General features: G+C 60.0%; 223 protein-coding genes, 3 tRNA genes and 1 pseudogene (2 of these 227 only partly in view). 87 read left to right on the top strand and 140 right to left on the bottom strand.

Translation table 11 applies throughout. The features are described 5' to 3' along the window. Positions 1–561 carry the 3' portion of an acetyl-CoA carboxylase carboxyltransferase subunit beta gene (locus F550_RS0111490; protein ID WP_018148706.1) on the top strand. The gene continues 429 nt to the left of window position 1, outside the view, so 561 of the gene's 990 nt are visible here — the last part of the coding sequence; its start codon lies beyond the left edge, outside the window; the stop codon is at positions 559–561. Further along, complete coding sequence (locus F550_RS0111485; protein WP_018148705.1) at positions 558–1826, top strand: bifunctional folylpolyglutamate synthase/dihydrofolate synthase; 1269 nt, start codon at positions 558–560, stop codon at positions 1824–1826. Before F550_RS0111490 ends, F550_RS0111485 begins: the two co-directional genes overlap by 4 nt. 173 nt (positions 1827–1999) lie before the next feature. Here F550_RS0111485 and F550_RS0111480 read toward each other — a convergent pair whose 3' ends face one another. Next, positions 2000–2587, bottom strand: a complete 588-nt coding sequence (locus tag F550_RS0111480; protein WP_018148704.1) for a hypothetical protein — start codon at positions 2585–2587, stop codon at positions 2000–2002. A 119-nt stretch (positions 2588–2706) separates the two neighbouring features. Between F550_RS0111480 and F550_RS0111475 the strand changes: the two genes are divergently transcribed. Further along, the gene (locus F550_RS0111475) at positions 2707–3471 is read left to right on the top strand and encodes a TIGR02391 family protein (protein WP_026180728.1); all 765 of its coding nucleotides are present in this window, start codon (positions 2707–2709) and stop codon (positions 3469–3471) included. Positions 3472–3654: 183 nt separating this feature from the next. Here F550_RS0111475 and F550_RS0111470 read toward each other — a convergent pair whose 3' ends face one another. The 10 genes from F550_RS0111470 to F550_RS0111425 form a co-directional block, all read right to left on the bottom strand. Then, positions 3655–3945 (bottom strand): GIY-YIG nuclease family protein, encoded by a 291-nt coding sequence (locus F550_RS0111470; protein WP_018148702.1) that lies wholly within the window; start codon positions 3943–3945, stop codon positions 3655–3657. Positions 3946–4110: 165 nt separating this feature from the next. After that, a complete protein-coding gene (locus F550_RS0111465) occupies positions 4111–4377 on the bottom strand; it encodes a hypothetical protein (protein ID WP_018148701.1) in 267 nt (88 codons plus the stop codon). 84 nt (positions 4378–4461) lie between these two features. Beyond that, positions 4462–5253: an SDR family NAD(P)-dependent oxidoreductase gene (locus F550_RS0111460; RefSeq protein WP_018148700.1), complete on the bottom strand. Its 792-nt coding sequence runs from the start codon at positions 5251–5253 to the stop codon at positions 4462–4464. 404 nt (positions 5254–5657) lie between these two features. Next, positions 5658–5975, bottom strand: coding sequence for a thioredoxin (gene trxA / locus F550_RS0111455; protein ID WP_018148699.1), 318 nt, complete (start codon positions 5973–5975; stop codon positions 5658–5660). A 53-nt stretch (positions 5976–6028) separates the two neighbouring features. Further along, entirely contained in the window at positions 6029–9538 is a 3510-nt protein-coding gene (gene addA / locus F550_RS0111450; RefSeq protein ID WP_018148698.1) for a double-strand break repair helicase AddA, read from the bottom strand. Further along, complete coding sequence (gene addB, locus F550_RS0111445; RefSeq protein WP_156807922.1) at positions 9531–12632, bottom strand: double-strand break repair protein AddB; 3102 nt, start codon at positions 12630–12632, stop codon at positions 9531–9533. Before addB ends, addA begins: the two co-directional genes overlap by 8 nt. After that, a complete protein-coding gene (locus F550_RS0111440) occupies positions 12608–13327 on the bottom strand; it encodes a nucleotidyltransferase family protein (protein ID WP_156807921.1) in 720 nt (239 codons plus the stop codon). Before F550_RS0111440 ends, addB begins: the two co-directional genes overlap by 25 nt. A 197-nt stretch (positions 13328–13524) precedes the next feature. Continuing rightward, positions 13525–14649, bottom strand: coding sequence for an aminoglycoside phosphotransferase family protein (locus F550_RS17680; protein ID WP_233349023.1), 1125 nt, complete (start codon positions 14647–14649; stop codon positions 13525–13527). After that, positions 14612–15067: a tRNA (adenosine(37)-N6)-threonylcarbamoyltransferase complex ATPase subunit type 1 TsaE gene (gene tsaE / locus F550_RS0111430; RefSeq protein ID WP_018148694.1), complete on the bottom strand. Its 456-nt coding sequence runs from the start codon at positions 15065–15067 to the stop codon at positions 14612–14614. Before tsaE ends, F550_RS17680 begins: the two co-directional genes overlap by 38 nt. After that, the gene (locus tag F550_RS0111425) at positions 15067–16185 is read right to left on the bottom strand and encodes a cystathionine gamma-lyase (RefSeq protein ID WP_018148693.1); all 1119 of its coding nucleotides are present in this window, start codon (positions 16183–16185) and stop codon (positions 15067–15069) included. Before F550_RS0111425 ends, tsaE begins: the two co-directional genes overlap by 1 nt. A gap of 136 nt (positions 16186–16321) precedes the next feature. On the opposite strand from F550_RS0111425, the gene F550_RS0111420 reads away from it, so the two are divergent. The 6 genes from F550_RS0111420 (at position 16322) to F550_RS0111395 (ending at position 21075) form a co-directional block, all read left to right on the top strand. Continuing rightward, the gene (locus F550_RS0111420) at positions 16322–17584 is read left to right on the top strand and encodes a cytochrome P450 (protein ID WP_018148692.1); all 1263 of its coding nucleotides are present in this window, start codon (positions 16322–16324) and stop codon (positions 17582–17584) included. Then, the gene (locus F550_RS18620; protein ID WP_018148691.1) at positions 17584–18249 is read left to right on the top strand and encodes a TetR/AcrR family transcriptional regulator; all 666 of its coding nucleotides are present in this window, start codon (positions 17584–17586) and stop codon (positions 18247–18249) included. Before F550_RS0111420 ends, F550_RS18620 begins: the two co-directional genes overlap by 1 nt. A gap of 26 nt (positions 18250–18275) precedes the next feature. Beyond that, positions 18276–19517, top strand: coding sequence for an NAD(P)/FAD-dependent oxidoreductase (locus tag F550_RS0111410; protein ID WP_026180726.1), 1242 nt, complete (start codon positions 18276–18278; stop codon positions 19515–19517). Between the two features lie 17 nt (positions 19518–19534). Further along, positions 19535–19855 (top strand): 2Fe-2S iron-sulfur cluster-binding protein, encoded by a 321-nt coding sequence (locus F550_RS0111405; RefSeq protein ID WP_018148689.1) that lies wholly within the window; start codon positions 19535–19537, stop codon positions 19853–19855. Positions 19856–19976: 121 nt separating this feature from the next. Further along, positions 19977–20765 carry a thioesterase family protein gene (locus F550_RS0111400; protein ID WP_018148688.1) on the top strand — a complete coding sequence of 263 codons (789 nt, stop codon included), beginning with the start codon at positions 19977–19979 and terminating at the stop codon, positions 20763–20765. Between the two features lie 49 nt (positions 20766–20814). Beyond that, a complete protein-coding gene (locus F550_RS0111395; protein WP_018148687.1) occupies positions 20815–21075 on the top strand; it encodes a hypothetical protein in 261 nt (86 codons plus the stop codon). A 76-nt stretch (positions 21076–21151) separates the two neighbouring features. Here F550_RS0111395 and F550_RS0111390 read toward each other — a convergent pair whose 3' ends face one another. Together F550_RS0111390 and F550_RS0111385 are read right to left on the bottom strand one after the other, a co-directional pair. After that, on the bottom strand, positions 21152–21721 hold the full coding sequence (locus F550_RS0111390; protein ID WP_018148686.1) for a hypothetical protein: 570 nt from the start codon (positions 21719–21721) through the stop codon (positions 21152–21154). Between the two features lie 103 nt (positions 21722–21824). Then, positions 21825–22232 (bottom strand): F0F1 ATP synthase subunit epsilon, encoded by a 408-nt coding sequence (locus tag F550_RS0111385; protein WP_018148685.1) that lies wholly within the window; start codon positions 22230–22232, stop codon positions 21825–21827. 158 nt (positions 22233–22390) lie between these two features. On the opposite strand from F550_RS0111385, the gene F550_RS0111380 reads away from it, so the two are divergent. Further along, a complete protein-coding gene (locus tag F550_RS0111380; RefSeq protein ID WP_018148684.1) occupies positions 22391–23182 on the top strand; it encodes an enoyl-CoA hydratase/isomerase family protein in 792 nt (263 codons plus the stop codon). Positions 23183–23302: 120 nt separating this feature from the next. Here the strand turns inward: F550_RS0111380 and atpD are convergent, their stop codons facing one another. The 5 genes from atpD to F550_RS0111350 form a co-directional block, all read right to left on the bottom strand. Continuing rightward, on the bottom strand, positions 23303–24730 hold the full coding sequence (atpD, locus tag F550_RS0111370) for a F0F1 ATP synthase subunit beta (RefSeq protein ID WP_026180725.1): 1428 nt from the start codon (positions 24728–24730) through the stop codon (positions 23303–23305). A gap of 377 nt (positions 24731–25107) precedes the next feature. After that, a complete protein-coding gene (locus tag F550_RS0111365) occupies positions 25108–25992 on the bottom strand; it encodes a F0F1 ATP synthase subunit gamma (RefSeq protein ID WP_018148681.1) in 885 nt (294 codons plus the stop codon). Positions 25993–26018: 26 nt separating this feature from the next. Then, positions 26019–27554: a F0F1 ATP synthase subunit alpha gene (gene atpA / locus F550_RS0111360; RefSeq protein WP_018148680.1), complete on the bottom strand. Its 1536-nt coding sequence runs from the start codon at positions 27552–27554 to the stop codon at positions 26019–26021. Positions 27555–27561: 7 nt separating this feature from the next. Next, positions 27562–28122: an ATP synthase F1 subunit delta gene (gene atpH / locus F550_RS0111355; RefSeq protein ID WP_018148679.1), complete on the bottom strand. Its 561-nt coding sequence runs from the start codon at positions 28120–28122 to the stop codon at positions 27562–27564. 167 nt (positions 28123–28289) lie between these two features. Further along, the gene (locus F550_RS0111350) at positions 28290–30458 is read right to left on the bottom strand and encodes a primosomal protein N' (RefSeq protein WP_018148678.1); all 2169 of its coding nucleotides are present in this window, start codon (positions 30456–30458) and stop codon (positions 28290–28292) included. Between the two features lie 228 nt (positions 30459–30686). Between F550_RS0111350 and F550_RS0111345 the strand changes: the two genes are divergently transcribed. Continuing rightward, positions 30687–31583 carry a tyrosine recombinase XerC gene (locus F550_RS0111345; protein WP_018148677.1) on the top strand — a complete coding sequence of 299 codons (897 nt, stop codon included), beginning with the start codon at positions 30687–30689 and terminating at the stop codon, positions 31581–31583. Positions 31584–31614: 31 nt separating this feature from the next. Further along, positions 31615–31977, top strand: a complete 363-nt coding sequence (locus F550_RS0111340) for a YidH family protein (protein WP_018148676.1) — start codon at positions 31615–31617, stop codon at positions 31975–31977. 4 nt (positions 31978–31981) lie between these two features. Here the strand turns inward: F550_RS0111340 and F550_RS0111335 are convergent, their stop codons facing one another. The 4 genes from F550_RS0111335 to F550_RS19340 form a co-directional block, all read right to left on the bottom strand. Next, positions 31982–32719 carry an enoyl-CoA hydratase/isomerase family protein gene (locus F550_RS0111335; RefSeq protein ID WP_018148675.1) on the bottom strand — a complete coding sequence of 246 codons (738 nt, stop codon included), beginning with the start codon at positions 32717–32719 and terminating at the stop codon, positions 31982–31984. 89 nt (positions 32720–32808) lie between these two features. Beyond that, positions 32809–33663 (bottom strand): SDR family oxidoreductase, encoded by an 855-nt coding sequence (locus F550_RS0111330; RefSeq protein ID WP_018148674.1) that lies wholly within the window; start codon positions 33661–33663, stop codon positions 32809–32811. Positions 33664–33697: 34 nt separating this feature from the next. Beyond that, complete coding sequence (locus F550_RS0111325; protein WP_018148673.1) at positions 33698–34162, bottom strand: ASCH domain-containing protein; 465 nt, start codon at positions 34160–34162, stop codon at positions 33698–33700. Next, positions 34152–34724 (bottom strand): hypothetical protein, encoded by a 573-nt coding sequence (locus tag F550_RS19340; RefSeq protein WP_018148672.1) that lies wholly within the window; start codon positions 34722–34724, stop codon positions 34152–34154. The genes F550_RS0111325 and F550_RS19340 overlap by 11 nt, the downstream gene beginning before the upstream one ends. Before the next feature lie 59 nt (positions 34725–34783). Between F550_RS19340 and F550_RS0111315 the strand changes: the two genes are divergently transcribed. Then, the gene (locus tag F550_RS0111315; RefSeq protein WP_018148671.1) at positions 34784–36001 is read left to right on the top strand and encodes an FAD-dependent oxidoreductase; all 1218 of its coding nucleotides are present in this window, start codon (positions 34784–34786) and stop codon (positions 35999–36001) included. Here the strand turns inward: F550_RS0111315 and F550_RS0111310 are convergent. Then, entirely contained in the window at positions 35998–36249 is a 252-nt protein-coding gene (locus tag F550_RS0111310) for a DUF2312 domain-containing protein (protein WP_018148670.1), read from the bottom strand. The two genes, F550_RS0111315 and F550_RS0111310, sit on opposite strands and share 4 nt — an antisense overlap. A 156-nt stretch (positions 36250–36405) precedes the next feature. Here F550_RS0111310 and msrB point away from each other — a divergent pair, with 156 nt between their 5' ends. Further along, complete coding sequence (msrB, locus tag F550_RS0111305; RefSeq protein ID WP_026180723.1) at positions 36406–36930, top strand: peptide-methionine (R)-S-oxide reductase MsrB; 525 nt, start codon at positions 36406–36408, stop codon at positions 36928–36930. A gap of 88 nt (positions 36931–37018) precedes the next feature. On the opposite strand, the gene F550_RS0111300 is transcribed toward msrB, so the two are convergent. From F550_RS0111300 to F550_RS0111290, 3 genes are all read right to left on the bottom strand, one after another. Further along, positions 37019–37567, bottom strand: coding sequence for a hypothetical protein (locus tag F550_RS0111300; protein ID WP_018148668.1), 549 nt, complete (start codon positions 37565–37567; stop codon positions 37019–37021). 161 nt (positions 37568–37728) lie between these two features. Beyond that, positions 37729–38184, bottom strand: coding sequence for an MmcB family DNA repair protein (locus F550_RS0111295; protein WP_018148667.1), 456 nt, complete (start codon positions 38182–38184; stop codon positions 37729–37731). Between the two features lie 124 nt (positions 38185–38308). Then, positions 38309–39091 carry a Bax inhibitor-1/YccA family protein gene (locus tag F550_RS0111290; protein WP_026180722.1) on the bottom strand — a complete coding sequence of 261 codons (783 nt, stop codon included), beginning with the start codon at positions 39089–39091 and terminating at the stop codon, positions 38309–38311. Between the two features lie 243 nt (positions 39092–39334). On the opposite strand from F550_RS0111290, the gene F550_RS0111285 reads away from it, so the two are divergent. Both F550_RS0111285 and thpR read left to right on the top strand, forming a co-directional pair. Beyond that, entirely contained in the window at positions 39335–39667 is a 333-nt protein-coding gene (locus F550_RS0111285; RefSeq protein WP_018148665.1) for a DUF2853 family protein, read from the top strand. 80 nt (positions 39668–39747) lie between these two features. Beyond that, the gene (gene thpR, locus F550_RS0111280) at positions 39748–40284 is read left to right on the top strand and encodes an RNA 2',3'-cyclic phosphodiesterase (RefSeq protein ID WP_018148664.1); all 537 of its coding nucleotides are present in this window, start codon (positions 39748–39750) and stop codon (positions 40282–40284) included. 122 nt (positions 40285–40406) lie between these two features. Here the strand turns inward: thpR and F550_RS0111275 are convergent. The 5 genes from F550_RS0111275 to hemC form a co-directional block, all read right to left on the bottom strand. Continuing rightward, positions 40407–40482, bottom strand: a tRNA-Thr gene (locus F550_RS0111275). Positions 40483–40566: 84 nt separating this feature from the next. Next, positions 40567–42033 (bottom strand): heme biosynthesis protein HemY, encoded by a 1467-nt coding sequence (locus tag F550_RS17665; protein ID WP_018148663.1) that lies wholly within the window; start codon positions 42031–42033, stop codon positions 40567–40569. An 11-nt stretch (positions 42034–42044) separates the two neighbouring features. Continuing rightward, entirely contained in the window at positions 42045–43217 is a 1173-nt protein-coding gene (locus F550_RS0111265) for a COG4223 family protein (RefSeq protein WP_018148662.1), read from the bottom strand. Positions 43218–43279: 62 nt separating this feature from the next. Further along, the gene (locus F550_RS0111260) at positions 43280–43999 is read right to left on the bottom strand and encodes a uroporphyrinogen-III synthase (protein ID WP_018148661.1); all 720 of its coding nucleotides are present in this window, start codon (positions 43997–43999) and stop codon (positions 43280–43282) included. Then, positions 43992–44954 (bottom strand): hydroxymethylbilane synthase, encoded by a 963-nt coding sequence (gene hemC / locus F550_RS0111255; protein ID WP_018148660.1) that lies wholly within the window; start codon positions 44952–44954, stop codon positions 43992–43994. The genes F550_RS0111260 and hemC overlap by 8 nt, the downstream gene beginning before the upstream one ends. Before the next feature lie 134 nt (positions 44955–45088). Here hemC and F550_RS17660 point away from each other — a divergent pair, with 134 nt between their 5' ends. Then, positions 45089–46096 (top strand): glycoside hydrolase family 5 protein, encoded by a 1008-nt coding sequence (locus F550_RS17660; protein ID WP_083910977.1) that lies wholly within the window; start codon positions 45089–45091, stop codon positions 46094–46096. Between the two features lie 36 nt (positions 46097–46132). After that, positions 46133–47227, top strand: coding sequence for a tRNA (adenosine(37)-N6)-threonylcarbamoyltransferase complex transferase subunit TsaD (tsaD, locus tag F550_RS0111245; RefSeq protein ID WP_018148658.1), 1095 nt, complete (start codon positions 46133–46135; stop codon positions 47225–47227). 4 nt (positions 47228–47231) lie between these two features. On the opposite strand, the gene F550_RS0111240 is transcribed toward tsaD, so the two are convergent. Further along, complete coding sequence (locus F550_RS0111240) at positions 47232–47843, bottom strand: TetR/AcrR family transcriptional regulator (protein WP_018148657.1); 612 nt, start codon at positions 47841–47843, stop codon at positions 47232–47234. Positions 47844–47992: 149 nt separating this feature from the next. Here F550_RS0111240 and F550_RS0111235 point away from each other — a divergent pair, with 149 nt between their 5' ends. Next, positions 47993–48616 (top strand): carbonic anhydrase, encoded by a 624-nt coding sequence (locus F550_RS0111235; protein ID WP_018148656.1) that lies wholly within the window; start codon positions 47993–47995, stop codon positions 48614–48616. Here the strand turns inward: F550_RS0111235 and F550_RS0111230 are convergent. From F550_RS0111230 to F550_RS17655, 5 genes are all read right to left on the bottom strand, one after another. Beyond that, complete coding sequence (locus F550_RS0111230) at positions 48613–49236, bottom strand: LysE family translocator (protein WP_018148655.1); 624 nt, start codon at positions 49234–49236, stop codon at positions 48613–48615. The two genes, F550_RS0111235 and F550_RS0111230, sit on opposite strands and share 4 nt — an antisense overlap. Before the next feature lie 14 nt (positions 49237–49250). Continuing rightward, positions 49251–49781: an inorganic diphosphatase gene (ppa, locus tag F550_RS0111225; RefSeq protein ID WP_018148654.1), complete on the bottom strand. Its 531-nt coding sequence runs from the start codon at positions 49779–49781 to the stop codon at positions 49251–49253. An 81-nt stretch (positions 49782–49862) separates the two neighbouring features. Then, entirely contained in the window at positions 49863–50474 is a 612-nt protein-coding gene (locus tag F550_RS0111220; protein WP_018148653.1) for a TIGR02466 family protein, read from the bottom strand. A gap of 15 nt (positions 50475–50489) precedes the next feature. Continuing rightward, positions 50490–51149: a hypothetical protein gene (locus tag F550_RS0111215; protein ID WP_018148652.1), complete on the bottom strand. Its 660-nt coding sequence runs from the start codon at positions 51147–51149 to the stop codon at positions 50490–50492. Positions 51150–51221: 72 nt separating this feature from the next. Next, positions 51222–52205 carry a class I SAM-dependent methyltransferase gene (locus tag F550_RS17655; RefSeq protein WP_018148651.1) on the bottom strand — a complete coding sequence of 328 codons (984 nt, stop codon included), beginning with the start codon at positions 52203–52205 and terminating at the stop codon, positions 51222–51224. 185 nt (positions 52206–52390) lie between these two features. Between F550_RS17655 and F550_RS0111205 the strand changes: the two genes are divergently transcribed. After that, the gene (locus F550_RS0111205; protein WP_026180721.1) at positions 52391–52867 is read left to right on the top strand and encodes an Hsp20 family protein; all 477 of its coding nucleotides are present in this window, start codon (positions 52391–52393) and stop codon (positions 52865–52867) included. A 78-nt stretch (positions 52868–52945) separates the two neighbouring features. Here F550_RS0111205 and F550_RS0111200 read toward each other — a convergent pair whose 3' ends face one another. Continuing rightward, complete coding sequence (locus F550_RS0111200; RefSeq protein WP_018148649.1) at positions 52946–53950, bottom strand: glutathione S-transferase family protein; 1005 nt, start codon at positions 53948–53950, stop codon at positions 52946–52948. Positions 53951–54077: 127 nt separating this feature from the next. Here F550_RS0111200 and F550_RS0111195 point away from each other — a divergent pair, with 127 nt between their 5' ends. Further along, positions 54078–55217 (top strand): glycosyltransferase, encoded by a 1140-nt coding sequence (locus tag F550_RS0111195; protein WP_018148648.1) that lies wholly within the window; start codon positions 54078–54080, stop codon positions 55215–55217. On the opposite strand, the gene rimM is transcribed toward F550_RS0111195, so the two are convergent. The 11 genes from rimM to F550_RS0111135 form a co-directional block, all read right to left on the bottom strand. Continuing rightward, positions 55206–55763: a ribosome maturation factor RimM gene (gene rimM, locus F550_RS0111190; protein WP_018148647.1), complete on the bottom strand. Its 558-nt coding sequence runs from the start codon at positions 55761–55763 to the stop codon at positions 55206–55208. The genes F550_RS0111195 and rimM overlap by 12 nt on opposite strands. A 50-nt stretch (positions 55764–55813) precedes the next feature. Next, positions 55814–56557: a beta/gamma crystallin-related protein gene (locus tag F550_RS18610; protein ID WP_018148646.1), complete on the bottom strand. Its 744-nt coding sequence runs from the start codon at positions 56555–56557 to the stop codon at positions 55814–55816. A 109-nt stretch (positions 56558–56666) separates the two neighbouring features. Further along, positions 56667–56978, bottom strand: a complete 312-nt coding sequence (locus F550_RS0111175; protein ID WP_018148645.1) for a winged helix-turn-helix domain-containing protein — start codon at positions 56976–56978, stop codon at positions 56667–56669. Positions 56979–56990: 12 nt separating this feature from the next. Next, the gene (locus F550_RS0111170) at positions 56991–57611 is read right to left on the bottom strand and encodes a hypothetical protein (RefSeq protein WP_018148644.1); all 621 of its coding nucleotides are present in this window, start codon (positions 57609–57611) and stop codon (positions 56991–56993) included. A gap of 146 nt (positions 57612–57757) precedes the next feature. Continuing rightward, positions 57758–58600, bottom strand: a complete 843-nt coding sequence (locus tag F550_RS0111165; RefSeq protein ID WP_018148643.1) for a CheR family methyltransferase — start codon at positions 58598–58600, stop codon at positions 57758–57760. A 69-nt stretch (positions 58601–58669) separates the two neighbouring features. Next, complete coding sequence (locus F550_RS0111160; RefSeq protein WP_018148642.1) at positions 58670–59035, bottom strand: response regulator; 366 nt, start codon at positions 59033–59035, stop codon at positions 58670–58672. A gap of 65 nt (positions 59036–59100) precedes the next feature. Then, on the bottom strand, positions 59101–59757 hold the full coding sequence (locus tag F550_RS0111155) for a histidine phosphotransferase family protein (RefSeq protein ID WP_018148641.1): 657 nt from the start codon (positions 59755–59757) through the stop codon (positions 59101–59103). A gap of 80 nt (positions 59758–59837) precedes the next feature. Further along, positions 59838–60077, bottom strand: a complete 240-nt coding sequence (locus F550_RS0111150; RefSeq protein ID WP_018148640.1) for a hypothetical protein — start codon at positions 60075–60077, stop codon at positions 59838–59840. Positions 60078–60090: 13 nt separating this feature from the next. Continuing rightward, entirely contained in the window at positions 60091–60444 is a 354-nt protein-coding gene (locus tag F550_RS0111145; protein WP_018148639.1) for a YdbL family protein, read from the bottom strand. Between the two features lie 20 nt (positions 60445–60464). After that, positions 60465–60659, bottom strand: coding sequence for a YnbE family lipoprotein (locus F550_RS0111140; RefSeq protein ID WP_018148638.1), 195 nt, complete (start codon positions 60657–60659; stop codon positions 60465–60467). Between the two features lie 83 nt (positions 60660–60742). Further along, a complete protein-coding gene (locus F550_RS0111135; protein WP_169332266.1) occupies positions 60743–64012 on the bottom strand; it encodes an intermembrane phospholipid transport protein YdbH family protein in 3270 nt (1089 codons plus the stop codon). Between the two features lie 246 nt (positions 64013–64258). Here F550_RS0111135 and F550_RS0111130 point away from each other — a divergent pair, with 246 nt between their 5' ends. Continuing rightward, entirely contained in the window at positions 64259–65608 is a 1350-nt protein-coding gene (locus F550_RS0111130; protein WP_040500525.1) for a M23 family metallopeptidase, read from the top strand. 230 nt (positions 65609–65838) lie between these two features. Here the strand turns inward: F550_RS0111130 and F550_RS0111125 are convergent, their stop codons facing one another. Beyond that, on the bottom strand, positions 65839–66189 hold the full coding sequence (locus F550_RS0111125) for a UrcA family protein (protein ID WP_169332265.1): 351 nt from the start codon (positions 66187–66189) through the stop codon (positions 65839–65841). Between the two features lie 329 nt (positions 66190–66518). Here F550_RS0111125 and F550_RS18605 point away from each other — a divergent pair, with 329 nt between their 5' ends. Further along, positions 66519–68381, top strand: a complete 1863-nt coding sequence (locus tag F550_RS18605) for an alpha/beta hydrolase family protein (protein WP_169332264.1) — start codon at positions 66519–66521, stop codon at positions 68379–68381. A gap of 41 nt (positions 68382–68422) precedes the next feature. On the opposite strand, the gene clpB is transcribed toward F550_RS18605, so the two are convergent. The 8 genes from clpB to F550_RS0111080 all read right to left on the bottom strand — a co-directional run bounded on the left by clpB (position 68423) and on the right by F550_RS0111080 (position 78676). Then, positions 68423–71050: an ATP-dependent chaperone ClpB gene (clpB, locus tag F550_RS0111115; RefSeq protein WP_018148633.1), complete on the bottom strand. Its 2628-nt coding sequence runs from the start codon at positions 71048–71050 to the stop codon at positions 68423–68425. Between the two features lie 184 nt (positions 71051–71234). After that, positions 71235–72119, bottom strand: a complete 885-nt coding sequence (locus F550_RS0111110) for an RNA polymerase factor sigma-32 (RefSeq protein WP_018148632.1) — start codon at positions 72117–72119, stop codon at positions 71235–71237. A 173-nt stretch (positions 72120–72292) separates the two neighbouring features. After that, positions 72293–72820, bottom strand: a complete 528-nt coding sequence (locus F550_RS0111105; protein ID WP_018148631.1) for a CarD family transcriptional regulator — start codon at positions 72818–72820, stop codon at positions 72293–72295. A gap of 155 nt (positions 72821–72975) precedes the next feature. Next, a complete protein-coding gene (gene fdxA, locus F550_RS0111100) occupies positions 72976–73317 on the bottom strand; it encodes a ferredoxin FdxA (RefSeq protein ID WP_018148630.1) in 342 nt (113 codons plus the stop codon). A gap of 66 nt (positions 73318–73383) precedes the next feature. After that, positions 73384–73824, bottom strand: a complete 441-nt coding sequence (locus F550_RS0111095; protein ID WP_018148629.1) for a tellurite resistance TerB family protein — start codon at positions 73822–73824, stop codon at positions 73384–73386. Next, positions 73817–74104: an RNA-binding S4 domain-containing protein gene (locus tag F550_RS18965; RefSeq protein WP_018148628.1), complete on the bottom strand. Its 288-nt coding sequence runs from the start codon at positions 74102–74104 to the stop codon at positions 73817–73819. Before F550_RS18965 ends, F550_RS0111095 begins: the two co-directional genes overlap by 8 nt. An 8-nt stretch (positions 74105–74112) precedes the next feature. Then, positions 74113–76905, bottom strand: coding sequence for a helicase-related protein (locus F550_RS17635; RefSeq protein ID WP_018148627.1), 2793 nt, complete (start codon positions 76903–76905; stop codon positions 74113–74115). Positions 76906–76954: 49 nt separating this feature from the next. Then, a complete protein-coding gene (locus tag F550_RS0111080) occupies positions 76955–78676 on the bottom strand; it encodes a glycosyltransferase family 39 protein (RefSeq protein WP_018148626.1) in 1722 nt (573 codons plus the stop codon). 216 nt (positions 78677–78892) lie between these two features. Here F550_RS0111080 and F550_RS0111075 point away from each other — a divergent pair, with 216 nt between their 5' ends. The 3 genes from F550_RS0111075 to aguB all read left to right on the top strand — a co-directional run bounded on the left by F550_RS0111075 (position 78893) and on the right by aguB (position 83907). Next, the gene (locus F550_RS0111075; protein WP_026180719.1) at positions 78893–81973 is read left to right on the top strand and encodes a TonB-dependent receptor; all 3081 of its coding nucleotides are present in this window, start codon (positions 78893–78895) and stop codon (positions 81971–81973) included. An 87-nt stretch (positions 81974–82060) separates the two neighbouring features. Continuing rightward, positions 82061–83068: an agmatine deiminase family protein gene (locus F550_RS0111070; RefSeq protein ID WP_018148624.1), complete on the top strand. Its 1008-nt coding sequence runs from the start codon at positions 82061–82063 to the stop codon at positions 83066–83068. Next, entirely contained in the window at positions 83065–83907 is an 843-nt protein-coding gene (aguB, locus tag F550_RS0111065; RefSeq protein ID WP_018148623.1) for an N-carbamoylputrescine amidase, read from the top strand. Before F550_RS0111070 ends, aguB begins: the two co-directional genes overlap by 4 nt. A gap of 3 nt (positions 83908–83910) precedes the next feature. Here aguB and F550_RS0111060 read toward each other — a convergent pair whose 3' ends face one another. Further along, positions 83911–84813, bottom strand: coding sequence for a hypothetical protein (locus tag F550_RS0111060; protein WP_018148622.1), 903 nt, complete (start codon positions 84811–84813; stop codon positions 83911–83913). A gap of 83 nt (positions 84814–84896) precedes the next feature. After that, positions 84897–85790 carry a hypothetical protein gene (locus F550_RS0111055; RefSeq protein WP_018148621.1) on the bottom strand — a complete coding sequence of 298 codons (894 nt, stop codon included), beginning with the start codon at positions 85788–85790 and terminating at the stop codon, positions 84897–84899. 98 nt (positions 85791–85888) lie between these two features. Between F550_RS0111055 and F550_RS0111050 the strand changes: the two genes are divergently transcribed. After that, positions 85889–86926: a zinc-binding metallopeptidase family protein gene (locus tag F550_RS0111050; protein WP_018148620.1), complete on the top strand. Its 1038-nt coding sequence runs from the start codon at positions 85889–85891 to the stop codon at positions 86924–86926. 17 nt (positions 86927–86943) lie between these two features. Continuing rightward, positions 86944–88368: a dihydrolipoyl dehydrogenase gene (locus F550_RS17630; protein WP_040500522.1), complete on the top strand. Its 1425-nt coding sequence runs from the start codon at positions 86944–86946 to the stop codon at positions 88366–88368. A gap of 81 nt (positions 88369–88449) precedes the next feature. Here the strand turns inward: F550_RS17630 and F550_RS0111040 are convergent, their stop codons facing one another. Beyond that, the gene (locus F550_RS0111040; RefSeq protein WP_156807919.1) at positions 88450–89094 is read right to left on the bottom strand and encodes a hypothetical protein; all 645 of its coding nucleotides are present in this window, start codon (positions 89092–89094) and stop codon (positions 88450–88452) included. A gap of 149 nt (positions 89095–89243) precedes the next feature. Here F550_RS0111040 and murI point away from each other — a divergent pair, with 149 nt between their 5' ends. Further along, positions 89244–90101: a glutamate racemase gene (murI, locus tag F550_RS0111035; protein WP_018148617.1), complete on the top strand. Its 858-nt coding sequence runs from the start codon at positions 89244–89246 to the stop codon at positions 90099–90101. 89 nt (positions 90102–90190) lie between these two features. After that, complete coding sequence (locus F550_RS0111030; protein ID WP_156807918.1) at positions 90191–91285, top strand: substrate-binding domain-containing protein; 1095 nt, start codon at positions 90191–90193, stop codon at positions 91283–91285. On the opposite strand, the gene F550_RS0111025 is transcribed toward F550_RS0111030, so the two are convergent. Continuing rightward, on the bottom strand, positions 91282–92388 hold the full coding sequence (locus F550_RS0111025) for a glycosyltransferase family 4 protein (RefSeq protein ID WP_018148615.1): 1107 nt from the start codon (positions 92386–92388) through the stop codon (positions 91282–91284). The two genes, F550_RS0111030 and F550_RS0111025, sit on opposite strands and share 4 nt — an antisense overlap. 120 nt (positions 92389–92508) lie before the next feature. Between F550_RS0111025 and putA the strand changes: the two genes are divergently transcribed. Next, a complete protein-coding gene (putA, locus tag F550_RS0111020) occupies positions 92509–95634 on the top strand; it encodes a bifunctional proline dehydrogenase/L-glutamate gamma-semialdehyde dehydrogenase PutA (protein ID WP_026180718.1) in 3126 nt (1041 codons plus the stop codon). 29 nt (positions 95635–95663) lie between these two features. Continuing rightward, positions 95664–96530 carry a DUF3298 and DUF4163 domain-containing protein gene (locus tag F550_RS0111015; RefSeq protein WP_018148613.1) on the top strand — a complete coding sequence of 289 codons (867 nt, stop codon included), beginning with the start codon at positions 95664–95666 and terminating at the stop codon, positions 96528–96530. Positions 96531–96539: 9 nt separating this feature from the next. On the opposite strand, the gene F550_RS0111010 is transcribed toward F550_RS0111015, so the two are convergent. Further along, positions 96540–96860 (bottom strand): hypothetical protein, encoded by a 321-nt coding sequence (locus tag F550_RS0111010; RefSeq protein ID WP_018148612.1) that lies wholly within the window; start codon positions 96858–96860, stop codon positions 96540–96542. A gap of 45 nt (positions 96861–96905) precedes the next feature. Between F550_RS0111010 and F550_RS0111005 the strand changes: the two genes are divergently transcribed. The 3 genes from F550_RS0111005 (at position 96906) to F550_RS17625 (ending at position 100924) form a co-directional block, all read left to right on the top strand. After that, positions 96906–98150, top strand: coding sequence for a serine hydrolase domain-containing protein (locus tag F550_RS0111005; protein WP_018148611.1), 1245 nt, complete (start codon positions 96906–96908; stop codon positions 98148–98150). Between the two features lie 409 nt (positions 98151–98559). After that, positions 98560–100365 (top strand): ribonucleoside-diphosphate reductase subunit alpha, encoded by a 1806-nt coding sequence (locus F550_RS0111000; protein WP_407637659.1) that lies wholly within the window; start codon positions 98560–98562, stop codon positions 100363–100365. Positions 100366–100609: 244 nt separating this feature from the next. Further along, entirely contained in the window at positions 100610–100924 is a 315-nt protein-coding gene (locus tag F550_RS17625; protein WP_018148609.1) for a hypothetical protein, read from the top strand. A gap of 26 nt (positions 100925–100950) precedes the next feature. Here the strand turns inward: F550_RS17625 and F550_RS0110990 are convergent, their stop codons facing one another. Continuing rightward, positions 100951–103146 carry a TonB-dependent receptor gene (locus F550_RS0110990; RefSeq protein ID WP_018148608.1) on the bottom strand — a complete coding sequence of 732 codons (2196 nt, stop codon included), beginning with the start codon at positions 103144–103146 and terminating at the stop codon, positions 100951–100953. Between the two features lie 72 nt (positions 103147–103218). Beyond that, positions 103219–103485 (bottom strand): hypothetical protein, encoded by a 267-nt coding sequence (locus F550_RS19195; protein WP_156807917.1) that lies wholly within the window; start codon positions 103483–103485, stop codon positions 103219–103221. A gap of 279 nt (positions 103486–103764) precedes the next feature. Between F550_RS19195 and F550_RS0110980 the strand changes: the two genes are divergently transcribed. The 4 genes from F550_RS0110980 to F550_RS0110965 all read left to right on the top strand — a co-directional run bounded on the left by F550_RS0110980 (position 103765) and on the right by F550_RS0110965 (position 107308). Further along, positions 103765–103947 carry a hypothetical protein gene (locus tag F550_RS0110980; RefSeq protein WP_018148606.1) on the top strand — a complete coding sequence of 61 codons (183 nt, stop codon included), beginning with the start codon at positions 103765–103767 and terminating at the stop codon, positions 103945–103947. 231 nt (positions 103948–104178) lie between these two features. Continuing rightward, on the top strand, positions 104179–104988 hold the full coding sequence (locus F550_RS0110975) for a DUF2219 family protein (RefSeq protein ID WP_018148605.1): 810 nt from the start codon (positions 104179–104181) through the stop codon (positions 104986–104988). Between the two features lie 131 nt (positions 104989–105119). Further along, entirely contained in the window at positions 105120–106139 is a 1020-nt protein-coding gene (locus F550_RS0110970; protein ID WP_018148604.1) for a lipid A deacylase LpxR family protein, read from the top strand. A gap of 143 nt (positions 106140–106282) precedes the next feature. Continuing rightward, positions 106283–107308 carry a ribonucleotide-diphosphate reductase subunit beta gene (locus tag F550_RS0110965; RefSeq protein WP_018148603.1) on the top strand — a complete coding sequence of 342 codons (1026 nt, stop codon included), beginning with the start codon at positions 106283–106285 and terminating at the stop codon, positions 107306–107308. Between the two features lie 103 nt (positions 107309–107411). Here F550_RS0110965 and F550_RS19415 read toward each other — a convergent pair whose 3' ends face one another. The 6 genes from F550_RS19415 to F550_RS0110935 all read right to left on the bottom strand — a co-directional run bounded on the left by F550_RS19415 (position 107412) and on the right by F550_RS0110935 (position 113092). After that, the gene (locus F550_RS19415; RefSeq protein ID WP_018148602.1) at positions 107412–108194 is read right to left on the bottom strand and encodes a DUF4167 domain-containing protein; all 783 of its coding nucleotides are present in this window, start codon (positions 108192–108194) and stop codon (positions 107412–107414) included. A gap of 180 nt (positions 108195–108374) precedes the next feature. Then, positions 108375–109235, bottom strand: coding sequence for a peptide chain release factor N(5)-glutamine methyltransferase (gene prmC / locus F550_RS0110955; protein WP_018148601.1), 861 nt, complete (start codon positions 109233–109235; stop codon positions 108375–108377). Beyond that, positions 109222–110298, bottom strand: coding sequence for a peptide chain release factor 1 (gene prfA / locus F550_RS0110950; RefSeq protein ID WP_018148600.1), 1077 nt, complete (start codon positions 110296–110298; stop codon positions 109222–109224). Before prfA ends, prmC begins: the two co-directional genes overlap by 14 nt. Positions 110299–110376: 78 nt before the next feature. Further along, complete coding sequence (locus tag F550_RS0110945; protein ID WP_018148599.1) at positions 110377–110808, bottom strand: MAPEG family protein; 432 nt, start codon at positions 110806–110808, stop codon at positions 110377–110379. A 42-nt stretch (positions 110809–110850) separates the two neighbouring features. Continuing rightward, complete coding sequence (locus tag F550_RS0110940; RefSeq protein WP_018148598.1) at positions 110851–112155, bottom strand: alpha/beta hydrolase family protein; 1305 nt, start codon at positions 112153–112155, stop codon at positions 110851–110853. A gap of 58 nt (positions 112156–112213) precedes the next feature. Next, positions 112214–113092, bottom strand: a complete 879-nt coding sequence (locus F550_RS0110935) for a LytR/AlgR family response regulator transcription factor (protein WP_018148597.1) — start codon at positions 113090–113092, stop codon at positions 112214–112216. 184 nt (positions 113093–113276) lie between these two features. Here F550_RS0110935 and F550_RS0110930 point away from each other — a divergent pair, with 184 nt between their 5' ends. Genes F550_RS0110930 through F550_RS0110920 form a run of 3 tightly spaced genes read left to right on the top strand, consistent with a single transcriptional unit; the run spans position 113277 to position 115670 of the window. After that, entirely contained in the window at positions 113277–114476 is a 1200-nt protein-coding gene (locus tag F550_RS0110930) for an acyltransferase family protein (protein ID WP_018148596.1), read from the top strand. Positions 114477–114525: 49 nt separating this feature from the next. After that, complete coding sequence (locus tag F550_RS18595; RefSeq protein ID WP_018148595.1) at positions 114526–115137, top strand: DUF1214 domain-containing protein; 612 nt, start codon at positions 114526–114528, stop codon at positions 115135–115137. Beyond that, positions 115137–115670, top strand: a complete 534-nt coding sequence (locus tag F550_RS0110920) for a DUF1254 domain-containing protein (RefSeq protein ID WP_018148594.1) — start codon at positions 115137–115139, stop codon at positions 115668–115670. The genes F550_RS18595 and F550_RS0110920 overlap by 1 nt, the downstream gene beginning before the upstream one ends. A gap of 9 nt (positions 115671–115679) precedes the next feature. On the opposite strand, the gene ispG is transcribed toward F550_RS0110920, so the two are convergent. Next, positions 115680–116816 carry a flavodoxin-dependent (E)-4-hydroxy-3-methylbut-2-enyl-diphosphate synthase gene (gene ispG / locus F550_RS0110915; protein ID WP_018148593.1) on the bottom strand — a complete coding sequence of 379 codons (1137 nt, stop codon included), beginning with the start codon at positions 116814–116816 and terminating at the stop codon, positions 115680–115682. Between the two features lie 249 nt (positions 116817–117065). Here ispG and F550_RS0110910 point away from each other — a divergent pair, with 249 nt between their 5' ends. Beyond that, on the top strand, positions 117066–117593 hold the full coding sequence (locus tag F550_RS0110910; RefSeq protein WP_018148592.1) for a TadE/TadG family type IV pilus assembly protein: 528 nt from the start codon (positions 117066–117068) through the stop codon (positions 117591–117593). A gap of 2 nt (positions 117594–117595) precedes the next feature. Continuing rightward, on the top strand, positions 117596–118135 hold the full coding sequence (locus F550_RS0110905) for a TadE/TadG family type IV pilus assembly protein (RefSeq protein ID WP_018148591.1): 540 nt from the start codon (positions 117596–117598) through the stop codon (positions 118133–118135). On the opposite strand, the gene F550_RS0110900 is transcribed toward F550_RS0110905, so the two are convergent. Beyond that, positions 118132–119625 (bottom strand): MFS transporter, encoded by a 1494-nt coding sequence (locus F550_RS0110900; RefSeq protein WP_018148590.1) that lies wholly within the window; start codon positions 119623–119625, stop codon positions 118132–118134. The genes F550_RS0110905 and F550_RS0110900 overlap by 4 nt on opposite strands. 209 nt (positions 119626–119834) lie before the next feature. Here F550_RS0110900 and F550_RS17610 point away from each other — a divergent pair, with 209 nt between their 5' ends. After that, complete coding sequence (locus F550_RS17610; protein WP_169332263.1) at positions 119835–122105, top strand: TonB-dependent receptor family protein; 2271 nt, start codon at positions 119835–119837, stop codon at positions 122103–122105. Positions 122106–122112: 7 nt separating this feature from the next. Here the strand turns inward: F550_RS17610 and F550_RS0110890 are convergent, their stop codons facing one another. The 3 genes from F550_RS0110890 to F550_RS0110880 form a co-directional block, all read right to left on the bottom strand. Then, positions 122113–122895 (bottom strand): tyrosine-protein phosphatase, encoded by a 783-nt coding sequence (locus F550_RS0110890; protein ID WP_018148588.1) that lies wholly within the window; start codon positions 122893–122895, stop codon positions 122113–122115. Positions 122896–122967: 72 nt separating this feature from the next. Next, positions 122968–124419, bottom strand: coding sequence for an AMP nucleosidase (locus F550_RS0110885; RefSeq protein ID WP_018148587.1), 1452 nt, complete (start codon positions 124417–124419; stop codon positions 122968–122970). A gap of 30 nt (positions 124420–124449) precedes the next feature. After that, complete coding sequence (locus tag F550_RS0110880) at positions 124450–126237, bottom strand: hypothetical protein (protein WP_018148586.1); 1788 nt, start codon at positions 126235–126237, stop codon at positions 124450–124452. A gap of 88 nt (positions 126238–126325) precedes the next feature. On the opposite strand from F550_RS0110880, the gene F550_RS0110875 reads away from it, so the two are divergent. Further along, positions 126326–127303, top strand: a complete 978-nt coding sequence (locus F550_RS0110875) for a glycosyltransferase (protein ID WP_018148585.1) — start codon at positions 126326–126328, stop codon at positions 127301–127303. Next, positions 127300–128421 carry a GtrA family protein gene (locus tag F550_RS18590; protein WP_018148584.1) on the top strand — a complete coding sequence of 374 codons (1122 nt, stop codon included), beginning with the start codon at positions 127300–127302 and terminating at the stop codon, positions 128419–128421. The genes F550_RS0110875 and F550_RS18590 overlap by 4 nt, the downstream gene beginning before the upstream one ends. A 1-nt stretch (position 128422) precedes the next feature. Here the strand turns inward: F550_RS18590 and F550_RS0110865 are convergent, their stop codons facing one another. The 3 genes from F550_RS0110865 to F550_RS0110855 are packed head-to-tail and all read right to left on the bottom strand — an operon-like array spanning position 128423 to position 130568. Beyond that, complete coding sequence (locus tag F550_RS0110865) at positions 128423–128698, bottom strand: hypothetical protein (RefSeq protein ID WP_018148583.1); 276 nt, start codon at positions 128696–128698, stop codon at positions 128423–128425. A 50-nt stretch (positions 128699–128748) separates the two neighbouring features. Then, a complete protein-coding gene (locus tag F550_RS0110860) occupies positions 128749–129612 on the bottom strand; it encodes a hypothetical protein (protein WP_018148582.1) in 864 nt (287 codons plus the stop codon). A 56-nt stretch (positions 129613–129668) separates the two neighbouring features. Beyond that, positions 129669–130568 (bottom strand): ZIP family metal transporter, encoded by a 900-nt coding sequence (locus F550_RS0110855; protein ID WP_018148581.1) that lies wholly within the window; start codon positions 130566–130568, stop codon positions 129669–129671. A gap of 144 nt (positions 130569–130712) precedes the next feature. On the opposite strand from F550_RS0110855, the gene F550_RS0110850 reads away from it, so the two are divergent. The 4 genes from F550_RS0110850 to F550_RS0110835 all read left to right on the top strand — a co-directional run bounded on the left by F550_RS0110850 (position 130713) and on the right by F550_RS0110835 (position 134114). Continuing rightward, positions 130713–131375, top strand: a complete 663-nt coding sequence (locus F550_RS0110850) for a ZrgA family zinc uptake protein (protein WP_018148580.1) — start codon at positions 130713–130715, stop codon at positions 131373–131375. A 7-nt stretch (positions 131376–131382) separates the two neighbouring features. Then, the gene (locus tag F550_RS0110845) at positions 131383–132090 is read left to right on the top strand and encodes an ABC transporter ATP-binding protein (protein WP_018148579.1); all 708 of its coding nucleotides are present in this window, start codon (positions 131383–131385) and stop codon (positions 132088–132090) included. Further along, on the top strand, positions 132090–133358 hold the full coding sequence (locus F550_RS0110840) for an ABC transporter permease (RefSeq protein WP_026180714.1): 1269 nt from the start codon (positions 132090–132092) through the stop codon (positions 133356–133358). The genes F550_RS0110845 and F550_RS0110840 overlap by 1 nt, the downstream gene beginning before the upstream one ends. Positions 133359–133427: 69 nt before the next feature. Further along, positions 133428–134114, top strand: coding sequence for a DUF3299 domain-containing protein (locus F550_RS0110835; protein WP_018148577.1), 687 nt, complete (start codon positions 133428–133430; stop codon positions 134112–134114). A 220-nt stretch (positions 134115–134334) separates the two neighbouring features. Here the strand turns inward: F550_RS0110835 and mscL are convergent, their stop codons facing one another. From mscL to cmk, 4 genes are all read right to left on the bottom strand, one after another. Further along, positions 134335–134757, bottom strand: coding sequence for a large conductance mechanosensitive channel protein MscL (gene mscL, locus F550_RS0110830; protein WP_018148576.1), 423 nt, complete (start codon positions 134755–134757; stop codon positions 134335–134337). Between the two features lie 109 nt (positions 134758–134866). Further along, entirely contained in the window at positions 134867–135166 is a 300-nt protein-coding gene (locus F550_RS0110825; protein ID WP_018148575.1) for an integration host factor subunit beta, read from the bottom strand. Positions 135167–135271: 105 nt separating this feature from the next. Then, positions 135272–137041, bottom strand: coding sequence for a 30S ribosomal protein S1 (rpsA, locus tag F550_RS17600; RefSeq protein WP_083910971.1), 1770 nt, complete (start codon positions 137039–137041; stop codon positions 135272–135274). Between the two features lie 129 nt (positions 137042–137170). Further along, positions 137171–137803, bottom strand: a complete 633-nt coding sequence (gene cmk, locus F550_RS0110815; protein ID WP_018148573.1) for a (d)CMP kinase — start codon at positions 137801–137803, stop codon at positions 137171–137173. A 108-nt stretch (positions 137804–137911) separates the two neighbouring features. Here cmk and F550_RS0110810 point away from each other — a divergent pair, with 108 nt between their 5' ends. Continuing rightward, complete coding sequence (locus F550_RS0110810; RefSeq protein WP_018148572.1) at positions 137912–138979, top strand: PLP-dependent cysteine synthase family protein; 1068 nt, start codon at positions 137912–137914, stop codon at positions 138977–138979. Here F550_RS0110810 and F550_RS0110805 read toward each other — a convergent pair. The 3 genes from F550_RS0110805 to aroA all read right to left on the bottom strand — a co-directional run bounded on the left by F550_RS0110805 (position 138976) and on the right by aroA (position 142459). Continuing rightward, on the bottom strand, positions 138976–140406 hold the full coding sequence (locus tag F550_RS0110805) for a hypothetical protein (RefSeq protein WP_018148571.1): 1431 nt from the start codon (positions 140404–140406) through the stop codon (positions 138976–138978). The two genes, F550_RS0110810 and F550_RS0110805, sit on opposite strands and share 4 nt — an antisense overlap. A gap of 108 nt (positions 140407–140514) precedes the next feature. Continuing rightward, positions 140515–141021, bottom strand: a complete 507-nt coding sequence (locus F550_RS17595) for a macro domain-containing protein (RefSeq protein WP_018148570.1) — start codon at positions 141019–141021, stop codon at positions 140515–140517. A 115-nt stretch (positions 141022–141136) separates the two neighbouring features. Continuing rightward, positions 141137–142459: a 3-phosphoshikimate 1-carboxyvinyltransferase gene (gene aroA, locus F550_RS0110795; RefSeq protein WP_018148569.1), complete on the bottom strand. Its 1323-nt coding sequence runs from the start codon at positions 142457–142459 to the stop codon at positions 141137–141139. 103 nt (positions 142460–142562) lie between these two features. Between aroA and F550_RS0110790 the strand changes: the two genes are divergently transcribed. The 4 genes from F550_RS0110790 (at position 142563) to F550_RS0110775 (ending at position 144659) form a co-directional block, all read left to right on the top strand. Then, on the top strand, positions 142563–143195 hold the full coding sequence (locus tag F550_RS0110790; protein WP_018148568.1) for a TIGR02300 family protein: 633 nt from the start codon (positions 142563–142565) through the stop codon (positions 143193–143195). Between the two features lie 63 nt (positions 143196–143258). Further along, positions 143259–143334, top strand: a tRNA-Ala gene (locus F550_RS0110785). Positions 143335–143527: 193 nt separating this feature from the next. After that, complete coding sequence (locus tag F550_RS0110780; RefSeq protein WP_018148567.1) at positions 143528–144202, top strand: FAD-binding oxidoreductase; 675 nt, start codon at positions 143528–143530, stop codon at positions 144200–144202. Positions 144203–144413: 211 nt separating this feature from the next. Further along, a complete protein-coding gene (locus F550_RS0110775) occupies positions 144414–144659 on the top strand; it encodes a DUF1150 family protein (RefSeq protein WP_018148566.1) in 246 nt (81 codons plus the stop codon). A gap of 96 nt (positions 144660–144755) precedes the next feature. Here the strand turns inward: F550_RS0110775 and F550_RS18585 are convergent, their stop codons facing one another. Then, positions 144756–146831, bottom strand: a complete 2076-nt coding sequence (locus F550_RS18585) for an alpha/beta hydrolase family protein (RefSeq protein ID WP_156807914.1) — start codon at positions 146829–146831, stop codon at positions 144756–144758. Between the two features lie 64 nt (positions 146832–146895). Then, positions 146896–147882, bottom strand: coding sequence for a 2-hydroxyacid dehydrogenase (locus F550_RS0110765; protein ID WP_018148564.1), 987 nt, complete (start codon positions 147880–147882; stop codon positions 146896–146898). Between the two features lie 173 nt (positions 147883–148055). Here F550_RS0110765 and F550_RS0110760 point away from each other — a divergent pair, with 173 nt between their 5' ends. The 7 genes from F550_RS0110760 to F550_RS0110730 all read left to right on the top strand — a co-directional run bounded on the left by F550_RS0110760 (position 148056) and on the right by F550_RS0110730 (position 153047). After that, entirely contained in the window at positions 148056–148514 is a 459-nt protein-coding gene (locus tag F550_RS0110760; protein WP_018148563.1) for an SH3 domain-containing protein, read from the top strand. A 78-nt stretch (positions 148515–148592) separates the two neighbouring features. Then, entirely contained in the window at positions 148593–149141 is a 549-nt protein-coding gene (gene fabA / locus F550_RS0110755) for a bifunctional 3-hydroxydecanoyl-ACP dehydratase/trans-2-decenoyl-ACP isomerase (protein WP_018148562.1), read from the top strand. A gap of 102 nt (positions 149142–149243) precedes the next feature. Further along, entirely contained in the window at positions 149244–150059 is an 816-nt protein-coding gene (locus F550_RS0110750) for an enoyl-ACP reductase FabI (protein WP_018148561.1), read from the top strand. A 92-nt stretch (positions 150060–150151) separates the two neighbouring features. Next, the gene (locus tag F550_RS0110745) at positions 150152–150607 is read left to right on the top strand and encodes an EF-hand domain-containing protein (RefSeq protein WP_018148560.1); all 456 of its coding nucleotides are present in this window, start codon (positions 150152–150154) and stop codon (positions 150605–150607) included. A 52-nt stretch (positions 150608–150659) separates the two neighbouring features. Then, positions 150660–150962 carry an Lrp/AsnC ligand binding domain-containing protein gene (locus tag F550_RS17585; protein WP_324603048.1) on the top strand — a complete coding sequence of 101 codons (303 nt, stop codon included), beginning with the start codon at positions 150660–150662 and terminating at the stop codon, positions 150960–150962. Between the two features lie 238 nt (positions 150963–151200). Further along, positions 151201–151455 (top strand): YjhX family toxin, encoded by a 255-nt coding sequence (locus tag F550_RS0110735; protein WP_018148558.1) that lies wholly within the window; start codon positions 151201–151203, stop codon positions 151453–151455. 194 nt (positions 151456–151649) lie between these two features. Further along, the gene (locus F550_RS0110730) at positions 151650–153047 is read left to right on the top strand and encodes a hypothetical protein (RefSeq protein WP_018148557.1); all 1398 of its coding nucleotides are present in this window, start codon (positions 151650–151652) and stop codon (positions 153045–153047) included. A 24-nt stretch (positions 153048–153071) separates the two neighbouring features. Here F550_RS0110730 and F550_RS0110725 read toward each other — a convergent pair whose 3' ends face one another. Then, the gene (locus F550_RS0110725; protein ID WP_018148556.1) at positions 153072–153974 is read right to left on the bottom strand and encodes an SDR family NAD(P)-dependent oxidoreductase; all 903 of its coding nucleotides are present in this window, start codon (positions 153972–153974) and stop codon (positions 153072–153074) included. Positions 153975–154107: 133 nt separating this feature from the next. Here F550_RS0110725 and F550_RS0110720 point away from each other — a divergent pair, with 133 nt between their 5' ends. Next, complete coding sequence (locus F550_RS0110720) at positions 154108–154764, top strand: NAD(P)H-binding protein (RefSeq protein WP_026180712.1); 657 nt, start codon at positions 154108–154110, stop codon at positions 154762–154764. A gap of 4 nt (positions 154765–154768) precedes the next feature. Here the strand turns inward: F550_RS0110720 and F550_RS0110715 are convergent, their stop codons facing one another. From F550_RS0110715 to rpsO, 5 genes are all read right to left on the bottom strand, one after another. Further along, entirely contained in the window at positions 154769–155626 is an 858-nt protein-coding gene (locus tag F550_RS0110715; protein WP_018148554.1) for a CAP domain-containing protein, read from the bottom strand. 25 nt (positions 155627–155651) lie between these two features. Beyond that, positions 155652–156335, bottom strand: a complete 684-nt coding sequence (udk, locus tag F550_RS0110710) for a uridine kinase (RefSeq protein ID WP_018148553.1) — start codon at positions 156333–156335, stop codon at positions 155652–155654. A gap of 136 nt (positions 156336–156471) precedes the next feature. Further along, positions 156472–157308: a CAP domain-containing protein gene (locus F550_RS18955; protein WP_083910969.1), complete on the bottom strand. Its 837-nt coding sequence runs from the start codon at positions 157306–157308 to the stop codon at positions 156472–156474. Between the two features lie 213 nt (positions 157309–157521). Further along, a complete protein-coding gene (gene pnp, locus F550_RS0110695) occupies positions 157522–159654 on the bottom strand; it encodes a polyribonucleotide nucleotidyltransferase (protein WP_018148550.1) in 2133 nt (710 codons plus the stop codon). Positions 159655–159726: 72 nt separating this feature from the next. Then, positions 159727–159996 carry a 30S ribosomal protein S15 gene (gene rpsO, locus F550_RS0110690; RefSeq protein ID WP_018148549.1) on the bottom strand — a complete coding sequence of 90 codons (270 nt, stop codon included), beginning with the start codon at positions 159994–159996 and terminating at the stop codon, positions 159727–159729. A 249-nt stretch (positions 159997–160245) separates the two neighbouring features. Between rpsO and F550_RS0110685 the strand changes: the two genes are divergently transcribed. Then, positions 160246–160959: a polyamine aminopropyltransferase gene (locus F550_RS0110685; RefSeq protein WP_018148548.1), complete on the top strand. Its 714-nt coding sequence runs from the start codon at positions 160246–160248 to the stop codon at positions 160957–160959. A gap of 2 nt (positions 160960–160961) precedes the next feature. On the opposite strand, the gene F550_RS0110680 is transcribed toward F550_RS0110685, so the two are convergent. The 5 genes from F550_RS0110680 to F550_RS0110660 all read right to left on the bottom strand — a co-directional run bounded on the left by F550_RS0110680 (position 160962) and on the right by F550_RS0110660 (position 164909). After that, on the bottom strand, positions 160962–161576 hold the full coding sequence (locus F550_RS0110680) for a hypothetical protein (RefSeq protein ID WP_018148547.1): 615 nt from the start codon (positions 161574–161576) through the stop codon (positions 160962–160964). Next, the gene (locus F550_RS0110675) at positions 161573–161887 is read right to left on the bottom strand and encodes an autorepressor SdpR family transcription factor (RefSeq protein WP_018148546.1); all 315 of its coding nucleotides are present in this window, start codon (positions 161885–161887) and stop codon (positions 161573–161575) included. The genes F550_RS0110680 and F550_RS0110675 overlap by 4 nt, the downstream gene beginning before the upstream one ends. Before the next feature lie 120 nt (positions 161888–162007). Continuing rightward, a complete protein-coding gene (locus F550_RS0110670) occupies positions 162008–163105 on the bottom strand; it encodes an alkene reductase (RefSeq protein ID WP_018148545.1) in 1098 nt (365 codons plus the stop codon). A 133-nt stretch (positions 163106–163238) separates the two neighbouring features. Then, a complete protein-coding gene (truB, locus tag F550_RS0110665) occupies positions 163239–164180 on the bottom strand; it encodes a tRNA pseudouridine(55) synthase TruB (RefSeq protein WP_018148544.1) in 942 nt (313 codons plus the stop codon). A gap of 129 nt (positions 164181–164309) precedes the next feature. Then, the gene (locus F550_RS0110660) at positions 164310–164909 is read right to left on the bottom strand and encodes a manganese efflux pump MntP (protein ID WP_018148543.1); all 600 of its coding nucleotides are present in this window, start codon (positions 164907–164909) and stop codon (positions 164310–164312) included. 115 nt (positions 164910–165024) lie between these two features. Between F550_RS0110660 and F550_RS0110655 the strand changes: the two genes are divergently transcribed. Beyond that, positions 165025–166410 carry a mechanosensitive ion channel family protein gene (locus F550_RS0110655; protein ID WP_156807913.1) on the top strand — a complete coding sequence of 462 codons (1386 nt, stop codon included), beginning with the start codon at positions 165025–165027 and terminating at the stop codon, positions 166408–166410. 90 nt (positions 166411–166500) lie between these two features. Here the strand turns inward: F550_RS0110655 and F550_RS0110650 are convergent, their stop codons facing one another. The 12 genes from F550_RS0110650 to trmB all read right to left on the bottom strand — a co-directional run bounded on the left by F550_RS0110650 (position 166501) and on the right by trmB (position 178114). Beyond that, entirely contained in the window at positions 166501–167346 is an 846-nt protein-coding gene (locus F550_RS0110650) for a helix-turn-helix domain-containing protein (RefSeq protein ID WP_018148541.1), read from the bottom strand. 346 nt (positions 167347–167692) lie between these two features. Then, positions 167693–168127, bottom strand: coding sequence for a 30S ribosome-binding factor RbfA (gene rbfA, locus F550_RS0110645; RefSeq protein ID WP_018148540.1), 435 nt, complete (start codon positions 168125–168127; stop codon positions 167693–167695). Continuing rightward, complete coding sequence (locus F550_RS0110640; protein WP_018148539.1) at positions 168087–168686, bottom strand: YcxB family protein; 600 nt, start codon at positions 168684–168686, stop codon at positions 168087–168089. The genes rbfA and F550_RS0110640 overlap by 41 nt, the downstream gene beginning before the upstream one ends. Positions 168687–168784: 98 nt before the next feature. Next, positions 168785–171343 (bottom strand): translation initiation factor IF-2, encoded by a 2559-nt coding sequence (infB, locus tag F550_RS0110635; RefSeq protein ID WP_018148538.1) that lies wholly within the window; start codon positions 171341–171343, stop codon positions 168785–168787. 53 nt (positions 171344–171396) lie between these two features. Then, positions 171397–172074: an RNA-binding protein gene (locus F550_RS0110630; protein WP_018148537.1), complete on the bottom strand. Its 678-nt coding sequence runs from the start codon at positions 172072–172074 to the stop codon at positions 171397–171399. After that, positions 172052–173851 carry a transcription termination factor NusA gene (gene nusA / locus F550_RS0110625; RefSeq protein ID WP_018148536.1) on the bottom strand — a complete coding sequence of 600 codons (1800 nt, stop codon included), beginning with the start codon at positions 173849–173851 and terminating at the stop codon, positions 172052–172054. Before nusA ends, F550_RS0110630 begins: the two co-directional genes overlap by 23 nt. Next, complete coding sequence (rimP, locus tag F550_RS0110620; protein ID WP_018148535.1) at positions 173848–174453, bottom strand: ribosome maturation factor RimP; 606 nt, start codon at positions 174451–174453, stop codon at positions 173848–173850. The genes nusA and rimP overlap by 4 nt, the downstream gene beginning before the upstream one ends. Positions 174454–174570: 117 nt before the next feature. Further along, on the bottom strand, positions 174571–174885 hold the full coding sequence (locus F550_RS19600) for an energy transducer TonB (RefSeq protein WP_407637658.1): 315 nt from the start codon (positions 174883–174885) through the stop codon (positions 174571–174573). A gap of 73 nt (positions 174886–174958) precedes the next feature. Further along, positions 174959–175750: a hypothetical protein gene (locus F550_RS18945; protein ID WP_156807911.1), complete on the bottom strand. Its 792-nt coding sequence runs from the start codon at positions 175748–175750 to the stop codon at positions 174959–174961. Positions 175751–175872: 122 nt separating this feature from the next. Continuing rightward, positions 175873–176082 carry a cold-shock protein gene (locus F550_RS0110605; RefSeq protein WP_018148532.1) on the bottom strand — a complete coding sequence of 70 codons (210 nt, stop codon included), beginning with the start codon at positions 176080–176082 and terminating at the stop codon, positions 175873–175875. A gap of 198 nt (positions 176083–176280) precedes the next feature. After that, a complete protein-coding gene (locus F550_RS0110600; RefSeq protein ID WP_018148531.1) occupies positions 176281–177357 on the bottom strand; it encodes an energy transducer TonB in 1077 nt (358 codons plus the stop codon). 151 nt (positions 177358–177508) lie between these two features. Continuing rightward, positions 177509–178114 carry a tRNA (guanosine(46)-N7)-methyltransferase TrmB gene (trmB, locus tag F550_RS0110595; RefSeq protein WP_018148530.1) on the bottom strand — a complete coding sequence of 202 codons (606 nt, stop codon included), beginning with the start codon at positions 178112–178114 and terminating at the stop codon, positions 177509–177511. Positions 178115–178185: 71 nt separating this feature from the next. Here trmB and F550_RS0110590 point away from each other — a divergent pair, with 71 nt between their 5' ends. Continuing rightward, positions 178186–179850 carry a hypothetical protein gene (locus F550_RS0110590; protein WP_018148529.1) on the top strand — a complete coding sequence of 555 codons (1665 nt, stop codon included), beginning with the start codon at positions 178186–178188 and terminating at the stop codon, positions 179848–179850. Here the strand turns inward: F550_RS0110590 and metK are convergent. From metK to F550_RS0110500, 18 genes are all read right to left on the bottom strand, one after another. Beyond that, positions 179847–181043: a methionine adenosyltransferase gene (gene metK, locus F550_RS0110585; protein WP_018148528.1), complete on the bottom strand. Its 1197-nt coding sequence runs from the start codon at positions 181041–181043 to the stop codon at positions 179847–179849. The two genes, F550_RS0110590 and metK, sit on opposite strands and share 4 nt — an antisense overlap. A gap of 71 nt (positions 181044–181114) precedes the next feature. Beyond that, complete coding sequence (locus F550_RS0110580) at positions 181115–181528, bottom strand: helix-turn-helix domain-containing protein (protein WP_018148527.1); 414 nt, start codon at positions 181526–181528, stop codon at positions 181115–181117. A gap of 47 nt (positions 181529–181575) precedes the next feature. Continuing rightward, positions 181576–183216: an apolipoprotein N-acyltransferase gene (gene lnt / locus F550_RS0110575; protein ID WP_018148526.1), complete on the bottom strand. Its 1641-nt coding sequence runs from the start codon at positions 183214–183216 to the stop codon at positions 181576–181578. Further along, a complete protein-coding gene (locus F550_RS0110570; protein ID WP_018148525.1) occupies positions 183213–184058 on the bottom strand; it encodes a hemolysin family protein in 846 nt (281 codons plus the stop codon). Before F550_RS0110570 ends, lnt begins: the two co-directional genes overlap by 4 nt. Before the next feature lie 11 nt (positions 184059–184069). Continuing rightward, positions 184070–184528 carry an rRNA maturation RNase YbeY gene (gene ybeY / locus F550_RS0110565; protein ID WP_018148524.1) on the bottom strand — a complete coding sequence of 153 codons (459 nt, stop codon included), beginning with the start codon at positions 184526–184528 and terminating at the stop codon, positions 184070–184072. Then, positions 184525–185496 (bottom strand): PhoH family protein, encoded by a 972-nt coding sequence (locus F550_RS0110560; protein ID WP_018148523.1) that lies wholly within the window; start codon positions 185494–185496, stop codon positions 184525–184527. The genes ybeY and F550_RS0110560 overlap by 4 nt, the downstream gene beginning before the upstream one ends. Before the next feature lie 2 nt (positions 185497–185498). Further along, the gene (gene miaB / locus F550_RS0110555) at positions 185499–186872 is read right to left on the bottom strand and encodes a tRNA (N6-isopentenyl adenosine(37)-C2)-methylthiotransferase MiaB (protein WP_018148522.1); all 1374 of its coding nucleotides are present in this window, start codon (positions 186870–186872) and stop codon (positions 185499–185501) included. Positions 186873–186918: 46 nt separating this feature from the next. Next, on the bottom strand, positions 186919–187338 hold the full coding sequence (locus tag F550_RS0110550; protein WP_018148521.1) for a Fur family transcriptional regulator: 420 nt from the start codon (positions 187336–187338) through the stop codon (positions 186919–186921). Positions 187339–187345: 7 nt separating this feature from the next. Beyond that, positions 187346–187828 (bottom strand): GNAT family N-acetyltransferase, encoded by a 483-nt coding sequence (locus F550_RS18580; protein WP_018148520.1) that lies wholly within the window; start codon positions 187826–187828, stop codon positions 187346–187348. After that, positions 187828–188475: a tRNA (adenosine(37)-N6)-threonylcarbamoyltransferase complex dimerization subunit type 1 TsaB gene (gene tsaB, locus F550_RS17575; protein ID WP_018148519.1), complete on the bottom strand. Its 648-nt coding sequence runs from the start codon at positions 188473–188475 to the stop codon at positions 187828–187830. Before tsaB ends, F550_RS18580 begins: the two co-directional genes overlap by 1 nt. A 15-nt stretch (positions 188476–188490) precedes the next feature. Further along, entirely contained in the window at positions 188491–189093 is a 603-nt protein-coding gene (locus F550_RS0110535) for a malonic semialdehyde reductase (protein ID WP_018148518.1), read from the bottom strand. 26 nt (positions 189094–189119) lie between these two features. Further along, positions 189120–189707, bottom strand: coding sequence for a NifU family protein (locus F550_RS19535; protein WP_018148517.1), 588 nt, complete (start codon positions 189705–189707; stop codon positions 189120–189122). Positions 189708–189779: 72 nt separating this feature from the next. Further along, complete coding sequence (locus F550_RS0110525; RefSeq protein WP_018148516.1) at positions 189780–190859, bottom strand: hypothetical protein; 1080 nt, start codon at positions 190857–190859, stop codon at positions 189780–189782. Between the two features lie 156 nt (positions 190860–191015). Further along, entirely contained in the window at positions 191016–191138 is a 123-nt protein-coding gene (locus F550_RS19500) for a hypothetical protein (RefSeq protein WP_018148515.1), read from the bottom strand. Continuing rightward, positions 191125–191328 carry a hypothetical protein gene (locus F550_RS17570; protein WP_018148514.1) on the bottom strand — a complete coding sequence of 68 codons (204 nt, stop codon included), beginning with the start codon at positions 191326–191328 and terminating at the stop codon, positions 191125–191127. Before F550_RS17570 ends, F550_RS19500 begins: the two co-directional genes overlap by 14 nt. Positions 191329–191388: 60 nt before the next feature. Further along, positions 191389–192381 carry an alpha/beta hydrolase gene (locus F550_RS0110510; RefSeq protein WP_233349019.1) on the bottom strand — a complete coding sequence of 331 codons (993 nt, stop codon included), beginning with the start codon at positions 192379–192381 and terminating at the stop codon, positions 191389–191391. A 38-nt stretch (positions 192382–192419) separates the two neighbouring features. Further along, complete coding sequence (locus tag F550_RS0110505) at positions 192420–193334, bottom strand: hypothetical protein (protein WP_018148512.1); 915 nt, start codon at positions 193332–193334, stop codon at positions 192420–192422. Between the two features lie 2 nt (positions 193335–193336). After that, a complete protein-coding gene (locus F550_RS0110500) occupies positions 193337–195193 on the bottom strand; it encodes an AMP-binding protein (protein WP_018148511.1) in 1857 nt (618 codons plus the stop codon). A gap of 83 nt (positions 195194–195276) precedes the next feature. On the opposite strand from F550_RS0110500, the gene F550_RS0110495 reads away from it, so the two are divergent. Continuing rightward, positions 195277–195750 carry an SAM-dependent methyltransferase gene (locus F550_RS0110495; protein ID WP_018148510.1) on the top strand — a complete coding sequence of 158 codons (474 nt, stop codon included), beginning with the start codon at positions 195277–195279 and terminating at the stop codon, positions 195748–195750. On the opposite strand, the gene F550_RS0110490 is transcribed toward F550_RS0110495, so the two are convergent. Continuing rightward, entirely contained in the window at positions 195747–197315 is a 1569-nt protein-coding gene (locus F550_RS0110490; RefSeq protein ID WP_018148509.1) for a long-chain-fatty-acid--CoA ligase, read from the bottom strand. The two genes, F550_RS0110495 and F550_RS0110490, sit on opposite strands and share 4 nt — an antisense overlap. Positions 197316–197434: 119 nt before the next feature. On the opposite strand from F550_RS0110490, the gene F550_RS0110485 reads away from it, so the two are divergent. Beyond that, positions 197435–198382 (top strand): glutathione S-transferase, encoded by a 948-nt coding sequence (locus tag F550_RS0110485; RefSeq protein ID WP_018148508.1) that lies wholly within the window; start codon positions 197435–197437, stop codon positions 198380–198382. A 17-nt stretch (positions 198383–198399) separates the two neighbouring features. Here the strand turns inward: F550_RS0110485 and F550_RS0110480 are convergent, their stop codons facing one another. From F550_RS0110480 to F550_RS0110470, 3 genes are all read right to left on the bottom strand, one after another. Continuing rightward, on the bottom strand, positions 198400–199842 hold the full coding sequence (locus tag F550_RS0110480; protein ID WP_018148507.1) for an MATE family efflux transporter: 1443 nt from the start codon (positions 199840–199842) through the stop codon (positions 198400–198402). A gap of 67 nt (positions 199843–199909) precedes the next feature. Then, positions 199910–200851, bottom strand: a complete 942-nt coding sequence (locus tag F550_RS0110475) for an ABC transporter ATP-binding protein (RefSeq protein ID WP_018148506.1) — start codon at positions 200849–200851, stop codon at positions 199910–199912. Positions 200852–200879: 28 nt separating this feature from the next. Next, positions 200880–201539, bottom strand: coding sequence for a glutathione S-transferase family protein (locus F550_RS0110470; protein WP_018148505.1), 660 nt, complete (start codon positions 201537–201539; stop codon positions 200880–200882). Positions 201540–201657: 118 nt separating this feature from the next. On the opposite strand from F550_RS0110470, the gene F550_RS0110465 reads away from it, so the two are divergent. Further along, the gene (locus tag F550_RS0110465) at positions 201658–201852 is read left to right on the top strand and encodes a zinc-finger domain-containing protein (protein WP_018148504.1); all 195 of its coding nucleotides are present in this window, start codon (positions 201658–201660) and stop codon (positions 201850–201852) included. A gap of 21 nt (positions 201853–201873) precedes the next feature. Here the strand turns inward: F550_RS0110465 and F550_RS0110460 are convergent, their stop codons facing one another. Then, a complete protein-coding gene (locus F550_RS0110460) occupies positions 201874–202677 on the bottom strand; it encodes a WecB/TagA/CpsF family glycosyltransferase (protein WP_018148503.1) in 804 nt (267 codons plus the stop codon). Positions 202678–202732: 55 nt separating this feature from the next. After that, on the bottom strand, positions 202733–203791 hold the full coding sequence (gene pspF / locus F550_RS0110455; RefSeq protein ID WP_018148502.1) for a phage shock protein operon transcriptional activator: 1059 nt from the start codon (positions 203789–203791) through the stop codon (positions 202733–202735). Between the two features lie 202 nt (positions 203792–203993). Between pspF and F550_RS19310 the strand changes: the two genes are divergently transcribed. From F550_RS19310 to F550_RS17565, 5 genes are all read left to right on the top strand, one after another. Next, a complete protein-coding gene (locus tag F550_RS19310; protein ID WP_018148501.1) occupies positions 203994–204134 on the top strand; it encodes a hypothetical protein in 141 nt (46 codons plus the stop codon). Positions 204135–204197: 63 nt separating this feature from the next. After that, entirely contained in the window at positions 204198–204920 is a 723-nt protein-coding gene (pspA, locus tag F550_RS0110445) for a phage shock protein PspA (protein WP_018148500.1), read from the top strand. A 107-nt stretch (positions 204921–205027) separates the two neighbouring features. Then, a complete protein-coding gene (pspB, locus tag F550_RS0110435) occupies positions 205028–205285 on the top strand; it encodes an envelope stress response membrane protein PspB (RefSeq protein ID WP_018148498.1) in 258 nt (85 codons plus the stop codon). A 12-nt stretch (positions 205286–205297) separates the two neighbouring features. After that, positions 205298–205756, top strand: coding sequence for an envelope stress response membrane protein PspC (pspC, locus tag F550_RS0110430; RefSeq protein WP_018148497.1), 459 nt, complete (start codon positions 205298–205300; stop codon positions 205754–205756). A gap of 89 nt (positions 205757–205845) precedes the next feature. Further along, positions 205846–206025, top strand: a complete 180-nt coding sequence (locus F550_RS17565; RefSeq protein WP_018148496.1) for a hypothetical protein — start codon at positions 205846–205848, stop codon at positions 206023–206025. A gap of 9 nt (positions 206026–206034) precedes the next feature. Here the strand turns inward: F550_RS17565 and mnmD are convergent, their stop codons facing one another. Further along, a complete protein-coding gene (gene mnmD, locus F550_RS0110420) occupies positions 206035–207864 on the bottom strand; it encodes a tRNA (5-methylaminomethyl-2-thiouridine)(34)-methyltransferase MnmD (protein ID WP_026180709.1) in 1830 nt (609 codons plus the stop codon). Positions 207865–207968: 104 nt separating this feature from the next. Here mnmD and F550_RS0110415 point away from each other — a divergent pair, with 104 nt between their 5' ends. Genes F550_RS0110415 through F550_RS0110395 form a run of 5 tightly spaced genes read left to right on the top strand, consistent with a single transcriptional unit; the run spans position 207969 to position 210473 of the window. After that, the gene (locus F550_RS0110415; protein WP_018148494.1) at positions 207969–208157 is read left to right on the top strand and encodes a CsbD family protein; all 189 of its coding nucleotides are present in this window, start codon (positions 207969–207971) and stop codon (positions 208155–208157) included. A gap of 51 nt (positions 208158–208208) precedes the next feature. After that, positions 208209–209453, top strand: a complete 1245-nt coding sequence (locus F550_RS17560; protein WP_040500513.1) for an FAD-binding domain-containing protein — start codon at positions 208209–208211, stop codon at positions 209451–209453. Then, positions 209446–209733: a GNAT family N-acetyltransferase gene (locus tag F550_RS0110405; protein WP_018148492.1), complete on the top strand. Its 288-nt coding sequence runs from the start codon at positions 209446–209448 to the stop codon at positions 209731–209733. Before F550_RS17560 ends, F550_RS0110405 begins: the two co-directional genes overlap by 8 nt. Further along, complete coding sequence (locus F550_RS0110400; protein WP_018148491.1) at positions 209730–210005, top strand: GNAT family N-acetyltransferase; 276 nt, start codon at positions 209730–209732, stop codon at positions 210003–210005. Before F550_RS0110405 ends, F550_RS0110400 begins: the two co-directional genes overlap by 4 nt. Before the next feature lie 15 nt (positions 210006–210020). Next, complete coding sequence (locus F550_RS0110395; RefSeq protein WP_018148490.1) at positions 210021–210473, top strand: YcgN family cysteine cluster protein; 453 nt, start codon at positions 210021–210023, stop codon at positions 210471–210473. 30 nt (positions 210474–210503) lie between these two features. On the opposite strand, the gene F550_RS17555 is transcribed toward F550_RS0110395, so the two are convergent. After that, positions 210504–211556 (bottom strand): TraB/GumN family protein, encoded by a 1053-nt coding sequence (locus F550_RS17555; RefSeq protein ID WP_018148489.1) that lies wholly within the window; start codon positions 211554–211556, stop codon positions 210504–210506. Positions 211557–211695: 139 nt separating this feature from the next. Between F550_RS17555 and F550_RS0110385 the strand changes: the two genes are divergently transcribed. Beyond that, positions 211696–211772, top strand: a tRNA-Arg gene (locus tag F550_RS0110385). A 493-nt stretch (positions 211773–212265) separates the two neighbouring features. On the opposite strand, the pseudogene F550_RS19595 reads toward F550_RS0110385, so the two are convergent. The 3 genes and pseudogenes from F550_RS19595 to F550_RS19185 all read right to left on the bottom strand — a co-directional run. Then, positions 212266–213282, bottom strand: a pseudogene (locus F550_RS19595) (recombinase family protein); the annotation flags it as partial. Continuing rightward, on the bottom strand, positions 213275–213541 hold the full coding sequence (locus F550_RS0110370; protein ID WP_018148488.1) for a hypothetical protein: 267 nt from the start codon (positions 213539–213541) through the stop codon (positions 213275–213277). The pseudogene F550_RS19595 and the gene F550_RS0110370, both read right to left, overlap by 8 nt. A 309-nt stretch (positions 213542–213850) precedes the next feature. Next, positions 213851–214021, bottom strand: coding sequence for a hypothetical protein (locus F550_RS19185; protein WP_018148487.1), 171 nt, complete (start codon positions 214019–214021; stop codon positions 213851–213853). Between the two features lie 114 nt (positions 214022–214135). On the opposite strand from F550_RS19185, the gene F550_RS0110355 reads away from it, so the two are divergent. The 6 genes from F550_RS0110355 to F550_RS0110330 form a co-directional block, all read left to right on the top strand. Continuing rightward, positions 214136–214363 carry a hypothetical protein gene (locus F550_RS0110355; RefSeq protein ID WP_018148485.1) on the top strand — a complete coding sequence of 76 codons (228 nt, stop codon included), beginning with the start codon at positions 214136–214138 and terminating at the stop codon, positions 214361–214363. After that, positions 214360–216384: a type I restriction-modification system subunit M gene (locus F550_RS0110350; protein ID WP_018148484.1), complete on the top strand. Its 2025-nt coding sequence runs from the start codon at positions 214360–214362 to the stop codon at positions 216382–216384. Before F550_RS0110355 ends, F550_RS0110350 begins: the two co-directional genes overlap by 4 nt. Continuing rightward, positions 216381–217082: a restriction endonuclease subunit S gene (locus tag F550_RS0110345; RefSeq protein ID WP_018148483.1), complete on the top strand. Its 702-nt coding sequence runs from the start codon at positions 216381–216383 to the stop codon at positions 217080–217082. Before F550_RS0110350 ends, F550_RS0110345 begins: the two co-directional genes overlap by 4 nt. Beyond that, positions 217082–220105 carry a type I restriction endonuclease subunit R gene (locus F550_RS0110340; RefSeq protein ID WP_051076868.1) on the top strand — a complete coding sequence of 1008 codons (3024 nt, stop codon included), beginning with the start codon at positions 217082–217084 and terminating at the stop codon, positions 220103–220105. Before F550_RS0110345 ends, F550_RS0110340 begins: the two co-directional genes overlap by 1 nt. A gap of 208 nt (positions 220106–220313) precedes the next feature. Then, positions 220314–221855 (top strand): hypothetical protein, encoded by a 1542-nt coding sequence (locus F550_RS0110335; protein ID WP_018148481.1) that lies wholly within the window; start codon positions 220314–220316, stop codon positions 221853–221855. A 251-nt stretch (positions 221856–222106) separates the two neighbouring features. Next, on the top strand, positions 222107–222398 hold the 5' portion of the coding sequence (locus tag F550_RS0110330) for an antirestriction protein ArdA (protein ID WP_018148480.1). It continues 236 nt past the right edge of the window; 292 of the gene's 528 nt are visible here — the first part of the coding sequence; its start codon is at positions 222107–222109; its stop codon lies beyond the right edge, outside the window.

Raw genomic sequence — 222398 nt, 5'->3', positions numbered from 1 at the left:
TTTGCCTTCATGGGCGGCTCGCTCGGCATGGCCGCCGGCGAAGCCTTCATCGCCGCAGCCCAGTTGGCCGTGGCTCGCAAGGCCGCGTTCGTCGTCTGCACAGCGTCCGGCGGCGCGCGGATGCAGGAAGGGACACTTTCCCTCATGCAGATGCCGCGCACGACGCTGGCGATCGATGAGGTCCGCGAGGCGGGTCTTCCCTATATCGTCGTCCTGACCGATCCGACATCAGGCGGTGTTTCGGCCTCCTATGCGATGCTTGGCGACGTTCATATCGCAGAACCGGGCGCGATGATTGCCTTCTCAGGCCCACGCGTCATTGAACAGACGATCCGCGAAAAACTTCCCGATGGCTTCCAGCGCTCTGAATTCCTTCGTGAAAAAGGCCAGGTCGATATTGTCAGTGACCGGCGGGAGCTGAAAGCCACGCTCGGCCGCATCCTTTCCCATCTCATGCCGAAGCGCGCGTCCGACGAAACGCCGATCGGGCCGGTGAAGGCGCCGATGGCCGATGTTCCTGCGCCGGAGGCAAAGGACAAATCCAAGGGCAAGAACGCTTGATCGACGCCCAGCTTGGCGTCGAAACGGCGCTTAAACGGTTCGAACGCTACAATCCAAAAGATCGCATTCTTGCGCTCGACCGCCTGCTGATCGTGCTTGAAGAGCTTGGCAATCCACATCTCGATCTTCCGCCGGTTATCCATGTCGCCGGAACGAATGGAAAAGGCTCCACCGTCGCCTTCATCCGCGCCATGGCCGAAGCCGCAGGGCTTTCCGTCCATACCTCGACTTCGCCGCATCTTGTTCGTTTCAATGAGCGCATCCGGCTGGCAGGCAGGCTGATCGAGGATGATTATCTCGTCTCCTGCCTGGAGCGGGTCGAAGCGGCGCTTCTTGGTCACCGCCAGATTACTCATTTCGAGGCCGCGCAGGCCGCCAGTTTTCTCGCCTTCCACGAAACGCCAGCCGATCTCCTCATTCTCGAAGTTGGTCTTGGCGGGCGGTATGATGCCTCCAATGTCATAGAGACTGCGGCCTGCTCGGTGTTTTGCCCGATCGACCTCGATCATCAGGCCTTTCTGGGCAACACGATCTCCAAGATCGCGACCGACAAGGCCGGCATTCTGAAGCCCGGCTGCCCGGCAGTTTCGGCCATTCAGGGCGCTGAGGCCAAAGAGGCGCTAGAGGCCGAAGCCAGGCGGGTCCGCGGGCATATCGAATTTCTTTCGCCAGATGATATCGCCCTGATCGGGTCGCCACTGGGCCTCTGGGGAGAGCACCAGTTTGCCAATGCGGCGCTGGCGGCCAAGGCGTTAAAAACCGCTAATATACAATGCATTACCGACGAAGCGATCACGCAGGGCGCCGCCTCGGCTCGCTGGCCAGCCCGTATGCAGCGGCTGTCTGACGGACCGGTGACAGCGCTTGCGGGCGGTGTTCCGGTCTGGCTCGATGGCGGGCATAATCCCCATGCAGGCCGGGCGCTTTCTGCCGTTCTGGACACGCTCGACAGCGAAGAGTCCGCCAAGCGGACGATGCTGGTTTCCGCCATGCTCGACAATAAGGATGCGCGCGGCTTCTTTGCCTCCCTCATGCGTCCCGGCCTCAAGGTCTTTACCTGCCCGATCGACGGGAATGAGAACAGCTTCACGCCAGACGCGCTGGCCGATGCTGCGCGCGAGGCGGGCGCCAGTGCGGCCCCATATCAGAGCTTCGAGGCGGCGATGGAAGCGGCCCGCGACGCTGGTGCCGAACGTATCCTGATCTGCGGCTCCCTCTATCTGGCGGGCAAGGTGCTGGCGATGAATGACGAGCTGCCGGACTGAGCTTTGCTCAGAACCTCGCCCTTCGACAGGCTCAGGGTGAGGTTCAGTCTAGAGCGCCTTTCCATTCATTTAGCCTCATCCTGAGCTTGTCGAAGGATGAAGGCATCAGATGCTGCACCTGCGGCCACAGACCGGGCGGGCCTGTGGGATATCGTCCTAATTGTCCCGGCTTTTCAGCTCGTATCGAACCATTTTCGCAAGGCTTCATCTGTGTGGACAGGAAGGGCGTGAGCCATGAGCGCAAGTCGCGGCGGCACGCGGGTTAGGCCGCTCTGAGGCGGCACGTGCGGGCGCGGGTCTCCATCGGCGCTCGCGGCCGAGAGCATGTGCGCCATGCGCCGGGCGAGCGGCTCTGGATTGTCGAGGTGGCGCAAGAGGACACCCAGACGGTGTAGCAGCGGTGCACTGGCGGTGTTTGGCCGGGCAGGTTCTGCCGGTATCTCGCGAAGCCGTTCGACCATGCCGTTATCAGGGCCGCGAGACGGGACAAGCTGGAAGGCGCTGGCGTTTGTGTGTCTGGACGTGCCCTTGCTGGCGGAAGGCTCAGCGGGTGCCGCCGGGGCAAGCTCGATCTCTGCCGCGATCAGCACAAGCAGGCGGCGCAGCATTGTCTCGAGCAGCTTGATCTGGCGCCGCGCATACCGCGCGACCGCCTGGGTCACATCTGTCCTGAAGTCGACGTTCACCCGGTCCATCGTCTCCACGACAGCGTCGCGGACCGCGGCGATCCCTTCCTCGATGAAACTGGTGGGTTGTGTCATGTGAGGGAGGATAGGGCGGGGCGGTTTGCGGTCGGAAACTTTCTCCGGTTTTGATTGTCTCATTGCTCCGACCTATTGTGCGTCGACAAGCGAGATGAATGCAGCAAAGGAACACGTCGTTGGACGAGGCGTATCTTCGAGACCAAATCGGAAGTGCAGAGGTATTATTGGGGCTAGCACCAGAAGAACTCGGTGCTCTGATCGCAATTTCAATGCAACGAGGCGGCCGAAGTTTGGCCACTGTAAGTAGCGTGAGGTCCGCGTTCTACAGCGAATTCGGTCAGCCAGATCAAACAGAGTTTCCTTCCCAAGAACGCGCTCGAGTAGAAGAAGCGATATTCGAGGCTTGGAGCTGGCTTGAGGCCCAGGGTCTGATCATTTGGTCCGACATGAGCAATGGCCCGAATGGCTATCGGAAGTTAAGTCGACGGGGAAGAGAGCTATCCATTGAAGAGCTCAGCGATTTCAGATTCGCTAGGCTACTTCCTCGCGAGATTTTACACGAGGCCATCCGCGACAGAGTGTGGGGAGACTTCGTGAGAGGAAACTACGACAGCGCGGTGTTCTTCGCCGCGAGACAAGTTGAAATTCGAACTCGCGATGTTGCAGGATTGGGCGACGAACAAATCGGCGTGCAGCTTATGCGAAGTGCATTCCAATCGCGTACTGGGCCACTCACTGACACGAATGCGTTGTCGTCTGAACAGGAGGCAAGAGCACATCTCTTCGCGGGTTTTATTGGATCATATAAGAACCCGCACTCCCACCGAGATGTTGACGTTACCGACCCTGTGGAGGCTATGGAGATAATTCTCATGGCGAACCATCTCCTTCGCATCGTCGATGCTAGACGCGACGCGACGATCAATTGCAACGATCCATAATGGATACCTGCCTTCGCAGGTTTCTTCGGGGAGTGAAGTGTTTCGCCTAAGTGAGCCGCAGACCACTGTGAAAACAGGGGTCCATGATGGAGCCTCTCGGTTGAGTGCGAGATTCCTGGGAGCGCCTTGGATGCCTGCTTTCGCAGGCATCTGCGGAGAGGGCGCGCGCGAGGGGGCTTAGGGTTAGTGGTTGAGTTTCAGGTAGAGGTCCTGCCAGTCGGGATTGGTCGTTTCTATCAGCTCAATCTTCCAAGAGCGTTTCCATGCCTTGATCTGGTATTCGTGGGCCTTTGCGCTGTCGCGTGAGTCGTAGGGTTCAAGCCAGACGAGGCGGTGGACGGCGTATTTCCGGGTGAACGCGGCGCCGTGACCCTGCTTATGCTCCCAGACGCGTTTCGAGATGTCGTCCGTGCTGCCGGTGTAGAGCGTGCCGTTTTTCTGGCTGGCGAGGATGTAGACGTAGAATGGTTTCATTCTGTCTCATCCTGACGCCGCCGATACCTGCGCAGGCAGGTATCCATGGATAGGACTTCAAAACAAGCGCTTGGATCGAAGGGGGCACCTTGGATGCCTGCCTTTGTAGGCATCTTCGGGGTTGCAGCGTTTGGCGGCCGAGCGTCGATAGACGCCACGGGATCGTTAGCCTTCTTCGACCTTTTCGCCCTCTTTGCGGGCCTTGAAGGCTATAATGGCGAGCGTGATAAGGACAGCCAGCACGGCCCACGCAACGGCTATCGCTATACTTAGCGGCAGTACAGTCGTCAGGAGGGAAGGCCCGGTGCCTGTAAGAAACTCCGAATAGAGCGTGTAGAGGATCAGCGCGAGTTCCAGTGCGCCGACACCCCAGATGAAGACGGGCTGAAATACTTCAGTGAACCGGGCTTCGAAATCTTGCGGGAGTTTCATGTAAACAGCGTTATCCCAACCGCTCCATTCAAGGCAAGCGTGCTGGCAATCTTTCGGCTGGAGGGTCGGGGTAGCGCTTACCCCTCAAGCATTCTTGATCGTAAGCCCGCCATCGACCGGGATGTGGACGCCGTTGAGGAAGCTTGCGGCAGGCAGCACCACCGAAAGCGTCATGTTCGCGACTTCCTCCGGGATGCCGTAACGGCGCAGCGGCACGCGGCGTTTGGCGTAGATGGTCTTGTGTTCTTCGGAGATGCCTGCGGTGATGCCGGTGCGGATGGGGCCGGGGCAGATGCAGTTGACGGTGATGTCCACGTCTTCCTCACGGCCGAGGTCGCAGGCGAGACCGCGGGTCAGGCCGATGACGCCATGCTTGGCGGCGACATAGGGCGAGTTGCCGGGGGTCGCGCCGAGGCCTTCGGTGGAAGCCACGTTCACGATGCGGCCGAACTTTGCCTTGCGCATATAGGGCAAGGCCGCGCGGATGGCGCGCTGGTGGCTGGTCAGCATGACATTGATGCTGGGGCCCCAGCTATCCTCATAGCTTTCTTCAGCGACATTGGCCGGGATGGCGAAACCTGCATTGTTGACGAGAATTTCGAGGCCGCCGAAATGCTCCGCGGCTTCCTTGACGACGCGCTTGATGGCGTCGCCGTCGCCGACATCCATGGCCCAGCCTTTGACGTTGTCGAAGCCGGCAGCCTTGATCTCCTCCACGACCTTGTCGACGGCGTCCTGTTTGAGGTCGGTTACGGCGACATTCGCGCCTTCATGGGCAAAGAGGTGAGCGGTGGCCCGGCCCATGCCGGAAGCGGCGCCTGTGACGAGGGCGGTCTTGCCTTTGATCGAGCGGGAAAGGGGCTGGTACGGCTCCATGGGCGTGTCTCCTCAGGTGTTGTTTTGTTGGGTGAGGGTTAGGTCGCAGGGGGCTGGGCGTCCATGGGTGACGTGTGGGGAAGGTTCTCGGGTGAGGGAGGGAGCAGCCGAGGGGCGCTCGTCCTTCGACTTCGCTCAGGATGAGCGCGAGAGGGTTGAGAGGTGAGTGCGCTCCAAGTGATGTGGGCTGCGAATTCGGTCCGGGTTTTCGCCCCCTTCTCCCGGATGCGGGAGAAGGGCCGGGGATGAGGGCTGCGACGTTTCCGGTGGGCGGGACGTCTGGCGAGCCAGCAGCCCCGGTGCCCTCACCCCTGACCCCTCTCCCGAGGGAGAGGGGAAGATATGAAAAAGCCCGCCGCGGCGGACCGGGCGGGCTTTGTCGTCTGGTTGGTCGGCGCGAGGGGTTACGCGCTTTCCTTGATCCATTCGGCGATGCGTTGTTTGGACATCGCGCCGAGATGGGTGGCGGTGACTTTGCCGTCCTTGAACATCATCAGGGTCGGGAGGCCACGCACACCGAATTTCGAGGCGGCGACAGGGTTCTCGTCGACATTGATCTTGGCGACTTTCACCTTGTCGGCCATTTCTTCTGCGACCGCTTCGAGGTGGGGCGACATCTGCTTGCAGGGTCCGCACCACTCAGCCCAGAAGTCCACGACAACGGGTTTGTCGCCTGCGACGGCGGTTTCGAATGTATCGTCTGTAATCGTTTCGGCGGCCATGACGCCTCCTTTGCTCTTGCTCTGCCTGTATAGATAGGAAGTCTACGGATTCTTCAAAGGCGGCCAGCTAAACGCATCAATGAGTTCTGCAATAGGGTTGGCGGCAGTTCGAACAGTTCGGGGCCGTCTGTATAGAGCAGGGCGGCGCGCACAGAGCGCCCGGGCCAGGTGCCTGAGAGGATGTCGGCATAGGCGGCCATCTGGGCAATATAGGACGCGTCGACGTCCTCCACGCGGGCCGGAGCGGGGCGGTCTGTCTTGTAGTCGATGACCAGGACTTCGGTGTCGGTGACGACGAGCCGGTCGACCCGTCCATTGATGAGGATCGGGCCTATCGCTGTCTGCACCTCACCGACGATGGCGGCTTCAGACCGCCCGCCAGGGGCGAAGACGTGGCCGAAATCGGCCCTGTCGAGCGTGCGAAGGGTGACGTTCAGGATTTCCTCGCGGCCGGCCGTGTCGAGGTCGCCATGGCGCTCCAGCCAGGTGCTGGCGGCGGGGGCACGCGCGTCGGGGCTGAGTTCTGGCAAATATTGCAGCAGCGTGTGGATGAGCTTGCCGCGTTTGAGGGCGGCGGCGCGGGCCGGGCCGAAGGGTTTGGAGACGGGCGCTTCATCGGTGAGGAGGCGGCTCGGCGCACGCATGCGGGTCGTGGCGGCTGAGCCGGCTGCCGGGGTGCGCGACCAGTCCGGCGCAGGGGCGGGCTCTGCCATGCCGATAAGGGCAGGGGCGGCGGTGGGCTGGACCTCGCCATAGGTGAGGATCTCGTCCTCGGCGGCGTCTTCCGTGCCGGTCAGGGACGCCATGCCCTTTCGGCAGAGGGCGTACCATGAGGTGTCTGGATAGCCCGCGCCCGTCTTTGCCCCGTGATGGGCGCCGGCAATGATCAGCCGGTCCTCGGCGCGGGTGAGGGCGACGTAAAGAAGCCGGCGGGATTCGCGAGCCTGCGCAGTCTGGCGGGCAAGGCGGCGGGCGGCGATGGCAGGCGGGTCGTCGGCGGCGCGTTTGGAGTAGACCGGGATGTCGCCGTCCAGCATGAACAGCCCGTTCGTGTCGGCTTTTTCGGCGCCGGTTGTGTCCGGCAGGATGACGATCGGGGCCTGCAGGCCCTTGGCGCCGTGCACGGTCATGACGCGAATTTCGCCATTGGCCTCGGCAAGGTCGCGTTTGAGCTGGCTTGTGTCGCTTTCGATCTCAGCGAGGAACATCTGGAGGCTGGCGGCCTCGCCCATGTCATAGCCGAGGGCGTGGTCGACGAGGGCGCTGACGGGATCGCGGGCGGGCTCTCCGAGACGCTGGATGAGGCGGTCCCAGCCGGAAAGATCACGCTCGCGGCGAAGGGTGAGCGCGCGGGTGAGGAAGTCGAAGGCTGGCAGGTCGCGGTGGGCGAGCAGGTCTTCGCAGAAGGCGCGGGCGGCGGCAAAGGCGGGGTCTGACGCGGACTGAAGCCTCTCCCAGAGGCTTTCGCCCTTTCGGCCATGGGCGAGCGCGAAGAGGTGGTTGTCATCATCCGTGAGGCCGCAGAACGGCCCGCGCAGGATCTCAGCGAGCGTGAGATCATCGCCCGGAAAAAGCGCAAACCGGATGAGGTTGAGGCAGTCCTGCACGCCGATATGGTCGAGCAGCACCAGCCGGTCTGCGCCTGCGACGGGGAGGTGCTGATCCTTGAGGGCGCGGATCAGGGCATTGAAGAGCGTGCCGCGCTTGCGCACCAGGATGAGGAAATCTTCCGGACGCGCGCCTTCCGGGACGCCGCTGCGATAGAGGGGCGCGCCGGTGTCGACCATGTGGCGGATCTCTGCGGCGATGTCGCGGGCGAGTTTGTTGCGCGGGGAGCTGGCGCCGATATGGTCGAGCGGGGCGTCCCAGGGGTCGCCTTCCTCTTCATCGGTGTGCGGGGTCACCGGCCAGAGATCGACGCGGCCTTTCTGGTCGCTGCGCTTGGCGACATGGGCAAGCTCATCGGCCTCGTCCGGGGGCATGTCGGAGAAGGGGTCGCCTGCGAAACTGTCCTGATTGAAGACCGCGTCGACAAAGCTCAGCACTTCGGGCGTCGAGCGGAAAGACATGGTCATGTCGGGCAGGTTGGCCTGTCCGTGGCGGGACTCTTCGGCGGCGATGAAGGCCTGTTTCTCCTGCAGGAAGCGCTCGGGATCGGCGCCCTGGAAGGAGTAGATGGACTGTTTCTTGTCGCCGACGGTGAACTGGGTGCGCGGGTCGACGGCGCGCTCTGCGCCCATGCCGGCGCGAAACTCTGTCACCAGCGCATTGATCAGCACCCACTGGCCGGGGCTGGTGTCCTGGGCCTCATCGAGGAGGATATGGTTCAGGCCGCCATCGAGCTTGTAGAGCACCCATTCGGCGATGCCGGGCGCGGTCAGCAGGCTGCGGGTGCGCTCGATGAGGTCATCGAAATCCAGCGCGGCGCGGGCGCGTTTTCCCTGTGCATAGGCGTTGAGGACCGGCACGCCGATATCGATGAGGGCGGCGGTGCGCTCATAGGCGCGGCGGGCTTTCAGCCTGTCGATGAGGCGGCGGATGCGGGCGGTCTCGCTGCCATCGCCATCCTTGAGCTGATAGAGGGCAGCAGCTTCGCTGCAGAGGTCGCCGATCGCCTTGGTGTAGGGGTTGGATTTGCGCCAGTCGCCAGCCTGCGTGAGGAAGATGCCGCAATAGGTCTCGAACCGGTCTTCGGCTGGGCGATCCGAGAGGCAGTCTACGAGCTTCTCCACGAGGTCGGCGTCGGTTTTCTTGAGGCTGGTCTCGCCGGACAGGAGCGAGACGGCGGCCTGAATGTCGGCGCGCGGCAGGTCGCAGCCCATGGCGTTTTCGACAAGGTCGGCTGCGCTTTCATCCGGGGCGTCGAGGGCGCCCTGAACCTCATCTTTCAGCTCGTCAGTGTCGCGGCCGGTGAGCTCTGTTGCGACACTGCGCAGGGAGGAGAGGACCGAGGCTGCGCCGAGGCCGCCACCTGTTTCGGAGAGGGTTGCGAGGGCGTCTGGTGCGGTCTGCGCCGCGTGCAGGATCTCATCGCGCAGGGCGTCGTTCCAGAGCTGGTCAGCCTCGCGGTCCTCGATTTCGGTAAAGCCGGGGGAGACATGCGCCTCAAGCGGGAAACGGCGGAGGATGCGGGCGCAGAAGGCGTGGATCGTCTCGATGCGAAGACCGCCCGGTGTCTCGAGCGCCTGGGCAAAGAGGGCGCGGGCGGCGTCGAGGTCGCTCGCCTCATAGGCTTCAGGCGCGCGGTGTTCGAGGCGGGCAAGTTCGCCGCGAAGCTGGTCATCATTGGCGACCGACCAGCTGCCGAGGGTGCGGAAAAGCCTTCCCAGCATCTCGTTCGCGGCGGCCTTTGTGTAGGTGACGCAGAGGATCGTATCCGGCGGCGCACCTGGTCTGCCCCCATCACGGCGCAGCAGGAGACGCGCGACACGGTCGATAAGCACCTTGGTCTTGCCGGAGCCTGCATGCGCCTCGACCCAGGCGGACCGGTCTGGCAGGGCAGCGTCGGCCTGGGCTTTCTGGGCGCGGGCATAAGGGGTGGTGAGATCAATGAGATCAGTCATCGCCGCCCTCCGATATCCATTCATCGCGCCGGGCAAGGCGGGCATAGTCAGAGCCGTAGGTCGCCCAGACTGGTCTTGGCATGCTGACATAGGGATGGGTCGGCTCAGCGAAGCGCGCGATGAGCTGGGTCACACCTGCACGGGTTTCCTCGATGATCTCCTCCAGTGGCTTCTCAGGGGCTGAATGGCCGGCACCATCGCCAATATTGCGCGCTGCGAATTTCGATCCGAACTGGACATAGGTCAGCGCTGAGACGCTGTCGCTGCGAAGGCGGGTTGATGCATCGACCTTGAAGCCAGCGCCGAGTGCGATGAGGGCCGAAAGCGGCATTTGCGGATTGAGGCCTGAGCGAACCTGTTTCTCACTCGGCGGCGCGCCCGTCTTGAAATCGAGGATTGCGAGCGATCCATCCTGATGGCGTTCCACCCGGTCAGCATTGGCGGTGACGGTGAAGCGGCCGTCCGGCATGGCGGGGACATCAAGGTCTGTCTCGCCGGAAATTTCGGTATGAACGCGGCCCGCGATGAGGTGGAGACGGCCTGCGCGCCAGCCCAGATATTCTGCGGCGACTTTCTTGCGGACGGACGCGGCGCCGAGGATGATCTCTTCAAGCTCTCCGGCGTCCCGCAGCTCCTGCTCGACCATGGCGACAAGGCTTTCGGCTGTCTTCTCGACGCCCGCTTCTTCGAACTTTTCGAGGGCGGCGTGGATGGCGGTGCCGCGTGGGCGGGCATCGACGGCCATGTTGAGCGGGTCGAGGGGATAGAGACCAAGCACTTGCTGGGCGTAGATCTTGTAGGGGTCGCGGATGAGATCCTCGATCCGGGTGACCGACAGCTTGCTCGGGCGCAACTCCAGCGCAGGTTTTGGGCGGGGTTCTGACGAGTAGCCTTCTGGCAGGGCGGGTGCCTGGCGGAGGGCCTTGAGCCAGATGCGCGGATCATTTTCGGCGGCGGGCTGGAGCGCGGTGCGGGCGTCTTCCTCGCCAAGGGCGCCGCGCGCCAGTGTCGTCAGCCGCCAGATCCAGCGGGAGGCGACGGCGGGGGCGTCGTCGCGGCGTTTGGCGCTGATCAGCGTGACGTTCGGAGCGGCGGCCATCTGCGCAAAATCGTGCGCCGAGAGGCCGATCCGCTCATCGGGGTCGGCAAGGCCAAGCTTCTTGCGGAAGTTGCGCGGCAGGAAGGCATCGGGCGGGGGCTGTTTTGGCCAGACATTTTCATTGAGGCCAGCGAGGATAAGCCGGTCGGCGCTTTGCAGGCGGGCTTCAAGTGGGCCCCAGATGGCGAGGCGCGGATGATCGTCGCCCGCGTCCCTGACGCTGATCATCTGGCAATAAGACCGGAAAAGCTCAGCCCAGATGTCTGGGGTGGCCGGTTCGAGACTGTCGCAGATGTCCGCAAAATCACGCATCGCTGTCGAGAGCGCGGCGCCGTCTTCGCCGGCCCATGGCAGCGGCGCGTCACCGAGATCGGCCATGAGACCGCTGACCGCTTCAAGAAAGGCGCGGCCCTTGATGGCCATGTCGGGCTCGCCCAGCCCGGCCTCTGCAAGGCCAGCATGAAGCTGGTCGACAATGTCCTGCGACGGCGAAGCAAAGCGCGGCGGAGCCCGGCCTCTCATCTCGGCCTGATGGCGGGCTTCCCGGTCGAGCCGGTCGATATGGGCGGCAAGTCCGTCGAAGTCTTCCCAGCGGCGGGGCCCGCGCAGCACATGGCGTTCCAGCGTCTCGAGGTCTGCCGGTGTGTTGACCTGCCGGTGCTTCAGGACCGCCAGCATCAAAGCCGGATGGGTCGGGTCGCCCGCCCAGTCCATGGTGAGCGCGGCAAGGCTGCCTGCGCGCGTCTGCAGGAGCGGCGTGCCGCCTGATGGCGCAAGGTGGACGTCCCACTGTTTCATGAGCGCAGAGACGCGGCGGGCAAGGCCGGCATCGGGCGTGACCAGTGCGGCTGTCTCACCCTCTCTCTCAAGGGCTTCGCGCAGCATGAGCGCGGCGCACCAGGCCTCATCCTGCTCATCGGCGGCTTCCAGAAGTGTCAGACCGGAAAAGCCATCGCGGGCAAAATCGGCGCGCGAGCGGGCCCCGGCAAGCTCATCGAGACGGGTGAGCCAGCCTGCGGTCTCATTTGCGGGGGCGAGCGCTTCGTGGATGAGCGCGCGGCGGGCCCGGGCCTGCGCAGTGTCGGCGAGCCCCGGCCATGGCGCGACTTCATCGGGCTGGTAACCGAGCCGGTCCAGTGTGCGGGTGAGCGCGGCCTGCGGGTGGCTCGGCGTTTTTACGATCTGGTCCATTGAGGCGCGGGTGAGGTCGCGGTCGAGACCCGGCAAGACGATCAGGGCGCGCGGCAGGCCAAGCGCGGCGGTCATCAGGGCGAAGGCGGACGGGTCTGCGCCCGTCGAACCTGCAATGATCACATCGCCGCGCGGGGGCCTGTCTGTCCAGCTGGCGGCGGTCGCTTCGGCGGCGGCAAGGCGGCGGGCATAGGGGTCCATGCGCTGCTGCTCTTCCAGGCTGGCGGGCCATGCGGTGGTGATGATTTCGAGGAATTTGACCGATTGCTGCCAGTGAATGGCGAGCTGGCTTTCTTCCACCAGGGTATGAAGGCGGCCCCAGTCGATGCCGCCCGACAGCGCGGCCTGATCAAGGAGGCGCGCAAGTTCGCCCGCGGCAGCTAGCGCGGAGGCGGGTGGGACGGGCGTGCGCTGCGCGTCGTAATATTCAGAGACCAGCCGGGAGAGTTGGCCAAGCCGGTCTGCCCCGGAAAGGGCCGGGGGCAGGTCTGCGAGCGCGGATTCCACGCCGGGGGGCGGTTCATCGGTCTCCAGGTCACCGAGCGGGCGGATTTCCGGCATCAGCAGCGTCTTGATGCCCGCCGCGCGATAGATGGCGAGCGCGAGCGCGCGGGCCGACCGGCGGTTGGGCACATAGATGAGATCGTCTGCCAGCGCGTCGGGATGGGCGGCGACGTCCTTTTCCGTGACCAGCGCGCGGGCGAGTTCATTCAGGAAATTGGCGCCGGGCGGAATGGTTCGAAGGCGCGGCGCGTCATTGCCAAAAAGCCTCGCGCCGCTCATGCGCCAAAGCACCTCAGCCACATCTCGGCATCCTTGAGGGCTTTTGGATCGCCGACATGGAGCCAGAACCGGTCAAGCGGCAGGCCTTGCATGCGACCCTTCTCAAGCAGGCCCGACCAGACGCGGAAAGCCGAAAAGGGCTCTGCCGGATAGGCGGCATAGAGCGCGGGCTTTGCGATGCGGAGGCCAGCATAGGCCCATGGGGCGGACGGGGCCTCGCCGCGATGGGTGATCGCGTTGTCAGATGACAGGTGGAAGTCGCCCTTGCCATCAAAGCCGAGGCAACGCGCCCGGTCCGCCAGAAGCAGGATTTCGTCGGCGGTGTCCGGATCATACGCGTCAGCCAGCGCCTTGAGCGGCGCGCCATCTGCCGGGGCCCAGAAGGCGTCGGTATTGACCACGAAGACAGGGTCGTCGCCGAGAAGCGGGGCGGCCTTGGCCAGCGCGCCGCCCGTTTCGAGGACTTCTTCGCGTTCATCGGAGAAGACGACTTCGACGCCGCCATAGCCGCGGGCATGGGCCTCGACCTGATCGGCGCACCAGTGCGTGTTGACCACGAGACGCTTCACACCAGCCTCGATCAGCGGTTCGATCTGGCGATCCATGAGCGCTTTGCCAGCGACCTCGATCAGGGGCTTGGCCGTGGTTTCGGTCAACGGACGCATGCGAGTGCCGAGACCGGCTGCGAGGATCATGGCGGTGTGGGGGGTGGTCATGCAGCGTCGCCTTCATTGTGGGGCGTGTCAGTGTTTCGCCCCCTTCTCCCGGCTGCGGGAGAAGGGCCGGGGTTGAGGGCTACGACGTTCGAGAATGCCGCAAGGTCTGGACAGCCACCAGCTTTGGCGCCCTCACCCCTGACCCCTCTCCCGCGATCGGGAGAGGGGAAGGTTGCAAAGCTTCTTTCCTGCATCGCTTAGGCCTCCTCGAAGATGAAAGGCGCCGTGTCGGCAACGAAGGCGGCCATGCCGGCGGCGGCGGGATGCTCAAGGTTACGCGCGAGCAGCTGTTTCTGTCGGGGCAGGAAGAGCTTGTAGCGGGCTTTGCCATCGCGCTCGATCAGGCGGGCGAAAATGCCGACGATGCGGAGCGCATTGAGCGTGCCGATAATGGCGAGGCGTTCGAGGAATTGGCTTTCCGACTTGCCGGTCCTGTCGAGATAGGTGCGGATCGCGGCTGATTGCGCGGCGGGCGAGACCGGGCGGCGGGCGTCCTGGACCAGCATCGCCATGTCCCAGGCGTCCCAGCCGATAACCGCGTCCTGAAAATCCAGAAGCCCGATGCGGGCGCGGCCATCGCGCTCTGGCAGCCAGATAAGGTTTTCGGCGTGATAGTCGCGCAAGGTGAGCTCTCGCGGGAAGGCCTGTGCGCGCTCGATGAGGGAGCTGAGCTCGCGCTCCCATCTGGTATGGGCGGCATCATCGAGGCGCATGCGTGGATCGAATTTCGGGTACCAGTTGGCAAAGAGGCTGGCATTCACATTGAGGGCGAGGGCGTCGAAATCGAGGATCGGCCAGCTTTGGCCCAGCCCGTCCAGCTCGCGTGGGATGTCTAGGGCATGAAGGTCGGCGAGCGCGCTGGCGGCGGCGGTGTAAAGCTCGACCTCGTCTGTGCCTTTCTCGATGAGGCGGGCAAACTCCTTCTGGGTGCCGAAATCCTCAATGACAGCGAGGCCGAGGGCGGCGTCGCCTGCCAGCACCTCAGGCGCGCTGAAGCCGTTCTTTCGCAACCAGTCTGCAAGGGCTGCAAAGGCTTCGACGCGGGAGGCGGCGAGGCGCGACTGCTTGTTCCAGCCACCCGCAAGCCGGTCGGTGTCGCTCATATCGGGCGTACACGGATCATCCTCGACCAGAGGCGCATCCATGAGAAGAGCGCTGGCGCCATCGGCGCGTGTAAGGCGGCCATAACGGCGCGTCGACGCGTCCGCATTCAGCCAGTCGAGGCGTGCCTCGCCCCAGCCGGAGCGGGCGAGAAAGGCCTCGATATCGGCCTGCCGGTCAGCGTCAAATCCCATGGAGCCGAGACTGCCAGTCTTCGCCATGCGGTTCCAGCCTTGCTGTGCGCCCATCGGCGGTTTGCTCAAGGGTGAGGTCGAGCCGCCATGTCGGCAGGTGCGCGCCTGCCTTTAGCGGCCATTCGATGAGGGCGAGACCTGAGGCGGTTTCGTCCCAGCCAAGCTCTCTCACTTCCTCGGGGTCTTCGAGCCGGTAAAGGTCGAAATGGTAGATGGTGAGGGGGCCGGCCTCATAGGTCTGGACCAGCGTGTAGGTCGGGCTTGGCACTTCGGTTGGTGTGCCCATCAGCGTGCTGATGAGGGCGCGGGCAAAGGTGGTCTTGCCTGCGCCAAGGCCGCCATGCAGGGCGATGACATCGCCAGCCGCCAGATGCGGGACGAGGCGCTGGGCAAGGCGCGCTGTGGCGGCTTCGTCTGCGAGGTGGACCTCAACCCTGTCGGCCATCAGAGCGTATCCAGTGTGGTCTGGACAGCGCTGATGAGGGCGGCGGTTGGCTCACAGCCTGCTGAGAGGCGCACATAGCTGGCGGGGACCGCATCGCCCCAGCGGGCGCGGCGCTCACCGCTGGTCTGGATGCCGCCAAAGCTGGTCGCGGCGAAGATGGCCGGGCAATCGGTGATGAAGCGCTCAGCGGCAGTCTCGTCCGCGAGGGTGACGCCGACGACGAAGCCGGGGCGGGTCATCTGTTTTTGGGCGAGGGCGTGGGAGGGGTCGCTGGTCAGACCGGGATAGCGGACGGCGTCTACCGCGCTGTGGCCTTCAAACAGACGGGCGAGGGCGTCTGCATTGGCGCACATACGCTCAAGGCGAAGCTCCAGCGTCATCAGGCCGCGATAGGCAAGATAGGCTTCGGCGGGGCCGGGCGTTGAGCCAGAAAGCTTGCGCCACTGACGCACGCGGTCGATCAGCGCCTCATCCTTTGCGGCGACATGTCCAAAGAGGACATCGGAATGGCCTGCCAGCGCCTTGGTGTCGGAGGCCACCGACATGTCGGCGCCAAGGGCGAGCACATCCTGCAGGAGCGGTGTCGCGGTAGTGTTGTCGACGCAGACTTTTGCGCCGGCGGCGTGGGCGCGCGTGCAGATCGCTTCGATATCGCAGACGTCGAGACCGGGATTGGAAGGCGTTTCCAGCCAGATAATGTCAAAGCCGGAGAGGTCATAGCTGTCCATCTCACGGGTCGGGATCCGGACGGTCTCGATGCCGTGCTGGGCGAGGAAATCGTCGATCAGCACACGGACAGTGTAATAGCCATCGGACGGCAGGAGGAGGCGCGCGCCGGGCTTTGCGAGCGCCATGAGAGCGGCAGTGACGGCGGCCATGCCGGATGGAAAGCTGACCACGGGCGCGCCTTCGAGGGCGCCGATCGCGTCTTCGACCGCCTGCCAGCCCGGATTGTCGAAGCGGCCATAGGGAAAGGGATGGTCCGGCGCGCCGGGCAGCGCGTATTTCGCAGCGTTGACGATGGGCGGGGCGAGGCTTTCGCCTTTGGTGATCTTGCGGGCCCGGCCATGCAGCATGTCGAGGACACGGCTCTGCGGATTGCTGTCCTGATCTGTCATCGCTGAAGCCTCTCATCGTCGCATGGTCCTGATCCGGATATCGCGGCACGCCCGTCATCTCAAAGGAAATAGCGCGGCAGATTGCAGCATTCTCAGTTTTAGGGTATGCACCCTAGAAATTGTGGGAGGACGAAATATGCCCGATACGGCCCAGCTTATTGAAAACGATGTGCTTGCCAGAAATCTTGAGGGCCCGATCGACAAGGTCGACCCCAGCGAAGCGGCGCTGTTCGAACATGATGTGCACCACGAAGTGTTCCGCCGGCTGCGGCGCGAGGACCCGGTACATTACCTGGCCGACAGCCCGTTCGGCCCTTACTGGTCAATTACCCGTTTCAAGGACATCGTGACCGTCGATTCCAACCATAAGGTCTTTTCCTCGGAGCCGAGCATTGTGATCGGCGACCCGACAGACAATTTCCAGCCGCCCATGTTCATCGCCATGGACCAGCCGAAACACGATGTTCAGCGTCGGGCCGCCCAGCCTGCCGTGGCGCCGACGCAGCTGTCAGAGCTTGAGGCGCTGATCCGGGAGCGGGTCGGCACAATTCTCGATAGCCTGCCGGTCGGCGAAGAGTTCAACTGGGTCGACAAGGTTTCTGTTGAGCTGACCACGCAGATGCTGGCGACGCTGTTCGATTTTCCTTTCGAGGACCGCCACAAACTGCCGTTCTGGTCGGATGTGGCCACGACGTCCGATGCGGTTGGTGTGGTTGGCGCCGATATGGAATGGCGCATGAAGCACCTGACCGAGTGTCTGGAATACTTCTCCCGCCTCTGGATGGAACGGGCGAACCAGCCGCAGAAGTTCGATTTTATTTCCCTGCTCGCCCATGGTGAAGACACAAAGCACATGATCGACGAGCCGATGGAGCTGCTCGGCAATCTCATGCTGCTCATCGTTGGTGGGAACGACACGACGCGCAACTCAATCTCTGGCGGGGTTTATTTCCTGAACAGGTTTCCGGACGAATACGAGAAGCTGAAAGCCAATCCGGACCTCATTCCAAACATGGTGTCCGAAATTATCCGCTTTCAGACGCCGCTCGCCCATATGCGCCGCATGGCGGTTGAGGACTTCGAGCTTGGCGGCAAGACGATCCGCAAGGGCGATAAGGTCGTCATGTGGTATGCGTCCGGCAACCGCGACGAGGAGGTCATCGAGGACCCCAATGTGTTCCGCGTCCACCGGGAACGGGCACGCCACCACGTCTCTTTCGGCTTTGGCATTCACCGCTGCATGGGCAACCGGGTGGCTGAAATGCAGCTCAGAATTCTCTGGGAAGAGATCCTTGCGCGCTTTGACCATATCGAACTCGTGGGTGAGCCGACGCGCGTGTGTTCCAATTTCGTAACGGGCTATACGGACCTGCCTGTCAGGCTGCACGCCAAGACCTGATGGCGGCGGGGACGCGAGAGAGGATTGTCGACACCGCCCGCGGTCTGTTCAACAGGCTGCACTATGGCAATGTCACCACGGCGATGCTGGCAGAAGCTGCGGGTATTTCCGAGGGCAATCTCTGGTATCATTTCAAGACTAAGCGCAAACTGCTTGAGGCGATCACGGCCCAGTTTCTCGAGCGCAATGCCGCGCGTATTTCCATGTGGCCGCAAAGCGATGATGTGCTCGGCTCCTATGTCCGCTATCTGGAAGCCCTGGCCGCAGAGCTGCGCGACTTTCGGTTCATGTACCGCGATCAGGCAGATTATGGCGAGCACAGCGATGCGCTGCGCCAGCGTCTGCCCGAGATATATGAAGGGTCCAAGGCGAACTTCCGGGCCTATTTCGAGCTGATGCGGGACAAGGGCCTGTTGCGGATTGCTGATGATGAGATCGAAGATCTTGCCGTGAACGCCATCATTCTCATCCGCTACACACTCGAATACCTCCGCGAGTCCGGGCAGGCGGAAACAGAAGGTTCGGGTGCCGTGGCGAGAGGTATGAGGCAGCATTTGACGCTGTTTTCAGACCGGCTTATTCCATCGGCTCGAGAGACACTGGACGGGCGTATCGCCTCACTTGCGCGTAGTGGCTTGAAAAATCGTGACGCCTGCGTCATGTAACGGCAAAAGTCGGGAGGCAAGCTGGCGTGAATTTGTCGGCATCGCAGAACATCGTGATTATTGGCGGCGGCCAGGCAGGCGCGCAGGCGGTTCAGTCGCTGCGCCAGTTTGGCTATGAGGGCGCCCTGACGCTTGTCGGTGACGAGGCTGCGCTGCCGTATCAGCGGCCCCCGCTGTCCAAGGCCTATATGAAGGGCGAGATGTCCGAGGACCGTCTCTACTTCAAACCCTCCGCCTGGTATGAAGACAACAAGGTCGAGACGCTGCTGTCCCAGCATGTCGAGAAGATTGACCGGGCAAACCGCAAGGTGCTGCTCCAGCATGGCGGCGCGCTCGATTACGACGCGCTGATCATTGCGACGGGCTCACGGCCACGGCCGCTTCCTGTTGAAGGCGCCGACCTGGAAAACGTCTTCGAGCTTCGCGGGCTTGCCGATGTTGAGCATATCCAGCCGAAAATGATACCCGGCCACAGGCTGGTCATTGTCGGCGCGGGTTATATCGGGCTGGAAGCTGCCGCTGTGGCGCGCCAGCTTGGTCTTGAGGTCACGGTTCTGGAAATGGAGCAGCGTGCGCTTGCCCGTGTGACCAGTCCGGTCATAAGCTCATTCTATGAAGCGCTGCACATGGAAAAGGGCGTCGATGTGCGCTGCAATGCGCGCCTCGCCAAGCTGAAGGGCAAGGATGGGAAGCTGACCCTTGCAGTGCTGGCGTCCGGTGAAGAGATCGAAGCCGACATGGTGCTGGCCGGGATCGGCATCGTTCCAAATGTCGAGCTTGCCGTGGATGCGGGCCTGCCGTGCCGCAATGGTATTATCGTGAACGAGGATGCACAGACGAGCGATCCGCGCATTTTCGCTGCGGGCGACTGTACGGTGCGGCCGCTGGCGCACTATGCGCGCACGGGCCGGCTCGAAAGCGTCCACAATGCCATCGAGCAGGGCAAACTTGCCGCCGCTGCCATCATGGACAAGCCGCGTCCGGCGATCGATTGCCCGTGGTTCTGGTCCGATCAGTACGACATCAAGCTGCAGATTGCGGGGCTTTCAGAGGGCCACGACGAGGTTGTCGTGCGCGGGGATATCGACGCGAAGAAATTCGCCGCATTCTACAAGAAGAACGGGCGCCTGATCGCGGTTGATGCGATCAACAGTCCACCAGAATTCATTGCATCGAAACGCCTGATCATGTCTGGTGCATCCGTTGCGTCCGAGACGCTAAAGGATACGTCCATCAGCATGAAGGAAATTGCGGCTTCGGCCGCCTGAGGAGACAGGGAAGACACATGCCGACTATTACCTATATCGACCACGACGGTACCGAACGTCCAATCGAAGCCAAGAATGGCGAGACCGTCATGGAGACGGCGATCAAGAACTCCGTGCCCGGCATCGATGCCGATTGCGGCGGCGCCTGCGCTTGCGCCACCTGCCACGTCTATGTCGACCAGGCCTTCATGGACAAGGTTGGCCAGCCAGAAGAAATGGAGCAGTCGATGCTCGATTTCGCCGAGAACGTGCAGGAAAATTCGCGCCTGTCCTGCCAGATCCAGATCTCCAATGAGTTGGACGGCCTGAAGGTGACGACACCGGAAAGCCAGCACTAAACAGCGCCTATTCTGCGTATGCCAAGCTGCCTGCCATTGCTCGCTGTGATGGTAGACGCGAGGGCATGGTTTTCTGCGCAGCGCCACCGGGCTAGACGGGCCTGATGGTAAGGAAGAGCAGATGACGACCTATTCTGAACTGATTGGCGGGCTTTCGCGCGGCCTTAATGGACGCATCGAAACGGCCATTCCGGACGACTGGATGCAGGGGCGGACCACCTATGGCGGTCTGACGGCTGCGCTTTGCCTGGAATCGGCGCTGGAGCTGGTGCCGGACATGCCGCTTCGCGCCGCGCAAGTGGCGTTCGTTGGGCCTGTAGGCGGTGAGGTAGTTGTGTCGCCGACACTGCTTCGAAAAGGCAAGTCATCAGCCTTCGTGAACGTCGACCTCGTCAATGAGGCTGGTGTCATGGCGCGCTGTATTTTCACATTTGGCGCCAAGCGTCCTTCAAAGATCAGCCAGGTCTCGCGTGAGGCGCCGGATATCAAGGGCCCGGAGGATTATCCATCCTTTTTCGGCTCTGGCCGGCGGCCGACTTTTGCGAACCATTTCAACGTCCGGCTGGCCAAGGGGGGGCCGCCAGTCAGCGGCACCGAAACCGGCGATGTTACGCTGTGGCTGCGGCATAAGGATGAGGCGGCGGCGATGAATGCGACGACGCTGCTTTCCATCGCAGATGCGCCGCCGCCAGCGGCCATGTCGATGATGACAGAGCCGGGGCCGATCAGCTCGATGACCTGGATGGCCGAATTCCTGACCGATGAGATTACGACAAGCGAGGGCTGGTTCCTCGTCCATCACGTGGCGCAAGCCACGCGCGACGGCTATTCCAGCCAGTCCATGCGGATGTGGAATGCCAGTGGCGAGCCGCTGATGATCGGCCGCCAGACAATCGCGGTGTTTGCCTGAAACTGGCTGAACTGCCGGAACCCACTCTTGCCCAGCGCGTCTTCAGCGAATGCCAGACGACGCTTTTACCCTTTATCTGATCTATATCAGAGATCCGCAGACGCCACTTGACCCAGATACGTTCGACGGCATGAGACGTCTGGATGATGCGCTCTTCCTGATCAGAACGACGGCCAGCAGGTCGAGAGTCTATCATTCGGTCAAGTGGGCCTGCCAGCCAGCGGCATTGCTCGTGGCGCCGCTGGGTGACGATCCGAAATTCAAGGGCATGGACGCCGGGGCGCTAAACTGGCTACGGCATCTCGATTAAGCGAGCGGGCCGAAATCGGACAGGCAACAGGCCCCGCCAACCTGCGGAGGGGCCCCGGGACGCCTCTAACGCCCCGTCAGTCGGCGCCCTGGCTTACAGTGGCAACGAGTTTCTCGTAGGTGCGCCCATCTGCCATCTGAGCGGTCTGCGGGCCTTCAACGTGAACCGTGTAGCCGCTGGCGCCCTGTCCCGAGACGAATGTGCGATAGAGGTCCCCTGTCGCCTGCGGGTACCCCGTGTCCGTCTCACGGTAGCCAGCCTGTTTGACCGCGCTTGTAAGGACCTTGTACGACGTGTCCGTTGGCAGGCCGACCGCCGCGACCTCGCAGGACTGGTAGGGGTCTAGCTGAATTTGCACAATACCATCTGCAAGTTGCCAGACAGGAAGCGTGCTGTCGCTAACGACGGAAATTTTGTTATCCGCGAGCGCGCGGATCGCTGTGGCACCTCTCATTTCGAAGTCGGCGAAATCCTGCTCACCTTCGACGGCGGGAATGCAGTGAGCGACCACCGCATCGGCAAGGGCCTTCAGACTTGCGCCTTCGTTGACGAAAGCACCGGGTTGATAGCGTTCCCGATCTTCAGGGGCGATACAGCCCGCAGCGAGAATGGCTGCGCCGAGTATGGCGGTCGAGTAGAGGTTCATGTGCGTCTCCCTGTTTCGCGCTGACTATACCCATAGCAGCCATAACAGGAAAGGCCGCCCTGAAAGGCGGCCTCTTCGATACTCTATTGAATGAGACAGAGCCCTAGTGGGCGACGGCGGCCTTCAGGTCGCTGAGATAGTCGACCTGGGCTTTCAGGACAGCGACATGGGCGCCTTCCTTGCCTTCGGCGGCGAGCTTGTTCTTGGCCTCTTCAAGGTCGGCATTGACGGTCGCCGCATCGACCTTGGACAGATCGACAGCTTCTTCAGCCAGAATGGTCAGGCCTTCAGGCGTCACGTCGGCAAAGCCGCCGCGCACGAAAAGGCGCATCTTGGTCGTGTCGTTCTCAAGCACGCGGACGACGCCGTTCTTGAGCGTCGTCATGAAGGGCGCATGGTTCACCAGAACGCCGAACTCACCTTCGGTGCCGGGTGCGATCACGTGGTCAACCTCACCGGAGAAAAGCTCCTTGGCGGGCGAGACGAGGGAGAAGTGAAGTTTGATGGCCATCGAACGAGATTTCCAAGTTTCTTTGCTGTGGTCTCCAATACTGATTAGGGCGCTAATGTCTACCGGGACCTGCTGTCGCAAGCCCAAACAGGCTGAAATTGCAGCACACTGCGCGGCTGTTTAGACAGTGTGGGAACAGTTTTCCAGGGAGGAAGGGAATGGCTGAGCTGGTGACGGTAAAAATAGAGGGACGCAGCGCGATTGTCAGTTTCGACACAGGCGGCCGCGCCAATGCCCTTTCCCAGCGCCTGATGCGTGAGCTTACAGCCGCAGCGATGCGTTTCCATGATGCGCCGGAGATATCCACGGTCATCCTGACGGGCGGTACGGACGTGTTCACGATGGGCGCCGACCTGAAAGACCCTGAAAGGCAGGACCCGGCAGAAATACCTCTAAGCCAGCGCCGAATCATGCAGCGTGCAGGACCCCGCCTTTGCGAGGCATGGGAAAAGATCGATGCGCTGACCATTTGCGCGCTTGAAGGCTGGTGCATTGGCGGTGGCATGGCGCTTATGGCATCGCTGGATTTGCGCGTGGCGTCTGAGGCGGCCCGGTTCTACGTGCCGGAGGTCGAGCGCGGCATGAATATGAGCTGGGGCTCGATCCCCCGCTTCGTCGCGCTTGTAGGACCGGCGCGGACCAAGCGGCTTGCAGCGCTTTGTGAGAAGGTGGATGCGAGGACCGCCGAGGCCTGGGGCCTTGTCGATTATCTCGCGCCTCAGAAAGACGCCCTGAAACGCGCAATCGCGCTGGCGGGCGAGGCGGGTAAACTGCCGCCGACGGCACTAAAGATGGTCAAGCAGGATGTGAACGTCGCGGCGCATGCGTTGACCCGTGCGACGGGCCATCGCGACCTGGAGAGTTTCTTGCTGATGCAGGAGTCAGACGACTTCCGCGAAGGTGTGGCTTCGTTCCTGGAAGGACGCGACCCGAAGTTCACTGGCGACTAAAGCGCTACGTCCAGGTTCGCCGGGCGAGAAAGCGCGCCTGCTCCGTTGTGCCACTCGAAACGAAAACAGCCGCATCATTTCTGATGCGGCTGTCAAACTTCAATCGAAAGTTCTGAAGGACTATGCGTCTTCCATCATCTTTTCGGCTTTCTTGATCGCCTGATCCATGTTGCCGACCATGTAGAAGGCCTGCTCTGGGAGGTGATCGTATTCACCGGCGATAAGGTCCTTGAAGCCCTTGATCGTGTCTTCAAGTTTCACCTGCTCGCCTGGGCTGCCGGTGAAGACTTCGGCCACATCAAATGGCTGGGACAGGAAGCGCTCGACCTTACGGGCACGAGCAACGACCAGTTTGTCTTCTTCGGAAAGCTCATCCATGCCGAGAATGGCAATGATGTCCTGAAGTTCCTTGTAGCGCTGCAGGATTTCCTGCACGCCGCGGGCAACCTGGTAGTGCTCGTCGCCGACAATGATCGGGTCGAGAATACGCGAGGAGGAGTCGAGCGGGTCAACGGCCGGGTAGATGCCTTTTTCGGCGATCGACCGGTTCAGCGTTGTCGTCGCATCAAGGTGGGCGAAGGACGTGGCCGGGGCCGGGTCGGTCAAGTCATCTGCAGGCACGTACACGGCCTGGATCGAGGTGATCGAGCCTTTATTGGTCGAGGTAATCCGCTCCTGAAGCTGGCCCATTTCGGTGGCCAGCGTCGGCTGATAGCCCACAGCCGATGGAATACGGCCGAGCAGGGCGGACACTTCGGAGCCGGCCTGGGTAAAGCGGAAGATGTTATCTACGAAGAACAGAACGTCCTTGCCTTCCTGATCGCGGAAGTACTCGGCCTGTGCGAGGCCGGTCAGAGCGACACGGGCACGCGCGCCTGGAGGCTCGTTCATCTGGCCGTAGACCAGCGTCACGCGGCTGTCGCCGTCGAGGTTGATGACTTTGGAGTCGATCATCTCGTAATAGAGATCGTTACCCTCACGGGTCCGCTCACCGACGCCTGCGAACACCGAATAGCCGCCGAAGAGTTTCGCGATGTTGTTGATCAGTTCCTGAATGAGAACCGTCTTGCCGACACCTGCGCCGCCGAAGAGGCCGATCTTGCCGCCTTTTGCGTAAGGGCAGAGAAGGTCGATGACCTTGATACCGGTGACGAGGATTTCAGACTCGGTCGACTGATCGACGAATTCCGGGGCCGGCGCGTGGATTGGCATGCGCTGCTTGGTGCTGACCGGACCGCGCTCATCGATCGGCTCACCGATGACGTTCATGATGCGGCCAAGGGTCTCTGGGCCGACAGGCACCATGATCGGCATGCCGAGGTCTGTGACCGGGTGGCCGCGAACGAGGCCTTCGGTGGAGTCCATTGCGATCGTGCGGACCGTATTCTCGCCGAGGTGCTGGGCGACCTCAAGAACGAGGCGGTTGCCGTTATTGTCGGTTTCCAGCGCGTTCAGAATGTCTGGAAGCGTGCCGGTGAATTCAACGTCGACAACGGCGCCGATAATCTGTGAAATCTTGCCTGTTGCGGCGGATGCAGAGCTGCTCATGGAAGGCGTCTCCTTGGGAGCGGGTGTCGTTTTGGGCTTGGAAGCTGGCTTTTGGGGTGCCGCCGGCTCAGGGGCAGAATCCTTGCGGGAAGCCGCGGCGATCGCCGGGGCAACATCGGACACCTTGATGCCGCGCCGTTCGCTTGCCTGTGAAGGCTTGCAGACGCCGCAGTCGCGGGTGTCCTTCTGGCCAAGGCTTGTCGCCTTGGTTTCGGCCTCGGCATAGGTCTTGTAGGGACCATGCCATTTGTCGTCGTCATTGGACTGGTCGCCGCCAACGCCCTGGCCGTGATTGCAATAGCGGCAGTCGGCCGCGTGAACCCGGGCGCGCTTGTTTGAAAAATGTTCGTAGACCCAGAAATTCATCTTCGTGTCCTCTAGAGGGCCTCTGCACCGGAGATGATTTCGATCAGCTCCTTGGTGATCTGAGCCTGGCGGGCCCGGTTATACTGCATCGACAGGTCGTCGATCATGTCACCGGCGTTGCGGGTCGCATTGTCCATGGCGGTCATACGGGCCGCCTGTTCACCTGCGCCGCTTTCCAGCATGGCGGAAATGATCTGGGTGTTAATGTAGCGGGGCAGAAGCGTTTCGAGAATTTCTTCCTGAGACGGCTCATAGATATAGGTCGCGCCCTTGAGGTCGATGGTTTCCGCATCGGCCGGGGCCTGCGCCGGGATGAGCTGCTGGGCGACGGGCGTCTGGGTCAGCACGTTTTCGAACTGGCTGTAGACGAGTGTCGCAACATCGAACTCACCGGCTTCGAAGCGGCCCGTGATATCCTTGCCGAGACCGATGCCGGCCTCCGAATAGTCATTGCCCTTGACCTCTGAGAGGTCGAGGTGGCCGACGAAAAGCTCGCTGAAGCCGCGCTTCAGCTGTTCTCGGCCTTTTTTGCCAACGGTGAGGATCTTCACGGTCTTACCGGCGCCCGAAAGCTCAGCAATCAGGCGGCGGGCTTCCTTGACCACATAGGTGTTGAAGCCGCCAGCCAGACCCCGCTCGGAGGTCAGGACGACGATCAGATGGGTCTGGTCGCTGCCTGTGCCAGAGAGGAGTTTCGGGCCACTTGTGCCCTCGCCCATCGAGCCGGCCAGGTTCGCGACGACGCTGGCCATGCGCTGGGCATAGGGACGCGACGCAGCAGCAGCGTCCTGTGCCCGCTTCAGCTTGGCAGCAGCGACCATCTGCATGGCCTTCGTGATCTTTCGCGTGGATTTCACGCTGCTGATCCGGTTTTTCAGATCCTTGAGGCTGGGCATTGCTCAGCTCCTGATAGCGTGGCGACTTAGGCGAATGACTTGGCGAAGTCGCTGAGGGTCGACTTGATTTCGGGTTCGATCTCGTCGGTCAGCGCCTTTTCCTTGCGGATCTTGGCGAGCAGGTCCTTCTTGGCACCGCGCAGGTGGGCAAGAAGCTCCTTTTCGAAGCGGGTGACATCGCGCGTCGGCACATTGTCGAGATAGCCGCGGGTACCGGCATAGATCACGACGACCTGCTCTTCCATCTGCAGCGGCGAGAATTGCGGCTGCTTGAGGAGCTCGGTCAGGCGCTCACCGCGGCCGAGAAGGCGTTGGGTCGCAGCGTCGAGGTCGGAGCCGAACTTCGCAAAGGCGGCCATCTCGCGGTACTGGGCAAGCTCACCCTTCATCGAACCGGCAACTTTCTTCATCGCCTTGGTCTGGGCTGCAGAGCCCACACGCGACACCGAGAGGCCAACGTTCACGGCCGGACGGATACCGGAGTTGAAGAGGTCGGTCTCAAGGAAGATCTGACCGTCAGTAATCGAGATGACGTTCGTCGGAATGTAGGCCGACACGTCGTTCGCCTGGGTTTCAATGATCGGCAGGGCCGTCAGCGAACCGGATCCATGATCCTCGTTCAGCTTGGCGGCGCGTTCGAGCAGGCGCGAGTGGAGGTAGAAGACATCGCCCGGATAGGCTTCGCGGCCTGGCGGACGACGCAGAAGCAGCGACATCTGACGATAGGCAACAGCCTGCTTGGAAAGATCATCATAGATGATGAGGGCGTGCATGCCGTTGTCACGGAACCACTCGCCGATCGTGCAGCCGGTAAACGGTGCAAGATACTGAAGCGGAGCTGGCTCGGATGCCGTTGCCGACACGATCACAGTGTAGTCGAGGGCGCCGCGCTCTTCGAGCGTCTTGACGACCTGGGCAACCGTGGAGCGTTTCTGGCCGATGGCGACATAGACGCAGAACAGCTTCTCGCTGTCTTCCTTGGCCGCTTCATTGGTCTGCTTCTGATTGAGGATGGTGTCGATACAGATCGCGGTCTTGCCGGTCTGACGGTCACCAATGATCAGCTCACGCTGGCCGCGGCCAACCGGGATCATGGCATCAATGGCCTTGAGGCCAGTCATCATCGGCTCGTGGACGGATTTACGCGGCAGGATGCCCGGCGCTTTCACGTCAACTCGGTTACGCGAAGCAATGTTCTCGATCGGACCCTTGCCGTCGATCGGCTCACCCAGCGGGTTCACGACGCGGCCGAGAAGGCCTTTGCCGACGGGTGCGGCAACGATCTCGTTGAGGCGCTTTACATTGTCGCCTTCCTTGATGCCCCGGTCATCGCCGAAAATCACGACGCCGACATTGTCAGCTTCAAGGTTGAGGGCCATGCCCTTTACGCCGCCGTCGAATTCGACGGTTTCACCGGCTTGTACGTTATCGAGTCCATAGACGCGGGCGATACCGTCACCGACGGACAGAACCTGTCCAACGTCGGAGACCTCAGCCTCGACACCAAAGTTTTCGATCTGGGATTTCAGGATGCCTGAAATTTCTGCAGCGCTGATGTCCATCGAGCCTCTAAGCTCCCTTCATGGCGGTGTTCATACGTTCAAGTTTCGAGGCGACGCTCGCGTCGACAAGAGTGGAGCCGACACGCAGCTGAATCCCACCGATGAGGGCAGGAACCACTTCTGTCTCTAGTTCAACGTCGCTGCCTACAGCCTTTGCCAGTATTTCTTCAAGCTTCTGGCGCTGCTGCGCGGTCATTTCTTCGGCGGTCCGGGCGAGGGCGCGTTTCACGCCGCGATGATCTGCGTAAAGCTCATCGAAATGGCTCGCAGCGCCCGAAATGTCGCTGGCGCGGCCATTCGTGGCCATCGTCGCGACAAAGTTTACGAAAAGCGTGGATAGCTTTGCGGCTTTTGCCACGGACTGAAGCGCCTTTGCCTTCTCTTCGCGGGAGAAAGCAGGCGATTCCATAAGACGTGTGAGGTCTTCGCTGTCTGCAGCCATCGCGGTGAAGCTCTTCAGGTCGGCGTCGACCGTGGCAAGCTCACCTTTGTCATTGGCGAGGTCAAACAGGGCGCTCGCATAGCGGCGCGCAGTTTCATTAGCATGGGAGGCGGAAGATGCGGCCAAGACCTGATTCCGTCTGTTGGCGGGCGAATGCCCGGGAGTGAAACATAAGATTATGGGCTGAAAGGCGAAGCCCCAGCCCGATGCTTGAGAGGGCGCTTAGCACTTCGTTTCGGCACTGACAACTTGGCTGCAGCGGTTGAATTGCGACCGATTGGCACGCGAGCCGCCTAGAGGAAGGAATACGGATCGATATCAGCTGAAATTCTTACAGGGTTTGGCAGCTTCAGGGCCCGAAGCCAGGCGGACATGTAAGCGGAGAGGTCAACCTCTCTTGGACTGGTGACGAGAAAACGGATGCGGTGGCGACCGCGCAGCATTGAGATCGGGGCAGGGGCGGGGCCGTAAACGGTCACGCCTTCGCCGTTTGGCGCAGCGGCGCCCGTGAGCTGGCCTGCTTCCTTGATGAGCTCTGGTGTCGGGGCCGAGAGAACCAGCGCGGCCATGCGGCCGAAGGGCGGCAACATAAGCTCGGCGCGGACATCCCGCTCGATCTGCAGGAAGCCGTCGCGGTCGCCTGCAGCCAGCGCCATCATGGCGGGATTGTCGGGGCCGTAGGTCTGGATCAGCGCGCGGCCGGGGCGTTCGGCGCGGCCGGCACGGCCTGCGACCTGGCTCAGCAGCTGATATGTGCGTTCGCCTGCGCGCAAATCCCCGCCTTTCATGCCGCTGTCGGCATCGACGACGCCAACAAGGGTGAGGTTCGGGAAATTGTGGCCCTTTGCGACAATTTGCGTGCCGATAAGGACGTCGATCTCTCCGGCGGCCATGCGGTCGACGATGCCGCGCGTTTCCTCGCCAGAGCGGGCGGTGTCAGAGGAAAAGATCTCGACGCGGGCCTGTGGCAGCAGGACGCGGACTTCCTCGGCGACGCGTTCAACGCCGGGGCCGACGCCCATCAGCGAATCCTTTGCCCCGCACATCGGGCAGGCTTCGGGCTTTGGCATCGACCAGCCGGTCAGGTGGCAGACGAGGCGATTGGTGTAGCGGTGCTCTGTCAGCCAGCTTTCGGTGCCGGGGCTTTTCAGCCGCTCACCGCACGCCTTGCAGATGACGAGCGGGGCGTAGCCGCGCCGGTTTAGAAAAAGAAGGCTCTGCTCGCCAGCTTCGAGCGTCGACACAAGCGCGTTCGAAAGCGTTGGCGAAAGCCAGTTGCCTTTTTCCGGCGGATCGAGGCGAAGGTCGACAAGCTCGATATCCGGCAGGCGGGCGGCGCCGGGCCGGGCCGAAAGTTTGAGGCGCTGATACCGACCCGCTTCGGCATTCACCATGGTTTCGAGCGCAGGCGTCGCCGAGGCGAGGATGATGGCGGCGTCTTCCAGCTTGGCGCGCATCACGGCCATGTCGCGGGCATGATAGGTGACGCCGTCTTCCTGTTTGAAGGAGGTGTCGTGTTCCTCATCGACGATAATGAGTTTGAGGTTCCTGAAAGGCAGGAAGAGCGCTGAGCGCGCGCCGATGACGATGCGAGCGCGGCCATGGGCGGTCTCGCGCCATGTGCGGCGGCGCTCTGCATCGCTTAAGCCTGAGTGCCAGGGCGCAGGCGGCGCGCCGAAGCGGGACTCAAAGCGCGACAGGACGGCCTGTGTCAGCGCGATCTCTGGGAGCAAGACGAGAACCTGCGCATCGCCCGCCTTCTGCAGTGCCTCGGCGATGGCTTCGAAATAAACTTCTGTCTTGCCCGACCCTGTAATGCCGTCGAGCAGGAAGGGTTGGAAGCCGCCTTTGGCAATGGATCGGCGAAGCTCCTCGCCTGCCTCGGCCTGTTCGCCGGTGAGGTGGTCGCCCACTGCAAAGCGGCTCGGCTGGGAGTAGGGGAGGTCTGTCGCGACCTCGCGGGCTTCCAGCGCGCCGATCTCGACGAGGCCTTTGACGACGCCGGCAGAGACACCCGCCTGCCGCGCAAGCTCTGCCGCGCTTGTCGGGCCGACGTCCCGCGCGGCGTCGAGCACTTTGATGCGCGCCTCGGTCATGCGGTTGGAGCGGTGGCCGGTCGGTTCGTAGACGGTCGCGGTCGGCGATGGTTTCAGCCCGCCGCGGGCGCGCAGCACCATGGCAAGCACATGCCCCGGATGGGCGACATTGTAGCGGGCCGCAAAGGTGATGAAATTGCGCATCGGCGCCGGCATGGGCGGAACCGGGAAGACGTCGATCAGCGGTTTGAGGGCGCGCGCATCGTCCTCTGCCTTGTCTTTCACGGCCCAGACAACGCCGGTGCGCTCAATCTTGCCGAGCGGCGCGCGCACATAGCTGCCAGGTTCGACATCGAGGCCGGCTGGGACCTCATAATCAAACGGTTCTGGCAGAGGCAGCGGGAAGAGGATGCTGGCGAGTTTCATCTATGGGGGAGGGTTTAGAGCGCGCAGGTGATTCCGTCACCTGTGGGGTTCAGCCTTTGAACTACCAAGCCCCACCCCGACCCTCCCCAATGGGGAGGGGGACGCCGCGTCGCCCGTTGAAAATTTCATGCCAAACTTGCGACTATCGCTCCCTCCCCTCTGGGGAGGGTCGGGGTGGGGCCTTCACCATAAATCCCCCCTTAATCTCTGCTGCAGACACTCGGGCGTATGGAAATCCTCTCAGCCTTTCTCGACCATGTTTCCCGTGAGCGGCGTCTCGCAGACAATACGGTCGAGGCCTATGGCCACGACCTTCGGAGCTTTTTCGGCTTTCTGGATGATCATCTGGGAGAGCCGGTCGCGATCAAGGCGTTCAGGCACCTGCATGCGAGCGACATCCGCGCCTTTCTGGCGAAACGGCGCCGCGAGGGCCTGTCGGATACGTCGGTTGCGCGGGTGCTCTCGGCGATCAAGACATTCTTTCACTGGCTGGACGACCATCATGGCATCGACAATCCGGAGATCGCCTTCCTGAAAGGTCCCAAGCGCCAGTCACGCTTGCCGCGCCCTGTGTCAGTGGCAGCGGCGCGCGACATGATCGAGACGGCTGAGGCGACCGCAGAAGAGCCTTGGGTGGCGGCGCGCGATGCGGCGGTGCTGACACTGCTCTATGGCGGCGGGCTCCGGATATCAGAGGCGCTGGGTCTCAATGGCGATCAGGCGCCTGCGCAAGAGCGGCTGCGGGTGCTTGGGAAGGGCGGTAAGATAAGGCTGGTGCCGCTCATCCCGGCTGTGCGCCAGGCGATCAATGAGTATGCACGGCTGTGCCCTTATCGGCTGACGTCAGAGACGCCGCTCTTCTATGGCGTACGCGGTAAACGGCTTCAGCCTGCGATCGTGCAGCGGGGGGTGCAGGTGCTACGCGGCGCGCTTGGCCTGCCGGAAACCGCGACGCCGCATGCGCTGCGCCACGCCTTTGCAACGCATCTTCTGTCGGCCGGCGCTGATCTGCGCGCGATCCAGACGCTTCTGGGGCATGCCAGCCTGTCTACGACGCAGGTCTATACTGGCGTTGATTCAGAGCGGCTGCGGGCCGTTCACGCCAGCGCCCATCCGCGCGGCTGAAACCATTCGGGCCAGAGCTGGTTGTTTAAGGATGCCGAGCAAGCAGGAACTGGCTGAAGAGCGTACCGACTATGCCGAGGATCGCACCATCCTCGCCAATGAGCGCACCTTTGCCGGCTGGATACGCACCGGGGTCGCGTCGGCGGCGCTTGGCCTCGGCTTCCAGGCGATCTTCCGCGCGGTCGAACCGACATGGATGGCCAAGGCGGGGGCGAGCGTCTTTATCCTGATTGCTGTGGCGGTCTTCTACCTCGCCTATCGCAAGTCCTGCAGCCTTGTCCGCCGGATGGACGCCCACACCGCCGAGCCCTTGTCGCACATCCAGTTCGGCACGATCGCCTTCCTCTTCGGGGCCGGAACCTTGATCCTCGGCGTGCTGCTCTGGCTGATCTGAGCGGCTATTTCTTCATGAAGGCGCCGATACGCGCCTGCATGTCAGGGCCGACGCCTTCATTCTCCAGGATTTCCCATTGCAGGCCGGCATCCATCTTGTCGGCATCGGTTGCCTCCAGGAGACGCTTGTTGGCGGCATGACTGAAAGGCGAGTTTGAGAGGATCTGACGCGCGAAGGCTTCGAGATCAGCGTCGAAGCTCTCATCAGGGAAGACAGCTTCGCAGAGGCCAATGCGCAAGGCCTCGTCGGCTTTGACGGTCTCCGCGGTGAACATGAGGCGTTTCGCTGTCGCGATGCCGACGCGGCGCGGCAGGCGCTGGCTCATGCCCCAGATCGGGGTGAGCGCCCATTTTGCGTGCGTGTCCGCGAATTTGGCAGACTGAGCGGCGAGGATGAAATCAGCGGCCAGCGCAACTTCGAGCGCGCCGGTATAGCAATGGCTGTGCACGGCGGCGATGACAGGCTTTGGCAGCTTTTCCATCAGGCGGAGGGTTTCCGAATGCCAGCCGCGCGACGGGACCGCTTCGCCTTCAGCGATGTCGCCAAGGTCATGCCCGGCCGAGAAGCATTTGCCTGCGCCTTTCAGGATGACGCAGCCGATGCTCTCATCCTTGTGGAGATCGCTGACATGGCCCCGCAGTTCGCGAAACATGCCGACGGTCAGCGAGTTCAGCTTGTCCGGCCGGTTGAACGTCAGCCAGCAAAGGCCATCGTCATCCTTGCGCGTTACCAGATCTGCCATCGCTCTCTCCTCCTGCGTGTTATCTGCGGAGGAGGTTAGGCGGGCTGGCGGGGTCTGGAAATGCTGACGCGCGGTCAGGTTGGGCGACGCTAGTCTGGCTTTTTCATCCCGAACCGGCTGGCGAAGATGCTGTCGAGCCAGCGCTTCGGGATGTGGGTCGGTATAGTCCAGTTGGTGAACTTGTTGGGGACCGGCGCATAACGGGCTTTCGGGCTGGAATCGGTGAGTGCGGTCTCGATAACTTCGGCGATCCTTTCAGGGGGCAGGCCTTCGCGCCCGCCTTTCATCATCGTTTCGGCGAACTTCTCGATCGGTTTGGCCCAGGCCGAGTTGGCGTAGGGCTGGTTCTCATTCTTGTCCTCGGCCTTGTCCCAGATCGGCGTCTTCACAGAGCCAGGGCCGATGGCGATCGCATCGATGCCATAGATGATGAGTTCGCGCCGGAAGCTGTCGGTCATGCTTTCGACCGCGTGCTTGGTGGCCGTGTAGGCGCCAAGGAAGGGCGCCGCGATGCGTCCGCCCAGCGAGGTTATGTTGACGATACGGCCGGGGTCGCCCGTGCGGTTCTGATCCATGCCAAGTAGCGGCAGGAAGGCCTGCGTCGCGTTCAGGGTGCCAAAGACGTTGACCTCAAAGTGGGACTGGAACTCATCGGCGGGCTGGAGGGCGAGCGGGCCCATGCTGGCGATGCCTGCATTGTTGACGAGGCCAGCAAGCTTTGCCCCGTTCAAAGCTTTCGACACCGTCTCGACAGCCGCATCAACATCTTCGCGCTTGGTCACATCCAGCATCAGCGGCTCGATCCGCGGGTCTGCCTTCTTCAGCGCGTCGGCGTCTTCCTGTTTGCGGACGCCTGCGAAGACTTTCCAGCCCTGCGCGGCCAGATGCTCTGCGGCAGCGCGGCCGATGCCGGTTGAGGCGCCTGTGATGACGACGGTTTTCATTCCTGTGCTCCATCAGCGGCCAATGGGTGGCCAGCTATTGCTTGTCAGAGGTCCAGATAAGCCGGAAGCGCTCGAAGACGATGGGCTCATCCTCTGAAAAGAAACTGCCTTCTCTCGCACACTCGCGGTGAAAGTAGGTGAGGTGCACCTCCTGCCAGTAAGCGAGAGAACGGTCGCCTTCGCCTTCGACATAAGCGAATTCTTCGGTCGCAGCAGAAAACGGGGCGATGTCTACGCGGATTGTCTCGATGACACAGGCAGGCCGATCTGCTGCGTCGAGGACGAGCGAAAGGTCGCCGGGCGCAGGCGGGCGCATGCCGAGTGTCTTGTAGAGGTTCAACCGGCTGGCCGTCGCCTGCTTTGTTCCCGCAAGCACCAGCGCCAGCAATTCCTCCGCAAGCTCCGGTCCGTCTCCGAAGGCGAAGATGTCATAAGGGCGGCGGGCGTCTGCCGTGTCCGCCTGAAACCGGTCCCAGGCCGCCTGCTGGTCAGGCGTCATCCTTGCCGCCCTGAATGACGCGGAAAGCGGGTCTGCCAGTGGGGCGTTTCGCAGCGGGGGGAGGCGCTGGCTCTGAGCCGGGTTGCTTTGACTGAGCTGCTGACTTTGCAGGCGGCTTCCGGCCGGGGGCGCGCTTGGGGCGAGGCGCACCAAGGTCGCTGCCGCGTATCACGCTGAAGGGAGGCGGCGGCTTCGTTTCAGGCTGCGGCGCGGGCTTCTCGGCGACATCCTCATCGAGCTGGCGCACACGCGGCGTGAAGCCTTCCTTCTTTTTCCAGCCGATCGGTTTGCGTGTCTTGAAGCCGGTCTCCTTGCCGCGCGCTTTCTTGCCGATCTCTTTCAGCTTCTGCGATTGCAGCGCTGACATCGGGTCGTCGAGATTGCCTTTTTCGGGGTCCGCAAAGGCTGAGCCATAGGTCTCGATCCGCTCTTCGACCTCTTCGAGAAACTCCCGCTCCCAGTCGGACAGGGGCGGGCCCTCGCCGCGCTCGGCGAGTTCTGCGGCCTTGCGGATTTTGCGCAGGGCCTTGCGCTTCTTTCTTTCGTCGATTTCGCGTGACATGTCTGTGTGTGAGATTAGGTGCCTTTGCGCAGAATGCCAAACTGAAGCGGTCGGCCTTTATGCAGAACCTTGAAACAGATTGCTGTATCGCTGGCGGCGGCCCTGCCGGCATGATGCTCGGCTATCTGCTGGCGCGCCAGGGCGTGGACGTCATCGTGCTGGAAAAGCACCAAGACTTCCTTCGCGATTTTCGCGGCGACACGGTGCATCCATCAACGATGCAGGTTTTGCACGAGCTGGGTCTGCTTGAGCGCTTCCTGGCCCGACCGCATGAGAAGACCGAGCAGATTGGCCTCAATATCAATGACAGGCACTATCGGATTGTCGATTTCCGTCATCTCCCGGTGGCGGCGAGATACGTCGCCTTCATGCCGCAATGGGAGTTTCTGGATTTCCTTGCCGATGAAGCGAAAGCGTTGCCGAATTTCCGGCTTATGATGTCAACGCGCGCCGACCGGCTGCTTGGCCGGGACGGTGTCATTACCGGCGTTCGTGCAGAGACAGGCGGTGAGGAGATCCGGATCCGCGCCGGTCTGACGGTTGCGTGCGATGGGCGCGGTTCAACCCTGCGCGATGCAGCGGCGCTCAAACTGATCGACAAGGGCGCGCCAATCGATGTTCTCTGGTTTTCGCTGCCGCGCGATGAAACCCAGGCAGGAGATGAATCGCTCGGCCATATCGGGCCCGGCGGCTTTCTGGTGACGATCAACCGCGGCAGCTATTGGCAATGCGCGTTCGTGATCGAGAAGGGCGGCGAAGCGGCCCTGAAAGAAGCGGGGATCGACGCGATGAAGCAGAAGATTACCGAGATCGCGCCGGGTTTCGAGACGGCCGCAGGTGCGCTGGAGAGCTTTGACGACATCAAGCGACTGGACGTTCAGGTCAGCCGGCTTGAGACCTGGTGGCGTGATGGGTTGCTGGCGATCGGTGATGCGGCCCACGCCATGTCGCCGGTTGGCGGGGTGGGGATAAATCTGGCGCTACAGGATGCCATCGCGGCCGCGCAGATCCTGGCACCGCATCTGAAGAGCGGCCGCGTGCCGCGCCGGATACTGGAAAAAGTGCAGACGCGGCGTGAATGGCCCGCCTGCATCACGCAGTCCGTGCAGGTGTTCGCGCACGAGAGAGTTATCCTGCCAGCGATCAGGCGGACGGGGAAACCGGGCGTTCCGCTGGCTGTGAAGCTGCTGAACGCCGTGCCCTTGTTGAGGCGGCTGCCTGCGCGGGCCATCGGGCTGGGCCCGAGGCCGGAGCACTGGAAAGGCAGCGGGGCTTAGACCTCGCCGAGAGCGATCAGGTAGGTTTCGAGAATAGCTTCCTGCTCTTCGCGTTCCTGACGGTCCTGCTTGCGCAGACGCACGACCTGGCGAAGCGCCTTGGTGTCATAGCCCATGGCCTTGGCCTCGGCGTAGACATCCTTGATCTGGTCGGCGACCTCTTTTTTTTCTTCATCGAGGCGTTCGATACGCTCGACTGTCAGGCGCAGCTTTTCGCGCGCCGCATCCGTCAGCTTTCCGTCGTCCATGGCCGGCTCCGCAAGTTCAGTTAATTCCGAGGCGGACTTCTATAGGCTGTGCGCGGCGATGGCGACCCTCTGCTGCAGGCAATCGGTGCTGTCGCCTCACCTTTTCCACACGCATTTGTGAGTGGTCAGGCGCGCAGAGGCCACCATATCGGGGATATGACACAGACAAACACTGCATTCTCGCGTCGTCGCCTGCTGCTTGGAACAGTGGCCGGCGGCTTGCTTGCTGCCTGCACTAATGCTCGCAGCTCTGCCGAGACCAAAAGCGGCGGAGAGGCTCAATACGCCGATACCGACTGGCGGAATATCACCGAAGCCGAGTGGCGTGAGCGCCTTTCCCCTGATGCGTTCGACGTCCTGCGCAAGGAAGACACCGAGCGTGCGGGCACATCGCCGCTCAACAGGGAAAGCCGCGAAGGCACCTTCAACTGCAAGGGCTGCGACCTGCCGCTGTTCAAGTCCGAATGGAAATATGACAGCGGCACCGGCTGGCCGAGCTTCTGGAACTACATCGATGGCAGCCTCGGCTTCAAGGAAGACAATACGCTCTTCATGACGCGCACCGAGTATCATTGCGCCCGTTGCCTTGGCCATCAGGGCCATGTCTTCGAAGATGGCCCACAGCCAACAGGCCTGCGCTACTGCAATAATGGCGTGGCGCTGACCTTCCAGTCAGCATGATAAAGCGCAAATCCATCCAGCTGTGATGGACCCCTTTATTCGGCGTCCCTGCAACTCTGTTCATCTGAGCTGAGCGGCATCCGCCGACCTATCCCCCGAACGTCGTGCCGTCGCCTTCTTCGTCGGTGAGCATCGTGTTCGGGTTGTTCGGATCCTTGTGTTCATAGCCGCGCTGATCGGGGCTGATGAACAGGTCCATCTGGCGCGGGTCTGACTGTTGCCGCTTGCGGGCGCGCTTGGTGCGGCCATGCCGGAAATAGAGATCGTCGGTATGATCTGCCTCTGTGGCGGGCTTCTTTTCCTTCGGGACGGGCTGAGGCTCAACCACCTCAGTTTTCTCGGGCGGTTTGGCCACCTTCTCGGCTGGTGTGTGCTTCAGCTTCCAGTAGGTCACCGCCAGGACGGGCTGTCCGTCGGCATCTTCGTAAATCTGTATGAAGCCCTTTGCCTCTCCGGATTCGGCCTGCTTTATCACGGCCTCGACCGTCGCCGCATCCGGCTTAAGCCATTCGGTCTCAAGTGAAAGAATGGGCGTGTCGCCTGCCAGCGTTTCGGCTTCATAGCGCGTGCGCGCCGCTTCGCCCGCGCCGTTCAGGGCGTCTTCTGCGGAAAGGGCGAGGGGATAGGCGAGGCTCATAGCCTGTCAGCTAGGCATTCTGCGTGCGGGCGTCCAGCCTGACTTGCAATGGCAAGCGGTCGGAAGCCTTTTGCGCGCCGCAGAGGATAAGGACGGAGCTCTGTCTCAGACATGTGCTCGAAGGACGTCCATCGTGGCGCGCTTCTCCTGGCAATGGCGATCTATTCCACCGTTTCAGGCGTGTAGGGCTGGTGCGCATATTGGGTTGAACGGGCTGCGGCCAGACGGGCAAAACGCAGCGTCATGGCCTTGCGGCGCGCCCCGGCAAGGGGCGTCGTTTCAGGCTCTCGCAATACGGCGCCGCCAAACCCGTCGGCCACGATAAGCCCCGTCTCTGGCGGGATCAGGTCTTTGGGAAAGCCGTGACTGACCGCGAAATAGAACCGGTCGCAGAAGGGCCGGTAGTCCGGCCATTTTCCGTCGGAGCGAAAGTCGGCGACCGAGCTCTTGATCTCCACGATGACGATTTCGCCCTTTGGCCCTATGGCTGCAATGTCGGCGCGTCGGGAATTGGCGAGGGTCATCTCAGTCACCCCGGCGAGGTTCATCGCACTGAAGAGGCGCAGGACACCGCGGCAGATATCGCTCGCGCAAGGGTTCTGAGGATCATAGGCCATCTTCCGCCCACCTCCCATTGGTTCATGATCTGTTCCAAGGTGTCATCGTCTACAGGGAAGAGTCAAGAAAAAGCCCCGGAAGCGGCTGCTCCCGGGGCTCTGAATTGTGTAGGTCCGTGATGGTCTATTCTCGCGAGGACAGGAACATCAGGACGAACCGGAACATGTTCACGAACATGATAAAGAAGTTCAGTGCGCCCCAGTTGGTCATCACGGCCATGCCGCGCTGGTCGCCTGCAAGCTGATAGTAGCCTTCCTTCAACTGCTGGGTCTGCCATGCCACGAGCACGGCCGAGAGCAGGGCGAAGCCACCAGAGATCAGCCATTCCATGCCGGAAGATGGCTCCAGAATGCCGAGCATTGGCAGGACCATGTAGACGACCGATACAGCGAACAGGGCCCAGATCGCCATGATGGCAAAGCTGCCGATGGCAGAGAGGTCTCGTTTTGTCGAGTACCCCCAGAGCGTTAGCGCACCAAAGGCAGACGCCGTGATCAGGAAGGCCTTCGCGATCGTCATATAGTTGAGCGACTGCGAGATTCCGCCTGCGGTCGTGGTCGAAATGTTCGCTTCGGCCATGTAGAAATAAACGCCCATGCCAAGGCCAATGAACGTCACGATGGCCCAGTACAGGATCGCCGACCCGGTTGGCGAAGGGTTCTTCATGAAGAACATGGAGCCAAAGATCAGCGCGATCGGCGCGAACGCCACAACGTAGTAGAGCGGCGTGCCGAAGATGAGTGCAGTGAGCGGGTCCCACGTGCCAGCCGCAAAGGCGAGCACGCCAGAAAGCGCGATGCCGAGGGTCAGTTTCTGATAGACGCCAAGCATGAAGGACCGAAGGCCCTGATCCAGGCTGGCATCCATAGTCCTGCCACGGGCGACAGATGAGTTGAAATCGTTCATTTATCCCTCTTTCGAAAGGCCGGCATGATCGTCATGCCGATTACCGATAATATGTGTGAAATACCCCTCCAGTTCAAGGAAAACCGGACGGGCGCGCACAGTTGGAGATCCTCGTTGCCTCTCTATCCGCGACGCCGTCTCGCCCCTTTCAACAGGTTTGACTTTCGCAGAGGCTAGCGGCACCATGTTTTTCTGTCCGGGGACAGACGGGACACACATTCATAAGGCATGGGGGATCGCCATATGGCCGACGCATCGGCGTATGCTGACAATATAAAGAAATACGCAAAAGGGTATAATCAGAAGGCCGCAGAGAAGATTGTCGGCCATCTCGGCATTGCGCTGCGCAACAGGGATTCGTCGCTCGTTTCCTGTTCCGATGAGCAGGAGCTGCAGCGGGTTCGCGAGAAATTCTGCCGCAACAAGCTCAGCCTGAAAGAAAAGAATGGTGAGATCGATGCCGCGATCGGCAAGATCTGCGAGAAGCTGAAGCCGGAAGGCAGCAACAAGTCCCGCGTCACCTTCTACTATCTGCTGGCCGAGCACTTCGGAAAGCTGGATGATCTTGCCAGCTGATACGCTGAGACATCCGGTGCCGCTGACATAACAGGAAGCCCGGTCTTGATGGCCGGGCTTTTTGCTTGTCATGTAGGCGCATGATCAGACTGTTTGCTGGCTTGCCCGTGCCGGATGATATCGCCGACCGGCTGGAGCCCCTGATGACCGGGCTTGAGGGTGCGCGCTGGCGCGACCGGTCGCATTTTCATGTGACGCTCGGCTTTTTCGGCGACATGATCGAACCGGTCGCCGCCGAGCTTGATATCGCGATCGGAGAGATCGAGGCGCCGCAGTTCGACCTCAGCATTGAAGGCGTCGGCTGGTTTGGCCGGAAAGAGCCATCATCGGTCTTTGCGACCGTGAAGCGGACGCCTGAGCTGGATGTGTTGGCCAGAGAGTGCCGCCGGACCGCCGACCGTCTCGGCATTGAGCCGGACGCAAAACCCTTCAAGCCCCACATCACGCTCGCCTATTTGAACAATTCGCCACTTCAGGCCGCCATGGCGTGGTCAGAGCGCTGGCAGGTGCTGCGCGCGGGCCCATGGACCGCGGACCGGTTTCATCTGTTTGAAAGCATTTCCCGGCCCGGCAAGAAAAGCGTCTATGAGCCTGTGGCGGATTATCCCTTGGGGTGAAGCTGACTGATCTGCCAGATGCTGGAATTTCGCCACGGTGCCCAGAAGGCTCCTGCCGGAGCATTCAAAACCTATTTTTGGTCCACTGGACCAAAAATTTTGCGCCGCAAATCGGATTTGAATGGTGCCGCCTAGGTGACTTGAACACCTGACCCCCGCATTACGAATGCGATGCTCTACCAGCTGAGCTAAGGCGGCTATCCTTTGGAAGGCGCCTCCATAGCGCCAAGTGCTGTTTTCGGCAAGCGGGCATATCAGAAATGCCGGCGGCGGCTTCAGTCGCTAGTCGTCATAGCTCCCGTCGCGGACATAATCAGCCGGAGGTTCGGTGACAGCCTTTGGCGGCTCACTTGCTGGTGGCAGGGCTTTCTGCGCCGCGTTGCCGCTTGTCTGGACCCCGGCGAGCGGGGCAGGGAGGGCAATATGCCGGCCTGCCTCGAGGTCCCGTCCATAGGATTCGTAGCGCGGATGGATGAGCGTGCCTGCGTCACCGAATGAGTAGACAAGACGCGCCCAGTCGCGGCGGGAATAATCGAAAGCCTGTCCGTTCGGGTCGATGTCGGACCATTCGGCCTCTCGCGAGGCGGTGATCGCCATACGGCCCCAGCGGTCGGCTTCGCTACTGTCACCATATCCGCGCAGTGCCTGTTCGAGCAGAAGGCAAAGTCTCGCCGTCGGGCGTTCCTCGACTAGCATGGCGACTTCACGGATGGCGGCGATCCAGTCGCGTTCGGCCATCGCGACTTCGGCCTTGAGGATACGGCTTTCGCGGGCGTCAGGATTGGTGGCGATCAGCGCTTCAAGCCGTGTGACCTGCGCTTTCGGTGTGTCGTGTGGGTCTAGCCGGCGGCAGAGATGGGCAAGCGCAGGGTGTGGATTTGCACGCCAGCCAAGTTCCAGAACGCCCTGAGCGGCCTTCGTCTTGCTTTCAAATTTCAGTTGGCGGGCGCCGTGATAGGCCGCTGGCGGGAAGGTAGCGGCCGCCCGGATGGCGTCGGCGAGAAGTTTCTGCGCATCGCGGCGTTCGGCGTTCGGCATGCTGGTCGCGAGCGCTGTATAGAGAACCGCGCGGCGGCGGCGCAGGCTGTCACCGGAAATCAGGCTGCGTTTCTCACCCGTTGCAAGCGTATCAAGGGCGTCCTGCCAGTGGCCACGGGCGATCTGACTGTCGAACAGGGAATTGAAGGGCCAGTCAGCGTCGCTCTTGAGCTCGAGAGCTTCGCGGGCGCGGGCTTCGGCGGCGATCGTGTCACCGCGCTCATTGGCAGCGCTTGCCGCGCCGCGGAGGCCTGCAAGCTGTCCGCCCGGCAGCCGGGCGAGCGAGCCCCAGGCACGTTCGGCGCCAGACCAGTCGTGCGTGATCTCGGCGGTGCGCGCCTCAAGCAGCAGTTTCAGGCGATCATCTTCGGCGTGCTGGGCCGCGCGGCTTGCATGTTTGCGCGCGGCGCTGACATCGCCTGCTTCTGCAGCCAGAAGACCGTCGGCGAGCGACTTGTTGGCGTTGCGGGTGCGGGAATTCCTGCGCGCACGAGTGAAGCGTTTCGGTAGCTTGATAAGCCCCGCCAGCCCGGCCCAGACGATCGCCATAATCGCGCCAAGCAGGATGACGCCCAGGATGGCGACAACGAGATCAACGCTGATCGTGTCGGGACCAAGCGTGATCACGACATTACCGGAGAAGCGCGACGCCCAGAGGACGGCGAGACCGGCGAGTACGACGAGACAGATGACGAGAAAGAGGACGATCATGGAGACCTTATCTAAGGAGTTTGTTCGATGAATTCGAGGCGCAATGCGCCGATGGCCTGAACAGCCTGAATGCGCCGCCGGGCGTCTGCGAGCCAGGCGTCATAAACACTGCGGCTTGTGTCCGGCAGGCTGTCGACGGCGGCGACGGCCTCTTCGAGGTTGCCGCGCTCAAGTGAAGTGGTTGCGGTGTTCAGCGTTGCCGGGACGGCGCTATCCCTGTTGCCACGCCGCACAGAGACAAAGTCGCCAAAGACGCTGTCGACCCAGCCTGGTTCACCCGACGCCTGGCTGTCGAGGTCGAGCGCTGTGTCCCGCAAGGCGAGGAAGTCACGTTCCAGACGATCGAGACCCGGGACGGGCCGCGAGGAAAGCGCCGCCAGCCGCTCGGCGTTTTGATTCGACGGAAGGAGCGCTGCCAGCCGGCGCGCAGGGGCCTCAAAAGGACCACCTGCCGCGATAGCGTTTTCGATGGAAGCGATGGCCAGTGCCGTTTGCGACGCTTTCAGGGCTTGCCGACCAGCCGTTTCGGCCTGTGTGCTGGCTGAACTCAAATTTTCGCTGAGCGTCGACTGGGTATTAGAAAGCTGGGCGATCTCTGACTGCAGGCCTGTCACTTGCTGGCGAAGTCTTGCGAGCTCGGCCGAGGTCGGCGCGTCCTGATCCCCTGCGGCCTGAATGGCCGCTTCCAGTTCAGCAATGCGCTGGGGATCTACAGAAGGTGCTGGCTCAGGCTGATTCGCGAGCTGTGTTTCAAGGTCTGTAATACGAGACTCGATCGCCGCCGGGGTCGGGCCTTCCTGGGGTTCAGGCTGACGCGACGCAGACGTTTCGAGCGACGCGATGTCAGATTGCGCCGTCTCCAACGCATCAGAAATATCAGCGATCTCACCTTCCAGCGTATCGAGACGCTCTGCGAGCGCGCTTTGCTGGTCGGACATGGCAGCAAGGCCGGTATCGGTCTCGTTCGGCTTCAGGCCTTTCTCAAGCAGTCCGGATGACCAGAGCGAGAGACCGAGGGCCCCGAACGAAATGAGCATCACGAACAGAAGCGACAGCCAGCCGGGACCGTGATTTTTGACGGGGCGAACTGTCGTTCCAGACGAGTCATGCTGTCCATTGCCATCCTCGGCCGGCTCGAACTCCGCATCGATCGGGTCTGTGGAAGGGGTCTCGGGGTCACTCATTTAGCTTCATATCCTGTCGACTGCGGGCCGCGCGGTCCAGATGCGCTGCGAATTTACCGCACTCAAATGCGGGAAAGGAGATCATCCAGCGTCTCCAGAAGATGCGCTTCATCTGGATGAGGGGCGATTGCGATGTTTTTTTGTCCGTCCTCACGGAGCGGCCCCGCCGCCTGTTCCGAAATCGCAACGTATGAGAGCGCGCTTAGGTCCAGCCCATCGCAGAGATCCAAGAAAGCGCGTGCACCTTTGGCCGAATGCACCAGCACGAGGGAGGGGTCTCCCGTGCTGATCAGCCGGTACGCCGCATTGGCCAGAGCGGGGGCGGTACTGGCTTCATAGAGGGGCAGGAAATCGACTTCAAACCCTTCGGCCTCAAGGGCTGTCTTGACGTTGCCGCGCGCCGCGGCGTTGGCGACATGAAGGAGGCGCCTGTCGGTGCCCGAAGGCCAGTGGTGGGCGATGTAGTGCGAAAGGTCGCTGCCGTCGCCGGACGACTGGTGCACGGGGCTATAGCCTTCGAGTAATGCCGCCGACGCGGTCGCTGGCCCGACGCACCAGGCTGGCAGGTCGCGCGCGTCTGTTTCGTCCGAGAGGAAGCGAACGCCGTTCGCGCTGGTAAAGACAATGCCCCCATAGCGGGAGAGGTCGGGCACCGCGGCGTCGCTTCTTGAAAGGGTAAGGGCCGGAGAGAGAACAGCCTCAAGCTGGCGGTCTTTAAGGGCCCGGAGGGTCTGGTCGGCGCCGGGCTGGCTGCGCGTGACGATGATTTTTGGGCTAGTCATCTTCGAAGGCAGGCAGGTCGCCGCCCGCTGCCTCCCTGATCCGCTCACCTATGCCGCGACCCAGCGCGGCGAGCTCTTCGGGCGATGCATCGCCGCCTGCTTCGCCGGACTGCATCCAGCGCTGTGATCCATCAGGTTCGAGAACTTCACCATCAAAGAGCCATTTGCCGCCGTTCCGCCGTGCGTGCCCGCCCATGGCCGTGCGGCAGGAGCCGTCGAGCTCCACAAGAAAGGCGCGCTCTGCAATCGCCGCAAGTCGCGTTTCCTGATGATTGAGCCGCGTGATGAGGTCCACGATGTCCGGATCAAGCTCACCCGGTCGCGCGGCCACGGTGATGATGCCCTGGCCCGCGGCGGGAATCATTTCGGTGATCGGAACCGGGACAGCGACATGTGTCATTTCAAGACGCTCAAGGCCGGACATGGCGAGATAAGTGGCATCTGCCAGACCGTCTTCGAGCTTTTTCAGCCGCGTCTGCACATTTCCGCGGAAGGTCACGATATTGAGGTCAGGCCGCATGGCGAGGGTTTGGGATTCGCGCCGAAGGCTTGCCGTGCCGACCGTCGCGCCGTCCGGGAGGTGTCGTGGGCCCTTGAGCCCGGTTAGCGAAATAAAGCCGTCGCGCGGGTCTTCGCGGGCGGGGAATGCAAGCAGCGCCTGGCCGTCTGGAATGGCGCCGGGCACGTCTTTCAGGCTGTGTACGGCAAGGTCGCAGCGACCCTCATCGACGGCCTGATCAATTTCCCGCGTGAAGAGGCCCTTGCCGCCCGCATTTATCAGACGCTGCGTGGTCAGCTTGTCGCCGCCTGTCGTGAAGGTGACGATCTCGCAGGCGACATCGCCGTTGCTCAGCCGTTCCAGATCAGCGCCAACCTGTCTGGCCTGTACCAGTGCAAGCGGTGATCCACGGGTGCCTATTCTCAGCTTGATTTTTGGGGCCTGGCCAGCGGGCATGTTGTCTCCGAATTGTGATCGACTGCCTGCTATAGTTTCTAGGACATGCAAGCAAGGCAAGGGTAAGTAGCGGACGCTGGCACGATACGTGCGCGGATCGCGCGCGTAGATGCCATTACAGGATCCCCCCGATTATGCTCCGAGCTCTCAGTTTCGTCCTTATTCTTACACTTGCGGGCTGCAGTGAGCCAAATTCGTCGGCCTCTCCACGAGAAGATGTGCGCGTTCCGGCCTCGCCGATTGCCCGCTGCATGAACCTTGGCGGGGCGCTGGAAGCGCCGAATGAGGGCGATTGGGGCTATACCGTTCGCGCAGAGGATATGGCGCGCATCAAGGAAGCCGGGTACGACACGGTGCGTCTGCCTGTGCGCTGGAGCGTGCATGCGATGGACGCGCCGCCCTATACGATTGATCCGGCCTTGATCGAGCGCGTGCAGGAAATCGTGGCACAGGCTGATGCGGCGGGCCTCCAGATCATCGTGGACCTGCATCACTATAACGCGCTGATGGCCGACCCGGACGCCCACTATGACCGCCTTCTGGCGATGTGGGAGCAGATATCGGCGGCATTTGCCGGCGCGCCCGACAGCCTGATCCTCGAACTTATCAATGAGCCGCATGACCAGATGACGGTGGCGCGCACCGATGCCGTGAACGAGGCGCTTCTTTCAATCGTGCGCGAAGACCATCCAGACCGTTGGGTCATTGTCGGGAGCGCGGGTTGGGGCGGGCTTCATGCGCTGCTCGAAAGCCAGCCGCCTGAGGATGACCGGATTGTCCTGACCTTTCACAGCTACGAGCCCTATGACTTTACCCACCAAGGCGCGTTCTTTGCCGATCCGCCCCCGCCAACCGGCACCCGCTGGGGAGCGACATCGGACTATAGCGCGTTGAATGCGAGTGCAGATCGCGCCGCGCAATTTGCGAGCGATCAGGGCCATCCGATGTTCCTTGGAGAGTTTGGCGTCTATGAAGATGTGCCGCTCGACCAGCGTGCCGTCTGGACGCGGGCCATGCGAAAGGCCGCGGAGGATCGCAGATTTGGCTGGTGCTACTGGGATTATGCGACGACGTTCAAGGCGTATAATCTTGAGCGCGAGGAATGGATCTACTCGCTGCAGCGCGCGCTCTTTGAAGACTGAGGCGGGCGGCTTCCGCTTTCGGGTCACGGGCCCTAGATGAAGGCCATGACCTGCCACACTGTTCTTGGGATTGAGACAAGCTGCGACGAGACAGCAGCGGCTGTGCTGCGCCTTGAAAATGGTCGGGCGACGATCCTGTCCGAAACCGTGCGCTCTCAGGTCGAGGCGCACGCGCCCTATGGCGGCGTGGTGCCAGAGATCGCGGCGCGGGCGCATGCCGACATCACCGACCAGATCGTGGAAAAGGCGCTCAAGGATAGCGGACTGAGGCTCGATGAGCTGGACGCGGTTGCGGCGACCTCGGGTCCCGGCCTCATCGGCGGGGTCATGGTTGGCATGATGACCGGCAAGGCGCTCGCCTTTGCGGCCCAGAAGCCTTTCATTCCAGTGAACCACCTGGAAGGTCATGCGCTCTCACCGCGCCTGGCTGAGGACTGCCCGTTCCCATATCTCCTGCTGCTGGTCTCTGGCGGTCACTGCCAGTTCATCGAGGTGCGGGGGCTTGGCGAATACAAGCGGCTCGGCACGACAATAGATGATGCGGCCGGTGAGGCATTCGACAAGCTTGCAAAGCTACTGGGCCTTGGATTCCCGGGCGGCCCGGCGGTTGAGAAGACCGCCGAAGGTGGAGACCCGGCACGCTACAAGCTGCCGCGCCCACTCATGGACCGGGACGGTCTGGATATGAGTTTTGCAGGGCTGAAAACAGCCGCGGCTCGTATCATTGAGCAGAACGAGCTTTCAGAAACCGACAAGCGAGATCTCTGTGCGAGTTACCAGGCAGCGATTGCCGATTGTCTGTCGCGGCGCGCGGCGCGGGCGCTCGCGGGCTTTGAAGCGACGGGCGCCAAACGGTTGGTGGTTGCTGGTGGCGTCGCTGCGAACACGGCCATTCGCACAGAGCTTGATAGGGTCGCGCGCGAACAGGGCGCCAGCCTGCTAGCCCCGCCGCTTCGTCACTGCACTGACAATGCGGCCATGATCGCGCTGGCGGGCGCAGAACATCTGGCCGCCGGGTTGGTGATGGATAATGCAATGAGTTTTTCGGCCCGCCCACGCTGGCCGCTTGATGAGGCAAGCGCGTTGAGCGATCCAGTCTATGGCGGCGGAAAACGCGGCGCCAAGGCCTGAGAGATCAGGGGGCGAGCAGCTTAATCAGCCGCGCGGCCTGTTCTTTCGCGAACCCATCCCTGAGCGGCGCGCGCATCACAATCAGATTGTGCCAGACCGGCGAGATCAGCAGGTTCACCGCTTCGTCGATATCATAGTCGCGGCGGATGGTCTGTTTGGCGGCGACCTCTGCCAGGATCAGACGGAGCGGCGCGCGCACATTCGACTTCATCCAGTTGCGCCAGCTTTCCCCGGCCGTTTTCTCGTCTGCGGCCGCCATGAGCGCGCCGCGAAGGACCGCGTGGCCATTTCCGGCACGTGTGCAGGTTTCAAAAGGATAAAGTAGCGCGGCTACGCGCTCGACGGCATCGGTGCTGGTCTGGGTCGGAACGCCAGGGAGAAGGGCGATTGCGGCTTCGACGCACATGCTGCCGGTTGCTGGCCACCAGCGGTAAATCGTCTGCTTGGAGGCGTGGGCCGTGCGCGCAACACTGTCGACGCTGAATTTGCGCCAGCCCGAGCGGACAAGTTCATCACGCGTCGCTTCAAGGATTGCGATGCGCGAAGCTTCACTTCGGCGGGGTCCTTGCCGGCGGCGGGCAGGCTTTACTTTTTTCGGAGGTGTTTCGTCAGTCATCCGCCCAATCCCTCGACCCTGTCCTGAGGTTTATCTCATACAATAGAGTTTTCAAAAGGATTGAAGCTTTAAGCAAAGATTGCGTGATTTGCCGTTGCCCCTCTGTCACGCCTTGCCTATTTCGGACGCACACGAGAAGGCGAGAAAACATGCGTTCACCACAGGAATTGATAGAGGGCTATCGCGCCTTCAGGCGCGGGACCTATTGCGATCAGGCAGAACTCTACGAAACGCTGGGGAAAGGTCAGAACCCCAACGTGATGCTTATTGCGTGCGCCGATAGCCGGGCAGAACCATCTGACATTTTCAATGCGGCGCCCGGGCAACTTTTTGTCATGCGCAATGTTGCCAACCTGGTGCCGCCTTACGAAACGGGCGGCGGTCAGCACGGTGTGAGTGCGGCGCTGGAGTTTGCTGTTACGGCCCTCGAAGTCGAGCATATCGTGATCATGGGCCATGGGGGCTGCGGCGGCGTACAAGCGTCGCTTTCAGCAGCGGACCATAATCCTGTCGGAGAGTTTATCGCCCCATGGGTCAAGCTGCTCGACAAGGCGCGAGACAAGGTTTTGAGCGAAAATCCAGATGATCCGCAGACGGCACTGGAGTTTGCAGGTGTTGAAGCCTCGCTTGCCAATCTGATGACGTTCCCTTTCGTCTCCGAGCGGGTGGCATCAGGCAAGCTGTCACTGCATGGTGCATGGTTTGCGATTGCGCTTGGCGAGCTTTACTGGCGCAGCGCGGAAACCGGCAAGTTCGAGCTGATTGAAGCCTAAGGCTGGCTGGTCGCCCAGACCGCGAAGGCTGCAGAGCCGACCATGAGCGCGGCGGCCCCGATATTGAACCAGCGCGTAAAGGACGGATCCGAGAAGTTCTTCGCCATCCGGTCTGCGGCGACCGCATAGACGAAGAGGCCGGTCATCTCGCTTGCGGTTATGGTTGCGACCATGATCGCGATCTGGAGCGTCAGCGACCGGCCCGGATCAAAAAAACCGGGCAGAAGCGCGCCGAAGAAGACAAGTGCGTTCGGGTTCGCAAGCTGCAGACCGACACCCTTGCCCAAGAGCGCGGCGCGTTTCGGCATTTCCTCCCGCGACAGGCGAAGGTCCCGCGTGGCGCCGCGCACCAGGTTCGCCGCCAGCCAGATGATGAACCCCAGGCCAGCGAGCTTCAGGGTGAGGAAAGCCAGCGGAAAGCGGGAGGCGATCGCCGCAGCCCCCGTAGCCGCCAGCCCAATCCAGACGAGGTTTGCCGTCGACACGCCGATCGCGGGCAGCATAGCGGGACGAACGCCGTATCTCAGCGATGCCGACACAACCAGCATGACCGCCGGGCCGGGTGTCAGACCGCCCGCGAAGAACAGGCCGACAAGCGCCAGCCAGACTGAGAATTCCAAACTGGAGTCGCTTTCTAGCTGTTCTTGGCCCGCTCAATGGACTCGCTGATCAGCTCACGCGCTTTGTCGACACCTTCCCAGCCGCGGACTTTTACCCATTTATTGGGCTCAAGGTCCTTATAATGCTGGAAGAAGTGGGTGATGCGATCGACGAGGGTTTCCGGTACGTCTGTGTAGTTGTGCACCTTCTCATAGAAGCGCGTCAGCTTCTGATGCGGCACAGCGAGGATCTTCTCGTCTTCGCCACCATCATCTTCCATCAGCAGCACGCCAATAGGCCGTGCACGGACAACCGCACCTGGTACAAGCGCGCGCTGTCCAACAACCATGACGTCGATCGGGTCGCCGTCGAGGCTGAGCGTGTGCGGAACGAAGCCATAATTACACGGGTAGCGCATAGAGGTGTAGAGGTACCGGTCGACGAACATCGCGCCGGAAGACTTGTCGATCTCATACTTGATCGGCTCGCCGCCAAGCGGGACCTCGATGATCACATTCAAATCGTCAGGAGGGTTCTGACCTATGCTGATTTTGGAAATATCCATGCGGCGCTCCAGGAGGACGGTGTAAGTTTGTGCTGCAGTGCAAAAGCGCAGCTCTGTCGTCAAGGCCGACGTGCCGTTTGATCAGCGCGAACAGGCGAAATTGAAGCTGATCGAGATGCGGGGCTCGTCACTTTTGCCGGGCATGACCTCGTGCCGTAGCCAGCTTTCCCAGATAAGAATATCACCGGGCTTCGGCGTAACATAGACAAAGCGGCGCTGGTTTTCCGCGACATCATCAAGCAATGGCGGGGCCGCCATCATGCGTGCTAGCCTGGGGTCTTCGAAGCGAATGTCGCCCGCCCCTTCGGGCACGGCGACATAGAGCGTGCCAGACAGGATGCTGCCGGGATGGATATGTCCTGAATGGTGGCCGCCTTCGCCGAGAATGTTGATCCAGATCGCGTCGAGCGCGATCTTGCGATCTTCGAGGTCCCAGCCCAGTTCGCTCGCTGCCTGACGGGCAAGGTCGAGCAGATGGGTTTCCAGATCTGCAAAGGCCGGCGCGCGCGATGGCAGATCGTCCAGCGATGCGTATGAGGTATAGCCAGGATAGCCCTTCTCCTCACACCAGGCATGCCCGGCGCTGTCGCCGTCCTCGACCATCCAGCAGCTTTCTTCGAGCTCATCTAGAATACCGGAGTCAGAGATCCGGCGCTCGAATAAGCGCGTGGGGAATAGCAGCCTGGAGGTCATTATGGGTCTGGCTGATTACTGGCTGAAGTCTTGATCGAGAGGCGGCTTCGAAAACACCATTGCCCCACCAGAATCGCACATGTCGGCAGACGGCTCGATCCAGACATCCCCTTGTTCACTCGGAAGGGATTCTTCGCTGAGGTCGCCCCCGGCAAGTCTCACATCCGTGCCCGGCTCAAGCAGAAAACCAACGCCTTTGAGGGTTGGCGACAACTCGGCCATTATTCCATCGCTGCCAGACAGCGCCTCCCGGCCCTGTTCCAGAGAAAGGCAGATATCTTCCATGGAGATTTCGCGCGTCAGGTCCAGCTGCGGAACCAGTTTCACGGTCAGATTCCCATCGCCTTCAGGAAGGGTCGTCATCACGACCGGATCGCTCTGCAGAAAAGGTGCGACCGTATCAATGTCGACGATATCCTCGGCCGAGCGTTCGATCGGGGCGCGCCCATCGTCAGTTTCGATCCAGACATCGAAATCTGTCGTTTCACCCGAAAAGGAGCTCAATATATAGCGGATGGTGAAATGCGACCGCTGGTCCTCATCGAGTGCAAGGTACTCATCCAGCGCAGGAAACATGATGGATACAGGCGCAGCAGCCCGTTCCGACTGGGCCTGCGCCGGCGCAATGGCCAACAGACCAAGGCCCGCAATGGCTGTGATGGTTTTTGAAAACATGACGCCCCTCCTGTTCCAGAAGAAAATCTATCTACGGGTGCAGAAGGGGCGGTCAAGCGGGTTCCGGCGGATTTATTCCTCCGGCGTGTCCTCTGATCCTGCGATGGAGGCGTCTTCTGCTGGAGCCGCACCGGTCTCTGGCTTCACAAAACGGAGGGTCATCCGGTCAGACTCGCCGATGTCCTGGTACTTCGGCGCGTCGAAGCCTTCGGGCGTGTTGCCGTCGCGGTCTGTGGTGCGGGAGACAGGTGGCAGGGTCCACACACCGAACGGGTGATCGGCGGTGTCCTGCGGGTTCGCATTGATCTCACTTGCTTCTTCCAGCTGGAAGCCTGCATTTTCGGCAAGGCGCGTGACATAATCCTGATGGACATAGCCGGTTTGCGCGGATGGGTCCTGGTTGAGGGCCGAAGGCTGGCGATGTTCGACCACACCGAGTACGCCGCCTGGCTTCAGAACGGCATAGGCATCATTGAAGAATTTGTCGGCATGATCGCCGGACATCCAGTTGTGGATGTTGCGGAAAGTCAGGATGGCATCGACGCTTTCCGGCTCGCCCAAGGCCCCGGATTCAGAGTCGTAATATGTGTACTGGATATCGCCGAACGTATCGGCGTAGGGCGCGTAGTTGGCTTTGTAGGCATCAAGGGCCTCAGCGGCGCGCTCAGACCGCTCCGGGCTGACAACGGCGGCGATCAGGGTGCCGCCATTTGCGTGCAGCCAGGGCGCGAGGATGTTGGTGTACCAGCCGCCGCCGGGCCAGACCTCAATGACCGTATCGCTACCCTCAACGCCGAAGAATTCAATCGTCTCGGCCGGATTGCGGAATTCGTCACGCGCGCGCTCATCAGCCGAGCGCCATGTGCCGTCCATCGCATCGTCCAGAGAATACGCGGCGTTTTCAGTCATGTCATCCATGCCGGTTTCGGCGCCGTCCATGCCGGCATCCGATTCTGGCTCGGCGACTTCAGGGGTCTCCATCTCCGCTTCGTCATTGGCGCCGCCGCAAGCTGCGAGGGCCAGTGCGAGCAGGCTTGTAGTGATAATGCGGTTCATCTCGATCTCCTGATTTGCCCCTTGAACGCGGGGACCTGCCTCCCAAATACACTATGTTCCGGTGCTGCCAAGCAGGCCGGAACCGGTAATCTGCCGGTGCCGATGAACGGGCCGGAGTGACAGAGGAACCGAAAATGATGGTCCGGCGCAAGCCGGGTACAGTTGCTTAGAGAGGACTGTTTGTCATGAGCACGATTGATCTCACCCCCCTATACCGCACCATGGTCGGCTTTGACCGCATGGCCAGCCTGATCGATTCCGCCAGCCGTCTGGACGGAACGCAGGGCTACCCCCCTTATAACATCGAGCGTGTCGCCGATGACGCCTTTGCCATTGAAATCGCTGTCGCGGGCTTTGGTGAAGACGATCTCGAAATCGAGACCAATGAGAACCTGCTTACCGTCGCTGGCAAGAAAGGCTCCGGTGAAGAAGGCGAAGCGCGCCAATACCTTCATCGCGGCATTGCCGAGCGCGGTTTTTTGCGCCGGTTCCAGCTGGCCGATCACGTGATCGTTACCGGCGCATCGCTTCAGAACGGCCTGCTTCGGGTCGAATTGCTTCGTGAGCTGCCTGAGGCGAAGAAGCCCCGCAAGATCGAAATTGGATCTTCGAACAAGAGCGCTTCCAAGCCGAAACTGATCGGGAAGCAGTCCGCCGCCTAAGCGGAAGCCGACCTTCATGAATGAGAAAAGCCCCGGGCCTCTGGTCCGGGGCTTTTTGTCTGTGTCGCGGGCGAGAGCCTACTTGTTCGGGTTCTGGAAGTAGACGTCTGCGCCGGCCGATTTCAGAAATGAGGTCAGGCTCTCATTGTCGCTGAGGCGGCGCACAGCCTTCTGGACAGATTTGAACGAGGTGGCCGTATAGCGCTGCGTGACCTGTTCGAAGGGCTTTCCTTCCAGCTTGACGCTGACGCGGTCCTGCTTGGCGATGTCAGCTTCCAGCGTTTCCTTTGCCCATGGCAGATAGGTGTTGGACAGCTCTTCGGTGAACAGAGGCAGCAGCGTGGGCGACAGCTCTTCAAGAGATTTGAAACCGTCGCTGGCTTTCGGCGCGTCCATAAGCTCGCACCACGCCGTCACGAAGGGGGCCTTGTCCCGCAGAAAGGCGCCCGGCGTGGGGTCCATAAGCATCTGCGATAGCTGCGCGGCGATGGAGAAGTCGGCGACCGATGGCCGCCCCCCGAAGATGAAGAGATTGTTCTCCAGATGCGCATTCAGCAGTGGAACGAAGCGCTCGAATGACGTCTTCAGCGCTTTCTCGTTCTTGCGTTCGATGCCGATCAGCGCGAGGCGGTCGCGCATGCGCTTGGCAATCTGGTCGCGCGTCTTCTTCTTGGCGCGCGGCAGGTTGCCGTCGAAGAGCTGCTCCATGGTGCGCTCGGCCGCTTCGTCGCGGTCAGGCTTCTGGCCCCAGCGTTCGCGGAACATGATCTTGTTGAGCCACTCGTCACCATAATCCTCGAGGAGCAGCGCGAGCACCGCGCAGGCCGGGTCATCGGGGACGCAGGATGGTTCTGCGTGGTCGCTCTCGACCGCAGCCAGGATGTCCGTCGAGTCCTGGTTCGGCGCGCGGGCCGATGAAACGAGCAGGGGCACGGTCGGCGCCTTGGCGTGGGACTGAAACTCCTGCTCCTTTTCAGAAGACCGGCCAATCCATTCGAAATCGACGCCCTTGTATTTCAGGAAGGCGCGGACTTTCATCGAATAGGGTGAGGTTTCAGCACCGAAGAGGCGATAGTCTGACATGTCGTGTCCTTTGGGGCTTTAGCCTTCGGGTCTTATGCGATGGGACCCGTACTGCCAAGACATGTTTGACGGTTGTGGGGCGCTGCCATACTCAGGCCACGCGCCAGTCAGAAAGAGGGTGACCTGAATGAGCGGGCAAAGACGATTTCTCGCCTATTGCGACAAGCTCTTCACCCCATCTGAAAGCTTTATCCCTCGTGGCTATTCGGCCTTCTCTGCACTGAAGCCGGTCTATATCGGTCATGAGCTTAAAGGCCCGGTGCCTGACGGCGCAGAAGTCATTGAGCTTGGCTCTCTCCACGGGGCAGGCGGCGAAGCAGCCTACAAGCAGCTCGGCACGATCTCGGCCAAGCTCGAGCAAGCACTGCAGGCGCTGGAGCCGGTTGCCATCCATGCAAGCTTTGGCAAGTCGGGCGCTTACGCCCTGCCGCTGGCAGACCGGCTGAACCTGCCGCTGGCCGTCACTTATTATGGCGGGGATGCCACCAAGACCACGAACACCAAGGACAGTTTTGTGCGTGTATATAACCGTCGCCGCGCAAAGCTCTGGCGGGACGCAGACCTTATCCTGCCCTGTTCGCAATTCATCTGTGACGAGCTCGCCGAAAAGGGCGCGCCGACGGCCAAGATGAAGGTGCATCACAATACGGCGGACCCGGCGCGGTTTGTGCCGGGAGAGAAGACAAACCTGCTCGTCTTTGCCGGGCGCTGGACTGAGAAAAAGGGCATCGACACGCTGATTGCCGCGCTTGCCCGCCTCGGCGATGCGCTGGATGGCTGGACCATCCGCCTGATCGGCGATGGCGACCTGAAACCGGACCTGGTGGAAAGCCTTTCCGAAGCGGGCATCGAGGCAGAGCTGCCGGGCTGGGTCCCGGCAGATGAGATGCCTGCGCACTGGGCAGAGGCCCGTATCGCTGTGGTGCCTTCGAAACGCGCAAAATCAGGCGATGCCGAAGGTTTGCCGCTCGTCTGCATTGAGGCGATGCTGTCTGGCTGCGCCTTGGCCGCGACGCGCCACGCTGGCATCCCCGAATGCGTGAGGGATGGCGAAACTGGCTATCTGGTCGATGAGGGCGATGATGCCGCGCTGGCTGACCGTCTGGCCCGGATGCTGACTGACCCGGAGCGCACCGCACGTATGGGCGACGCAGGGCGCGCGCTGGCGCTGGAAAGCTTCAACCTGCAGACGCAAAGCAGAAAGCTGGAAACCTATCTGGTAGATCTTGCCGTTGAGGCTGGCACCATGAAGAGATCAGTCGGCTGAGCCCTTGCGGGGATCGGACTGATCTGCCCAGACCTGCGCGTCGAGGATCGTCACAGTCGATGCGCCGAAGTCTATTGTGGGCACATCTTTCAGCGTGAACGGGACGAAATAGGCGGGGTCGCCGGATGCGTCGGGTTCGATTTCCAGCAAGTCGCCCGCGCCGAAATTCTGGACGGTTTTTACCAGTCCTATGACCTCACCTTCGGGACCGACCGCCTTCAGGCCGACGAGATCCTCTATGTAGAACTCATCATCGTCGGCAGGCGGGAGGTCGGCACGGCTGACATGTAGCGTGGTGCCTTTCATCGCATCCCAGTCTTCTTTCTGGCGCGCGGTGTTAGGCGTGACGATGAAATGATCGCTGGCCGGGCGCCAGGATTTTGCGACCAGGACTGGCTTGCCATCCTTGTCGAGAAGGGGGCCGTAATCGAAGATTGCATCGCTATCTTCGGTGAAGCTGCGGACGCGAACGTCGCCGCGCACGCCATGTGCGCCAGCAAGCGCACCGACAACGATTAATCGAGCGGAGTCAGATTTCTTTGGCATGGGCGGCTTCCTACGTCCCAAAGCGGAAAGCGTGAAGTCTCTCGCGCAGCCTAGAAGGGTCTATAGCCGCGCGCTGCTGGGCGAATGGACGTGATATTGTCGTTCAGGCGGTAGAAATTTGTCTGGTCGACAGATCTATCTATAATTTCGCAGCGCCCGCGATAATTCGGGTCCGTACAGACTTCCCAGACGCCGCTATTGACCACAATCGATGAGACCTTGTCATTGAAGCGCAGTTCATTGAGGTGCGGAATCGCCCCGTCGACAGGCAGGGCGTTGCCACGAAACTGAGGGTCGGCAAACAGGATAACGGGCGCATCGCCGCGGCCATGTCCGCCGCGGCCGTAAGCGTCACGGTTGTGACCTGGTGGAGGGTCGAAACGGTCACCGCGTCCGCGTCCGCGTCTTCCGTCGGGCCATTGATTATCACCCAGGCGGCGTGCAATCGGTCTGATAGAGGTAATCTTGTCGTTTAGGCGATAATCATTGAGTTCACCTGCACGATAGGTGAGGATTTCGCACCGTCCGCGAAAGTCGGGATCGACACAGACTTCCCATGTCCCCCGTTCTATGCGGATCGAGGAGACCTTGTCGTTAAAGCCGTACTCGTGGAGGTGCGTGATCGGGCCGGTGACCCGCAGTGACTTTCCGCGAAAGTCAGGATGCACATAAATCGTCGCAGCGTCGCCGCCAACGCCTGCGCCATGCCCGCGCGGTCCATACTGCGCCATGGCGGGCAGTGCGAGGGCGGTCACTGCGGCAGCGCCAAGCGCCATTGTCTTGAGCAGGGTCATGTCCGGTCTCCAGAGCTGTCTTTTCAGCGTCCCAATAGCAAGACCCGGCTGAACCTCTAACAACCGGGTCTACAGGAATACTGAAGGCGGTAGCTCGGTCCGCCCTGGGCTATTCAGCGGCGTCCATCAGGCCGCGCATCCTGTCGATCCAGTCGAGCCACGCCTTGCGGCCCTCTTCAGTCAGAAAGATGCGGGTCTGTGGCTTCTTTCCAACGAAGCGCTTTTCTTGCCGGACATAGCTTGCCTCTTCAAGCTTTTTCAGATGCGTGGAGAGGTTCCCGTCGGTGGCACCGACCTTGTCTCGCAACTCACCGAAGATGGCGGGGCTGACCGAGGATAAATAGGCCATGACGCCGAGGCGGAGACGCCCGTGTATGACATCGTCGATCTGGGTGTGATCAAAAGGGTTTTCATTCGACATGGCTTTTCGACCTTACACCACGCCCGAGGGTTCCTGGCGCAGCATCAGAATGCCGGGCAAAAGAACGCTGAGAGCGGCGGCAAATGCGGCGGCCAGATAGAGTTCGGCCATGTCGATGATGAGGACCGTCAGTCCGACAAAGGCGATCGCGACATAGCCTGCAATCTTGAGCCAGCTGACCTTGGCGATCTCACCGCTGACAAGTTGCGAGATACCGTAGACCCCCAGAACGAGCGGGATGGACCAGATAAACCCTGAGGAGGCTGCGCCGCTCATGAAGGATTTTACGGTCACGCCGGCAAAGAAGCTGCCGAGCACAAATCCCGATGCCATCCAGACGGTGGCCGACACGCGGTTTCCTTCAGAAGATTGGCCGGGCTTGTCGCGTGGAAAAGCCCTCGAGAGAGCGAAGTAGCCGCCGAGCCCCAGTACAATGAAGACCGTCCAGAGAATGCCAAGCATTTCAGGGCCGACCCCGCCGATCCCACTAATAATCAGATAGTGGCCGATATAGGCTGCGGTCACCAAAGCGCCCCACCAGACGAGGAAGCGGCCGCCGAGAAGGGGGGCCTGTGCGCCCGCTTCTGCAAGCGAGCGCACATAAGCAAGATCATCAGTTGCTGTTCTAGACATTTTCACCTCCAATAACTTTGAAAAACAAAGTACACTGCCATGAGTGATTGTCAAGCGTCAGTGGGCAAGTGTGCGGAGGTGTGAGAGTTCAGGACGTGCCGGGTGGGGTGATGGGCACAGACACGAAGCCGGAGAGGCTGGGTAGATCAGGCCGCGACTGTCAGATCACTGGCGTCGACATTGCGCATATAGCCGCCCCGGAAGGTGCGAGATGGCTCCAGCCCGGCGATCAGGCCAGAGGCTGTCTCTTTGTCGCCGAGTACCAGAACGCCGTGATCGGTAAGCTGGCGCGCGACATTGAGGAGGACTTTGGTGCGTGCATCACGGCTCATGTCGGTGATCACATTGCGGCAGAGCACAACATCGAACCGGCCAAGACCGTCAGCAGGCTGCATGAGATTGTGCGTGCGCACGCCAATCTGGCTGGCGATCGCATGCGAGATCTGCCACTCGCTTGTGTCCAGACGCGTGAAATGTGTCAGCATGCGCCGGACCGACAGGCCTTTCTGGATTTCGAAATGCCCGAAGATGCCAGACCGGGCCGAGGCGCTGGTCTTTTCGCAGATATCGGTCGTTACGATCTCGACCTGAACGCCTTCGAGCGTCTTGCGGCCAAGTTCATTTATCAGAATGGCCAGCGAGTAAGCTTCCTGACCTGTCGACCCACCTGCGCACCACACGCGTAGACGCCCCTCAGTGGTGCGCTTGGCGCATTCTGGGAGGATCGATGTGACAACGCGTTCGAGCATTGCTCGTTCTGAAAAGAAGCGTGTCTTCTTGGAGGTCAGTGCACCTGCGGCTTCGAGTGAAAGTTTGGAATCGGGCCGGGCATTCAGGATGGCGACAAGGTCATCGACGCTGGAGAGCCCCTCGCGCCGCAGGAGCTGGGATAGCCGGGCTTCGATGAGATAGGATTTTGTTGGCGGAATGTACTGACCCGACCCTTTGCGGGCGAGTTCGGCAATTTCGCGGTAAACGGTCTCATCCATGATTTCGTATCTGTCCGGTTTTCTGCCCGTTCCGTTTCGTGATTGATCCTTGCGTGCCCCGTCGGAGGACTAGATCAGCCCAACTTCAGCAAACTTGCTCTCGATGATATCTGCGTCGAAGGGTTTCATGATGAACTCGTTCGCGCCCGAACGCATCGCCTCGCCAATATGTTCAGCGTCATTCTCTGTGGAACAGAACACGACAACCGGTTTGCGCCCCTCATGTTCGCGGCGCAGCGCGCGGATGAAATCGAGCCCGTTCATGACCGGCATACTCCAGTCGAGGAGGATCGCATCGGGCATGCTCGCGCGGCAGGCATCCAGCGCCTCTGCGCCGTCTCCGGCCTCGCGTGTCTCGAATTTCAGGTCCTGGATAATCCGGCCAGCAACCTTCCGCACGACCCGGGAGTCATCGACGATCAGACAGGATTTCATCTCGCTACCCCCAAGGAATGCCTAGCAATCATGTCAGAATGGTCATGAGCGGGTTAATGAGCGGTTTAACCCTCGGCATTCAGGCCGGTGGAGCGAAGCAGGATTGCGGCTTCATCAGCCTCGACCGAGAGGTCCCCGCCCAGTCCTTCGGCGATGATGCGCGTGAAGAGTGGCTGCACGGTACGGGCAGACCAGCCTTCCTCCGGCTCGGTCCCGGCAATGGCATCAGCCGTGTCCTCGCGCAGCTTGCAGCGCTGGCCGCTGGCATGAACGCTGATGCCAAGCCCTTCGACCTGATTGCGAACTTTTACGTTGATCGTGCCGCCGCGTGGCAGGCAGTCCATCGCCAGCATGACCATGTTCATGATGAGGCGCGCGTGGGAAAAGCTGAGGTGCTCTGTCTCGATATCCCAGTTAAGCTCTGGCTGCTTGTTATGGCTGGCCACGAAGCTTGCCGTGATCTGCTTGGCATCGTGGATATCAGCGGCGCCATTGGAGAGGCCAACCGACCCGAAGGCGTAGCGCAGGAATTTCAGCTTACGTGCGGCGCTATCTGCCCCGTCATGAAGCAGTTTCTCTGCCTGGGCTCGCATCTCCGAGTCCTGAGGCTCATTCATGAAATCGAGCGCGTTCGTGATCGAGGAGACCGACGAGACCAGATCATGACAGATGCGAGAGGCGATATAGGCGGATAGGTGCGCCGGCTCGATGGTGGCTTGCATGGAAGGCCCCTTGCTGTTCGCGAATTGCGGCGAATCTAGCTGATTCGGCGCGATCTGACGCCTCTTGTTCAGCGCAGAGCTCAGCCGTCGAGGTCTTCCGGGCGGTCAATATCATCCTGGCCGCTGCGAGAGCTGTGAAAGACGAGCCAGAAAAGGCCGACAGACAAGGCGATACTTGCAAGCGCGCCGAGACCATATGCGATCCAGCCGTGCACGCTCATCGTCACGCCAAGCTGCGACCACATCATGTAGACACCCGCGCCGGCGAGCACGAGCACGCCGAGCGCGGTGATAATGGCAAAGAGGGTGGTACGGGTCATCGGCTTCTGAGGCTTACTTCTGCGACCAGCTTCCGCTGTCATCCATGATGTATTCGCCAGGTTCGGCCTGCTCGATCAGGCGTTCACCCGTGACACGGGCCACTTGCTGCGGTGTCGTCCCGGTGCGGTCAGCCGTTTCGCCATAAGCGGCGCGGCGACGATTATTGATGTCCTGAACAAGGCGAGCCAGAGACGGGTCTGCGCCACCCTCGACAATGCCGAGATAGCCATCAATGCGCTCACCGATAACGCCCTGATCCTTGGCGGCTTCGACTTCAGGATTGGCGGCCATGGCGGGCGCGGTCGACACGATTGCGGCGCCAGCCAGAAACAGCGCTGAAACTGCGATACGGAAAATGCTAGCCATTTGAGCTCGGTTCCTTGGACCTAGAAGATGTCCGGGTTGGAGGCGATCAGGTCTTCGACTTCTCTTTCGAGCTTGACGCGGATTTCCTGTTCGACCTTGACGTTGAGATTGATTGTGATCGGTTCTGTCGGGGCCTGAACGCGCACGGTCGGCGTGCAAGCGGCGGCGATGGCCAGAAGACCCGGAAACAGAATTGCGGCGCGTTTCATATACATTGTTCTCATCCTGATCACTTCATACACCATAGCGTCTGAACCTAGTTTGAACAGGAGATAGGTCAGGGTTTTGACGGTGGACGCTATTCTGTCTCTGGCGCGGCTTCCTCATCTGACCCCTCCGCACTGTCACCATTTCTGGACTGAGTCGCAACTTCCGCGAGCCAGTCCGTGCCGGTGACGCGGCGTCCGGCCTGCACAAGTTTGGTAAGCTCGGAATCGACCCCGATATTGAAGGCAAATGGGGCCCCGCCAAGAACGTCCGGCGAGATGCCGACAAGCTCCAGCGTAATCATCATGCCGCCAGTCAGATTGCCGTTAGCGCCAACCTCCAGGACAGAGAACTCGAAATTTCGAAGTGCCCTGAACGCCATGTCGACGCGTTCATCGGCCTGCGAGGCGGCGTCTGCCACATCGCCCGTATAGGCGATTGTACCCCCTTCCTCGTCGGCGCGCAGGACCGCGTCGCGAATAAAGACATTGGGCCCTTCCAGTTCGACTGGGAACGTCCCTGACACGGTGCCGTTCGCGCTGATATCCGGCAGCTGGAAGACGTTGATGATCTCGGAAAGCTCCAGCTCGCTGGCGGTGATTTCAACGATGTCGCTTGTGCCGGCAATCGTCCATTCGGACCTGCCAACAATTAGCTCCCCACCTGCAAACGGCCAGACGGCGCGCTCAATGACGGCCGTGTCAGCCCCAAGCACCTGGAAACGGATCTCGCCGTCGCGAAGGGGCAGGCCGGGGTTGATCTCGCCGAGGCGGACGGTTTGGCCGGGCGGAGTATGCAGGTCGAGCAGTCTGTCAAAATCGACGCGGCCGTTCACATCATTGACCGCCCCGATGCGAAGCGTGTCGAAGCCGAAGTTTTCCACTTCGACGAAACCTGTCCCGCTCACGTCGCCGCCGTCGATCAGGAAAGAGGCGCCAGCATTGAGCGTTCCGCGCGCATTCGACAGAAGACCACGAACGCGCTCGCTGAGCGCTGTCGGCTGGAACCCGCCGGGCTGAAAGACGAGGTCACGGGTGCGTACAGACGCCTCACCATCGAGATTGACGAGATCCAGCGTCATATTGATGTCCCCGACCGTCCGATCGGCGCGATCGGTACGAACAGGTCCGGTAAGCTGCATCAGACCGTTGCCAAAGGTCGCGCTGAGATCGCCGCGGAGCGGTTGGTAGAACGGGTCCTCCCTGTGGTCGCGCACAACGACATTGCGCGCCGTTGCCGACCCAAGAAGACCGCTTTGCGGAAGTGTTGCGTCGAAGACCAGAGCGTCCAGGTCGATGATCGCAGGCACGAGGGTGCCCGAAAACTCGGCCGATCCGGTGCGCGCCGAGAGCTCCAATGGGGCGCTCGTGCGAAATCCAAGCTCGGGTTCGGCGGCAGAAATCTCAAGCGAGTTATCGCCAATCTGCATGCTGGCGGTCATCTCTTCGCCCGTCAGCGACACGCTGGCCGATGAGGCCGCACGCCAGTCGAGCAGCGCATCGCGAAATGAAAGGGTTCCGGACGTATCATTGCTTTCAAAAGGGATGCTAAGTTCCGCGATCGAGAGCTCACCTGTGAGGGCACCGTTGGCGCGCCTCACCAGCCGTCCATCAGTAGGGCAAAGCTCGGAAATGAAACCCCCCACACGCAGACTGTCCGGCGCCGAAAACCCGCCGGAGTCGATGCCGATACACCGTGTACTGTAGGACTGGACGCGAAGACTGTCGGCGATGAGCGCGTCAACGCCGCCAAAGATGGTTGTGGGGGCAAAGTCCTGACCAAAAAGACGCCCGCTGACGGTAGCGCTGCCGACCGTGCGGATGCGGGGCTCGCCCGAACTGTTGCTCACATTGAGCTGGCCGAGCTCGCTCGACAGCGTCAGCCCGCTAGCGGTCCAGGGCGAAAGATCGATCCCGCCAGCATCAATGCCAATGCCATCACCATTGATGGTCGCCTGTTGAACATCTGCCGTCAGCGTGGGGAGCGAAGGCCCGCTCATGGAAAGGATGCCGCCTAACGTTATTCCTTCGCACGATATTGAGACTGCGGGCTGACTTTCCACCTGAGCAAGCGCCAGACGGGCGCCGTTCGCCGCAGAGACTGCGAGATTTCCATTCGAGGCAAGCGACCAGGAAGCATCCTCTTTCAGGCGAAAGCTATAGCCCGCGCCGGTCTTGAAGGCCTGAAGTGCTGCATCAAAACCAGACCGCAGGGCCGCGCCATGCCCCGAAAATGGAGGGCCGGACTGCACGGCGGCGAGGAGCTGATTGCGAACATCTTCCGGAATGCTGGCGCCAGATGCAGTGAAGTCCCCGTCGATTGACGCCAGATCGAGATTATCGCTGAGCGTGCCTTCACCGCTAAGGGTCATCTCGTCGGCAAGGACAGTATCTGAGGCGAGACCCTGCGCCTCCATGGCGAAGTCGCCCGTGAGGTCCGATCCGCCCTTTCGGCTCGCATCCAATGTCACCGAAGTCTGTTCCGCTTCGTAAGTCTGCCAGCGCAATAGACCGGTGTCGCCAGAGAGGCTGATGGACCGGATGAGGCCAAGCGGTCCGGCATCGTCGTCTTCGCTCTCGCCCATCATGACACCGACCGTGCCGCTGGCATCAATCGCGCGCGCGAAGAACGCGTCCGATTGCAGTTCGCCAGCAGCAATCTTCCAGTCCACACGCGGGCGAAGCGATTGCGCCATCTCGGCGTCTATGACGATATCGCTCGCCTCAAGGGTCTCGAAGCGGGCCGTGCGGACATTAAGACGCGCACTGCCGCGGAGCGTGGCGCCGACCAGGGTGATATCCGCGCGGCCTTCCTCAACGACCAGCTGGCCGTCTTCGGTATTGAGCTCGACCGGCTCTATGCGGGCATGGATCTCCGCCTGAAAGGGGAGCTCACCTGACACGTCTCCGGTCAGATTGATCTGCCCGGCAGGTGTCATCAGTTCGATCCGGGCATCTTTGACGGATATGTCCGGTATTTCGATATTGGCGTTGTTGTTGCTCCGGCCGTTGCCGATATCCTCAAGGCCGCCGAATTCGAAATTCCCCTCGCTGGTGTATTCTGCGCGCAGCACGGGCCGCTCTGCGCGAACCGCACGGACCGACGGCATGAATGCCGATGGCCAATCGAGTTCGACATCGATTTCGTCTGCTTCAATCGGGGTCTTGCCTTGCCTGTTCGTGATCGAAACCTGGCTGAGTTCGGCGCCGGAAAAGCTGACGCGATCGATTTCGAAGATGCATTCCAGCTCATTCGACTGGCACCAGCTTTTGGCGACCTGTCCCAGGATCGACTGTCGGAACAGCCATGCCAGACAGAGCGCGAGGAGGATCAGCCCCAATACGGCACAGACACCAGTCAACCATGGCCGATTTTTAATCAAATGCTTGAACATCCCGTCCCCAAAGGCTGATTTCTAGCGTTGACTGCAGATAGCATGGAACCACGGCTTGCAGGGTGCCCATCGCACCGGTACCTACAGTGCCGGGGCAGGTTGATAAATCCGTTTACCTTAATCGCGAGGTAAGGAATTCAACTGACAGGGGCATAGACTTGAACCGTTCGCACGCGTCTTGCACGCTGGGACCAGGGAGGCCCGTTTCTCGATATGAATCTTTCGCGTAGTACAATCACACTCTCCATGCTGGGCATTGCCGCAGTCGGCACGTCGCTCGGTGTATTCCATTCCCTCGGTCAGTCTCGAACGGCCCAGGCTCAACCCGCTGCAACCGTGCAGCTCGCTTCGCCGCTTGCTGCAACGCTTCTCAGTGCAGAAGGGTTCGATGTGGAGGATCAGGTGATTACGCGGGATGCGACGCTGCAGCCGCGCGAAACACTTATCGAGCTTGTCACGGACCTTGGTGTTGGTGGAACGGACGCCTCTCGCTCGCTCCAGGCGATCTATGACGCCGAGCTTGTCGATCCCCGCCGTGTCCGCCCGGGTCTCAATGTCACCGCGCAGTTCCGCGGCGACACACCAGCCACTGCTGAGCTTGTCTCCCTCTCGCTCAGCCGTGATAGCGGTGAACAGATCCTGTCCAAGCGGATGAGCGACGGCGCCTTCATGCCGATGGTCCTTCAGGCGCACACCCAGCCGGTCGAGCGCCGCGTTGCAGGCGAGATCGATGGTAGCATCTATCAGACGGCTCTCGCACAAGGCGCCCATGACCAGCAGGTCGTCGATTTTGCCAAGATCTTCGGCTATGACCTTGACTTCCAACGCGACATCCACCCGGGCGACAGCTTCGAGATCGTCTATGAAGAGATGGTCGATGAGCGTGGGAACCGCGTCAGCTCGGGCAACGTAATCTACGCGGCGATCAATGGCCGCCGCCTTGAAAAATCCTACTACCGCTTCGCGCCAGAGGATGACGGCGCTGTCGACTACTTCAACTATGACGGTGAGAGCGCGACGAAGTTCCTAATGAAGACGCCGATCAATGGTGCGCGTCTGTCATCGAACTTCGGTTATCGCCGTCACCCGATTTCCGGCTACAACAAGCTTCACAAGGGCACTGACTTTGCCGCGCCGAGCGGAACGCCGATCTATGCGGCGGGTCATGGTACGATTGAGCGCGCCAACCGCTATGGCGGCTATGGCAACTATGTCCGTATCAAGCACGCCAATGGCTACCAGACGGCTTATGCCCACATGTCCCGCTTTGCGAGCGGCATGAGATCTGGTGCCCGCGTCCAGCAGGGCGACGTCATTGGCTATGTCGGCTCGACCGGCGCCTCGACCGGCCCGCACCTTCATTATGAAGTCCTGCGCAATGGCAGCCACATCAACGGCATGACGCTTGACCTGCCGACCGGACGCAAGCTCTCCGAAACGCCAACCATATTCGCAGAATTCGTGGCGCGCCGCGATGAGATTGACGCCATCCGTGAGACGGCCCCTGCACCAAATAGCGGCGGCATGATGATGGCGAGTGCTGAGGCTGCGCCAGCGCCGTAAGCCAGACCACGCAAGACTTTGCAAATCAAAATGAGCCCGTGCATCCCAGGATGCGCGGGCTTTTTTGTAATCAGCCATCAGCTGGCTTGGTCACCTAGGCCGTTCCGGTTCAGGCGCTTCGGACGAACCAGTCTTTTGCTCGGAACCGCAGGCACGAAAAACCCCGGCTCTGGCAAGGCCAGGCCGGGGCTTGTTCGGTTTGCGCTGACGTATCGTCGGCGCAAGTAAGCTTAGCGTGCTGCCAGCTGGATGCGGGCCGATGGAGCCGGCGTGTAATAGGTCGAGGCAGCATACTGGGAGGCCAGATTGCGGTGGCCGATGCTGTTCACAGCCTGATACATCAGGTCTTCTGCGCAGACTTCATCGACCGTCAGGCCGATGGTTACCAGCGAAACCTTGCGACAGGCACGCTCGGCTTGCACTTCGAGGTTTGCGAGGACCTCTGCTGCGCCGGCTTCAGTCTGGAGTGCTTCCTGGTCGAAAGTGAAGGTCGCCTGCACTTTGGAGTAATCGGTTTCTGCGTGTGCGACGCCGCCAAAGAGTGACATCGCGAAGAGGAGGGAGGAAATACGCTTTTTCATAATCGAGCCCTTTTCGATTTGAATTGCTGGGTCATTGCCCGAAAGGTTTGGCCCTGCGTTTTCGCAGATGCACAATATACCTTCGCGCATGCAGCAATAATTTAAAGGCATATTTGTGCAGTGCACCCATGCATTTGTGCGGGGGAGTAATGCTTCTATTAGCGACAGCAGGATGCATTCGGTTGAACGCCCCCACTTCAGCGCTTAGCCTGGAGGTTGAAAGTCTGAGGGAAATACAAATGAAATTACTGACCGCTTCGTTATCCGCTTTGATGTGTGTCTTGCCCGCGGCGGCCGATACTGTTGATTTGTTTGGGCGTGCAGACGGCGTGAAGTGGCCCAGCCTTTCACCATCTGGAGACCAGCTCGCCGTCCACTGCTCACCCGAAGGCAAGCCGTCAGTTTGCGTGTTCGACATCGTGAATGGCGGCGACAACCAGTACATCCCCATCGGCGATGTCTACCGGCTTGAGGGCATGTACTGGCCCAGCGAGACGCACCTGATCATCAATGTCTCTGAATACGACTCCCTTCAGGTGGTCGATGGCCAGAAGGAGTATGAGTTCGAGCGGGCAATTTCATACAATCTCGAGAAACAGGAAGCCACGCTTCTGATGCGGGAGTATGGCTATCTTTTAGATACGCAGAACGTGGTGTCTGCACTTCCCGATGATCCCAAACACGTGCTGGTCATGGCCTATACCCGGACCAGTGCGGGCAATCGCGGCGGCATAGGAAGCATCATTCCCGGCGAGGGTGGCTCAGCCTGGGCGCTCTCTACTCACAAGGTCAACCTTGATACGGGCAAGTCGCGCCGTACCAGAGCCCTTGGCCCGTCCTCGCAGGCAGCCTGGTTCGATGTCGACGGAAATACGGTTGCGGAAGTAAAGACAAGTCCGCGAACGGACGGCCTCGAGCTTGTCGCTGGCGGAAAGACATTGCTCGAATTCTCGTCGCGAGGCGTCCAGGACTTTCAGGTTCTGGGGTATGACGGGGCCAGCGGCAAGCTGGTGGTTTTCCGGGACTTTGGCGCATCGGATGGCCTCTACTTCATGTCGATGACCGATGGATCGATGGAACCTGCGCGTGTCGGTGATCTGGATGTCGGCCGCGCCCTTCCGATTGAAGACAGTTACACCCGCCAGATCGTCGGGTTTTCTTCATTCGACGGTCTCACCCGCCAGATATTCACCGATCCTGTGCTGGCTGCGGCACAAGAACAGTTGGCGCAAGTGCTTGGCGACAAACGTGTAAATCTTCTGTCCTGGAACAGTGCGAAGTCGAAAATCGCCATATCGGCTCAGTCAGTTGGGCGTCCCACAGAATATTATGTCTTTGATCGCAATGCGGGCGCACTTGGTCAGATCGGATCGATGGCGCCGCAATTTGCAGAGATTGCGACAGGTCAGGTGATTGCGAGGCAGGTCAACACACGTGACGGGCTGAATATGGAGGTTCTGCTGACATTGCCGCCCGGCAAGTCCGTAAATGATGGCCCATTTCCAACTGTCCTGATGCCGCATGGTGGGCCAGAAGCACGCGACGGCCTCGGGTTTGACTGGTGGTCTCAGGCGCTCGCATCAGAAGGCTATCTCGTCGTTCAGCCGAACTTTCGCGGCTCCAGCGGGTATGGCCAGGAGTTTCGGAACGCAGGTTTCGGAGAGTTCGGCGGCAAGATGATTGATGACGTCGCCGATGCCGGCAATTGGGTCATCGACCAGGGGCTCGCCGCCTCCGGGTCTTACTGCGTCATTGGTTCGAGCTATGGCGGTTACGCCTCGCTCATGATGGGTCTGAAAGACAAGCCGCGGTCCAGATGCCTCATATCCGTGAACGGCGTCACTCAACCCTTTGCACAAGTCGCCGCCTTTGATCTGGACTCCGAAACCGGGGAATACTGGGAACGCTATATCGGGATGAACCGCTTCACATCGGATGAGGAACGCGCCGTTATCTCTCCGGTGGCCCGGGCCGGGGAGTATGATCAGCCTGTCCTGCTTCTCTACGGTGAGCAGGATCTCGTTGTACCAACGGCTCAGGCCCGGCTACTGAAAAGCGAGCTGGAAGGCAAACCAGGTTTCCGGGCGGTCAGTCTCGGCGCATCAGATCACTATCTGGCAACATCCAATGTCCGCAATAAGGTGCTGGGCGAGACCATCGCCTTCCTGAATGCAAATCACCCGGCCCGCTAAGGGGCCGGGTGATCGCAATTTTCATGCGATTTGCGGCTTAGCTAGTTCAAAGCCGCGGCGCCTTTGGCGAAAGCGTTCGGGACGCCGTTGATGGAGAGGGCGTCGCCTTCGACATCAACTCGCACCAGGCTGTTATCCGCAACCTTGCCCTCAAGCACCAGTCGGGCCAGCGGGTCCTGCAGCTCTTTCTGAATGACCCGCTTCAGCGGGCGGGCGCCATAGACGGGATCATAGCCGCGATTGGCGAGCCATGTGCGCGCCGTCTCCGACAGCTCGACTGTGATCTTGCGATCTGCAAGCAGTCTGGAGAGGCGTGACATCTGGATATCGACCACATGGTCGATTTCTTCGCGGCCGAGCCGTTTGAAGAAGACGATCTCGTCGATCCGGTTGATGAATTCCGGACGGAAATGACCGCGCACGGCATTCATCACCATATCGCGCTGGGCGTCACTGATCTCGCCGGCGTCGCCGCTGGCGAGCGCGTCCGCGCCAAGGTTCGACGTCATGATGATGATCGTGTTGCGGAAGTCGACCGTCCGGCCATGACCGTCGGTCAGGCGTCCATCATCGAGCACCTGGAGCAAGGTGTTGAAAAGGTCCGGATGGGCCTTCTCCACCTCGTCGAACAGGACAACTTGATAGGGCCTGCGGCGGACCGCTTCGGTCAGGACGCCGCCTTCCTCATAGCCGACATAACCCGGAGGGGCACCGATCAGCCTTGCAACCGAGTGCTTCTCCTGGAATTCCGACATATCGAGGCGCAGAACTGCGGTATCGTCGTCGAACATGAATTCGGCGAGCGCCTTGGTTAGCTCCGTCTTGCCGACACCGGTCGGACCGATGAACAGGAAAGAGCCGATCGGCCGGTTAGGGTCCTGCAGGCCAGCCCGGGCGCGGCGAACCGCGTTCGAGACAGCGGCAAGCGCTTCTTCTTGGCCAACGACACGTTTTAGGAGTGCATCTTCCATGCGCAGAAGCTTCTCGCGTTCGCCTTCCATCATCTTGTCGACGGGGATACCGGTCCACTTGGACACGACGGCAGCGATATGCTCAGGCCGGACCACTTCTGAGACGAGACCGGCTTCATCCGGCGTCCCTTCAGACTCAGCCTTTTCGACGGCCGAGATACGTGCTTCCAGCTGCGGGATAACGGCGTATTTCAGCTCCGAGGCGCGCGAAAGATCGCCGCGCCGCTGGGCTTCGGCCATTTCTGCATGGGCGCGGTCAAGCTCGTCCTTGGCGGAGGCCGCGCCTTTCAGCTTTTCCTTCTCTGCCGCCCAGGCTGTCGTTAGCTCATCGGATTCAGACTGCAGCTCATCAATCTGGTCCTCGATGGCTTCGAGCCGGTCCTTGGAGGCGCGGTCCTTTTCCTTTTTGAGGGCTTCCGCCTCGATCTTGAGCTGGAGCAGCCGCCGGTCGATCTCGTCGAGGCTTTCCGGCTTGGAATCGACCTGCATGCGCAGGCGCGAGGCCGCCTCATCCATGAGGTCGATCGCCTTGTCAGGCAGAAAGCGGTCAGTGATGTAGCGGTTCGACAGGCTGGCCGCCGACACGATGGCCGCATCCGATACGCGAACACCGTGGTGCGCCTCATACCGGCCTTTGAGGCCACGAAGGATGGAGACCGTGTCGTCGACCGTCGGCTCATTGATGTAGACCGCCATGAAGCGCCGCGCGAGGGCCGCGTCACCTTCGACATATTTGCGGTACTCGTTGAGCGTTGTCGCCCCGACGCAGTGAAGTTCGCCGCGCGCCAGCGCCGGCTTGAGCAGGTTCGACGCATCCATAGCGCCATCTGTTTTGCCGGCACCCACGAGCGTATGCATCTCATCAATGAACAGGACCACGCCGCCCTCGGCCTGCTCGACTTCCTTGATGACCGCTTTCAGGCGCTCTTCAAACTCACCGCGAAACTTTGCGCCAGCAATGAGCGCGCCCATGTCGAGCGCCAGCAGCCGCTTGCCCTTGAGGCTTTCAGGCACGTCGCCGTCGATGATGCGAAGGGCGAGACCTTCGGCGATGGCCGTCTTGCCGACGCCGGGTTCACCGATCAGCACCGGATTGTTCTTTGAGCGCCGCGACAGGACCTGAATGGTCCTGCGGATTTCCTCATCGCGTCCGATGACCGGGTCCAGCTTGCCGGACCGGGCATCTTCTGTGAGGTCGCGCGTGTATTTCTTCAGCGCTTCGTAGCCCTGTTCGGCATTTTCGGTATCGGCTGTGCGGCCCTGGCGGAGTTTGGCGACGGCGGCTTCCAGCGATGATGGCTTCACGCCGCCCGCCTGGAGGGCTTCCGTGGCCTTGGAGCCCGAAAGTCCGGCGAGCGCGATCAGTAACCGCTCAATGGTGACATAGCTGTCGCCAGCCTTCTTCGCGCCCGCATCCGCGTCGGCAAAGAGTTTGGCGGTCTTCTGGTCGAGCCGAAGCCCTGAATCGCCCCCCGAAACGCTTGGCTGGCTGCGTAGCGCTTCCTCGGTTTTTTGCTGGACGATTTCCGGATTGCCTCCGGCGGCACGGATCAGGTTCACAGCCAGACGGTCACGGTCCTCAAGCAAGGTCTTGAGGATGTGTTCAGGCAGGAAAACCTGATGACCGGCAGCGAGGGCTGCGGTCTGGGCGGACTGGAGTACGCCTCTGGCGCGCTCGGTATAGGTGTCCAAATTCATTTCGATCCCCTTTCAAAGGCAGAGTCTTGGTTTTCAGTCGGGGGCCAGCATCATGCTGCGTCCCTCGATTTGGAGACCAGATCCCGCTCAGCGGCAATCCTGCTCCACAGGGGATATGGGGAGCAAAGAAAAGGGCCGCAAGCATTAGCTGCGGCCCGAAAGGGGAAGGAGGAAAGGGGGGACTTTACCGAATAGGAATAAGGCCGGTTTCTTCCGGGTCGCCAACCATTGAGACGAGGGCCTTGCGAAGTTTGCCAAGTGCCTGATGTTCTATCTGGCGGACGCGTTCTTTCGAAATGCCAAGCCGTTTGCCAAGAACTTCGAGCGTAACAGTGTCGTCAGTAAAGCGGCGCTCGCGAATGATGAGATTTTCGCGTTCTGAAAGGGTTTTGAGGGCTTCGAAGATCCACTCGCGGCGGCGCCGGCTGTCGTGCATTTCCATGACGCGGTCCTCGGTGACTTCGTTCTCGTCCTCCAAAAGGTCCTGCCATTGAGCTTCACTGTCAGTCGCAAGGGGGGCGTTGAGCGAGCGATCGGAGGCGGAGAGACGGGAGGCCATGTTCTCGACATCGCGCTCTGGTACGCCAAGATGTGTGGCAATCCAGCTCTTGTTTTCTGGCGTCATCACGCCGTCGCCGGTGTCATCGATCTTGGCGCGCAGGCGCTTCAGATTGAAGAAGAGTGACTTCTGCGCCGCCGTCGTCCCGGTGCGGACAATGGACCAGTTGCGCAGCACGAAATCCTGTATCGAGGACCGGATCCACCAGGAGGCATAGGTCGAGAAGCGAACTTCCCGTTCAGGATCAAATCTTGCCGCAGCAAGCATAAGACCGACATTTCCTTCCTGAACGAGGTCAGATAGCGGAAGCCCGTAATGGCGGAATTTCGAGGCCATCGAGATGACAAGCCGCATATAAGCGCTCGTCAATTCGTGGAGGGCTTCTTCATCGTGTTCGTCGCGCCACCGGACGGCCAGATGAACTTCATGCTCCTGGCTGAGCATCGGTTTGTTCATGGCTGTTCTGACGAAGCGGCGATCTGCATTATCTGTCGTAGAACGAATGGCCATGAGTGGCTCCCAAGTCGGTATTTAGTGCACGGTTCCTTCATTCCATACGCGTATCACGGGTATTGGTTCACAATCGCCGCGACTTTTTTAAGTTTTTTTGTGCCTGAACAAGGAAAGCCCCGCCGGTGAGGGCAGGGCTTTTCCAATTCCGTTGTCGAAAGAGAGACCTGAAATCAGGCGGCCTTCTTCTTCGCCAGCGACTTTGCAAGACGCTCCATGGCGGCATCATGGTCAGTATTTTCAACCGCGGCCAGTTCGCGGGCCATACGGTCCAGCGCGCTTTCGTAAAGCTGACGCTCGGAGTATGATTGCTCCGGCTGGTCCTCGCCGCGATGCAGATCGCGTACAACTTCTGCGATTGAAATCAGATCGCCCGAATTGATCTTCGCTTCGTATTCCTGGGCGCGGCGTGACCACATGGTGCGTTTGATACGTGCCTTGCCACCGAGCGTCTTGAGTGCGTCATCGACAAGCTTCGAGCCAGCAAGGGCACGCATGCCAGATGCTTCAGCACGGTTTGTCGGCACGCGCAGGATCATCTTGTCCTGATCGAAGGATACGACATAGACTTCCAGGGACATGCCTGCGACGGTCTGCTTTTCGACCGCGGTGATCGCGCCGACGCCGTGTGCCGGGTAAACGACCGACTGTCCGACACCAAAAGCGAGCTCCTGGACGTCACCCTGTGATTCTTTTGCCATGTGTTGATAGCCTTTCTACGCAACATAGGCCTGCACGCCCCGGCGACACTTTGAACGTCAAACCGGAGAATAGGACAGGCTCCCTGAAATTAAGTTGCTATTTATATATCAGAAAAACGGCTATTTCACAACTGTGAGTATTTGCGGGTCGAATTCTAGTCGCCTTCGCCCGGCTTTGCACTGAAATATTTTTCCAATTTGTCGGTTTCCTGCGCAAATTTTTCGCGATCTTCAGGAGGTTCTTTCATCCGCGTGATGTTCGGCCAGACCTTCGCGTATTCGGTATTCAGCTTCAGCCACTTGGAATCGGGATCATCCTCGGTGTCCGGCTTGATGGCTTCAACGGGGCATTCGGGCTCGCATACGCCGCAATCGATACATTCGTCCGGATCGATGACGAGCATGTTCTCGCCCTCATAGAAACAGTCGACGGGGCAGACCTCGACACAGTCCATGTATTTGCAGCGGATGCAGGCATCTACAACGATATAGGTCATTCGGTTACGGTATTCCTGACTAGCTCGAGGCGTGCATTTGGCGGCGAAGGCCATTCAAGTCAATCGTCAGATATGACGCGACTCAGCACGGCGGCGCGCCTGTGCGCGGCGGATATCATCGACATGCAGCAGGCTGGCAACGTGCCGGATGAAGGCTTCCTCAAACTTGCAGGCCGCCCCGTCCGCCATGGAGACCAGATAGAGACCCTCAATCACCTTTACGCGTTTCAGCAGCGGCAGTTTCTTGACCTGCTGTGTGAACTGGTGAGAGCCGATGGCCTTTTCCGCCAGGTCTTCACCCTGCTGCAGGACATCATCCACCCTGTCGGCATCAAGGCCGAGACTGTCGAGCAGGATCTCGGCGATCTGGTCGCTTTCAAGATTGGCATAGACGCCGTCCACGAGCGCAACTTCCACCAGAAGGGCGGCGGTCGCCACTTCCGGATCCAGCCCACGCGTCTGGGTTTCGGGTTGTCTTGAAAAGAGCTTCTTAAGCGCGTCAAGCATCGTGGCGCTCCTGATCGTTGATCGAAAGGTCCTCGTAAAGCGCGCGGGCCTCGCTTGCGGGCCCGCGTCGCTCACCATGGTCGAGCACCTGGACGCTTACTATCTGACCGCCTCGCGGGAAACTTACAATATCCCCCGGTAATATTCTGAAACCGGGTTTGCTCACCTTGCGGAGCTGACCACTGCGGGTAAGGCGTACGCCCTTGCCTGAAACAAACCCTGCGGCAAGCGACCTGGTCTTGAAAAACCGGGCGCGCCACAGCCAGACATCCAGTCGCAATTGCTCGCTTATGATTTGGTCTCCGAAGCGTCAGGGGCGTCTTTTGGTGCAGTATTCTCAGGCGTGGCCGCAGGCGTATCCTGAGGCGTCTCGGTTGCTTGAGCCGGATTGCCCTCAGCCGGCGGCGCTGTCGGTGCGGCCGTGGCAGACGGTGCCTGCTTTGGCTTCTTCTTTTTCTTGGGCTTCGGCCTTGGCTGTGGCGGGGGTGGCAGCAGGCTTGCCAGCGCGGCAAACGGACTGTCAGGATCAGGCTGGCGTTGCTGCGGTTGTGGGCGACCACGCCCACGGGGCGGCCGGCCTTTACTGTCGCCAGGCTTGCCCTCTTTCGGTGGCCGCGCATTCTTCTGGCCGGGTGGCGGACGCTTGCCTTTCGGTGGCCCGTCCTGGCGGTTGCGTGAAAGATAGCGCCAAAGCGTCACGGTGCCCGTTTCCGGATCCTTCTCGGCCGGAGCGAGGCCGAACCCTTTCACCACTGCCGGAAACTCGTCGCCCGGACATGAAATGACCGATGCCAATTCTGCGGGAAGCTCGAAAGTCGGCTTGGCGGCCTCCTTGCGGCGCTTTGAAATTTCCCAGCCGAGACGTTCCGCCAGATCAGCACGCACCGCCCGCTTGCCAAACCGCAGATAGCCCTGCGCGTGCAATTCGGCGTCATCCCACTCGCCATCAAGCTCGAAAGACCCCGCGCCTTCAGGCGCAACGCGGCGGGCCTTGCCGGTATGACTGGCCTGCAGGAGTGCGATAAGACGCTGGGCAGCCGGCTTCTGGGCGTCCGGCACATGCGCGGCGACACGGCCTGTGCGAAGGCCAGCCACTTTCAGGGCTTCGCGTTCCTCACGCGACACATGAGGCGGCGGGGTTTCTTCGCGAAGATCGATGGCGGCGCCGCTTTCAAGCAAGCGAAACGCGAGACCGCGCGCCATGCCCTGAAGGCCTTCGCCGGTTTCGCCCGCCTTCAGCTTCGCGTGCGTCGGCAGGACACGCTTCATTTCTTCGCCCAGCCATTCCTCGAGGCGTTTCAGTGCTGCCTCGCGGCGGTGGGCTTCGGAGTCTTCGGCGCCAATCAGCTCGAGACGCGGGGCCAGCCAGTTTGGTCCGGGCTTCAGGCGCGCGATTTCTTCGCCTTTCCAGGTCACATGGCCTACATCCGACAGGGCAAAAACATCTGAAGCCGCGCCTGCGATTTCTGCCAGACGTTCGGCAAGTATCGGGCCCAGCGCTGAAACGGCGGCAGAGCGCACAGCCTTGCCTTCCAGCGTTTTCGCTGTCGATGCAGGTTCAAAGTGCAGGCCAACAAGACGGCCGACGACATGGCCCTCAACAGTGACTTCTCCGGTTTCAGACAGTTCGGTCAAAAGCAGATCTTCCCTTTTCAGTCCGGCGAGCAGGGCTGTGGTGCGCCGGTCAACAAAGCGCAATGTAAGCGCTGCGTGAAGGGCATCCGAAAGCCTGTCTTCTATTTCACGCGTCTTATCGCGCCAATAGCCGGGGTTTTCCAGCCAGTCTTCACGATGGGCGGCATAGGTCCACGTCCGGATCATGGCAAGCCTGTGCTGGAGGCTGGCAATGTCTGGAACGTTGGCTTCCAGATTATCCATGCGCTTTTCCATGGCCGTATCGCCAAGCCGCGCATCCGGGTCCGCCAGGGTTTCAGCCAGGCCGAGAACAAGGCGGCCATGGCCCTCATGCCCGGATTTCCGGAAGTCCGGCAGCCGCGCCAGATCCCAGAGACGGCGAACCTGTCGCTCGCCTCTTATGTTCGGGCCGATGCCGGCATCCTCGGCCATCCGTCGCAGCACCCACTCATCAAGGGCATGCGGGTTCTGGCGAAGGACCGGGTGACCTGACGGACGCGCAAGGCTCGCGATCAGCGTCTTGATCGAGCGGTAATCGAGTTTGGAGTTTCGCCACTGCAGCTCATCGACCGGATCGAAGCGGTTCGCCTCGATCGCGCGAACCAGCTCTTCCTCGAAAGGCGGGCAGTCGCCAGTTTCGCCAAACTCGCCATCCGTCCTAAAGCGGCCGGCCCGCCCGGCGATTTGCCCGGCTTCGGCCGCGCTCAGCCAGCGGCGGCGGCGTCCGTCGAATTTCGAGCGCGCGGCAAAGGCAATGCGCTCGACATCAAGGTTGAGCCCCATGCCGATCGCGTCGGTGGCAACGAGATAGTCCACCTCGCCCGACTGGTAGAGGGCAACCTGCGCATTGCGTGTGCGAGGGCTAAGCGCGCCCATGACGATCGCGGCGCCGCCCTTCTGGCGCTTCAGAAGCTCGCCGATCGCATAGACCTGCTCGGTCGAGAAAGCGACGATGGCGGACCGCTTTGGCAGCTTCGTGATCTTTGTCGGACCGGCATAGCGCAGCTCAGAGAAGCGCTCCCGCGTATTGGTATCGACGTCGAGGTCGAGGTCACGCAACACGGCGCGCATGGTCTCAGCGCCAAGCAGCAGGGTTTCCTGGGAGCCTCGGGCATGAAGAATGCGGTCGGTGAAGACGTGCCCGCGGTCATCATCGCCCGCAAGCTGGATTTCATCCACGGCCAGGAATTCGACGCGCTTGTGGACCGGCATCGATTCCACCGTGCACACCCAGTAGCGCGCTGTCGGTGGCTCGATCCGTTCTTCGCCAGTAATAAGCGCGACGGCCTTCTCGCCCTTGGCCTTGACCACACGGTCATAGACCTCGCGCGCCAGGAGGCGCAGCGGCAGACCGATCATACCGCTGGCATGGCCCATCATCCGTTCGATGGCGTAATGCGTCTTGCCGGTATTGGTCGGGCCGAGAACGGCCTTCAGGGTGCCCATATCAGTGCAACTGCCAGAAAGAGGGGAGAGGGTTCAAGCGAAGGTGCGCTCAATTCTGCTGAGGGCAAGGCTCTGGCGCATCCATGCGCTGGTCCTCGAAACGCTCGACCCAGCTGCTCGTCCTGGGCAGCGGATTAAAGCCGGACGCCCGGTAAAGCACAAGTTCTCGCACGATGGGACAGCCGTTCGAGCGCGTGCCGAGATCAACGCTGATCGCACCAACCTTCTCGAATGTTTCAAAGTCCGCCGCGATTGCAGGCCGTCTGTTCGGACGGTAACTCGCGACCAGCACGTCACTGTCAATCTCGGCGGTCAGGGGCTGCTGCTCGGCAAAGCTGTGCGCGCCTTCATTGTAGCGCCAGAGGATGAGCGGTGCATCGATCCGGTCTTTGAGATAAAAGTCGAGACCGTGCCAGACTTCGCGCTCATCGGTGACAAGCGCGCTCGGCGTGCCTGTCTCCTGCGTAAACGCCGCCAGCTGGTCTGCCAGTGGATCCCAGCCGCGCGTGCGTTTGAGCGCATTATCGAGATCGAGCGGGCCTGAGATCGCACCGGGAATGACCAGCGCCGTCAGCATAACGAGCCCGAGCACCCCATGGAGCGTCAGACCTGCCCAGAAGAGGCCTTCAGGCCGGAAGCGGAACGCGAACGCAAAGACGACGATACCGGCCGCCACCGCGAGCCCAACCATAAGTCTTGCGGCCAGCGTAAAGTCCGGTGCGAACAGAAACCCGATGGCCGAAAGCACCGCAATCACGGCCCAGAGCCAGCGATTTGGCCCCGCTCGCAGGAAGAAGATGGCGATCAGGATGGAGGCGGCTGGATAGGCTGTTGCTGCCCAGTTTGCATGCGCGCGCGATAGCACCGACTGAAACAGGATGATCGTCAGCACAGGCACGATGAAGGCGCTCAGCCACAATTCCTGGCGGCCTGTTTCAGGCCTTCGGCTGGCGCGAAGGAAAAAGAGCGCCGCGATGAGCCCCAGAAAGCTGATCGGGCCGAAAACGCCCATCTGGTCGGCAAGGAATTTGAGGAGGTTTTCGGGGTTGATGAGATCGCCGCCGAGATTGGCATTGTCCACCGTATGACCGACCGTCGCAAAGTCGTTCGCCGCGTTCCAGACAAGGTGCGGGGCGATGACGATCAGGGCCGCGGCCAGGGCGCCTGCCCCCTTTGCCGAGACAAGCGCGCGGCGTGTCGGCGTGTCGAAAATGACAGTGAGCATAATGCCGATGGCGAAATAGAGCATCGCATATTTGGCGAGGAAGCCCGCGCCAACAGCCACGCCGAGGCCGATGAAACCGGCCCAGCCAGCCTCTCCTTCACGCACCCGCCAGAGCAGGTACAACGCAAATGACCAGATCGGCATCAGGACGCCATCGGTCGACAGAACCGCCGAGGACAGCCAGACGGCGGGCATCAACGCATAGCCAAGACCTGCCAGCAAGCCGGTGCGTGGCCCGACCATTCGCCTGCCAAGAAGGAAGAGACACCAGGCCGCCGCCGTATGAAGAGACGCGGCCGGAAGGCGCACTGCAGTGGCGGTGTCGCCAAAGATCGCCGTGCTGGCATGGATGACCCAGGCGATCAGCGGCGGTTTGGAGTAATAGCCCCAGTCTAGCGTCTCTCCCCAACGCCAGTACTGGGCCTCGTCGGCATAGAGTTCCAGCGGCGATAGAATGACGCTCGTGACGCGCAGAGCGAGAAGCCCCAAAAGAATCAGGGCCGTGAGCCTGGCGTAATCTGTCTGCTTGATGCGCATGTCTGTCATCTCACGCTGCTGCTAACCCGCTGTCGCACAGAACACCAGCACTGGCGCTGATGTGTGGCTTTTTTGCACGCCTTTTTGACCGAATGCTGCGGTGCACTGGAGAGTAATGTACATGTCACGAAACCGTTACAGACGGGGCATAGAGGCGCGATCATTGAGCTTTGATCCGCTTGCTTCTCAGGTGGCCAGGGCTGTGCAACCGAAGAGGGGTTCTTCATGTCCAACTGGAAACTATTGTCTGGTGTGGCGGCGGCTACACTGTTCACCGCGGCGATCGTCGCCCCAGCTGAAGCGCAGGTCACCACATCTGGTGTCCGCGGTCAGGTTACTGACTCGTCCGGCTCACCGGTCGTCGGCGCAGATGTCATCGTCCGCGATCCTGAAACCGGCCTGACGCGCACCACGAGCACGACGAGCACGGGTTCCTATGTTCTGCGCAACCTTCCGGTCGGCCAGTCCTACACGGTCGAAATTCTCGCCACTGACTTTCAGGGCCGCGCAGTTGAGAATATCGCTCTGTCTCTGGGTGATCAGGCTGAGGTGAACTTCACGCTCGACGATGGCAACCGCACGATGGACACCGTCGTTGTTACCGCGTCCGCCTCGAACCTCGCTCAGGTCGCGATCGGCCCATCAGCGACTTTCGGACTTGAAACGCTCCAGAATGCACCATCGATCAACCGCAACATCACCGACGTCCTGCGCCTCGACCCGCGCGTGTATGTCGATGAATCCCGCGGCGACATCAACGGCGTTCAGTGTGGCGGCAAGAACTCCCGCTTCAACTCGCTGACAGTCGATGGCGTCAAGCTGAACGACAATTTCGGCCTGAACTCGAACGGTTACCCAACCGAGCGCATTCCGTTCTCATACGACGCTATTGATCAGGTCTCGATCGAGCTTGCGCCGTTCGATGTCCAGTATGGCGGCTTCTCGGCCTGTAACATCAACGCTGTCACCAAATCCGGCTCCAACGAGTTCCACGGCTACGTCTTCGGTGATTACACCAGCAACGACCTGCGCGGCGACAGCCTCGAGGGCGAAGACATTGTCAGCGGCGACTATGACGAATACCGCTACGGTTTCGGCGTCGGTGGTCCAATCGTCCAGGACAAACTGTTCTTCTTTGCTGCGTACGAAAAGCTTGAAGGCGCGAACCTCTTCGACCGCGGTCCGCTTGGGTCCGGTGCTGTCAACGAAGTGAACATCACGCAGGCAGAAGTCGACGAGATCCGTGCGATCTCGCAGAATCTCTACGGCTATGATCCAGGTGAGATCCCAACCAGCTTCGACAATGAAGACGAGAAGATCCTCGTCAAACTGGACTGGAACATCAACCAGAACCACCGTGCGACATTTACGTACAACTGGAATGACGGCTTCAACATTGCGGCCTCCGACGGAGACCTCTCCGAGCTCGAATTCTCCAACCACCTCTACGAGCGTGGCGCAGAACTCGAAGCCTATGTCGGCTCGATCTATTCCGATTGGACGGACAACTTCTCGACCGAAATTCGCGTCGGCTATTCCGAACTTGCTAACCGCCAGAACTCTCTCGGTGGTACCGACTTCGGCGAGATCACGATCGAAACCGACGATGTCCATGTCTACCTCGGCGGCGACGACTCGCGTCAATCGAACGTCCTGAACTACGAGACCCTCAACGTCGCCCTCAAGGGTTTCTACACCCTCGGCAATCACAACCTCACATTTGGTTATGAGCAGGAAGCGCTCGACGTCTTCAACTTGTTCGTCCAGCACACGGAAACCGAAATCGATTTCGACCGTAACCCGAACACGGTTGGCGCTGGCTTCGATCCGGCAATCGAGAACTTCCGTCTCGGTCTTGCTGACAATGTGAACTACAACAACGCACCTTCCGGCAATCCGGACGACGCGGCCGCCGACTGGGGTTATGAAGTCCACACTGTCTACGCCCAGGATGAGTTCGACTTCGGCAACGGCCTCGTACTGACCGGCGGCCTGCGTTACGACTGGTACGCAACCGATGACCGTCCTGAGACGAATTTCGACTTCCTGGTCGATTACGGCTTCAAGAACGATCAGAACCTCGACGGCAAAGGCCTGCTTCAGCCACGCCTTGGCTTCACCTGGGACATTGATGATACGCTCGATCTTCGCGGCGGCGTCGGCATCTATTCCGGCGGCAACCCGAACGTCTGGCTGTCGAACACTTTCTCCGCAAACAACGTTCTTCAGTTTGGCGCAGACGGTGGAGCCTTCGGTCTCGAAAACGGTGTAACGTCGCTCTTCGGTATTCCTTACACCATGTGTGAGGCAGGCGTTCCGACCGGTCCTGGTTACTGTGTTCCTCAATCAATGGCCGACGCTGTTGCAGCCGGTCAGGGTTCCAACTTCGAGATCAACTACCTCGATCCAGACTTCGAAATTCCGTATGAGTGGAAGTGGGCCTTCGGTGCCACCAAATTCATCGATATTCCGGCTATCGGCGGCGAGTATGTACTCTCCGGCGACGTGCTCTACACCCAGGGTGAAGAGCGCGCGGTCTGGATCCGCGGCGATTTGGAACAAACCGGTGTCGTTGTCGGGCCTGATGGCCGCGGCTATCCGTCTTACTCCAGTGTTCGTGAGCCGGCATTTGTCCTCACGAACTCGGAATCGTCGCCGAAGTCTCTGCTGGTCTCGGCAGCGGTCTCCAAAGACTATGATTTCGGCCTCGACTGGTCATTCGGTTACGCATACTCGGATGCCGAAGACGTACACCCGATGACCTCGTCGGTAGCATTCTCGAACTATGTAAACCGCGCGTTTGCAGACCCTCAGGATGTTTCTGCCGCACGCTCGGATTACAACATCGAGCATCGCTTCACGGCTCTCGTGAACTATGAGCGGGCATTCTTCGGTGACAACCTCACCAAGTTTACCGCGTTCGGCCAGGCAAACTCCGGCGCGCCATACAGCCTGACCATCGACGCTGACCCGAACAGCATCACCGGCTTCACTCCGTTCCTTGAAGGCAATCCATTCCTTGCTTTCGGCCAGGAGCGTAACGCTCAAGAAGGTTCGTGGTGGGGCAAGGTCGACATCAAAGTCGAACAGGAATTCAACCTGTTCAATGATCACGTCGCCTCCGGTTTTGTTGTCATCGACAACTTCACCAACCTGCTCAACGACGAATGGGGCGTCCTGCGTCAGCGCGGCTTCCCTGCCCAGTGCACGGTCGATGTGGGCGGTCAGCCGACCGAACGTTGCGAAGCCCGTATTGGCGACGCATCGCGCTACGAAATCCGTCTCGGTCTGCGCTACGAATTCTAGGCGCTCCGACAGGACGATACTTCAGAGAGGGCGGCTCCATGCGGGCCGCCCTTTTTCTTTGCGTCAAGCTATGGCAAATCGCGCTGCATGACCGACACGACGATTGCTTTCACCCCAGCCGAATGGGCGCCCCAGTCTGCTATCTGGGCAGGATGGCCGCATCTGAAGGATGCGTGGGCCGATGATTACGAGGGCGCTCAGCGCGAGATTGCGGCGCTGATCGAAGCGCTCGCGCCGGTGGTGCGCGTCAAGCTCGTCATTGGTGACAGTGCATCGCGCGCTGAGGCTGCAGATCTTGTCGGCGATAAGGCCGAGATGTTCGACGCGCCCATGGGCGACATCTGGCTGCGCGACATAGGCCCCGTTTTCGTCAAGTACCTCAACCGGCTTGAAGGCCTTGGCTTCACCTTTAATGGCTGGGGCGGCAAGTACGAGCTGGAGGGCGATACCGAGACGGCCGCAGCGATTGCGCGCCTTGAAGGTCATCCGCTGAAACGGCTTCCTTTCGTGCTGGAAGGCGGGGCCGTCGAGCAGGACGGCGAGGGCACGCTGATCACGACGCGTCAATGCGTCCTGAATCCCAACCGCAATCCGGACTGGAGCCAGGAAAAGGCCGAAGACAATCTGAAGCTCGCTTTCAATGCACAGCGTATCGTCTGGCTGGGCGATGGCCTTCTGGGTGACCATACGGATGGCCATGTCGACAATATTGCCCGTTTCATCGCGCCCGGCCATGTCGTCTGCCAGACGCCATCTGGAAATGATGACCCGAACGCCGATATCCTGCGAGAGATCGAAGACACGCTTCGTGCCGCCGAGCTTCAGGTTTCGACGATCCCCTCGCCCGGACGGATCGAGGATGAGGACGGCGAGCCAATGCCCGCGAGCCACATGAATTTCCTGATTTCGAACGGGCGCGTTATCCTGCCGGTCTATGAAGACGAACACTCAAAGCTGGCAAAGGTAGAGCTTCAGGCCCTGATGCCGGGCCATGAAGTCATCGCCCTGCCATCACGCCATATCCTCTCAGGCGGGGGCAGCTTCCATTGCATGACCCAGCAAGTGCCTGAAACCGATGGAGGTCTCTCGACATGAGCAGAACCGTAAAGGTCGCCGCGATCCAGGCTTCGTTCAGCCAGGACATGCAGGCCAATATCGACAAGGTGAAGACGCTGGTGCGCGAGGCTGCCGGCAAGGGCGCCGAGATCATCCTGCCGTCGGAACTCTTCTGCGACCACTATTTCTGCAAGGTGCAGGACGAGAAGTTCTTCCGCACGGCCTATCCATGGGCAGAGCACCCAGCCGTCGAACAGCTGGGAGAGCTCGCAAAGGAGCTGGGCGTCGTTATCCCGGTGTCGATCTACGAAAAAGACGGCCCGGAATACTACAATTCCATCGTCATCATCGACGCCGACGGCACCCCGCTTGGCGTCTATCGCAAGTCCCATATACCTGATGGGCCGGGCTATATGGAGAAGTTCTACTTCCGGCCCGGAAATACCGGTTTTCGTGTCTGGGACACGATGAAAGGCCGGATCGGCGTCGGCATCTGCTGGGATCAGTGGTTCCCTGAAACGGCCCGCGCGATGACGCTCATGGGCGCCGATGTGCTCTTCTATCCAACAGCGATCGGGTCAGAGCCACATGATGCCGACCTCGACACAGCCGCCCGCTGGCGCCGCGCCATGCAGGGGCATGCGGTCTCCAACGTCATACCGGTCGTCGCCGCCAACCGCACCGGCAATGAAGAGGGCCAGGCCTTTTACGGGACGAGCTTCATTGCCGACCATGCCGGTGAGATCGCCGATGAGCTTGGCCGCGATGAGGAGGGCGTCATCATGGCTGAATTCGACCTCGACTTCCTCGACCGCCACCGCGCCGCCTGGGGATTCTTCCGCGACCGCCGCACCGACCTCTATGAAGTGCTCGGCTGATACTCAGAAGGCGGCTTCGGCGGTTGGCGGTTTGCGGCCAAAGAAAAGAAAGCGAACCGCGCTTCCAATTGCCAACAACAGAAGGATGAAGCCTGCTAATCCAGCTGAATAGTGCCCGTCTGAGAAAATGTCAGCGTAATCGATGTAGCGACGCGGCATACCGTTCAGCCCGAGCCCCAATTGCCGCGTCACCATCCAGACCCCGGACACGCATATTGCGACGGTCAGCCCAAGGTTCACCGTGATCGAATGAACGCGGCCAGCAATCGCCGCTCCGGCCGCAAGAATGGCCAGGCCTGATAAAATCATTGAAAGCCCAAATGCGTGCGCCCTGGCTGTGACGTACCAAGTGTCCAGCAAAACGCCGTCGACTCCGGCATGCGATTCTACAAAGAAAATCAAACTTCCCCAAAGAGTGGTCATCAAAGCAGGGAAGGTGAGCACGCAAAGCTCAAGCCTGCGGTGTCGCGCCGCGGCGATTAGGCTAATGGCCGTAATGAGCAGGAGTATCGACAGAATAACGCCGACTGGTATTGGCCTTACCGAAACGCGCGCCAGGTGCATCAGCCCAAATATGCCGAGTACGGTTGATACGACAAAACACGCCGCGACCGGGATGGCTATTTTCCGGTCTTTCAGGATGGCACGTCCGATCGAAAAGACCGCAGCCAATACAAAAGCACCAGACAGTATGAGGCGCGCGAAATCGGCGTGTAATCCGCGAACGTTTTCATACATGTCCATTGCTCGACGCGGCTCGCCAAGGTCAATTCCAGGACGGAGCAGTTCGTACTGGATCAGCACAATCGGGAGCGTGACGGCCAATAGAACTGCAGCCACAAGAAGGATGCGCAGCAGAAAAGCGGGTCGAATTCTGGCGGGCATTCTTGTGGACATCTGGCTCATTGCTCGGTCTTCCCTTCTCGTCTCAACATAGATCCCAGACTATGCCAGCATTGGTCCAGACATGCGTGGCGGTAATTCAAACTCTATGAAGTGCTCGGCTGATCGATTGGGTCTGGTTTTCGGCGAGCCTTCCTCATGAGAAGGGCGTGACGGAAGATCCCGACGACGAAAGCGGCGAGCAGAGTGAAAGACGCTATGCCCGCGCGCATCATGTCGTTTCGGGCCGTTTCCGTAAGATCGAGCGCGTCTGGAGACACCGCTGAGACACCAAGCCTGTACTGGTAGAGCACCATGATTGCGGCCGATGAGCAGAGGATGACGGCAAGCAGTGCGCTGGCGATCCGGGACCCGCGCGCGTGCCAGAGGTGAGCTCGTGTTTCGAGCAGAGCGAACACCGACAGAAGCACCGACGCCCCAGCTGCGTGCATGCCCGCAATCAATAGCCATGTGTCTGCAAGGCCCGGATCAGCCAGGATACGCCTGCCAAGATCGACGGAGGCGAGGTGGGCGATGAGGGCCCAGGTGAGGTAACCAAAGGAGACGAACGGGCTCTCGCCGATGAGGTAGAAGCTCAAACCCGCCGCAATGAAGCTCACAGCCGCGATCCTGATCAGCCCTTCGGGCTCACCAGCGAGGGCCATTTCCATGATGAAAGGCGGGACAGCGATCAGGCAGAGCAGGGTAACGCCGCCGAGAAGCAGCACAAATGCAGTGCCGCGAGAGCGATCGGTGATGAAGACGCGCAGTGTCGGGATGACCGCCAGCCAAAGATAGGCGAGGGCGGCTAGCGCTATGAATGCGTTGCCGGCATGGAGCTGCGCGGCAATATCGGAAAAAGGCTGAATTTCCAGCAGGTTCTGGCCATCGCCGGGCCAGACAAGCTGAAGCTGCCCGGCCTGGACCCAGCCAGCGGGAACAACGAAGAGTAGAAAGACTAACCCGCCCAGGAGAGCGGCACCAAGCGCCCTGAAAAACAACTGCTTTACCCACCTGGCCCCCTGTCTGAACTTGGAACGTCAGACCGGCAGGGGGCGTTACACTGTCTGGCAATTTCTGCCAATCAGGATGACCTTACATGAAAATCTTTAACTGCCCGTGCTGCAAAGGAACGCTTTATTTCAGCAACCTTGCATGCGGGTGCGGAGCTGCGGTCGCATTTGACCCGGAAGCAGAACAATTCGAGCAGCTCGATACGCCTTGCTCAAACCGCGAACGGATTAACTGCAATTGGAAAGCCGCTGCCGGTGCTGGCTCGCTTTGCCGCGCCTGCGCGATGACGGAGATCGTTCCGGACGCGCTGGTGAACGAGAATATTTCGCTCTGGGCGGACACTGAAGCGGCGAAACGCTGGGTGCTCGTAAACCTTGGGCAATGGGGATGGCTCAAGGCCGGTGACACCGGCAAGATGCCACGCTTCCATTTGCTCTCTGAAGAAACATCGACGGGCCCGTCGAATGTGACGATGGGCCATGATGATGGTTTGATCACGATCAACGTCACTGAAGCTGACCACGCCCGTCGGGTTGCCCGCCGCGAGGAGCTCAGCGAGCGGTATCGGACGTTGACCGGCCATTTCCGCCACGAGCTTGGCCACTACATCTTTTTCAGACTGCTGGAGGATGAACAGTTCGCGTCGGCGTTCCGGACCCTGTTCGGAGATGAACGCGCAGACTATGGCGCTGCCCTGTCAGTCCATTACCAGAATGGCCCCCCGCAAGGCTGGCAGGAGAAACACATCACCGGCTACGCCTCCAGCCACCCTCACGAGGACTGGGCCGAGACCTTTGCGCATCTTGTCCATTTGACTGACATGATTGATAGCGCCAATGCAGCTGGCCTCAGGACACCCGGGTCACCCGTTCCGGACCCTTATGCGACCAAGGATAGCGGCAGCGTGATCAGCGCTGGCGCGGAGCTTGGCATCGGCCTCAACCATCTCAACCGGTCGATGGGTCTGGTTGATATCTATCCATTCGTCATCGCGCCGCCTGTACGCGAAAAACTTGCATTTATCCGCAAGGCTGTCGCTCGCGGACCGCTCGAAAAGGCCGCACCGCGCCGCCGCAGCCGAAACTGGAACCCGTTCCGGTCTTCTTCGCTTAAGGCAAGCTAGGACAAACGGAGCAGACCCTGCCAGATTTCAATGTTGACGTTGCCATTATCGGAGCCGGCACAGCCGGTCTTGCCGCAGAACGAAACGCTCGCGCAGCCGGCGCAACCACTCTGCTGATCGATCCCTATTTTGCCGGTACGACCTGCGCGACCGTAGGCTGTATGCCGTCAAAACTGCTGATCGCGGCAGGAGAGGCAGCGCATAGTGTGCGCAATGCAGGTGAGTTCGGGATCGAGGTTGCACAGCCCCGTATCAACGGGCCCGAAGTGATGAAACGCGTTCGCCGACTGCGCGATGATTTCGTTTCGGGCGTAAAGGACGGTCTCGACGACCTGCCCGACGGCATCGCCGTGAAAGCTACCGCGCAATTCGTATCCAAAACCGAACTGGCGCTGGATGATGGAAAAAAAGTGGCGGCCAAGGCCATCATCATCGCGACCGGGTCCTCGCCCGTTATTCCACCTTCCTTTGAGGGCCTTGGCGATCGCGCGCTGACAAATGAAAGCCTGTTTGATCTTGAGCAGCTTCCCGCGTCGCTCGGCGTTATAGGTGCCGGCCCGCTTGGTCTGGAGCTTGCGCAGGCCCTTGCTCGGCTGGGTGTTTGTGTCGAGGTTTTCGATATGGGCACAGAGATCGCCGGTCTGCCAAAGGGCGACCCGCATACATCTCTGAAGGATGCGCTCAGCCGCGAGCTGACCTTTCACCTCGATGTGAAGCCGGAGGCGAAGCACGTTGCGGACGGTGTCGAGCTCTCCTGGGACGAAGACGGCCAAAGCAGGACTGCGGTGTTCGAGCGGCTTCTGGTCGCCGCGGGCCGTGCGCCAAATCTGGAAGACCTTCAGCTGGAAATAGCCGGCCTCGACCTAGACGATCACGGCACACCTGTTTTCGACGAACGAACGCTTCAGTGTTCCAGTTCACCGGTTTTTATCGTCGGTGACGCAAATCACGACCTTCCGATCCTGCACGAGGCCTCGAGCGAGGGCGCGATTGCTGGCAATAATGCGGCGACCTATCCAGCCATTCAGTCATTCTCCCGCTCGACACGTCTTCAGATCATGTTCACCGAGCCGAACATGGCAATCATTGGGGACGTTCCCGGCGATGACACGGTAACCGGGCAGGTCGATTACAGGGACCAGGGCCGCGCCAGAGTGATGGGCGTCAATCAGGGCGTCTGCGAGATCTATGCCCGGACGGGGCGTGGAACGATCACAGGTGCCTGTCTTGTGGGCCCCGGCGTTGAGCACCTGGCGCATCTTCTGGCCTGGTCAATTGAGCAGGGCGCAACGGCGAGCGACCTTCTGGAGCGCCCCTTCTATCATCCGACGATCGAGGAGGGGCTGAAGACGGCGCTCAAGCAGATCTGCCAGACGCTCCACTTGCCCAAACCAGCCTCGCGTGACGACGCAGAGTTACCGGGTGACTTCCAGAGGGCGTGAGCCTTCCCACATCATCTCAAAAAATAAAGGCTGGCACCCCATTGGGCACCAGCCTTGAAAACTTGGTAACGAGACAGACTGCTAGTGCAGCGCGCCATTCGAGGCGAACTTCTGTGCCTGTTCGATCCACTGCTCGCGGTCAATACGCCCTTTGAAGGCCAGATAGTCATCGACCCAATGGGCCTCTTCAGGCTGCCATCCAGCAATCTGACGAAAATGGAAGATCCCGATTTCGTTGAGGGTCTTTGAGAGCTTTGGACCAATGCCCTTGATGCGGGTGAGATCGTCCGCATCACCGTCCGGGCCTGGCAGGCCCATCGGCCGACTTAGGACTGTGCTCGCTGCTTCTTCGACGGCGGCCACGTTCATCGGATTAACAGACGCAGATACACCCATGGGGGAAAATTGCGATGTGAACGTTTCGCGCCGCATGCGGTCAAACCAGTCGGTCATGACATCGCCCGGGACGGTCTGAGGCCAGCGCATCCAGGCTGGCATCGCCTCGATCATATTGGCGGCATGTTCCCAGTGCTGCATGTTGAGGTCTGCGAGCTTGCGGAAGAGGCCGCGCGTCGCGGCTTCCGGCGCAGCTTCGCCAGCGCCCGGCTGCATTGACACGAGTGCGTCCATCCAGGCTTCACCTGCACTGCGGCCAAGGTCGCGCCAGGCCGACATGGACTCGGTCCAGAGCTCAATCGGATTTAATCTCGTAGTATCTGTCGACATGATAAAAATCCTCTATGCTGCAGTGCAACATAAGCGGCTTTTCACCAATTTTCAAGCAGGTCTCTTTACCGCTCATATCTGGCGTACCGCGCGGCTGCCGTCTTAACGCCTCTTTCGAACGGCCATATGCGTGCAGAGGTGGAGATGAAATGACCGAACGGGAGACTTCGGACACGACAGGCGATAGCGTAGCGGCCGGACGGGTGCTGGTCTTCGATTCCGGTATGGGCGGATTGACGGTCGCCCGCGAGATCCAGCGGATGGCGCCTGCGCTGAAGGTCGATTACGCGGCTGACACGGGGTTTTTTCCCTATGGCGACAAGAGCGACGAGGCGCTGCGAGCCCGGCTGCCTGCCCTTGCCGAAGCGCTGGTAAGAGACGCTGAGCCAGATGTCTTCGTCATTGCCTGCAACACAGCCAGCACGCTTGCCCTCGAAGACGTTCGTGCACGGCTCGACATTCCGGTTGTCGGGACCGTTCCGGCGGTCAAACCCGCCGCAGCGCTTACTAAAACGGGTGTGATCGCCCTTCTGGCGACACCCGGCACAATCCGGCGGGCCTATACAGCAAAGCTCATCGAGGACTTTGCGAGCGAGATCACCGTTGTCCTCCATGGCAGCGTAGAACTTGTCCGGCTTGCCGAAGCCGTCGCGGCAGGTGAACCGCATGACGCAGACGGATTTGTGAAAGCTCTCGCCCCCATTTTCGAGGCGCAGTCCGGGGAAGACGTGGATACGGTCGTGCTTGCCTGCACGCATTTCCCGCTGGTACGGGCGCAGCTTGCCGCCTCCGCACCGCGTCCGATCACCTTTATAGATTCAGGCGCCGCGATCGCGCGCCAGACGCTCCGGGTGCTGGAGGCCAGAGGTGAGGCAGAGGACAAGGACGCGCGTCCTGGGGGCCGACTTTACATCACCGACCAGGGCGGGGGTCATGAACGGCTGATAAAAGTCTGCGCGCGCTTCGGCTTCAGCGATGTGTGGCCGCCGGTTCTGATTGAGGCCTGATCTCACATCAGCTGCAGGCATGCCACTGTCACAAATGGCAATTAGACGGTATGGATCGCTATCTGCCGACGACCCTGAGGACCGACCCCATGCGCACTTTGCTTCTGGCCCTGACCGCAGGTTTTCTCGCTGTTTCCTGCGCGCCTGAAACCGATCTGTCGGAAATCGACGCCAGCTCTGGCGAATTGCAGGTCTTTGCAGCGTCGCCTGATGAGAAGATCAAGATTGTGGGCTCCTCCACCGTTTATCCTTTTACCTCCACTGTGGCCGAGCAGTTTGGGGCCATCACTCAATACCCCACGCCTATTGTGGAATCGACCGGGACGGGCGGTGGCTTTCAGGCTTTCTGTCAGGGCATCGGACCCGGCACGGCCTCATTCACAGGCGCTTCACGCCCGATCAAGCCATCTGAGTTCGAACTCTGCCGCAAAAATGGTGTGACCGAAGTGGCCGAGATTGAAATAGGATTTGACGGTATCGTGCTTGCGAACGCCAAAGGAAGCCCGCTTCTCGATATCTCGGAAGAGGAAATCTACCGGGCGCTCGCCGAGCAACTCCCAGACGGGAATGGTGGCTGGATGAAGAACCCGAACGAAACGTGGAACGATGTCGCCAGCCACCTTCCCGACATGCCAATTCTCGTCTCTGGCCCCCCGCCGACGTCCGGTACGCGCGATGCGTTTGTTGAGCTGGCTCTTGAAGACGGGGCGGCTGCGCTTCCAGAACTTGCGGCATTGAAGGAAAGCGATCCAGATCTCTTCGAAAGCAGGGCGCATACCATCCGCACTGACGGCGCATGGATTGATTCAGGCGAGAACGACTCCGCGATTGTGCAGACGCTCACGCGCAATCCAGACAGCATAGGTGTGCTGGGATACTCGTTCCTCGAAGAGAACCTCGACCGGCTTCAGGGCGCGATCGTCAATGGTGTGCCGCCGGAGTTCGACCGGATCGCTTCGGGGGAGTATGATATTGCGAGATCAATGTTCGTTTACGTGAAAAAGCAGAATGTCCCGCTTGTTCCCGGTATGCTGGATTTCATCAGCGAGCAGACGCAGGAAGATGCGTGGGGTCCCACCGGTTACCTGATCGACAAGGGCCTGATCCCGCTGAGTGAAGCGGCGCGCGAGTCTGAGCGTGAAAAGGCGCTGGCGCTTGAGACGATGGAACGGCCTGAAAGCTAAAGCCCGGGCGGGCCCATGGGCGGCTTCTTGCGCCGGCGGCGTAGCCGGATTTTCTGCCAGAAGCGCTTGCGCTGTGGTACCGGCAGCGGATCGAGGTTTTCCACGAAGGCTTCTGCGCAGGCCCGCCAGCTATAACCCTCGGCATAGGTGCGGGTCGTCTGGCGGTTGAGGGCGAGGCAGTCCTTGCAGGCCTTGGCCAGATCCTTGTCGATAACGCCGGCATCCGACCCCGGAATAATGTCACGCGGCCCCGGCGCATTGAACGCCGCCACAGGTGTGCCCGTCGCCATAGCTTCGAGGATGACAAGGCCGAACGTGTCGGTAAGGCTTGGAAAGCAGAAGACATCGGCGCTGGCAAAACAGGCCGCGAGGTCCTCATTGAATTTGGCGCCGAGGAATTTGACCTCCGGATAGCGTTTCTTCAGCTCCTGCAGCTGCGGGCCTTCGCCAACGATGACCTTCGTGCCAGGCAGATCCAGCTCTGCGAAGGCTTCGATGTTCTTTTCCACCGCGACACGGCCGACATTGAGGAAGATCGGACGCGGCAGGCCTTCAAATGGGTCACCGGGCTCGCCTTCTGCCTTGCGCCGTGACGGGTGGAAAAGATCCACATCGACACCGCGCGTCCAGGAGACAACGTTGTTGAAGCCGTGCTCTTCAAGTTCCTCGCGCATGGAGGGCGTCGCGACCATGACCTTGCCGGAATATTTGTGAAACCAGCGCACATAGCTGTAACCCCAGGCCACAGGTACCGGGAAGCGCGCGGAGACATATTCAGGAAAACGGGTGTGGTAGGAAGTCGAGAAGGGGTGTTTTTCCTTCAGGCACATCGCACGGCCCGCCAGACCCAGCGTGCCCTCGGTCGCAATGTGAACCGCGTCGGGCTGGAAGCTCTCGAACCGTTCGGAAATCTTGTGGCGCGCGAACAGGGCAAGCTGGATTTCGCTATAGGTGGGCAGCGGCATGGTCAGAAAATCATCCGCCGGAGAGACGACTTCCCACTCATGGCCCATCTCTTCGCACTCGGCGATGACACGCTTCATCGTGCGGACGACGCCGTTGACCTGTGGTTCCCAAGCGTCGGTGATAAGCATGATGCGCATCGAATCTCCTTGCCGCGTCGCTGCGAGGTCCCACTTTTAGAGTGCTGCTGCTCGGCGTAAACCCGAAGGGCGGTTTCGGATAGAATGATCATGCAGGAACCGTCGACAACGGAGCAGACCATGCCTGATACGCTCACGCGCCAGACCCGCAGCTGGAACAGCCTTGATGAGATCAAGTTCGCCGACGAGGAAGCGCTCGTTGCGGACATCCTGAAATCCCTGCCGCTGGATGAGCGCGCACGGACCGCCGCCGTCAGGCGCGGGCGAGAGCTGGTCGAGAAAGCGCGCGCCGCAGGCCGTCCAAAGGGGATGATGGAAAGCTTCTTGGAAGAGTTCGGCCTGTCGAACTCCGAAGGCCTTGCGCTCATGTGCCTTGCTGAAGCGCTGCTGCGTGTGCCGGATGTTGAAACCCGCGACGACCTCATCGCCGAGAAAATCCGATCCGGTGACTGGGGTTCCCATTCGGGGCAGTCCGATAGCTGGCTGGTCAACGCCTCGACCTGGGGCCTGATGCTGACGGGCCGTGTCATCGGCACACCGAGCGACGCCAAGAAAGGCCCGTCGACGTTTCTGTCGAACCTTATTCGCGAGAGCGGCGAGCCGGTCATTCGCACCGCGATGATGCAGGCCATGCGGATCATGGGCGAGCAGTTCGTGCTTGGTCGCACCATTGAGGAAGCGCTGAAACGCGGGCGCAAGAAGGTGAAAGCTGGCGAGGCGGCCAATTTCAGCTTTGACATGCTGGGTGAGGGCGCCCGCACGCACGACGATGCCGAGCGCTACTTCGCTTCCTACAGGCAGGCAATCAAGGCGGTTGCCGATCATGGCGACGCGTCGCTGTCGCCTGAGCAGAAGAACGGCATCTCGGTAAAGCTGTCGGCGCTGCATCCGCGCTATGAGGCGGTCAACGAAGAGCGCGTCCATGCCGAACTCTATCCGCGGGTTCTGGCGCTCTGCGAGGATGCCGCCGAGGCCAATATCAATCTCTGCCTTGATGCTGAAGAAGCCGACCGCCTCGTTATTTCGCTCGAAATTCTTGAACGTCTAATGCGTGAGAAGTCCCTCAAAGGCTGGGAGGGTCTGGGTCTTGCGGTGCAGGCCTATCAGAAGCGGGCGCACCGCGTCATCTCGCGGCTAGCCGAGCTTGCCGGAGAAACAGGGACGCGTCTCATGGTCCGTCTCGTGAAGGGCGCCTATTGGGACACCGAAATCAAGCACGCGCACGAAGAGGGGATGGTGAACTTCCCTGTATTCACCACCAAACCGGGCACGGACATCAATTATCTCTCCTGCGCGCATGCGCTGCTGCAGGCGAGCCCACGTATCTATCCGCAGTTCGCGACCCATAACGCCCACTCGCTGGCGACGATCTTGATGATGGCGGAATCAGAGGGCGTGACGAATTATGAGTTCCAGCGCCTGCACGGCATGGGCGAACCGCTCTATGGCGCCGCCGGAAAGGGCGACAAGGTCCGTGTCTACGCCCCTGTTGGCGCGCACAAGGACCTGCTGCCTTATCTTGTTCGCCGCCTTCTGGAGAACGGCGCCAATACAAGTTTCGTGCATTCTTTCCTCGACCCGGATGTCGATGTCGAGAAGGTCGTCGATGACCCGATTGCCAAGGTCGAGGCAGGCCCCCGCCGCCACCCGCGTATCCCGACACCGCCGCGTCTCTATGGCCCGATGCGCAAGAACTCCATCGGCGTCGACCTCTCACAGGCGAGCGAACGCAAGGTGCTGGAAGATCATGTCGCCAGGCTTCGCGAGGGCAGCGCCCTGGTGGCAGGACCGATCATCTCTGGAGCCGCCAAGACCAAAGGCGGCGCGGATGTGTTCGCCCCGGCGGATACCTCCCGCAGACTTGGAACCGTGGTTGAGGCAAGCGAGGCAGATGTCGATGCCGCCCTCGACGCCGCCGTCAAATTCCAGGCGGAATGGGACCAGCTCGGTGGCGGCAAACGGGCGAAGATCATCTCCGACATGGGCGATGCGCTAGAGGCCAATATGGACCGCCTCGTCGCGCTGATGGCGGAAGAAGCTGGCAAGACGTTCGGCGACGGCATTGCCGAAGTACGTGAGGCGGTCGATTTCTGCCGCTATTATGCCGTGCAGGCCGAGGAGCAATTTGAAGGTGCCACACGCCTGCCGGGCCCTGCGGGTGAAACCAATCACATCTCCCTTCACGGGCGCGGCGTGTTTGCCTGTATCTCGCCATGGAATTTCCCGCTGGCGATCTTCACGGGCCAGATCACGGCAGCGCTTGGTGCGGGTAATACCGTAATTGCAAAGCCAGCTGAACAGGCGCCGCTGATTGCATATGAAGCTGTCCGCATCTTTCAGGAGGCTGGTCTTCCGGGCGGTGCGCTTCAATTACTGCCGGGCCGCGGCGAGACGGTCGGCGCAAAGCTCACCAAAGACCCACGTGTTTCTGGCGTCTGCTTTACCGGGGGCACCGATACCGCCCGTCTTATCAACAAGACACTGGCAGACCGCCCCGGGCCTATTATCCCGCTGATCGCCGAAACGGGCGGCCTGAACGCCATGTTCGTCGACACGACTGCGCTGCGCGAGCAGGTTATCGACGATGTGCTGGTGTCAGCTTTCGGATCAGCCGGGCAACGTTGTTCGGCGCTTCGGCTTCTATTCCTGCCAAAGGATACCGCCGACTTCATCCTGGAAGGGCTCAAAGGCGCCATGGATGAGTTGAAGATCGGTGATCCAGGTAGCGCCGACACCGATATCGGCCCCGTCATCGACGGCGAGGCCTGCGACATGCTGCATGCCTATATGGCGCGCATCGAAGTCGAAGCGACGGTGGCCAAAAAGCTCGCCGCGCCAGACGGCGGCCATTTCTTCGGTCCGGCCATCATTGAGCTCAACTCGATTGACCAGATTGAGAAAGAGACGTTCGGCCCTGTGCTACACGTCCTGCGCTATGACCCGGACGAGATCGCGTCAGTGGGCACAGCGCTGCAGGCGAAGGGTTACGGTCTGACGCTCGGTGTTCACTCGCGCCTCGACAGTTTTGCAAGGAAAGTCCGCGATGTCGTCAAAGCCGGGAACACCTATGTGAACCGGTCCATGACGGGGGCCGTTGTCGGCGTTCAGCCCTTTGGCGGCGAGGGCCTGTCCGGAACCGGCCCCAAGGCTGGCGGCCCGCACTACATGCTGCGGTTTGCCACCGAACGGGTCGTGACGATCGATATTACCGCGCAGGGTGGCGATCCGGAACTCTTGAGCCTATAAGGGGCAGCCAGAAAAAGGACCGGACGCGGATGAAGCAAGTTTCCCTGATCGCGCTGACTGCCCTGTTGGTCGCTGCGTGCGGCGCTGAGCGCAGCGAAGACATTGAGAGCGTCCGCGTCTCTGAACTGCCGCATCCTGAGCAGCCCACAAACAATGGTTTTGCCGACCCTGGAAAAGGCATCGCGATTGTTAGCGGCAGTGAGGCAGCGTCGATCGATATCAGCCTGCCCGCCAATATCGAGACGCTGGACAGCAAACTCGCTGCCGAAATTCGCAGGCGCGCCGATAGCGGAAAGGATGGGTTCCTCGATGCAGCCCAGAACGACAGGATGGATGCAGAGAATGGCGGCTTTCCCTTCCGCCCGCATTCACTGACGGTGAGCTGGGAGCATGTCGGGCCGCAGGATGGCCCGCTGCGGTCGTTTCTTGGCAGCTACGCCGCCTATACGGGCGGCGCGCACCCCAATTACCGGTTCGACGTACTGAACTGGGACGTCGAGGCGTCGGAAGAGATTGGGTTTTCAGACCTGTTCGAGGATACAGATGATGCGCGAGGCGTCCTCCGGGATGCGCTTGAGGCGCGCCTGGTGGAAGCAAAGCGTGAGCGTCTGAATGACTTTGATATCAGCGATGAGAAGATGATCGAAACCTGGCTCCGGCCAGCCTTCGAAGACAATTCGAGCGTGTTCGAGAATTTTACAATCGCCCGCGCCGAGGCAAGTGAGGTGCCCGGCGGTCTGATCTATCATTTTGAGCCGTATGTGATGGGCTCATATGCTGAGGGGCCTTATGAGATCGCTGTGCCTGCGGCGGTGTTCGAGGCCGAGCTCGCGCCGCGATATCGTGAGGTGTTCGATACGCAGGCAACAGCAGTTGCCAATCCTCCGGCGCCTTGAGCTGATTTCTCAGTCTCCGTCACGCAGCAGCGTACAGCCGAGCCCGTCTTCATAGACTGCCGTCGCGCTGATCGCGCCGCCCAGCACGCTGGCGCGGATCGACTTGTTTTCTTCCGCGAAGCTCACCGCACTGAGGTCTTCGGTGAAGTCATTCATACAGCTTTCCATCGGGCGCTCCGCTACGAAGCGGCAGGAGCAGACCATTTTGGCACCATAGGGGGTCGCGACACGTGCAAGCTCCACCTGATCCTTGATCAGGAACTGCCAGGCGAGAAGGGCGGCGACGCCCAGCATGATGGCAATGACGATCGCGGCTTTGACGAGTTTCATGTTCTGCCTCTAAAGCTGGACGCCTGATCGTTACGGAGCGCGTCGATGATGTTCAAGTCTCTCCTTGTTGGGGCCGCCTGCCTCGTCGGACTGAAAGCGGTTGCGCAGGGCCCCGTGCCTTTGCCGCCGCAGCCTGAGGCCCTCGCCTGGCCGACGGAGGACTGGCCGGTAGGAGAGCTGCCCGCCGGGACAGGCGATGATCTACGCCTTCTCATCCAGGACGCGATGAACCGCGATGCTGGCCAGGAAATGGGCCAGACGCGGGCCATCGTCATCATTCATGAGGGACGGCTGGTCTTCGAGGACTATGCCGACGATTTCGGGCCAAAAACGAAACAGGTGTCATGGTCGATGGCAAAGTCGATCACATCGGCTCTGGTTGGCCGCGCGGTTGCACTGGGCCTTATCGAGGACATCGACAATCCAATGCCGTCACCCTTCGCCGAGGACGATCCGCGTGGGCAGATTACCTGGCGCCAGTGGCTGACCATGACAGACGGTCTCGACTATACCGAAATCGGCTCAACGGGCCTTAACGACAATGACGTCGTCCAGATGATGTATGGGCCGGGCCGGTTCGACGTGACACAACATGTGGTGGACGAATTCGAGACGGCGCACGATCCGGGCGTGGTCTGGAATTACTCCACAGCGGGCTTTCACCTGATCGGGCGCGCCCTTCAGGATCAGCTTGGCATAGGCACACATTGCTCAACGGCGGAAAGCCGCAAGTCGTCTGAGGGTTCAACTCCGCAGACCACCTGCGAACCGTCCGACGTGCCCGTGGCAATGTGGATGGATGAGATTCTTTTCGACCCGATCGGTATGGACGCGCAGCCTGAGTTCGACGCAGCGGGTACCTATCTCGGCGGGTCACTTGTGTGGGCCTCTGCGAGGGACTTTGCGAAGTTTGGCTATCTCTATCTGCGCGATGGCGTCTGGGACGGCGAGCGCCTCCTGCCGGAAGGTTGGGTGGATTTTTCCCGCCGCGACCCCGTCTCGACAGAGGTCAATGTCTATGGGGCCGGTTGGTGGCTCGGCGCTGATCCAGACCCCGTTCCGGCAGGCCAGGCGGCCACAACGCCTCCGTTTGATGTCTTCTCGGCGCAAGGCCACGAAGGCCAGACAATCTGGGTCGTGCCGTCCAAGGACCTCGTCATTGTTCGTCTCGGTCTGATGCCAAATGGCGGCAATAACTGGCCGGCGCTTTATGAGTGGAATCAGTCGATCGCGCGGCTCTTTCCGGATGTGACCGCAGGCGACCTGGATGAGGCTGAAACGCCGGATTGATTCGACCGGTCGGGCGCCGCGATTCACCACCTGCTTATCGTCTTGCGGAAAGAGCGTTCTTGGCCCTGCCTTTCCTGTGAGCCCGAGCGCTGAACTTTCCGCATCCGAAACGAAAATACCTGTGAGGTTCAGAACGCTTTGTGTAGTGGGGCTTGCAGGCTGGGAGGCAGGTCTTCAGACTGAGATTTCCACGGTATTGAGTTGGAAATCGGCAGACTCCCCATTGACCAAGCCTTAACCTTAGGAACACTATATCTAGTATTGGGAAGGGGCAGAAGCACCGCATATGGCGCTTCCGGGGCCAAATCCCTATATATGACCGCCGATTGAGAGGATTTAGACCATGTCTGCGAGCAATGTTGCGACGAAAGCCAGCGCCGCCCTTCGCCGGGGGAAGCCAAAGGGGCAGATGAAGCCTGATCTCAAGGTGGTCACGGATATCGAGATCACGATCGACGAGTCGCGTGACGCGCTCCTGACCGAGTTTGGCAAGCGCACCCTTGAGGACCGCTACCTGCTGACGGGCGAGTCCTATCAGGGCATGTTTGCCCGTGTCGCGAAGGCATTCGCCGACGATCAGGACCACGCCCAGCGCATTTACGACTATATCTCGCGGCTCTGGTTCATGCCTGCGACGCCTGTCCTCTCCAATGGCGGCGCAGACCGGGGTCTGCCGATTTCCTGCTTCCTCAACCAGGTCGGCGACTCGCTCGACGATATCGTCGAGACATGGACCGAGAATGTCTGGCTCGCGTCGAATGGCGGCGGTATCGGTACCTATTGGGGCAATGTCCGCTCCATCGGCGAGAAGGTCGGCCAGAACGGTCAGACATCCGGCATCATTCCTTTCATCCGCGTGATGGACAGCCTGACCCTCGCCATCAGCCAGGGCTCGCTGCGCCGTGGGTCGGCAGCCTGCTATCTTGATGTGCACCATCCAGAGATCGAGGAATTCCTTGAAATCCGGAAGGCGTCGGGCGACTTCAACCGCAAGTCCCTCAACCTGCACCATGGCATCAATATCACCGATGAGTTCATGGAAGCGGTCCGCAATGATGAGGACTTCCCCCTGCGCTCGCCAAAGTCGGGCGAAGAGCTGCGCAAGGTCAATGCCCGCAAGATCTGGCAGAAAATCCTTGAGCTGCGCATCCAGACCGGTGAGCCATACCTGCTGTTCACCGACACCGTGAACAACGCGATGCCAGCGCATCAGCGCAAACTTGGTCTCAAGGTTCACCAGTCCAATCTCTGCTCCGAGATCACCCTGCCGACCGGCGTCGATCATAACGGCCAGGACCGGACGGCGGTCTGCTGTCTGTCTTCGGTGAACGCCGAGAAATTCATGGAGTGGTCCAAGGACGAGAACTTCCTGGAAGACATTTTCCGCTTCCTCGACAATGTTCTGGAAGACTTCATCCAGCGCGCCCCGAACGAGATGGCCCGCGCGGTCTATTCGGCCCAGCGTGAACGCTCGGTGGGTCTCGGCCTGATGGGCTTCCATTCCTTCCTGCAGACGATGAACGTGCCGTTCGAAAGCGCCATGTCCAAAGTCTGGAACGAGAAGATGTTCAAGCACATCCGCGCCGGTGCCGATCAGGCCTCGGTCAAGCTCGCCAAGGAGCGCGGCCCATGTGAGGATGCGCGCGATGCAGGCATGATGGCCCGCTTCAGCCACAAGATGGCTGTTGCGCCAACCGCATCGATCTCGATCATCTGCGGCGGCACCTCTGCGGGCATCGAGCCGATCCCGGCCAATGTCTACACGCACAAGACGCTGTCAGGCTCCTTCACGGTGAAGAACCCGCAGCTTGAGCGCCTGCTCGAGGAAAAGGGCCAGAACACCGAAGAGACCTGGAACACGATCCTCGAGAATGAAGGCTCGGTCCAGCATCTCGAATTCCTGGACGAGCATGAGCGCGGCGTCTTCAAGACGGCGTTCGAGCTTGACCAGCGCTGGATTATCGAGCTGGCGGCTGACCGGACACCGTATATCTGCCAGAGCCAGTCGCTGAACGTTTTCCTGCCCGCCGACATCAACAAGTGGGATCTCCACATGCTGCACTGGACGGCATGGGAGCGTGGCCTGAAGTCGCTTTACTACTGCCGCTCCAAATCGGTTCAGCGCGCAGGGTTTGCCGGCTCGGCCGACAAGGAAAAGGTGGAGGGGCTTGAGCTGCCTCAGACCGATTATGATGAGTGCCTCGCCTGCCAGTAGGCCGGTACCGGACGATATCTAGCGCAATCAAAAATGCCCCGGTTCGAAAGAGCCGGGGCATTTTTTGATTGGATCGCAGCGCCGCTGGCCTTGTATTCATTTCACTATTTGAGACGCAAAAACTATAAGAATATGAGTGCCTTACATTCAGCGTTCCTCAGGGCCATTTCCTGAAGTGCGACACGTTTTTGGCGGCCGTGCCTGCACTATCAGTGACCCGCCTCACTCCTGAAGGTCGACCGTCATGGCAAATCGCATATCCAAAAAGCTCGTTACATTTGCCTTCCCGTTCAAGCTTGCGGAGATCGATGAGGAGTTGCCGCCCGGTGGCTATGCGATCGAGTCCGAGAACCAGGATCTCGATGGGTCGACCTTCACCGCGCACCGATTGATCGAGACGGTCATCGTTCTTCGCCCGCCCGCGGGATCACGCAAACCGGTCCGCTTTGTCGACATAGACCCGAACGGACTTGCCGCGGCGCTCGCGCTGGACAAGTCCAGAAGCGAGGCCGCCGCAGCCGCGCCGGAGGTTGAAACAATTCAGCTTGCCCGCAAATGAGGGCATAGGCCCGGTCCTGAAGCAGATCAGAAGACCAGACGCACCCCGCCGCGAATATTGCGGCCCGGTGCCGGCACTGTGTCCTTCAGGACCGACGTCGCATAACGGACCTCTTCATCGGTGACATTTCGCGCTTCCAGGAAGAGTTCTGTACCCTCCTGTCCAAGCCCCATCTCAGCCAGAGAGACCGCCCCGCGCAGGTCAAGCGTCGTATAGCCATCTGTGGCGAGCTCGCCGGCAGCCGGATCGTCCTGGTCACCTGCGACCGTCACACTGGCCCCGGCCTTCCATAGGCCCCAGTCAGCGTCGAGTGATGCATTGAGCGTCATCGGCGGGATAAGCGGAAGGTTGCCGCCGCTATCGATGTCAGCGCTTACGAAATCCATGTTTGCTTCAGCTCTCCAGTCGGCGCCCAGTGGGCCCCCATTGAGCGTATAGTCAGCGTAGATCTCACCGCCGGTGAAGCTCGCATCCTGCTGGACAAACTCATAGACCGGCAGGCCATCAACCTCATCCACGACCAGCCCGGCATCCAGCGTTGTTCCTGGAGCAAGATAGATGAAGCCGTCGAACTTCGTGTGGAAGAGGTTGGCGCCGAAGCCGAAGCCGGTGTCACCGCGCCAGCGGACGGTGCCTTCGAAATTGACGCCGCGCTCCTTGTCCAGCGTCGCGTCGCCAGCCTCATACTGTTCGGTAGCGAGGTGGGCGCCGTCAGCAAAGAGCTCGCTTTCATTCGGGGCGCGTTCGGTCAGGCTTATCTGACCGCCAACGAACCAGCCATTGTCCCAGTGCTGGTGCGCGCCGAAGGAGCCGGAAAAGAGATCGAATTCCCGGGAGCCGGCGATAATGTTGTCCAGCTCGGTCGAGTCGTACCGAAGCCCGCCTTCTACGCCAAAGCCGCCATCCCATTCACGGGTCTGATAGGTGAAGAGGCCGACAGACTTTGTGTCCGTCTTGGTGATGAAGGCTTCGTCGCCAAAGGCGTTGAGATTTTTCTCAAGCGCTTGCACGCCGAGAGCGCCCTCCCACTCGCCAAATCCGGTGCCGAGCTCGACGCGGCCTTCGGAGCCATCGCTGACGTAACGCGTGCCCGGTTCGCCGGGCGCTTCGAACTCGACATGCTCATAGTCGGCGACCGAGAAATTGCCTGCGATCCGCGTGAACGGTCCGACGTCGAGATCGGCGCCAGCGCGCAGATCATAACGTGTCTGCTCGAGGTCGATGAAAGGCATCTCTTGTTCGCCTGCTTCTTCCTCGCCCTCTTCATCATGATCTTCGCCTTCGTGATCATGCTCTTCGCCATGCTCGTGGCCATGGCTATGTCCGGGCAGACCATAGAGGGACGTTTGCCGCCGGACGGCGATACCGGCGAAGGCACCGTCGCCAACCCATGAAAGGCCGCCTGCAAAGGAGTCTGTTTCCACGAAGGAGTTTTCCAGCGTGTCGCGGACCTCCTCTTCTTCGTGGTTATGCTCCTCGTCTTCGTGATCTTCATCCTCGTCATGATGGTCTTCGCCTTCGAGCGCTTCCGGCGCGCGCAGGCGAGAGGAGTCAGCAAATCCGGGGATGTCATAGTTCTCAAAATCACGCGCCGATGCAGAGAGCGACAGGACGAATTGGCCCGCGCTAAACCGGCCCTTCACGGCGCCCTCATGGCCATCATTGACGCTGTTCAGCGCGCCATACGCTTCGCCCGATATTGGCTCATCGGGGAGGTCTTCGACGATCAGGCCGTCGATCACGTTCACGACGCCGCCAATGGCCTGACCGCCATAGGCGAGCGCCGCTGGCCCACGAAGGATTTCGATCTTTTCGGCATCGATGCCGTCTGACGCGACCTGGTGATCAGGCGAAGCGGCAGAGGCATCGATCACGCCGATGCCATTGGTGAGGACCAGGACACGCTCAGCGCCAAGCCCGCGCAGGACCGGGCGGCTGGCGGCCTGCCCAAAATGCGTTGTGGAGACGCCCGGCTGGCTGTCGAGCGTGTTGCCAAGCGAGGCCTGGAGCGTCTCGACAATCTGGTCGCGGTTTATCGCGCTTGCATTGCCGATCATCTCATCGGTCTCGCGCTGTGGGCCGACACCCGAAACGATGACAGTGGACAGGCGCGCAGGCGTTTCGGTGTCCGGTTTGGTGTTTGATGTCTGGGCGATGGCCAGCGGGCTGACGCCCACAAGGAGGGTTGCCGCAAGCGTACGGCGAAGGAGATTCGAAGTCATTTGCAGAGATTACTTTCAATCAACAGGTCGATCGCCGAAGGCCAGTAACGGCGCAACGGACAGCGTTCGGGTCTATTGAGTGAGGGCGGGCGGACTTCGCGGCGGCGGGGCGCGTCCTGGCGGACGCGACCACGGACGAAAATCGAGAACTACCGGTTGAGCACGCGTGATATCGCGCGGCGGTTTCGGTATGCCTGGTATTGCTGGCAGCGGCGCGACCTGCGGGGCCACAACATTCGCGAGATCACAGGAGACGCCGTAATGTTCGTGCGGCGCGTCGCCATGCGCGGCGGCATCATAAAGCGCTGCCCCCTGAACCCAGAGGAACAAGGCTACCATAAAAGCCTTTAAGGCCAGGGAGGGGGCGTGAGCGCGCATTCCGTTACTCTATAACAGATAGCTGAAATGGCTCAAGCGACATGCTCCGTTCGTGGCGGTTCCGCAGCGTCTCTAAAGCCATTTCGGAACACGCTCTGCGGCATAGTGGGCTAAGCAATAATGCCTGCTGTGACGACCGCCAGTGCGGGGCAGGCCGCTTCCGCGCAGGCGGTGAAGGAGCGCCATGGGAGCGCCAGAACCGGGTCGTTCTTGGATATTCCAGATACCTGACCGAAAAATGTGAAGCTCTTTGCGGAGGCCATCCATGTTGATGGTTTTGCGCCGCTCAACTTTCTCAGCGGTGGCAACTTCCCTGATGGCGGCACATGGTCTGACAATGATGCGACGGCCGACGTTCTGCGCGCTGGGGCGCATACCGCCTCCTGGATCTGGCTGATGGTCCTGGGGCCCGCGTACTCTTGATTGAGTGCGTGGGTTTTCTGCGGGCGAGGGCGTCTGCACGACGCCAAATTAGTACCAGATACGTGAAAATTTCAACGCAGCCGGAACCAGCCATTAGCGAAGGTATTGTAGATTTTGTATTACAGGAAATTACGAAAGTCCTTGTTAGGGGCTTGAAATCCGTGGTAATCCTGCGTCAGTATGTCGTATCGTTTAGGTTTAGGACCGAAGGCGATTGGAAGGACAACGTTTATGAGCCTGTTGATTTCATCCTTGCTTGTGACAGCTTGCCAGGGCTGCAGCCCAGCAGCGACGGCGCAATCGGTGTATTCCCAGGCCCAGACGGTTGAGACGGATTATCGTCTTGCCGAGCCATCGGGCGCTGAAGACGCGCCCTCACTTCAGGCAGCATCCAACTTTTCCTTTTCGCAGGGACAGACCAGCAACGCTTCGCAAATCGAGGTTAGCCCTGTGGCCGGGACCCGTGCTTCGGTTCCACTTGGTGTTGAGGCGACACGGTCTCCGAACGTAACCAGTTTGCGTCTGTCCAATTCGGCCGCCGTGGTTGATTATGAAGGCCGCAGGAATGCGGCAAGCTTCAGTCGGCCGGTTCGTCAGGTTAGCGACTTCGATGCGGAGATCTCGATTTCGGCGCCGATGGAACGCACCGGTCTTGGCTTCGATGTCGGCCTCGTGCCGCGGGTCAGCATGATCGAAGACGGCGAATTCCGTCAGCGGAGTGTTGGCGGTGAAATCCGTATCGGTCAGAATTTCGACCAGCGCGGCGAAGATATTGCCCCAGATAGCTGGTACCTCTTTGCAGGTGCCGATGGTGAGGCTCTCGTTTATGAGCCCGGCGGCGAACGCAACTTCACAAACCGCATGGCGCTACGCGATCAGGTCACCGTTGGTGATATGCAGGCGGGTGTTTCCTTCTCGCGCGGCTCCGGTCAGCTTTCGCTGAGCTATATCCACCGTGAAGTGGAATATAATGAGCGTGGTATTAAGGGGCAGCAGGCAGCAGAAGATTTTGCGGGTGTGAGCTTTACCGTCCGCCGGTAATCTCCCAGAAAACTATCTTCGCCTGAAAAGCTGAGGTCGCAGCGCTCAGTCGTTTCCAGAAATTAAGCTGACGTGAACCCGCTCGGTGGGCTATTTGCCTGCGTGAGATCAATCACTGCTCAGTATTATTCATGCGCGCCACCTGTCTTTCAGTCATCGCTCTTATCGTCGCCGCCACATGGCCCTTGGCGGACGCACAATCACAGCCGAATGTTGAGGCAGCCAGTGCAGAAGCCAGAGGCGTCTGGTCGCTGACCTCCGAAAACGACCTCTTCGGTGGAACTGACCGTAACTATACCAATGGCATCCGCATTGAGCGTGTCTCGGGCGAGAACGACGTTCTGCCAGTCCTTGATTGGGCCGCACGTCGGCTGCCTTTCATTGATATCGAGCGTACCGAGCTTCGACAGGGATTGGCCTTGTCCCATGCGATCTTCACGCCCGACGATATTTCCCGCTCCATTCCAGACCCTGATGACCGGCCATATGCGGGCTGGCTCTATGTCTCCGGAACGGTCGTTGCTACGGATGAGAACATTCAGGATATCCTGCAGCTCAATCTTGGTGTCGTCGGCCCGGCTGCGCTGGGGGAGTTCGTTCAGGATAACTGGCATGATCTCATAAATGTGGCCCAGCCGAAGGGATGGGACTACCAGCTCCGCAACGAACCGGGTGTCGAGCTGATTGCCCAGCGCATGGCCCTATATGACGGGCCGGACCTGCCGCTCGGGCTTGAGACCGATTACGGGTTTCATGCTGGCGGTGCGCTTGGAAATGTTCGCACCTACGCCGCAACGGGCCTTACCGGCCGGATCGGCTGGGATCTGGACGCTGATTTCGGCCCGCCGCGCATTCGCCCGGCCCTGTCGGGCGCCGGAACATTCTCCCCCCATCAGACATTCGGTGCTTACCTGTTTGCCGGGGTGGAGGGCCGCCTCGTCCTGCGCGACATGTTTCTCGATGGAAATGCGTGGCGCGACAGTCCGCGTGTGTCCGACAGAAACAAGCTGGTCGCAGACGTGCAGGCGGGCGCTGCAATCAATTTGAGCACGGTCCAGGTGGCGTTCACCTATGTACATCGCACAGAAGAATTCCAGCGACAGGATGGCCCGCAGCGCTTCGGCGCGGTTTCCGTTTCTATAGCGTACTGAAAGTTCTCTGGCTGGCGACGGCGCGACATTTGTCCACAGAACTTCATTCGTTGTGGAAAATCAGGCACGCGTTGAGTATATATCTTGCGAGAGACAGGCGAATTTGGCACTATATATAGTGTTCAGGACAGAAGGGCAGACCTATGGCAGACGGCATCATTCAGATCCCAGGGCTTCTTACACCCAGCAAGGCCTACAAGCCGTTCCGCTATCCGTGGGCCTACGACTTCTGGAAAATCCAGCAGCAGGTTCACTGGCTGCCAGAAGAGGTCCCTCTTGGTGAGGACTGCAAGGACTGGTCGAACAAGCTGACCGAGAAAGAGCGCAATCTGCTGACACAGATTTTCCGCTTTTTCACGCAGTCGGATGTCGAGGTCGGCGCCAACTACATGGAAAACTACATGCCGCTCTTCAAGCCGGTTGAAGTGCGCATGATGCTGGCTTCCTTCTCCAATATGGAGACGGTCCATATCGCCGCCTACGCGCTGCTGCTCGAAACCATCGGCATGCCGGACTCCGAGTTTGGCGCCTTCATGGAATACGAAGAGATGGCGGCCAAGCACGATTATCTTGGTCAGTTCGGTGTCGGCACGGAGAAAGACATCCTGACATCCATGGCGGTGTTCGGTGGCTTCACCGAAGGGCTTCAGCTCTTTGCGTCCTTTGCGATGCTCATGAACTTTCCGCGCTTCAACAAGATGAAGGGGATGGGTCAGATCGTGTCCTGGTCTGTGCGCGACGAGTCGCTGCACTGCGAGGGCATGATGAAGATGTTCCACACCTTCGCTGAGGAAACGGGCGCGCTGACCAAGTCTGTAAAAGACGACATCGCAGACTGCTGCCAGACCGTCGTGAAGCTGGAAGACAAATTCATCGATCTCGCCTTCGAGGCGGGCGAAGTGCAGGGCATGACCCCGCAGGATATCAAGAACTATATCCGTTACATCGCTGACTGGCGCATGGGCCAGCTCAAGCTCGACCCGATCTATGGTGTCGAGAAGCATCCGCTGCCATGGCTCACGGAAATCCTGAACGGTGTTGAGCATGCGAACTTCTTCGAAGCGCGCGCAACCGAATATTCCAAGGGTGCAACCCGCGGCGACTGGCACGGCGATGACGGTGTCTGGTCGGCATTCGACAAACATCGCAGGACCGTCGCGGCCGAGTAGGCGGCCTGCCTCCTCCCGTCAGATGGTGAGATCACAAAAAACCGCGCGCCTTCTTATGAGGGCGCGCGGTTCTCTTTTTGGTGCGGACTATTATCCAAGCGGACTATTCGGCGGCGCTGGCGGTCCGCTTTTCCTTGTCGTCTTCGTCTGTCTCGGATTTGCGCCCGCGTGACAAGGTGGACATGACGCCATCGGTTTCGCCTGAAGCATCAGCTTTCTTGCGATAGGTCCGGCGCTTTGGCTTTTCGGCCGGCGCCTCTTCATCAGATGAGGCGGCCTTCTCGTCGGAGCCCTGATCGTCCGCATCGATGACCTTCATCGGGTCATCTTCAGTTTGCTTGGGCTTGCGGCCGCGACGCGGCTTTTTCTCTTCTGCGGCAACCTGGCGCTCATCATCGCCCTGATTGTCATCAGATTTCTGCCGGCGCGGCTTGCGCTCAGGCTTCTTGTCAGACCGATAATCGTTCCGGTCGTTCCGGTCGTTCCGGTCGTTCCGGTCGTTCCGGTCGTTCCGGTCGTTCCGGTCGTTACGGTCATTGCGATCGTCTTGGCCGTTATCGTCCTGATTGTCCGCGTCATTGTTCGACGAATTATCATCATTATCGTCGGAGTCGTTTTCGTCGTTCTTGTTGCGCGGCTTGTCCTTCTGGAAGCTGGCAACAATACGGGCATAGTGTTCGGCGTGCTGGTAGTGGGCCTCAGCCTTCACCCGGTCACCTGCCGTCATCGCGTCGCGCGCATATTGCTGGTACTTGTCCAGAATCTGCTGCGCAGAGCCGCGGATCTTCACATCCGGCCCGGTGCTCTCATAGTGCCGGTTCGGATTGTTATTGTTATTGTTGTTATTGCCACCTGAACGGCGACCGCGTCCGCGCTTGCGTTGCATACGCTAAAATCCTGATCCCATTATGTCCGTTATCCAGACCCTGTGCGTCTCATACCGGTTTGGGGTGTCTCGGTGATGTTTCGCTTAACTCGTAGCGGGGCTGTGAAAATGTCATCAGCCTCCTGCCCGACTCAAGCCTTAGCGCGCATTTCTCGCTTCGCCAAGCCCTTCAACTGTGGATCATCGGCGGGCTGTGACGACACGGTCACGCTGGCCTGCGTCTTGCGCGACTGAAATGGTCTCGAATCCGGCCTCTTCAAGCAGCGACTGCACCTCAGCCGCCTGATCAAAACCGATCTCCAAGACAATCCAGGCGCCGGGCTTCATCCGTTCGCTCGCCATCGCGATGATCTCATCATAGGCCTCAAGTCCGCTCGCGCCGCCATCGAGCGCCAGATGTGGCTCGTAATCCTTCACGCTTGCGTCGAGCGTGTCGATAATTTCGCTTCGAATGTAGGGTGGATTGGAGATGATGAGATCAACATCTTCCCAGCCTGTCCAGTCGCGCCAGCTAAACGTCAGAATGTTCGCGCGGTCACCAATCCCGTGGCGCTGAACGTTTGTCTGCGCGACAGCGGCCGCTTTGGCCGAGCAATCAATGCCGGTCCCGATGAGGCCGGGCTGCTGCTTCATCAGAGCAATCAGGAGACAGCCCGTTCCGGTCCCAAGATCAGCAATCTTCGCCTCACGTCCAAGCGGCAGCCTTGTCAGGGCTTCGTCCACCACGACTTCGCTATCGGCGCGCGGGATCAGCGTGTCAGCGGTGCAGGCAAAGGCGAGCCCGCAGAACCAGGCTTCGCCGGTGAGATACTCATAAGGCTCGCCGCTGGCGCGTCGCTCTATAAGGTCGAAGAAGGTCTCGGCGTCGCCGGACTCCATCGGTGAGGTTTCGCAGTTGATGAGCCCAGTCGCGGTGAGGCCGCAGGCATGCTGCATCAGATGGCGGGCCTCGCGCCCCGGCCTGTCGAGGCCGACCGATTTCAGCCGCGCCGCCGCAACCGTCAGCTGAGCCTGATAGGTCCGCGCCTCATGCATCTTCATCCATCGCGGCCAGCTTGCGGGCCTGATCCTCGGCGATAAGCGAGGTGACCACTTCATCCAGCTTGTCGCCAGCGATGATCTTGTCCAGCGCATAGAGCGTCAGATTGATGCGGTGATCGGAAACGCGGTTTTCGGGGAAGTTATAGGTGCGGACTTTCTGGGAGCGGTCGCCAGAGCCAATCTGATCCTTGCGGGCCTCGGCGCGGGCCGAATCCTTGGCTTCCCGCTCGCGTTCATAAAGGCGGATCTTGAGCTGCTCCATCGCCTTGTCACGGTTTACGTGCTGGGACTTTTCCGAGCTGGTCGTCACGATGCCGGTCGGCAAGTGGGTGATCCGCACGGCAGAGTCGGTCGTGTTCACGTGCTGGCCGCCAGCGCCGGATGAGCGCATCGTATCGATCCGGATGTCTTCCGGGCGCACTTCGATCTCGATATTTTCCGGTGCGGGAAGCACGGCGACCGTCGCTGCGGAGGTATGGATACGCCCGCCGCTTTCTGTATCGGGGACGCGCTGGACACGGTGCACGCCGCTTTCCCATTTCAGCCGGCCGAAGACCGCATCACCTGAAATGGTCGCGATGATTTCCTTGTAGCCGCCAACATCGCCCTCGGATACCGAAATAACCTCGACCTTCCAGTTCTGGAGCTGGGCGTAGCGCGTATACATGCGGAACAGGTCGCCAGCGAACAGCGCCGCTTCGTCGCCGCCCGTCCCGGCGCGCACTTCCAGCACGATGTCAGCCTTGTCGTCGACATCCTTCGGGATGAGCAGAAGCTGGACATCTTTCTCAAGGGCGGGCAAGCGCTCCTTGATGTCGTAATATTCGTCCGTGGCGAGCTCAGCCATCTCCTTGTCGCCGCCATTCATCATGGCTTCGGCGTCTTTCAGCTCTGTGCGAAGATCGAGCAGTAGCTTGGCCTTGTCGGCGACGGGTTTGAGCTCAGCATGCTCTTTCGACAGCGCGACGATCTCGTCGCTGTCGGTCGTTGCGCCCATACGGGCCTCGACTTCGTCGAAGCGGTCGATGACCTGTTCCAGGCGGGAGTGCGGGATAGATGCCATGGCCTCGCATCTATCCCGGATTTGCGGGCGGGGGAAGCACCCCGCCGCCGCTCAGACGCAGCTTTGCGGGGGCCCCGCCTAGACGAAAACCCGGATCGCTTCCTTAACAGCCATGACGATCAGAACGAGTGTGCTGATCGCGAAGACAAGAAAGCGCTGGGTGACTTGCGCCGACAGGACCTGCACCAGTGAATGGATCACGCGCAGGATCACATACGCCCAGGCAAGATACATGAAGATGTTATCGCCACCGCCTGTCAGCGCCGCGAAGAAGACCAGCGCATAGAAGATGGTCGGTTGTTCGTGCAGGTGATTGTAGTTGTCGGCGATAGAGCGGACGCTGGCCGGTATCTTCTCATTGTAACCAGCATCCGGATGACGTGCCTCGTCTGGATTGATACCCGCTTTCTGGAACGCCGGTATGCGCGTCACATACATCCAGATGAACATGATGAGTGTCCAGACCACGAGGGCGAGGACCGGTAGCAGATCTTCAGTTTGAAATGGCATGATAACCTCCCTGTTATTCAGGAGGCGGACGCTAGACGGGTTTCACCCGCCCGGCACGTCATCTCCTTGCGGCATGGCCGCATCAAGGAAGGCAAGAAACGCGTCTACGTCGCGCTGCGTGATTGAGTGGCCGCCCGGGCGCAGGAAATAGCTGAGGCTGGCCGCCGGGTTGAAGTCCTGCATCCCCGCCTGATCAAGCCCGTCGGTGCCATAAAGCTCATAGACGCGGTCTGCCGCTTCAGCCATCCGATAGGTCGAGTTGGGATCAGACCAGACATCGCGGCGGCCATTGCCAAGCAGCATCGGTGTCGGCGCGACAAGCGCGATGAACTGATGCTGGTCGACGGGCAGGTCCTCTGTCCGTTCGGCATAGTCCGAAAAAGCCGGCGCAAACCAGTGCGGGTAGCCTTCCATGTTCAGAACACCGAACGGCCGCACGCCTTCGATCATGCGCTCAACGGTCTCGCCAGTATCGGACCGCGAGGAGGCAGCTCCGCCAAAGCCTGACTGGTGGGAGACGACAGCGGCGATACGCCTGTCATAAATGGCGGCCACCATCGCCGATTTTGCGTGACGCGAATGTCCCATCACCGCGATCTGGTCGCGATTGATCGCCTCATCCGTCTCAATGGCATCAATGATGGCGGAAAACCCATATCCCCAGCCTGAAAGCGCGCTGGTCGGCGCAGTCACGCCCTCGCCCGCCATGGCATTCATGATCGCTTGCGCCTCGCCCTGCCTGTCCGGAATGAGCTCCCCGGCCTGCCAGGTCGCATAGCCATATCCATGGTCGAAATACTGATCGATGGGAACGAGGGCGATGAACTCCCCGAAGATCGTCTCGACAAAGCCCGGAATGCCTTCATAGTCAGCGCAGTCGCTGCCATCCGGCGCCGTCAGAGGCGCGCCAGGAAACGCGCCGCAATTGCTCGAAAAGGTCTGGCTGATAATCAGCGGGACAGGTCGCGCCGCATCGGGCAGGGCAAGCGCCACGTGAAAGCTTCGCGCACCTCCGCCAGAGCCAACGCGTAGAACCAGTTCCTCCAGCGTGCCGCGTCCACCGGCAAGCTCTTCATCGACCATTCTTCGGCTGACCAGTTCGACGGCCTGACCCTCAGGCCAGGGACCGTAAACCACCTCTTCAAATGTCTCGATCAGCCCGTCGCGTCCCGCTTCCCACTCGGCCAGCGTAGCTGCTGTGATCTCGGGCCTCGCGTCCGGTTTGTTGTCGACCTCAAGGCTCGCATAATTGAGGCCGAGCATTGTGCAATTGGTCAGCAAGGTGAGCCCGACAAGGGCGACCACTATCCGGACGAGCCATTTGAAGGCCGTGACGATCCATCCCATGCGGTGCTCCGGTTTCTGCGCCCTGCTGCTTAACAGGCGCAGACGATTGCAGGAACTGCTAACCGCTCTGTCTGCTGACCGCGGCGCCATCCCCCGCAACCGGCGGCGCGTAAGCGTCACGATACCGCCGCGATCCGGGCACCACGTCTCCGCTCTCAAGCGTAAGCGTGACATCCCCCTCGCCGGTTGGCCGGATTTCACTGACCTTGTCCAGATTGACCAGATGGGAGCGATGTACCCGCGCATGCCTCCCGCCGGCAGCTGTGAGCAGTTTTTCCAGCTCGGTCAGTGTGGCCCGGGCCAGATAGGTGCGGGCGGGGGTGACCACTTCGACATAGTTGGAGGCCGCTCGCACCCAGATGATGTCATCTGCGTCCACAAAGTAGGTTCGCCCGCCGGATTTCAGGGTCAGGCGATGGCGCTCGCTCGCCTCCTTCTGCGCGGCTCTTGCCTCCATCCCGCGCTGTTCGGCCAGCCGGTTGGTGGCGAAGATGGCCGCGATGAGCGCATAGCTCAGTACATCCTTGCGAAACTCATAGAGCCAGGTCGAGAGGTCCGTGAGGCCGAAGTCATAGGGCACGCCAAAGAAGACCGGGGCCAGCAGCTTGCGAAGCGCAACCATCGCCAGGATGTGCACCACGGAAAAGATCACCACCGCAACGGCATGGACGGGCAGGGTGCGCCGCCAGTCGGCGAGCGGGAACCGGCTGAGCATGAAAGTGATGAAGGGCGTCATCGCCAGGATGACGAGGTGGGAGGTCGCCTGCGCCAGCCACGGCATGTTCGCATATGGCAGACCCGCCTTCTGGATATCGTGCTGGTCCGACAGGGATGTGACGAGGAAGGAGGCAAACAGGAAGACGGCGAAATAGACCCATGTCCGCCGGTCCGCGCGTTGGTCGGCTTCCAGTTCGGGGTGGCGGGGCGTGCTCGTCATGATTGCTCAATGCCATAGCGCTCCGGCGGCGCGAAGGGAACTCGGTGCCGCTCGTCCCGGTGTGCCGCCACTTGTCCCTCACTCCGGCAATTCGTCCCCGGGTGCCACCTCTCACGTCATTACGGCTGAGGGACCGGGCCTTTCCCGTCATGGTCGGCTCAAACCTTCCTTGGAGACGACCCCAATGACCCAACTCACCACGCGGCGCTACGATCTCGACTGGCTGCGCGTCATCGCCTTTCTGCTGCTCATTTTCTACCATATCGGCATGTTTTACGTGCCTTGGGACTGGCATGTGAAAAGTAAGCATGCAGGGCCAGGCGCTGAGCCATTGATGATGCTGCTCAACCCATGGCGGCTGTCGCTGCTCTTCTTCATATCCGGCGTGGCGCTGCGTTTCCTGTTCGGGAAGCTGGGCGCAGCAGGAGTGGCGAAGGATCGTTTCGTGCGAATGGGCCTGCCGATCCTCGCTGGCATGATCTTGATCGTCGCCCCGCAGAGCTGGCTGCAGCTGGTTGAAAGCGGCGAGTTCGAGGGCAGCTTCTGGGCCTTCTACCCACAATATCTGGATCCGGCGTCTGACTTCTCCATTGCCACCCCGACCTGGAACCATCTCTGGTATATCGTCTACCTGCTGGCGTATTCGCTGCTGCTGGCGCCGGTCGCTGGCCTTCTGATCCGTTTCATGGAGGGCCGCGGCGCGGCGGTGACACAGCGCCTCTTCTCGAGCCGCATAGGCATCGCAATGGTCATCGCCCTGCCGGCCATTCCGCACATGATCTACCGCCTCACGCTCGATCCGCACTTTCCGACAACGCATGACCTTGTCTGGGACTGGGCAAACCACGCCCATAGTCTCACCATGCTGATGATCGGCTTCCTGCTGGCAAAGGACGGCGGCTTCTGGTCGGCGGTGCGCCGCGCTATCGTGCCCGCCATTCTCCTGACGGTCATGCTGGGGGCTGGCCTCTCGCTGCTCTGGGCGAGTTGGGAGGCGCTAGCTGCCAACCCCGGGGCTCAATGGATGATCTGGCCGGCCCGCATGGCGCGCATCCTATACGCCTGGCTAGCCATCCTGTCTCTTCTGGCGCTTGCCCAGCGCTATCTCAACCGCCCGGGGCCCACCCTGACCTACCTGACTGGAGCGGTTTTCCCCTGGTACATCCTGCACCAGACCCTGATCGTCATGGCAGGCTACTGGCTGACCCGGCAGGGGCTTGATGTATGGAGTGAGTTCACGTTGCTCGTTTTCGCCACGATGGGCGGCTGCGCCTTGCTGCATGAGTTTGTCATCCGGCGCTCCACTCATTTGCGGATATGGTTCGGCCTGAAAGCAAAACAGGGACCCGGATCGTCATCTTTGCCGGCTCAGGCTCCAGTCTGACCTCAATTCCTGCCTTCACGGGCGGCCATTACCGAATTAGACCGGCCACATGCGCGTATTCATTCTGCTGCTGATTGTCGGCTTTCTCGGTCTTTTCGCGGGCGGGGCCTCAGCTCTCTGGATGGGCGGGATTGCCGGGTCCGGCCCGCGGCTTGGCGAGGCGGTGCGCATCGATGGCTGGACGAGTGACTGGTCCATCGGCTCTGAGGCAGCCAACCCGTATATACGTGCACGTATCGCCCGGTTCGGTCTCCTGGCCCTTCGCAAGGAAGAGGCGGTCTATTTCACGACGGCTCGCGACACTAACGGGAGGCGCCTGCGCGATGACTGTATCTACAGTGTCAGCGGCGGGACCATGCCAGCGGCCTGGTGGTCGATTACGCTCTATGATCGAGATAGCCGCCTGCCGATGAACTCGGATGGGGCCCTCTCCTTCGATGCGTCGGACGCTGAACAGATGGGCGCGCCAGACCAGTGGGGATTTCGTGTCAGTGCCGATCAGAGTGGCCATCCGGATGAGCTTTGGGTGTCCAGCCGCAATGCGGGCCAGTTCGACCTGACGCTCCGGCTTTATCTGCCGACGCAAGAGCTATTGGACGACCCGGAGGGCACACTGCAGCCGCCCATCGTCAAAGAACTCTACTGCGACGGGAGAAGCTGATGCGCTGGATCGGAGCCGCCGCCATTTTCCTGCTCATGGCTGTAATCGGGCATCTCGCTATCCTGAATGCGATCCCGTCCCGCATCATGTCAGCGGCGCAAGCGCGTATGGCGGATCGCGGTGTCGGTATGTATCAGTGGGTCGCCGCGACCCGCATGACGCCTGAGACCCAGACGATCGTCCGCCCATCTCCTGACCTTGCCTACGCCATCTGCCGGTTCGACGTCTCGGATGGACCCGTGCTTCTGACCGCGCCGTCGGCTGAGACATACGGCTCCCTGTCGATCTTCGACAGCAAGACGAATAACGTTTTCATCGCGCGGCTGGACGGGGCGGAGACGTTTGCGAGCGTCGTGGTGAGCGGGCCTGGCGCGTCAGCGGAAAGCTTCAAAGGCGTGCCGGACGGGGCCCAGACTATCACGATGACGGGCAAAGGGCTCGCCCTTATCCGCAGGCTCGCGCCGGATCAGGCGACACACGACGTCGCCGCTGGCCTTGTCGATGAGGCGCGTTGCGAGCAAGTTGTCGACTGACGGCGCAGACTATTCGGCCGCGACGGTCTCGCCTGCTTCGCGCTGAGCTTTGAGGCGCTCAGCCTTCTGTTCGACAAGGTCCACGATGTGTTCGACCATGTCGGCATTGGACACGTTGTGATCGGCCCGGCCCGAAACATACATCTTGCCGCTTTCCTTGCCGCCGCCGGTAAAGCCGAGATCGGTCATCGCTGCCTCGCCCGGCCCATTGACCACGCAGCCAATGATCGACAGCGAAATTGGCTCCGAAATATGCGCAAGCCGGTCTTCCAGCGTTTCGACCGTCTTGATGACATCGAAGCCCTGCCGGGCGCAGGACGGGCAGGCGATGATGTTCACACCGCGCGTCCTGAGGCCGAGCGATTTGAGCATGTCGAAGCCAACCTTCACCTCTTCGACAGGATCCGCCGACAGCGACACGCGGATCGTATCGCCAATCCCCATCCACAGCAGGTTGCCCATGCCGATGGAGGATTTTACGGTCCCGGTCCGCAAACCGCCAGCCTCGGTGATGCCGAGATGAAGCGGTGCGTCGGTTGCTTCTGACAGCTTCTGATAGGCCGCCACGGTGAGGAACATGTCCGAAGCCTTCACCGATATCTTGTAGTCGTGAAATCCGAGGTCATCGAGAATGCGCGCATTGTCGAGCGCGCTTTCGACCATCGCATCAGGGCAGGGCTCGCCATACTTTTCCAGCAGGTGGCGCTCAAGCGAGCCGCCATTCACGCCAATGCGGATCGAGCATCCATTGGCGCGCGCAGCGTTGACGACTTCCTTCACACGGTCCTGGCTGCCGATATTGCCCGGATTGATGCGCAGGCACGCCGCGCCCGCATCGGCCGCTTCAATGCCGCGTTTGTAGTGGAAATGAATGTCGGCGACGATTGGCACGGGGGAGGCCTCGCAGATCTCGTGCATGGCGGCGGTCGCCTCGACCGTCGGGCACGAGACGCGAACAATGTCGGCGCCCGCCTCGGCGCAACGCTCAATCTGAGCAATCGTCGCGGCTGCATCCTCTGTCGGCGTGTTTGTCATGGTCTGCACGGAAATCGGTGCGTCGCCGCCGACCTCGACGGTGCCGACCCGGATCTTGCGTGAGGGGCGTCTCTCGATGGAGCGCCAGGGCCTTATCGGATTGTGGCTCATCGGTTTACCTCGATAGGAGCGGGTCTTGCCTCTCTATGTGGTCAATCATGATGGCAAGGTAAAGGCGGCGTGCTGCGACGGCATCCGTTCAGAAGGTCCGAACCGGGCTTGTGAAATTTCACAGACCGGCTGAACGCGCTTGAAACTACGTCCTGATAACAAAGACGCTGACGTTTCTGGCCCGATTTCGCCGCACCAAGGTATTTGTGTATGTTTCCTCCTGTGTTTCCCGGATTGATTGCGCCCCGGATGCTGCAACGGCTGCGGGCGTGGGGTGCCGACAGGCGCGGTGTCGCCGCCGTCGAGTTCGCGATGATCGCGGCGCCCTTCTTCTTCCTGATCTTCGGTCTGCTCGAAATTTGCGTGATCTTCATCATGTCCTCGGTTCTCGAACATGGCCTCAATGAAGCTGCGCGCGGTATCCGCACCGGACAGCTCCAGAACGGGGGTAGTTTCGACCGCGACGCTTTTGAAGAAATCGTCTGTTCGGAGATCTTCGACCTGTTCGCCTGCGAAGGCGCAATCGAGCTCGATGTGAAAACGTATAGCACCTTCTCATCGACCGCGAACCCGTCGGCGATTGATGAAGACGGCAATCTTCTCACTGACGACTTTGAGTTCGATCCCGGCGGTGCCAACGACATCGTCGTGGTGCGTGCCTTCTATGAGTGGGAGCTGATGACGCCGATCCTCAGTGCGCCGCTCGCTAATCTGAGCAATAATCGCCGGCTGCTTCAGTCGACGGTCGTGTTCCGCAACGAACCGTTCGGAGGCTAGTGATGCGCCGTATTTCAGATGCCTTCCGGAAGTTTCGCAGCGCTGATCGCGGCGTCTCTGCGATCGAGTTCGCGCTCATCGCGCCGGTCATGATCCTCATCTATTTTGCCTGTATCGAGCTTTCCTTCATGATGGTTCTCGATCGCAAGGTGACGAGCTCTGCGTCGTCTCTCGGCGACCTCGTCGCCCGCGCGGCGACCGTCAACGATGATGAGATGGATGATATCTTCGAAGCGACGCGGATGATCTTCCAGCCCAATCCGATTTCGGATGCGCGCATGCGGGTCTCCAGCCTCTATGATGACGACGGCACGACAAAGGTCGCGTGGAGTGAGGGTCGCAACATGACGCCTTACACGGACGATGCGACAATTTCCGTGCCGGCAGGCATCGTGCCGGAGGATGGATCGGTCATCTTTGCCGAGGTCGAGTATGATTACGATTCAGCGCTCGGCTACTTCTTCACGACGACCAAAACACTGTCCGACGAGTTTTACCTGCGTCCACGCCGAACTGACCGGGTCGCGCGGGAAACAGGCTAGCTATTCTCCTCGACGGCGGGATGGTGCGGTGAATGCACCGTTGTCAGCACGATGAGGCCTAGCACGAAGAGGAGCGCGATTGCGCTCATCCCGATGCGCTGATCGCCTGACCAGTTCGTGAAAAGCTCCACCAATAGCGGCCCGAGCCATACGGTCACCGTGCCTGCAATGGCATAGAGGCCGAAGAATTCTCCGACGCGATCTGCTGGCGCGAGATGGACCAGCATGGAGCGGCTGGATGAAATGCTCGCCGTTGCCGTGATGGCGATAAAGGCGGACGTGCTCAGATAGACCACATCAGAAAGCGTGTTGAAGATCGGTCCGTCCCAGATTTCGAAGCCCGGTATCAGTCCGAACAGGATCGCCTCCTGGGTGATGGAAAGCTGAAAGGCGAGCGTTGCGATCATGCCGAGGATTTCGATCATGAGCGCCCGTTTGGGACCGACAAGACCGTCGAGCCAGCCGCCGATGATCCCGCCACCAAAAGCGAAGAGCGAAGCGAGGATCGCATAGGCGGAGAGTTCGACGACATTCCACTCAAGGAACAGACCGATATAGACGGCGCCGAGGGCAAGAAGCGCGGCCATGGCATCTGCATAGAGCATGCGCGCGGCGAGATATTTGAGAATTTCCTTATTGTCCGAAGCATTCCGGACCGTCTTCCAAAGACCCTGGGCACCATGCTTCATCGCGGCGCCCCAGCGCGCGCCTTTCGTGCCGCCATCTTTGGCATAACGGAAAAAGGGAATTGCGAAGAGGCCGAGCCAGATTGCGCAAAGCGGTCCGGCAAGGCGCTGGTGTTCGCCATTGGCCACGCTGACGCCAAAGAGGGGTTCTGCAAAAGGCCACTGGACGAGCGCAGGCATCGCGAAAGCAAAAACGATAAAGCCCATGATCAGGGCGCCAGCGAGGTTGCCGAGCGCAAGGCCAAGTCCGGAAATGGCTGGTAGCGCACTGGCGCGGCCGTTCATGTTCAGCATCGCATTGTGGGTCACCTCGGAGTAAGTGTAAGCCACTGCCGCGATGATCAGCGCTGACATGCCCATCCAGATAGGCATCCCGCTTCCATCCGGCTTCAGCCACCAGAGCGAAAATGACATGACGGCGATCACGCCGAGGAAAAAGCCGAGCAGGGGTTTGCGCCGGCCGCCCCGGTCAAGCGCTGCGCCAAGAAAGGGGGCGGTCAGCGCGGCAATGAAGCCGCCATATTTGACCAGCGAAGAAATCGTCGCCTGCCCGGCCGCGTTTGCAGCTTGCCGTTGTTCGGCCCCGCCTAGCCCGTCCAGCTCACCGCTGGCGATCAGGTTCGCGCCAATGAGGCCCGCGAAATAGGGCGCGAAAATGTAGATCACGACGAGGACGTAATACGGGTTGCGCGCCCATTCGAAGATCGCCCAGGCCAGTCCGTGCCGGTCGAGCGCGCCCCCAAGATCGAGCCTCGGTTCTGCGCCGAGCACTTCTGCGGGTGGCGGCGTTGCCTGGTTGCTCATCTTGTTCTCCCGTCGCGCCGGTTTTCGGCGTCTTTGCATCAGCCTCCGCCAAAACGAAGCACTTGGAAAGACTTTCATTTCCCATGCCGCCGCGTCACGGCGATGAGCAGTCCCAGCGCTGCGACTGAGAGTAATTATCACTTGCGTGCTTAATCCTGAGCGGGTAGGCGCGCTGAGAATAATTCTCAATCTCTATGGATATAACCCTGATGCCTTCCGTCGTTTCCCGCCACGCCCTGAGAAACCTATTGCTTGGGACGGCCTTTGCGCTCCCGGCACTGGCTCAGGGGGCTGAGACCTCTCTGGACGACGCGCAGGACGATCCCTATCGCCTGCTCTCGACCGTCCTTGTCACAAGCAGTGCAGCAGACGCGGCAGATGTCGCGGGCTCGGTTTCGTTCCTTTCTGACGCAGATCTCTCCGTTCAGGCCCAGACCGATGTGCTGCGCGTCCTGCGTGCCGTGCCGGGCGTCAACATCCAGGAAGAAGATGGGTATGGCCTCAGGCCGAATATTGGTCTTCGCGGGTCCGGCTCTGACAGGTCATCGCGAATTGTACTGATGGAAGATGGCGTCCCCATCGCGCCAGCGCCCTACGCGTCGCCATCCGCCTATTACTTTCCGACCACTGGGCGGATGCACGCCATCGAAGTGACCAAAGGCCCCGCAGCGGTTCGCTATGGCCCGCGCACCACGGGCGGTGCCATCAACCTCTTTTCCACGCCCGTTCCGGAAGACTTTTCCGGCTTTGCGCAGGCCTTTTACGGCACCGATGACCGCCAGCGCGCCCATGCGTGGCTGGGCGGTCGCGAGCAGATTGCCGGAACGCTTGAGGCAGGCGGTCTGATCGAGCTGTTCCATGACGAGACAGATGGCTTCAAACGCCTCGATTCCGGTGGACCGACGGGCTTTGACGCCGATGACATCGTCATGAAGCTCGGCCTCTACAATGAAGACGCCGCCCTGCCGCAATCTCTGGAATTCAAGTATCAGAGCCGCGAGGAAACCTCGAACGAGACCTATCTGGGCCTGACGCTGGACGATTTCCGGGCCGATCCCTATCGGCGCTATGACGCGAGCCGGAACGATGAATTCAATGGTGAGAATGAGCTCTTCCAGCTCACCCACAAGGTTGAGTTCACGCCAAACCTTTCGCTGACGACCTTTGCTTACCGCCACGACTTCTTCCGTAACTGGTACAAATTGCAGGGAATATCCGCGACCGGCGCTGGCGCATCCGGGGACACCGGGATTTCGAACATCATCGCTGACCCGATCGCCTTCGCAGCAGAGTTCGACATCATCACCGGCGCAACCAGCGTCGACGATTCCATCGTGCTGCGCGCCAATCGCCGCGACTATTCAAGCGAAGGCATTCAGTCGGTTCTCAACTGGCAGACGAACACCGGCAATGTTGCCCACGACGTCACGGTCGGACTGCGCGTCCATGAAGACGAAGAAGACCGCTTTCAGGAAGAAGACGCCTACCGCCTTCAGGATGGAGAGCTTTTCCTGACCACGGCCGGCGCACCCGGCAGCCAGGCCAATCGCGTCTCCTCCGGCGAGGCGCTCGCCCTTTTCGTCGAAGACCGAATTCGCTGGGACCGCTGGACGGTGACGGCCGGCGCCAGGTTTGAGGATTATGAGCTGAGCCGCGCCGACTATGACACGGCCGACCCGACCCGCTCGAACGGTCCCGACCGCGTCCGCACCCTTGAAGACCAGGTCGTCGTGCCAGGACTTGGCGTGCTTTATGACGTCTCCGATGAGCTCACCCTGCTGGCCGGGGTCCATAAGGGATTTGCGATCGCAAGCCCCGGCAATACAAGCTCCAACGCCGAAGAGAGCGTCAATTACGAAGCGGGTGGGCGTTACGCCAAAGGCGCCTTCAGCGCCGAAGCGATCGCCTACTTCAACGATTATTCAAACCTGCTCGGCGCGTGCACCAACTCCTCCGGCGGCAATTGCGTTATCGGCGACCAGTTCGACGGCGGTGAAGTCGATGTGAAGGGCCTTGAGCTGACAGCAAGCTGGGACGCGGCGCAGCTTCTCGATACCGGTCTCTCCCTGCCCATCGCGCTGGTCTACACCTGGACGGACGCCGAATTCCAGGAAGCGTTCCAGAGCAGCTATGAGCCATGGGGCAATGTCGTTGCGGGTGATGAGCTTCCCTATTTGCCAGAGAACCAGCTGACCCTGACTGCGGGGATCGAAGCGGCCCGGTGGGGCGTCAATCTGCAAGGCAATTATGTCGATGAAGCGCGGGCACGCGCCGGGCAGGGCGCGATCCCGGCAGGTGAGCGTATCGATGGCCGCTGGGTCGCGGACGCCGCTGCCTGGTTCGACCTGACCGAGCGCCTGCGCGTGCGGGCGAAAATCGAGAATCTGTTCGACGAAGTCTACGCCGCCTCAATCGACCCGGCAGGTCTTCGCCCCGGCAAGCCGCAGGAAATCCTGATTGGTCTGGAAGTCGCGTTCTAGGCGCGAGCTAGACCAGCAGTTTCTCGCGGATCGTCTCGCGCTTGGCGTTATCGACGCCAAGCGTTTCGGTCAGATAGCTATCGATGTCGCCGGACTGGTCCTTGATCGCGGCAATGGCCGCTTCGAGAAACTCGTTATCAACGCCGACAAAGGGCTGATAGACGGCGTCATCGAAATCCTTCTTCAGCATGTCGTTGAAGTAGGCGCGCGCTTCCGGCAGGCGCTCGTCTACCTTGGCGGCCGTATTGGTAAGCTCATAATCGGTGAAAATGTCGTCCATTGAGACGCCCAGCGTGTGATGGGTCAGCGCGCAGAGAATGCCGGTCCTGTCCTTGCCGGCAGCGCAATTGACCAGTGCCGCCTTGTCGTCGTCGAGCTGTGCAAGATGGTCGAACCAGGCGGTGTAGGTCTCAACAAGCGCCGGGCGGTAAGGCGCGTTGACGTAATAATCGCGCATCCAGCCGCGCGAGGAGTCCGCATTGATCGCGACCTGGCGCAGGAAGTTCACATGCGGCGCATCGGTTTCACGGCCGAGGTCTGAATAAAGCCGGTTCACGCCAGAGACAGGCCATCTGTCGCCATGGCGCTCGCGCTCATCGGGGCGGCGAAGGTCTGCCTGAAGCGTGATGTTAAATAGGTCGATAGCGGCCAGATCATTTTCTGACGCCTCACCGAAATGCCCCGACCGGTAGAGTTTGCCGGACCGGATCCGTGCGCCGTCCAAGCCCTGATATCTGCCAAAATCGCGGAAGTTACGCACGCCCTCGAGTGGCTTTACCCTGTCATCCATGTCGCCTGCCTTCTGCCCACAAGAACCTGTCGCCTCAGCTAGGGCGAACAGATAGCGGCGTCCACCCGCACCCTAGCGGAAAGGTGGCTCATCGAAGGCGCGCAGTTTGCGTGAATGCAGCGCTGCGCCGCCGTCGCGGGCCAGCCGTTCCAGCGTTTCGATCCCGATGCGGATATGCTCGCCAATGGCGCGCTCATAAAAGCGGTTCGCCGCGCCGGGCAGCTTGATCTCACCATGAAGCGGCTTGTCGGAGACGCAGAGCAGGGTCCCGTAAGGCACGCGCAGCCTATAGCCGTTCGCCGCGATGGTTGCGCTTTCCATATCGATGGCAATCGCGCGGGACTGGTTGAACCGGCGCGCGGTCTCCGTGAAGCGCAGCTCCCAGTTTCGGTCGTCGGTCGTGACCACCGTTCCCGTGCGAAGGCGCTGCTTCAGCCTGTCACCCTTTTCGCCGGTCACATCGGCCGCCGCCTGCTGGAGGGCAATCTGGACCTCCGCTATCGGCGGGACAGGAATGTCCGGCGGCAGAACGTCGTCGAGGACATGGTCGTCGCGCAGATAGGCGTGGGCGAGCACATAGTCGCCGATTTGCTGACTGTGACGCAGCCCGCCGCAATGACCCACCATCAACCAGCATTCAGGCCGAAGGACCGCCAGATGATCGGTAATCGTCTTCGCGTTCGAAGGCCCCACACCGATATTCACCAGCGTGATCCCGGTCCGGTCATCGGCCATCAGGTGATAGGCTGGCATCTGGAAGCGGCGCCATGGCGCGGCGTCGATCGCTGATTTTGCATCCGGCGTATTGGCATCGATCTTGAGGCCGCCAGCAACCGAGAGGCCCGTATAGCGGGACCCTTCTGCCAGCTTCTCAAGCGCCCAGTCGCAGAAAGCATCGACATAGCGGTGATAGTTGGTGAACAGCACATAGCGCTGCATGTCCTCGACTGGCGTGCCTGAATAATGCTGCAACCGTTTCAGGGAAAAGTCGGTCCGCGGGCCGTCGAAGAGCGCGAGCGGGCGTGTATCGCCGGGTGAGTAGAACTGGCCGTCAGCGACCTCGTCGCCGATCGAGCTTAGTGCAGGCGAGGGAAACCAGCGCGCCAGCTCTGCCGGGCTGACCTCGTCCAGGCCACCGGACTCTGCCTTGTCCCAGACATAGGCGTAAGGGATTTCCGACCCGGATGGCTTGACCTCTACCTCGACCGGATAGTCGCGCATCAGTGGGGTCAGCTGTTCGATCAGATAGGGCCTGAAATAATCAGGTCGTGTGATGGTCGCGATATAGGTGCCGGCCTCTGACATCTTGCCGAACGCACGAGAGATCGGCGGCGGCGGACCTTCAGGGTCGTAGCGAATGATGAGGGCAGGGTAACAGAAGGCGCGGCTGGCACGAAGCTCAGGTGCGGGCGGTGTGCCATCCGTGAGGTAGGCGTCCAGGCTAGCGGTCAGCGTCTCGACGGCGGTTAAGTAAAGCCGCTCCAGCGCGTCCACAACGTGTTCGGGGGTATCCAGTTTTGACATGCCCTCCGTTGCCGCAAAGGCGCGCGCGCGTCAATTGCGGTCGAAGGCGATGGTGTAGAGAACAGGATCTCCGACGCGCGCTTCTGCCGGCGTCATGGGCACCAGCCACGCCGGAATGTCACCGCGTTCCAGTGCTGCCGCAAAACTCTCCGGAGCGCGTTTGGCATAGGCTTCCATCTCGTTGAGGCCGGGGCAGTAGAGGAGATGGGTCGCGCCCGTCCGGGACATCTTCTCACGCGCCACCGACACCGGGCCGGTATAGATGTTCAGCGCCCGGCTCAGCGCTTTCGGGTTGCGATGATAGGGCGCCGCTGTCGCATAATGCGGCGTGTGAAAGATAAGCGGCGCACCAAGATCGATGGGCGTGAACACAACCATGCTGGGCGCTGCGGCTATCTGGGCAAGCGCGCCCGAGGAGGTGCAGTCGATGTCTTCCTCTTTCGCTGAGGTGTCCTCATCAGGCAGGAGAACGCCCGGCAGACGCCATCCGGCCGGTGAGGCAAAGACTGCGACGAGCAGCAGGATGAGCGCTGCCTGCCCCCCGCGCCGGGCTCGCCAGTGGCCGAACGCCATACCTGTCACAAGGCCGCCTGCAATCGCCGCGAAGGCGTGCGACAGCATCGCTGCGCGAAGCTGCCAGAGCGACAGCGCAAAGCCGAGAACGCAGAAACCAATAAGAAAGGCGCGGGCCAGCGTCAGGCCCGAGGGCGCCCTCACAAGTGCGTATACCGCTGCCGCAATGCCCGCCACGCCAAAGCCGTAATAGAAAAGACCTGAGCTGAAACTGTCAGAAAACACCGCCGACGCGTTGCGAGCCTCGCCCACCCCGGAGAGCCAGCCAGACCGCACATCTTCCATGATGCCGCTATAAGGATCACCAAGGCAGGCCGGATTTACCACGAGAAATGTGATCAGCGCGGCTGCGCCGGCAATCGCCATGACCAGCAACCGGTTTTGCCAGGGGTAGGCGCCCGGCATGAATGTCGCGATTGTAAACATGCCAGCGCCGGCAACCAGAAGGGCGACAAAATGCGACTGGCCATAAGCGTCGCAAACCGTCCTGACACCGCCCGCACCCGGCGCATCCAGCACATAGGAAAGCAGGGCTGCGATCACCAGGGTTGATCCAAAGAGACGGATCCGTCCGGTTTCCTCGATCCCCCGGACGATCCATGCCAGCCCGAACCCTGCAAGGAGCAGCCCTGCCGCCGGCAGGTTTTCGATGGCAACGCTCAGCATGAGCGGGACACAAAGCCCAGCTATGACTGCTGACCGCCGGGTTCGATCTGGTGACAGGAGAGCGGCAAACCCTGTGAGGGTCAGCGCCAGTCCAAGTCCGTGATGGTCAATACGCCCTGGCAGGAGATTGAACAGTGCAAATGAGATCGAAAGAAAGAACAGACCGGCCAGCTGCCCACTGAGGCTCGCACCAAGCCGCCGCAGGCAGAGCGCTGCCGCAGCAAGGACCCAGGCAAACTGCCCCAAGGGCCAAAGCGTTGCAGCAACGCCTTCAGCCATGCGCGTGCCCATCAGCGGCTGGAGCAGAAAGACGATGCCGCCGATGAAGAGGTCGGGCAGCCGCGACCAATGCATGGCCCCGCCTTCCGGCGTCAGCAGGCGACGCTGGCTGACATCGTACCAGCCGCGGTCTCCGGTCAGCAAATCGCGAACCTGCTGCATCCGCATCATGTCATCATTGCCGCGCAGGTCACCGCCGAGCGCTGGTCCCGCCTGAAGGGCGATAATGCCGATCGCGACCGCGCCAAACGCGATCAGCGGCCAGAGCGGTGCTTCCCGCGAAGGTCCTTCGGTCTGCATAGCCCACCCGTCTGAAAGCCTGGCTGGCGTAACCAGCTGTTCACCAGCCCCTGATAAGCGCTGAATGTGGTTACAGAAAGGTGACGCGATGAAGCGCGCGGCTGTTGAAACGTTCGATCCCCGCCCGTTGGCGGACCCGGCAGAGGCGCGCATTGCTGTTACGCTGCCCTGCTACAACGAAGCCGCGACCATTGCCGCCGTTATCGCAGATTTCCGCGCAGCCCTGCCGGGCGCCGATATCTATGTTTTCGATAACAACTCCAGTGATGGCACCGCGCAGATCGCAGGTGAGGCGGGCGCCATCGTTCGCACTGAGACCCGACAGGGCAAAGGCCATGTGGTCCGCCGCATCTTCGCCGACATCGAGGCGGACATCTATGTCATGGCGGATGGTGACGGCACCTATGATGCCTCGCTGGCGCCGACGCTCATTGAGCTGATGCAGAAGAACCATGTCGACATGGTCGTTGGCACTCGGACAAATGTGACCAAAGACGCCGGACGGGGCGGACATGCTTTTGGGAACCGCATTTTCAACTCGCTCTTCAATCACATGTTCGGGCGCCAGTTCAGCGACATCTTTTCAGGATACCGGGTCTTTTCGCGCCGTTTCGTAAAGTCGTTTCCTGCGATCTCTGCCGGGTTCGAGATCGAGACCGAAATGTCGGTCCATTCCTGCCAGATCGGTATTCCGACGCTCGAGCGCCCAACCCCTTATGGGGTGCGCCCGGAGGATTCCTCGTCAAAGCTCAGAACCTTCCGCGACGGTTTCCGGATTCTTGCGATGTTCATGATGCTGGCCAAGGAAACGCGCCCTGCCGCTTTCTTCGGGGCAATTGGCCTCGCACTTACATTTTTGGCGCTTTGCCTCTCGGCTCCGATCGCCCTGACCTATCTTGAAACAGGGCTTGTCCCGCGCTTTCCGACAGTCATTCTCTCCATGGGGCTTGTTATCATAGCGACCGTGACGGCGGTTTGCGGACTCATCCTCGACAGCCTCGCGCGCGCAAGAGTAGAGGCGAAACGCTCCGTCTTCCTGTCCTATCCGGCCGGAGACTGGAAATGATGCTCGGTACCGCTCAGGCGCAGCGAGTTTTCCGCTTCGGCATTGTTGGTGGCATTGGCTTCGTTGTCGATGCAGGCGTTGTGACGGGTCTCATCCATTCCGGGCTGGACCCGTTCAGTTCCCGCGTCTTCTCCATGGTGATTGCTACCCTGGTAACGTGGCGTCTGAACCGGACCTTTACCTTCACGCCGAGCCGGACAAGCCAGGCCAGCGAAGGCGTGCGTTATGCAATGGTGGCTGCTGCCGCCGCACTTGCAAATTACCTTATCTACGCGGCTCTGGTGATGAGTTCGATCCACGTCATTCCCGCTGTCGCGGTCGCCATCGCGAGCGGCATCTCGATGTGGATCTCCTATTTTGGCTACAGCTATATCGCCTTCCGTAAATCGGCTTATGGCGGTCGCTCGGCCCGTTTTCAGGGGGGGACGACTGAGATGCCATATACGGGTGTTGAAGAGCTCGACGTGCTGGCCAATGCGAAGAATTACAATCGCTCCCTCAGCGAATTCGTCGCCCAGCAAATGGAGCCGGGTGATCATGTCCTGGACTTCGGTGCGGGCATTGGGTCCTTTTCGCGGCCGCTTGCCGATAAGGCGGCCGTGCTGACTTGCCTTGAGCCCGACGACCGTCTGAATACCCGGCTTCAAAGCGATGGCTTTAATGTTGCGCGAGACACTGATGAAATCGAAGATGGATCGATCGATTACGCGTTCACGCTGAACGTACTCGAACATATCGAAGATGATGAAGCGGCCATGCGTGAGCTGCACCGCATGATCCGGCCAGGTGGGCGCTTGGCTGTCTATGTCCCGGCCTTCGATTTTCTCTATTCAAACATGGACCGGAATGTCGGCCACTGGCGCCGCTATGGCCGCGAGGAACTGGTCTCCAAACTGGAACAGGCTGGCTTTGATGTAACGCGCGTGCGGTTTGCCGACAGCCTTGGCGTCTTTGCCACGATGGCTTTCAAGCTGTTCGACAATGGGTCAGGCGATGTTACCGGCAAGTCGATCACGATCTATGATCGGTTGATCTTTCCTTTCTCACGAACGCTGGATTTCTTGGCAGGGTATTTCTTCGGCAAGAACCTCGCCGTTTACGCGGTTAAGCCACAATAAGTCAGACGCCGCTTGTCTGAAGGACGAGGAAGGCGATGCCGTAGACCTGCAGGGCAGTAAGGGCGAGTCCCGCGATCAGGGCGAGGAAGAATTTCGCCCAGTTGTCGCCCTGGCTGAAGCCCAGGAGGCCTGCGCCAAGAGTTCCGATCAATGTGGAAAGTGTCAGCGGATCGAGGCGTCCGAGACCAATGAGCGAGTCGAGCGCATAGACGACCAGCGGCGCGCAGATCAGAAGGACGCCAGCAAGCAAAAGCGGTATCCGGATGGCGCTGGGCATGAGGACTTACCGGCTTGGTTGAACGTGGATACTAGCTGGCGTTTCCGCCGCTACTGCGTCAAGAGCGGAGCGGCAGGTTGGGGCTCTGCGAGCATGTCTTTGGCAAAAAGACAGACAGCAAAGTCTTCGCCCGCCTCTTTGTCGGGGTCGGCCAGATAGGCGGTCAGCGACTGGTGCGCGAGCTCTTCGAGTTCGTCTTCGGTGAAGACATCTTCACTGCGCGCCATGAGCCGCCGGGACTGGCAGCGATAGAGGCGGATATTCGAGACAGGTCCCGCATCTTCGCCTGCTGTCAGCCTGTGGAGCGCATTGAGTTGCCGGCTTGATTGCAGGCTGAGGGCGGCAGGCCAGCCAGCGCCCTTTGGCTGGGCGAGCCAGACGTGGGTTATCCCTGTGCCATCTGCCTGTTTTGCAAAGCGTATCGCATGGACTTTCCCACCGCGTGTGGCACGTGTTTTGACATCTGCGCCGCGGCGCTCGAGCCTGTCTGTCCAGAGATCAATGGCGCGGTCGCGCAAGGTCCAGGCGGTTTTGGCGTTTCCGGTATGAAATTCTGCCGCCGCGGCCATGAAGAGCGCGTCTGTTTCGCGCATTGGGCCGGCGCTGCGAAAGTGTTGGACAGCAACGTCTGGAAGCCCGGACCAGCCTGCTGCAAGTCCGGCAATCTGGTGAGCGGCTGGTATTTCGGGGCGGTTCGGGCAGCGCGCGATGAAGTCTTCGGTCACCTGCCGGACATAGGCCGGGGTTTCCTCTTCTTCGGGCGCATCAAGCTGTAGCTGCCACACGAAAACATCGTTCAGGCCGCAGGCGGAAGTTGTTGCTGGCTCGGCATAGGCGTAGCGGCTGGAGCCGCAATACAGCGAGACGAGCGATACGATGATTGCGCTGGCGTATCTACCGAATTTTTCCCGCATTCATCCGCCCTTGGTAACCTTTCGGTAACCTCTGCAAAAGCGGTGCCGATGTGGTTTTATGGCGGTGTCTGGACGGTGTCTGGACGGTGTCTGGGCGGTGTTTCTAGAGCGCTTGTCCGGGAAGGGCCGCGCAAGGCGAGCGGGGTGAGGGCAAAACCGGTTAGCGTCGTTGCGTCGCCATGATCTTCATTCTCGCCAGTGCCGTGATCATGATCGTGACCGCCATGGACCGGCATCAGGATCAGAAGCATCGCAGCACCGATACCAGCGGCGACAGCGCCAAGTCCGCGGGCTGGTTTCATCTCTTTCAAGGGGGCCATCAGAGGTCCGGTTGCGACGAAGAGGAGCAGGCCGGCTGACATGGCGAAGAGGGCGCCGAGCGTTTCCTGCTCCAGCGAGAACATGACGGGCGCAGAGACGATCACACCTGCGGGCGTGGTGGCCGCGGCGGCGAGGAAGGCAAACCAGAACGCCTTCATATTGCTGACCCCGGCGCGCTTCAGGATGGCGAAGGCGATAACGCCTTCTGGAAACTCATGGAGGATGAGGCCGAACGAGGCGTAGACGCCCGATGCGAAGCTGGTCGCGAAGGTCACCGAATAGATGACGCCGTCGAGAAATGAGTGAAAGGCGATGGCGATAAGCGGCGTCAGGGCGAGGTAGACAGGCGTCTTGCCGGGATGTTCCGGGAAAAGCAGGGAGACCACATTGTGCAGGAGAAGCCCGCCAAAAAAGCCTGTCGCGAGCCAGATCGGCGCTTGTTCCGAGAGGTGGAACGCTTCCGGGATCATGTGCAGGAAGGCCATCGTTGCGAGCATGCCTGCGGCCGCGAGACCGAACATGGAGGCGTTGCGCTCGCTCCATGGGGCACGCTGGGCGACGATCACCAGCCCCACCGTGGTGACGAATGCCGCGATCACGCCAAAGAAGAGCGGAGCTTGCAGGGATGACCACATGGGAGTTGACTGCCTGGCGACTGGTCTGCCCGTATCTGGGCAGGCATTGCATTAAAGCGCGATTGCTGATTGAGACGTTATAGTATCTCATTTGAAGATTGCGAGCCAATACATGCCGATGGCACCGCTTGAAAGGGGACTCCCATGAAATATCGCAGTGAATTAATTCTGGCGCTGGCCTCCGCCGCGTTCCTCGCCGCTTGCGGCGAAGTAGATACTGACGAAGTCGACGTGTCGGAGCCCCCGGCGGATGAGACACTGATCCCGCCGCAAGAGGCGATGCCCGAAGCCGGAACCGAGCCCTCGCCCGATGAGCCGGCAGAGACGGTAACCGAGGTGCAGACACCGACCCCCGAAGCGCCGCCGCCAAGCGCGCGGCTCGACAGCCATGTGCACGGTCATGGCACGCTCGTCGTCACAGCTCAGAACGGTATGATCGGCGTTTCGCTGGAGGCGCCGCTGTCGGCGTTTGGCCTGACTGAGGACCCTCAGACCGAGGAGGACCGCGCGGCGATCGAGGCGGTCAGGAACGACCTTACCAATAATGCCAATCTGATCTCCTTCAGCGGTGGGGTCAGCTGCGATATCTCGTCCAAATCGATGGCGACGCGGATCGCCTCAGGACATGGCGAGCTTCAGATGGATTATTCTTTCGTCTGCCGGAATGCCGATGCGCTTCAAGGTGTCCGTTTCGGCGGGTTCGGCATGTATCCGGCCTTGTCAGAGATTGAAGCGGTCTATGTTTCGGATACACAGCAGAGGTCGGCAGAACTGACCCCTTCAAGCCCGGAACTCAGGATCGACTAGCCCAATCGTGACCGACACATCTGTCATCGACATAGGTGAGCTTCGTTTTGCCTGGGAACAGGCCGGGCCGACGCTTCTGGACATTCCGCAATTCGGTCTGGCAGCTGGAGAGCGCGTCTTCCTGCGTGGGCCAAGCGGATCGGGCAAGTCGACGCTGCTTGGTCTTATCGCCGGCGTGCTTGAGCCGCAGTCGGGCAAGCTGAGGGTGCTTGGCCATGACATGGCCAGCCTTAGCGGGCCAAAGCGCGACGCGCTGCGTGCCGACAGGCTGGGCGTGATCTTCCAGATGTTCAATCTGGTGCCGTATCTGTCGCTGGTTCAGAACGTGACCTTGCCGTGTCGTTTCTCTGCTGCGCGCCGGAACGCGGCAGGCGGGGAGGGAGGCGTCGCGGCTGAAGCAGAGCGTCTGCTGGCGCGGCTTGGCCTCAGCGGTGACCGGTTGCTGAGCCGCCCCGTGACGGAGCTGTCGGTTGGTCAGCAGCAGCGGGTCGCCGTGGCACGGGCGCTGATCGGTGGACCTGATCTCATCGTCGCCGATGAGCCGACATCAGCCCTCGATGCAGATGCCCGCGACAGGTTTATCGAACTCCTGAACGACGAAGCGGCCCGTACCGGATCGGCGCTTCTTTTTGTCAGCCATGATGCCTCGCTTGCAGATCATTTTGACCGGAGCGTTGACCTCTCGGAAATCAACCGTGCGAAAGGGGGCATCTGATGGGGTTATCCATATTGGGTCTTGCCTGGCGCAGCCTGATGAACCGGCGTGGCTCTGCCCTGCTGACGGTGCTGGCTGTCGCGCTTTCGGTCGCGCTGTTTCTTGGCGTCGACAAGGTGAGAAACGGGGCACGCGAAGGCTTCGACAATACGATTTCTGGCACAGACCTTATCGTTGGCGCGCCTACCGGGCAGATCAATCTGCTGCTTTACTCGGTCTTCCGGCTGGGCAGTGCGACGGCGGAGATCAGCTGGGACACCTATCAGTCGATCGCAGAGCGCGACGACATTGCCTGGACGGTGCCGATATCGCTGGGCGATAGCCATCGGGGCTTTCGCGTCGTCGGGACCAACGGGTCCTATTTTGAGCACTACCGACATGGAAATGGCACGCCGCTGCGGCTTGCCGAGGGCGAGGCCTTTGGCGACATCTATGAGGCGGTGATCGGCGCAGATGTTGCGGGCGAGCTTGGCTACGGGCTTGGCAGCGAAATTGTGCTGACCCATGGCCTCGGGGCTGGGGGGCTGACCGACCATGAGGACCGGCCCTTCATTGTGACGGGTGTGATGGCCGCCACGGGCACGCCGGTCGACCGGTCGATCCACATCCCACTGGAAGGCGTGACGGCAATCCATGTCGGCTGGGAAAGCGGGACGCGAAGCCCGTTTGCCGACACGATCAGCGATGACATGATCCGCGGCTTTGACCTGACACCGAAGTCGATCACGGCGGTCTTTGTCGGCCTCGAGCAGCGCGGCACCATATTGCGGACCCAGCGGGCGCTGAACACGCAAGCCGGCGAACCGCTGCTTGCGATCATCCCGGGCATGGCCCTCGGCGAGCTCTGGCAGGTGACCGGTATTGTCGAACGGGCGCTGATCGCTGTGTCGATCTTTGTTATCGCGGTCGGGCTGGTGTCCGTTCTGACCAGTATTCTTACCAGCCTGAATGAGAGACGCCGTGAAATGGCGATCCTGCGGGCGACAGGCGCGCGGCCTGGCCACATATTTTTCCTGATGGTGGCCGAGGCGAGCCTTCTGGGGCTGTCAGGCGCAATTGCGGGCGTCCTGCTGGTGCAGCTCGGGCTTTTGATCGCCGGGCCGATGCTCAATTCGACTTACGGGATTGGTATTGGCGGGCTTGGAATATCGGCCATTGATGGCTGGACCGTGCTTGCAGTCTTCGGGGCCGCGACGCTGATCGGGACGATCCCGGCGGTCATGGCGCTCCGCCGGTCGCTGGCTGATGGTCTGACGGTGAAGCTCTAAAAGGGAGACGGCAGATCAGCGTGAAGTTGCTTGTGGAAGCGGCCCGCCCTGTGCGCTATTTCAGAAGGTATGAAACAGATCCATCCATTGATGACGGCCGTCAGCGTTCTTGTCCTTGCTGCATGCAGCGGCGAGACGAGCGAGGCGGCTCAGCCCGATCAGTCCGCACCTGCTGAAATGGAAGAGGCGCCTGCGCCGGATAATTCCAGCGAACCTGAAATCGGTGACCGTGTTCCTGAACCTGAAGACAATTCCCTTGCGGCCCAGGCAGCGCGCGACGCAGAACTTGCCGAACGCGGCATCACGGAAATCGGCTGGGAAGAGCTGATGCCGGAAGGCGAGGAAGAGCGCGTCGCCGAGATGTACCAGGCCCAGATGGCCCGGCTTTATTCAGGCGGCGGCATCGCTGAAGGGTCGGCGGCAGATCAGGCGATCCAGATCGGGACATTCAATGTCGTCGAGGGTATGGATGGCATGAAGGTGCGCCTGCCCGGGTATACCGTTCCGTTCGATTATGGCTCCGAGGCCGAGATTTCCGAATTCCTGCTGGTGCCATATTACGGCGCCTGCCTGCACGCGCCGCCTCCGCCGCCAAACCAGACGGTGTTCGTCGAGACGGCTGACAAGATCAAGCTGCGCGACCTTTCCCAGGCAGTCTGGATCGAGGGCACGTTGCGCACCAAACGCCAGAACTCAAGTCTGGCCGATGCGGCCTACACGATCGAGATGACGGGCTGGGAGATTTACGAGTACTAGTTCTGTGAATGCGTTTGCGGCGTTTCCCCGCGACTTGATCGCGGGGTCCATCTCCGGAAAAGTCAGCGTAAAGCTTCATCCGAGGGAGATGGGCACCGCGGTCAAGCCGCGGTGATGCGCCTGCTGGTAGGGCGCGAAATTCTTACTCTTTCGGCACAAATGAAAAGGGCGGCCCCGTATGGGACCGCCCTGATGCGTTCAGTCTTTGGTGTACGCCTGTCTAGGCTTGCTGCTTGGCGAGCAGGTTGCGGATCTCTTCCAGCAGAACTTCCTGGCGTGGCGGCGGCGGCACTTCTGCCGGGGCTTCTTCCTGCTTGCGCTTCATGTTGTTGATGCCCTTCACGACAAAGAACAGGGCGAGCGCCATGATCACAAAGGAGATCACATTGTTGATGAAGAGGCCGTACGCGATGACCGGCGCGCCAGCTTCGTTTGCGGCTTCGAGCGACTCATACGTGCCGCCATCCAGTGGATAGTGAAGATCAGCGAAGTCGACACCGCCGAGGATCAGGCCGAGCGGCGGCATGATGATGTCGTTCACAAGCGACTTCACGATTGTCGAGAACGCACCGCCAAGAATGAAACCAACGGCCAGATCGACCAGGTTTCCTTTCATTGCGAACTCTTTGAATTCCTTGAACATTGAAATGTCTCCCTGAGCATGCCGCCCCTACGGCAAAACTGGATATCCCCAGCTTTGGACCTAGCGTCAACCAATTGTGAAGGAATGATAGCCGACCGACCGCTTGAGACTAGCGGGCTTCGGGATCGTCTCCGCCATTTACACGCGCGCGCAATTCCTTGCCGGGACGGAAGAAGGGGACGCGCTTGGCCTTGACCTCGACCTTCTCGCCCGTACGCGGGTTGCGTCCGATGCGCGGTGAGCGCTCCCGGACCGAAAAGGCACCGAAGCCCCGCAGCTCCACACGATTACCTTCGGCGAGCGCCTCGGCAATCTCATCAAGGATTACCGCGACGATCTTCTCCAGATCATCGTGTCTGAGATGCGAATATTCTTCTGCCAGACGGGCAATCAGTTCTGACCTGAGCATGACTTTGAATGTAAATGAAATTTGGGGCGGAAGCCAGTGGCTCCGCCCCAAACAATGTCAGGATTCTTCCTAAAAGGCAGGAATAACCCGTATTTCGACCAGTTATCAGGCCTTGTCGTCGTCCTCGCCGGCTTCATCCGACTTGGTTTCAACTTCATCCGGCGTCTCGGTGACCTTGTTGCTGGTCTCCTTCTCGTCGCCAGAGGCAAGGGCTGCCCCGAGGATGTCGCCGAGCGATGCGCCGCTGTCTGCGGAGCCATACTGCTTGACGGCTTCCTGCTCCTCGGAGATTTCGAGCGCCTTGATCGAGACGGAGACGCGGCGCGAAGCCTTGTCCATCTGGGTGATCTTGGCGTCGATCTTGTCGCCGACAGAGAAACGCTCTGGGCGTTGCTCGGAACGGTCGCGGGACAGGTCGGAGCGGCGGACAAAGGCCGTCATGGCCGGATCGCCGAACTGAACCTCGATGCCACCGGAGGTGACCTCGGAAACCGTACAGGTGACCGTGTCGCCGCGGCGCACATCCATGTCGGTCATCGGATCGCCCGAAAGCTGTTTGATGCCGAGCGAGATACGCTCCTTGTCGGTATCAACGTCGAGCACTTTCGCGCGGACAACGTCGCCCTTGTTGAAGTTGGCAATCGCCTGCTCGCCTGGCACATCCCACGAAATGTCGTTGATGTGGACCATGCCGTCGAGTTCCGGTCCAAGACCGATGAACAGACCGAACTCCGTAATGCCGCGGACTTCGCCCTCGACTTCGGTGCCGGCAGGATGCTCGCCAAGGAAAGCCGACCATGGATTGTCCTGGGTCTGCTTGAGGCCGAGCGAGATGCGGCGCTTTTCGGAATCCACATCCAGCACTTCGACAACGACTTCCTGAGAGGTCGAGACGATCTTGCCAGGATGAACGTTCTTCTTGGTCCAGCTCATCTCGGAGACGTGGATCAGGCCTTCGACGCCATCCTCAAGCTCAACGAATGCACCATAATCGGTGATGTTCGTGACAACGCCTGGAAGACGCGTGCCGATGAGGTACTTGCTTTCGATGCCTTCCCATGGATCGGCTTCGAGCTGCTTCATGCCAAGCGAGATCCGCTGGGTTTCTTCGTTCACCTTGATGATCTGGACTTTCACCGTGTCGCCAACATTGACGACCTGGCTTGGGTGGTTGATCCGCTTCCAGCTCATGTCGGTGACGTGCAGCAGGCCATCGATGCCGCCGAGATCGACGAACGCACCGTAGTCGGTGATGTTCTTGACGACGCCGTCGCGGACATCGCCTTCATTCATCGCTTCGACGATTTCAGCGCGCTGTTCGGCACGGCTCTCTTCGAGGATCGCACGACGCGACACAACGATGTTGCCACGCGAACGGTCGAGCTTGAGGATCGCGAACGGCTGGACTTCGCCCATGAGCGGGCCGACGTCGCGGACCGGACGGATGTCCACTTGAGAGCCAGGAAGGAAGGCGTTGACGCCGCCGAGGTCGACGGTGAAACCGCCTTTGACACGGCCGGAAATCGCGCCCTTCACAGGCTCTTCCTTGTTGTAGCTGTCTTCGAGCTTGATCCAGCTCTCTTCGCGGCGGGCTTTATCGCGCGAAAGAACGGCTTCGCCCATCAGGTTTTCGATGCGCTCGAGGAAGACCTCGACAATGTCGCCCGGCTTTGGCTGCTCGTCTTCGAGCATGAATTCTTTCAGGGCGACGCGGCCTTCGACTTTCAGGCCGACATCGAGGATCAGGTTGTCGCCGGTAATGGCAACGACCGTTGCAGGGACCACGCGGCCTTCCTGCAGGGTAGAAGCAGCCGCCGAGTCTTCGAACATAGAGGCGAAGTCGTCGGTGCTCGGATTCATTGTTTCAGTTGACATAGTTACTCCAGAACTGACCCGTACGGGTTTACGACGCGCAAGCGGGATTGCTGGCGTTGACGAAGGATCAGGATCGAGAACGAGGCTGACGCAGGTTTTTGGATTTGACGCGAAACGCGTCAGAACCTGCTAGTCGGAGCGGGCGGTTGCCGTTTCAACGGCGGCCCGTGCCTTGTCCACAGCCGCGTCTATACTCAGATCGGACGTATCTATCAAGATCGCGTCTGCGGCGGCGATCATGGGCGCATCCTTGCGGGTGCGATCGCGCTCATCGCGCTCACGAAGCTGGGCGGTGAGCTCAGTCAGAGTGATGGTGTCGCCAGCCGCTTTCAGCTCTGCGTGGCGGCGCTGGGCGCGGACCTCGACGCTGGCATCGACCCAGAGCTTCACGTCGGCGCCAGGGCAGACGACGGTGCCGATATCGCGGCCATCGAGGATTGCGCCGCCGGTCTGGTTCGCGAACTTGCGCTGCAGCTCCAGCAGGGCAGCGCGCACGGCGGGCAGGGCGGCGACTTTAGACGCGGCAAGGCCGGCCTCGGCGGTGCGCAGCTCACCTTCAGTGAACGCGGCTGGGTCCAGCTTGGACGCAATGGTGGCAACAGCGTCTGCGTCCGTCAGGTCGGCATCTGCATTGAGGGCGGCGACACCGGTCGCGCGGTAGAGGCGGCCTGTATCCATGTGAGGCAGGCCAAACAGCTCAGACAGGCGCCTGGCGATCGTGCCTTTTCCGGAGGCGAGCGTACCGTCGATAGCAATAATCATGGCGCGGACAGATGCGTCATGTCGATCAAGGCGTCAACCAGCCTTGCCAAGCTGCGACTGCACCTGCCATTTGAGCCGCTACTAACCACTCCGACGGGGGAAACAGGCATGCAGGATCTATGTGCTGAACGCCAATGGGTCTGTGAAGCGGTCCGGCGGCTGAACGCTGACTTCAATCGATCATCGGACACACATCTGATCCGTGTCGACCTGCCCGCCTTTCCGGGGCAGGTCCTTTACCTAAAAGACGAGTCCAGCCACCCGTCCGGCAGTCTGAAGCACAGGCTTGCGCGCTCGCTCTATCTTTACGGGATCTGCAATGGCGCGATCGGGCCAGAGACCGTGGTCGTCGAAAGCTCATCTGGCTCGACGGCCGTTTCCGAAGCCTATTTCGCCAAACTTCTGGGTCTCCGTTTCATTGCGGTCGTGCCAGAGGGGACCGCGCAGAAAAAGATTGACCAGATCAATTTCTACGGCGCCGAGACCCGGTCTGTCCCGGCCCCGCAAATCTATGACGAAGCCGAGCGGATCGCGCGCGAAAGCGGCGGCTACTATATGGACCAGTTCACCTTTGCCGAACGGGCGACAGACTGGCGCGGCAACAATAATATCGCTGAGAGCCTCTTCGCGCAGCTTGCCCTTGAAGAGCACGCCATTCCCGACTGGGTTGTGATGAGCGCCGGCACGGGCGGCACATCGGCGACCATTGGCCGGTTCATCCGATATCGCGGGGATCTTTCCAGCAAGACGCAGCTTTGCGTCGCCGACCCCGAAAACTCTGTCTTCTATGATCATTACATCACTGGCGACCGCGACCTGAAACTCAAGACGCGATCCCGCATTGAGGGGATCGGGCGTCCGCGTGTGGAAGCCTCGTTCCAGCCGCGGGTCATCGACCGGATGATGCAGGTGCCGGATGCGGCCTCGATCGCGACGATCCACTGGCTTGAAGGCGTTCTTGGGCGCAAATGCGGGGGGTCTACCGGGACCAATGTCTGGACCGCGCTCCATCTCATGGCTGAAATGCGTGAGGCAGGCCACGAAGGCAGCGTCGCAACGCTGATCTGCGATGGCGGTGAGCGGTATCTTGATACGTACTACAACGACGCCTGGCTAAAAGCGCAGGGCCTTGATGTCACCCCGCACCTCAAGACGATCGAGGAACTGACCGGCTAGCGGCCGCCCAATGTCTCTGGGATCTGCTCAAGGAGGCCGGGGCGGATGTCCTTTAGATCTTCCTCATAGAGTGAGAGCACGAATGGAAGAAGGATGGTCAGGACGGCCATGTATCCAGCCGTCAGAACAGACCGACCATTCGACTTGCGGTACAGTTGCGAAATGTTTGCTTTGGCAAGGCGCGCGATGCCGCTGGCATTTTGGATGTCGTCCCCCGCAAGCTCCTCGCGAACCACGACAAGCTCATCGAACGTGCGCGTGCGGTAATTCCACTTGGGCATTTCCTTGCGGACGGTCGTTGCGAGGCCGCCGATCTGTTTTAGGTAAGGCACCTGCTTTTCAACGCCGATCAACTCCTCGAACCACCGGCGTTCTATTACGTCGCGGATTATATGGCGGTCGACTTCCTGAGCGAGTTGTACCGAGCGCCAGTGCTCGACAAGCTTCAAATACTCTTTGCCGCGGATTGTCGTGATCGCGAAAGCTGGCAGAGGCGCCCAGCGCCAGAATGCCATGATCTCCTGCAGGCGATCCTTCTTGAAAAGACCGATCATCAAGTCTTCGATCTCGCGGGCGATCTGGTCCCGGTACGTCTTCAGCAGAGCAGGCGCCAGTTTGACCTCTCCGAGGAGTCCCGCCCTTTCAAGGAGTGTATCGGCGTTTTGGTGAACATTGGCGCGCTCCTCTTCGTATAGACGGGCGCCAACAATCACGGGGATCATCACAACCAAGGCGTACAGCGCTGCTACGACGGCAATGACGTGAGGTAGTGTGATCTCAACGCCCCAGATCACAGGCGGCGAAAATGTGATCAGGGGATACGAGGCACGCCAGGCCTGTGCCCCCCAGGCCACCAGCGAACCGATCGCCACGATGTTTCTAGCCACGGGCCCGATCGTTCGGTCTAGAGCCAATCGGGTTACATCGCGCGCGGCCAGAAGAATTCCCGCCCCCGCACCTAGAGTGAAATAAATAAACATGCCGAAATCGATGCGATCCGCTTCGATCACGCCGTTAGGACGGACATGGAAATAGGCCCAAAGAAGTATGCCGGCATTGATTGCTGCAGGTAGCAGGAGAACCAACACATTGGTCCGGCTGTGAGCTGCCATATTTGACAGAGAGAGGAGCATGTTGGCGCGCCGGTTTTTGTCTGCGCTCATGACCTGAAGAAGAACCTGCAGGCCAAGCCCGGCGACAAGCGACACGGTCAGAACGATCGCTGCACCGAGAAGGAAGTCGGCATGCACCGTTCCGAACAGAAGGAAGGCCTTCATAGTCAGAAAGACAAGCGACAATCCGGACTGAATGGTCTGCAAAAAAATTGTGGGTACTGTAGAATTCGACCGGACGTGTGCCAGCCGCATGAGCTGGAAGAGCAGAAACCCTTCCAGGACAACCAACCCGAGAATGTAAACCAGCGTCATCGTAAGCCCCCACAGTCCCCAGCGGCTATCTTCATTCAAGCTAAAGTTTTGTCCACCACCCATTGGGGGAATCGCAATGATCCTTTTCTCCTGAGTGGAGAGGTGCAGTCAGGGCTGATCGAGGGCGCCTTGGATTGCGGTGGCATTCGGCTCGTCGAAGGCGGTGAGGCTGATTTTCACGTCGTGGTCGGCAGCGAACTCGCGGCAGGCGTGCACGGCGATCCCGGCGGCTTCATTGGCAGGGAAGCCATAAGCCCCTGTTGAAATGGCCGGGAAAGCGATGGTCGTCAGTTCGCGCTTGATGAGTTCCTGAAGGCAATGGAGGTAGCAGGCCTTCAGCAATTCTGCTTCGCCCTCGCTGCCGCCGCGCCAGACGGGACCGACCGTGTGAAAGACGAGCCGGTCGCCGAGGTCAAAGCCTTCGGTGACGCGCACCTCGCCTGTCGGGCACGGGGCGAGCGGCTTGCAGGCCTCTTTCAGCTTTGGACCTGCGGCCCGGTGGATCGCGCCATCGACACCGCCGCCGCCCATGAGCGAGCTGTTGGCTGCGTTTACGATGACCTCGCAGTCCACATCGACAATGTTGCCGCGGTAGATTTCGATCGTTCCCTTCATGGGGGGCTCCCTTGTGGTCTGGTGACCTCACAACGCGGGCTGCGCGCATTTGGTGCCATGAACGAGAACCGCCGTCCTCTTGCGGAAGGCGGCGGCCATGAAGGTTATAGCTGCCTCAAGCAGTTCGGATGTCTGCGCCAAGCTCTCGCATGTGGTCCATGAAGTCCGGGTAGGAGGTGGCGATCATGTCGGCATTGTCGATCGACACCGGTTTCTGGCTCGCTGTGCCCATGACAAGCGCGCTCATCGCGATGCGGTGGTCGTGCCGGGTCTCGACAAGGCCGCCGCCGGGCGGTGGGCCGTCGCACCCCATCACGGTGAAGCCATCCTCATGCTCTTCGACCTCGACGCCATTGACGCGCAGCATGGCGACGATGGCGCTGATCCGGTCGCTTTCCTTGACCCGTAATTCGTCGGCCCCGGTGACCCGCGTCTCGCCTTTTGCAAAAGCTGCGAGCACGGCGAGGATCGGGAATTCGTCAATCATCGATGCGACGAGCGTTTCAGGAATATCGCAGCCCTTGAGGGCGCTCGTGGCGGCCTGGAGGTCGACCAGGCGTTCGCCTGCTCCATCACCGATCTGTTCGGCGCCAAGACCGGCGCCCATGCGGCTGGCCGCCTGAAAGAAGCCGTCGCGTGTCTCATTCGACATGACGTGTTCGACAACGACGCCGCCAGCCGGAGAGATGATCGCGCCTGCGATGAGAAACGCGGCAGATGAGGGATCGCCCGGAATGCTGGTCTCGACGGCTTCAAGCTGCTGTCCGCCGCGAATGGACACGATGTTCTCGGTCCCGGTGCCAGCGCGGACGGAAACCTCAACGCCAAAGCTGCGCAGCATGCGTTCTGTATGGTCACGGGTGGCGCGTTTCTCGGTCACTTCAGTTTCGCCGTCCGCATTGAGGCCAGCAAGGAGTATGCAGGATTTTATCTGCGCGGAGGCCTGTTTCGGGGCGTAGGAAATGGCTTTTAGATTCGCCTTGCCCTGCAAGGTCAGCGGCAGCTGGCTGCGACCTTCGGGCAGAAATTCTGCGCCCATCAATTTCAGTGGATCGATGACGCGGCCCATGGGGCGGCCGGAGAGGCTTTCGTCGCCAATGAGGTCTGCAGTCAGGTCATAACCTGACATCAACCCCATCATGAGGCGTGAGCCTGTGCCTGAATTTCCAAAGTCGAGCGCGCTGGATGGGGAGCGCAGTCCAGCGGCACCGACACCTGTGATGCGCCAGCTCTGCGGGCCTGTACGCTCTGCTTCAGCGCCCAATGCCTGCATGGCGCGGGCCGTGTTCAACACGTCTTCACCCTCAAGCAGGCCGGTGACCTCAGAGGTGCCTTTAGCGATGCCAGCAAGCATCAGCGCGCGGTGCGAACAGGACTTGTCACCTGGGGCGCGAATTGCACCCTGGAAACGCGCGACCGGGAACGAAGTCCATGCCAATGATTTCTCCTTTGCAGATCAGCGCGAAAAGCGCTTTGACAGGGGCGGGCGTTTCTGGCAAGCGCCCCGGCACTTATTAAATCGAGCCCGGAGTTCCTTACCAATGGCTGATCCTGATCTTGGCACAAAGCAGATCTGTCCGAGCTGCGAAGCAAAATTCTACGATCTGAACAAACGTCCTGCCGTCTGCCCGAAGTGCAAGGCGGAGTTCGACCCTGAAGATGACGAAGTCCGCACGACGAGCGCGAAGCTAAAAGCCAAGCGCGCCAAGAGCGCGGTTCCTGTCGACGACGAAGAGGACGATCTCGAGGAAGAGACGAACAAGAAAAAGAAAAAGAAGAAGGCCGCCGCCCGCGATACCGACGAGGATGATGGCGACGAGTCCGAGGACGACGAAGACGACTACGAAGAGGAAGAAGAGGACGACGAGGACGAAACCTCTCGCGAACTCGGATCCGAAGCCGATGAAGTCGTTCTTGAAGGCAATGACGAGGACGAGGATGAGGAAGCCGCGCCGGGCAAAGTGCCATCCGGTTTCTCCGAAGACGACCTCGACGATGATGATGACGACGATGAAGACATTCCGCTCGACGATGACGAGGAAGAAGAGTTCGATCTCGACGCCGACATCGAGATCGATGACGATATCGACGCCGTTGGCGAAGACGATGATGACGATGACGACAGCGAAGAAGGCGATGAGCCAGCTGACGCTGAGGATGACGACAAGAAGTGATCCTGACAATTAGACTTGATCGGGGGCGTGTGAGCCTATAACTCACCCGTCTCCGACCGGTTCGGGGCCTTAGCTCAGCTGGGAGAGCGCCTGCATGGCATGCAGGAGGTCAGCGGTTCGATCCCGCTAGGCTCCACCATTTTTCACAGGTCTGGCTTTTGCCAGTAACATGTGAAGTCACCCCGTACTGGGGATGTCATTACCAACTCGTTTTTGTATTGGGCGCGGCAGAAGCATTTTGCCGTCAGCTGCCTGCGACTTTACGCGCAGGAACGCGCTCATTGCGTCTCACGTTTCTCCGTCAATCACGCAATTGAATCGGAGATCAGCACATGAGCCATGCGCTTACCCTGCAATCTATAGAGCCTGTTACGCACGACGTCTTCAAACTACGCTTCGACAAGCCAGGCGGCCTTGCGATCAAGCCCGGCCAAGCGGTCGACATGGCGATCGACAAGGATGAGTGGCGCGAGGAGAAGCGTCCGTTCACACCGACCAGCCTGCCGTCTGATGGCTATCTGGAATTCACGATCAAATCCTATCCGGAACATGACGGCGTCACCGAGCAGATTGCCAAGCTTCAGCCCGGCGACAAGGTTCTCGTCGATGAGCCGTGGGGCGCGATCAATGATGAAGGCAAGGGCTGGTTCATTGCTGGCGGCGCGGGCGTCACACCGATGATCGCAATCCTGCGCAAGCTCCTCGAAGACGATGGCACGCTGGAGGGTTGTGAGCTGATCTTCTCCAACAGCACCGAAGCCGACATCATCCGCCGCGAAGACTTCGAGCAGATGAAAGGCCTGACGACCTATTTCACGGTAACCGACCAGACCACAGCCGACGTTCACACAGGCAAGATCGACAAGACGCTGCTGAATGAGCGTATCGAGCCTGGCAAGGGCAAATGCTATGTCTGCGGGCCAGATGGCATGATCGACGACATCGTTCTGGCGCTGAAGGAAATCGGTGTCAGCGAAGACGATATCGTGATCGAGCAGTTCGACTAGGCAACAGGCTGAACAGCTGTTCAGCTAGGGCCCTGTCGGCGAGCGAATGCCCACATCTTGCCGACTTTCCGGCTTGAAGCTGGCAAAACCGGACACCATTTTAAGTCATGACACGGAAAGACCCGGCACCATCAGTGTGCTGCCGCAAAGCGGGGCGACTGGCCGGGACCCTCATGTGTCGTGGTCCTGTCTTTGAAGGAAGGAGCATGCCATGACGACAGACCTTGAACATCAAGCTGCAAAGCTCTTCAGCGCGAAGGATCTGGTATACGTTCGCCGCATTGCGGAAAACGAGCTGGACGATCTTCCCGATGAAGCCCTGCAGACCATAAACAATCGCGAGTCGCTCTTTGTACTTGCGAATGGTGACGGTCAGCAACTTGCCATTGTGGAAGGCCGCGAGGCTGCATTCGCTGCGGCCCGTGCGCACGAAATGCGCCCGGTCAGCGTCCACTAAGAGTTTGATCACAAGCATTGAAAAAGCCCGGCCATGAGCCGGGCTTTTTTGTTGCCTGAAGACTTACTGGAACGCACGGTCCGGCGACCATCGGCCTCAGTCTTCTGCGAACGACCAAATTCTCGGGTCAACGCTGAGGTGACTGTCGAGAAAGCCGATGATGGCTTCCATTTCCTTTCGCCGATCCCCGGCCATCCGGTGGGAGTGTCCTGAGCGGAAAAGCTCCACGAACTCTACACTCTTGCCAGCTTCGCTCAGCGCTTCGACCATAAGCGACGACTGCTCGATCGGAACGACCGCGTCCTCATGGCCGTGGATCATGAGGACCGGTGCCTTAACGTTCTCGGCCATTCGCGCCGGAGAAACGGACGCAAGTTCGTCCCGGTCGCGCCGTGGATCGCCGATATGACGGGTCCAGTATTCATATTCATCAGATCTGCTGCCATCCTCGTCCCGCACCCATTTCAGCATTTCCAGAAGATCTGTCGGTCCGGATGCGGCAATGACACATTTGTAGAGGTCGGGTGTCAGTGTTGCGGCGGCGAGTGCAGCATATCCGCCATAGGAATAGCCAAGGATGCAGGCATTGGAAGCGTCTGCTTTCCCAGCCGAAACCAGGTGGGCGAACCCGTCTTCGAGATCATGCTGCATGGCTTTGCCCCACTGGCGCCTGCCCGCGTCGGCGAACCCGAGCCCGTAACCTGACGAGCCCCTGAAGTTTGGCTGGAACACGGCATACCCGTTCCCCGCAAGGATCTGGGCTAGCGGATCGAAATCTATTGTATCGCGCATTTCAGGCCCGCCATGCGGCATCATCACGAGCGGCGGGATGACATCGTCCTTCACGCCCTTCGGCACCGTCAGATAGCCAGTGATCGGCAATCCGTCGCGCGCTTCATATGTCACGATCTCGGTGGGGGCCAGCCGGTAGGGTGAGAGGTTCGGAAAGGCGCTACCATAATTGCGGATGCGCGCCTTCTCGACGTCATAGATGTAATAAGTGCCGGGTTCCTGGGGGCCGCTTGCATAGAGGAGCCAGCGGTTTCCATCGCGGCTGCTATCGGTCCAGTCGATATTCACCTTGTCCTCGAACATGGTGACCAGCCCGTTCATGTGAGCCTGCATCGTCTGGTCGGTAAACTCAGTCTTCAGAAGGTCGTCATAGTAGCGGCTGCCGAGATACTCGTAGGACTCCGGATTTATCAGCGCGTCTTCAATATCGCGGTCCGGATCGACCCGAATGGGCCGGATGAAGCTATCGGTGGTGAAGTCATATAGGTGAATGCCGGTCGTCGGCTCACCAGCTGGGCGTGCGGCGACATAGTAGGTGCCCGTTACCATTCCCGGTGACAGCGGACGGAACTCGGTGCTTTGCTTGATCGCCTCGGCCCGCTCATCAGCGCGGACAGATTTCAGCCGCTTCCATGATGTTCTACCGTTCGGTCTGTCCTGACGGCCATAATAGGTATAGCGCGTGCCGCGACTGTTCACGTCGACCCTGAAGGCAGGCTCTCCTTCAATATCGGCGAACCAGCCAACCGTGCGGGTCTTGCCGACGCCGATACGTTCATGGTCGCCCGTCGAGACCTGAATGCGGAAAAGGTCCAGATCGCCCCGAAGGGTTGCTGCGACCAGGAAATGATCCGGGTCATTGGGCAGGAAGCTCACAATCCGGCCGAGGTTCAAATTGCGCTTTTCCAAGGATTTGACACCTTCGAACACACGCTCGACGTCTGTTCCGTCCCTGCGAAGGAGGAATAGGCGCGTCACCGGTATCGGCATCGTCTCGTAACCAGAGAAGGTGTAGTAGTTGAGCCCTTCACGCGTATATATCTGGCCGTCAAACGTGCCAAAGACCGTTACCGATGCGATCAGCCAATCGTCATTCGCCCACTCGACCCAGTTCACAAAGGTCGACTCGTCGAATGGCAGGTGGAGGGTTTGTTCGTCCGGATTGTCGAGGTCGCTGACAAAGACGAAAATGCCTTGAGCGTTCAGTTTGACACCGGCCAACCAGCGCCCGCTTGGCGACAACTCCACACTGCTGAGTGCAGGCGCGCGCAGATAGTCATGGAAGGTGGTGCTGTTGCGCAGCGCCGAGTCATAGCTGCCCTGCGCCGAAGCCAGAAAGGGTAGGCCAAGGCAGGCCAGTATAAACAACAATCTTTTCAATGCCCGGCCCTCCTAAACTCGATCTTGAGTTGATGGCAGCGGCGATGAAGCGTCAAGTCAAATGCTAGAGAATAGCGGGAATAACCCTGTCAGGGGGGCGGTGCCCATCGGCAAAGGTCTTGATGTTGATGATGACTTTTTCGCCCATCTCGATCCGGCCTTCTTCGGTGGCAGAGCCCATATGGGGCAGCAGCATGACGTTTGGCAGGCCGAGAAGCTCTGGATTGACCGAGGGTTCACGCTCAAACACGTCGAGCCCGGCCCCGGCGATCTTGCCGGATTTGAGGGCGCGGGCGAGCGCTGCCTCATCGATGACCTCGCCGCGTGCCGTATTGACGATGTAGGCGTCCTTGCGAACGAGATCGAGACGGCGGGCCGAGAGGAGGTGAAAGGTCGCTGGCGTGTGCGGACAGTTCACGGAGATGACATCCATACGGGCCAGCATCTGGTCGAGGCTTTCCCAATAGGTCGCGCCGAGCTCGTCCGTAATCTGACGGTTTACCGGCTTGCGGTTGTGGTAGTGGATCTGCAGGCCAAAGGCCCTGGCGCGGCGGGCGACAGCCTGGCCGATGCGGCCCATGCCGATAATGCCGAGACGCTTGCCAGCGAGCCGCTTGCCGAGCATCCATGTCGGCGCCCAGCCATCGAACTTGCCAGCTTCCAGCAGCTTGATGCCTTCATGCAGGCGGCGCGGCACGGCGAGGATAAGCGCCATTGTCACGTCGGCTGTGTCGTCTGTCAGAACGCCCGGTGTGTTGGTGACTGTGATGCCGCGCTGGACCGCGCTTTCAATGTCGAGATTGTCCACACCGGCCCCGAACTGCGCAATGTGGCGGAGCTGCGGGCCTGCCTGCGCCAGAAGCCGTGCATCGATCGCATCGGTCACGGTCGGCACGAGCACGTCGGCCCGCTTGACCGCGTCGGCCAGTTTTGCGCCGTCAAATGGCGTGTCGGTTTCATTCAATTCAGTGTCGAAAAGTTCTTTCAGGCGAAGCTCTACCGGGTCCGGCAGACGCCTTGTCACGATAACCTTTAGCCGCTTTGCGGTCATGGGCGTTTCCTTTCCTAGCGGTCAGCGCATAGCAGAGCCTTTCGCCTGCGCCAATCCATCCCGAAACCAGCATCGGCCTTTACGCCTGATTCACCAAGCGCGGCCTAGATGACGATATGCTGGGTTGCTTTCGCCATATTTTGTCCGCCTGCCTTATCCTGACTGCTTGCCAGTTGGCAACGCCGCTTGCCGCAGGGCAGACCGTGAAGATCAGTCAGTTTTCAGGCAAGCCGGTGCCTCGTTTCGAGTCGCTTCGCTATTCACGTGTGAATGGCCGGATCGGGCCATCGACCGACCATCAGGTTGCCTGGGAGTATGAGCGGGCCGGCCTGCCTGTGCTGGTCATAAAGGAAACGCGCGACTGGGCGCAGATCCGCGATCCCGATGGCGATGAGGTATGGGTGGCCGCACGTATGCTGACCGACCCCGGCCATGTCATCGTCACCCGCGAGACGGTCTTGCGCCGCCGGGCGCAGTCAGGGTCACCGGGGCGCGCTACGTTGCAGGCGGGCGTTCTGGCTGAGCTGGAAAGTTGCGAGGAACGCTGGTGCGAGGTCCGCGTGGGCGATTATCGCGGCTGGGTGGACAAGCCCTCGCTTTGGGGCCTCAACACCGACTCCGCCGGTCTTTAGCCCAGCGGTTTGCTTGACAAGGCGCTTTGGGGCAGGCTCATGCCCTGATCTTGATTCCCGGCAAGTAGAGGTGCTCGCATGAGCGGACCGCATGATTTTCACACGCCCCAGTCCTCCTATACGAAGGAGGAGCTGCTGATCTCAGGTCAGGGCCAGCTTTTCGGTCCGGGGAACGCGCAGTTGCCCGTGCCACCGATGCTGATGATGGACCGCATCACCGAAATCAGTCTCGATGGCGGCGCCTTCGGGAAAGGCCATGTGATCGGCGAATATGACGTCAAACCTGATCTCTGGTTCTTCCAGTGCCATTTTCCGGGGGATCCGGTGATGCCTGGCTGCCTTGGCCTCGATGCCATGTGGCAGGCGGTCGGCTACTGGCTTGGCTGGTCCGGCTCACCCGGCAAGGGCCGGGCGCTTGGTGTTGGCGAGGTGAAGTTCACCGGTGAGATCACGCCGGACAAGAAGCTCGTCAAATACGTCATCGACATCAAACGGGTGCGCCGCGGCAAGCTCAATCTCGGCATTGCCGATGGCCGCGTCTATGTTGATGATGAGCATGTCTACACGGCGATCGACATGAAGGTCGGCCTGAAGAACGTGCTCGAAGGCGGCGGCGCGATGAGCTGATGCGGTGGGCCGTCACTGGCCCCTCACCGGCTTGACCAAAACAATCTGCCCGCCTAGCCCGAAGGCAGAAACCTAAATCCACCTTCACGCGAGGATTTCACCATGGCTGACGACTGGAACATGCCGGAAGGCGAACTGATGAAGGGCAAGCGCGGCCTCGTCATGGGCGTCGCGAACCAGAACTCGATCGCCTGGGGTATCTCGAAACAGCTTGCCGCCCAGGGCGCAGAAATTGCCTTCACCTACCAGGGCGAGAGCCTTGAGCGCCGGGTGCGTCCGCTGGTCGAGTCGATCGGTATGGACACGATGATCCCTGCCGATGTGACCGATGACGCGTCGATGGATGAGGCCTTTGCGGCGGTGAAGGAAAAATGGGGCAAGATCGACTTTCTCGTTCACTCCATCGCCTTTGCCGGCAAGGATGAGCTGCAGGGCTCCATGGTCGCCAATACGACCCGGGAAGGGTTTCGCCGGGCAATGGATATCTCGGTCTACAGCTTCATCGATTGCTCGCGCCGTGCCTCCGAGATGATGCCGGATGGCGGCTCGATCATCTGCATGACCTATCTTGGCGCCGAGCGTGTCGTGCCGTCCTATAATGTCATGGGTGTCGCGAAGGCCGCGCTCGAGGCCTCCACCCGCTATGCTGCCCGCGATCTCGGGCCTCAGGGCATCCGCGTGAACGCCATATCAGCTGGCGCCATGCGCACGCTGTCACTGGCAGGCATCAAGGGGGGCAAGTCGCTGATGGGCACAGGCCGCGACATGTCGCTCCTGAAGGAAGACACGCGTATGGAAGGCGTCGCAGGCGCCGCGCTCTACCTGCTGTCGGACCTTGGCCATTCAGTGGCAGGAGAGGTGCTTCACGTTGATGCCGGCTTCCACGTCGTCGGTGTGCCGGACATGGGCGAAGAGTAAAAACGCCCTGGCATTGCTTGCTCCCTATGGAACTACATGCGCGTTAATGAGTTTCTGAGTTTATAGTTGAACTATAGCTAAAGGGGCTAGAAATGAAATTTCGTATTCTCGGCGCAACATGTGCGCTTGCACTTATGGGCGCCGCTGCCTGTGAGCAGGAGCCTGAGACGGTTAACACTCCGGCAGCCAATGAAGATATGGCGACCGATGGCATGGCCGATAACGATATGGCCGAAAATGGTGCCATGACGGGCGATGTCAGTGAAGACGGCATGTCTGACGACATGATGGGCGAACCCGCCGATAGCATGACCACCGAAAATGACATGATGACGGATGAAAGCGTGCAGCGTGAAAATGCTCAGCAGGCCTTCACCGCCATTGATCAGGACGGCGACAGCATGATCGGGCGCGAGGAATGGTCTGAGTGGCAGAACCGCGGCAATGACACCGCGATCCGCTTTGACGACCATGATCTTGATAGCGACGGTAACTTCTCTTTCGAAGAGTATTATGACGCTGTGACAGGCACGGGCGCGGCGAACTAGACCACGTCGACCAGTTTTTTTGATCCAAAACCTATAGAAATGAAGACAGGCAGTGGCTCGGTGCCGCTGCCTGTCTTTTTTTGTTGTGCACGATTGTCGCCCAGCCTGGCATTATCGCTCGCGAAGCCACGCCACCTGTGAAGCCTTCAAGACGGCGATGAAGGCAGCGCCGGAGGTTCGCCAGTGCTACACGGTCTCCGGCGAGGTGGACTTCATCGTCATCGCCCACTTTCAGGACCTGCCTGCCTATGACGACTGGGTGGCAGACAATTTTCTCTCCAACCCTGCGATTGCGAGAACGACGACAAATGTCATCTACAGGCGCGTGAAATTCGACACCGCGATCCCGGTTTAGGCGCTAGGGCAAAGCCTCCCTGGTTTCCTCAACATATTGACCAGAGGTCTCGATCGCGGCATTGGGAGAACTCCAATGGAGTGTTGATGACACGCAACCAGTCTGAGTCCCGCTAGGGGGCCTGTCTAACTTGCTGAAAGGCAGGGCAGGCCGACAAAAACAGAGCCCGGTACGCGAGCCCGCGCACCGAGACGGTTTTTGTGCGCTCTGAGAGCGCAATTCTCCGGACTAATTTCACATGGATATCTCTCGCGCCGAACAGCGCATCCTGCACCTGCTTGCGCAGGGCGGGAAAATCGAAGTCATTCGCCACGGAAACAAACTCGCAGACCTGAATTGCTATAGCCGCGATGGCTGGCGCTATCCCGGCGTCGACGAGTGCCTTTTTCGTAAGCTGAAACGCAAACGCGCCATCGCGTCGAAAGGCGGCGCGCCTTATCGCATCACGCGGCGGGGGCTGGAACTGGTGAGGTCAGAGCTCGACAATCGCTAGGCCGCTCACGGAGGAGGCCTCGCCCTTCTACTTCGCTCAGGGTGAGGCTCCTCTACGAACCGAGTGTCACTCCAACCTCATCCTGAGCCTGTCGAAGGATGAGAAGACGAGGCGTTTGGCTGATCCTCAAGTTGACCCTGCTTTGGACATCGGCGCCTATGGCAATTTTAGCTGCGCCGTGCTGAGGAGAGGTGATGGGCGACTTCGTCAGTTTCTTTGTGGCCGTCCTGAGCGACTGGCAACTGCAGTCCCCTGCCAATCAGGTCGCTATCGCTGTGACCGTCCTGCTACCACTTGTCGGCTGGATATGGTCGTCGACCCGCGTCACTAGCTACAAGCGCGAGCGCGATGGTGCCAAATCGGAAGCCGCGAGGCTGGAAGCAGAAAGGCGGTCGCTTCTTGCCAGCGTAGCTGAGGCAAAGGCTGCTGAAGCACTCTACAATCCGCACAACATGCTCGACCGGGCCAGTCGAGAGCGTCAGGAGGGCAATGATGAACGTGCGGTCCAAGCCCTCCAGATCGGCTTCGACAATATAGCCCCAGGACTTGCCGACATATCCCGCCAGCTAGCCGATCATACGCTATCGATCATGGCAGAACGTGATACGGAAAGTGCGCTAGGCTTAGCCGGACGTTATGCGCATATCGCCGTGTTGCTTGAACCCCGTGACCGCGAAACGCAGAGAGTGCTCGAGGAGATCGTTTTCGCCCAGGCAGATTTTGGCGAAGCCATCGGAAGCTCCGACTTATGGAACACCTCTCTGCCAAGCGATCCGAAAGATGCGGACAAGTTAATCTCTGTAATCCAAGCTCACGGTAATACGCTAGTCCAGAAGGGGCTGTATCGTCTGGCCGTGCGCTTATTCAGTCGGGGCCTTCTCGCGGCCAAGCGGGCAGGTGTTTACGATCAACCAGCCGGCTTCGCGGCTCGTTATCACGAAGCTCAAGCGCGAGGTATGGGAGGAGATATATCCGACGCTTTAAAGAAGGTGCAAATTCTTCTTCCCGTACAAGAGCGCGTTCAGGGCACTGAGCATCCCAATGTGCTATCAACACGCATCCTCGAGGTGCGGCTTCTTGCCGATATCGGAGACACATCTTGCGCGTTGGAGAAGGTTCATTCCCTTCTTTCCCTTGAAGAACGCTTGCAAGGCAGAGACCATCCTAGCGTACTCACAACACGCTATCTTGAAGCGCAGATTTTGTCGGATACCGGCGATGCCTCTGGCGCGTTGGAGAAGGTGCAGGCACTGCTGCCGATCATAACACGCGTGCGGGGTGCTAAGCACCCTGTGGTATTCACAACGCGCGATCTTGAAGCGCAACTTCTATCTGACTTGGGCCACGCATCTGCTGCATTAGAGAAGGTGCTAGCTTTGCTGGATGTTCAACAGCAAGTGCTCAATACTGACCATCCTACCGTACTTCGCACTCGTTGGTTAAAGGCAAAGATAGAAGCGGGTCTCGGAAAAACACAGGCCGCGCTCAATGATTTGAAAATCATACTACTTTTGCAGGAAGAAAAGATGCTGCCAACACATCGTCACGTTCGGGACACCCGGGAGCTCATCAACAAGCTATCCGCATTATAATCGGCATAATGCGCCGCGCCAGCTTCACCCCGGCATGATCGCTTCGCGCAGTTTCGCAAAGATGCTCATGCCGAAGTCGCCTTCATAGGCTTTGCGCGGTGATTTACGCACAGCCTCATCGATGGCTTCGGCGTCGGGGCCGATCAGGATGCGCCAGTCGTCTGCGCGCACGCCATCGAGGATGATGCGGGCCGCGTCTTCGGCCGAGGTGATCGCATTGTCGCGGAATTGCTCACCGCGCGACTTTGCCTCTTCATACTCCTCGTTGCCGCCGCCAACAGCAGAGTCGTCGCCGAACTCTCGCAGTGTGTTGAGGGCGATCTGCGTGCCGATGTGGCCGGGCATGACGACCGACGCCTTCACATGTGGCGCGTTGAGCCGGAGGTCCGTGATAAGCGCCTCCGTAAAGCCCTTCACGGCGAATTTGGCGGCTGAGTAAGCCGTATGCGGTGTATCGGGCCCGATACTGGCCCAGAAGCCGTTCACCGAGCTCACGTTGACGATATGGGCTTCATCGGCGGCCACCAGCATACCCATGAAGGCGCGCGCATTGTTGTAAACGCCGTACCAGCAGACATTGAAGGTCCGCTCCCAGTTCTCACGCGGCCCGGTGACGAAGCTGCCACCGCCGCCAATGCCGGCATTGTTGATGAGAAGGTGGATATGGTCTGTCTCGTGGTGTTCACGGACATGGTCGGCGAAGGCCTGGACCTGGTCTTCCTTGCCGACGTCGGCGCGGAAGCTGGTGACCCGCACACCTTGCGGCGCGAGCTTTTCGGCGGCCCTGACCGTCTCGGCCATGTCCTCTTCCGAGATATCGCAAATGGCGATGCTGCAGCCGGCTTCGGCGAGCTGTTTGGTCAGTTCCCGGCCCATTCCATTGCCGCCGCCGGTGACCACGGCAATCTTTCCGCTGAAATCCTTCATCTGAAATCTCCTCCCTTATGTTTTCCCGTCATCCTAAGGGTGGGCCACGATTGCGCCAATGCTGACCAATGGGAAAGCGCCGGAACTTCGTGAGGTGGCGCTGGTTGCAAAGGGCAGAAGTGGAGATACCGACATGGCAGATATTGTTCTCATCGGCGCGACCGGCGGCATTGGAAGCCGTCTCATTCCGATGCTGATCCGCCGGGGCCACAGCGTCACGGGCCTGCTTCGCAAGGATGAGCAGGCGCGAGAGCTGAAGGATGCGGGCGCGACGCCTGCCAAAGGCGACCTCATGAAAATGAGCGCGGACGACTTTTCGGCCATCATCAAGGGCGCAGACGCGGTGGTCTTTTCGGCAGGCGCGGCCGGTAGTGGAGCTGAGCGTACCAGCATGATCGACGGGCAGGGACCGGTGAAACTGATCGAGGCGGCGCGCGCGACTGGCGTGAAGCGCATCTATCTCGTTTCGGTTTTCCCCGACGCGGGTCGTGACCGCGACCTTGGCGAAGGTTTCGAACATTATATGAGTGAAAAGAAGAAGGCCGATGCGGCCCTGGCTGCCAGTGGTCTTGACTATGTGATCGTCCGGCCGGGCACGCTGAAAAGCGAGGATAGCGACGGTCAAGTCGCCGCTGGGCGGGCACTGACCTATGGCGATGTGGCTCGCGGGAATGTGGCGGCCTTTATCGCCGAACTGATCGACACGCCGGAAATCAGACAGGACATCTTCGAGCTGACGAACGGCGATACACCGGTTGCCGAAGCGGTGGCGGCGCTGAGACGTAATTAAGAGGTCAGGAGGACCGTGCAGGCCGGACTTCGACTGTCGGTCCGTGGAAATGGATGTAGACGGTCTGGTTCGGCTGGGGGCCGGCTTTCTCGCCGCGCACCGTGAGATCGATTTTCCCACGAAGCGTTGGAGGCACGCGGCCCATGGCCCAGCCTTCTTCAGGCAGGTCGACGGCATCATTGTCGCCGCTCATCATGGCAAGACCGCTCATCTTCCAGCGTCGTAGCGTGGCCGGTTGGCGGATGGTCGTCCCGGCGTCGATACGCAAGGGCACCGGTCGGTCGAAAGAGCCGTCCTGGCGCACAAAAAGTTCTGTCAGCCAGACACCGCGCTCAGTCGTCACGACGCCCATGGCAAAATGCGTAATGCCATCGCGCAGGATCGCATCGCGGTGGCTGGGGGAATTCATCAGGCCAGTGTGCAGACGCTCAACGACGGTGTCCCAGTCAAAATTGCCGGTAATGGACGCAATGTTTTCAAGCAGGAGGCTGGTCAACAGGGTCCGGTCGAGCGCGTTGATGCGATCCTTTGGCATCGTCGCATCGAGGCCCTGGTGATTGAAGAAGTCGTTCGCCGCCATGTCGAGGCTGTGCCAGCGGGCGGCGTTGCGCAATTCAGTGCGATAGACCAGCGTCGGCAAGCCATGCTCACGGCGTGTCTGGTTGATCCGCTCAGCAAATCTGGCTTCAAATTCTTCGTCAAACTTGAATCCCTGAGGAATATCCTGAAGGCAGGCGCGGCCATTTTCGACATAGGTAGGGATGTCGTTTGCTCGCTCAACAAACGAAATTCGGCACTGGGCACTCGCCTGAAAGGCGAAAATACCCCCGAAAATGGTTAAGAAAACAATAATTCCCCTCATTTTTGCCACTATACGGCAAAAAAGTTTACAGGACACCTATTAATTGGAGGCGGGACAAAATTGGCGCCAACATGCGGTCAATTGCATCACGGCTGGCCGATACATTCCCATAAGCAGGCAGGCCCTCATCTGCAATAACCAGATCGGCCTCGAATTTGGCCGGGTGGGTGAACCGGTAGTGCGCCGCGCGCACCGTGCCGAGATACTGGCTGATCACATGTTCCACCTGCCGGCCGCGCTCGACAACGTCGCGGCGGATACGGCGCGCAATCCTGAGATCATCCGGTGTGTCGACATAGATGGAGAGATCGATGAGATCGCCCAGTTCCTTGATGGAAAGCGCGTGTATGCCTTCCAGGATAATCACCGGGGCCGGCGCGATGCGATGGGTCGCTTTTGAGCGATCATGGCGCTCATAGTCGTAGACCGGCTGATCGATGGTCTGGCCATTCTTCAGCGCGCGGATGTCATTGGCGAGGTGATGGGTATCCTTCGAGGCGGGGTCATCATAATTGACCTGCTCGATGATCGCCGCTCGCTGGGCCTCAGTGTCGCACGGCCCGTAATGGCGCATGGGATGATAGTAGCCATCTTCGTGGAAGATGACGGCGCGCTCTGGTCCGAGGGTGTCGATCAGAGCGTCGGCGAGCGTCGACTTGCCTGAACCCGATCCGCCGGACATCGCGATAAGAAAAGGTGAGCTGGTCATCGCCCCGGATGTAAACGGAAGCGTTGACGATGGGAACCCGGCAGCGTGCTGATACTGCCGCCTGAACGGACAAAGGGCGCTCTCCCTGCGGTGAGCGCCCTCTTTTGTGTCTTTGTCCTGGTTTCGCGCGCGGTACCTAGCGGCGTGTCACCAGCGGGCCCCTGAGCACATATGTGTCGGCGTCGAGCTCGACGAGGACATCGAGATAGCCAGTATCATCGCGGTCGAAGGCGACGTCATGCATGCGCATCAGCGTGCCGCCAGCCAGCCGGTTGCCCGATGCGTCTGAAAGGCTCCAGCCAGCGGTGCGGAAATAGTCCTGATTGACGCGGGGACTAAAGCTGGTGGCCCCAGCGATCTGAAGCGGCAGCGGCGTTTCGAGCTCACCATCCACCGTTGTCAGCATCTGGACCACATAAAGGCGCCCATTAGCCTCGGCGATACCTAGACCAGTGTCGGTGAAGCCGCCGTGGACAAGGTTCTCGCGATTGGCGCTGTCGCCAGAGATGGCGGCATAGATATCGCTGACCGATGCATCGGCATCGAGCACGGCGACGTTCGCGCCTGTAGCGCTTGCAAGAACCTGACGATCAAGCGCTCGCATCCGGTAGATGTGGCCGCGGCCTTCAAGATCATTGTGGCCGGCATAACCGCGCGCCGCCATATCGAGCGCATGCGCACGGGCTGCACGATCGAGCGAGGCGCGCCGGTTCAACGGGGAGACGCCCGCCCGGGTTCGGACCGCATTGGTTCGATCAAAGATGCCCGTTTCCCGCGTGGCGTCAAACTCGCTCTTGTCGAGACACGCTTCGACTTCGGCGACATAGCTTACAAGACCATCCGCATACCCATCATCTGGGGCGCAAGATGATTGAGCGGCTGCTGGAAGTGCCGCAATTGCACCCGAGACTGCCGCCAGAGCCAGCAGCGAACGAGTGCGAGAGGTGTCATATTTGTGTAACATAAGTGTCATGAAAGGTTTGTGACAGTTATGTGTCAATGCCAAATCGACCGATTTCGAGATAAAAATTACGTCGGTATACGGACTGAGTCTGTTTTTACTGGAGAAATTCGACCTTGCGATCTGAAGCTTCTCATTAAAAAAGGCCGCCCTCGCAGGCGGCCTCTTCAAAATTAACGATTTTTGCCGGTCAGACGGGGCCTGACAGGACGTCTGCAAAAGCGACTATTCGGCGTCTGCCGCGTCGCCTTCCTTGTCCTTGCCGGTTTCCTGATCGACGGCTTTCATCGACAGACGAACCTTGCCGCGGTCATCAAAGCCCATCAGCTTGACCCAGATCGTGTCGCCTTCCTTGACGAGGTCCTTGGGGTGGTTGATGCGCTCATCAGCCATCTGAGAAACATGGACCAGACCATCTTTCGGGCCGAAGAAGTTCACGAAGGCGCCGAAATCCTTGATGGAGACGACTTTGCCTTCATAGATCTCACCGGCTTCCGGCTCAGCGGTAAGCTCACGGATGCGCTTCTTGGCAGCATCAATGGACTCGCGGTCGAGCGCGGAGATCTGGATCGTGCCATCGTCTTCGACATTGAGCTTGGCGCCCGTTGTGTCGACGATGTCGCGAATGGTCTTGCCGCCCGAGCCGATCACGTCACGGATCTTGTCGACCGGAATGTTCACGATCTCCATCTGCGGCGCATTGGCCGACAGTTCGCCGCGCGATTCAGCAAGCGCCTTGTTCATCTCTTCCAGGATGTGGGCGCGGCCGCCCTTTGCCTGATCGAGAGCCGTCTGCATGATGTCGCGGGTGATACCTGCGATCTTGATGTCCATCTGCAGCGAGGTGACGCCCTTCTCGGTACCAGCGACCTTGAAGTCCATGTCGCCGAGGTGGTCTTCGTCCCCAAGAATGTCAGAAAGGACAGCAACGCCGTCGGCTTCCTTGATGAGGCCCATCGCGATACCGGACACCGGACGCGTGATTGGCACACCCGCATCCATCATCGCCAGAGCGCCGCCACAAACGGTCGCCATCGAGGACGAACCATTGGACTCGGTGATCTCGGAGACGAGACGGATGGTGTACGGGAATTCTTCCGGCTTTGGCAGGACCGCGCGAAGGGCGCGCCATGCCAGTTTGCCGTGACCGATTTCCCGGCGACCTGCACCGCCCATGCGACCTGTTTCACCGACCGAATAGGGCGGGAAATTGTAGTGCAGCATGAACTTTTCTTTGTGCGTGCCACCCAGGCCGTCGATGAACTGCTCATCGTCGGACGTGCCGAGTGTTGCGACACAGATCGATTGGGTCTCACCGCGCGTGAACAGGGCAGAGCCATGTGTGCGTGGCAGGAAGCCAGCTTCGGCAACGATCGGGCGAACCTGATCGAGCGAACGGCCATCGATGCGCTTGCCGGTCTTGATGATGTCACCGCGAACGACAGACGCTTCGGCTTTCTTGAAAGCTGACTTGAAGACGCCTTCTGACATGCCGTCTGGCTTGTCTTCGGTCGCAACCAGCGCTTCAGCCGCTTTTTCGCGGGCGCCGCCGACAGCTTCCTGACGGCTCAGCTTGTCGGTGATCTGATAGGCAGCCGAGAGATCCGACCCAACGAGGTCCTGGATCTTCTTGAGCTCGGCCGAAAGATCTTCGGCTTCGAACTCGAAAGGCTCCTTGGCAGACTTTTCAGCCAGCTTGATGATCGCGTCGATCACCGGCTGCATGGCTTCATGACCAGCCATAACGGCGCCGAGCATCACGTCTTCGGCAAGCTCTTTGGCTTCGGATTCGACCATCATCACGGCGTCGGTCGTGCCAGCGACAACGAGGTCCAGTTCGGACTCTTCAAGGTCGTCAGCCGTCGGGTTGATCAGATACTCGCCGTCCTTGTAGCCGACGCGCGCAGCGCCGATCGGGCCCATGAACGGGGCGCCCGACAGAACCAGCGCAGCGGAGGCGCCAATCATGCCGATAATGTCTGGATCGTTTTCCAGGTCATAGGAAATCGCGGTCAGGACGACCTGGACTTCATTCTTGAAACCGGAAACGAAAAGTGGACGGATCGGACGGTCGATGAGACGGGACGTCAGCGTCTCTTTCTCGGTCGGACGACCTTCACGCTTGAAGAAGCCGCCAGGGATGCGGCCCGCTGCGTAATATTTTTCCATATAGTTGACCGTCAACGGGAAGAAGTCCTGTCCGGGCTTCGCTTCCTTGCGGAAGGTTGCGGTCGCGAGGACTGTGGTGTCCCCATAAGTAACGAGGACGGCCCCGTCAGCCTGACGAGCGACACGGCCCGTCTCGATCGTCAACGTGCGGCCAGCCCATTCCAGCGACACGGTTTGCTTGTCAAACATGCGTTCTTCTTTCTCTTCATGCGAAAAGCCCGCCCGGACCCCATGTCCTGGCGGGCTGTCTGTGGCTGGTGCCTAGCGGCGGATACCCAGCTCTTCGATCAGGGACTGATAGCGCCCCTCGTTTTTCCTCTTGAGGTAATCAAGAAGCTTCCGGCGCGTGGCAACCATATTGAGGAGGCCGCGGCGCGAATGGTGGTCTTTTTTGTTGGTCTGGAAGTGCTCTGTCAGGGTGTTGATGCGTTCGGTGAGGATCGCAACCTGGACTTCCGGTGACCCGGTATCGCCTTCGGTCTGGGCGAATTTCTTGATCAGTTCAGCTTTTTTCTCTGCCGTGATCGACATCGTGAATACTCTTTCGTTCTGGCCTCTCAAGAGGCCGTTTCAGCTAACCCTTGATTTTAAGGGTGGTCCATTTGGGAAAGTTTCCGGGATGCCAGCCGGGATGTCGTCCAGCAGCGGAGAGCCCGGAAAGCTCGCCTCAAGCCGCGCACATGGCACATTCAGCCCTGAAAGGGAAGGGGAATGGTGTGATCTCCCCCCGCTCTTGCATAAACGGGGATGACCCTTACGCAGCAGATTGAAGGAGCTATCATGAGCCGGCTTTTCGAGGAACTCGACTATCAGGTCACTGATATCGGCGCGGTCAGCCTGCGGCGCCGCCTTATCCTGTCACTCGATGTGGATGTCTGGGAAGTGCTGCTTGGCGAAGAGCACCTGATGTCGAGCCTTTTTACCGCGTCCGAAATCGCGCTGGCCAAGCTTGGGCTTGATGCCCTTGATGACGCCGCTGGCCGAAGCTGGGACGTGGTCGTTGGCGGGCTTGGTCTTGGTTATACGGCAGGCGCTGTCCTCGAAGACAAGCGCGTCGCGAGCCTGCAAGTCGTGGAGTTCCTGCAGCCGGTGATCGACTGGCATGAGCAGAAGCTCGTCCCACTCGATCCGCCACTGTCGGCTGATGCGCGCTGCACCGTCCGGCATGGCGATTTCTTTGCGCTGGCCGCGTCAGATGACGGCTTTGGCAAGCTGCAGGACGCCATCCTGATCGATATCGACCACACGCCGGACTGGCTGCTCGATCAGCGCAGCGGGAGCTTTTACAGCGAAGAGGGTCTGCGCCAGCTTGCGAGGCACCTGAAACCAGGCGGCGTCATGGGTCTCTGGTCGGACGCGAAGGCTGATGAGGCGTTCGTCGCACGCATGGCCAGCGTCTTCGAGAGCGCCTGGAGCGAGCCGGTGACGTTTCACAACCCGCTCCAGGACAAACCATTTACCCAGACTGTCTATCTGGCCCGGAAACCGCGATAGGCTCAGATTTCCTTTGCCCGGCGCATCGCCGCCACGATGAATGGCGTCACGGCGCCAAGCACGATGATGAAGCCCATGGCCATCCACTGCGCGACGCTGTCTCCCCAGAGCGTGTCGGCAAAGAAGATCGCGAATGTCCAGAAGAGGGACGCGAGCAGCATGAAGATAGCGGCGCGGGCGGGAGTTGCGCGCGGCAAGACGCTGCCATTGGCGCTCGCACCGGACTTGTCACCCCAGGCGAGCCACCGCGCCATCACGAGCAGGAAGCCAGCCCCCCCGATCACGGGAGAGGCCAACATGGCCTCGTCGATAGGGGCAAAGATCCATACGCCGATGAAGGCGAGGCCGGATATGACAAAGGCCCAGCCGGCAAATCTGTCGACTGAGCTCGTGCCGGCCTGTCCCCCTGAGGCCTGAAACAGGCGCAGCTTCGGCACGTAGTTTCCTGTCACGACCAGCATCAGGCCGAGCATGAGGGCCACGCCTCTTCGGGCGAGGTCCGGCTCAAGGATGCCGGTTTTTTTCGCGGCACCTAAAGCGAGGATGCCAGCGGCGATAGAAAGGACGCCGATGGAAAGTGGGCCGACCACGCGCTTGGGTTCGATTGTCTGTGTCACGGCTTGCCCGCCTCCAATTTTGTTGTGTTTTGAGCCGTCGGCGATTTATGCGCTTCCCAGCCAAATGTCTTCGCGAAACCGAACAGGGCGTCTTCCAGAACTGACATCTGGAGACAGTAGATGACCTTTTTTCCTTGGCGTTCAGTGGTGACGAGACCGGCTTCCTTCAGCACGGAAAAGTGGGCCGACATAGTTGGTTTCGAGACCTCGAACGCCGCTGAAAGCTCACCGGCAGGCTTGGGCCCCTTGCGGAGCATTTCCAGCACCTGACGACGGGTTGGATCGGAAAGAGCCTTGAAAACAGAGTTCATGAATAGACATTTAGCTAAATATCGAAAAGAGGTCAAGTATATCATGGTCCGCAAACGTAAAACCCGCGCCACCAAGGAGTGACGCGGGTTTTTTCAAACGCGCTGAAGCCTTGGTAGCGCTTAGGCGCTGGCCTTTTCCTCTTGGAGTGTCGGATAGTCGGTATAGCCTTCGGCGCCGCCGCCATACCAGGTTTCCTGATTGCTCTCATTTACCGGCGCGTCCTTTTCCAGACGTGTGGGGAGGTCCGGATTGCCGATGAACGGACGACCGAAGGCAATCGCATCGGCCTCGCCGCTTTCAACCCGCTTGATCGCAAGATCGCGGTCAAAGCCGTTATTGGCGACGTAAACACCGGTGAAATGCTTGCGCAGCTCAGCCAGCTTGTCGTCGGACGCATCGCGCGGGCCGCCGGTCTGGCCCTCGATGATGTCGAGAAAGCCAAGGCCCGCCTCTTCAGCGATTGAATACGCCTTGGAGAAGAGCGCCATCGGGTCGCTATCTGAAACGTCATTGGCGTTTGAGAACGGCCCGAACCTCACGCCGACGCGCTTTGGCTCCCAGATGCTGGTGACGGTCTCAATGACTTCCTTCAGGAGGCGCGTGCGGTTGTCGACAGAGCCGCCATACTGATCGGTGCGCTTGTTGGAGCTATCGCGCAGGAACTGATCGATCAGATAGCCATTCGCGGCATGGATTTCGACAGCGTCAAAGCCTGCCTTTTTGGCGTTCTCTGCCGCCTTGCGGTAATCCTGAATAAGGCGCGGCATTTCATCGGTTTCGAGGGCGCGCGGCGTGGAGGTGTCGACGAAACCGTCGCCATCATAGGTCTTGGCTTTGGCAGCAATTGCCGATGGCGCGACTGGGGCCTGTCCATCAGGCTGAAGCGAGGTGTGCGAGATGCGCCCGACATGCCAGAGCTGCATGGCGATATAGCCGCCCTTGCGGTGGACGGCGTCGGTGACCTTCTTCCAGGCGGCGACCTGCGCATCGCTATGGATGCCCGGCGTCCAGGCATAGCCTTTGCCTTCCGCAGAGATTTGCGTCGCTTCGGTAATAATGAGGCCAGCACCGGCACGCTGGGCGTAATAATGCTGGTGCAGCTCATGCGGGAGGTTGTCGCCGTCGCTGGCCCGGTTGCGGGTAAGCGGCGACATGAAAACCCGGTTGGGAAGGGTGAGGTCACCCAGATCGATCGGGGAGAAAAGTTTCTCGGTCATATGCGGTCTTGTCCTTCTGCCTATTGGCTTGCCGGACCTAGATAGGAAGGCAAGCGGCGTACGAAGACACAAGACGCGCGCATAAGAGTTGTTCCTCACCCGCATGGAGCAGGCGAGGAAACAGCGCCCGAAACTAGATCTGAAACACCTTCATTGGCTGGAAGCGGCCGGCGCGGACCTCGCCCATGGCAACCGCTTCGTCATTGTACATGGCAAGTGTCAGCCGGTCTTGCGGGTCGGGGTTCTTTTCGGCGCGCCAGCGCTCCATGACGTGGGGAAGCAACATGACCTCACGGCCCTGACGGATATCGGCAGCGTCTTCGGCGCTTATCTCGACATCGGGGACATCATCCAGCACCGCTTCGATCGGGGCCAGCGTGCGCAGAAGCTCTTCCCGGGTTTCCATGGCTTCGAGGTCGGCAAGCTTCACCGCCGCGCCTTCATGCATGACGCCGACACGAATGCGGCGCAGCTGAGAGATATGCCCGTCGCAGCCAAGCGCACCAGCGAGGTCACGGGCGAGGGCACGGACATAGAAACCCTTGCCGGACCGGACATGGAAGACCGCGTGGTCGGCGTCCGGTGTTTCAAGCAAACGCGCCTCATGCACGACGACTGTGCGGGATGGAATTTCGAACTCCTCGCCCTCACGGGCAAGATCATAGGCACGCTCGCCGTCGACCTTGATGGCCGAGAATTTCGGCGGCACCTGATCGATCTCGCCTTCAAAGTCTTCCAGCGCAGCCTCGATGGCATTGCGGTCCGGTCGCGTGTCGGATGAGCGGATTATCTCACCCTCTGCGTCCAGCGTGTCGGTGGACTGGCCCCAGCGGACGGTGAAGAGGTATTCCTTGTCGGCGTCCATCGCCCACTGGACGGTTTTGGTAGCTTCGCCGAAAGCGATGGGCAGGATGCCATCGGCCAGCGGGTCCAGCGTGCCGCCATGGCCGACCTTCTGGGCATTGAACAGCCGCTTCAATATGCCGACGACCTGCGTCGAGGTAATATCTGACGGCTTGTCGACATTGAGCCAGCCATGAACCGGCAGGCCCTTCTTCTTGCGATTGCGTCCCAAGGAATTTCTCCATTCTTCCCGGCGCCAGCGGATCGAACGCGTGGGCGGGGCCTGACATGTCTTTGAGCTGGCGAGCTAGGCGGGTGCAGCGGCGGCGTCAACAGCGCTCTGCTTATGGGCTGATGGGAACTAGATTCCCTGGCTGAGATGCTGGGTCAGGATCATCACGCCGATGGCGATGAGGACTACCCCGCCCGCGACCTCTGCCCAGTGTCCAAGCCAGTCGCCTGCCTTTCGACCGATCAGCGCGCCGGCGGTACACATCGCGAAAGTAACCGCAAAGATGATGGCGACGGCGAGAAATAGGTTCGTATCCACCATCGCGAGGCTGACGCCGACAATGGTCGCGTCGATACTGGTGGCGATGGCGGCAAGGCCGAGATGTACCCAGCGCGGCCCCTTGATCGGGCCGTTCGCTGCATCTTCTGCGCGCGCCTTCAGTGTCTCTGGTTCATCCTTGAAGGCCTGCCAGATCATATGCAGGCCGACCAAAGACAAGAGGACAAAGGCAATCCAGTGATCGACGCTCGCCACCCAGGCTGATAGCGCCAGCCCGATAAGATAGCCGACGACCGGCATCAAAGCTTCCATCGCCGCAAAGACAAATCCAATGCGCAGCGCGCCCAGCAGAGGAGATGTCCGATCGCCCGTGCCCTTGCCGAGCGCCGCGGCAAAGGCATCCACAGAAAGGCCGAAGGCGAGGGCGGTGAGGGTGAAAATCCCGGTCATGTCCCCTCATCGCCTGCGTCTTGGCAGCATGCAAGTGGCGGGCGGCGAGCCGCGCAGCTATAGGGTGAGAACGCCGGCGCGGAACGCCGGGACAACTGACCGGGTTATGCACACAATGCTCAAACGCCTCTTTCTTTGCCTTGCCGTGCTCGTCTGCAGTCAGGTCGTTGCGCCCCCAGCCAGCTACGCGCAGGCGACCGACGGCCAGCCGACCGACGAGATTACCGTCTCCGGCATGGATGACGGCGCGATTGAGCAGAGGATCAACGCTATCTTTGACGAGATCGGCGCGCTGTCTGGCGTCGAGGCGCAAGTTAATGAAGGGGTTGTCGCGCTTTCCGGTACGGTGGCCGATCAGGCCGATATCGACCGCGCCGTCTCTATCGCAGGCCGGTTCCAGGGCGTCGTCACCGTTGAGCAGAGCATAGAGAGGGATCTCTCGGTCGATCGGTCGCTTTCACCGGCAATCGCCAATCTTGAAAACAGCCTGCGGCGCGGCTGGGAAGCGCTGCCGCTTGTCGGTCTCGCCATCGCCGTCTTCCTGGTCGTCCTGATCATCGGACACCTGCTCGCCAGCTGGAAAGCGCTCTGGCAGCGCCTGACGCCAAACCCGTTCCTCGCAGAGATCGTAGCGCAGGCGATCCGCTTCATCGCGATCATTATCGGCCTCGTGACCGCGCTGAACCTGATCGGCGCGACCGCGCTGATGGGGGCGATCCTCGGCGGTGCCGGCGTCATCGGCCTCGCCATCGGTTTTGCGGTTCGGGATACGGTCGAGAACTATATCGCCTCGATCATGCTGAGCCTTCGCCAGCCATTCCGCGCCAATGACCATGTCCTGATCGACGCGCATGAAGGCCGCGTTGTGCGGCTCACCTCACGGGCGACGATCCTGATGACGCTGGACGGAAACCACCTACGGGTGCCGAACTCCACCGTCTTCAAGGCGGTGATCCTCAACTATACCCGTAACCCTGAACGACGGTTCGAATTTGATCTTGGGGTGGATGCCGAGGATGATCCCGTCGCTGCCATGGCCACCGGTCTCGAGGCGATGGGCCGGCTCGACTCTATCCTTGATGAGCCAAAGCCGGATGCGCTGATCAAGACGGTGGGCGACAGCAATATCCTCATCACCTTCATGGCCTGGATCGACCAGTCGCAGACAAATTTCGCCAAGGCGCGGAGCCTCGCCATCCGGGCCGCAAAAGACGCGCTGGAAGAAAACGGGTTCACCCTGCCAGAGCCGATCTATCGTCTCCGGTTCGATGGCGCGCCCGTTCAGGTCCAGCCCGGCGCCGGGGCCACCGTCACGACGGGGGAGCCTGCTGCACCTGCGCCAACGGCAAAGCCGAAACGCGAGGCGGCCACCCAGTCGAGTGAAGCTGAAGCAGGCGTGCTCGACACCCGCCCCGATGATCACATCGCCGAGAAAGTCGAAGAGGAACGCGCCCAGACCGGCGAGAAGGACCTGCTAGATAGCGGACGGCCGGTGGAGTAGGGTGCTCCTCAGCCAGTTGGAGCGCTGAGCCTGAGGCACGAGATCCCGGCCCGCCCCGGGATGAGCGGAGCATAACAGCTGGTCCGCTCTCTACCCCACCAGGCTATAAGGGGAATGGTGCTTGATCTGACGGCGCTCGGTTAGTGTCTGGCGGACCAGCAAATGCGCGCCGTTGATGAATTCCGATGGCGTGCGGCCGTTGAACTCTTTGAACTCGCGGATGAAGTGGGACTGATCGTAATAGGCGGTGGTGGCGACATCGCGCCAGTCGTCCATGGCCTGCCAGGTCAGCCGGTTGGCTGAGTGTAGTGCGCGGAATTTCCGGTGCAGTTTCTTTGGGGCTGACCCGAAATAGAGCTTCGACAGACGCTCAACCTGGCGCGGCGAAAGATCGATGGCGGCCAGAAGGTCTTCAAGCTCATTGGCGTCCGGATCAGTGATCCACTCTGTGACGATGTCGAGAAAGTCCTGGTTGACCCTTGCGTCCGGATTGTCGAGTGCGGCAAAGGCGACATCTGCGACGGCTCCCCGCGTGCCCTCTGTTGCCGGGTCGAAGATGCGGTCGATCAGTCCGTGGACTTTCTCCGGCATCAGCGATTTCAGTGGCACGACCCGGTCGGCATAATCACTTGCCGGGACTTCGAACATGCGCGCCCAGCCGAGCGGTGTAATGGCGGCGCCAACCACGCGGGTGTGGTCTTCGAAACGGACAGCGCTCCATTTGAAGGTTGGCCCGCACAGGATGGCGTCGCCCGGGGAATAGACCTCCATCACGCCGCTGATGTCGGAATGGACCCGGCCTTCGAGAATGAAGCGAACATTCGCGATTTCGGCCCGCATCACGTCTTCCAGCGCTTCGGGGACGGTTATCGCGTAATAGCTCCCGATCAGGTCGCGCACCCGCTCGCCCGGTTCAAAATATTCGAACATCATCATTGTCAGGAGGCGCTCCGATCCATCAGGGGACGGGGATGGGAACTCATTCTGGCATCGAAACGGTAACCATGTCGAGTTTGTACAATTCAACTGTCGCGTTTCGCGGCAGGGTCTGCCCTGCGCCGCCCATGCCGGGCCGGTGCTGCACGTGTGGAGCCAAGCGCCAATCAGCCGAAGCTTCCTAGACCGCCGCGTGCAGGCTGTTCCGGTGTGTCAGGTGAGTAGAGGGGGACGCAGACATCCTTGATGCGAGACGGCGATGACCCTGCTGTCTGGCTCCAGGGATTAGCGGAGGAAGCAGGTCAGCCGGGTGCCGGCTGACCTGTTCTTTCCCGGCTGGCGGCGATCAGGCCTCGTCGTCTTCTTCGTCAATATCCAGGTCGCGCTTGACCTCAGGGCGATTGAACACGCCCTCCATATAGGCGCCTTCATCATAGGAATGATCTGCGATGAAATGGAGCTGCGGGGTAAACTTCATGTCGATCTGCTTGCCTAGGCGGCCGCGAATATAGGGCGCAGCGCGATTCAGCGCTTTTGCCAGCGCTGTCTGCGCATCTTCATCCGTTTCGCCGAGGGGCGAGCAGAAGACATGGGCATGTCGAAGGTCCGGCGAGGCGCGCACTTCGCCGATTGTGACATTGATGCCCTGAAGCTCCGGGTCGCGGAACTCCTCACGCATCATGATTTCTGTGAGTGCATGGCGGACCAGCTCACCAGCGCGCAGCTGGCGCTGAGTGGGTTCATTGGCGGCGGGCGCCCGCGATCTTTTTTTCTTCGCCATCGTGCAATCCTTCTTTCAGACGGGCGCGGAAGGCCTGCGCCGCCTGTTTGTCTCGTCCAAACCACTTGTCGGGGACCAGCAACGGATCTGCGCCCCGGAATGTTATCAATGTATCCCGGCGGCTCTCGCCGACAGTCCGGAGCGCGCGCCAGGCAATACGTGTCTCCACGTCACCTCTGCGGATGTGGAGACCGTCTGGTGTCAGGTCAATGGCGGTTTCACCGTCGAGCTCTGTCGCGCGGCCATGATCATGGCGATAGGACCACCGGATAAAGATCAGATACCAGCTGATACCCGCCATCGCCGCCAGCAAGGACGAGATGAGCAGGATCCAGTAATCGGTGAAACCGGTATCGGCCAGCATCGCGCGTGTGACGAAGGCTGTACCTGCTGAAATGACCGGCGCGGTCACCCCGGCATAGTAAAGCGCGGTCGGTCCGATGTGGGATTGCCGGGTCTTGGTGACCAGACGTTTGATGTCGCGGTCGGTAGGGGCACCGCTGACGCTCAGCGTGGGCGGTTCGGCATCGTGCAGGCGGGAGGGGGAGAGAGCTGACATTGGCCGGACAAGACCACATGTTACTTAACCTCTTATGGAAAAAGCCGGGAAATCTCCCGGCTTTTTCAACTTATTGTCAGCTCGATATGCGGGCTGGATCAATCGAGCTTGCGGTCGATCATCTCGATCTCGAAACACTCGATCTTGTCGCCTTCACGGATGTCTTCATACTTCTCGAAAGCCATGCCGCACTCCATACCGGAGTTCACTTCAGCGACCTCGTCCTTGAAGCGTTTCAGCGTTTTCAGCTTGCCTTCGTGAATGACGATATCGTCGCGCAGCAGGCGGACGCCGCAGCCGCGCTTCACGGTACCTTCGCTCACCTTACAACCAGCAACCTTGCCGGTCTTGGTGATGTTGAAGACTTCCAGAATATCGGCGTAACCGATGAAGGTTTCGCGTTTCTCTGGCGCCAGCATGCCGGACAGGGTGTCCTTCACATCGTCGAGCAGGTTGTAGATCACCGAATAGTAGCGGATCTCCACGTCTTCCTTCTCGGCGAGCTCACGGGCCTGCTTGTTGGCACGCACGTTGAACGCAAAGACCGGCGCGCCGGATGACTTGGCGAGCAACACATCGCTCTCGGAGATACCGCCTGCAGCGCCGTAAACGACATTGGCACGGACCTCGTCGGTCGACAGGGCTTCCAGCGAGTGACGAATGGCTTCGACAGAGCCCTGAACATCGCCTTTGACGACAAGCGGAAGTTCGGAAACTGCCTTGTCGTCGCGCATCGAGTTCATCAGCGTTTCCAGCGAGGCACGGCCCGAGGCCACGCCCTGCTTCTGGCGCTCTGCACGCTGGCGATACTCAGTGACTTCGCGGGCGCGACCTTCGCTGTCGACGACATTGAACATGTCACCAGGATCAGGGGCACCATCAAGACCAAGGATCTCAACCGGGACACCAGGCCCTGCGTCCTTCAACTGCTGGCCGCGCTCATTGGTGAGTGCGCGGACCTTGCCCCACTGCTTGCCAGCCACGACGATCTCGCCGCGCTTCAGCGTACCGCGATTGATAAGCACGGTGGCAACCGGGCCGCGGCCCTTGTCGAGCTGCGATTCCACAACGATGCCGTCGGCATCGCGGTCCGGATTGGCCATGAGCTCAAGCAGTTCAGCTTGCAGTGTGATGGCTTCGGTCAGCTCTGCGAGGCCGGTTTTCTCGGTGGCAGAGACATTAATCGCCTGGACGTCGCCGCCCATCGCTTCGACCTGGATGTCATGCTGGAGGAGTTCGGTGAGAACGGCCTCTGGCTTGGCGCCCGGCTTGTCACATTTGTTGACGGCAACGATGATCGGCACTTCGGCCGCCTTGGCGTGCTTGATGGCCTCGATCGTCTGCGGCATCACACCGTCATCCGCTGCCACCACGAGGATGACAATGTCGGTGACGTTCGCGCCGCGGGCGCGCATGGCCGAGAAGGCTGCGTGGCCAGGCGTATCGAGGAAAGTGATCTTGTCGCCGCCCTCAAGTTGAACCTGATAGGCACCGATATGCTGGGTAATACCACCGGCTTCGCCCGCAACCACATCGGTGGAGCGGAGCGCGTCGAGAAGCGAGGTCTTGCCGTGGTCGACGTGGCCCATAATGGTCACGACAGGTGCCCGCGGTTTCAGATCCTTTGCGTCGTCCTTGTCATCGCCAAGACCGATCTCAACGTCGGATTCAGAGACACGCTTCACTGTGTGGCCGAATTCTTCGGCGATCAGTTCTGCGGTGTCGGCGTCGATGATGTCATTGGCGCGCATCATGTCGCCCTGACGCATCATGTATTTGACCACGTCAGCGACGCGCTCATTCATGCGCTGGGCAAGATCCTGCAACGTAATCGTTTCAGGAAGCGTGACCTCACGTGAGACCTTTTCCTGTTCTCCGCCGCCCTGACGGCGTTCGCGTTCACGCTCACGGGCGCGCTTGACCGAAGCGAGCGAGCGTTGACGGTCGCCATCATCGCCGAGGGCCGTCGCAATCGTCAGCTTGCCCTTGCGGCGCTTGTTGCCGCCGCCGCCGCGGGTCTTCGCGCCGCCGCCATCGCTGAAGTCGCGTTCAGCGCCGCCCTTGCGGGATTTCTTGTTCCGGCCTTGCGCAGGCTCGGGGATTGGCATGTCCGGCGACGGTGTTTCTGCATCAACCGGAGCGGCGCTTGGCTTCGCTGCGGGTTTCGGACGGGCGGCTTCCGCTTCGCGGGCCTTGCGCTCTTCTTCCTCAGCCTTGCGGCGGGCTTCGGCTTCGACGCGTTCCTTGTCTTCCTGGACCTTGCGTTCCTGCTCGGACAATAGCCGCTCGCGCGCTGCTTCCTGACGGTCTTTTTCGACTTTCTGCTTCTGCTCGGCCTCGCGGCGCTGAAGAAGGACCTTCTGGCGGGCAATGAGCTCCTGCTCGGTAATGCCGAGCTTCTTGGCGGCCTCTGCCAGCTTGGACGGCTGTTTGCTGCCGCCCTGCGACGCAGGTGACTTCGAAGACGGTGCACTGGAGCCGCCGCCGCTACCAGATTGCCCAGCGCCAGGTCCAACGACCCGCCGTTTCTTCGTCTGGACAATCACCTGTTTCGAGCGGCCGTGACTGAAGCTCTGCTTGACCGTGCCGCTTGATCCGCGGGACACCGTCAGGGGCTTGCGTTCACCGTTATTGCCTTTGTCGTTCGTATCGCTCATGCGACTCCATATACCTGCATATCTAGCGGCAGGGAGGTCCTGCCGTCATAATTCTACCGTTTAAGACCAGAGAACCAGTCTAGTTCCGGTGCCGGGCGAAAACCTGTCAGGCGCCAGTAGGCGTCCTTGAAAGATTTGCACAGCGCCCCCTGCTGAAGCAGCGCGTGTATCACATGCGGCCTGCCAAAGGCCATGCCCAATTCAGCAGAAGTGAGAGCCCCTGCTGTTTCAGGCCTGTCATACAGGGCCTTTGCAAGAAAATGAACCTTGTTGCGGCCATCTTCGCTGCCATCGCTTGCTTCCAGAAGGATGCCCGGCTCCTGCGTCCTTAGATAGGCACGAACCTGGTCAAATCCAATAACCACGTCTCCGGCCTTCCGCGACATGCTGAGATAGTTGAGGCATCTCTGCAGCAATTGGCGCTCAACCATGTCCGAAAGCCCGGGCTCGACGGCGGTCTTCTGCTTGAAGGCGCGAGAGAGCGCACCGCGCTCAACCGCCATATCAATAGTGGCGCGATCAGCCCTTACCCAGGCCCCGCGCCCGGGAAGCTTCCCGGCCACATCAGGCACAGCGACACCATCTGGCGAGCGGACAAAGCGGATCAGGCAGTCCTGCGTATAGGATGCCCGGGTCACCGCGCACTGACGGACGGGGCCGTCAGTGCCGGTTTCCGAATTGTCGGACGCCGTCAGGCGCGTTGGGCGATCATTCCTTGGTGTCGGCATCATCGCCGTCCCCGGACGCCTCATCAGCGTCATCTTCCGCAGCAGCGAGTGCATCGAGATCGAAGATCAACTCTTCTTCTGCGAGCTCCTCTCCGGCATCGTCGCCGCTTTTCCCGATATCGCCGAGCGCCATAAGCGCGCGTTCCTCGTCGGTCATGTTGGCAGCAACGCCTTCGGCATCGGCAGCCATCTGCGCTTCAAGCTCGGCGAGCGCTTCTGGTTCAACCCAGCCAGCGGCCACACGGGCCCGCATGATGAAGATCTGAGCCTCATCCTTGCGCATCTCACCCTTCTTCAGGATGCCTTCCTTGAAGACGGGCTTGCCGTCCGGACCAGGCTCACGCCAGCCGGTGATGTCGTCAGGCACCAGGCCCGCGATATCCTCAAGGTCTTTGACATCGTTTTCGCCGAACTTCACGGCGAAGGCGACAGTCATGCCCTCAAGTTCCATGACGCTGTCGTCGACCCCAAGCTCCTTGCGCTTGGCATCCTGCTCAGCGGCGAGGTTTTCAAGGTATTCGCGAGCGCGCTCCTGGATCTCGTTCGCCACTTCGAGGTCGAAACCTTCGATCGAGATGAAGTCCTCAGGCGCCACATAGGCGATTTCCTCGACGCTCTCGAAGCCTTCCGACGCAAGCAGCTGGGCCAGCGTCTCGTCGGCATCGAGCGCCGTCATGAAGAGCTCGGTCCGGGCCTGGAAGTCTTTCTGGTAGCGTTCAGAGTCGGCGGTCTCAGTAACGAGATCGATCTGCCACCCGGTGAGCTGGGAGGCGAGGCGCACGTTCTGCCCGCGCCGGCCAATGGCCAGCGGGAACTGATCATCAGCCACAACGACTTCAACGCGTTGCTCATCCTCATCGAGGACGACCTTGGAGACTTCGGCCGGCTGCAGCGCGTTCACGATGAACGTCGCGCCGTCATAGTTCCACGGAATGATGTCGATCTTCTCGCCCGACAGTTCGCCAACGACGGCCTGAACGCGTGCACCGCGCATACCGACACAGGCGCCGACCGGATCGATCGAGCTGTCATTGGAGATCACGCCGATCTTGGCGCGCGAACCTGCATCACGGGCGCAGGCGCGGATCTCGATGACACCGTCATAGACCTCAGGAACTTCCTGAGCGAACAGCTTGACCATGAAGTCAGGGTGGGCGCGCGACAGGAAGATCTGCGGGCCTTTGGTTTCGCGGCTTACCTTGTAGAGATAGGCGCGCACGCGGTCGTTCGGCTGGAAGTTCTCGCGCGGGATGCCGTCATTGCGGCGGATGATGCCTTCGGCGCGGCCAAGGTCCACGATGACGTGGCCATATTCGACGCGCTTGACGATGCCGTTGATGATCTCGCCGACGCGGTCCTTGTATTCATCATACTGACGCTCGCGCTCGGCATCGCGCACCTTCTGCATGATGACCTGCTTGGCCGTCTGTGCAGCGACACGACCGAAATCGAAGGGCGGAAGCTCTTCCTTGATCTCGGTGCCGATACCATAGCTGTCGTCCAGCTTCTTTGCTTCGGAGACAGCCATCTGCTGGGCCGGGTCCTCGACATCGTCGTCGGCGACGACGGTCTGGACGCGCCAGAGGGTTTGCTCACCGGTGTCGCCATCGATCACGGCACGGATGTCGTGCTCCTGACCATAACGGGACTTCGCGGCCTTCTCGATCGCTTCCTGCATCGCGCCAATGACGATGCTGCGGTCGATCGCCTTTTCCTCGGCAACGGCCTTTGCGATCTGAAGAATTTCGAGCCGGTTGGCTGAAACGCCGACTGTACTCATCTGGTAGCTCCATTTTCTTCTTTATTATCTTCACTGTCATCGTCCTCGCTGTCGTCGACATCGAGGCCGGAAAAATCTTCGTCGTCCGGCTGGGGCGGCAGGCCGCCAGCTTTCTGGGCTGCATCGATCAGCTCGTCAGTCAGTATCAGACTTGCTTTCGACATGTCTTCGACCTGCGCGACCAGCTCGCTCTCATCGTCAAGCTCGATGGCGACACCCCGGTCGTCCTCGCGCTGGATAATACCCTGAAAGCGGCGGCGCCCACTGATCGGCATGGCCAGCTCGACCTTGGCGAGGTGGCCCGCCCAGCGCCCGAAATCGCCTTTACGGGTCAGCGGCCGGTCGATGCCCGGCGTCGAGACTTCGAGACGGAATGGATCGCTAATCGGGTCAGCAGCTTCCAGCACCGGAGAGATGCCATGCGAAAGGTTGGCGCAATCCTCGACATCTGTCGGTGCGCCGCCGGCCTTTTCGGCCATGATCTGCAGGATCGGCCGGTTGCCGCCCATCAGGCGCACGCGCACGATCTCCATGCCGAGGCCCTCTGCAACGGGGTCGATCAGGGCGAGAATGGTCTTTTCCTGCTGCGAAAGCGCAATCACGGTTCAACTGTCTCCGGGACAAAAGAAAGCGGCGGACCCGTTTCCGGACCCGCCGCCGATATTTTTCGACTTGGCCGTCAAGATAGAGGCCGAGGGTGCTTTTGTCTATAGGGGGCGTCAGCGGCTACGGAAGATGTCGGTACTCGACTGAAGTACAAACTCAAAAGACTGTACAACCTCCTCAATTTGCTTGCGGCAAGGTGGGGCATCCGGCTCAGAATCTTCCCACTTCCACCTAAGGCGCTCGACCGATTTGAGAGCGGCTTCGTCGAAGATGTCAGTTGGCACCGAAGCGGCGACGCGTGGGTTCAGCTTTCCCGCTTCATCGACATCGTAAACGACTATAACAGCACCGACATAGCCATCGCTGGCTGCGACCTCGGGATATTTTGGGCGAGGCGCGCGGTTAACATCGCCCGGACAGACCGGCAGCTTAATGACTTCATGCGGACTACCAACTTCTGGATGGGCATGATTGTCGTCGGTGATGGCATCTTCGACAATGTCAGAAGCGCGTCGGCGATCCCTCCTCGCTCTGTCCTCGGAAGCGAAGAAGGCGTTTCATCGCCGAATACCATGCATTGGCTTCATAATAACGATCACGTAGCCAATCAGGTGAAGGCGATGACGAAACATGCCACATAAGCTTGAGTTCGGCGAACAGCTCCGCGATCCCAATCAAGGCTTCTGGCGACTGCTCGTGGTTGAATTTCGTTGTATGTATCGCGAGCGCCGCGCCGGACCAAAGCTGCCCCAGCTGGTCTTTCGCCTGGGCCATGTGCCGCTTGGCAGCAGAAGCTGTCTTGATGGCCTCTTCCGGCCGATTATTGCTCAGATCATTTAGATAGCGATTGTGGAATGCCGTAACAGTTAGCAAAGTTGGAGGGCTGTCTACCCGCCCCACGAGTGCTGCGTCCAGCGCAGCTCGGGTTTCGGTGTTTTTGTCGACAGACCATTCTGCATAGGAAAAGAGCAACTCCCTGTCGGCCGCGGTTGGATGCTCTCCGGCAGCGACAGGTTGGCTCTTGGCAAAGAACGCGGGTGAAATTGCATCCTCACAAGAGCCGCTTCGGCACAGGGCCCACCCAGCTTCGAAAGCAAGTAGTGCCGCGTTATCAGCTTCCGGTGATGCCACCACTTCATCTGAAAGTGCCTTAGCGGCATCAATCAGCTCGGCCTTGGATCCTGATTGAACGGCATTGTTGTACGCTTCAATCGTGCTGTCTGACACTTCGGATGAAGCCTGAAGCGCGATGAATGTTAGCGCAGCAAGCGCCAAAACTAGACGTGAGTTCATTGATGCCCCCTCAATGTTAAATATTGAGCAGGCTGCTTCAGGCGTCAACCGACGGGGCTTACAAACAAACGGCGGCCACATGCTGGTGACCGCCGTTCGTACTTCTCTGCCGAGCCTGGAACCTAGAGAAGTTTCAGGTCCACGGCCGAGGTCTTGCCGCGGCGCTCGTCAGTGTGGAGCTCATATTCGATTGGAGCGTCTTCAGCGAGGGTACGCATGCCAGACTTCTCAACGGCTGAGATATGAACGAAAATGTCCGCACCGCCAGTATCAGGCTTGATGAAACCATAGCCCTTCTGGTCGTTGAACCACTTAACTTTTCCGGTTGCCATTATGGCTACTCCAGTCTTCTCCCGTGCCGGACCCGCACCGCGCGGGCGGTCACGAAGGGTCTCGAAAAACGGGGGAAGTGAAGCAAGGCCGTCGGTCCGACGGGGTCTTCGATTTTCAGACCGACCGTATATTCGATGGCATCTTTCATACCCGAAAACACAAGGTCTCACAAGCAATCGGTGAAAACGAAATGTCGCTCAGTTGATGCCAAACATTATGATGTAGATCATGTTTTCGTAGTCGGTCGTGCAGGTCACACCAGGCTCGCCCTCGGTGATCTCCCACGTCCATTTTTTAACCGCCGAGACCACATTGCGATCAAAGGTTCTTTCAGGAACGGCGGCCAGGACCTCCACGTCTTTAACCTCCCCGTCTTCCAGATCGACCCGGGTCACCACGCTGCCGTAGCGGCGTCCACGCGCCGCATTTGCTGGATAACGCACTTCAGGGTTCTGATCGAAGTCGCCCTCGCAAAGCGGGAGGGCGCCACGTTCGAGCTGGCCTGTTCTTCGCGGAAGGAGGTCGCTCGGACCGGCACTCGCAACCAATTGCAACAGACGTTCTTCCAGCTGACCTGCGTCTGGGCCTGAAACCGTGTATCGTCCGCCGCCCAATTCACGGCGCGACGAAGCGGTGTCGAAATACATCAGGATCGCCTGCTGCCAGGCAAGCGAAAGATAGACCTGATCGGCTAGCCAGGGAGGGCGCTCTCTAAGCTCGTTGTCGAGTGCGATCAGGTCAGCAATGTGCTGGCCAAGCGTCAGCGCATCCCGTCCATTAGGATTGCTGTTATAGCCTGCCGTGGCGGACGCCAGCACGGCATCGCTCCACCTCTCTCCAATCATCTGACGATGGGGAGCAAAGTACGCGGCCGCCTCTGCCGCGGTTCTCGCCGCGCGAGGCCAGTCCTCGGCATTCGACGCTGATGTATACCGGGACTGGAAAGCAACGACACTTAACGGCGTCGCACGCACGGTCATGGATGCCGAGAGAGCCTCATCCAACCGGTCACGCGCATCCGGCTGCCCGGTCGACCAGTCTGTGAAGGCTGAGAGCAAGCCTATGTCTTCGCCCGTCAGCACATCGGCTGGTAGCTGTCCTGACGCCGCGAAATTGGCGAGGCTCGCCGCGCCTTCGCAGGCCGCGTAGACGCAGAGGGTCTGCCCGGCTTCATAGGCCCGCAAGACAGCGTCTGGCCGGTTTGGGTCCGCCAGCACCGCGTCCCGGAGAGCTTCGGCTGCGAGGATCCGGTCAGCAGATGAGCCTGAAGCCATCGCCTGCTGGTGGACAGCATTGGCAGCCTCAACAGAGGCCGGTCGCGCAGAAGCCGACAGGGCGCACAAAGTCGCGGTAGCCGTAGCGATTATCCATGATTTAGAGCTCATGGTGAGTTTGATACAAAGTAGAATTGCCAGAAGGAAGGCATCAATCGGTGGTTTTCCTCGAAAACTCATAGAAAACCGGCGCGATGTCGCCAAGGTTCTTCGTCTCGTAGCGCGTGCGAACGTGGTCGAGGGGAGGCTTGCGCCAGTCATCGGCTTTTTCTGCCTGCCAGTCGAACCCGCCATGGTTGAGGATCGTCTCGAGCGCCTCATCTGCGTAGGAGCGCACATCGGTCGCGAAGCGGAGCTGCGCCCCGGGCTTCATCACGCGCTGCAGCGCGTCGAGGAAATCGGACTGTATGATGCGGCGTTTGTGATGGCGTTTCTTCGGCCAGGGATCCGGGAACAGGATGAACACCCGATCGAGGCAGCTGTCGGGCAGCAAATCGATCAGAGCGCGCGCATCCTCATCCCAGAGGCGCACATTGCTCAGCTCCATCTCATCAATGTCGGACAGGCATTTGGCGAGGCCTTCGATGAAGACCTCACTGGCCATGATGCCGGCCTGCGGATTGGACTTCGCCTGCGCGCTGACATGCTCACCGCCGCCGAAACCGATCTCCAGCCAGAGCTCGCTGACCTCATCGCCGAACAGGCCGAGCGGGGCCTTTAGCTTTGCGGCGTCGTCTGGAAGCCTCAGCCGGGGCAAGAGATTATCAACCAAACTCTGTTGTCTACCCGACAGGGGACGGCCGCCCTTTCGGCCAAAGGAGCGGATGGGTGAGTTCAGTTTTTGATCGCGATCAGGTTCGGGCATGGGGTCCGTGGCTCATCTGGGTCATTTTATTCGCGCTGGTCTCTGCCGTTGTGCCGCGCGATGCAAGTTTCGATGTCGCTCATTATCATCTTCACAATGGCTGGTCGGCCCTCAATGGCAGACTGAAACAGGACCTTGCACCTGCCGAGATGCACAGTTTCCTGAACCCGACCTACAATCTTGTGGTCTGGTGGCTCATAGAGCGTCTACCCGGTCCGGCCGTCGCCGCCATACTCGGGGCGCTACAGGCGCTTATCGTTCCTGTTCTCTATTTTCTCGGGCGCAGCCTCTTCCGTCTGTCGAATGTCGAGAACGCTGAACGCGCGGCGCTCGTCTGCGCGTTTGTGGGCTTTGTCTGCGTGCCCGTCCTGGCGACCATGGCATCCCTTCGCAACGATACGCTTGGGGCCCTGGCATTCTGCGCAGCGCTGATGCTTCTTCTGCGCGATGAGGGCAAATCGGCCTCTTTGAAACGGTTTGCCATGGCTGCATTCATTGTCGGCCTCGCTGCCGGGATGAAACTGACCAATGTGGTCTACGTGCCGGGCCTGGCGGTCTTTGTTCTGGTAGCCCGTCCAGGTTTTGGACCGCGGATCAGGGGCGTCCTGGTCTCTGCCGCCGGGGGGCTTATCGGCATGGCGCTCATGGGTGGATGGTGGATGGCGCTCCTTTATGAAGCGTTCGCCAACCCTGTCTTTCCATTGCTGAACACAGTCTTCGATGCACCGCTCGGCTCCGACAGTGTGTCACGCGACGTCCGGTACCTGCCTTCCAATTTCCTTGAAGCTGTCGCCTGGCCAGCTCTCGCAGCGTTCGATCTGTCGCTGATCAATGAGGATGACGGGCGCGATCTGCGCCTGGCTGCCTTCTATGTGGGGGCGCTTGCTTTGCCCGCGCTGGCGCTCGTGTCCGCAAGGCACAGGGCTCATGTTCCGCGCGCCGTGCTGGCTGTGTCGCTTGCCTGCGTCGCTTTCGTCCTCTTCTGGGTGCTGCAATTCTCAATCATGCGCTATGCGATGGCCGCCTTCCTGCTTGGCCCCATGCTTCTGGTGCTGGCCTGGCAGATCAGTCCATTGCGGAAGTACGTTGCACCAGCAGGAAAGCCTGCGCTTTACGGCATGGCGCTCATATTCATTTTCACGATGAAATCAGAATCGGTGCGGCGCATTCCGTGGTCGTCCGCGGGAGAAGGCTACCTCTCCGTGGAGCGTCCCGAGCAGTTTTCGTATGAAGGGGCAGGGGTTATCATGGCCGGCCCATTTCCGGTGGCCTTTACGGCGACGGCGTTTTCTGACGCCGCCTGGATCACCCATGGCGATGTTCAGCCATGGTCGCGGCCTTTTCTGGAAAACTACCGTCCTGAAATCAGATCAAGGATTTCATCATCCAGCGTTGACCTCTTCGCCGTCATCTGCGTTCAGGATGAAACCGGTGAGACCGCGGAAAAGCTCGCCAACGGATTGACCGACATAAACACAGCCGGCCAGACGCTTGCGCGCCTGGCCGGGGAGTATCCCGTTACGGGGAACGCCGAGAACTGTGCGCCGCTGGAAACCAGTTTCGACACAGACTCCACGCATTGGGTTGTCTGTCCGCTGACACGAACGGTGCCAGCGCAGGCAAACTAGCCCAGCAGATCCTTCAGGCTATCGACCAGATCGGTCTTTTCCCAGCCAAAGCCGCCATCGCTGTCTGGTGCCCGGCCAAAGTGGCCATAGGCGGCCGTGCGGGCATAGATTGGCTTATTGAGACCAAGCGTCGTGCGGATGCCGCGTGGTGAAAGGTCCATGACTTCCATCAGGCGCTTTTCCAGCTTGCGCTCATCGGTGTTCGCCGTGTCATGCAGGTTCACATTGATCGACAGCGGCTTGGCCACCCCGATCGCATAGGAAAGCTGCAGCGTACAACGTTTTGCAAGGCCTGCGGCCACGACGTTCTTTGCAAGATAGCGGGCAGCATACGCGGCCGACCGGTCCACCTTGGATGGGTCCTTGCCGGAGAACGCGCCGCCGCCGTGCGGGGCAGAGCCGCCATAGGTGTCGACGATGATCTTGCGGCCTGTGAGGCCCGCATCGCCATCAGGTCCGCCGATCACGAAGTTGCCGGTCGGGTTGACGTAGAACTTGTCTTCCGAAGGAAACCAGCCCTCTGGCAGCACGCTCTGAACGACCGGGCGTACCAGCTCGCGGATGTCGCCAGCAGAGAAGCCAGCCTTGTGCTGGGTCGACACGACAACGGCATCGACGCCTGTTGGTTTGCCGTCCTTGTAGGACATCGTGACCTGGCTCTTGGCGTCCGGCTCGAACTCAGAGCGCTCACCAGAGTGGCGCAGCTCTGCCATACGCTTCAGGATACGGTGCGAGAAGGAGATCGGCGCTGGCATCAGCTCATCGGTCTCATCGCTTGCATAGCCGAACATGATACCCTGGTCGCCCGCACCTTCTTCGGTGTACGTGCCGGTGCCTTCATCGACGCCAGCCGCGATATCTTCGGACTGGCCATGCAGCCAGTTGTTCAGTTTCAGCTTCTCCCAGTGGAAGCCGTCCTGTTCATACCCGATGTCCTTGATCGCGTTGCGGACCACGGCCTCGACCATGTCAGGTGTGATCGTGTCCGGGCCGCGCATTTCGCCGAGCAGGGCAACCTGGTTCGTCGTTGCGGCTGTCTCACAGGCAACCCGAACGCGGGAGGTATCGTATCCCGCCTTGATGGCTTCCCGGAAATACAGGTCCACGACCTCATCGGACACGCGGTCACAAACCTTGTCCGGGTGGCCTTCAGAAACACTCTCGCTGGTGAAAAGAAAATCTGGATCAGTCAAAACAATATCCGGTTACTAGAGTGATAGGTGCAGCCCTGTTAAAGGCTAAGAACGCTTCCGGCTAGCCGGGTTTACGAATTATTGGGTTCGATGGCAGCGGCAGCCTTTATTGTTGCCAGCAGTGACTTTCGCAGGCCATCGTCGTCAATCTGCTGAAATGCCGACAGCAATTCCATCGCTTCCTGGTCTATCTGCGGCAGGGGCGCAGGCTCACTCGCGTCCTCATTCAGTTGTCCCGGTAGCGAGAGATACTCCTCCGCGCCTTCAAAAAAGTATGCCACAGGCAGATCAAGGACAACCGCCATCTCATAGAGGCGTCCAGCAGAAATACGGTTCACGCCCTTTTCGTATTTCTGGACCTGCTGAAAGGTCAGGCTAAGGCGCTCGCTGAGCTGTTCCTGCGTCCACTTCAGCTCCTTGCGCCGCCAGCGGATGCGCTGGCCAACCAATTCGTCGATCCTGTTGGGTAGTTTGCTCTCGGACATGATTTCGCTTCTGGGGCCGGGAAGAGGGGCTGACAAGGCTCGACCTCTTAACGTCGCCACGTAAAGAAGGCCAGTACCGTAAGCCCTGCAAGCGTGAGCCAGAAAAGCGCTGGTCCGAACCGCTGATAACCGGTCGCCGCCAACGGCTCTGGAAGCGGGGCCCGGACAACCGAAGAGACCCAGCCGTTGGGATCGCCTGACCGGCGCTGACCGCGCGCGGTCTCGCGTCCATATCCATCAATGACGGCGGTTGTTCCCCGGCTTGCGACGCGGGCCATGGGAAGGCCGCTCTCGATCGACCGATATCTGTTCTGCGAGTAATGCTGGGCCGGTCCGAGACCGCGCCCAAACCAGGCATCATTGGAGATCGTGACGATCCACCGCGCGGCCTCTCGTTGAGGCCTTGCATTGCGGGTGACTTCCGGAAACAGCGCCTCATAGCAGATAAGCGCCACGAAGGGCGGCAGGTCGCGCGGGAACAGCACGGTCGGCTCTGCGCCGGGATCAAAGCCTGCAGCGGCAAGCTCCTGCATGGCGCCCGGCAGGAGGCCGGAAATCGCCTCGCCAAACGGGATGATGTCAACGGCAGCAAGCTCTCCGAAGGGAACGAGGCGGTGTTTGTCGTAAAGGCCTATCAGCTCTGACTCGCCGTTTTCCGCGTCGAGCACCGCAAGACTGTTATAATAGACCGTCTCTTCGCCCTCCAGGCTGCGCCTATTGGATCCGACGATCAGCGTCCGGTCGCCGAGATAGGCCGAGATCGTGTCGATCGCATAAGTGTTGGTCAGCAGGTAAAAGGGCAGGGCGCCTTCCGGCCAGATGACGATGTCATCGTCACCGCTCTCAAACGTTTCCAGAAAGGTGAGATAGCGGCGCAGCAGGCGGTCAGCTGAGCCATCATATTTTTCGGCTTGCGGTACGCCGGCGTCCATCAACAGGACATGCTGGTTCGTCATGAGAGAAGGCGAAGCAATGCGCTGAGCGCCCCAGGCCCATCCGAACCCTGCAGCGATGACAGCGATGGTCACCGGAAAGGCGCGGCCGACAACGCCGCGCGTCTCGCGTGCATCCACAAGCGCGGCGGGCGCTGCGCAGGCAAAGAGGGTCAGCAGGGTGAGCCAGTAGATCCCGCCGAGCGATGCAGCTTGCGACAAAGCGCTGCCGGGTGTCCATGTCGTTCCGAACAAATTCCAGGGAAACCCGCCGAACAGATAGCCGCGAAGCAATTCTGCAAGAGCCATGAAGACGGCAAAGATAAAGACGCGAGATGGCGAGGCTGACCAGAATGACCCTGCCAGACTGCAGGCCGCACCCCAGATAAGCGCCATGCCGCCGGGCAAGAGGACCAGCGGCATCCAGATATAGGCGGCGTGCTGGGCCGGATCGACGAGGAAGGGTGACACCGTCCAGTACATGCTGACGAGGAAGAACCCGTAGCCAAAGGCCCAGCCCCGCAGGAACATGGCGCGGCCCCAGTTCACCTTACCGCGCGCGCCGTCCATCATCCAGACAAGCAGGGTGACCGAGGCGATCAGCGCCGGCGCGATGTGGAACGGGGCAAAGCCGAGAGCTGCAAAGGCGCCCAGCAGCATCGCAATCGCGGTCGCGCCCAGGCCTGACCGTCTGGCGGACCACTGATGCAGGGGGCTAAGCGCAGTCAGGCCCTGGCTCTCGGTCCGGTTGCTCAAACACTGACCTCGGTTTGCAGACGCCGGATGACGAGCCGCTCGATGCGGCGCGCGTCTCCGTCGAGGATTTCTATGTCGGCGCCTGCGGGATGGCGCAGGACCTCGCCGCGCAGTGGCACCTTGCCAGCGAGCGCAAAGGCAACGCCGCCTAGCGTATCGACCTCGACATCCTGGCCGGTCAGATCGAGATCGAGGCCAGTCTTTTCTTCGAAGTCGGAGATTTCCATCCGCGCGTCAACTTCCCAGGCATGGCGACCGCGGCGCACAACCAGCGCCGGGGCTTCGTCATGCTCATCCTCGATATCGCCGACGATTTCTTCCATCAAATCCTCGAGCGAGACCAGACCGTCAGTGCCGCCATATTCGTCCACGACCAGCGCCATATGGATCCGGCTGGACTGCATCTTTACCAAGAGGTCGGCGAGCTTCATGGACGCTGGTACGAACAGGATGTCGCGGCGCAAGCGCTCGAGCGGCCGGTCGAGACCGTCGCCGCCGCGCGCAATCTCACCCACCACATCCTTGATGTGCACAAGACCAATCGGGTCATCCAGCGACTCCCGGTAAACTGGCAGGCGCGAATGCGATTCCTCGGCGTAGAGCTGAATCAGGCTTGGCAGGTCAGTCGAAAGCTCAACGCCGACAATCTCGGCGCGTGGAACCATCACATCGGCGACGCGGCCCTGTTCAAAATCGGCAAGACGCAGGCGCAGTTGAGCTGGCGTATGCTGCGCGTTCTGCACATCGGACGTTACCGTTTCCTGGATATCGGGTTCGCGCCGCCTGCGGAAATTGAAAAGTCGCGGACGGCGCCGTCTCTCTCGGTCGGTCGTTTCAGTCATCTTTTTCCAACTCAGGAGTCCCGGCCATACGGATCGCCAATGCCCAGGCTAGCGAGCGCCTGGATTTCGAGCGCCTCCATCTTGTGGGCCTCTTCTTCGATAATATGATCATAGCCAAGCAGATGAAGATAGCCGTGAATGACCAGATGGCTAAGATGTTCGGTCAGTTTCAGGCCGCGTGTGGCCGCGTCGCCACGCGAAACACCAAGTCCAATCGCGATGTCACCCAGAAAAGGCGCATCCATTTCATCGGCGGGAAAGGAGAGGACGTCCGTAGGCTTGTCCTTGTTGCGCCAGTCCCGGTTCAATGCATGCATTTCCTCGTCGTCCGTCAGCAGAAGCGCGACTTCGCCTTCGATGCCGGTGATTGCAAATGCGGCGTTCAGGGCGCGCTGGCAAACGGCTTCCGCTTCGCCAATCTCTTCAGTCCAGCCTGCCGCTTCGACGCGCAGGTCCAGCTCTATGCTCACGATTTCGATCCGTCGTCAGTGCCGGCATCCTTGTCATAGGCGCGGATGATGCGGGAAACGAGTGCGTGGCGGCGAACATCGGAGGCTGTGAAATGGACAATGCCTGTTCCTTCGACGCCGTCGAGGATTTTCAGCGCATGCGCCAGACCCGACTGCGTCTTCGGCGGCAGGTCGACCTGGCCGGGGTCTCCGGTGACGACCATGCGCGAGTCGCGTCCAAGACGTGTCAGCACCATTTTGGTCTGGCCGACAGTGGCGTTCTGCGCCTCATCCATGATGACGAAAGCATTTTTCAGTGTCCGGCCACGCATGAAGGCGAGGGGGGCGACTTCGATGATCTTCTTCTCGCGCATCCGTTCAACATGGTCGGCGCCCAGCACTTCGTTGAGCGCGTCCCAGATGGGCCTCAGATAAGGCTCGACCTTCTCTTCAAGGTCGCCCGGCAGGAAGCCCAGATTCTCGCCAGCTTCGACAGCGGGGCGCGTGATGATCAGGCGTTCCTTTGTCTTCTTGCGAAGCTCGGCCGCGCCGGCGGCAACGGCGAGAAAAGTCTTGCCCGTACCGGCCGGGCCAACGCCGAAGACGAGGTCGCGGCCCTCACGGGTGAGATAGTCGATATACTGCGCCTGCGTCCGTGTCTGCGGCATGACAGGCACGCGTAGCCCCGACAGGGAGCCATAGCTTTCGGCCGGCGCCCGCGCCTGATCGATGGCGCCTTCAAAGGCGTCTTCACCGGCTGCGGGATTGCTCCTCAGCATGCGCTCGAATGCGGCGAGGGTCGCTTCGGCGTCGCCAACAGCGGCTTCAGACCCGGTCAGCCGGACACTGCCGCCCTGGCTGTCAGCCTTCAGCTTGCCGTCTATGAGGGCCATTTCCAGCTTCATCAGATTGCGATGCTGCGGCCCGCATATCGCCGGGAGGAGCGCTGGATTGTCGGGCGTATAGAGCCGTGTAACGGTGCCTTTCAAGATCAGGCGACCTCCACCGCATGCGCGTATTCGCCAGCGAGCGAATTCAGCGTTGAGCCAACGACTTTCACATCGACAATCTGTCCGACAAGATGCTCTGGTCCATCAAAATGGACAGATTGCATCCAGGGCGAGCGGCCATGCATCTGGCCTGGCATCCGGCCCTTGCCGGTCACGAGGACAGGCAATGTGTCGCCAATCTTGGAGGCGTTGAACTCGGTCTGCTGTTGCTTCAGAAGCGTCTGCAGGCGCTGAAGGCGTTCATCCTTCACCTCTTCAGGCACATGACCGAACATGTCGGCGGCAGGCGTACCGGGGCGCGGCGAATACTTGAACGAATAGGCGATGGCATAGCCCACCTCGCGCACGAGGCTCATCGTATCCTCAAAGTCCTGATCGGACTCGCCCGGAAACCCGACGATGAAGTCGGACGCCAGCGCCATGTCGGGGCGCGCGTCGCGCATCCGGCGCATGATATCGAGATAGTGTTCTGCAGTGTGTCCGCGGTTCATGGCCTTGAGGATCCTGTCAGAACCTGACTGCACCGGCAGGTGGAGGAAAGGCATGAGCTCAGGCAGTTCGCCATGCGCGGAGATGAGATCATCATCCATGTCGCGCGGATGGCTGGTCGTGTAGCGGATGCGGTCGATTCCGCCGATTTTCGAGAGGTGGCGCGCCAGCTGGCCGAGGCCCCATTCAGAGCCGCCATCGAGTTTTGGCGCGGCGCCATGCCAGGCATTGACGTTCTGGCCGAGCAGCGAAATGTCGCGAACGCCCTGGGCGGCAAGGCTGCGGGCTTCAATGACGATGTCGTCGACCGGGCGCGACAGTTCTGCGCCGCGCGTATAGGGCACGACGCAGAAGGTGCAGAATTTGTCGCAGCCTTCCTGAACAGAGAGAAACGCGGTCGGGCCGTCCGCTTCGCGCGCTTTTGGCAGCGCATCGAACTTCTCGAGTGTGTCGAAATCGGTTTCCAGACGATCGCCTGCGGCCCGGCTGGCACGCGCGACCATTTCAGGCAGCTTGTGATAGGCCTGCGGGCCGAGCACCAGATCCACGGCTGGCTGACGGCGCATGATTTCGGCGCCCTCGGCCTGTGCCACACAGCCGGCAACGGCGATTGTCATCTTGCCGCCTGCGGCCTCTTTCATCTTCTTGATCTTGCCGAGCTCGGAATAGACCTTCTCGGTCGCCTTCTCGCGGATATGGCACGTGTTCAGCACGACAAGGTCGGCGGTCTCAGGACCGTCAACAGGCTGATAGCCAAGCGGACGCAGCACGTCGCGCATGCGCTCACTGTCATAAACATTCATCTGGCAGCCATACGTCTTGATGAAAAGACGTTTGGGCTCGGGCCTGGAAGTCTGGGTGGTCATGCGCGGGCTTATGACTCAAAACTGGCTTTCAGGCCAGACTTGGGTGTTAGTTGCTCGGGTCGCGCTTCAGCGGCACGCCGTAAAGCTCCAGCCGGTGATCGATCAGCTTGTATCCAAGCCGCTCTGCGATCTCGATCTGCAGTTTTTCGATCTCTGCGGAATGAAACTCGACCACGTCGCCTGATTTCACATCGATCAGGTGGTCGTGATGTTCTTCCGGCACTTCTTCGAAACGCGCCCGACCGTCACGAAACTCATGGCGCTCAATGATGCCGCTTTCCTCGAAAAGCTTCACTGTCCGATAGACAGTCGCAAGCGAGATCGAATTGTCGAGCGCATTGGCCCGGCGGTGCAGTTCCTCGGCATCTGGATGGTCGTCGGAGGAAGACAGGACGCGCGCAATCGTGCGGCGCTGCTCGGTCATCCGGAGGCCTTTATCGGTGCAAAGTTTTTCGAGACGATCCATGACCTGTTCATGCCTCCGATTTGTCTGTGTGTCCAGCAACGGTGCGTGACATTAACACTGCGTCCACAGCTCTGCCATCGTCGCGGCTGTAGTAAGCCTTGCGCGTGCCATCGCGGTTGAAGCCATTCTGCTCATAGAACGCGATGGCCGGTAAATTGTCGGCGGCAACATCCAGCAGGACGCGGTCGATGCCATAGGGTCCAAGCAGCTGTCGGCCATGATCGAAGATACGTTGCGCGAGGCCCTGTCGCCGGGCATCTGGATCAACGCAGATGGTCAGGATTTCCGCGTCGGGAGCCAGTCGCTGAATGAGAAGCAGGGCGTCCAGACGGCCACCGGCCTCATGACCAAGCGCCAGTGTCGTGGGCGCTGACAGGCTTTCGCGCATCGACCGCGCACTCCAGCGGCCATGCGTGTCGAAACAGGCTGCATGTAGTGTGGCGGCGCGGCCTGCATCATCCGGCCGCAATATGGTGATGCCCCCACCCATCAGGGCTTTCGTCCACCCGGCAAGGCGGCATCTGGCGCCCGGACATAGACGGGGCTTGCGGCGGCGCCGTCCTCGCCTGCGCCTTCTGCCATCTCGGCGGCGCGAAGGGCGGTTGGACTGGCCGTATGGATCTCGGTACCTTCAAGCCGCTGCGCAAGCGCGCCGACAGCTTCTCCGAATACGAAATGAGGGTGGGCCTCCAATTCATCTGCCAACATGTCGAGATCAATTTCCTCAGGCGCGCCGGTGGCGATGCCTGTGCGAAACCGCTGGACCCAGTAACTCAGCTCCGGCGGTCTTCGCTTGGCTGGAAGGGCGACGATGGCAGAGCCTTGCTGCCCGGCAGGAAGGGTCGCTTCAAGTGCGGTTACGCCGATGCAGGGTATCTTCAGCGCTAGCGCCAGACCGCGCGCGAACGCCACGCCAACGCGGATGCCCGTGAAGCTGCCGGGGCCTGTAACAACGCCTATGCGTGAAAGATCGCGCGTGGACTTACCAGCGTCATCAAGGGTCGCGGCGATAATCCCTGGAAGGCGTGCATCCTGCCCGCGTACCATCTCTTCAAGGCGGGTTGCCAGACAGATGCCATCTTCAAGCACGGCAACATCGCACGCCGGTCCAGATGTATTGATGCCAAGCGTCAGCATGGTGGCGTCGCCCAGCTACAGGATCTTGCAGGCCTCGCTGAAGCTGAGGCGCGGACTGCGTTCAAAAATTGTGCTGTCATCGCCGTGGCCGATCGCACAGAGGAAGTTTGAACGCCAGTGGTGCGTCTCATCCTTGTCGGCAAAGAACTCAAGATCGACCCCGTCCTGATTGAAGCCGGACATCGGCGCGCAATCCAGGCCAAGCGCGCGTGCAGCCATCATTAGATAGGCGCCCTGAAGCGAGCCGTTACGCATGGCATGCTCCTCGCGCGCATGCGGATCGGAAAACCAGTCCTTTGCGCCGGGATTATGCGGGAAGAGCTGCGGGATTTTTTCATGGAACATGAAGTCGTTCGCAACGATACACACCCACGGGGCACTCAGCGTCTTGGCGACATTACCTTCCATGAGATGCGGCTTCAGCCGGGCTTTTGCCTCTTCGGTCCGGATGAAGACAAACCGCGCCGGGCAGCAATTGGCGCTGGTTGAGCCCATCTTCGCAAGGTCGTAGACCGCCCGGATCAGGGTTTCCGGCACATCCTTGTCGAGCCAGCCATTATAGGACCGGCCCTCGCGCCAGATGAGGTCCAGGGCATAATCATTGACCGGATCAGACATGGTCTCGCAACTCCTTATTGGTGTTCTTACAGGGCCGCTTCGACGGCGTTTACTTCAGGAACATAGGCCTTCAGCATGTTTTCGATGCCCTGCTTCAACGTCATCGTCGAGGATGGGCAGCCTGCACAGGCGCCGCGCATCGCAAGATGGACGATACCGCTCTCGGCATCGAACCGCTGGAAGGTAATGTCACCGCCATCCTGGGCGACGGCCGGGCGGACTCGGGTCTCGATCAGTTCGAGGATCTCACCGACGATTTCGGCGGTCTCACCTTCATAGTCCGCTGCCGTAGTCGCATTGGCGTCCACTTGCGGAACGGCGCCCGCCTCGTTGAGGACCGGAAGGCCCGCGACATAGTGGTCCATGATCGCGGCCAGCACCATCGGGCGCACATGTTTCCAGTCAGCGGTTTCGTGCTTCGAAACAGACACGAAATCGGGGCCAAGGAAGACGCGGGTCACGCCATCGACATCAAAGACTGTCTGGGCCAGCGGGCTGGAGCCGGCCTCTTCGACGCTGGCGAAATCAAACGGCCCTATGGCCCCTGCCACGGTTTCGCCGGGGATGAATTTGATCGTGTCTGGATTCGGGGTCGGCTCGGTCTGGATAAACATCTGGCGTCCGCCAATCTCTGTCTTCTGCTGAAGCGTTGAAATGGACCGTCGCGGCCCGTGTTTCAAGCAGGACTAGTCGTTGCTGCCTGTTGCAGCTGATGTCGAGCCTGTTGGGGACATGCCCGCCAGAGCGGGCCGGGCGTTTTCTTCAGTCTCGATGATGATGGCGCCGCCGAGGTCACGGGTCGCGCGTCCAGCCTCACCTATATAGAATGCCATCATGGCGAGATGGTCCGCCATCAGCCGTGCATCGCCCGACTGACTGGAGACAAAGACCGGGTCCAGCATCGCTGCGCGTCGCCAGGCAGCAACGAGCCGGTCGATCCGGGTCTGAACGGCTTCGCTTACGAGAATATCCGGTTCGGCGTTGAGGCTGGCCGCAATCAGCTGGCTGGCAAGCTGCGCGCGGGCGCGGGCGGCATAGAAGGCGCGAACGTCATCCTTCGATGCTGGCCAACCATCGCGTAGCGAAATCTGCTCACCAAGCTCCTCGACCGAGATTTCCGACCAGCTGGCCATGAGCGCCATCTTGTCCAGCAGGCTTTCGAAGCCGCCAGATGAGGTCGCAAGGTCGCGCTCAAAGCGGCCTTCATAGCGGGCGAGGGCTTCTGCGGCTGCGGCAAGTCTGGGCGTCTGCTCAAGCTGCGGGTCTACGGTCAGCAGGCGCGAGGCGGCCGACAGGTCTGGGTCCGGTGTGCCGCGCGGCGTTTCCGCCCGGTTTGCCATCAGGCGCGCATATTCGCTCATTGAGGAAGACAGCGCCTCCTGCCAGGCAGGCAGGCCCGTCAGACGCGCCTGCGGATGCCAGCCCGCGCGGTCGCTGGCCCAGCCAGGCCCTTCGATTTCCCGTCCGATCATCGTGATCATGATGCCGGTTTCCGGCGAGGTCCAAGGCCGCTCGGCCGAGAGGACCACCGGATCATCCTTGATGTCATGGGAGCCTGCAATGAGCGCGGGATAAAAGGCCGCCGCAGCTAAAAGGCCTGCAATCTTGATCGCGCCGATACCGCGCCTCCACCACCAGTGGGCCGAATGCATGAGGGGGGATGGTTCGGCTTCTTCGAGGTAGGAGACTGGCAGGTCCGTTCCGATCAGCGTCACAGCAGGCCCGTCTTCGCGCGCCTTTACCGGAAGCTTTTCGACATTGCTCATCAGGAACGGGGTCCGCTGGCTGCTAACGAAATCGTCCAGACGTCAGCCGGGGCCAATTTCTCCTATTAAGAGATTGTTAACACAATCGTCTTGATCCGCCCACGGTGTTTTGTGTGGTTCGTTACGTTTTCGAAATGAGTGACCGGTTTTTAGGGCCTAGCTGCCCAGCGCCTGCAGAACCGCCAGCGCGCTTGCTGCCGCAATCATGATGAGCAGGAGCCCGAGGCCGATATGACCACCCCGATGGCGACGCTGGCGTGTCTGACTAGTTGCGGCCATCTTCGGCGCTCTCCTGATCATCGACCTTCTCAAGGTCATTTACCTGTTCAGACACCCCTTCTGCGATGTCTTCCAGACGGTCGATCCGTTCGGCCTGCCGATCACAGGACGCCAGAAAGCTGACGCCGCAAAGCACGGCGAGGGCGAGACAGGGCCCGTTAGGTTTCAGGAAAGATCGCGATTCGGTCATGACAGGAAAAAGATAAGGCGGTTCACCGAAAAAGACGAGATGGCAGGACGAAGAGCGTAATCAGAGCGCCCCCAGCGCCCGTCCAACGGTTTCACCGGCCTCGTGGATAGCGTCACGCGCGGGGACCGAGACTGCCGTCAAATTCATGAACCCGTGCACCATGCCGGGATGTTCACGGATGGTCACCGGCACGCCGTGCGCGGCAAGCTTTGTCGCATAGGCGCGCCCTTCATCCTTCAACGGGTCCCAGCCGCAGAGGACGACATGCGCTGGCGGCAGGCCGCGAAAGTCATTGTCCGGCGCAAAAAGCGGCGACACCTTACAGTTCATCCGGTCGGCGTCGGCCTGGATATAGGCGTCCCGGAAATACTCAAACAGTCGCTCGGAAAGGAAGAACCCCTCCTGAAACGTCAGCTTCTTTGTGCCGATATCCGCAAACTGGACGAGTGGATAGAGAAGCAGCTGGAAGGCGGGCGCAGGCTCTTCGGCCCTGTTCAGCTCCTGGCAGAGATAGGCTGCGAGATTACCCCCGGCACTATCGCCCGCCACGCAGATCCTGTCCGGGTCGATGGTGAGAAGGTCCGTGCGCTGCGTCGCCCAGCGCCAGATAGCAAGCGCGTCTTCATGGGCGGCAGGAAACGGATGCTCGGGCGCAAGACGGTAGTGGACCGACAGCACCCGGCAACGCGATCCGGCCGCAAGCCGCCTGCAGATCATGTCATGGCTGTCGAGATCGCCAAGGACAAAGCCGCCACCATGAAAGAACAGGATGCCCGGCCCTGCGCCAATTCCTGCGCCAAGCGGGGTATAGAGCCGCGCCTTCAGCGGGCCTTCGGCGCCATCTACCGCCAGGGTGGAAATGTCAGCGAGCTCTGGCGCATCGCGTTCCACTGACCGGCTCGCGCGGTGGAAGCTGGTACGCAAACGGTCAGTCGACTGTGCCCAGTCGAGCTTGGAAAAGTCGGGAAGTTTGAAACGGTCCAAAAAGGTCCGCAGGGTTTCGTCCAGAGCCATCTCTCTAAGGTGCAGCGAGACGGCGCGGATTTGAAGCATCTTTTAGCGCCTTTTTCCGCTTTTAGCGGGAGAAGGCCTTAATAGGTCGACATCATCCAGATAATCCGGCGGATTCCATAGCGCCGGACCCGGTCGATCGCTTCGGAAAGAAGACGCTCTTTCGTCGTTTCCGGCAGATTGCTCACCCGGTTGATCATCCGCACGCCCAGTTCGCAGAAATTCACCCGCTCCAGCGCTGCGTTCATTTCACGGCGGCTCTTGCCTTCGGTGGTCAGCAGCAAGGTCACATCCGGATCAAACAGGGCCGATGCACCAACAGACTGCAGCGCGCTCATATCGGCGCGGGACGGGGCAACGCGGCTTTGCGGGTTGGAGCGGGCATTGCGCACAGCATCCAGCAGGATACCGGTTGCCTCAAGTGCGAACACGTAGAGCGGGTCGCCGGGCTCGATCCGCTGCTGCACGAACTGATAGGCCTCCTGCTCAGCCAGGTCTGAATACTCGACGAGATCGCTTCCCTGGCAGAATGGCGCGCCGGACTGGTCGAGCGCTTCGAGATCTGTGCGCGCCAGATCCATCAGGCGGTTGAAATAACGGATGTCCGCCTTGGAGAGCCGGTCCAGATTTGAGAAGGCCGGTTCTGTCCCGGCCTTGAGGATCAGCAGCCCAATCTCGCCCTCGGGCACACTGCGCTCAAGTGCCACCAGCAGCGTTTCGCGAAGGTCATCGGCGGCAGACGGGAACGCCGCGTCGAGCTTGCGAAAATAGGTGCGGGTGACCTCATCCTCACCCAGCAGGGCAAGCGCTGCTTCTGCCTCCGCGCGCGGATCTATCTCCACCTCGCTAACGCCATCCTCGCACCTCAGCGAGGGGAAGGCGAAGAGCAAGGCAAAGACGGCGCAGGCGACCACAAAAGCGCCCGCACCCAGCCAGAGACCGCCGCCATTCCGGCGCCCGGCTGGGTCGTTTGCTGGCTCGCCTCGCCCCGCCACGCTTACGCGACGATGACGCCCGGCCCAGGCGGTTCACTATAGAGCGCGCGGACCAGGTCGTCGCGCCGGTCGATGACGCAGCGCTGATTCACATAGCCCTTGTCGGTGATCTCGCCCGCATCGATGGATGGCGGCTCGGTCATCACGGTGAAGCGGCGGACCTTGCGCGAGGAGCCTTTCTCACCCGCATTGAAGGTCTTCACCTTTTCGGTGAGGTCTGCCGTCAGCTGCGCGAGGGCCTTTGGCGCATCGCCTTCGGCTTTCTTTACATAGGACATGAACGTCGCCTGCGCGGGCCAGAAAAGAGCGGCCGCAAAGTCCTTGTCCTGACCGGCAATGACGGCGTCAAAGACCAGCGGCGAACAGGCCGCGACAAGGTCGGGCCGCAGCGTACCAACCGACACCCATGTGCCAGTCGACAGCTTGAAGTCTTCGCCCACGCGGCCATCAAAGATGATGCCTTTGTTGGGGTCATTTTCATCGACCATGATGGCGGCGTCGCCAAGCTTGTAGAAGCCTTCATCGTCGAACACTTCGGCATTTTTGTCCGGCATGTCGAGATAGCCCGGCATCACGCTCGGGCCCTTCACGCGGACCTCCAGCTTTGCCCCGTTCGGCACCAGCTTCAGCGTCATGCCCGGCAGAGGCAGCCCAATCAGGCCAACACGCTCTACCACCCAGTGCACCACGGTGATGCCCTGGGTCTCGGTCGCGCCATACATGGTGATAATCGGGATACGCTTGCCAGTTGCCTTGATGGCGAGCGTCTGCAGCCGGTCATAGAGGTCATCCGACAGCGTCGCGCCGCCATAGCCGATGCTCCGCATGTTCTTGAAGAAGGCTTCCAGCAGGTCGTCATCCTGCTCCATCGCATCGGCCAACATGGACAGGGCAATCGGCGCAGTGCCGAAGGTTGATGGGCTCACCTCACGGATATTGCGGATCGTCTCGCCGAAGAGGTCCGGCGTCGGCTTGCCGCCATCGATCCAGAAAGTCGCGCCGTTCCAGAGCGCGCCATTGAAGTTCACATTGGAGCCGGAGATGTGGTTCCACGGCAGCCAGTCGAGCACCTGGTTGACCTCATCCGGATCGTAATCAGGGTCGCGCTCATCATCGCGGAGGCCTTCCTGGCCCGCGATCATTGAGCACATCGCCCCCTGCGTGGTCGGCACCGGCTTCGGCATCCCCGTAGAGCCAGACGTGAAAAGATATTTGCCGACGCTGTCATCGTTCAGCTTAGACATGGCTTCATCGACCGCAGGGGTCGGCTTGGTCTCTGCCAGTGTATCAAAAGACTGGATCTCATTCGTCGCACCCGTCTTGGCGAAGACCGTGCAGCCATGATCGCCCAGTGCGCTCAGCGCATTCTTGAATGGCGCCACGTCTTGCACGAAGATCGCCTTGGGTTGCACCGCCTCAAAGCAATGCTTCAGCTTGCCGAAATCGGTCGACATGGTCGAATAGGGGACTGAGATCGGGGCCGCAGGTGCGCCGATCTTCTGCGCCGCCATGATGACCAGCGCGCTTTCGATCGAATTGCCCGACAGGATCATGACCGGTGCATCTGGTCCTGCGCCCATGTCGAGGAAAGCCTGCGCGAGCGCATCGACCTTCTTCTTGCCTTGCGCGTAGGTGACAGTCCGCCACTGATCCGTTTCCGGATCGCGCTGCTTCAGCCACGGACGGTCCGGATGCTCGGCGGCCCGCTCATCGAGGCAGTGTGGGATCGTCTTCGGCCGGTCGCCGGGCGACTGGCGGGGCGTCAGATAGATCGTGCCATCATCTTTGCGGACCATTTCGATGTCCGGGTCCAGTTGAGGCAGCGGGCGGAATGGCGGCAGTGTCTGACCGTCGGCCATATGGTCTCTCCCATTATAACTTGTGTTTTGTGTAGCCCTGCCAGTTTATACACGGCATGCAGCCTGCCAAGAGAGCGACCGTCATGACCCAGCGTAATTTCGTCCTGCACCCTATCGGAACTGTCAGGTCGGCACGGTCTGAACCGATCGATGATGGCTGGGACGCGGTCCCGGCGCGCATTGAACTTGATCCGGATCAGTTCGCGCCAGAGGCTCTTTTCGGTCTCGACAGCTTCTCCCACGCAGAAATTGTCTTTCTGTTCGACCAGGTACCCGACGAAAAAATCGAACGCGGCGCGCGTCATCCGCGAGGCAACAAGGACTGGCCGCTCATCGGCATCTTCGCGCAGCGCGGCAAGAACCGTCCCAACCGGATTGGCGTCACTGTCTGCCGCGTCCTCAAGGTTGACGGGCTAAGCCTCCATCTGGAGGGGCTCGATGCCATCGATGGCACACCCGTCCTCGATATAAAGCCGGTGATGGAAGGCTTTGCCCCGCGCGGCGAGACCGCCGAACCGGCCTGGGCGCAAGAGCTTATGAGGGGGTATTGGGTCTAACCCACCCGCCGGCCGGTATCTTTCCAGTAGGGTTCACGCAGGTCCTTGCGGAGGATCTTGCCGGACGGGTTGCGCGGCAGCTCTTTCACGAAGTCGACCGATTTCGGACATTTGTAGCCGGCAATCTTTTCCTTGGTCCAGGCGATGATCGCGTCCTTGTCGGCCTTCGCGCCCTCCTTCAGGACGATGATTGCTTTCACCGCCTCACCCCATTTCTCGCTTGGAATGCCGATCACGGCGACGTCTGCGACGTCCGGATGGCTGAACAGGGCGTTTTCCACCTCGGCCGGATAGACGTTCTCGCCGCCCGACACGATCATGTCCTTGATCCGGTCATGGATGAAGAGAAAGCCGTCTTCGTCGAAATAGCCGGCATCACCGGTATGGAAGAGGCCGCCGCGCAGCGCCTCTTCTGTAGCCTCTTCGCGGTTCCAGTAGCCCTTCATGACAAAGTCCGCGCCGATCACGATCTCGCCAACCTCGCCCTGGGGCACCGGATTGTCCTCAGGGTCAACCACACGGACAATCGCGCTCGGATACGGCACGCCGCAGGAACGAAGCTTGCCCCAGCTCGGATTATGCGCTTCCGGCGGCAGATATGTCCCAAGGCCAACGGTTTCGGTCAGACCATATAGCTGGGTGAACTTTGCGCCGAAGAGGTCGACCGCCCGCTTCAGAAGGTCTTCCGCGATTGGCGAGGCGCCATAGGAAATCGTCTTCAGGGAAGAGAAGTCGCGGTCGTCGACGCCCGGCATCTGCGACAGCATCAGGATAACGGCAGGCACCCAGAAGGCGTGATTGACCTTGTGCTTCTCGACAAGGTCCAGAATAGCGGTTGGGTCGATCTCGCGCAGGACCAGCGTCATCGCGCCCTGCGCGCTCGCCAGTACGCCGATATTGCAGCCTGCCACGTGGAAAAGCGGCATGGCGTTCATCACCACATCGCCCTCATCATAGGCGGCCCAGTCAAGCTTGGCGGCCTCGGTAAAGACCGCGCGGTAATTCTTGTTGGTCAGCATGACGCCTTTGGGCAGGCCGGTCGTGCCGGACGTGTAGAGCTGAATGACATCGTCATCATCCTGCGTCTCAAGGCCGGGGGCTGACATGCTCTGGCTCGCCAGCCATGTGTCATAGGCTGGCCAGTCATCATGATCGCCATCGATGGCGATGATGGTTTTCAGCTCGGGGCATTCCGGCGCGATCTTTTCGACGGCGGCATAGAATTCCTTGGAGACGAACAGGATCTTCGATTTGCTGTCCGACAGGATGAATTTCATTTCCGGCGGTGCGAGGCGGTTATTGATGCCCGTCATTGTGGTGCGCGACTTGGCGCAACCGAAAAGCTGCTCGTAATAACAGCCCATATTCTTGGCGAGATAGGCGACCCGGTCACCGGTTTCGGCGCCAGCCGCCAGAAGGCCGTTTGCGACACGGTTTGAATTCTTCTCAAGGCCTGCGAACGTCGTGGTCTTGCCCTCAAACCAGATGGCGGGCCTATCGCTCAGCTTCTCTGACTGAACACGCGGAATGTCGGCGAGGTGTGGCATCAGGGCCGGATCGAGCATCTTCTGGACTTCCTCTTGAGCTTTGCTGTGTTTTCTTTACCGCTTGAAATCGCTTTGGACGCGGCGGGCAAGCCCTCAGATGGGATAGGTTGCCTGCCAGGCAGCGAAAAGGAAAGCAGATGGCCGGCCCGCAGACAATCATTCTCCACCACTATCCGACCTCTCCATTTTCGGAGAAGGTTCGCCTCGCCCTGCGGATGAAAAACCTTGGCTGGGCATCGGTGGAAATCCCGAACATCATGCCCAAACCGCTGCTGATGCCGCTGAGTGGCGGCTACCGGAAAACGCCGGTCATGCAGATCGGCGCGGACATCTTTCTTGATAGTGCAATGATCATCCGCGCCATCGAGGAGCGGTTCGAAATACCTCAGCTGGATCTGCCCGGCCATGAAGGCCTTTCCAGCATTGTCGGCTCATGGGCAGACGGTAAATGGTTTCAGACCAGCGTCGCCATCATCTTCGGTACGATTGGTGATCAGGTCCCTGATGCCTTCAAGAAAGACCGCGAAAAGCTCTCTGGCCGTCCGTTCGATACCGATGCGATGAAGGCTGTTGTTCCTTTCATGAAAGACCAGTGGCGCGCCCAGATGTCCTGGATCGAGGAACGCCTTGCGGGCGGACATGGCGCGGGCGCTGGCAACTGGCTGGTCAGCATGAAGCCCGGCTTGGTGGATGTGCACGCTTACATGAATCCGTGGTTCATGGAGAGCGCGCTGCCGGATTTTCTGGAGCAGTGCTTTCAGTCCTTCCCGCGCACAGCCGACTGGTACAAGCGGATGAAGGAAATCGAAGGCCAGACGCCCGAAGAGCTGAGCGGTGAAGAGGCGCTGACGATCGCGCTCAACGCCGCGCCACGCTTAAAAGCCGCCAAGACGGTGGGTGAGCTTCAGGGCTTTGAGCCGGGCGAGCATGTTGCCGTGGCCCCCGACGATTATGGCCGCGACTGGGTCGAGGGTGAGATCGTGATCGCGACGCCGGACCGCATCATCATCCACCGCCATGATGAGCAGGCTGAAACGCTGAACCTGCATTTCCCGCGCACCGGGTTCATGGTGCGTCGCGTCTAGGCAGAAGGCCGCCGTATCTAACCCTGGCGCCTTGTATAGGCTTCCTCTGTCAGGATTTCCTCCGAGACCTTGCTGGCAAGCCGGTCTTCCGGCCCGCCGGTGAGCTGCTTATTCTTCCAGTCGCCTTTCAGGAATATGCCCGCCGTGATCAGCGCGATGGTGACGTGCGTCACCGGAAAGGCCCACCAGATGCCGTTCATGCCAAGGCTGGTATGCATCGAGAGCACATAGGCCAGCGGGAACTGGATCACCCATTGCGAGACCAGCGTCAGCATCATTGCGATGAGCATATTGCCGGAGGCGCGCAACACGCCGGTCAGTGCGAACTGCGCCCCAAGGAAGCCCCAGGCGAGCGCCATGGTCCGCAGGAAAATCGACCCGGTCGCGATCACTTCGGGCTCTCCCGGCACAAAGAAGGCGATGAAGGCGGGCGCGAAAGCAAAGACGATCACACCGGCCAGCGTTAGCGCCCCGAACGAGATGAGCGCGCCAAGGCGGCCGATCTCTGCGGCCCTCTCCTTTTTGCCAGCCCCGATATTCTGGCCGACCAGTGTCGAGATCCCCATCGACAGCCCAAGCGCCGGGATCAGCACGACCTGGAGGATCGTGGTGCCAACGCCGTAGGAGGCAATGGCGCGCGTGCCAAAGCCCGCAATAAGGAAGGTCATGATGATGATGCCAAAAGCGCGCGCCGACATCTCGATCGACGCGGGCAGGCCCAGGAAGAACGCCTTCTTGATGAAGGCGAAATCAGGCTTGAAATCGCTCCATCCGATCTGCATGCCGAACCGGCCGCCAAACATGATCCAGAGCCCGATGAAGCAGGCGATGCCCTGCGTCGCGAAGGTCGCCATGGCCGCGCCCATGACCCCTGAGGCGGGTATCGGCCCCCACCCAAAGATGAAGAGCGGGTCGAGCACGGCGTTCAGCGCGACCGTCCCGCCGACGATATAGATCGGCAGCCGGACCTCTCCGACGCCGCGCATCAGCGACTGGAACATGATGAAGGTGAAACTGAAAGCGAGGCCCAGAAAGGCGACATTCATGAAGCCCTTCGCGCCCTCGAAAACCTCTGGCGTAACCCCCATCATGCGGAGCAGCTCCGAGGTTAGCGCAAAGCCCGCTGCGCCAAGAACAAGCGAGGTCACAACGATGGAGACAATGGTCTGCGCGGCGACATGGTTCACCATGTCCTGGTCATCGGCCCCATAATACTGGGCCACCAGAATCGAGCCCGCGATGCCGAGGCCGGAGCCGAGCGCGATGGTCAGGAAAATTACTGGAAACGAGACCGACACCGCCGCCACGGCAGCATCGCCCAGCCGCCCGACCCAGAATGCATCGATCAGCTGATAGGCCGACTGCAGCACGTTCGCGATGATGATCGGGACCGACAGGCTCAGCAGCGATTTGATGATCGGCCCTTCCAGAAGGGCCTGCGCACGCGGATCGGTTCTCATACGGATCAACTAGGGCGGTTGGCCGCCGCGGTCAGCTCTCCCGTCGGGTCAGATACCCGCTATTGGCTCAAGCCACTTCGGTCGTCATCGCGACGAACACGTCTTCCAGTTTTGGCTGGTCAGTCGAGAGATCGGCGACACCGATCCCGGCATCACGCACTTTCTCCAGCAGTCTGCCAATGCCCGTCTCACTGTTGCGATAGGCGATTTCCAGCTCACCGGTTTTCAGCAGCCTGATGTCCAAATGCTTCAGCGCCTCAGGCACGGCGCTCAACGTCTCTCGGGGCACGATCTTCAGGATGCGCTGATCCATACGCGCCAGCAGTTTCGGCGTCGGCTCGCAGGCGATGATCTCACCGTGATTGACGATCGCGATCTCGTCGCAAAGCTCTTCGGCTTCTTCCAGATAGTGCGTCGTCAGGATGATGGTCGTGCCTTCATCATGCAGACGGCGGACATATTGCCAGAGCGAGCGGCGAAGTTCGACATCGACGCCTGCGGTCGGCTCATCGAGGATCAGCACGGGCGGCTGGTGGACCAGCGCCTTGGCGATCATCAGGCGCCGCTTCATGCCCCCAGACAGCTGGCGCACATAGGCGTCTGCCTTGTCGGAAAGCCCGACCGCCTCAAGAATCTCGGCTGTGCGACGTGATTTCTTCGGCACGCCATAGAAACCGGCCTGCAGCTCCAGCGCCTCTTCCGGCGTGAAGAAGGGGTCCATGGTGATTTCCTGGTTCACCACACCGATCGCGGCCCGGCTGGCGCGCGGGTGCTGGTCGATGTCCATGCCCCAGATCGCCGCCTTGCCGGACGTCTTGGTAACAAGGCCTGCCAGGATATTGATGAAAGTCGACTTACCCGCCCCGTTTGGCCCCAGAAGGCCAAAGATGCTCCCACGCGGGATTTTCAGGCTGATCGATTGCAGCGCGCGCTTTTCCGGCATCTTGCCGGATGCTGCATAGACTTTATCAAGGTTCTCGACCTCAATCGCATAATCGGGTGCGGACATCTGTCCTCCGTCGCATCTCGTGAACCGGTCATATAGGGTTGTTGTCGGAGACCTCTACCACCAGCGCCTGTTTTTGTCGTTCCTGTGCCCGCTTGAAAGCTGGTCTTGCCTTCAGTCGCCCGAGATATTCCTTGCAGGTATCGCTCAGACAAGGCTCCAGCGGGGGCAGGACGCTGGCCAGCAGCAGGCCATAGCCGATCGCAATATCCGCCATGGTGAACCGGCCCGCCGCCATATGCATGTTGTGTTCAAGCTTCTGGTCCACGATCCGTAGCCGCCCTGAAAACCACATGCGGTAGTCATCGGCGACCTGTGGCTGGCGGCGCGATTTATGCTCCAGCATCTCATAGCGCAGCACCAGCGTCTGCGGAAAGGTCAGCGTCGCGTCGGAGAAATACATCCAGTTGAGGTATTCGCAATAATCGGCCTCATCGGGCCTGACGGCGAGATCGGTCGGGCCCTGCGTCTCTGCGAGGTAATGACAGATACCGGTCGATTCGGTCATCTTCGTCTTGCCATCGGTAAAGAACGGGATGGTGCCGAGCGGGTTGATCTCCATGTATGGCTTGTAGTGAACCCTTGGCGGAAACGGCAGGACGACAAGATCATAGTCGATCCCCATTTCCTCCAGCGCCCAGAGCGGCCTGAAGGAGCGCGCATTGCGGCAGTGATAGAGTGTCGGTTTCATCGGTCGGCCTCTCAGTCAAAAGGTGCGGTGTCTCATCCAATTGACGCCGCCATTCGTGACAGACTACCTATGCGTCACACTGCCCGACGGGCAATGCTGACATCGGGGAAGTTCACCAATGGCCATTCAGAACCTGCCGGACGCACCGGAGACCATTATCACCGACGAGCATCATGTCGCCTGCGATGGCGGCGATGGCCCGCTCGGCCATCCGATTGTCTGGTATGAGATGGGCGACGAGGAAATGGTCGAATGCGGCTATTGCGACCGGCGCTTTGTCCTCAAGGGCGGCAAGTACGACGCCGGCCAATAGGCTTTCATTGCTGGCGCGTCCTTACGCCGACGCCTTGCGCCGCTTTCTGTCCTTGCGCCAGATCGCGAAAATCTTCGGCCCGTCGATGAGGTAGCGTTTGAACATGCGCTGCGGCTCGCTGGTCAGCCGGTGCAGCCATTCCAGCCGCAGCTCTTGCATCCATTCCGGCGCGCGCTTGGTACGTCCTGTCAGGAAGTCGAGACTCGCCCCGCAGCAGATGCCCGCGCCCTGCACACCGCCACGTTCGCGCGCCGCCTGCGCCACCATTTCCTGTTGCGGTGAGCCGACACAGAGGAAATGAAATCGGGCCGGATTGCGCGCCATGAAGTCTGCAGCCGCCTTGATCGCATCAGGTTTCTTGCGAAGGCCCATTGGCGGGTCATGCCAGCGTACATCTGACAGACCAAAACGCGCCTTGAGGGCTGTGATCTCGCTCGCCGTGCAGCCGATCACGACAATTGGCTCATCGGGGTCGACTTCGCGCTCAAACAGGGTCTGCACGATGTCGGCGCCTGGAGAGACAGGCAGGCGGACACCTTCCAGCTTTGCCAGCAATTCCAGAACGCGGCTGTCATTGAGGATAAGGTCTGCCTCATCATAGAGGCGGCGCAGGTCCTGCTCGCGCTGCAGGCGAACCATATGGTCGACATTCGGCGTCACGACATACCAGAATTTCTCCGAGCCAAGCGCGCGCGAGGCAATCGCGCGGGCGGCGTCCCGGGCTGTGCGCGGTTCGAAGGTCAGGCCGAGGAAATCGACCGGTCTGGGCGCCTTGGCGTCCGGCGCTGCGCCTTTGACGGGTGGCTTGGCGATAGAACTCTGCATGGTGTCTCCTTGGCAGGCGGAGCCGTCGGAATCAGCTCGGCGAGTTCGTTTCTTGTCAGTCCATGGTATCGTCTATGTCGGTCTTGCCGGGCTTCTTGCCATAATCATGCTTGCGAAGAAGCCCGCGAAACTGGTGATAGGTCAGCCCAAGCGTTTCGGCAGCCTTCCCCTGATGGCTGTCATGCGCGGCGAGGGCGGCGTCGATAAGGGCCGTTTCGAACAGCCGTGTCTGAACTTCAAAAGGGGCTCCCAGGTCTGGCTTTGGCAGAGCAGGTTTAGATGCGGCAGGTGGTGTTTCAGGCGTACCTTTCAAGACCGGAGCTGGCCTGAAGGGTGACGCGAACGGGTCCAGAGCTTCGGGGTCGAAGCGGATCGGATCATTGGTTGGAACGACCAGTGCGCGGGCCGTGATCCGCTGGGCGAAATTCCTCAGCTCGCGTACATTGCCGGGCCAGTCATGGGTTTCGATCGCCTCGATCGCAGACGGCGCAAAGCCTGGAAAATCCTCCATCATTTCGCGTGCCATGCGCCGGGCGAAGAAATCAGCCAGCAGGCTGGCATCTCCTTTACGCATCCTCAGGGGTGGGAGCGTCACCACATCAAAAGCCAGCCTGTCGAGAAGGTCTGCACGAAATTTGCCAGCAGCAACGGCTGAGGGAAGGTCGATATTGGTTGCCGCGACCACACGGACATTGGTCTGCAGGACTTTCTCGCCGCCAAGGCGCTGATACTCGCCATACTCGATAACGCGCAGCAGCTTTTCCTGCACCCGCTGTGAGGCTGTCGCGATCTCGTCGAGAAAAATCGTGCCACCATTGGCAAGCTCAAACCGCCCGATCCGCCGTTCGGTTGCGCCAGTAAAGGCGCCGCGCTCATGGCCGAAAAGCTCTGAATCCAGAAGGTCATCGGACAGGGCCGCGCAATTGACCTTGATATAGGGCCCGTCCCAGCGCCGCGACAGGAAGTGCAGGCGTTCAGCGACGAGCTCCTTACCGGTTCCGCGCTCCCCGATGACCAGCGCAGGCCGGTCCAGCGGGGCCAACCTCGAAATATGTTCGAGCGCCGAAAGCCATTCGGGGGCTTCGCCGACAATCTGAGGAGTTTCGCCAACCATTCGGTTAAAATAGCTAAACGCTCAGTCAAAACAACTAATAAATTTAGTAATATTCGCCAATAACTAATTGTATGGAGAAGTCGGTCCGTAAATAAACGGTATAAAATCAACGCACTAAGTGGTTACCAAAAAACTGGCACGGGTCTTGAAATGAGTATGGCAAGTCAGGCGACGGGCGTCGTCAAAGAAAAGGACCAGAAGAATGAACGACCGCACTTATGAGACCCGTTATCGGCAAGGCCGCGAAGAAGGTAGCCGCTTCGGCCGCTGGCTCGCAAGCCGCCCAGCCGAATGCTGGATGTTCTTTGCTGCAGGCGTCTTCCTTGGCGGCCTGTTCTTCTAGCCACCCGTAAAAAGCACTCGTCTCCTCCCAGACGATCTACCGAGTTTGAAAGGATAAATAACCATGGGACTTTTTTCCCGCCTCGGCGACATCATCAATTCCAACATCAATGCGATGCTGGACAGTGCAGAAAACCCTGAGAAGATCGCACGTCTCATCATTCAGGAAATGGAAGACACGCTGGTTGAAGTCCGCACTGCGGCCGCCCGCGCCATGGCCGACAAGAAAGAGATGGAACGCGAGATTCATCACTATACCCGCGTGCGTGACGACTGGGCCAACAAGGCTGGCGTCGCAATCGACAAGGGCCGTGAAGATCTTGCCCGCGGCGCACTCAGCGCAAAGCAGAAAGCCAATGGCGAAATCGACCGCCGTCAAAGCGCCATGCAGGCTGCTGAAGACGCGTTCGAAAAGCACCAGTCGGATCTCGGCAAGCTTCAGGCAAAGCTCGATGAGGCGAAAGCCAAGCATCGCGCCCTGATGATGCGCCGCGAAGCTGCAGAGCAACGCATCCGCATGCGCTCGCAGACCTATGACGGCCGTGTCGACGATGCGCTGGCCCGCTATGCGAATGTCGAGCGCAAGGTCGATGAGATGGAGGCATATGCCGACACCATTCAGGGCCGTGAGCCGAGCCTGGAAGACGAATTCGCTGCGCTTGAGCGTGACGAAGCTGTCGAGAAAGAGCTTGAAGCGCTGAAGAAGTCACGTGGCCAGTCCACGAGCCAACCGTCCAGCGCTTCCACGCAGTCGAGCCAGGGTGCCAGCCAAGGTGAGGGTCAATAAATGCTGACGTCTCTCACAGTTCTCGCCATTATCCTCACGATCATCATCGTGCCCGGCCTTGTCATCCAGTCCATGGATGATCGGGACGGTGCCCAGAAAGGATAGTCATGGATCCCGAATATCTCATCCCGCTCGTCGCGATCATCTCTCTCTTCGTCGTCTTCCCGGGCATGGTGTTTCACTACATCACGCTCTGGCGGAAACAGAAGACCCTGGAGCCCGACGATGAGCGCATGCTCGAAGATCTCTGGCGCTCCGCCAAACGAATGGAGCGCCGCATCGAGACCCTCGAAAAGCTCGTTGAAACCCACCCGGAAGATGCCGCGCCGGTTACGCGCCGGCCGCGCTCTTCCCTGGACCAATAGGACAGACTTGAAATGACCCATCCGCACTCGAGACATTCACGCAATCATGAGCGCCAGGAGCGCTATGAAGATGACATGTTCCGCTCTCCGAACCCAAAGCGGCTGCGCCGCTCCCGGAACGAACGCGTTCTGGCTGGTGTCTGCGGCGGGATAGGTGAACGCTACGGCTGGGACCCGCTCGTGGTCCGGCTGATAACGATCGCCGCCTTCTTCTTCCTCGCGGGCCCGCTGATCCTCATTGGCTACATCCTGATGTGGATGATCGTACCAAAGGCGCAAAAGTCGCTTGGGCACCTGCCACCTGAGGAAGAAGCCTTCTGGCGCGGGGTCTCAGACCGTCCGAAGACCACCTATTCGGGCCTGAAGTACTCCTTCATGGACCTGGAAGACCGGCTTCAGAATCTCGAAGCCAGTGTCACCTCGGATGAATGGCGCCTGCGCCGCGAATTCCGCAACCTTGAGAAGAACTAACCATGTCGGCTCAACTCCTCTTCCTGCCCGTCCGGCACGAATGGGAAGAGCCGGCAACCCAACCAAACCAAGCCACGGGGGCTATACCAATGACACGCAACCTACAGACCAGCGGATGGATCGCCTTTTCCAGCGCAGTGATCCTTCTGGTGTCTGCCGCAGCCGCCAGCATGGCCGGTGGTCTGCACATAGAAGCCGGCGGCGTCCAGCTGACGCTTGAAGCTTCTGCCGAACGCGGCCTGCAGTTGATCTTCGCCGCGGCTCAATAGAGCCAAGGCTCAACCGCCGCGCTTCAGCGCCCGCAGGATAAGCCGCATCGGCGATACCGCCTCCAGCGCGGAGACGGTCGCCGGGGCGGGCTCCGACAGGATCTGCGCCGCAAGGATCTCGCCCGCCCAGGGCGCCCAGGTAAATCCTCGCGATCCGAACCCACCTGAAAGGAACAGGCCATCGACCAGCGGCGCATCCGCCTCGATGGTCTGACCATGTCGAACCCCATCGAAAATCTCTCTCGCGGCTGCCTCGTCCGGCACCGCCCCGATCAGCGGCAGGCGGTCTGGCGTTGTTGCGCGCGCACCGGCCCTGCTTGTGACGGGCGCTGACTTCGCGGCCTGTCGCCAATAGGGATCGAGCGTTTCAAGCGCGGCCATGTTCTGCGCGCGCGCTTTCTCTGTCGCCTCAGGTGGCGCCCCATCCCAGGACTCGAATGTCGCGCCCCAGAGGCGGGTTTGCCCAAGCGCCAGGGCATAGTGCCCGCTGGCAATCGCCGATGGCGGCGCAGCCACGTTCACCTCGGCCATCTCCACCTGACCAAGGCGGCCCGTCAGCCCAAGCCAGGGCAGCAAGTTCTGCGCGCCTTGCCCTGATGCCAGAATGGTCGGCACGGACGGGTCGAGAGCGGACAGATCCGAGCGCTCGCCATAGATCACGCTCGCCCCCTCAAGCAGGCTTTCGATCAGGACCCTCGGCTCCAGGATCAGCGCGCGCTTGTGCAGCTGTCCGGTCGCGGCGGCTTCCAGGTTCTCCAGACCCAGCGGCGGGTCCGCCAGAACCTTGGCGATCCGCTCGGCCTCGCGCGCATCCTTTGGCCGCTGAAGCACGTCGGTCTCGGTGACGCCGGACCGGCCCGCATAAAATTGCCGCGCGCGAAGATAGGCATCGATCAGCAGCCGCGCCTGAACCGTGTCGCCAGCATCAAGCCGCGGCATCACCAGCGCCAGCGGGTTGCCGCTCGCCGCCTGCGCCGGGCCGGTCGCTGCATCGACCACCTCAACGTCCAGCCCCCGGTCCAGAAACGTCCGCGCCAGCGTCGCGCCAGCGATCCCCGCGCCAATGATGCGAACCTTGTCCGGTCGGTTTTCAGGAGATCGGAGGCCGTGCGTATCCGGGCCGCGCTCCGGTGGCTCGTTCAGGCGAACCTCAAGCCGTTCACGCTTGCGCCCGAACCCTGGCGCCTTGGCGACGTCGAAGCCTGCCTCGGTGAGGCCACGTCTGACGAAACCGGCGACCGTAAAAGTACCGAGACAAACACCGCCCATGCACCGCTGGTACACCATCGGCCAGAGCGATTTGTCCCACATTTGCGGATTCTTTGCGGGGGAAAATCCATCGAGGAACCAGGCATCAGCCAGGAACCGCGATGCCGGCAAGGTCTCGTGAATGTCCCCGGTATGAAGCGTCAGCGTTACTCCATCGCCCGGCCGGACCAGACGCTGCACGCCGAGCGCTCGCTCCGGCCACTGCTTTAAGAGTTTCCCTGAAAGCGCTTCCAGCTCCGGCCAGGCGGAAAGCGCGCGCTCTGCGTCGCCTCGGTCAAGGGGAAATCCTTCAAAGGAAACGAAGTGCAGCCACGCCTTGGCTGTGGGACGGGTCTGGCGCCAGAGCTGCCACGCAGCGAGGAAATTGAGGCCTGTCCCGAAGCCCAGCTCACCAATCGTGAAGGCGTTTTTCCCCGCCCAGCGGTCAGGCAGGCCACAGCCCTTCAGGAAGACAGATCGCGCCTCCTCAAGCCCACTCTGACGGGAGAAATAGATGTCACCCATCCGCCGATCTTCAGGCGTGCCGTCGGTCGACCATTCCAGATCCGGGCGAGGGGGCAGACGGCTCATCCGGGTGCATTTAGCACAGGATTAAATTTTGTCCGCCCCGGAACGACGGCGCTGGTTGCACGGTTGATTCAGCAGGACTGGGAAATAACAGAAAGGAATTTCCAATGGGAAAAGATCATGCAGAAGGCAAAGGCAAGCAGGCCGAAGGCAAAGTAAAGGAAGTCGCTGGCGTCGCCACTGACAACCGGGAACTGGAAGCTGAAGGCAAGGCCAAACAGGTCGAAGGCAAAGGCCAGGAAGTCGTCGGAGACGCGAAAGACGCGTTGAAAGACGATGAGAAAAAGAAAAACTAAGCGCGTTCAATCACGCTTGGCAGCTATGCGCCCGGGTCTAGTTCATTTGTCATGATACCACATCATGTTGGACCGACCCGGGCGCAAGCGCTTGAAAGGCTGAACGAATTTGTGCCCCGGATGGGCGCACACTATGCCGGGCGGCGCAATGTCGACCCCGGGATCGAGGGCCGTGCCAATGTCTCACAACTCTCTCCCTTTATCCGCCATCGGCTTCTCTCTGAAGAAGAAGCGGTCTCCGCTGCGCTAATCGTTCATGGCGCCGAGCAGGCCTTCAAGTTCATCCAGGAAATCTGCTGGCGCACCTATTTCAAGGGCTGGCTTGAGCACCGCCCGCTGGTCTGGCGCGATTATGTCGACGCCCGCACCAGCCAGGCCGCATTGCTTGAGAAAGACGCAAGCCTTCGCGCGGACTACGAGACGGCGACTGCAGGCCGGACCGGCATCGACGGCTTCGATCACTGGGCCCGCGAACTCGCCGAAACAGGCTATCTTCACAATCACGCCCGGATGTCATTTGCATCCATCTGGCTCTTCACGCTGAAGCTGCCCTGGGCGCTCGGCGCAGACTTTTTCCTGCGTCATCTCCTCGACGGAGACCCCGCCTCCAATACGCTGTCCTGGCGCTGGGTTGCCGGGCTTCACACAGCTGGCAAGCCCTATCTTGCCAAACGAGAAGCGATCGAGACCTGTAGTGATGGCCGCTTTTCACCGCGCAATCTAGCAGATCGGCCGCGAGACATAGACGGGACTGGAAACCCGCCGCCGGAAACCATTACGGCTGCCGACCCGCTGCCTCAAAAGCCATTTGCCCTGCTGCTGACGGAGGATGATCTCTCGATCGAGACCTGGCTGGACGAGCATCTGGATGTCGAGGCTGTCGCCGGGATGGAGAGCGCGTCCTCGCGCTGCGCCGATGATGTTTCCCAGGCCGCGCGCGAATTCACCGCTGGCGCGCTGGCGGACGGCCTGTCGCGGGCAGCCCTGCATTTCGGCGTTCCAGAAACCAATCTCTCAAAGCAGACAGACCCTGAGACGGCGCTCTTTGACTGGGTGGGTCGGCTTCAGGTCAAAGACATTGTCGTGCCTTTTATCCCAACGGGCTGGGCGCGTGACCGCATGGCGCCCCTCTTGCGCAAGCTTCGCAGTGAAGGTTTCATCATTCACGAAATAAGACGGGATTGGGACGACGCGTTCTGGCCGCATACCAGGAAGGGCTACTTCAAGCTGCGCAAACAGATCCCATCTGTTCTTGGCACTTTAGGGCTTGCGGAAGGACTGAAAACCGATGGCTGATCTCAATATCAGGCACTCCGAAGGTGATAGCGGCGGACGATTTTATGTGATGGTCGAAGGCCATGAGGCCGAAATGACCTATTCGAAGGCCGGGACCTCGGTCATAATCATCGACCATACAGATGTTCCCGAAGCCTTGGGCGGACAGGGCGTAGGGCTCCAACTGGTCGAAGCTGGCATCGCCTTGGCGCGCGATCGAGGCCTCAAGATCATGCCCCTCTGTCCGTTCGCAAAAGCGCAATTCGACAAACACCCCGAATGGAAGGATGTGCTTCGATGACTGACCTCACACTGGAAGATGATGGCTCACGCCTGACAACGGACGTCGATGGCCACGAACTCGTCATTCGCTATGGCTGGAAGGGTGACGGCGTCATGCGTGTCGACTTTGTCGGCGTGCCGTCTGCGCTTGGCGGACGCGGCCTCGGCACCAAGCTTGTCGGCATGCTGGTCGAGAAGGCGCGCGAGGAGAACTTCAAGCTCATACCCGTCTGCGGCTTTGCCCGAACGCAGATCGACAGGCATCCGGACTGGAAGGATGTGCTCGCCTGATCCATTAAGGCGCACATGAGCAAGCCGTTCTGGGAAACCAAAAGCCTTGAAGAGATGACCCCGCAGGAGTGGGAGTCGCTTTGCGATGGCTGCGCGAAATGCTGCCTCATCAAGCTTGAAGACGAAGACAGCGGCGACATTGCCTACACCCGTCTTCACTGCAAACTGCTCGACGCAGACCTTTGCCGGTGCTCGGATTATGAGAACCGCAAGGCCAAGGTGCCGGATTGCGTAATCCTGACACCCAAATCTGTTTCAGAGCTGAAATGGATGCCCAAAAGCTGCGCCTACCGGCGTGTCCATGAGGGCAGGGGGCTTGCCGACTGGCACCATCTGGTTAGCGGCAACCGCCAGCGCATCCACGAGGAAGGCCGCTCGGTGATGGGTCAGACGGTGAGCGAGGAAACGGTCTTCGAGGAAGATCAGATCGACTGGATCATCGACTGGAATGGAAACCCGCCGGACTGATCCGGCAGGTCTCCCAATTCAGTGTGAGGTCTATGGGCCTTCGACCTCATAGCCTTTGTCACGCAGCATGGTGATGACGCTGTCGGGCCCGGCAAGATGGCCAGCACCAACCGCAACGAAAACCGTGCCTTCGACATCATCGAGATAGGATTCGATCTGCGGCACCCAGTTCTGGTTCCGCTCGACAAACAGCGCGTCATAGATGCCGTCGCCGCCTTCGGTGTCCGGATTGGCGACCAGCGTGCCGAGGCCTTCGACATCGCCGTCGCGCCACTCATCGACCACCTGATCCAGCATCCGGCTGGTATCGTTCAGCATGAGCGAGGTCTCATAGAGATAAGCCTCCTGCGTTTCTTCAGGTAGATTGTCGAAGATCGCGCCCTGGTCGCTTGCTGTTTCCAGGAAGGCGAAAGACTTGCCGTCTTCCTTGGCATCGGCGATCAGGATCTGCTCGACCCCTGTATTCGGGTCGAAGCCATCTTTCTGAAGCTGCAGGACGGAGAGATTTATCGCCGCCATCCAGGGCTCCATCGGGTTCAGCGCGGCAACCGGCAGGCTGAGCGGGGCAAGCGCTGTTTCGAGCGCTTCCAGATCGCTTTCGCTAAGTTCCGAGCTAAGCGTGCGGCCATCGCCATAGAAGCCGCGCGACATGAAATCACGCGCTACCGCCTGCTGGCCTTCTTCGCTTTCCATATCGAGCTCGAGCACGACGATATCGGCGGCATTGAATTTTTCATTGAAGGCGTCCGTGCGCCATTCAAGATCAGGGCGCATCAGGTGGACCGTGCCGAACAGGTGGATGGTCGTATCCTCGTCGGACAGGGTCCACATTGCCGGCGCTCCATCGCCGCTGGTTGCGCGGGCCGCTTCGAGCGCCTCGTCATACTCGGCGATGATATCCTCGCGGGTGCGCCGGGCTGCAGTCTCCGCGGTGTCCGTCTCGGTATCTGCGCCCTCGACATCAATTGCGGTGTCAACGCCGGGGTCTGCGGCTATGTCATCGTCGCTTGGCCCGCCACAGGCAGAAAGCGCGAGGGCGAGCGCTGCTCCGCCGCCCATCAGGATGCGTGTGTTCAGTTTCATGCCGGTCAGTTCCCTCTTCCCGCGAATGTCTTGGCTTATGGCGTTACCATCAGTTTGCCTGACGATACATGGCTAAGCTGATATGGCGTGCCGACGAAAGATTGCACCAGCGTCCTGCTTCGAATACAGGAAACCCCAAGCACCTATAGCTCAGCTGGATAGAGCGCTGCCCTCCGAAGGCAGAGGTCACAGGTTCGAATCCTGTTAGGTGCGCCATTTCTCTTTCACCATCCCAAAATCCCCCTAAGACCTTGAAAGGCATAGAGGTTTCAGGTGTTCGAAGTCCTTCATTGCGGCAGTATTTCAGCTTGCTTGTGAAGGCTAGTTTTAGCACATTGCGGCGGTCCGCGAATGTGCCATTTTCCCATATATTATAGGGGTTTGCGAGAAACGTAAGGGCGTGTTCGAACATTTCATCGAAGCCTCTCGCAGGTGTGCCCAATTTCTCGCTCTTTTCTGACAAGAGAAGCTTCTCGGATTCGAGCGCAGTCATGCGCTTCTCGATTTGCTCTGTGACAATCGGATTGTCGGTATCGAGCATCTTGTCGACCAAGCGCGCCATGTTGCCCTCTAGGCGGCTCAGATCGGCCTTGAGGCGTGTTTGGCGTTCTTGATTCGAGTGAGCCATGTGATCCCACAGATCGCGGAACATTTTGCTCGCAACGGTAAACAGGTTCCGGCTTGGCTGGAGCTGCGCAAGCAGCTCCTCGACTTCTTGCTCTAGCGTGTCGCGTGCGATCGACTTGCGATAGCTCTCACACTCTTTGTTGAAACACAGATAGTAGGGATAGCGCTTGTTCTTGCCCTTGCTCCAACACGCCGTGAGCGGTTTGTCACAGTCCGCACAATCAACAGCACCGCGAAGGATGAAGTCCTCGTGGATATCAGCACGATTCTGAACCCGACCACCGTCTGCAAGGCGTTCCTGAATCTTTACAAAGGTCTCCCAAGAGATCAGTCCTTCATGCTGGCCCTTGCGCATCGAGATGCCCCAAGCTGGCGCTTCGATCATGCCTGCATAGACAGGCTGTGTCAGAAGCTGATTGGCGCGTTCATGGGTGACCTCGCCTTTGCCGTTTCTCGGAAACTCAGGCTGAGATTCGAGGAACTGACGCACTTCGCCTTGTGAGCCAAAGCGACCGGAGGCCAAACCTTCGAGCGCCTCTTGAACGATGGACGCCATCGGCTCGTCACGAACAAGCTCCTTGCCGTGGCCTTTGACATACATGTAGCCGAGCGGTGGGCGCGCATTGACGTAGTAGCCGTTCATCAGCCGCGCTTTCATGCGGTTGATAGTTTGCTCGCGGTTCTTTTGAGCGAAGTGCTGCGCAGAGCTTGCGAGCACGTTCTCCAGAAACTGTGAATCAGAATCATCTCCGAATACGACAGAGGGGCTTTCAAGAATGCCACCAGCTCTGGCGAGTTCATCGCGAAGCTCCATGTGGGCTTTCAGGCCGCGAGCGAGGCGCGAGATATCATCGATTAGCACAACATGCGGATCGGCTTTGTGCTGCTTCAAGAAGGAAAGCATCGCGTCCATGCCAGGGCGACGAGCGTTCTGACCCGTCATATCATCCGTAAACATGGCGACCACTTCGTAACCGCGTGATTGCGCATATGAGCGGCAACGTGTTGCCTGCGATTCAATCCCGCCGCCTTCCTTGACCTGTTTGCGTGAGGATACGCGGGCGTAAATTACCGCTGATCTTTCGGGCGTCTCATGCATCGCCTTCACCATTTTCGTCACGCTCGAATTCTACCACAGGGTCCTTATCCCTCGCAGAAATTTTGAACGATTCTATAAGCTTATTCACAGGCTCCATGCCATATCCCATCAGCACAAAGCTCTTCATGATCTCAAAAAGGATGCCAAGCAACTCAAGACGTTGCTCCTCGGTGAGGCCGTCTTCGCAGTCTAGCTCTTCTAGATAATCCGCAGGGAGCGGCTCTCGGTCAGCCGAAATTTCAAAACCATCGCGCTCCATAGGATCGCACTCCTTCACTAACTTCCCAAAACGTGACAGGCGATCGGGGCCGCGCGCCACATCTGAACAGATGCCGCAAACAGCAGTGCAACTTTGAGGAAAGAGTAGAGAATAGGTAGAGAAGAGAATGCCCTATGCGAGCTGCTCTACCGCGACTTCTCGCGGGTGACCTACTTGTCAATTTCGGTCCGCTTCCTCTCAATCCCAACGCAATGCGTGGATTTCTGCGGACTGTACTATGTTAGTATAACACTATTATGGTTAACAAAATCCTAAGGAAACCCAAGGTGAGCGCGGGTTAGCAGGGACTCATGAGCGCAATTCGAGCGCTCTTTGGATCGTCGAGATATCGGATCGCAACTGCGCGCGTTCGAGATCATCGGATGATGCGGTCAACTTGGCGTGATAATTTGCAAGCAGCGCATACAAATCCGCTTTGCTGAGTTTCGCCAGCGATGCTGTGTTGAAGCAATCGAGCATGTCGTCCTCCCTTGAGTTGGAGACCGCGCCTATCGCGGCCTTTCAAGGGGTCATGCCCGCAATTTCTCCAGAGACGTCACAGGTACTGTCGCAACACCGTGAAGAAGCCTCGGCTTGATCCAATCGAAAATTTCGGGTGACTTAGCCCTGAAAGGCAGCGATGACTTCCTGCCACGGGAGGAGTTGGCAAAGCGTTGCTACAACCAAGTCTCAGAGAAAATTCAATTTTTTCTCGGAATTGCCGACAAATTCAGTATTATATTCGCCAAGGGGAGCGCTTGCTCCAAGATTTTAGAATTGGCCGCGATGCAAAACGTGGTTTGGGGTAAGGTAAAAACGTGAGTTCTACATCGGAGACAATCCAAAGCCTAAGTGGCTTTGTTTGGTCGATTGCTGAAATACTGAGGGGTGACTTCAAGCAATCGGAATATGGCAAGGTTGTTCTGCCATTCGTGGTTCTACGGCGCTTGGATTGCCTACTAGAGGACAGCAAAGAGGCTGTTCTTGAAGCCTCCAAGGGTATTCCAGACGGTGCCGATGACGCCACGCGGGACATGATCCTGTTTGGTGCAGTCGGAGGCAATGTGCGGGTTTATAACAAATCCCGTTTCACATTCGAAACCCTCAAAGGCCAAGACCCAGGGCAACTTCATCAGAACCTGGTAGACTACATCACCAAGTTCTCGCCCAATGTCCGCGACATCTTCCTCGACAAATTTCGGTTCACTGAGCAACTGAAACGCCTCAAAGATAGCGGCATATTGTGGAACGTGTTTGAACGGTTCTGCGAGATAGACCTGCATCCAAAGTCGGTCACCAATTTGGAGATGGGCTATCTTTTTGAGGAGCTCATTCGACGCTTCTCAGAGATTTCTAACGAGACAGCAGGGGAACACTTCACCCCGCGAGAGGTCATCCGTCTGATTGTCGATTTGCTCATCGCAAACGACGATACCAAGCTGACGGGTCGAGGTATCATCCGTCAGGTTTATGATCCAGCTTGTGGCACTGGCGGGATGCTCTCGCTCACCGAAGAGGCGCTGAAGGATTTCAACCCGAGCATTCGCGTCGAGCTCTTTGGCCAGGAGTTGAACGATGAATCTTTCGGTATTTGCAAGTCCGATATGTTGGTGACGGGCCATGATCCTGAACAAATTGCATTTGGAAACACACTGACACAGGACGCACATAGCGGACGAAAATTTCATTACATGCTCTCCAATCCTCCCTACGGTGTGGACTGGAAAAAATACAAAGAGCCAATACAGTCTGAGTCTGAGAATATGGGTTTCGAAGGTCGCTTCGGCGCGGGAACACCTCGTGTTTCTGATGGTCAATTACTCTTTCTTCAGCACATGCTTTCGAAGATGCGCGACGATGAAGATGGCTCCCGTGTTGGCATTGTCATGAATGGCTCACCACTATTCACCGGAGGAGCACAGTCTGGTGAAAGCGAAATTCGCCGATGGATGCTTGAAAATGATTTGGTGGAAGCCATCGTCGCACTTCCGACCGACCTTTTCTACAATACTGGCATCCAGACTTATGTTTGGCTTCTAACCAATCGCAAACCGTCGAACCGTTTAGGTAAGGTGCAATTGATCGACGCTTCGGGAGAGCAATTCTGGAGTGGTTTACGCAAATCTTTGGGCAGCAAACGCCGTGAAATTCCTGAAGCCGCGCGCACTCAAGTGGTCCGTCTCTACGCGGAGTTCCTGAATGGGGAAAGTGGAGAGGGTGACGTATCGAAGATATTCGATACCGAGGACTTCGGTTACCGCGAGATCCGAGTTGAACGACCACTCCGACTGAACTTTTGCGTCTCGGAGGATCGTATCGATGGTCTCTCGGAATATGCTCAATTTGCAAGACTTGGGACTGAAGAACAGGCAATAATCCTCAACGCTATCCAAAGTATTGGCACTCAGCTTTTCACAGAGCGTGATGCCTTCAAGAAGGCCTTAAAAAAGGCGCTTCGCGCTGGAGGTGCAGACGTTGGGCAAGCCGTGTTGAAGGCGATCTTAAACGCCTTGTCAAAGCGTGATCCCGAAGCGGAAATTTGTTCAGATAGCAGAGGCAATCCCGAACCAGACCCCGATTTGCGTGACTATGAACGAGTTCCTCTGAAACAGCATTGGCAAGAATATCTTGAGCAGGAAGTGACGCCGTTTGTTCCCGATGCTTGGGTTGATGAAACTTACGTCGACTCGCGTGACAAGAGGGTCGGCAGGCTCGGTTATGAAATCAATTTCAACAAGTACTTTTACCAGCGAATGCCTCCACGGTCGCTTGGAGAAATTGATCGTGACCTAGACAAAATGGAAAGCTGGATAGCTTCGGTTCTCAATGAGGTCGCGGCATGAGATACGAAAAGCTTAAGCGATTGACCGATCAGTTGCGCCCTATAACCTACGGGATTGTCCAAGCGGGCCCTCATTATGAAGGCGGCATCCCCTACATTCGACCCGCAGACATGGCCGATGAGACAGGGGTTGTTGACGAAGCTAATCTGAAGCTCACATCTCCTGAGATTGCTGCTTCGTATCGAAGAAGTTCAGTCACAAAAGGAGATATTGTGATCTCCATTGGCCCATCATTCGGTAAAGTGATGCTAGTGCCAGAAAGTCTCGAAGGCGCAAATTTGACGCAGGGAACAGCTAGGGTGGCCTGTTCTGCTAAAGCCTTCCCGCGCTATATTTTTTGGTGTTTGAGAAGTGAGTTCTGTCGATCGCAGTGGGAAGCATCAGTGGGCGGCGCGACCTTTAGGGCGCTCAATCTTGGTCCGCTAGCAGAGACTAACATTCCGTCGCATAGCCTTGAGCAACAGAAAGTCATTGCATCATTTCTCGACAAGGAAATCTCGAAGATCGATCTCTTAATCGAGAGAGTTGGGGGAAGGGCTGCTGCGAAAGTTGCACGTCAAGGCTCTTTCATGGCGTTGCTAATGGAAAAACGAGATTCTCTTATTAATGCGGCAATTCTCGGCGAACTCGATCTCTCAGCTTCGACCTCGTCGGAGGAGATAGCGCAGCCTATCTCACGAAGTCGGGGGTCCGCTTGATGGGGAAGCACACAGCCGCAAATCTTCACAAGGAAGACGTGCTTCAAGAGCACCTGATCGAGCAATTAACGTCGACTCAAGGATTTGAGAGGCGCGTAGGCTCTGAGAAAAGCCGCACATATGAAAGCGAAATTCACTTCGACAAGTCTCTCGCGATGGATCGCGAGCTCGTTCTGAGATTTCTTAAGGCCACTCAAGCAGAAGCGTGGGAGAAACTCGAACAAAACTACACGGGTTCAGCCGAAGACGTCTTTTTCAAGCAGCTCGACAAAGCTCTCAAGGATCGTGGCCTTCTTGATGTACTCCGCCAAGGCATCAAAATCGTTCCAGGCATACCGTTTACGCTTTGCTATTTCCGGCCTGCCAGCGCGTTGGAGCACAATCGTATTGCTGAGTATGAGGCAAATATTCTCAGCGTCATGGATGAGGTTGCCTACTCGGACAAGAACGGCAATCGGATCGACGTTGTTCTCTTCTTGAATGGCCTTCCGATTGCGACAATCGAAGCGAAGAATCTCCTTACGGGAACAACTTTCAGACACGCTGAAAAGCAATATCGCGCAGATCGTTCACCTGCTGGCGAACCGCTACTCACTTTTAAACGGGGTGCGCTCGTTCACTTCGCAATTGACGAAGATAATGTGTCGATGACGACGCGCCTTCAAAACGGGAAGACCCGTTTTCTCCCATTCAACCGTGGGCGTGAAGGCGGCGCAGGAAACCTTGACGTCGAGAACGAGCACCGCATCGCTTATCTCTATAGCGATGGTGACTGGGGAACCGCGATCTTCTCGCGCCCCGTTTTGATCGACATCATTGGTCAGTTCATGACACTTGAAACCAATGGGAAGAGTGAAGTTCTCATCTTCCCACGCTTCCAGCAGCTTGACGCTGTTCGCAAGATCATGGCTCACGCTAAGACGCATGGCGCTGGCCAGAATTACCTAGTCCAACACTCCGCTGGTTCAGGAAAGTCCAACACAATCGGTTGGCTCGCACACCACGCCATCAATCTTCATGATGGAGATGACGCGCAGGTATTCCATACCGCGATCATCGTAACAGACCGGATTGTCTTAGATCGGCAGCTTCAAAGCACGGTATCGCAGTTTGAGCAGACGCAGGGCGTCGTCAAGAAGATCGATGGCACTTCCCGTCAACTGAAGGATGCGATTGCCAAGGGCGCTCGGATCATTGTCACAACGATCCAAAAATTTTCGACCGACCACTTGAAAGAGCTGTCTGGACAAGGCGCTCGAAATTTCGCTGTCATCATCGACGAGGCTCACTCCAGCCAGTCGGGCAAAAGCGCACAAGCCATGACCGACGCTCTTACACGTGAGGCCTCATCGAGCGACGACATCGAGGACCTGATTGCTGAATACCAAAAGGCTCGCGGCCCTCAGTCCAACATCAGCTTTTTTGCGTTCACAGCTACACCGCGAAATGTGACACTAGAGCGTTTTGGAATCACTGGGCCAGATGGCCTTCCTCAACCTTTCCATCTCTACTCGATGCGGCAGGCGATTGAAGAGGATTTCATTCTGGACGTGCTCCAGAATTACATGACCTACAAAGCCTATTATCAGCTTGAAAAGACCATCGAAGACGACCCAGAGCTGAGTGGGCGGCGAGGCCAGCGAAAGGTTGCCAGATACGCCAACCTACATGCGACTGCGATAGGTCAGAAGGTCGAGATCATCGTCGAGCATTTCCGTCGTCACGTGATGGGGATGCTAAATGGTCAAGCCAAAGCCATGATCGTCACTCAGAGCAGAGAGCATGCCCTCCGCTACTATTTCGGCGTCAAGAAATACATTCGCGAACAAGGATACGAAGACCTGAAAGCGCTTGTTGCATTTTCAGGCGAACTGGAACTGGATGGTGAAACCTACACCGAGGCGGACCTAAACGACTTCTCCGAAACCGAACTCCCAGGACGCTTCGATGGCTTCAAGCCAGATGGCACTCCATATCCGACCACGTATCAAATCCTCATTGTCGCTGAGAAATATCAGACGGGTTTCGATCAGCCCAAGCTCTGCGCAATGTACGTGGATCGCAAGTTGGCAGGCCTTCAAGCCGTTCAGACACTATCTCGACTGAATCGAACGCGCGCTGGCAAGACAGAGACCTTCATTCTCGATTTCCAGAACACAATCGAAGATATCCAAGAAGCGTTCAAACCGTTCTACGAAGCTACAACGGTTGAAGCTATGTCAGACCCCAACATGGTCTATGACCTTGAGGGCAGGCTCTTCAAATTCGGCTACCTAGACAAAGACGAGATCGAGCGTTTCGCTGAGACCTATTTCCGTGGGTCATTGAGCGGGGCTGATCGAGCTCGGCTAGAGGGTTTAGTCAGGCAAGCGGTAGGCCGCTTTGAAGCAGATGACGACGAAGGCCGACAGGAGGAGTTTCGTCAGCTTCTGCGAAGCTTCGGACGCTTCTACAGCTTCATTGCACAGATTATGAGCCTAGAGGACACCAGTCTCGAAAAGCTCGCATCATATGGCAATTGGCTTGGCCGACTCCTGCCAAACCGTGAAGTCCCGCCAGAGATTGAAATTACTGACGAGATGCTCCGGTTGCAGGCGTTCAAGGTAGAGCAAAAGGAAGCTGGCAGCGCCTCGCTTAGTGCTGGCGATACCGAAGCACTAAAGGCGATTAGCGAGTTTGGCGCGAAACCCTACACCGAGGACGAGAAGAAAGAGCTCTCCGAGATTCTTGAGGCCTTCAACGAACGTCACGGCACGGATTTCACCGAAGCGGACATGATCCGCTTTGAGCAAGTGAACCGAGAAATCCTCGATGAAGATATGAGCGAAATGCTCAGAAATAATCCGCCTGATGTCGTCTATGCCGCGTTTCGCGATGCCTTTTTCCAAGGAGCGATCCGAATGTTCCAACGGGACAATGAAATGCGAAACATCGTGCTTACTGACGCTGAGGCCCGCGACAAGGCCACGAGGCACTTCTTCAATCGTGCGCTGCGCGAGGTACGTGACCAAGGGCATCCGTGAAAAAGTGGAGTACACGATTATGCTCTACTTGCTGAGTGACACTTTTCGGCTCTGTTGATGAGACACCACTTTTCATCGACCCATAAAGCGACGCTTATAAGTCGCTGATATAACGAGTGAAATCGTATCAAGCGTCGAGCTTCAAAAAAGACAACCACCCTATAGAGAAGATTTTATAAATAGAGTAGTGTGACATCAGGAGTGTTTGATGTCTGAGAGTGTGAGCGCTGCACTAAAGAAAATCGGTCCCAGCCTGACAAGCGATGTCATCGCACGCTTCGTGGCGAGCGGGATGTCTGAAGCTGCGGCACGTAAGAAAATCAGCCGTGCCCAGTCAAGCTATGTTCGCCTCGCGGGCGTGCGCTTCGCAAAGAATGCAAGGTTCATCTACCTGGAAGAGCAATGGGGGACGAAGGAATTTTGGGAAGCCCTTGAAGGTGCGTTTCAGAAGGCAGGCAAAGCATACTGGTCAACAATCGTGTCGCTCAAGGCACGGGGTGGGCGTTGCAAGAAGAGCCACTTCCCGATCGTGGCGGGCGCACCAATTGCGCGTAAGGCTCAATTATCGCCAGAACGGATATTGGAGCGTCTATGCCAAGTTCAGTTCTTGAAGCTTGTTATGGACGAGAATGGTGAAGAGAATGAAGTCTCTTTTGCCCCACTTTACTATCATCAGGAAAACAGCGCCGAGCAAAACGCCATTGCTGTAGCGGAGCGAATTGCCCTCTTCGCGGTAAAGGAATGGGCGCGTCGGTTTGGGTTGGGAAGTTTCAACAAATTCCAAATGCGTGACGATGACGAGTTGCCCCTCGTTTCAGGTATCGCTTGGGACTTAAGTGCACCCTCCTACGTGCGGCCCCTCGTGAGTCTTACTTCATCGGGAGCCAAGCCTGGCTTCCTTGTCTGCGATATCAATCTGTATGAAGCGACCGATACAGACGCCGTGGCAGCGTTCGTTCGCAAGCACGACCTAGCATCTGCGCCCTCTAATGTTAGCCCTATTATGCCGATGCTAATCGGACAGGTCTTCACCGAGAGCGCATTTTCCTTGGCTAAGCAGAAGGGGATTATCGCCCTAACGCTAGATAACATCTTCGGTCAGGAGATCGCGAAAGCTCTAAAGGAGCTAATAGCTCTGCTCAGTGATCTCGGTGCGCGGGCCGCAGTGGACCCCGCAAAGATCGATATTGTCATGAACACTCTCACGCGCATTGAGGGCGCGGCGATCAATGTGCGTGGTTCCCTTTTTGAGATCACCATAGGAAGTCTTGTCAAAGACGTCGAAGGTGGCTTTCTGAAAATTGGCGAAGAGCGGTACGACTATATTTCAGGTCGGAAAGCTGAAATCGATGTCCAACTGGACAGGGGTGCTGGAGAGGGCGTCCTGATTCTGGAGTGCAAGTCAAAAATCCCTGGTGCCCGCGCCACCTTAGCGGAGGTTCAGAAATGGTACGAAGATCGCGTTCCTCTTATCTACTCGATCCTGTCCAGTGGCGGCACATACACTGGAAAGACATTTCGCTTTGAATTCTGGACAAACGGTCCAATCAATGACGACGCGGTAGAATGGCTCCAGAAGCAGAATACCGAATTCGATAACTACTCTGTGGGTTGGCGCGATGGGCAGGCTGTGAAGGATTATGCCGACAGGTCAAAAACAACGGCGCTAAAGAAGATACTGAAGGAGCATTACTTTAACCATGCTCTGTCAAAAGTTGCTCGAAAGATGCGAGCAGAATCGAGTGTCTAGCTTCACCGTTGCCTGACGGCCCGCGCTCTATGCGTGTTTCACGCACCGAGTCTGTAGTCTCGGCCCACACGGGTGACGATCGCTAACGGGATTTCCTAAGGGACATCGCCCCTCGCGCAGGCAAGGCATCCAAACGTATCCAACGCTGACGCATCGAACCCTCGTTCGGAGCCTCCTTGCCCTTGCTACCCCCATCCTCGCCGGAAGGCAGAGGTTCATGATGAACCCGTTTTCCAAAGGAGGATTTAGAAATGGAAGGGAGCAAAAACACAGCAGAAATCAGAATCTATGTTGCCTGTCTGGCAGCATATAATAACGGCGTTTTACATGGGCGCTGGATTGATGCCGAGCAGGATGCTTGGGCAATCTATGACGAAGTGCAGGACATGCTCAAAGCCTCACCAATTGCCGAGGCCGAGGAATGGGCTATCCATGATTATGAGGGCTTTGAAGGCGTCCGACTTTCAGAGTGGGAAAGCTTCGAAGATGTTTCAAAGATGGCCGCATTCATTGCAGAGCATGGCGCACTTGGTGGACAGCTTC

Origin of the sequence: Henriciella marina DSM 19595 (genome assembly GCF_000376805.1) — a bacterium.
Lineage (GTDB): Bacteria > Pseudomonadota > Alphaproteobacteria > Caulobacterales > Hyphomonadaceae > Henriciella > Henriciella marina.
The sequence above is the reverse complement of the archived record's forward strand: the minus strand, read 5'-3'. Positions and strand labels throughout refer to the sequence as shown.

What these genes read in the sequence shown, in the direction of transcription:
- F550_RS0111480 (WP_018148704.1), bottom strand. Translation starts at nt 2,587, where the DNA reads ATGACACAACCCACCAGTTTCATCGAGGAAGGGATCGCCGCGGTCCGC.
- F550_RS0111470 (WP_018148702.1), bottom strand. Translation starts at nt 3,945, where the DNA reads ATGAAACCATTCTACGTCTACATCCTCGCCAGCCAGAAAAACGGCACG.
- F550_RS0111465 (WP_018148701.1), bottom strand. Translation starts at nt 4,377, where the DNA reads ATGAAACTCCCGCAAGATTTCGAAGCCCGGTTCACTGAAGTATTTCAG.
- F550_RS0111460 (WP_018148700.1), bottom strand. Translation starts at nt 5,253, where the DNA reads ATGGAGCCGTACCAGCCCCTTTCCCGCTCGATCAAAGGCAAGACCGCC.
- trxA (WP_018148699.1), bottom strand. Translation starts at nt 5,975, where the DNA reads ATGGCCGCCGAAACGATTACAGACGATACATTCGAAACCGCCGTCGCA.
- addA (WP_018148698.1), bottom strand. Translation starts at nt 9,538, where the DNA reads ATGACTGATCTCATTGATCTCACCACCCCTTATGCCCGCGCCCAGAAA.
- F550_RS0111440 (WP_156807921.1), bottom strand. Translation starts at nt 13,327, where the DNA reads ATGACCACCCCCCACACCGCCATGATCCTCGCAGCCGGTCTCGGCACT.
- F550_RS17680 (WP_233349023.1), bottom strand. Translation starts at nt 14,649, where the DNA reads ATGGCGAAGACTGGCAGTCTCGGCTCCATGGGATTTGACGCTGACCGG.
- tsaE (WP_018148694.1), bottom strand. Translation starts at nt 15,067, where the DNA reads ATGGCCGACAGGGTTGAGGTCCACCTCGCAGACGAAGCCGCCACAGCG.
- F550_RS0111425 (WP_018148693.1), bottom strand. Translation starts at nt 16,185, where the DNA reads ATGACAGATCAGGACAGCAATCCGCAGAGCCGTGTCCTCGACATGCTG.
- F550_RS0111420 (WP_018148692.1), top strand. Translation starts at nt 16,322, where the DNA reads ATGCCCGATACGGCCCAGCTTATTGAAAACGATGTGCTTGCCAGAAAT.
- F550_RS18620 (WP_018148691.1), top strand. Translation starts at nt 17,584, where the DNA reads ATGGCGGCGGGGACGCGAGAGAGGATTGTCGACACCGCCCGCGGTCTG.
- F550_RS0111405 (WP_018148689.1), top strand. Translation starts at nt 19,535, where the DNA reads ATGCCGACTATTACCTATATCGACCACGACGGTACCGAACGTCCAATC.
- F550_RS0111400 (WP_018148688.1), top strand. Translation starts at nt 19,977, where the DNA reads ATGACGACCTATTCTGAACTGATTGGCGGGCTTTCGCGCGGCCTTAAT.
- F550_RS0111395 (WP_018148687.1), top strand. Translation starts at nt 20,815, where the DNA reads ATGCCAGACGACGCTTTTACCCTTTATCTGATCTATATCAGAGATCCG.
- F550_RS0111390 (WP_018148686.1), bottom strand. Translation starts at nt 21,721, where the DNA reads ATGAACCTCTACTCGACCGCCATACTCGGCGCAGCCATTCTCGCTGCG.
- F550_RS0111385 (WP_018148685.1), bottom strand. Translation starts at nt 22,232, where the DNA reads ATGGCCATCAAACTTCACTTCTCCCTCGTCTCGCCCGCCAAGGAGCTT.
- F550_RS0111380 (WP_018148684.1), top strand. Translation starts at nt 22,391, where the DNA reads ATGGCTGAGCTGGTGACGGTAAAAATAGAGGGACGCAGCGCGATTGTC.
- atpD (WP_026180725.1), bottom strand. Translation starts at nt 24,730, where the DNA reads ATGAGCAGCTCTGCATCCGCCGCAACAGGCAAGATTTCACAGATTATC.
- F550_RS0111365 (WP_018148681.1), bottom strand. Translation starts at nt 25,992, where the DNA reads ATGCCCAGCCTCAAGGATCTGAAAAACCGGATCAGCAGCGTGAAATCC.
- atpA (WP_018148680.1), bottom strand. Translation starts at nt 27,554, where the DNA reads ATGGACATCAGCGCTGCAGAAATTTCAGGCATCCTGAAATCCCAGATC.
- F550_RS0111350 (WP_018148678.1), bottom strand. Translation starts at nt 30,458, where the DNA reads ATGAAACTCGCCAGCATCCTCTTCCCGCTGCCTCTGCCAGAACCGTTT.
- F550_RS0111345 (WP_018148677.1), top strand. Translation starts at nt 30,687, where the DNA reads ATGGAAATCCTCTCAGCCTTTCTCGACCATGTTTCCCGTGAGCGGCGT.
- F550_RS0111340 (WP_018148676.1), top strand. Translation starts at nt 31,615, where the DNA reads ATGCCGAGCAAGCAGGAACTGGCTGAAGAGCGTACCGACTATGCCGAG.
- F550_RS0111335 (WP_018148675.1), bottom strand. Translation starts at nt 32,719, where the DNA reads ATGGCAGATCTGGTAACGCGCAAGGATGACGATGGCCTTTGCTGGCTG.
- F550_RS0111330 (WP_018148674.1), bottom strand. Translation starts at nt 33,663, where the DNA reads ATGAAAACCGTCGTCATCACAGGCGCCTCAACCGGCATCGGCCGCGCT.
- F550_RS0111325 (WP_018148673.1), bottom strand. Translation starts at nt 34,162, where the DNA reads ATGACGCCTGACCAGCAGGCGGCCTGGGACCGGTTTCAGGCGGACACG.
- F550_RS19340 (WP_018148672.1), bottom strand. Translation starts at nt 34,724, where the DNA reads ATGTCACGCGAAATCGACGAAAGAAAGAAGCGCAAGGCCCTGCGCAAA.
- F550_RS0111315 (WP_018148671.1), top strand. Translation starts at nt 34,784, where the DNA reads ATGCAGAACCTTGAAACAGATTGCTGTATCGCTGGCGGCGGCCCTGCC.
- F550_RS0111310 (WP_018148670.1), bottom strand. Translation starts at nt 36,249, where the DNA reads ATGGACGACGGAAAGCTGACGGATGCGGCGCGCGAAAAGCTGCGCCTG.
- msrB (WP_026180723.1), top strand. Translation starts at nt 36,406, where the DNA reads ATGACACAGACAAACACTGCATTCTCGCGTCGTCGCCTGCTGCTTGGA.
- F550_RS0111300 (WP_018148668.1), bottom strand. Translation starts at nt 37,567, where the DNA reads ATGAGCCTCGCCTATCCCCTCGCCCTTTCCGCAGAAGACGCCCTGAAC.
- F550_RS0111295 (WP_018148667.1), bottom strand. Translation starts at nt 38,184, where the DNA reads ATGGCCTATGATCCTCAGAACCCTTGCGCGAGCGATATCTGCCGCGGT.
- F550_RS0111290 (WP_026180722.1), bottom strand. Translation starts at nt 39,091, where the DNA reads ATGAACGATTTCAACTCATCTGTCGCCCGTGGCAGGACTATGGATGCC.
- F550_RS0111285 (WP_018148665.1), top strand. Translation starts at nt 39,335, where the DNA reads ATGGCCGACGCATCGGCGTATGCTGACAATATAAAGAAATACGCAAAA.
- thpR (WP_018148664.1), top strand. Translation starts at nt 39,748, where the DNA reads ATGATCAGACTGTTTGCTGGCTTGCCCGTGCCGGATGATATCGCCGAC.
- F550_RS17665 (WP_018148663.1), bottom strand. Translation starts at nt 42,033, where the DNA reads ATGATCGTCCTCTTTCTCGTCATCTGTCTCGTCGTACTCGCCGGTCTC.
- F550_RS0111265 (WP_018148662.1), bottom strand. Translation starts at nt 43,217, where the DNA reads ATGAGTGACCCCGAGACCCCTTCCACAGACCCGATCGATGCGGAGTTC.
- F550_RS0111260 (WP_018148661.1), bottom strand. Translation starts at nt 43,999, where the DNA reads ATGACTAGCCCAAAAATCATCGTCACGCGCAGCCAGCCCGGCGCCGAC.
- hemC (WP_018148660.1), bottom strand. Translation starts at nt 44,954, where the DNA reads ATGCCCGCTGGCCAGGCCCCAAAAATCAAGCTGAGAATAGGCACCCGT.
- F550_RS17660 (WP_083910977.1), top strand. Translation starts at nt 45,089, where the DNA reads ATGCTCCGAGCTCTCAGTTTCGTCCTTATTCTTACACTTGCGGGCTGC.
- tsaD (WP_018148658.1), top strand. Translation starts at nt 46,133, where the DNA reads ATGAAGGCCATGACCTGCCACACTGTTCTTGGGATTGAGACAAGCTGC.
- F550_RS0111240 (WP_018148657.1), bottom strand. Translation starts at nt 47,843, where the DNA reads ATGACTGACGAAACACCTCCGAAAAAAGTAAAGCCTGCCCGCCGCCGG.
- F550_RS0111235 (WP_018148656.1), top strand. Translation starts at nt 47,993, where the DNA reads ATGCGTTCACCACAGGAATTGATAGAGGGCTATCGCGCCTTCAGGCGC.
- ppa (WP_018148654.1), bottom strand. Translation starts at nt 49,781, where the DNA reads ATGGATATTTCCAAAATCAGCATAGGTCAGAACCCTCCTGACGATTTG.
- F550_RS0111220 (WP_018148653.1), bottom strand. Translation starts at nt 50,474, where the DNA reads ATGACCTCCAGGCTGCTATTCCCCACGCGCTTATTCGAGCGCCGGATC.
- F550_RS0111215 (WP_018148652.1), bottom strand. Translation starts at nt 51,149, where the DNA reads ATGTTTTCAAAAACCATCACAGCCATTGCGGGCCTTGGTCTGTTGGCC.
- F550_RS17655 (WP_018148651.1), bottom strand. Translation starts at nt 52,205, where the DNA reads ATGAACCGCATTATCACTACAAGCCTGCTCGCACTGGCCCTCGCAGCT.
- F550_RS0111205 (WP_026180721.1), top strand. Translation starts at nt 52,391, where the DNA reads ATGAGCACGATTGATCTCACCCCCCTATACCGCACCATGGTCGGCTTT.
- F550_RS0111200 (WP_018148649.1), bottom strand. Translation starts at nt 53,950, where the DNA reads ATGTCAGACTATCGCCTCTTCGGTGCTGAAACCTCACCCTATTCGATG.
- F550_RS0111195 (WP_018148648.1), top strand. Translation starts at nt 54,078, where the DNA reads ATGAGCGGGCAAAGACGATTTCTCGCCTATTGCGACAAGCTCTTCACC.
- rimM (WP_018148647.1), bottom strand. Translation starts at nt 55,763, where the DNA reads ATGCCAAAGAAATCTGACTCCGCTCGATTAATCGTTGTCGGTGCGCTT.
- F550_RS18610 (WP_018148646.1), bottom strand. Translation starts at nt 56,557, where the DNA reads ATGACCCTGCTCAAGACAATGGCGCTTGGCGCTGCCGCAGTGACCGCC.
- F550_RS0111175 (WP_018148645.1), bottom strand. Translation starts at nt 56,978, where the DNA reads ATGTCGAATGAAAACCCTTTTGATCACACCCAGATCGACGATGTCATA.
- F550_RS0111170 (WP_018148644.1), bottom strand. Translation starts at nt 57,611, where the DNA reads ATGTCTAGAACAGCAACTGATGATCTTGCTTATGTGCGCTCGCTTGCA.
- F550_RS0111165 (WP_018148643.1), bottom strand. Translation starts at nt 58,600, where the DNA reads ATGGATGAGACCGTTTACCGCGAAATTGCCGAACTCGCCCGCAAAGGG.
- F550_RS0111160 (WP_018148642.1), bottom strand. Translation starts at nt 59,035, where the DNA reads ATGAAATCCTGTCTGATCGTCGATGACTCCCGGGTCGTGCGGAAGGTT.
- F550_RS0111155 (WP_018148641.1), bottom strand. Translation starts at nt 59,757, where the DNA reads ATGCAAGCCACCATCGAGCCGGCGCACCTATCCGCCTATATCGCCTCT.
- F550_RS0111150 (WP_018148640.1), bottom strand. Translation starts at nt 60,077, where the DNA reads ATGACCCGTACCACCCTCTTTGCCATTATCACCGCGCTCGGCGTGCTC.
- F550_RS0111145 (WP_018148639.1), bottom strand. Translation starts at nt 60,444, where the DNA reads ATGGCTAGCATTTTCCGTATCGCAGTTTCAGCGCTGTTTCTGGCTGGC.
- F550_RS0111140 (WP_018148638.1), bottom strand. Translation starts at nt 60,659, where the DNA reads ATGTATATGAAACGCGCCGCAATTCTGTTTCCGGGTCTTCTGGCCATC.
- F550_RS0111130 (WP_040500525.1), top strand. Translation starts at nt 64,259, where the DNA reads ATGAATCTTTCGCGTAGTACAATCACACTCTCCATGCTGGGCATTGCC.
- F550_RS0111125 (WP_169332265.1), bottom strand. Translation starts at nt 66,189, where the DNA reads ATGAAAAAGCGTATTTCCTCCCTCCTCTTCGCGATGTCACTCTTTGGC.
- clpB (WP_018148633.1), bottom strand. Translation starts at nt 71,050, where the DNA reads ATGAATTTGGACACCTATACCGAGCGCGCCAGAGGCGTACTCCAGTCC.
- F550_RS0111110 (WP_018148632.1), bottom strand. Translation starts at nt 72,119, where the DNA reads ATGGCCATTCGTTCTACGACAGATAATGCAGATCGCCGCTTCGTCAGA.
- F550_RS0111105 (WP_018148631.1), bottom strand. Translation starts at nt 72,820, where the DNA reads ATGGCAAAAGAATCACAGGGTGACGTCCAGGAGCTCGCTTTTGGTGTC.
- fdxA (WP_018148630.1), bottom strand. Translation starts at nt 73,317, where the DNA reads ATGACCTATATCGTTGTAGATGCCTGCATCCGCTGCAAATACATGGAC.
- F550_RS0111095 (WP_018148629.1), bottom strand. Translation starts at nt 73,824, where the DNA reads ATGCTTGACGCGCTTAAGAAGCTCTTTTCAAGACAACCCGAAACCCAG.
- F550_RS17635 (WP_018148627.1), bottom strand. Translation starts at nt 76,905, where the DNA reads ATGGGCACCCTGAAGGCCGTTCTCGGCCCGACCAATACCGGCAAGACG.
- F550_RS0111080 (WP_018148626.1), bottom strand. Translation starts at nt 78,676, where the DNA reads ATGACAGACATGCGCATCAAGCAGACAGATTACGCCAGGCTCACGGCC.
- F550_RS0111075 (WP_026180719.1), top strand. Translation starts at nt 78,893, where the DNA reads ATGTCCAACTGGAAACTATTGTCTGGTGTGGCGGCGGCTACACTGTTC.
- F550_RS0111070 (WP_018148624.1), top strand. Translation starts at nt 82,061, where the DNA reads ATGACCGACACGACGATTGCTTTCACCCCAGCCGAATGGGCGCCCCAG.
- aguB (WP_018148623.1), top strand. Translation starts at nt 83,065, where the DNA reads ATGAGCAGAACCGTAAAGGTCGCCGCGATCCAGGCTTCGTTCAGCCAG.
- F550_RS0111060 (WP_018148622.1), bottom strand. Translation starts at nt 84,813, where the DNA reads ATGAGCCAGATGTCCACAAGAATGCCCGCCAGAATTCGACCCGCTTTT.
- F550_RS0111050 (WP_018148620.1), top strand. Translation starts at nt 85,889, where the DNA reads ATGAAAATCTTTAACTGCCCGTGCTGCAAAGGAACGCTTTATTTCAGC.
- F550_RS0111040 (WP_156807919.1), bottom strand. Translation starts at nt 89,094, where the DNA reads ATGTCGACAGATACTACGAGATTAAATCCGATTGAGCTCTGGACCGAG.
- murI (WP_018148617.1), top strand. Translation starts at nt 89,244, where the DNA reads ATGACCGAACGGGAGACTTCGGACACGACAGGCGATAGCGTAGCGGCC.
- F550_RS0111030 (WP_156807918.1), top strand. Translation starts at nt 90,191, where the DNA reads ATGCGCACTTTGCTTCTGGCCCTGACCGCAGGTTTTCTCGCTGTTTCC.
- F550_RS0111025 (WP_018148615.1), bottom strand. Translation starts at nt 92,388, where the DNA reads ATGCGCATCATGCTTATCACCGACGCTTGGGAACCACAGGTCAACGGC.
- putA (WP_026180718.1), top strand. Translation starts at nt 92,509, where the DNA reads ATGCCTGATACGCTCACGCGCCAGACCCGCAGCTGGAACAGCCTTGAT.
- F550_RS0111015 (WP_018148613.1), top strand. Translation starts at nt 95,664, where the DNA reads ATGAAGCAAGTTTCCCTGATCGCGCTGACTGCCCTGTTGGTCGCTGCG.
- F550_RS0111010 (WP_018148612.1), bottom strand. Translation starts at nt 96,860, where the DNA reads ATGAAACTCGTCAAAGCCGCGATCGTCATTGCCATCATGCTGGGCGTC.
- F550_RS0111005 (WP_018148611.1), top strand. Translation starts at nt 96,906, where the DNA reads ATGATGTTCAAGTCTCTCCTTGTTGGGGCCGCCTGCCTCGTCGGACTG.
- F550_RS0111000 (WP_407637659.1), top strand. Translation starts at nt 98,560, where the DNA reads ATGAAGCCTGATCTCAAGGTGGTCACGGATATCGAGATCACGATCGAC.
- F550_RS17625 (WP_018148609.1), top strand. Translation starts at nt 100,610, where the DNA reads ATGGCAAATCGCATATCCAAAAAGCTCGTTACATTTGCCTTCCCGTTC.
- F550_RS0110990 (WP_018148608.1), bottom strand. Translation starts at nt 103,146, where the DNA reads ATGACTTCGAATCTCCTTCGCCGTACGCTTGCGGCAACCCTCCTTGTG.
- F550_RS19195 (WP_156807917.1), bottom strand. Translation starts at nt 103,485, where the DNA reads ATGGTAGCCTTGTTCCTCTGGGTTCAGGGGGCAGCGCTTTATGATGCC.
- F550_RS0110975 (WP_018148605.1), top strand. Translation starts at nt 104,179, where the DNA reads ATGAGCCTGTTGATTTCATCCTTGCTTGTGACAGCTTGCCAGGGCTGC.
- F550_RS0110970 (WP_018148604.1), top strand. Translation starts at nt 105,120, where the DNA reads ATGCGCGCCACCTGTCTTTCAGTCATCGCTCTTATCGTCGCCGCCACA.
- F550_RS0110965 (WP_018148603.1), top strand. Translation starts at nt 106,283, where the DNA reads ATGGCAGACGGCATCATTCAGATCCCAGGGCTTCTTACACCCAGCAAG.
- F550_RS19415 (WP_018148602.1), bottom strand. Translation starts at nt 108,194, where the DNA reads ATGCAACGCAAGCGCGGACGCGGTCGCCGTTCAGGTGGCAATAACAAC.
- prmC (WP_018148601.1), bottom strand. Translation starts at nt 109,235, where the DNA reads ATGAAGATGCATGAGGCGCGGACCTATCAGGCTCAGCTGACGGTTGCG.
- prfA (WP_018148600.1), bottom strand. Translation starts at nt 110,298, where the DNA reads ATGGCATCTATCCCGCACTCCCGCCTGGAACAGGTCATCGACCGCTTC.
- F550_RS0110945 (WP_018148599.1), bottom strand. Translation starts at nt 110,808, where the DNA reads ATGCCATTTCAAACTGAAGATCTGCTACCGGTCCTCGCCCTCGTGGTC.
- F550_RS0110940 (WP_018148598.1), bottom strand. Translation starts at nt 112,155, where the DNA reads ATGGGATGGATCGTCACGGCCTTCAAATGGCTCGTCCGGATAGTGGTC.
- F550_RS0110935 (WP_018148597.1), bottom strand. Translation starts at nt 113,092, where the DNA reads ATGACGAGCACGCCCCGCCACCCCGAACTGGAAGCCGACCAACGCGCG.
- F550_RS0110930 (WP_018148596.1), top strand. Translation starts at nt 113,277, where the DNA reads ATGACCCAACTCACCACGCGGCGCTACGATCTCGACTGGCTGCGCGTC.
- F550_RS18595 (WP_018148595.1), top strand. Translation starts at nt 114,526, where the DNA reads ATGCGCGTATTCATTCTGCTGCTGATTGTCGGCTTTCTCGGTCTTTTC.
- F550_RS0110920 (WP_018148594.1), top strand. Translation starts at nt 115,137, where the DNA reads ATGCGCTGGATCGGAGCCGCCGCCATTTTCCTGCTCATGGCTGTAATC.
- ispG (WP_018148593.1), bottom strand. Translation starts at nt 116,816, where the DNA reads ATGAGCCACAATCCGATAAGGCCCTGGCGCTCCATCGAGAGACGCCCC.
- F550_RS0110910 (WP_018148592.1), top strand. Translation starts at nt 117,066, where the DNA reads ATGCTGCAACGGCTGCGGGCGTGGGGTGCCGACAGGCGCGGTGTCGCC.
- F550_RS0110905 (WP_018148591.1), top strand. Translation starts at nt 117,596, where the DNA reads ATGCGCCGTATTTCAGATGCCTTCCGGAAGTTTCGCAGCGCTGATCGC.
- F550_RS0110900 (WP_018148590.1), bottom strand. Translation starts at nt 119,625, where the DNA reads ATGAGCAACCAGGCAACGCCGCCACCCGCAGAAGTGCTCGGCGCAGAA.
- F550_RS17610 (WP_169332263.1), top strand. Translation starts at nt 119,835, where the DNA reads ATGCCTTCCGTCGTTTCCCGCCACGCCCTGAGAAACCTATTGCTTGGG.
- F550_RS0110890 (WP_018148588.1), bottom strand. Translation starts at nt 122,895, where the DNA reads ATGGATGACAGGGTAAAGCCACTCGAGGGCGTGCGTAACTTCCGCGAT.
- F550_RS0110885 (WP_018148587.1), bottom strand. Translation starts at nt 124,419, where the DNA reads ATGTCAAAACTGGATACCCCCGAACACGTTGTGGACGCGCTGGAGCGG.
- F550_RS0110880 (WP_018148586.1), bottom strand. Translation starts at nt 126,237, where the DNA reads ATGCAGACCGAAGGACCTTCGCGGGAAGCACCGCTCTGGCCGCTGATC.
- F550_RS0110875 (WP_018148585.1), top strand. Translation starts at nt 126,326, where the DNA reads ATGAAGCGCGCGGCTGTTGAAACGTTCGATCCCCGCCCGTTGGCGGAC.
- F550_RS18590 (WP_018148584.1), top strand. Translation starts at nt 127,300, where the DNA reads ATGATGCTCGGTACCGCTCAGGCGCAGCGAGTTTTCCGCTTCGGCATT.
- F550_RS0110865 (WP_018148583.1), bottom strand. Translation starts at nt 128,698, where the DNA reads ATGCCCAGCGCCATCCGGATACCGCTTTTGCTTGCTGGCGTCCTTCTG.
- F550_RS0110860 (WP_018148582.1), bottom strand. Translation starts at nt 129,612, where the DNA reads ATGCGGGAAAAATTCGGTAGATACGCCAGCGCAATCATCGTATCGCTC.
- F550_RS0110855 (WP_018148581.1), bottom strand. Translation starts at nt 130,568, where the DNA reads ATGTGGTCATCCCTGCAAGCTCCGCTCTTCTTTGGCGTGATCGCGGCA.
- F550_RS0110850 (WP_018148580.1), top strand. Translation starts at nt 130,713, where the DNA reads ATGAAATATCGCAGTGAATTAATTCTGGCGCTGGCCTCCGCCGCGTTC.
- F550_RS0110840 (WP_026180714.1), top strand. Translation starts at nt 132,090, where the DNA reads ATGGGGTTATCCATATTGGGTCTTGCCTGGCGCAGCCTGATGAACCGG.
- F550_RS0110835 (WP_018148577.1), top strand. Translation starts at nt 133,428, where the DNA reads ATGAAACAGATCCATCCATTGATGACGGCCGTCAGCGTTCTTGTCCTT.
- mscL (WP_018148576.1), bottom strand. Translation starts at nt 134,757, where the DNA reads ATGTTCAAGGAATTCAAAGAGTTCGCAATGAAAGGAAACCTGGTCGAT.
- F550_RS0110825 (WP_018148575.1), bottom strand. Translation starts at nt 135,166, where the DNA reads ATGCTCAGGTCAGAACTGATTGCCCGTCTGGCAGAAGAATATTCGCAT.
- rpsA (WP_083910971.1), bottom strand. Translation starts at nt 137,041, where the DNA reads ATGTCAACTGAAACAATGAATCCGAGCACCGACGACTTCGCCTCTATG.
- cmk (WP_018148573.1), bottom strand. Translation starts at nt 137,803, where the DNA reads ATGATTATTGCTATCGACGGTACGCTCGCCTCCGGAAAAGGCACGATC.
- F550_RS0110810 (WP_018148572.1), top strand. Translation starts at nt 137,912, where the DNA reads ATGCAGGATCTATGTGCTGAACGCCAATGGGTCTGTGAAGCGGTCCGG.
- F550_RS0110805 (WP_018148571.1), bottom strand. Translation starts at nt 140,406, where the DNA reads ATGACGCTGGTTTACATTCTCGGGTTGGTTGTCCTGGAAGGGTTTCTG.
- F550_RS17595 (WP_018148570.1), bottom strand. Translation starts at nt 141,021, where the DNA reads ATGAAGGGAACGATCGAAATCTACCGCGGCAACATTGTCGATGTGGAC.
- F550_RS0110790 (WP_018148568.1), top strand. Translation starts at nt 142,563, where the DNA reads ATGGCTGATCCTGATCTTGGCACAAAGCAGATCTGTCCGAGCTGCGAA.
- F550_RS0110780 (WP_018148567.1), top strand. Translation starts at nt 143,528, where the DNA reads ATGAGCCATGCGCTTACCCTGCAATCTATAGAGCCTGTTACGCACGAC.
- F550_RS0110775 (WP_018148566.1), top strand. Translation starts at nt 144,414, where the DNA reads ATGACGACAGACCTTGAACATCAAGCTGCAAAGCTCTTCAGCGCGAAG.
- F550_RS0110765 (WP_018148564.1), bottom strand. Translation starts at nt 147,882, where the DNA reads ATGACCGCAAAGCGGCTAAAGGTTATCGTGACAAGGCGTCTGCCGGAC.
- fabA (WP_018148562.1), top strand. Translation starts at nt 148,593, where the DNA reads ATGAGCGGACCGCATGATTTTCACACGCCCCAGTCCTCCTATACGAAG.
- F550_RS0110750 (WP_018148561.1), top strand. Translation starts at nt 149,244, where the DNA reads ATGGCTGACGACTGGAACATGCCGGAAGGCGAACTGATGAAGGGCAAG.
- F550_RS0110745 (WP_018148560.1), top strand. Translation starts at nt 150,152, where the DNA reads ATGAAATTTCGTATTCTCGGCGCAACATGTGCGCTTGCACTTATGGGC.
- F550_RS0110735 (WP_018148558.1), top strand. Translation starts at nt 151,201, where the DNA reads ATGGATATCTCTCGCGCCGAACAGCGCATCCTGCACCTGCTTGCGCAG.
- F550_RS0110730 (WP_018148557.1), top strand. Translation starts at nt 151,650, where the DNA reads ATGGGCGACTTCGTCAGTTTCTTTGTGGCCGTCCTGAGCGACTGGCAA.
- F550_RS0110725 (WP_018148556.1), bottom strand. Translation starts at nt 153,974, where the DNA reads ATGAAGGATTTCAGCGGAAAGATTGCCGTGGTCACCGGCGGCGGCAAT.
- F550_RS0110720 (WP_026180712.1), top strand. Translation starts at nt 154,108, where the DNA reads ATGGCAGATATTGTTCTCATCGGCGCGACCGGCGGCATTGGAAGCCGT.
- F550_RS0110715 (WP_018148554.1), bottom strand. Translation starts at nt 155,626, where the DNA reads ATGAGGGGAATTATTGTTTTCTTAACCATTTTCGGGGGTATTTTCGCC.
- udk (WP_018148553.1), bottom strand. Translation starts at nt 156,335, where the DNA reads ATGACCAGCTCACCTTTTCTTATCGCGATGTCCGGCGGATCGGGTTCA.
- F550_RS18955 (WP_083910969.1), bottom strand. Translation starts at nt 157,308, where the DNA reads ATGACACTTATGTTACACAAATATGACACCTCTCGCACTCGTTCGCTG.
- pnp (WP_018148550.1), bottom strand. Translation starts at nt 159,654, where the DNA reads ATGTTTGACAAGCAAACCGTGTCGCTGGAATGGGCTGGCCGCACGTTG.
- rpsO (WP_018148549.1), bottom strand. Translation starts at nt 159,996, where the DNA reads ATGTCGATCACGGCAGAGAAAAAAGCTGAACTGATCAAGAAATTCGCC.
- F550_RS0110685 (WP_018148548.1), top strand. Translation starts at nt 160,246, where the DNA reads ATGAGCCGGCTTTTCGAGGAACTCGACTATCAGGTCACTGATATCGGC.
- F550_RS0110675 (WP_018148546.1), bottom strand. Translation starts at nt 161,887, where the DNA reads ATGAACTCTGTTTTCAAGGCTCTTTCCGATCCAACCCGTCGTCAGGTG.
- F550_RS0110670 (WP_018148545.1), bottom strand. Translation starts at nt 163,105, where the DNA reads ATGACCGAGAAACTTTTCTCCCCGATCGATCTGGGTGACCTCACCCTT.
- F550_RS0110660 (WP_018148543.1), bottom strand. Translation starts at nt 164,909, where the DNA reads ATGACCGGGATTTTCACCCTCACCGCCCTCGCCTTCGGCCTTTCTGTG.
- F550_RS0110655 (WP_156807913.1), top strand. Translation starts at nt 165,025, where the DNA reads ATGCTCAAACGCCTCTTTCTTTGCCTTGCCGTGCTCGTCTGCAGTCAG.
- F550_RS0110650 (WP_018148541.1), bottom strand. Translation starts at nt 167,346, where the DNA reads ATGATGATGTTCGAATATTTTGAACCGGGCGAGCGGGTGCGCGACCTG.
- rbfA (WP_018148540.1), bottom strand. Translation starts at nt 168,127, where the DNA reads ATGGCGAAGAAAAAAAGATCGCGGGCGCCCGCCGCCAATGAACCCACT.
- F550_RS0110640 (WP_018148539.1), bottom strand. Translation starts at nt 168,686, where the DNA reads ATGTCAGCTCTCTCCCCCTCCCGCCTGCACGATGCCGAACCGCCCACG.
- infB (WP_018148538.1), bottom strand. Translation starts at nt 171,343, where the DNA reads ATGAGCGATACGAACGACAAAGGCAATAACGGTGAACGCAAGCCCCTG.
- F550_RS0110630 (WP_018148537.1), bottom strand. Translation starts at nt 172,074, where the DNA reads ATGATGCCGACACCAAGGAATGATCGCCCAACGCGCCTGACGGCGTCC.
- nusA (WP_018148536.1), bottom strand. Translation starts at nt 173,851, where the DNA reads ATGAGTACAGTCGGCGTTTCAGCCAACCGGCTCGAAATTCTTCAGATC.
- F550_RS18945 (WP_156807911.1), bottom strand. Translation starts at nt 175,750, where the DNA reads ATGAACTCACGTCTAGTTTTGGCGCTTGCTGCGCTAACATTCATCGCG.
- F550_RS0110605 (WP_018148532.1), bottom strand. Translation starts at nt 176,082, where the DNA reads ATGGCAACCGGAAAAGTTAAGTGGTTCAACGACCAGAAGGGCTATGGT.
- F550_RS0110600 (WP_018148531.1), bottom strand. Translation starts at nt 177,357, where the DNA reads ATGGCTTCAGGCTCATCTGCTGACCGGATCCTCGCAGCCGAAGCTCTC.
- F550_RS0110580 (WP_018148527.1), bottom strand. Translation starts at nt 181,528, where the DNA reads ATGTCCGAGAGCAAACTACCCAACAGGATCGACGAATTGGTTGGCCAG.
- F550_RS0110570 (WP_018148525.1), bottom strand. Translation starts at nt 184,058, where the DNA reads ATGACTGAAACGACCGACCGAGAGAGACGGCGCCGTCCGCGACTTTTC.
- miaB (WP_018148522.1), bottom strand. Translation starts at nt 186,872, where the DNA reads ATGACCACCCAGACTTCCAGGCCCGAGCCCAAACGTCTTTTCATCAAG.
- F550_RS0110550 (WP_018148521.1), bottom strand. Translation starts at nt 187,338, where the DNA reads ATGGATCGTCTCGAAAAACTTTGCACCGATAAAGGCCTCCGGATGACC.
- F550_RS18580 (WP_018148520.1), bottom strand. Translation starts at nt 187,828, where the DNA reads ATGGGTGGGGGCATCACCATATTGCGGCCGGATGATGCAGGCCGCGCC.
- tsaB (WP_018148519.1), bottom strand. Translation starts at nt 188,475, where the DNA reads ATGCTGACGCTTGGCATCAATACATCTGGACCGGCGTGCGATGTTGCC.
- F550_RS0110535 (WP_018148518.1), bottom strand. Translation starts at nt 189,093, where the DNA reads ATGTCTGATCCGGTCAATGATTATGCCCTGGACCTCATCTGGCGCGAG.
- F550_RS19535 (WP_018148517.1), bottom strand. Translation starts at nt 189,707, where the DNA reads ATGTTTATCCAGACCGAGCCGACCCCGAATCCAGACACGATCAAATTC.
- F550_RS0110525 (WP_018148516.1), bottom strand. Translation starts at nt 190,859, where the DNA reads ATGAGCAATGTCGAAAAGCTTCCGGTAAAGGCGCGCGAAGACGGGCCT.
- F550_RS19500 (WP_018148515.1), bottom strand. Translation starts at nt 191,138, where the DNA reads ATGGCCGCAACTAGTCAGACACGCCAGCGTCGCCATCGGGGTGGTCAT.
- F550_RS17570 (WP_018148514.1), bottom strand. Translation starts at nt 191,328, where the DNA reads ATGACCGAATCGCGATCTTTCCTGAAACCTAACGGGCCCTGTCTCGCC.
- F550_RS0110510 (WP_233349019.1), bottom strand. Translation starts at nt 192,381, where the DNA reads ATGCTTCAAATCCGCGCCGTCTCGCTGCACCTTAGAGAGATGGCTCTG.
- F550_RS0110500 (WP_018148511.1), bottom strand. Translation starts at nt 195,193, where the DNA reads ATGGCCGACGGTCAGACACTGCCGCCATTCCGCCCGCTGCCTCAACTG.
- F550_RS0110495 (WP_018148510.1), top strand. Translation starts at nt 195,277, where the DNA reads ATGACCCAGCGTAATTTCGTCCTGCACCCTATCGGAACTGTCAGGTCG.
- F550_RS0110490 (WP_018148509.1), bottom strand. Translation starts at nt 197,315, where the DNA reads ATGCTCGATCCGGCCCTGATGCCACACCTCGCCGACATTCCGCGTGTT.
- F550_RS0110485 (WP_018148508.1), top strand. Translation starts at nt 197,435, where the DNA reads ATGGCCGGCCCGCAGACAATCATTCTCCACCACTATCCGACCTCTCCA.
- F550_RS0110480 (WP_018148507.1), bottom strand. Translation starts at nt 199,842, where the DNA reads ATGAGAACCGATCCGCGTGCGCAGGCCCTTCTGGAAGGGCCGATCATC.
- F550_RS0110475 (WP_018148506.1), bottom strand. Translation starts at nt 200,851, where the DNA reads ATGTCCGCACCCGATTATGCGATTGAGGTCGAGAACCTTGATAAAGTC.
- F550_RS0110470 (WP_018148505.1), bottom strand. Translation starts at nt 201,539, where the DNA reads ATGAAACCGACACTCTATCACTGCCGCAATGCGCGCTCCTTCAGGCCG.
- F550_RS0110465 (WP_018148504.1), top strand. Translation starts at nt 201,658, where the DNA reads ATGGCCATTCAGAACCTGCCGGACGCACCGGAGACCATTATCACCGAC.
- F550_RS0110460 (WP_018148503.1), bottom strand. Translation starts at nt 202,677, where the DNA reads ATGCAGAGTTCTATCGCCAAGCCACCCGTCAAAGGCGCAGCGCCGGAC.
- pspF (WP_018148502.1), bottom strand. Translation starts at nt 203,791, where the DNA reads ATGGTTGGCGAAACTCCTCAGATTGTCGGCGAAGCCCCCGAATGGCTT.
- F550_RS19310 (WP_018148501.1), top strand. Translation starts at nt 203,994, where the DNA reads ATGAACGACCGCACTTATGAGACCCGTTATCGGCAAGGCCGCGAAGAA.
- pspA (WP_018148500.1), top strand. Translation starts at nt 204,198, where the DNA reads ATGGGACTTTTTTCCCGCCTCGGCGACATCATCAATTCCAACATCAAT.
- pspB (WP_018148498.1), top strand. Translation starts at nt 205,028, where the DNA reads ATGGATCCCGAATATCTCATCCCGCTCGTCGCGATCATCTCTCTCTTC.
- pspC (WP_018148497.1), top strand. Translation starts at nt 205,298, where the DNA reads ATGACCCATCCGCACTCGAGACATTCACGCAATCATGAGCGCCAGGAG.
- F550_RS17565 (WP_018148496.1), top strand. Translation starts at nt 205,846, where the DNA reads ATGACACGCAACCTACAGACCAGCGGATGGATCGCCTTTTCCAGCGCA.
- mnmD (WP_026180709.1), bottom strand. Translation starts at nt 207,864, where the DNA reads ATGAGCCGTCTGCCCCCTCGCCCGGATCTGGAATGGTCGACCGACGGC.
- F550_RS0110415 (WP_018148494.1), top strand. Translation starts at nt 207,969, where the DNA reads ATGGGAAAAGATCATGCAGAAGGCAAAGGCAAGCAGGCCGAAGGCAAA.
- F550_RS17560 (WP_040500513.1), top strand. Translation starts at nt 208,209, where the DNA reads ATGATACCACATCATGTTGGACCGACCCGGGCGCAAGCGCTTGAAAGG.
- F550_RS0110405 (WP_018148492.1), top strand. Translation starts at nt 209,446, where the DNA reads ATGGCTGATCTCAATATCAGGCACTCCGAAGGTGATAGCGGCGGACGA.
- F550_RS0110400 (WP_018148491.1), top strand. Translation starts at nt 209,730, where the DNA reads ATGACTGACCTCACACTGGAAGATGATGGCTCACGCCTGACAACGGAC.
- F550_RS0110395 (WP_018148490.1), top strand. Translation starts at nt 210,021, where the DNA reads ATGAGCAAGCCGTTCTGGGAAACCAAAAGCCTTGAAGAGATGACCCCG.
- F550_RS17555 (WP_018148489.1), bottom strand. Translation starts at nt 211,556, where the DNA reads ATGAAACTGAACACACGCATCCTGATGGGCGGCGGAGCAGCGCTCGCC.
- F550_RS0110370 (WP_018148488.1), bottom strand. Translation starts at nt 213,541, where the DNA reads ATGGAGCGCGATGGTTTTGAAATTTCGGCTGACCGAGAGCCGCTCCCT.
- F550_RS19185 (WP_018148487.1), bottom strand. Translation starts at nt 214,021, where the DNA reads ATGCTCGATTGCTTCAACACAGCATCGCTGGCGAAACTCAGCAAAGCG.
- F550_RS0110345 (WP_018148483.1), top strand. Translation starts at nt 216,381, where the DNA reads ATGAGATACGAAAAGCTTAAGCGATTGACCGATCAGTTGCGCCCTATA.
- F550_RS0110340 (WP_051076868.1), top strand. Translation starts at nt 217,082, where the DNA reads ATGGGGAAGCACACAGCCGCAAATCTTCACAAGGAAGACGTGCTTCAA.
- F550_RS0110335 (WP_018148481.1), top strand. Translation starts at nt 220,314, where the DNA reads ATGTCTGAGAGTGTGAGCGCTGCACTAAAGAAAATCGGTCCCAGCCTG.